Here is a 185152-nt window from a genome sequence, read left to right on the forward strand (position 1 = left end):
ATAAATGCGTTGTAATCCCAATCTCCACCCTTTCAGAAAACCGAACCGCTTCAGGCTAATCAGCGTGTACTTTGAGCAGGAAGGAGTATGGCGGCAGCGATTACGGATACTCATTGGGGCATGGTTACGGTATAAGAGTATGAAATGTATGCTAAGCCATTTAAGCATCTGTCACTTCTTTTCTGAAAGTAATGACATAATAGTGGGTCAATGTTGATTTATTTCCGCCAAAGCACCCTGGCCGCTCTTCTATACCGATTGTATCAACGCGCTGGAATTCCCACCCTTCGGCAGCCCAGGAATTCACTTCTTGCTCTAAATACGCTGCTGCAATGCCATCTTTATTATCCTTTGCCTTGATAGAAATGTTTGGTGGAATCTGAACCATCTTATAGGTGTACATATAGAATCCCTTGCTTTTTGAGTGGTTATTGATGGTAAGGCCTGACATCTTTTGATTCAAATGGATTGTTGTAGAAACAAGGTGATGCGATCGCCAACAGGCATCAAAAGTATAATTTTATTTCCTCAGGAGATGTTCAATACAAGTGCAGCAGAATGGCGAAAAACAGAGCATTAAAAAAATAAGCCCACGTAAGGGAGATTACGCGGGCTAAGGAGGTGGTTCCTGGTACAGCTAGCATTTATGGGTTATGTTTTTCAGCGCTGGGGATAATACCCGTATTGAACGAAGCGGTATGTGATCCGATTCTAAGAATTTTCCCGGCGCGAAAAAATTTCCCTGGTTGACTATTTACTATGCGGATTTCGGGTGCTTTCACCGTTGAAATTGCGCATCAGCAGGGCAAACTCCAGCTCCACCTCTTCCGGTACCGGCAGCCAGACGGTATGGCCATTGCCCGGCGCAACCTCAATCGCTTCGCCTTTGCCGTTCTCCAGGTGTTCCAGCGTGAAGTTCATGTTGCCCTGCGGGGTCATCAGCTCCAGGCTGTCGCCTTTGGTGAACTTGTTTTTCACCGCCACGGCGGCCAGCGTACCTTTGCGCTCGCCGGTAAAATCGCCGACAAACTGCTGACGCTCGGACACAGAATAGCCGTGCTCGTAATTCTGGTAGTCGTCATGGGTATGACGACGCAGGAAACCTTCGGTATAGCCGCGGTGCGCCAGACCTTCCAGAGTTTCCAGCAGGCTGGTGTCGAACGGTTTACCGGCTGCCGCGTCGTCAATCGCTTTGCGGTACACCTGTGCGGTACGCGCGCAGTAGTAATAGGATTTGGTGCGGCCTTCAATTTTCAGGGAGTGCACGCCCATCTGGGTCAGACGTTCAACGTGGGCGACGGCGCGCAGATCTTTTGAGTTCATGATGTACGTGCCATGCTCGTCTTCAAAGGCGGTCATGTACTCGCCCGGACGTTTGGCCTCTTCAATCATAAACACGCTGTCGGTTGGCGCGCCGATGCCCAGCGTAGGCTCAACGTTCGTAACCGGGATTGGCTCATGCTTGTGGACGATATTACCGATATCGTCCTCTTTACCTTCCTGGACATTATATTCCCAGCGGCAGGCGTTGGTGCAGGTGCCCTGGTTCGGGTCGCGCTTGTTGATGTAACCGGAGAGCAGGCAACGCCCGGAGTAGGCCATGCACAGCGCACCGTGAACGAAAATTTCGATTTCCATATCCGGCACCTGGGTGCGGATCTCTTCAATCTCGTCGAGAGAGAGTTCACGCGACAGAATGACGCGGGTCAGCCCCATCTGTTTCCAGAATTTGACCGTCGCCCAGTTAACGGCGTTAGCCTGCACGGAGAGGTGAATATCCATCTCCGGGAAGTTCTCCCGAACCAGCATGATTAAACCCGGATCCGACATGATCAGCGCGTCCGGCCCCATATCCACCACCGGCTTCAGGTCACGGATGAACGTCTTCAGCTTGGCGTTGTGCGGCGCGATGTTGACCACCACGTAGAATTTTTTGCCCAGGGCATGCGCTTCGTTGATGCCGAGCTGCAGGTTCTCGTGGTTGAATTCGTTGTTGCGCACGCGCAGCGAGTAGCGCGGCTGGCCCGCGTAGACGGCGTCGGCACCATAGGCGAAAGCGTAACGCATATTTTGCAGCGTCCCCGCCGGGGAAAGGAGTTCCGGTTTAAACATGTTTATTCTCGTTCTGATGACAGGTCAGATCCGCGTGCACCAGGTGCACCGGTAAGGGGAGATCCCCCACTTTAAGGGCGGGCATTGTAGCGCCGCGGGGCAGGGAGGTAAAGCTTTGCCCCTCACCCCTTTGGGGAGAGGGTTAGGGTGAGGGGGCGTTTAGCTATGCAATCCTGCACGCATCCGCTTCCCAGCGGTATCCCACGCCATACACCGCGCGAATAAATGACTGTTCGGCGTCGAGCGCCTCCAGCTTACGGCGCAGGTTTTTGATGTGGCTGTCGATGGTGCGGTCTGTCACTACGCGGTAATCGTCATACAGGTGGTTGAGCAGCTGCTCGCGAGAGAACACTTTCCCCGGCTCGTGGGAAAGGGTTTTCAGCAGGCGGAACTCAGCAGGCGTGAGATCGAGAAGCTTGCTGCGCCAGCTGGCCTGGAAGCGGCTCTCATCAACAATCAGCGGGCTTTCGGCGTCCAGTACCTGAAGCTCGCGCTGCGGTTTACAGCGACGCAGAATGGTTTTCACGCGGGCGACCACTTCACGCGGGCTGTAGGGTTTGCAGATGTAATCGTCCGCGCCAATTTCGAGTCCCAGCAGGCGGTCGATCTCTTCGATTTTTGCCGTCACCATGACGATCGGCACGTCGGAGAAGCGACGAATTTCCCGGCACAGGGTCAGGCCATCGGTGCCGGGGAGCATCAGATCCAGCAGGATCAGATCCGGCGGCGTCTGGCGCACGTACGGTAACACCTGATCGCCATGGCTGATAAGCGACGGGGCGTAGCTGGCCGCACGTAAATAGTCGATCAGTAACTGTCCAAGCTTAGGCTCGTCTTCCACAATCAAAATGCGTGGCGTGTTTTCGTCAATCGGTAATTCGGTCATGCTTCTCTCGATAAATCCCGTTCCAGCGGTAACACTACTGTAATGCTAACCCCGCCAAAAGGCGAATGGGCGGCACGCAGGGTGCCATTGTGCGCCTCGACGATATTAACGCAAATCGCCAGTCCCAGCCCGGAGCCGCCGCTGGCACGGTTGCGGGAGCCTTCGGTGCGATAAAAACGTTCAAACAGTTTTTCCAGCTGCGCATCCTGCACGCCGGGAGCGGAGTCGGCAAAGGTGAGGGCGAAGCGGCCGTTTTCCTGTCTGCCGGAGATGTGCAGTCCGCCACCGCTGTCGGTGTAGCGCAGGCTGTTTTCCAGCAGGTTGTTGAAGAGCTGCATCAGACGATCTTTATCGCCAAACACCACCGCGCTGTCCGGCAGGGAGAGGTCAATGGTCAGGTTGCGGCTGGCAAAACGTTCGCGGAAAGCCCCGCTGATAACCTCCAGAATGTTGATCACGTCCACCGGTGCTTTCTGGTAGGCCAGCGCCCCTTCGTCTGACATGGAGAGCTGGTGCAGATCGTCTACCAGTTTGGTCAGCGTACCCACTTCCGCCTGCAGCGAGGCCACGGATTCGGGCGTGAACTTGCGCACGCCGTCCTGAATGGCCTCCAGTTCGCCGCGCAGCACTGCCAGCGGGGTGCGCAGCTCGTGTGAAATATCGGCCATAAAATCGCGCCGCATCTGCTGGTTTTTCTCCAGCGTACTGGCGAGCTGGTTAAAATCCTGCGCCAGCTTGCCCAGCTCATCCTGGCTGCGCGTGTCCACGCGGGTGGAAAAATCCCCGGCGGCCAGTTTATGCGTGCCTTCCACCAGCCTTTTCACCGGGGCGAGCAGGCCCCGCGCCAGCGGGAAGGTGGCAAGCGCGGCCAGCAGCGTGGATAGGATGACGATCAGCCAACTGGCCCGGCGCTGCTGACGATCGAAGTTGATATCGGTGTTGCGCGTCAGGCGTTCCACTGGCGAGGCGATAACCCAGCCGACGGTAGCGTTATTCACTTTGATTGCCCGCCGGGTGCCGTCCGGGGGAATGGGCGCACGTGGGCCAACCAGCGTGCGCATATCCTGGTCGATCACCCAGAACTGGGTGCGCCAGCCGTGGGGCGGCATGCCCGGGCCGGGGCGGTCATCGCCGCTATCGTGCTCCAGCGAGCGCAGGATCTGGAAGATAAAACGGTCATTGTTGCGCAAAAAACGCCAGTTCCCGTGCTGGGCATACTGCTCGCTCAGTGCATCGCTCAAACCCTGCAGGCGCTGCTCATTACCATGCTTAATGTAATCGATAAAACCGCGCTCAAAGCTGAGCCGTACGGCCCAGTGCATGGTGATCAGCAGGACAATACAGGTGGCAAAAATTGCCAGAAAGAGCTTACCGGTAATGCCCGGACGCCAGAATTTCATGATCCACTCCTTTTACTGCGCCGGATAACGACGTTCTTACGGGTATCATCCGGCACACGGGCGAAGATGAAAGCGGGCAGGGCGATGATAACCGCCATGCTGAGATACGTGTATAAAAAGACCTGATGCGCCACCGGCGTGTCGACGCTGAGATGGTGCTGACCGTACATGCCGAGCAGTAAACCGGCAATGGTGACCCCCACGCTCATGGAGAGCTGCATGATCATCGACAGCAAACTGTTGCCGCTGCTTGCCAGTTCGTCCGGCAGATCCTTCAGCGTCAGGGTGTTCATCGACGAGAAGCGCATGGAGTTAATAATGCCCTGGCAGAACAGCACCAGCGGCAGGGCGTAGTACCAGCCCATCAGCGCTACGGCCATAAACAGCAGGCTGACCAGTGCCAGCCCCAGCGTGGCGGTGACCAGCACGTGGCGATAGCCAAAGCGGTTAACCACCTGCACCACAATGCGCTTCATTCCCATGCTGCCCAGCACCATCGGGATCATCATCAGCCCCGCGTGAAACGGTGAAAAGCCCATACCGATTTGCAGGAACACGGGTGTCATAAACGGCAGCATGCCGCTGCCCACGCGCCCCGCAAAACTTCCGAACAGGCCAAGCCGGTAGGTAGGGTTTTTAAACAGCGTCAGGCTGAACAGCGCCCGGTCGTTTCCTCTGGCATGCCACAGATACCACAAAATGGCGCTCATCCCGATAACGATCAGAATGGCGAGCGTCAGTGAGGAGATTCCCAGCCCTTTTTGCCCGTCGAGAGCGAGGGTCAGCGTCGCCATACCGGTGGCGAGCAACAGAAAACCGACTACATCAAAGCGCCGCGTCTGCAGGGTGTAGTTGGGCATCAACGCCAGGGTGGCGATAGCACCAATAATACCCACCGGCAGGTTGATGAGGAAAATCCAGTGCCAGGAGGCATATTCCACGAGTATCCCGCCCAGCGCCGGACCAAGCAGCGGACCCACCTGGCCTGGTAAGGTCACAAAAGTCATTGCCGCCATATACTGCTCGCGCGGGACGATCTTCATCACCGTCAGCCGCCCGACCGGCACCATCATGGCTCCGCCAACGCCCTGCAGAACGCGTGCCATCACCAGTTGATCCAGCGTATTCGCCATCGCGCAACACAGCGACCCCGCGGTAAACAGCACGATAGCGGTGAAGAGGATATTGCGCACCCCCACTTTGTCCGCCAGCCAGCCGCTGGCAGGGAGCATCACGGCAACGGTCAGCACATAGGAGACAATCACCATATGCATGTGCAGCGGGCTCTCCCCCAGGCTTTTTGCCATTGAGGGGAGGGCGGTATTGACGATGGTGGTATCCAGCGACTGCATAAAAAAGCCGAAGGCCACTATCCATAATTGCCAGCGAACGTTACTGGGAAGATCAGTCATTTACCCGGTCACCGTGGTTCTGTTTTTACGTGAAAAACGCAGCCGCAGGCGGTCAAAGAACAGATAGACCACCGGCGTGGTGTAGAGCGTCAGGAGCTGACTCATCACCAGCCCACCGACAATAGTGATCCCCAGCGGCTGGCGCAGCTCTGAACCATCGCCACCGGAGATCACCAGCGGCAGCGCGCCAAACAGCGCCGCCAGCGTGGTCATCATGATCGGACGAAAACGCAGCAGGCAGGCCTGGAAAATTGCCTCTTCTGGCGTCAGGTTGCCGTTACGCTGAGCCTCCAGCGCAAAATCCACCATCATGATGGCGTTTTTCTTCACAATACCAATTAACAGCATGATCCCGATTAAGGCGATGAGGCTAAAGGGCGCGCCAAACAGCTCCAGCGCCAGCAACGCCCCCACGCCTGCCGACGGCAGCGTCGAGAGAATGGTCAGCGGATGAACATAGCTCTCATACAGCACGCCAAGCACGATATAGACCGTGGCAATGGCCGCCAGAATCAAAATCACCTGCGAATTCATCGTCTCCTGGAAGACCTGTGCGGTCCCGGCAAAACTGCCGCGCACGGTCGAGGGCACGCCGAGCTGGGTCATGGCACGGTCGATGGCCTCGCTGGCCTCGGAAAGCGACGAGCCGGTGGGCAGGTTAAAGGAGATCGTGGACGCTGCCGACAACCCCTGATGGTTCACAGAGAGCGGCGCGTTAGCGGGCCGCCAGCTGGCGAAGTAAGAGAGCGGGATCGCTTTACCGTCGTTGTTAATGACAAACATTTTATCCAGCGCGCTGATGTCCTGGGTATAGCGCGGGTCCACTTCCATCACCACCTTGTACTGGTTCATTGGCTGATAGATGGTGGAAATCTCGCGCTGGCCAAAGGCGTTGTTCAGCAGACTGTTGGCGGCTTCAACGTTAATGCCCAGCCGCGACATGGTTTCACGATCGTAGGTCAACGCCATCTCTGCCCCGTTGTCCTGCTGATCGGAGTTCACGTCCGCCAGCTGCGGCAGGGCGGCCAGCGCTTTACGGATTTTGGGCTCCCACTCGCGCAGCGCGGCCAGATCGTCAGAGAGCAGGGTGTACTGGTAGCTGGCGTTCGCCTGACGTCCGCCCACGCGGATATCCTGAACGGCCATCAAAAACAGGTTGGCGCCTGGCTCTTTGGCGAGCTTCATTCGCAGCCGGTCTATCACCTGCTGCGCCGTTTCATTGCGCTCGCCGCGCGGCTTAAGGGTGATAAACATCATCCCGCTGTTAACGCGTGACCCGCCGGTAAAGCCGGTGACGTTATCCACCGCCTTGTCTTCGCGGATGATCTTCATAAAATCCTGCAGCTTGCCGCGCATCGCCTGGAAGGAAATACTCTGGTCAGCCTGGATGCCGCCCATCAGCACGCCGGTGTCCTGCTCCGGGAAGAAGGTTTTCGGGATGGAGATATACAGCCAGACGTTGAGCGCGATGGTGCCAACAAGCACCAGACCAACCAGCCGCGTATGGTTGAGCACCCACTTCAGCGATTTTCCGTACCCTTCCTGCATTGCCAACAGGAAACGGCCAAACCCTTTACGACGCGGCTGCGAGTGCGGTTTGCTGCGCTTAAGCATCCAGCCGCACATCATTGGCGTGAGCGTTAGCGAGATAATCAGCGAGATGCCGATAGCCACCGAAAGGGTGACGGCAAATTCGCGCAGCAGTCGCCCCGGCAGCCCGCCCATCAGCAGCAGCGGCAGGAATACCGCCACCAGCGACAGGCTCATGGAGAGCACCGTAAAGCCCACTTCGCGCGTGCCCTGCAGGGCGGCCTGCAGCGGTTTTACCCCGGCTTCCAGATGGCGGGAAATATTCTCCAGCACCACGATGGCGTCATCGACCACAAAGCCGGTGGCGATGGTCAGCGCCATCAGCGACAGGTTATTCAGGCTAAAGCCGCACAGGTACATGGCGGCGAAGGTACCAATCAGCGACACCGGTACCGCAACGGCGGGAATAAGCGTTGCGCGGCCCGAGCGCAGAAACAGGAACACCACCAGGATCACCAGCCCGACGGAGATCACCAGCGTCTGTTCCACCTCTTCAAGCGAGGCGCGAATGGTCGGCGAACGATCCTGGGCAATCTGCAGATCAATAGCGGCCGGGATGGTCTTCTGTAACTCCGGCAGATGCGCGCGAATGCTGTTTACCGTTTCGATAATATTGGCTTCCGGCAGCTTGCGGATCATCAGCAAGATGGCCGGTTTGGCGTTGGTCATCCCGGCGTTGCGCACGTCCTGCACCGAGTCGGTGACGCTGGCTACGTCGCTTAAACGTACCGCCGCGCCGTTATTGTAGTGGATGATGAGCGGCTGATATTCGGCGGCGGTTTTGAGCTCGTCGTTGGTCTGGATCTGCCAGCGGTGGCTGTTGCTCTCTATCGCCCCCTGCGGCCTGCGCACGTTGGCGCTGCTGATGGCGGAGCGCACGTCATCCAGCGACACGCCCTGGTTAAACAGCGCCTGCGGGTTCAGGCCGACGCGCACGGCGGGCAGGGAGCTACCGCCAACGCTCACGTCACCCACGCCGTTTATTTGTGAGATCGTCTGCGCCAGTTGGGTCGACGCAAAGTCGTAGAGCTGCCCCTGGGAATAGGTGTCCGAGGTCAGCGTCAGGATCATGATCGGCGCGTCGGACGGGTTGGCTTTACGGTAGGTCGGGCGGCTTGGCATTCCGCTCGGCAGCAGGCTTTGCGCGGCGTTGATGGCCGCCTGCACGTCGCGCGCCGCACCGTTAATATCCCGGTCGAAGCTGAACTCCAGAATGATGCGCGTGCTGCCGAGCGAGCTGCTGGAGGTCATCTCGTTGACCCCCGCAATTCGCCCGAGCGAGCGTTCCAGTGGCGTGGCAACCGACGAGGCCATGGTCTCTGGCGACGCGCCCGGCAGCGATGCGCTGACCATGATCACCGGAAAATCCACTTGCGGCAGGGGGGCCACCGGCAGCAGGCGGAAGCCCAGCACGCCGCACAGCGTAATGGCGAGCGAGATTAAAATCGTCGCCACCGGGCGGTAAATGAAGAGGGCGAAAAACTTCACTTACGCCTCCTCTTCACGTTTCGGGAAGCGGCTTTTAGTCCACAGGGCCAGTTGGTCAAACAGCAGGTAAATCACCGGCGTGGTGAACAGCGTCAGCACCTGGCTCACCAGCAGACCACCGACCATACCGATACCCAGCGGACGGCGCAGCTCTGCACCGACGCCGGTGCTGAGCATCAGCGGCAGCGCGCCCAGCAGGGCGGCGAGCGTGGTCATCAGGATCGGACGAAAACGCAACAGACAGGCCTGGAAGATGGCGTCTCGCGGCGACATGCCCTGCTCGCGCTCGGCGGCAAGGGCGAAGTCGATCATCATGATGGCGTTTTTCTTCACGATCCCGATAAGCAGAATGATGCCGATAATGGCGATGACGTCCAGTTCGCTGCCCGCCAGCATCAGGGCCAGTAGCGCACCCACCCCGGCAGTCGGCAGGGTAGAGAGGATGGTGATTGGGTGGATAAAGCTTTCGTACAGCACCCCAAGGACGATGTACATCGCCACCACGGCAGCCACGATCAGCCAGATGGTATTGCCCAGCGCAGCCTGGAACGCCAGGGTGCTGCCCTGGAACTGGGTCTGAATATCAGACGGGAAGTTGAGTTCTTTCTCCGCGCCCAGAATGGCCTCGACCGCTTCGCCCAGCGAATAGTTGTCCGGTACGTTGAACGAGATGGTGGTGGACGGGAACTGATCGAGATGGTTAATCGACAGCGGCGTATAACGCTCCTCCACGCTGGCTATGGCGCTTAACGGCACAATACCACCGTCTTTGCTGGTCAGGCGCACCGAGTCCAGCGCGGCCAGGCCGGGCGTGTTATCGGTGTTGTGTTCCAGCACCACGCGATACTGATTTGCCTGGGTATAAATGGTGGAGATGAGGCGCTGACCAAAGGCGTTATAGAGCGCGTTGTCCACGTCGGACATGGTGATGCCCAGCCGGCTGGCAGTATCGCGATTGACGTTCACATATGCCGCCAGCCCTTTGTCCTGCCAGTCGCTGCTGACGTCAGAAAGCTGCGGCAGCGCCTTGAGTTTGTTGACCAGTTGCGGTACCCACGTGCTCAGCGCATCAAGGCTGGTCGCCTGAAGCGTGAACTGGTACTGCGTGCGGCTGACCTGGGTATCGATGGTCAAATCCTGAATTGGCTGCAGGTAAAGTTCAATCCCCGGCACGCGCGCCACGGCAGTTTGCAGCCGCTCAATAACGGCGTTGACCCGATCGTCGCGGTCATCCAGCGGCTTGAGGTTGATTTGCAGACGCGCACTGTTCAGCGACGGGTTGGTGCCATCGACGCCCACATACGCGGTCAGGCTTTCCACCGCCGGATCTTTCATGATGATGTCAGAGACCTGCTGCTGACGCTGCGCCATACTGGCGAAGGAGACCGACTGGGGCGCCTGAAGCGTGCCCTGAATAATGCCGTTGTCCTGGATGGGGAAAAAGCCTTTCGGGATAACGATCCACAGCATGACGCTGAGTGCCAGCGTGCCGAGTGCCACGCCGAGCGTCGCCCACGGGTGGTTAAGCACTTTTGCCAGCACCCGGCCGTAAGCGGCAATGATCCGTTCGAACATCCGCTCAGAGGCGCGAGAGAAACGGTTTTGCTTGCGCAGGGATTCATGGCTCAGCATACGGGCGCACATCATTGGCGTCAGGGTCAGCGACACCACGGCAGAGATCAGAATGGCGACCGCCAGCGTGACGGCAAACTCGCGGAACAGCCGCCCGACGATATCGCCCATAAACAGCAGCGGGATCAGCACCGCAATCAGCGAGAAGGTCAGCGAGATAATGGTAAATCCGATCTCGCCCGCACCTTTCAGCGCAGCGGCCAGCGGTTTTTCGCCTTTCTCGATATAGCGCGAGATGTTCTCGATCACAACGATGGCATCATCCACCACGAAGCCGGTGGCGATGGTGAGCGCCATCAGCGTCAGGTTGTTGATCGAAAAATCGAGGAACACCATCACGGCAAATGTTCCCACCAGCGAGAGCGGCACGGCAACGGCGGGAATGATGGTTGCCGGTACGTTGCGCAGGAACAGATAGATGATCATCACCACCAGCGCAATCGCCAGCATCAGCTCAAACTGGGTATCGGTAACCGACGCGCGAATGTTGGTGGTACGGTCGGAAAGCACCTTCACCGTGACCGATTTTGGCAGGCTTTCAATAAGCTGCGGGAGCATGGTGCGAATGCTGTCGGCGGTTTCAATGATGTTAGCGCCCGGCTGGCGCTGCACGTTCATCACAATCGCCTGCTGTTTGTTGGCCCACGCACCCAGCCAGCTGTTTTCCGCGCCTTGTTCAACGGTGGCGACGTCACCCAGACGTACCGGCGCACCGTTCTGGTAGGCAATAATCAGCTGACGGTACTCATCGGCAGACTGCATCTGATCGTTGGCCCAGAGCGTCACGGCGCGGGTGGGGCCGTCCAGCGAGCCTTTCGCCGAGTTGACGTTGGCGTTGCTGATGGCGGTGCGGATGGTTTCGCTGGTCAGCCCCAGCGCAGCGATGGCCTGCGCGTTAAGCTTCACGCGCACCGCCGGGCGTTGTCCGCCCGCCAGCGTTACCAGCCCGACGCCGGAGACCTGGGAAATTTTCTGCGCCACGCGGGTTTCGACCATGTCTTCCACCTGCGTCATTGGCATGGCGGAAGAGGTGACAGCAAGGGTCATGATCGGCGGATCCGCCGGGTTTACTTTGCTGTAGACCGGCGGGTTAGGCAGGTCTGACGGCAGCAGGTTGGTGGCGGCGTTGATCGCAGCCTGCACCTCCTGCTCGGCCACGTCCAGTGACAGCGAGAGCTGGAACTGCAGCGTTACCACCGATGCCCCACCGGAGCTTTGCGATGACATCTGTTTCAGGCCCGACATCTGACCAAACTGGCGTTCCAGCGGAGCGGTAATGGCGGAGGTCACCACATCCGGGCTGGCGCCAGGATAGAGGGTAACGACCTGAATGGTGGGGTAATCCACTTCCGGCAGCGCCGAGACGGGCAGGAAGCGATAGCCAATAATCCCGGCGAGCAGAATCGCCACCATCAGCAGCGTGGTGGCAACAGGGCGCAGAATAAACAGGCGTGATGGCCCACCTGTTGCGCCTGGCGGCATGACCTGCATCAGGAGTTCGCTCCCTGTTTCGCGGGTTCAACCACTTCGACTTTGGCGCCTTCGGTCAGACGATCGATACCGTCCGTCACCACGCGGTCGCCCGCAGAGAGTCCGGCGCTGATCACAACCGTCTGGCTGTCCTGAATCCCGGTTTTCACCAGGTGCTTGCTGACTTTATTGTCGCTGTTCAGCACCCAGACGAAGTTACCTTCGTTGCCCATCTGCAGCGCGGCGGTGGGGATCACCACCGCGTTTTCTTCCGTCGCCACCAGCATGCGTGCGTTTACAAACTGATTCGGGAAGAGGGCGTCGTCCTGGTTGTTAAAGCGCGCTTTCAGCTTGATGGTGCCGGTGGTGGTGTCGATCTGGTTATCCAGGCTAAGCAAAGAACCTTCGCTCAATTTCTGCTTGTTGGTACGGTCCCAGGCTTCCACCACCAGCCCCTTTCCGGCTTTCTGCGCCTGCACCACCGTCGCAATTTCGCTTTCCGGCAGGGTGAAGACTAAATCAATCGGGTGGGTCTGGGTTATGACCACGATGCCCGTGGTATCTCCGCTTGAGATCTGGTTGCCGATATCGACCTGCTTGAGGCCAACGCGCCCGTCAATTGGCGCGGTGATGCGGCTCCAGTCAAGCTGCAGCTGTGCGCTGGCCACCGCGGCTTCGTCAGCTTTGATTGTGCCCTGCGTTTCGCTGACCAGCGATTGCTGCGTGTCCAGCTCCTGACGAGAGACCAGGTTGGTTTTCACCAACTGCTGATAGCGCGCCAGATCGCGCCGGGCGTTAGCGAGCGTGGCTTTGTCTTTGGCAAGTTGCCCCTGAGCCTGGGCAAAGGCGACTTTGAACTGGCTTGGGTCGATCTCGGCCAGTAAATCGCCAGCTTTCACCTGCTGACCTTCCTGGAAGTGGATCGCCATGAGCTGACCGTCGACGCGGCTGCGTACCGTAACGGTGTTGGCGGCGGTAATGGTCCCCAGGCCTGTGAGATAGCGAGGCACGGCTTTATTCACCGCAGTGGCCGCCTGAACCGGTGCCAGCGCGCCGCCGCGCATACCGTGACGACCCCCGCCCGCAGGGCGTTTTGACTGACTGCTGGCCCCTGCCGGAGTAGAAGGCTCGGCGGATTGAGTGTGCCAGTACCAGGCGGCGGCAAGGACCACCACAATGATGCCAGCGGCGATTGCCCAGCGGGATTTATGACTGCCTTTCATCGTTATACGTTCTCATCCTGAAACACTTCGGGGAATGATACTAGTTTAGTCAGGTCAGTCGGCAGAAAAATGGAGGAAATATGGAAGACTGTCGGGAATTGTCTGAATGGCGGAGAGGGCAATGTGACACCATGTGCACGGGCATAAGATGCTATCTCATCGCTTTGAGTGAAAGCGGTGAAGAACAGCAACACGTTGTGATAAATGCGCGAAATAAACCGTATCATTCGAATACCAGGATTTTTATATTATTCGCGGAATATTCTTATTTTTATAAATAACCACGAAAATAATGAATTTCTCGTGCGTTATTACTTTTAGGTTGCGTATAAGAATTTTCCTTGATTTATTTATTTGCGTTAGGAATATTTCATTTTTTACTAAAATGGGTTGTTTTTGTAGCATTTTTTTAACAAGTTTTTTCTTTTCTGAGGGTTTTCATAGTTTATTGATTTGAAATGTTTTTTAATCCTTTGAATCTTTTTTTAATTTTGATTTGCATCAAAAAGCAAGAATGGATGCAAATTCTTTAATTTGATTATTTTTTAGATTTAAAAACTTAATTATGAATTTTTATGGTTTTAAGTTCTAATCTGTAGGCATTTACTTATCTTCCAGACAAGAAAATTCCTAATGATGTTGAGGATTTGATAATTTCATGCTGTTGCTGTTAACAATATCTCGGAACATAATTTTTCGGCGCGGCAATTCTCGCTCGCAATTAAATGGAGCTTCCCGGTTACTTATTATGAAATGTGCCAGGTTGCGCGTTTGTTCTTAGGAGAAGAAAATGAAAAAATTATTACTGGTGGCCTCTCTGGTTTCTGTTTTCGCAGCAGCAAATGCAATGGCTGATGTTACTGCATCTGCCACTGCGTCATGGGATGCTACAGCAACAAAAGATACAACTAGCATGCTGGTTGTTACTCCGCTGAACTCGCTGACATTCCAGTATGCGGAAGGTCTGAATGCTTTTAATACTCAGGATGGTGCTTTTGACATTACGATCCAGGGACAGGAAAGTGCAACCGACTTTGAACTGACTGCACAGGTCATTAGCAATACCCTAACCAATGCAAGCGGCGATGCATCTACTCTGGATGTCGGTGTTGCCTGGAACGGTAATGCACTTTCCAGTTCCGCTGAAACCGTTCTGGTTAATGCCTCATCAACTTCTGGTCTGGAAAGTCTGATGGCTGACGGTGCTTATAACGGTGCTGAACGCGTGAGCGATCAGTCCAGCTTTAAGTTCTCTATCGCCTCTGCGACGTCTGATGGTTCAACAGCTGTCACTGACTATTCTGCTTTGCCTGATGGCTACTGGACAGGCGATGTGAAAGTACAGTTCAACGCGACCTGGACCACGCCTGCGTAATGAATGAAAAAATTCGGGAGATTTTTCTCCCGAATTTCTTAGGAATGTACTGATGAATAAATATTTACCCTTTGCCATATTGGCGGGGATCGCTACGTCTTTTTCCAGTTGGGCAATTAATGTGGGTGATATCACGTCGATAATGACTTCCGAGCAGAGTTCATTATCGAAAGAGATTATCAACACGACGAATTCCGCACGCTATGTCAGCGTTACAGTGAAACGACTCTCATCACCGTTGCCTGATGGCACCGAAATAAGCATTAATCCAGGCGAATTACTGTCTACACCCGCCAGCCTTATTCTTCCAGGCGACGCGAAAGATGTTTTCCGCTTTTTCTATAAAGGGCCAGAGGATGATAAAGAACGCTATTATCGCCTGCAATGGATCGATGAACCTGTGAGCGAAAGCGCAGCAACGAAAGCGGGCAAAGCCGCGACGGCAACGGCTTCAGCGGAAATTGGGACTATTTTAGTTGTAGCTCCGCGTAATGAGCGCTTCAACTACAGTCGTCAGGACGATTTGATCATCAACAAAGGCAATGTCTCTTTCCGCGTGATTGCCTATGGCGTGTGTAAGGATCCCACTCAGGACCAGGGGCGGGGATGTCGGGAACGCTATTACGTTATGCCTGGAACCAAAATAAGGCTTCAAAAAAGCGATGTATCAAACAGCCGCACTCGTATTGGCATTTGGCATGGCAAGCAATTTATTACAGTGAAGTAATGCACGACGCCATTACCGGTGCCAATAATAAAATGCTGAAGTGTAAGGATGCATATGTCATTTAAATATTTTATTGGAGGGAGTGTATTTCTCTCTTTAGCGTTAACACCAGGGGCCGTTCATTCCGCCCCCGTTAAAATTGGTCATTATGTCATTCCTGGTACTTTTGCGCGCTCTCTGGAGCAAGGGATGACAGTTCCGGTGTTTATTCGGTATCAAGAGACGGACGAAAAAAGCCAGCAAAAAATTGCTGATGCGGTGATCTCATTGGTTGACGGGAATATTACAGTCAAATCGATAATGGTTTCTGACTTGCCAAACAATGCTGTGCTGGCGGATAAAACGCGCGAGATGGTAGAAAAAATAGGCAATGTGAAATTTAAGGACAACACCGCTATTGCCCTTACGCCTGAAGCACGTCTTCAACTGAACATTTCATCGTTCCACCTGGAGATGATCGTCAGCAGGGACGCGTTGACCGAGGCTGTTGTGGCGCGCAGCTCCTTGTTAGGTCCGTCAAGCGTTGACCGGTTAACTAACGTGCTCAATTACAGTTTTGGTACCTATTACAATGATTATCAAAACGGCAACAGTTCCCGCAGCTATTTAACGCTGGATAATACAACGTCACTTCGTGAGCACCATTTTAATATTAATGGTTCGGTATATGGTATTGGTGAAAGTAATGGTTCCAGCAACGTTTATCGGGCGATGTACGAGCGCGATTACGAAGGTTATCGCCTGGCATTAGGAATGCTTGATACGTGGAATGTCCAGTCTATTGCCAGTCTTAACGCCTTAAACGGCGGAAAAATCTACGGTGCAAGCTACGGAAATAAAGGCAGCACCGTTGTCGAAAATACCTCCCTTTCGCTGACCCCGATTACGGTCTTTTTACCGGCAGCTGGGGAGGTGCATGTATTTCGTGACGGACGCCTGCTGAGCGTTCAGAACTTTAACATGGGCAGCTACGAAATTGACACCAGCCGTTTCCCTTACGGGGTGTACGACGTTACGGTGGATATTGTCGTCAATGGGCGCACGGTCAATACCCGCATGAGTCGCGTAAATAAAATCTTCTCACGCCAGCAGGCGGCGGGGCTGCATGAGATCTCATGGCAGGTCTTTGGCGGTTCGCTTGATTACGATCGCGTCAGTTATAAGCGCAATCATTACCGTGACTTAGGCAGTGAACAGAGCTGGATTGGAGGGGGCGCGGCTTCTCTGACGCTGGCGGTGCTTTCCGGCCTGAATATGAAGTCAACGCTTTACGGTTTTGATTCCAATGCGGTTAACGAAACTGATATCACGTTAAATGTGAACGAATACGTGAGTGTGGGTGCGCAAACGATGCTGGCAAATGATGGAACCTGGCGAAATGTCAGCAATGTGAATGTCAGCGCACCCGGTGGATTTGGCTCAGTGTGGGCCTCTCGGGAAGACAGCAAAATTGGTGACCGTTTGCCGGTGCAAGAACGTGATAACTACTCCATTGGCGGCACGATCAACCTGGGAAGCGTTATTCCACACGGAGGATCGCTAACGCTAAGCCAGACGGAAAACCGCTATTCAGGCAATAAGTATCGCAATATAGATTACAGCACAACACTTTATGCCGGACGGTATGCCACTGTCGGTCTGCGGGCGGGTGTACAGCGCTACTTCTATAACAACACGAATGATGACGGTCGTCAGGAGCGTTATGTCAGCCTGGACTTCTCGTTACCACTGGCCTCCTGGTTAAGTGTGGGCGCATCGCGCGATCGTTACGGTGCGACGCAGGGCAATATCAGCGCTCGTAAACAGTTTAAAGATGGCCCAATCACCTCAGCAGGCGTTTCTGCCTCGACGCGCCTGAGCGGAGAGCAGAATTACGGCAACGATTATTCCGTCAATGGCAATGTCAGTTACAGCACCCAATATAACGCCGGGACGGTCTCTGTCACTCGTTCAGCAGATAACTCGACTAACATGAACTTCTCTTCTCTCGGGGCAATAGCCTGGGCTGGCGGTGATGTTGGTCTGAGTAATGAGCGACAACGCTCGGGGATCATTGTTAAAACGGGTCTGGCAGGCGATGGAAAACTGGCAGCAAAAGTCAATAACCGCAATTACCTGTTGAGCGGTAAATCGACCTTTATTGCGCTCCCTCCGTATGCGCAATACAAACTGGAAATTATGAACGACCGGAACTCCGAAGACAGCTTCGATATTGTTTCCGGACGCAAACACGCGATGAACTTGTATCCAGGGAATGTGAGCGTTGTTGCACCGGAAGTGAAAAGTATGGTGACCGTATTTGGTCGCGTCCGCTATCCCGATGGGCAACTGGCGGCGAACACAGATATCCATAATCACATAGGCAAAACTCGGACTGACGGGAAAGGTGAGTTTGCGATCGATATCGATAAAAAGTATCCCATCATTACCCTGGTATCAGCTAATGGAAGTATCTGTGAAGCCGATTTGGATCTGGATAAAGCCAGGGGGGCTGCGTGGGTGGGTGATGTTAAATGTGCACTGCAATCGACAATGGCGCAGAGGTAATTCTATGAAAAAAAGTGCAAATATTATTATTCCTTTACTCATTGTCGGTGCCTTAACACCCTTTACAGCGAAAGCGTTGACGGCGACATCCTCCGGATCTGTCAGTAATAATTTTATGTTTATCGAAAATGCCATTGATGGTGAGTACTTTATTACTCCTTCCTCGCTTGATCCACGTTTCAGCGGGTCGAATACCTGGGTGAAATATGGAACTTCCAGGTAAGTCTAGGCTATTTAGGCTACGTAGGTTGGACGGCACCGGCGAATAACTATCAGGATATGTGGATTGATAATTCCCCAATCGATGGACCGTTTAGCGGTATTCGTTGCTACAGTGGAACGCAGTGCCCAACGACAGGGTATATTACGGGTCAGGGAACGGACAGCAACGGTTTCTACCATGCTCAGGTCGGGTCTGTCGCCGGTGTGGTCGGCGGGGCATATGGGTTTGCCTCCCTGAGTGACTCTGCCTACGAATATTTCCGCAATATGGCCACCGGAAGTAGCGAAACATATGTTTTCAATCGCTGTTATACCTCGGTCAATTATGATTACGCGGCAGGCGAGCGCTGCAAAGATCAGTCCTCAGGACGCTGGAACTACGTAAACTACACGTTAACCAAACGCGGCCATCTGGCACTGGAATCGACCAGCGCCTTCCAGGAGCTGTGGATTGCCAGCGACGGCACGCCGAGTATTACCAATGATTCAGGTGCCTGTGAGTTGGGCGTCGTCAGTAACGTGAGCGGTGTTATCTGCAAAATGGTCAGCTATAATCTTCAGCAGACAGCTAACCTGACGGCATCATTGACGTTCAGGGCGTATGTGGATTCAACAGCGCTTGGATTTACCCCTGCAGCGGCCACCGTGCGGTATTCCGGTAATGGCTCCACATGGTATAACTTCAGTGCATCGACGGCGTATTACAACGTGTTCACCACCAGCGGTGAATATGTGTACCTCTTTTTGTCGCAGACATTTCTCAAAAATCTGGTCAATGCGGGCGTCAGTATTACGAATAGCCAGCCGTTTACCTTTGCGTTTACTAATGCTCTAACACCTGAGTCAGGTTATTACCAGTTCACGCCTTCGTTACAGCTTAATATCGTACCTAAGGAGTATGGGATAAGTATTATTTCATCTAATAATACAACGTCTGCTAGCGGTAGCGGCACTATTGGCGAGGATACGCCAATAAGAATGGATTATACCGTTACTGTTTCAGGCCCTCGCCAGGCTGACAGCATTACCGCGCAAGTTATTGGCGATAGCACAACGTTAAATGACACGCCGTACTGCCTGTTTACGTCCGCACAAGGTGGAGTAAGTGTGCCGATACCGGCCTATCTTGAGTATAACAACCAGTCAGGTAGTGTGACTCAGGCAAGAAATAGCTGTGGTGAAGCGGCCATAAGCCTGAATGATGCTCTGTGGCAACAAACGCCCTGGGACGCCAACAACACTGATGACGGGAGTTACTTCAATACCCGTTTATCACTGCTCTTTCCGATGGACGATTCTCGCTCTGCTTTAACGGTATCAGGTTCTGACTGGGAAGGCGTTGTCAGCGCCAGTGGGGAGATAAAAGTCATGGCGAACTGGGTAGGGGTGACAAAATGACCGGATGGCGTGTGGCTATGATCGTTACTGGTTTGGCTCTCCTGGCGTTATTTAGCCTGCCCGCACGCGCCTTGTATCTTGATTCAACCATTTTTGACATGGCGGCGGATAAATCCTTTATCAGCAAACGTGTTTTTAATGACAGCCACAAGCAGAATATTTACAGCATTTCGGCGGTGAAAATTGATAAGCCCGGGCCTGGCGGGGAGCGTCGCCAGGCTATCGAAGAGGGCGAATTACTGTTTGCACCGCTTAATTTCTCGCTTGCACCGGATGCAGGAGAGTTTTTCAAGATTTTCTATCGTGGTCCGCAGGATGACAAGGAGCGCTACTACCGTGTGCAGTTTACTGAAATGCCCATCACCCTTTTCCCGGAGCGCAACAGGGGTAAAAAGAGCGAAGCGATACCAGCTATCGCACTGGAAACCATTCTGGTTGTTCGGCCACGAAAAATGAATTTGCATTATATGCTGGATGAGCAGAAAGGGGTTCTTGAAAATACAGGAAATACCTTTTTTAAAATCATTGTTCAAAAGGGGTGCAATTCGACCGATGATGAAGCGACCATTCGCTATATTCTACCGGGAGAAACGTACCGAAGCCCCGAACTGAAAGCACAAAATAAAAAATTTATAGTGGCTTTGCAAAAGTATATCCCTGTTGGTAGTGGATGTTTTACACATGCCTCATAAAATTGGAACAAACTATTCTTGTATTGCTAACTATCTGGTGTGAATATATTCTGTATCGTATGTGAATCTCGTCAAAGATAAAAATAAGAGTTTATCTGGATGAAAAAAATAATTAACGGTCAGGTTTTATACGATTCAGAGCAGAGGGTATTAAGTGTGCAAGGTGAAAGGATTATCCTCTCTGCACCAACCTCAAGGTTACTGGAACTTTTTATTGATAATAACTATAAGCAAGTAAACCGGGAACTGATCATCGAAGAGGTCTGGGGAAAACATGGCATGATACCCTCAGGGCATAGCCTTAATAAAAGCGTGAGCATATTGCGCAAAGCTTTTTCATCGTTAGGCTTGAACAATATAATCGTCACGATCCCGCGCGAAGGGTTCCTTTTTCAGGCCCGGGTCAGCAGCGTGAATGATGATATCAAGAGTAAAAGAATAACGACCACCCAGTTAGATATTGTTGATAAGGCTTTGCAGTATAGACGGTGGCCGCAGCTTATCCTATGGTGTGTTTTCACTTTTACTGTCTGTGCAGTTATGGTTTTTTTTCTCATATTAATGTTTCGCAATAACGATGGGGTTGTACATATATTGAAATCCGGCTCGTGTGATTTTTACACCACAGATGATAATTCATCAGTGAAGTTATCCCGATTTTTGAATTCACCAAATTGGCAAAAACACAGTTCCATTTGTGAAGGAAGAGATAAAGTCATCATATTTTATGATGACAATAACTTATCGGCAGGTAATAAACTGAAAGAGTATTTCTTTAGCGTGTGTAAAATGGAGCAAAAAGGAACGGTGCATGAGTGCGAAAATTATCTTTATTAGTATGTTCGCTGCGGTCATGGTGATATTTCTTTTTTTGCTTAATTACCCTCGTATTCCATCGGCTTTTGTGTGTACGGCTAAAAGCCATGTTTTTCTCCATACTCAAAAAGAGGGGGTGAGCATTGAAGGTGAGGTTTTGTTAGTTTTGAGGATTTCCTCTGCAGAGGAAGGTGCTTTCTCACAAGTTGGGGTGCTGGATGTTAACGGCAAACATTATGCTATTAATCGCTCCACTACCTTGAGCTTCCTTAGAGAAGACAGTGATGGTTATTTGCGTACGCAACGCATTGCGGTGGTAAAAAATGATAACGATGACTTGCCTGATGAAATAACCAACCTGCTCATGTCTAAGCAACAACTCTTTTATTACAAGATCATACATATCACCGATAACGTTTATGGGGTCAGGGATCTACGGCGCACGCTGATGGTCTGTCGAGCAAAGTAACGTGACAATGAGGACTTCTCTTTGGCGTGATTCTCTTTATCTTGTGAGTTTTACAGACATTAATTCTGTAATTTTTCTTTTTATTCTTATTTTATTTTGTCTGGTTCTGAATGTAAGTGCATTAATTTGTACTGTATTAGGATAAGGAAAATTTCTGTATCTGCTGCGGAAATATTCTTATCATTGTGGAAAAAATATGATCTTGACGGAGGGAGGGACCATTAAGGTTAACCATTTCTTGTTCTTGTTTTATTAAGGCGGATATTGTCTACCGGGCATTGGATGTTTTGCGAAAACCAAAGCAAATATAATCTTTCTCTCTGTGCGATAGAAGGAAGCGATTTTCAATTAAACTTTTACGGTGATAATTATGAACACGAAAAAGATCTTTCTGCTCAGTTACGACATTTATCTTTTCTCAGGAATAAGGTCATTTCTGCCTAATCTGGTACTCGTTGATTCTGGAACGTTTGTTTCTGATTCAGACATTTTAATGCCACAGTACAACAGCTGTTTGTTAATCATTGATAACAGAGTGCCATTTTGTATAATACAAAAATGGCTGCAAAGAAATAGCAGCCAGTTTATCTATATTAACAGTATTGTTCTCACGATGAGTGACAGTAAATGTATCAATCGAGGCTGTGAAAATAGTGAGTCTGTTAACGCTAAAGTAAGCTGTAATAGCCTTATTTCTGTTCTAAAAACTAAATTGATGTCAAATGTGCAGGGGGGCGCTCCGTCAACATTGGGCTGCGTTGATAGATTTCATTTAAGTGATTTTGAACAAGAGATGATTTACGCCTCTTTCACTAAAATGGGGCTGGAAGAATTTTGCAAGGCAAATTCTTTAACGCCAAAATCGCTCTATCGTTATCGAGATAAAATAACTCATCGCCTGAGTTTTGATAACTTTAATGAGACTATAATTTATCTTTCCAGAAATGGTTTTTTGGCAGAACGATGGGGGGCACATGACAACAAGAAAAGCCAAACAATGACAGAGGGTATATTTGATAGCAACGAAGCTAATAGATTAACTCTGGCTTTGAAAAATGATGAGATTGTGCCTTATTTTCAACCCATCATCGGAAGTAAAGGAGAGCTGTGTGGCGTTGAGGTGCTGGCGCGGTGGCCTTCAGGCCACAACTATGCCATTTCTCAACGTGAGTTCATCCCGCTGGCGGAAATTAGTGGTCAAATAAACGATCTGACAAGTTATCTGATGAATAAGGTCGCGAGTCATTTAAATCACGATATTACCTGGCAGGGACAGTCTTTTTTTGTGGCGTTTAACGTGAGCCCCTCAAATTTGAGTAACCCTGTTTTCTATTGGGAATGCCTCAATTTTTTGGAATTAACGGAATCACTGCCAATAAAATTGATGATTGAGATTACTGAAAACCAGACACTGGTAGTCACGCCTGCAATAAAAGAGTTAATCCGTTCGTTACGTAACCGGGGTGTCCTCTTTGCTCTGGATGATTTTGGAACGGGATACGCCAATCTGTGTTGTCTGAATGAACTCGAGCTGGACGTGATTAAGATTGATAAGATCTTTATCAAAGGGATCCATGCAGAAGATCAGACGCTGCCGATGCTGGAATCGATCATTAATCTGGCTGGCATTCTGGGGTTACGTACTGTTGCAGAGGGCGTGGAGTATGCCTGTCAACGCGAATGGCTTATCGCCCATAAGGTTGATTTCCTGCAGGGGTATTATTTCATGCCACCTATGGCACTGGCTGAATTTCATCGCTATATGCAGCAGTATGGCTCCGCAGCAATAGGGTCTGCATGGAGGAGAAAAAGACTAAATTCAGACCCAATGCAAGTGGAGCGTTGTCGCTCACTATAGATACCGATACTGAGGCCCCACGAGATGATCGAGGGGCCTCAGTTTGTGTATTTAACTAAACATCACCTGCGCCCAGCGCGCCAGCCCCGCCGTGACGGAGCCAAAGTCATCGCCGCCGGCAATTGGAATGCCCGGCAGCTGTTCTGCCAGCGCTTTCTTGATCAGCGGCGAACGGGCGCTACCGCCGGTCAGGTAAATCACGTCCGGCTTCTCTTTGCCGTTCTCCAGCGCCAGTTGCACCTGTTCCAGAATGCGCTGCAGCGGCTGGGCGAGCGCGGTTTCCAGTCCTTCCTGAGAAATGGCGGTTGCCAGATCTTCACTGATAAACGGCAAGGAAACCGCGTGCTCCGGGCGATCGGAGAGGGCGATTTTGCTCTCTTCGGCAGTACGCACCACGCGATAACTCAGACGCTGACGCCAGACTTTGTAGAGCAGGGCGACCTTGTCGGCCTCCCGGGCATCGCTCACCATATCGTTCAGGAAGCGGCCATTCGCGCTGCTGTAAAAATCGCTCTGCGCGGGGACGTCGTTGATGGCGATAGCGTTCCACCAGGGCAGGATCGGCAGAGCGATCCCTTTTTCCGTTTGCCCACCCATGCCCAGCAGTGGCATCAGGCTCTTAAAGGCGAGCGCGATATCCAGATCGTTACCGCCCACGCGGCAGCCGCTGTGCCCCAGCAGGCTGTTTTCGCGGTCACGACGGTTATGCCACTGCGGCCCCATCAGCAGCAGCGAGCAGTCGGTGGTGCCCCCGCCGATGTCGACGACCAGCACGCGCTTCTCTTCTGTCAGCGTAGCTTCAAAATCCAGCCCCGCCGCCACCGGCTCATACTGGAATACCACGTCGCGAAAGCCCGCGCGGTGCGCGGCACGCTCAAGGATCCCCTGCGCCTGCTGGTTAGCCTCGTCGCCACCCAGCCCCTGGAAGTTGATCGGACGGCCAATGACCGCCTGATCGATCGCCTCCGGTACCTGGGTTTGCGCCTGATTGCGAATGTGCAGCATCATGGCGCAGACCAGATCCTCAAACATCGCCACCTGCTGCGGCTTCAGCCCGCTGGCGCCGAGAAACGATTTTGGCGATTTAACGAAGTAGACCTCTTCCGGGTCGTCAATGTAGTGTCCGAGCGACGAGAGGCCGAACTGGACGCTCGACGGTGTGACGTCGATATCTTCTTCGCGGTTAAAACTGACGGCCCGGCGCAGCAACGCTTGTGATTCCGCCGCCGTGGCCGGAACCTGATGGTGGCGGAACAGCCATTCGCTGACCGCTTCGCGGGTTGGTGCGCAGAGCATTGACGGCAGCAGCGTACTCTCGTTTTCCATTTTCAGGAGCAATGGTTGTCCGTTTTGCATAATCGCAACCGAACAGTTCGCCGTACCGTAGTCGAATCCAATAAACACGATTAATCCCCATGCCAGTGAGAAGGGGCGAGACTTTAGCGGAATGCCCGACCGGCGACAACAGGAATATGAAAGCAAGGCGAAACAAGGCCTTTCGGTTTATGCTGAGGTGAACAAAAAAGGAGTGACAATGTATACCCTGACCTGGCAACCCCCTTACGACTGGCAATGGATGTTTGGCTTTCTTGGCGCGCGTGCGGTGGAGGGGATCGAGACGGTTACCGAACGCTACTACGAGCGCAGTTTCACCTGCCAGCGACACCAGGGGATCTTTCGCGTCACCCCGGATCTGAACACCCATACGCTCAACGTCACGCTTAGCCCGGGGTTAATCCCGGTTGCGCAGACCTGTCTTGAACGCATCGCAGGTCTGTTCGATCTTGCCTGCGATCCGCAGCAAATTCAGCAGGCGCTGGGCGACCTTGGCGCTGCGCGACCAGGGTTGCGCTTACCGGGGGCGATGGATGCCTACGAGCAGGGCGTGCGGGCGATCCTGGGGCAACTGGTCAGCGTGGCGATGGCGGCGAAGCTGGCCTCACGGGTGGTTGCCCTGTGCGGCGAACCGGTAAAAGATGCGCGGGGCTATCTGTGCTTTCCCACTCCTGAGGTGCTGGCTGCGGTGGATCCGCTGGCGCTGAAGGCCCTCGGCATGCCGGTCAAACGGGCGGAGTCGTTGATTCATCTGGCCCGCTCCGTGGTCGACGGCACGTTTCCGCTGTTCCCGCCTGCGGATATTGAGGCCGGGATGAAAGCCTTACAGCAGCGGCCGGGGATAGGGCGCTGGACGGCAAATTACCTTGCCCTGCGCGGCTGGCAGGCGAAAGATGTGTTCCTGCCGGATGACTACCTGATTAAGCAACGCTTTGCCGGCATGACGCCCGCGCAAATTCGCCGCTACGCCCAGCGCTGGCAGCCGTGGCGCTCTTACGCCCTGTTGCACATCTGGTACACCGACGGCTGGACGCCATCAGTTGATGGCGAAATAGCTGGTGTTCAGCAGTAGATCCAGCGGCTGCGGCTCACCGATGGTGTCACCGAAAATAAAATCAACGCCGATGCCGGAGAGCGTATCCATCATGATGGGTTGGTTACACGGACCGGCGATGGTACGCATCCCCAGACGCTGAGCATGGCCCTGAATAATGGTAACCATCATCTCATCCATCAGGTTGCCGTGCACATTGGTCACCACTTCGGCGTCCAGCATCAGATAATCAGCCACGTTGGCACCAAGGTGGCTAAAGAGCTCCATGTTGCGTCCCGCCTGGCTGAGCACCACGCGGCAGCCAACGTGGCGGAGCTTTTGTAGCCCCGTCTGGACGTTTGGATCCGGGTTTGCCACAACGTCGATCGCGATGACCAGATGCAGCAGACGGCCCGGTAAAGGCCCTTTATCCAGCAGGTCGAGCAATTCGTCGATCAGCGTGGCGCTGGCTAAACCCGCGGCGGACAGGGGAAGGGCGACCCCGAGGCCTTTTTTGGCAACCGGAGCGGCATACGCGCGGAAGAATTCGCTAAATATACGGCGGTCCAGCGCATGTAAAAGCTCAGGCTCCGCCAGGCCGGAACGGAAGGCGTGCTCTTCCAGCACTTCTCCCTGGCTGGTCCACAGGCGCAGCGAAATCAGCCAGAAGTTGCAGCTTTCCGGGATGCGCGGGGAGGCCACGCTGCGGGCGATCATCATCAGATGGTTGTCTTTGATCATATGCCACTGTTCATCAAGCGACATCATGCTGCGCGCGCTGTGGGCCCGCTCCTGCTGCGGCTCGTACACCGTCACCACGCCGCGACCGTTGTTTTTCGAGGCGTAGCAGGCAATGTCGGCCTGGGACATGACTTCCGAGGCCTGATGATTATTTTCATCAATCAGCGTGATCCCCGCGCTGGCGCCGATCCGGTGCAGGCGGCCTTCCCACATAAAGTGATAATCGTTGATGGTATGGACCAGCCGACCCGCAATATAGCGGGCACTTTCAATATTGCAGTCCGGCAGCAGCAGCCCGAATTCATCCCCGCCCAGACGCGCCAGCACGTCGCTGGAGCGCAGCATGGTCAGCATCAAGGACGCAAGCTCCCGCAACAGGGCGTCGCCCGCCGCGTGGCCTGCGGTATCGTTGACGGCTTTGAAGCGATCGAGATCGATAAACACCAGCGCATGTCGCTGGCGCGTCTCCTGCACGGTTTGCAGCAGCCGCTTGAGGTGATTTTCGAAACTGACCCGGTTTGCCAGATGGGTGAGGGCATCGTGAGAAGCGCTATAACTGAGCTGACGCAACATTTTGCGCGATTCGGTGACGTCCTGAATAACCAGCACCGAGCCGATATTCTGCCCGTCCAGCGTGCTGAGCGGTGTGATGCTGTAATGGATATCAAAAACGCCGCCGGTACGGCAGTTCAGCACCACATCCTGCTCAATATCTGAACGGGACATATCGCCGCTGTGAATATTCTCCATCAGCGGCCCTTTTTCGCCGAAGGTGATATGCAGAACCTTCAGCACCGGCTGGCCGATGGCCTCGGTTTGCAGCCAGCCGCTCATTTTCTCGGCGACCGGGTTCATAAAGGTGACATTCATGTCGACATCGGTACACAGCACTGCTTCGCCGATGGAGTCGAGGGTAATGTGCAAACGCTCTTTTTCCTGGAACAGGGCCTCATTGAGCTGCTTCACTTCGGTCATGTCCATATTGATACCGAGCAAGCGTTCGACTTCCCCCTGTTTGTTCAGGACCCGGTTCGCCAGGGAGCGAATATGGCGTACCCCCTCTTTCACGCGAATACGGAATTCAAGCTTAAACGGCAGCCGTGAAATGAGTGATTCCCGAAGCACTTTTTCCGCATGGGCGCGATCTTCAGGCAGCATCGTATCGTGCCAGAGCTGCCACGTAGGTTTGATGTGCGGCGGGATTTCATACAGCTCAAACATCCGCTTATCCCAGCTGATGATGTCCGGCTCCAGATCCCACTCCCAGATGCCAATGCCGCCCGCTTCATTGGCAAGGGTAATGCGCTCCATCAGCCGTTTATTGACCCATTCGGTCTGCTTCAGATCGTTAATATCTTCAATCTGGGCAATGAAATATAGTGGAGAACCGTCGGCATGACGTACAACCGAGACCGCAAGTAGCGCCCAGACCACTTCGCCGCTGCGGGTGTAATAGCGCTTCTCAAGGGTGTAGGTGTTGATATCCCCGTTGACCAGTTGTTCAAGCTGTTCGAGATCGGTGTGCAGATCTTCTGGCCAGGTTAGCTGCTGGAAGGTGAGCGACTGCAGCTCCGTCTGGCTATAGCCGAGAAAGTTACACAGCGCTTTATTGGCCTGCAGCCATTGGCCGTCAATGCTGACCAGCGCCATGCCAATGGCGGAATACTCCATCGCATTACGAAAACGCTCTTCACTTTCAGTGATGTGTTTTCGCTCTGCGCGAAAGGCATACATCACCATGGTCATGACGTTGGCTGGCAGAAGCAGCATCAGGAACGGCAGCCAGGGGGCGTTCAGCATCGCGCCGGTGTGCTGCGTGGTCAGTGCCTCCGGGTTATGGGCAATCATCAGCGAAACCACCATCACGGTGACCAGAAACACCATAAAGGCTTCCATGCGCGGCAGGCGTACAGCGCTCCACATCAGCAGAACAATGACGCAGGTAAAAGGCCACGGCAGCCAGACGATGGCCGCCCAGCTAAGGACCAGCGTCACGGCCATGGTTACCAGCGTTTCCAGCAGCAGCTTCGGGTCTCGATGGCGCAGGAGATAGTGCGGCTTAAACAGTAACCCTAATGGCACCAGAGCCAGTGCGCCAACCGCTTCAGACAAGACCCACACGAGGAAATTACGCAGCGGCTCCGGGCTGGGTATCAGTAAATGCACCAGCACACCGCCCACCAGCGGGGGGATCAGCGCGCTGCCGATGGCCAGGCGGATCCAGTCATTCAGATTCTGCAGCGGGTTGTACCAGGGGAGCAGTTTGCGCAGTAATAATGCACCAACCACCGCTTCCACCACGTTAATGGCGGTATAGGTCGGATTAATCGACGACCAGGAGAAGAGCATCCACGAGGCCAGAATATTGCCAAACGAACAGGCCAGAGCAATACCGGGCCACATTTTTCCGGCGTGGCGATAAAACGCCACCATCATAATGGCGGTGGGAAACCAGAGCGGAGCCAGCAGCGCGCCGAAGCGGGTCAACTCCAGCGAAAAAAGGGTAAAGATAAAGGTGACCAGGCCCAGACAGACAAGTCGCATAAGAGGATGTGGGGTGGTAACCAAAACCCGCTGGTGTTGTTTATTCATTACCGCTTTATCCAGAGACGCCATGCCGTCGGGAGTGAAGGCCCGGACGAGTGAATGTGCTAATTTGGTTTATGCTAGTACAAACAATTTACAATTCATATGGCGACTGCTCATAATTTGACATCATAGATTTATTAAATAGTTAGTGTTTAAAAAAATCCTGTTAAACGCTGAAAAAACGCGCGCAAAAATTTCACTCAGGGAACATGACGTCACTTTTCAGCCTGTCTCGCATAACCTGCGCTTTCGACTGGTATCACGCCCGTGAAATCCCTATAATTGCCGCGTTTGACGCTCCGGCGTCGTCCTTCCTTAACATCCAGGTTAATCAGGTCGCTAAATTTATGACTGATAAGTCTCATCAGTGCGTCATTATAGGCATTGCCGGCGCATCGGCTTCAGGTAAAAGTCTTATTGCCAGTACGCTTTACCGCGAACTGCGTGAACAAGTTGGTGATGAGCACATCGGCGTCATTCCCGAAGACAGCTATTACAAAGACCAATCCCATCTGTCGATGGAAGAGCGCGTAAAAACGAACTATGACCATCCTAATGCCATGGATCACAGCTTGCTGTTCCAGCATTTAGAAGCGCTCAAGAGCGGCCAGGCGATTGAACTGCCTGTTTATAGTTACGTGGAACATACCCGCACGCAGGAAACGATTCGCATTGAGCCAAAGAAGGTGATTATCCTTGAAGGCATCCTGCTTCTGACCGACGCGCGTCTGCGCGAGTCAATGAACTTCTCCATCTTTGTTGATACCCCGCTGGACATCTGCCTGATGCGCCGCATCAAGCGTGACGTGAACGAACGTGGCCGTTCAATGGACTCCGTCATGGCGCAGTACCAGAAAACCGTTCGCCCAATGTTCCTGCAATTTATTGAACCATCCAAACAATACGCCGATATTATCGTGCCGCGCGGAGGCAAAAACCGCATTGCCATTGATATCTTAAAAGCGAAAATCAGCCAGTTTTTTGAATAAGCCGCGCGAATTGTGTACCGTTCAGAGATAACCTGCTTTGCCCTGAGTCTTTATCCTCAGGGCACGATGCACGAAAGGAGAGAGTGCCATGCGTCTTTGTGATCGCGATATAGAAGCCTGGCTGGATGAAGGCCGCCTGTCTATTACCCCACGTCCACCCGTGGAGCGTATCAATGGTGTCACCGTTGATGTGCGACTGGGGAATAAATTCCGCACCTTCAGCGGCCATACCGCACCGTTCATCGACCTTAGCGGGCCGAAGGATGAAGTCAGCGCCGCGCTTGATCGCGTGATGAGTGACGAAATCGTTATCGACGAAGGCGAAGCCTTTTATCTGCATCCGGGCGAGCTGGCGCTGGCGGTGACCTTTGAATCGGTGACGCTGCCCGCGGATCTGGTGGGCTGGCTTGATGGCCGTTCCTCTCTGGCGCGTCTGGGGTTGATGGTACACGTGACCGCGCACCGTATCGATCCAGGCTGGTCGGGCCGAATCGTGCTGGAGTTTTTCAACGCCGGTAAACTGCCGCTGGCGCTGCGCCCGGGCATGATGATTGGTGCGCTGAGCTTTGAACCGCTGACGGGGCCGGCCGATCGTCCTTACAACCGCCGTCAGGACGCAAAATACCGCGACCAGCAGGGTGCGGTTGCCAGCCGTATTGATAAAGACTGATCGTTAGTCCATTGAGGATGCCATGAGAAGAGTTCTGACAACGCTGATGATTTTGCTGGTGGTGCTGGTTGCTGGCCTTTCAGCGTTGGTTCTGCTGGTTAACCCGAATGATTTCCGCGCCTATATGGTGCGGCAGGTCGAAGCCCGCAGTGGTTATCAACTGAAGCTGGATGGGCCGCTGCGCTGGCACGTCTGGCCCCAGCTCAGCATTCTCTCTGGCCGCATGTCGTTAACCGCGCCGGGGGCTGCGCAGCCCCTGGTGTCTGCCGATAACATGCGCCTTGATGTGGCGTTAGTTCCGCTCTTTTCGCACCAGTTGCAGGTCAACCAGGTGATGTTAAAAGGCGCGGTGATTCAGCTGACGCAACAAACTGAAGCCGTGCGTAACGCGGATGCGCCGGTTGCGCCGCGGGAAAATACCTTACCTGATGAACCGTCGGATACGGGCTGGTCATTCGATATTGGCAAACTGAAGGTGGCCGATAGCGTTCTGGTTTTCCAGCATGAAGACGATGAGCAGGTCACCGTACGGAATATCAATCTTAAGATGGAGCAGGATGAGCACCATCTTGCTTCGCTGGAGTTTAGCGGACGGGTCAACCGCGATCAGCGCGATCTCACCCTGTCTCTGAATGCCAGCGTCAATGCGTCGGATTATCCGCACCAGCTTACCGCCGACATTCAGCAGCTGAACTGGCAACTGACAGGAGCCGATCTCCCTGCCCAGGGGATTGCCGGTCAGGGAACGATGCAGGCCGTCTGGCGTGAAGAGTTAAAACAGCTGGAGATGAATAATCTCAACCTGCAGGCGAACGACAGCAGCCTGAAAGGGCAGGCGAGCGTCATTCTGGAGGCGAAGCCGAAATGGGTGCTCAATCTGCAGTTTGACAAGCTCAACCTGGAAAACCTGCTTCCTCCGCCTCCGGCGAGCGCTACGGACAACGATCCCGCGCAGCTCGGGCAAAACCAGGGGAAACAGACGCGTCCGGTTATCTCGTCTAATCTCGATCAGCCGGACTATAACGGTCTGCGGGGCTTCACGGCGGACATTCTGCTGAAGGCCAACAGCCTGCGCTGGCGCGGTATCGATTTCACCGACGTGAGCAGCCAGATGTTCAACCAGAACGGTTTGCTGGTGATCTCCGAACTGAGCGGCAAAATGGGCGCCGGGCACCTTTCCCTGCCGGGCACGCTGGATGTGCGTAAAGAGGCCTCGACTGCGGAATTTCAGCCGCGTCTCGACAACGTTGAGATTGGCACCATCCTGAAAGCCTTTGACTACCCCATCTCCATGACGGGTCAACTGACGCTGGCGGGGGATTTCTCGGGCACGAAGATCGATGCTGATGCTTTCCGCCGCGACTGGCAGGGGCAGGCTCACCTTGAACTGAAAGATGCCCGCATGGAAGGGCTCAACTTCCAGCAGCTGGTACAGCAGGCGGTGGAGCGTAGCAGCGATGTTAAAGCACAGGAAAATTACGACAGCGCCACGCGTCTCGACAGCTTTAGCAGTGACCTGACGCTCGACAATGGGCAGCTCTCTCTGAACGGCATGCAGGGGACCTCCTCACTGTTGTCATTAACCGGCGAGGGCAAGCTCGATCTGATAAAAGAGACGGCAGATACCCACTTCAACGTTCAGGTGCTGTCCGGCTGGCAGGGTGAAGGTAAGCTGATCGACTTCCTGAAAGAGACGCCGGTACCGCTGAGCGTATATGGCCAATGGCAGTCGCTGAACTACAGCCTGCAGGTGGATCAGATCCTGCGCAAGCATCTGCAGGATGAAGCCAAACGTCGGTTGAACGACTGGGCGGATCGCAATAAAGACACCCAAAACGGGAAGGACGTGAAGAAGCTGCTCGATAAGCTGTGATGCCTGTTGTGCCGGGTGGCGGCTGCCAGTGCGGCCTGATGCCCTCACCCCATCCCTCTCCCACGGGAGAGGGAGCAACGTGTTTTTCTTACACCTCAAAATCCATCTCGTCTTCGTCGCGCAGCGGTATCAGCTGCACCTTCTGCACGCGATGGTTTTCAATCTGCAGCGTCTTGAGCATATAGTCGCCTACCTGAACTTCTTCACCCGGCTGGGGAATGCGCTGCAGATACTCCATCAGCAGACCTGCAATGGTGTGATACTCGCGCTTTTCATCCAGCGGCAGGGGAACATACTGGACCAGGTCTTCAAGCGGCATATGGCCGTTGGCCGTCCATGAACCGTCCGCGTTTTTCTGAATGTCGTGGCGCGCATCGATTTCATCCACTTCGTTTGGCAAATTACCGGCGATGGTTTCCATCACGTCGCTGAGCGTGACCAGCCCCTCAACCGAACCAAACTCATCCACCACAAAGGCAAAGTGCGTACGCGCGTTACGGAATTGCTCAAGGGCAGAGAGCAGCTGCAGCCCCTCCGGGAACACCAGCGGCTGGCGCACCAGGGCGCGCAGATTGAGCGCCTCACCGTGCAACTGCTGTTGCAGCAGGTCAATGACGTGCACCACGCCCAGCAGCTCCTCTTCCTCGTCACCCCCCGTCACGACCACCCGGGTATGCTGGTTTCTGTCCAGCAGGGCGCGGATCTGCTCTTCCGGGGCGGTGAGGTCGATATGTTCGATGTCATGGCGCGACGTCATGATGCTGCTGACCGTGCGCTGGTTAAGATTGAGCACCCGCTCAATCATCAGCCGCTCCTGCGGGTTGAAGATCTGCCCGTCACTGTGATCGGCCAGCATCGCGGAAGATTCAGCATCCAGCTCCGCATCTTCTTTCTTCCCGCTGAGCAGGCGCATCACCGTGTCGGCGGTGCGTTGACGTAATGTCTGATTTGCCGAGAGGAAACGGCGGCGGTTGAAAATCGCCAGCTGGTTAAGCGCCTCAATCATGACGGAGAAACCAATGGCGGCGTAGAGGTAGCCTTTCGGAATGTGGAACCCAAAGCCGTCTGCCACCAGGCTAAAGCCAATCATTAACAGGAAACTCAGGCAGAGAATCACAATAGTCGGGTGGCTGTTCACAAACCGGGTCAGCGCTTTACTTGCCATCACCATCAGCGTAATGGCAATGATCACCGCAGCCATCATCACCGCCAGATGGTCGACCATCCCGACGGCGGTAATGACGGAGTCCAGGGAGAAGACCGCATCGAGCACCACAATTTGCGCCACCACCGGCCAGAATTTAGCCCCACGCCGCTGGGTGGGGTTTTCGCTGTCTTTGCCTTCGAGCCGCTCGTTCAGTTCTACCGTGGCTTTAAACAGCAGGAACAACCCGCCGAAGAGCATGATCAAATCACGCGCGCTAAAGCTCAGGCCGTGAACGGAGAAAAGGGGCTTTGTCAGGGTCACCAGCCAGGAGATTGAGGCCAGCAGCAGCAGTCGCATCACCATCGCCAGCAGCAGGCCCGTTACGCGCGCACGGTCGCGCTGCGCCGGGGGGAGTTTTTCGGCGAGGATGGCGATAAAGACCAGGTTATCAATACCGAGCACTAATTCGATGACGACCAGCGTAACCAGCCCGGCCCAGATTGATGGATCGGCAATCCATTCCATAGTAATCGCAATACCTTCTGTTATATGAGCAATGTCACACTTCGATCATGGATAAAGCGAGGGGAAATTGCAATGCCGGGCTGAGATTTCTCTTAATACGATCCGGCAAAAAGGAAGAACAATGCGGAATCTGTAAATAAGCTAAATACGTAGATTTAATTACGGCGAACGCATTTTAGGATATATCGCAATAAATGGTTTTTATTTTAATTTTGTCAATATAAAGAAAATCCTAAAACGTCAAAACTTTGCTCTTAATATTAATCTTAAAAACTGTTATTAGGACAGTTGTCTCCTTGCCTGCTATTAGGTTAGCTGCAACAATTCTCCCAGCATCAAATGTTAAATCTCCTTGTTGCTATTATTGTTCCGGTCTTCAGTGATGGTTATTCATTATCTGCCGTGTATCGCAAGCGGTTGATATATTTCCAGAAGGCCTTATCAAAGAGGGTGTCTATCCATAACGCATTGTTTAGTCAGTGGATTGGTAACTGAAAGCCAAGGGCGGTAGCGTGCCTGAAAGCGTGTGAATCAGCCTCGATTATTCTGTCAATAGCCAATGGATGAATAAGCTTTTTTTAGGACTGATGCCAGTTATATTTCTATTTGAACAACTGCATGCTGAAAGCCAAATCGACCCGGCTTATTTAATTGCACAGGATAATTACTCTGCCAAAGTGATAAATAATCAATGATGAAATCCAAAATGAAATTGATGCCATTATTGGTGTCTGTGACCTTGATGAGTGGTTGTACAGTCTTTCCCGGCAGCAATATGTCAACAATGGGTAAGGATGTGATCAAACAACAGGATGCTGATTTTGATCTCGACAAAATGGTGAATGTTTATCCACTGACACCACGTCTGGTCGAACAATTACGTCCACGTCCAAATGTTGCGCAGCCGAATATGTCTCTGGACCAGGAAATTGCCTCCTACCAGTACCGCGTAGGTCCGGGTGACGTCATTAACGTTACCGTGTGGGACCATCCGGAATTGACCACGCCAGCGGGCCAATACCGCAGCTCAAGCGACACCGGTAACTGGGTGCAGTCTGATGGCACCATGTTCTATCCCTATATCGGCAAAGTACACGTTGCCGGGAAAACCCTTGCCGAAATCCGTAGTGATATTACCGGCCGCTTAGCGCAGTACATCGCCGATCCGCAGGTGGACGTTAATATCGCCGCATTCCGTTCGCAAAAAGCCTATATCTCCGGACAGGTGAACAAATCTGGCCAGCAGGCCATCACCAACGTGCCGCTGACCGTGCTGGACGCCATTAACGCCGCGGGCGGCTTAACCGACGGTGCCGACTGGCGCAACGTCGTTCTGACCCACAACGGTAAAGAACAACGCATTTCTCTGCAGGCGCTGATGCAAAACGGCGACCTGACCCAGAACCGTCTGCTCTATCCGGGCGACATTCTGTATGTACCGCGTAATGACGATCTGAAAGTCTTCGTGATGGGTGAAGTGAAGAAACAGAGCACCCTCAAAATGGACTTCAGCGGCATGACCCTGACCGAAGCACTGGGTAATGCAGAGGGTATCGATCTCACCACCTCTAATGCCACCGGTATCTTCGTGATCCGTCCGCTGAAAGGCGAGGGCAGTGCGAAAGGCAAGATTGCCAATATTTACCAGCTGGATATGTCCGATGCGACTTCTCTGGTAATGGCAACGGAGTTCCGCCTCCAGCCTTATGACGTGGTGTATGTCACCACCGCACCGGTTGCCCGCTGGAACCGTCTGATCAACCAGTTGCTGCCAACCATCAGTGGCGTTCGCTACATGACGGATACGGCGCGCGACATTCATACCTGGTAATCCGCGATGTTTAATAAAATTCTGGTGGTATGCGTGGGGAACATTTGCCGTTCCCCAACGGCTGAGCGGTTGCTGAAACACTACCAGCCCGAGCTCACCGTCGAATCTGCAGGGCTGGGCGCGCTGGTCGGTAAAGGTGCCGATGAAAGCGCCGCGAGCGTGGCCCGCGATCACAACCTTTCTCTTGACGGGCACTGCGCCCGCCAGGTCACCGGCCGCATGTGCCGGGAGTATGACCTGATCCTGACGATGGAAAAACGCCATATTCACTCGCTATGCGAAATCGCACCGGAGATGCGCGGCAAAGTGATGCTGTTTGGTCACTGGGAAAACGAACGCGAAATCCCCGATCCCTATCGCAAAAGCCGTGAGGCCTTTGAGGCGGTGTATACCTTACTTGACCAGTCTGCCCGTCAGTGGGCGCAGGCACTGAAAGCTCAGCAGGGATAACAATGACAGAAAAAACAAAACCTTCTGCCGCCCCGATTTCGGGCAGTGATGAAATCGATATTGGTCGCCTGGTCGGCACCGTCATAGAGGCGAAGTGGTGGGTACTTGGGATCACCGCCGTGTTTGCCGCCGCGGCGATCGTCTATACGCTGTTTGCGACACCCATCTATAGCGCCGATGCGCTGGTGCAGATTGAGCAGAACACCGGCAACTCGCTGGTGCAGGATATTGGCTCTGCCCTGGCGAACAAACCGCCTGCCTCCGAGGCCGAAATTCAGCTGATCCAGTCGCGTCTGGTGCTGGGTAAAACGGTTCACGATCTGGGGCTTGATATCTCCGTCACCAAAAATACCTTCCCGATATTTGGTGCCGGCTGGGATCGCCTGACCGGGCACAGCAACGACACGGTAAAAGTTACCGACTTTGTGCTGCCGAAAGGGAGCGCGGATCAAACCTTTACCCTGACCGTGCTAGGGCCGAAGCAGTATCAGCTGACCAGCGACGCAGGCTTCAGCGCGCGCGGTGAAGTGGGGCAAATGCTGACAAAAGATGGCGTCAGCATGAAGGTGAGCGCTATTCAGGCGCAGGAAGGCAGCGAGTTTACCGTCACCAAATTCTCCACCCTGGGGATGATCAACAATCTGCAAAACAACCTGACGGTCACCGAAAATGGCAAGGACACGGGTGTCCTGAGCATGACCTTTACCGGTGAAGATAAGGATCAAATCCGCGAAATTCTCAACAGCATTACCCGCAACTACCTTGAGCAGAACGTCGAACGCAAGTCGGCTGAAGCGGCGAAAAGCCTGGCCTTCCTCGCCAAACAGCTCCCGGAAGTACGAGCACGTCTGGATGATGCAGAGAACAAACTGAACGCGTTTCGTCAGGATAAAGATTCCGTCGATCTGCCGCTGGAAGCGAAATCGGTGCTCGATTCGATGGTCAACATTGATGCGCAGCTTAATGAGTTGACCTTCAAAGAGGCGGAAATTTCTAAGCTCTACACCAAACGTCACCCGGCCTATCGCACGCTGCTGGAAAAACGTCGCACCCTCGAAGAGGAAAAAGCGAAGCTTAATGACCGCGTCACCGCGATGCCAAAAACGCAGCAGGAAATTGTGCGTCTGACCCGCGACGTGGAATCCGGCCAGCAGGTCTATATGCAACTGCTGAACAAACAGCAGGAGCTGAAGATTACCGAAGCCAGTACCGTCGGCGACGTGCGTATTGTTGACCCGGCCATTACCCAGCCTGGCGTACTGAAGCCGAAGAAAGCGCTGATTATCCTCGGCAGCATTATCCTCGGCCTGATGCTCTCCATTGTTGGTGTGCTGCTGCGTTCGCTGTTCAACCGCGGTATCGAAAGCCCGCAGGTGCTGGAAGAGAATGGTATCAACGTTTACGCCAGTATCCCGCTCTCCGAATGGCAGAAATCGCATGACCGGGTCAAAAGCGTCAAAGGCGTCAAGCGTTACAAACAGAGCCAGCTGCTGGCAGTGGGTAACCCGACGGACCTGGCAATTGAAGCGGTGCGCAGCCTGCGTACCAGTCTCCACTTCGCCATGATGCAGGCCAAAAACAACGTACTGATGTTAACCGGTGTCAGCCCGTCGATAGGTAAGACCTTTGTCTGTGCCAACCTGGCGGCGGTGGTCAGCCAGACCAATAAACGGGTACTGCTGATCGACTGCGATATGCGTAAGGGCTATACCCACGAGCTGCTGGGGACCAATAACGTTAACGGCCTGTCGGAAATCCTGCTTGGCAAGGGTGAGATTAGCCAGAGCGCAAAACCGACCAGCATCCCGAAATTTGACCTCATCCCACGTGGTCAGGTGCCGCCAAACCCATCCGAACTGTTGATGAGCGACCGCTTTGCCGAGCTGGTGGAGTGGGCGAGCAAAAACTATGACCTGGTGCTGATCGATACACCACCAATTCTGGCCGTGACCGATGCGGCCGTGGTCGGTCGCCTGGCGGGAACCACGCTGATGGTGGCGCGCTATGCGGTGAACACCCTGAAGGAAGTGGAAACCAGCCTGAGCCGCTTCGAGCAGAATGGCATTGAGGTGAAAGGGGTGATCCTGAACTCCATCTTCCGCCGTGCGACCGGGTACCAGGATTACGGGTATTACGAGTACGAATATAAGTCTGACAGCAAATAACAATCCCCCTCACCCTAACCCTCTCCCGAGGGGAGAGGGAACTGCCCGGTGCAGCTATTCTCCCTCTCCCTTTGGGAGAGAGGCGGGGTGAGGGATCAGGGGAAGACTATGACCACACAACGCCCTTTAGTTTCTATTTATATGCCGACATGGAATCGTCAGCAGCTGGCGATCCGTGCAATCAAATCGGTGCTGCGCCAGGATTACGATAACTGGGAGCTGATCATTGTTGATGACTGTTCCTCTTCGTATGAGCAGCTGCAAAAGTTTGTCACTGACCTCAATGACCCGCGTGTCAGCTATACCCATAACGCGATCAACTCCGGGGCGTGTGCGGTGCGTAATCAGGCAATTATGCAGGCCAAAGGGCAGTATCTGACCGGCATCGACGACGATGACGAGTGGACACCAAACCGGCTGTCCATTTTCCTGTCGCACAAGGAACAACTGGTCACCCACGCTTTCCTGTATGCCAACGACTATGTCTGTCAGGGCGAGGTTTACTCGCAGCCTGCCAGCCTGCCGCTGTACCCGAAATCACCATACTCTCGCCGCCTCTTCTACAAGCGCAACATCATCGGCAATCAGGTGTTCACCTGGGCGTGGCGCTTTAAAGAGTGCCTGTTCGATACCGAACTGAAGGCCGCGCAGGATTACGACATCTTCCTGCGAATGGTGGTGGAGTATGGCGAGCCGTGGAAGGTGGAAGAGGCCACGCAGATCCTGCACATCAACCACGGGGAGATGCAAATCACCTCCTCACCAAAAAAATTCTCGGGTTACTTCCATTTCTACCGCAAGCACAAGGATAAGTTTGACCGTGCCAGCCGGAAGTACCAGCTCTTTACCCTCTATCAGATCCGCAATAAGCGGATGACCTGGCGTACCTTGCTGACGCTGTTTTCCGTGCGCAACGGCAAGCGACTGGCTGATGGACTGCGGGGGAAATAATGTTTCTGGAAGATTGCCGCGCTAACAGCTGGAGCCTGCGCCCGTGCTGCATGGTTCTGGCGTACCGCATCGCGCATTTCTGCTCGGTGTGGCGTAAGAAAAATGTTCTGAACAACCTCTGGGCGGCACCGGTTCTGGTGCTGTACCGGATTATCACCGAATGCATTTTTGGCTATGAAATTCAGGCTGCGGCCACCATCGGCCGCCGCTTTACCATTCACCACGGCTATGCGGTGGTCATCAATAAGTTCGTGGTCGCCGGGGATGATTTCACTATTCGTCATGCGGTCACCATCGGCAACCGGGGGCCGGAGAGCCTGGCCTGCCCGGTCATCGGCAACAACGTCGAGCTGGGGGCGAACGTGGTGATCATTGGCGACATTACCATTGGTAACAACGTCACGATTGGTGCAGGCAGCGTGGTGCTGGACAGCATTCCGGATAACGCGCTGGTAGTGGGCGAAAAAGCCCGCGTGAAGGTGATCAAATGAACATTCTGCAATTTAACGTCCGTCTCGCCGAGGGCGGGGCGGCTGGCGTGGCGCTGGATCTGCACCAGCGTGCGCTGCAAAAAGGGCTTCAGTCTCGTTTTATCTACGGCTATGGCAAAGGCGGTAAGAAAAGCGTCAGCCACGATAGCTATCCGCAGGTGCACAAGCAGACGCCACGTCTGACGTCTGTCGCCAACATTGCGCTGTTTCGTCTGTTTAACCGCGATCTGTTTGGCAACCTGAACAACCTCTATCGTACGGTCACGCGCACTTCCGGCCCGGTTGTGCTCCATTTTCACGTGCTGCACAGCTACTGGCTGAATCTGCAAGAGGTGGTGACGTTTTGCCAGAAGGTACAGGCTCACAAGCCGGATACCCGCTTCATCTGGACGCTGCACGACCACTGGAGCGTGACCGGGCGCTGTGCGTTCACCGACGGCTGTGAAGGCTGGAAAAACGCCTGCCAGAAGTGCCCGACATTAACCAATTACCCGCCGGTGAAAGTGGATCGCGCTCACCAGCTGGTGGACGGAAAACGTCAGCAGTTCCGCGATATGCTGTCGCTCGGCTGCACGTTTATCTCCCCCAGCCAGCATGTGGCCGATGCTTTTAACAGTCTGTATGGGGCAGGGCGGTGTCAGATCATCAACAACGGGATCGACGTGGCGACGGAAGCGATTCTGGCCGAGTTGACCCCGGTTGCGGAAACCGCAGGCAAACCGAAAATTGCAATCGTCGCGCATGACCTGCGTTACGACGGCAAAACCAACCAGCAGCTGGTGCGCGACATGATGGCGCTGGGTGACAAAATTGAACTGCATACCTTCGGCAAATTCTCGCCGTTCGATGGCGCTAACGTGGTGAATCATGGGTTTGAAACGGATAAGCGCAAGCTGATGAGCGCCCTCAACGGGATGGATGCGCTGGTGTTCAGCTCGCGCGTCGATAACTACCCGCTGATCCTCTGCGAAGCGCTCTCGATTGGCGTGCCGGTGATCGCCACCCACAGCGATGCGGCGCGTGAAGTGCTGGAAAAATCGGGCGGGAAAACGTTCGCGGAACAGGAGGTGCTGCCGCTGGTGCAACTGCCGAAGCCGCAGGTTGCGCAGGCCGTTTTTGGCACTGACCTGGAATCGTTCCGCAACCGCAGCCGCAAGGCCTACAGTGGACAACAGATGCTGGAGGAATATGTCTCGTTCTATCAGAGTCTGTAGTTATCTGCTGCTACCGCTGATCTATCTGCTGGTCAACGTCAAAATTGCCCAGCTCGGCGAAAGCTTCCCGATAACCATTGTGACCTTCTTGCCCGCTCTGCTTCTGTTGTACGTCGATAAAATCAACCTCAAGAAGCTGATGATTGCCTTAGGGATGGGCTTTGGCCTGACGCTGTTTAACTACATCTTTGGCCAGTCGCTGGATCCCAGCAAGTACGTCACCTCTACCATGCTGTTTGTTTATATTGTCATTATTATTGGCATGGTCTGGAGTATTCGTTTTAAAACTATTTCTCCGCACAATTATCGGAAAATCCTCAGGCTCTTTTATATTGCCGTTGCGTTAATTGTTATGCTTGCTGCACTGGAAATGGCACAAATTATTCTCACCGGTGGTAGCAGCCTGATGGAGATGATTTCGAAATATCTCATTTACAGTAACAGCTATGTACTGAACTTCATTAAGTTTGGCGGTAAGCGTACGACAGCCCTCTATTTTGAACCGGCGTTTTTCGCTCTGGCGTTAATCTCAATTTGGCTCAGCATCAAACAGTTTGGTATCAAAACCCCTAAGACCGATGCTATGATTCTTGCAGGAATCGTTCTGTCTGGTTCGTTCTCAGGGGTCATGACATTTATCCTGTTTTACCTCCTGGAGTGGGCATTCCAGTACCTGAACAAAGATGCGATTAAGAAAAAGCTGCCGCTGGCGATCATCTCCCTGACGGTATTTTTAGTAGGCGTGATATTTGCGTTCCCGTATATCTCAGAGCGTCTGGGAGATTTGGGAACGGAAGGTTCATCGTCCTATTATCGCATTATCGGGCCGCTGGTGATGGTGGGTTATTCCTTAACCCATATCGACGGTGTAGTAAGATTCGGCTCACTTTACGAATATGTTGCATCATTCGGAATCTTTAACGGTGCGGATGTCGGTAAAACCATAGACAATGGCCTGTATCTGTTAATTATTTATTTTTCGTGGTTCGCCGTACTGTTGACGCTCTGGTATCTGTTTAAAGTTTTCAAAATGATGATTAACGCGTTTGGGGATAACCAGAACTTTCGCGTGCAGCTTTATCTGTTTACGCCAGTGTCGCTGTTTTTTACGGGGTCAATATTTAGCCCGGAATATGCTTTCTTGATTGTCTGTCCGTTTATTCTGCGCAAAGCGCTTAATATTACGAACGTATGACGAAATGAGGTGATTTATGTTTCTTAGCGTCATTACTGTTGCCTTTCGTAATTACGAAGGGGTGGTAAAAACCTGGCGCTCGCTGCGCAACCTGGCGCGCGATCCGAGTCTCAGCTTTGAGTGGATCGTGGTCGATGGCGGCTCGAACGATGGCACGGCGGAGTTTCTGGAAAAACTCAACGGTGAGTTCAACTTACGCTTCGTAAGCGAGAAAGATAAAGGCATCTACGATGCGATGAACAAAGGCATTAACATGGCGCAAGGCCGTTATGCCATCTTCCTTAACTCGGGCGATGTGTTCCATGACGATGTGGCCCAGTTTGCCCGTCAGCTGGCGCGCCAGAAAGACGACGCGATGTATATTGGCGATGCGCTGCTCGATTTTGGCGACGGGCATAAAATTTGCCGCAGCGCGAAAGCCGGCTGGTATATCTATCACAGTTTACCGGCCAGCCATCAGGCCATTTTCTTTCCGGTAAAAGGTCTGAAAAAACAGCCTTACGATCTGCAGTATAAAGTGTCATCAGATTATGCCCTGGCCGCCAGTCTGTATAAATCAGGCTACCCGTTCCGTCGAATTAAAGGGCTGGTATCTGAATTTTCAATGGGCGGTGTATCCACCTCGAATAATCTGGAATTGTGCCAGGATGCAAAAAACGTACAGCGTAAGATATTACGCGTGCCTGCATTCTGGGCGGAATTGTCTTATTTATTCCGCCTGCGCACTACGGGTAAAACGAAAACCTTATATAACAAAGCCTGAATATAAGGAAATGTAATGCAGGATCTTAACGGGTTCACCGTGCCGAAAGGTTTTCGGGGCGGGAACGGAATTAAAGTGCAGTTATGGTGGGCCGTTCAGGCCACCTTATTTGCCTGGTCACCGCAAATACTGTATCGCTGGCGTGCCTTTTTATTGCGTCTGTTTGGCGCAAAAATCGGAAAAAACGTAGTCATTCGTCCATCGGTAAAAATTACTTACCCCTGGAAATTAACGCTTGGCGATTACGCCTGGGTAGGGGATGACGCCGTGTTATATACCCTTGGCGATATCACGATTGGTGCAAACGCGGTGGTGTCACAGAAGTGTTATTTGTGTACCGGCAGCCACGATTTTATGAGTCAGCATTTTGATATTACCGCTTCGCCAATTGTGATTGGCGAAAAATGCTGGCTGGCAACAGATGTATTTGTTGCACCTGGTGTTTCTGTTGGCGATGGCACGGTAGTTGGTGCCCGCAGCAGCGTTTTTAAATCGCTACCGGCAAATAAAATTTGCCGTGGCAACCCCGCAGTGGTGATACGCGAACGCGTTGAAACTGATTAAATTCATAAGTAGAGGAATATAAACATGTCTAAAGTCGCTCTCATCACCGGCGTTACCGGGCAGGATGGTTCTTACCTGGCAGAGTTACTGCTGGAAAAAGGTTATGAAGTTCACGGTATTAAGCGTCGTGCTTCTTCTTTCAACACGGAACGTGTGGATCATATTTACCAGGATCCGCATGCGGCGAACCCGAAATTCCATCTGCACTACGGCGACCTGACCGATACCTCCAACCTGACCCGCATCCTGCAGGAAGTACAGCCGGATGAAGTTTACAACCTGGGCGCGATGAGCCACGTAGCGGTTTCTTTCGAATCCCCGGAATACACCGCTGACGTTGACGCCATGGGTACGCTGCGTCTGCTGGAAGCGATTCGTTTCCTCGGCCTTGAGAAAAAAACCCGTTTCTACCAGGCATCCACCTCTGAACTGTACGGTCTGGTGCAGGAAATCCCGCAGAAAGAGACCACCCCGTTCTACCCACGTTCTCCTTACGCGGTAGCCAAACTGTATGCCTACTGGATCACCGTAAACTACCGTGAATCTTACGGCATGTACGCCTGTAACGGCATTCTGTTTAACCACGAATCCCCACGTCGTGGCGAAACCTTCGTGACCCGTAAAATTACCCGCGCTATCGCCAACATCGCTCAGGGTCTGGAATCCTGCCTGCACCTCGGCAATATGGACTCCCTGCGTGACTGGGGCCATGCCAAAGACTACGTGAAGATGCAGTGGATGATGCTGCAGCAGGAGCAGCCAGAAGACTTCGTGATTGCGACCGGCGTGCAGTACTCCGTCCGTCAATTCGTGGAAATGGCTGCCGCACAGCTGGGTATCAAACTGCGCTTCGAAGGCACTGGCGTGGAAGAGAAGGGGATCGTTGTCTCTGTGACCGGCCATGACGCACCGGGCGTGAAACCAGGTGATGTGATTGTGCAGGTTGACCCGCGTTACTTCCGTCCTGCGGAAGTGGAAACCCTGCTGGGCGACCCAACCAAAGCGCACGAGAAACTGGGCTGGAAACCAGAAACCACTCTGCAGGAGATGGTCTCTGAGATGGTAGCCAAAGATCTTGAAGCAGCGAAAAAACACTCTCTGCTCAAATCTCATGGCTACGAGGTTGCCATCGCGCTGGAGTCCTGAGAATGACAAAACAACGTATTTTTGTCGCCGGTCATCGCGGAATGGTGGGTTCCGCGATTGTTCGCCAGCTGGAGCAGCGCGGTGACGTGGAAGTGGTTGTCCGTACCCGCGACGAGCTGAATCTTCTCGATAGCCGTGCGGTACAGGACTTCTTTGCCAATGAACGTATCGATCAGGTGTATCTGGCAGCGGCAAAAGTGGGCGGCATTGTCGCTAACAACACTTACCCGGCAGATTTCATCTACGAGAACATGATGATTGAGAGCAACATCATTCACGCGGCACATCTGCACAACGTGAACAAGCTGTTGTTCCTCGGCTCATCCTGTATCTACCCGAAAATGGCGAAACAGCCGATCGCCGAGAGCGAACTGCTGCAGGGGACGCTGGAAGCAACCAACGAGCCGTACGCCATTGCCAAAATTGCCGGGATCAAGCTGTGCGAGTCCTACAACCGTCAGTACAACCGTGACTATCGCTCGGTGATGCCGACCAACCTGTACGGGCCGCACGACAACTTCCACCCGAGCAACTCGCACGTGATCCCGGCGCTGCTGCGTCGTTTCCACGAGGCGACCGCCGAGAACGCACCGGATGTGGTGGTGTGGGGCAGCGGCACGCCGATGCGCGAATTCCTGCACGTGGATGACATGGCCGCGGCCAGCATTCACGTGATGGAGCTGGATCGCGAGGTGTGGCAGGAGAACACCGAGCCGATGCTGTCGCACATCAACGTAGGCACTGGCGTGGATTGCACCATTCGCGAGCTGGCGCAGACCATCGCCCAGGTGGTGGGCTACAAGGGCCGCGTGGTGTTTGATGCCACCAAGCCGGACGGCACGCCGCGCAAACTGCTGGACGTCACCCGTCTGCATCAGCTGGGCTGGTATCACGAGGTGTCGCTGGAACAAGGGCTGGCAAGTACCTACCAGTGGTTCCTGGAAAACCAGCACCGCTTCCGGGGGTAACAATGTTTTTAAGTCAGGAAGATTTTGCCACGGTAGTGCGCTCCACTCCGCTCATCTCAATTGATTTGATCGTGGAGAACGAACGCGGCGAGTTCTTGCTGGGGAAACGAACCAATCGTCCTGCTCAGGGCTTCTGGTTCGTGCCCGGCGGGCGCGTGCAGAAGGATGAGACGCTGGCAAACGCGTTTGAGCGTCTCACTCTGGCGGAACTGGGCCTGCAACTGCCGATGGCAGCAGGCCTGTTTTACGGGGTCTGGCAGCACTTCTATGACGATAACTTTTCAGGCACCGGCTTCACCACGCACTACATCGTGCTGGGGTTCCGCCTGAAGGTGAGTGAGGCAGACCTGCGTCTGCCTGATTCTCAGCACGACGACTACCGCTGGCAGACGCCAGAGGCGCTGCTGGCCAGCGACAATGTGCATGACAACAGTCGTGCCTATTTCCTGGCCGATCGTCAGTCTGAGGTGCCGGGACTATGAAGATCCTCGTATATGGAATCAACTACTCGCCGGAATTGACCGGTATCGGGAAATACACCGGCGAGATGGTCGAGTGGATGGCGAGCCAGGGACATGACGTGCGGGTCATTACCGCGCCGCCGTACTACCCGGAATGGAAAGTGGGCGAGCGCTACTCCAGCTGGCGCTATCGCCGCGAAGAGGGCGCTGCGACCGTCTGGCGTTGCCCGCTGTACGTGCCGAAGCAGCCCTCGACGCTGAAACGTTTAATTCATCTGGGCAGCTTTGCCCTGAGCAGTTTCTTCCCGCTGATGGCGCAGCGTCGCTGGAAGCCGGATCGCATCATCGGCGTGGTACCGACGCTGTTCTGCACGCCGGGCATGCGGCTGCTGGGCAAGCTCTCCGGTGCGCGCACGTTGCTGCACATTCAGGATTATGAAGTCGACGCCATGCTGGGCCTGGGGATGGCAGGTAAAGGCAAGGGCGGCAAAGTGGCGAAACTCGCCAGCGCTTTTGAGCGCAGCGGTCTGCATAACGTGGATTATGTCTCCACCATCTCGCGATCGATGATGAACAAAGCGCAGGAGAAGGGCGTCGCGCCGGAAAAGGTGATCTTTTTCCCGAACTGGTCCGAAGTGGCCCGTTTCCGTGACGTAACAGAACACGACGCGCAGGCGCTTCGCGCAGAGCTCGGTTTGCCTGATGACCAAAAAATCATTCTTTATTCAGGCAATATCGGCGAAAAGCAGGGGCTGGAGAACGTTATCGAGGCGGCTCAACAGCTTAGCGAACATCCGTGGATGTTTGTGATTGTCGGTCAGGGCGGCGGAAAAGCGCGTCTGGAGAAGATGGCCAGTGAACGCGGCCTGACTAACGTGAAATTCTTCCCGCTTCAGTCTTACGAGGCGCTGCCTGCGCTGCTGAAGATGGGTGACTGCCATCTGGTGGTGCAAAAGCGCGGCGCGGCGGATGCGGTGCTGCCGTCCAAGCTGACCAACATTCTGGCCGTGGGCGGGAACGCTGTGATCACGGCAGAAGCCGAAACCGAATTAGGCCAGCTGTGTGACAGCTACCCGGGGATCGCCGTTTGCGTGGAGCCGGAATCGGTTCCGGCGCTGGTGACCGGAATTGAACAGGCACTCGCCATGCCAAAAGTGAACACGGTGGCACGTGAATATGCCGAACGCACGCTCGAGAAAGAGAACGTGCTGAGCCAATTTATTGCAGATATACGGGGATAAATCATGAGTCAAACCACGTTGTATCCGGTTGTGATGGCAGGTGGCTCTGGTAGCCGGTTGTGGCCGCTGTCCCGCGTGCTCTATCCAAAACAGTTCCTCTGCCTGAAAGGGGATCTCACCATGCTGCAAACGACGGTTAACCGTCTGCAGGGTGTGGAGTGTGAAAGCCCGGTGGTGATTTGTAACGAACAGCACCGCTTTATTGTTGCCGAGCAGCTGCGCCAGCTGAACAAACTCACAGAAAACATCATTCTGGAGCCTGCCGGACGAAATACCGCCCCAGCCATTGCCCTGGCGGCGCTGGCGGCAAAACGCAGCAGCCCGGATTGCGATCCGCTGATGCTGGTCCTGGCGGCGGACCACGTCATTCAGCAAGAAGAGGCGTTCCGCGACGCGGTGCGGGCGGCCATTCCTTACGCAGAAAGCGGCAAGCTGGTGACCTTCGGCATCGTGCCGGATCTGCCAGAAACCGGCTATGGCTATATCCGCCGCGGCAGCGTGACGCCGGGCGAAGGCGACAGCGTGGCGTTTGACGTGGCGCAGTTCGTTGAGAAACCGAATCTGGAAACCGCGCAGGCCTACGTTGCCAGCGGTGAATACTACTGGAACAGCGGTATGTTCCTGTTCCGCGCCGGTCGCTATCTGGAAGAACTGCAAAAGTATCGTCCGGATATCCTGAGCGCCTGCGAAAAAGCCATGAACGTGGTGGATCCGGATCTCGACTTTATTCGCGTCGACGAAGCCGCTTTCCTCGCCTGCCCGGAAGAGTCCATTGACTATGCGGTGATGGAGCGCACGGCGGATGCGGTGGTGGTGCCGATGGATGCAGGCTGGAGCGATGTTGGCTCCTGGTCCTCCCTGTGGGAGATCAGCGCCCATACCCCGGAGGGTAACGTCCATCACGGTGATGTGATTAGCCACAAAACCGAGAACAGCTACGTCTACGCCGAATCCGGCCTCGTGACCACGGTGGGGGTGAAGGATCTGGTGGTCGTCCAGACCAAAGACGCCGTGCTGATTGCCGACCGTAACGCCGTGCAGGACGTTAAAAAGGTGGTGGAGAAGATCAAAGCCGACGGTCGCCACGAGCACCATATTCACCGCGAAGTGTACCGCCCGTGGGGCAAATACGACTCCATCGATGCGGGCGAACGTTACCAGGTGAAGCGCATTACCGTGAAGCCGGGCGAAGGCCTGTCGGTACAGATGCATCACCATCGTGCCGAGCACTGGGTGGTGGTGGCGGGTACCGCCAAAGTGACCATCGACGGTGAAGTGAAACTGCTCGGTGAAAACGAGTCAATTTATATTCCGCTGGGGGCGACACACTGTCTGGAAAACCCAGGGAAGATACCTCTTGATTTAATTGAAGTGCGCTCCGGCGCGTATCTGGAAGAGGACGATATTGTCCGTTTCCAGGACCGCTACGGTCGGGTGTAACCACTTCGCATCATGCCCGGTGGCGCTGTGCTTACCGGGCCTACGAATGAATAAAAAATATTTTGCCTGTTAATTGGGCGGGCCAACTGTTGCCTGAAAAAGGGGTCATGATGGAAAAGTTAACCTGTTTTAAAGCCTACGATATTCGCGGCAAGCTGGGTGAAGAGCTGAATGAAGACATTGCGTGGCGCATCGGCCGCGCGTACGGCGAATACCTGAAACCGAAAACTATCGTACTGGGTGGCGACGTGCGTCTGACCAGCGAATCCCTGAAGCTGGCGCTGGCGAAAGGGCTGCAGGACGCGGGCGTGGACGTGCTGGATATCGGCCTTTCCGGTACCGAAGAGATCTATTTTGCCACCTTCCACCTGGGCGTGGACGGCGGGATTGAAGTCACGGCCAGCCATAACCCGATGGATTACAACGGTATGAAGCTGGTGCGCAAGGGTGCGCGCCCTATCAGCGGTGATACCGGCCTGCGCGACGTGCAGCGTCTGGCGGAAGCCAACGACTTCCCGCCGGTGAACGAGTCTGCACGCGGCAGCTACAAGCAGATCGATCTGCGTAAAGAGTACATTGACCACCTGCTGGGTTACATCAACGTAGCAAACCTTAAGCCGCTGAAGCTGGTCATTAACTCCGGCAACGGCGCGGCGGGCCCGGTGGTGGATGCCCTGGAAGCCCGCTTTAAGGCGCTGAACGTGCCGGTGACCTTCGTCAAGGTACACAACACCCCGGACGGCAACTTCCCGAACGGTATCCCAAACCCGCTGCTGCCAGAGTGCCGCGACGACACCCGCAATGCGGTGATTGAACACGGTGCGGATATGGGCATCGCCTTTGACGGCGATTTCGACCGCTGCTTCCTGTTCGACGAAAAAGGGCAGTTCATCGAGGGCTATTACATTGTCGGCCTGCTGGCGGAAGCGTTCCTCGAGAAAAATCCGGGGGCGAAGATCATTCATGACCCGCGCCTCTCCTGGAACACCGTTGACGTGGTGTCAGCGGCAGGCGGTACGCCGGTGATGTCCAAAACCGGTCACGCGTTTATTAAAGAGCGTATGCGCGAAGAAGACGCCATCTACGGCGGCGAGATGAGCGCCCATCACTACTTCCGCGATTTTGCCTACTGCGACAGCGGGATGATCCCGTGGCTGCTGGTGACCGAACTGCTGTGCCTGAAAGGTCAGACCCTGGGCGAGCTGGTGCGCGACCGTATGGCGGCCTTCCCGGCAAGTGGAGAGATCAACAGCAAACTGGCGCAGCCGGCTGAGGCCATTGCCCGCGTGGAACAGCACTTTGCTATTCACGCGCTGGAAATTGACCGTACCGACGGTATCAGCATGGCGTTCCCGCAGTGGCGCTTTAACCTGCGCTCGTCCAATACCGAGCCGGTGGTGCGCCTGAACGTGGAATCCCGCGCCGACACCGCGCTGATGGAAGCCCGAACGAAGGACATTCTGGCGCTGTTGAATCAGTAATCATTGCCCCTCACCCCAGCCCTCTCCCCACAGGGGAGAGGGTGTTCAAGTTCCCTCTCCCCTGTGGGGAGGGGGTTAGGGTGAGGGGTAAGGTTTTGAACTAAAGGAACAACGATGACGAATCTAAAAAAGCGCGAACGAGCGAGAACGAATGCATCGTTAATCTCTATGGTGCAGCGTTTTTCTGATATCACCATCATGGTCGGCGGATTGTGGGCGGTGTGTTGGATCAGCGGGCAATCGTTCTTATACATGCACCTGCTGATGGCACTGATTGCGCTGGTCGTGTTTCAGATGATCGGCGGGATGACGGATTTCTATCGTTCGTGGCGTGGCGTCAAGATGACCACCGAACTGATGCTGTTGCTGCAGAACTGGACCTTAAGCCTGATCTTCAGCGCGGGCCTGGTGGCGTTCAGCCATGATTTTGATAATCGTCTGGTGACGTATCTGTGCTGGTATCTGTTAACCAGCGTCGGCATGGTGGTTTGCCGCTCCCTGATCCGCTTTGGCGCGGGCTGGTTGCGTAACCGTGGTTACAACCGCCGCTATGTCGCCGTTGCCGGCGATCTGCCGGTGGGCCAGGTGCTGCTTGATAGCTTCCGCAAAGAGCCGTGGTTAGGTTTTGAAGTGGTTGGGATCTACCACGACGCGAAACCGGGTGGCGTGCCGTCGGACTGGGCGGGCAACTACGACCAGCTTATTGACGATGCGAAAGCGGGCAAAATTCACAACGTCTACATTGCCATGCAGATGAAAGAGGAGTCCCGCATTAAGAAACTGATGCGCGACCTGGCGGACACCACCTGTTCCGTGATCCTCATTCCGGACGTCTTTACCTTCAACATTCTCCATTCCCGTATCGAAGAGGTGAACGGTGTACCGGTAGTGCCGCTGTACGACACGCCGCTGTCAGGTATCAACCGTGTTCTCAAACGCCTGGAAGACATTGTGCTCTCTTCACTGATCCTTCTGCTGATCTCCCCGGTGCTGTGCTGCATTGCCCTGGCGGTGAAGCTGAGCTCTCCAGGGCCAGTTATCTTCCGTCAGACGCGCTACGGCATGGACGGTAAGCCGATCATGGTGTGGAAATTCCGCTCCATGAAGGTGATGGAGAACGACAAAGTGGTGACGCAGGCTACGCAGAACGATCCGCGCGTGACCCGCGTGGGGAATTTCCTGCGCCGCACCTCGCTGGACGAGCTGCCGCAGTTTATCAACGTCTTTACCGGCGGTATGTCGATTGTCGGGCCACGTCCGCACGCGGTTGCCCATAACGAGCAGTACCGCTCGCTGATTGAAGGCTACATGCTGCGCCATAAAGTGAAGCCAGGCATTACCGGCTGGGCGCAAATCAACGGCTGGCGCGGTGAAACCGACACGCTGGAAAAAATGGAAAAACGTATTGAATTCGACCTTGAGTACATCCGTGAGTGGAGCCTCTGGTTCGATATCAAAATTGTTTTTCTGACCATCTTCAAAGGTTTCGTGAACAAAGCGGCGTACTAAGATGAGCTTACGTGAAAAAACCATCAGCGGCGCCAAGTGGTCAGCGATGGCGACTATCGTCATCATTGGCCTGGGGCTGGTGCAGATGACCGTGCTGGCGCGCATTATCGATAATCATCAGTTCGGTCTGCTGACCGTCTCGCTGGTGATTATCGCGCTGGCCGACACGCTGTCTGACTTTGGTATCGCCAACTCGATTATCCAGCGCAAAGAGATTAGCCAGCTGGAGCTGACCACGCTCTACTGGCTGAACGTAGGGCTGGGGATGTTTGTTTTTGTGCTGGTGTTCCTGCTGAGCGATGTGATCGCCAGCGTGCTGCACAACCCGGATCTGGCCCCGCTGATGCGCACGCTGTCGTTTGCCTTTGTGGTGATCCCGCACGGGCAGCAGTTCCGCGCGCTGATGCAAAAAGAGCTGGAGTTCAACAAGATCGGCATGATTGAAACCAGCGCCGTGCTGGCGGGCTTTACCTTCACGGTGGTGAGCGCCCATTTCTGGCCGCTGGCCATGACCGCCATTCTGGGGTATCTGGTGAACTCTACCGTGCGTACGCTGCTGTTCGGTTACTTTGGCCGCAAGATCTACCGCCCGGGGCTGCATTTCTCCCTGGCGTCCGTCTCCTCGAACCTGCGCTTTGGCGCCTGGCTGACGGCCGACAGCATCATCAACTACGTCAACACCAACCTTTCCACGCTGGTGCTGGCGCGCATTCTGGGGGCGAGCGTCGCGGGGGGTTATAACCTGGCCTACAACGTTGCGGTCGTCCCGCCGATGAAGCTCAACCCGATTATCACCCGCGTGTTGTTCCCGGCGTTCGCCAAAATTCAGGACGACACTGAAAAGCTGCGCGTCAACTTCTACAAGCTGCTCTCCGTGGTCGGCATTATTAACTTCCCGGTACTGCTGGGTCTGATGGTGGTGTCGAGCAACTTTGTGCCGCTGGTATTTGGCGAGAAGTGGAACAGCATCATCCCGATCCTGCAGTTGCTCTGCGTGGTGGGGCTGCTGCGCTCCGTGGGTAACCCGATTGGCTCCCTGCTGATGGCGAAAGCGCGCGTGGATATCAGCTTTAAATTCAACGTATTTAAAACCTTCCTGTTTATTCCGGCAATTATCGTCGGCGGACACATGGCGGGCGCCATTGGCGTCACGCTGGGCTTTCTGCTGGTGCAAATCATCAACACCGTGCTGAGCTACTTCATCATGATCAAGCCAGTGCTGGGCTCCAGCTACCGTCAGTACATCCTGAGCCTGTGGCTGCCGTTTTATCTCTCCTTGCCGACCCTGGTGGTGAGCTACGGTCTGGGCGTGCTCCTGAAGGGCCATTTGCCGCTGGCCGCGCTGCTGGCAGTGCAGGTTGCCGCGGGCGCGCTGGCGTTTGGGGTGATGATTGTGCTGTCACGCAATGCGCTGGTGGTGGAGATGAAGCGCCAGTTTTGCCGTAACGAAAAAATGAAAACGCTGCTTCGCGCAGGCTAGTTATTTAAGAGGCCATTATGAAATTATTAATTCTTGGCAACCATACCTGCGGCAACCGTGGCGACAGCGCCATCCTGCGCGGTTTACTGGATGCAATTAACACCCTTAAGCCTGAGACAGAAGTGGACGTGATGAGCCGTTACCCGGTCAGCTCATCCTGGTTACTGAACCGCCCGGTGATGGGCGACCCGCTCTACAGCCAGATGAAACAGCACAATAACGCTGCGGGCGTGATGGGCCGCGTGAAGAAAGTGTTGCGTCGCCGCTACCAGCATCAGGTGCTGCTTTCTCGCGTAACCGACACCGGCAAGCTGCGCAACATCGCCATTGCGCAGGGCTTTACCGATTTCGTGCGTCTGCTTTCAGGCTATGACGCCATCATTCAGGTGGGCGGTTCGTTCTTCGTCGATCTCTACGGCGTGCCGCAGTTTGAGCATGCCCTCTGTACCTTTATGGCGAAGAAGCCGCTGTTTATGATTGGTCACAGTGTCGGGCCATTCCAGGAACCTCAGTTCAACCAGCTGGCAAATTATGTGTTTGGCCACTGCGATGCCCTGATTTTACGTGAGTCAGTCAGCCTCGACATGATGAAGCGCAGCGAGATCGATACCTCGAAAGTCGAGCACGGGGTGGATACCGCGTGGCTGGTGGATCACCAGGACGACAGCTTCCAGCCGAGCTACGCGGTGCAGCACTGGCTGGACGTGGCGGCGAAACAGAAAACCGTCGCTATTACCCTGCGCGAGCTGGCACCTTTTGATAAGCGTTTAGGCACCACTCAGGCCGCCTACGAGAAGGCCTTTGCCGAGGTCGTTAACCGCGTGCTGGACAGCGGTTATCAGGTGCTGGCGCTCTCCACCTGTACCGGTATCGATAGTTACAACAAGGATGATCGCATGGTGGCGCTTAACCTGCGCCATCTGGTGAACGATCCGTCCCGGTATCACGTGGTGATGGACGAACTGAACGATCTGGAGATGGGCAAACTGCTCTCAGCCTGTGACCTGACCGTGGGTACCCGTCTGCACTCTGCCATCATCTCGATGAACTTTGGCACGCCGGCCATTGCCATCAACTATGAGCACAAATCTGCCGGAATTATGCAGCAGCTGGGGATGCCGGAAATGGCCGTGGATATCCGTCATCTGCTGGATGGCTCGCTCGGCGCAATGGTGGGCGACACCCTTGGGCAACTGCCCGCCGTGAATGAGCGCCTGACCGTGGCGGTGAAAGCCGAGCGCGAAAAGGGAATGGGGATGGTGAAGTCGGTGCTTGACCGCGTGCGGGAGGGGAAATGAAGGTTGGTTTCTTCTTACTGAAATTTCCACTGTCGTCTGAAACCTTTGTACTCAATCAAATCACCGCGTTTATCGATATGGGATATGACGTGGAAATTATCGCCCTGCAAAAGGGCGATACGCAAAACACCCATGCGGCGTATACCCAGTATGGGCTGGAGGCGAAAACCCGCTGGCTGCAGGATGAGCCATCCGGAAAAGTGAACAAGCTGCGCTACCGTGCCAGCCAGACTTTACGCGGGCTCCATCGCGCGTCGACCTGGCGAGCGCTGAACATCTCCCGCTATGGCGCGGAGTCGCGCAATTTGATCCTGTCGGCCATCTGTGGGCAAACGGCGCAGCCGTACCGCGCTGATGTCTTTATCGCCCACTTTGGCCCGGCAGGGGTGACCGCAGCCAAACTGCGCGAGCTGGGGGTGATTGACGGGAAGATCGCCACGATCTTCCACGGCATTGATATCTCCAGCCGTGAAGTGCTGAACCACTACACGCCGGAGTATCAGCAGCTGTTCCAGCGCGGCGACATGATGCTGCCCATCAGCGACCTGTGGGCCGGACGCCTCAAAAAGATGGGCTGCCCGGGCGAGAAAATCACCGTCTCGCGGATGGGTGTGGATTTGGCGCGTTTTACCCGCCGTCCGGTCAAGGTGCCGGGTAAACCGCTGCAGATTATCTCTGTTGCCCGACTGACCGAGAAAAAAGGGCTGCATGTGGCGATAGAAGCCTGCCGCCAGCTAAAGGCGCGCGGGGTGGATTTCCGTTATCGCATTCTCGGTATCGGCCCGTGGGAGCGTCGTCTGCGCACGCTTATTGAACAGTATGAGCTGGAAACGCACGTGGAGATGCCGGGCTTTAAGCCGAGCCACGAGGTGAAGGCCATGCTCGATGAAGCCGACGTGTTTCTGCTGCCGTCCGTTACGGGTGCCGATGGCGACATGGAAGGCATACCGGTGGCGCTGATGGAGGCGATGGCGGTGGGGATCCCGGTGGTATCGACCCTGCACAGCGGGATCCCGGAGCTGATCAAGTCAGATCATTCCGGCTGGCTGGTCCCCGAAAATAACGCCATGGCCCTGGCCGATCGGCTGGCCGCGTTTAGCGATATCGACCAGCAGGCGCTGGAGCCCGTGCTGCACAATGCCCGACAAAAAGTCGAGGCAGATTTTAACCAGCAGGTGATCAATCGCCAGTTAGCGAGCCTGCTGCAAACGTTGTAACGCCGAGGTTGTATGCTGAAAAAGATTACCCGACGCAGCTTTGTCTCTTCTCTGTCCGTCCTGGCGGCAATGCCGCTGCTGTCGCCCCGCGTTGCGCGGGCGGCAACCGGCAAGACGGTCTCTGTAAATCAGTACAATAACAACGACTGGATCGCCGCCTTTAAGCAGGCGTTTAACGAAGGCGACACCGTCGTAGTGCCTGCAGGGCTCACCTGCAAAAACATCAACACGGGCATTTTCATTCCTGACGGCAAAACGCTGCTGATTCGCGGGGCGTTAACCGGGAATGGCCGGGGGCGCTTTGTCCTGCAGGAGGGCAGCAAAGTCATCGGTGAGGGCGAAGGCCGTACCGAAAATATTACCCTTGACGTTCGTGGCTCTGACTGTGTCATCAAAGGGCTGGCGATGAGCGGATTTGGCCCGGTAACGCAAATCTACATTGGCGGCAAAAAGCCCAGCGTGATGCGTAATCTGGTTATTGATAACATCCGCGTGAGCCAGGCCAATTACGCCATCCTGCGCCAGGGGTTTCACAACCAGGTGGATGGCGCCCGCATCACCAACAGCAAATTCAGCCACCTGCAGGGCGATGCGATCGAGTGGAATGTGGCCATCAATGACCGCAATATTCTGATCTCCGACCATGTGATCGACAACATCAACTGCACCAACGGTAAGATTAACTGGGGGATTGGTATTGGCCTTGCGGGCAGTACCTACGACAACGACTACCCGGAAAAACAGACCGTGAAGAACTTTGTGGTTGCCAATATCACCGGCAGCAACTGCCGCCAGCTGGTGCACGTTGAGAACGGTAAACACTTTATTATCCGCAATATTAAAGCCAAAAATATTACGCCTGATTTCAGTAAAAAGGCGGGAATAGACAATGCCACGGTAGCAATTTATGGCTGTGATAATTTCGTTATTGATAATGTCGATATGGTCAATAGTGCCGGCATGTTAATCGGTTACGGCGTGATTAAAGGTGACTACCTGTCGATTCCGCAGAACTTCAAGCTTAACGATATTCGTCTGGATAATAGCCAGCTTGCCTATAAGCTGCGCGGCATACAAATTTCATCCGGTAATGCGACCTCGTTTGTGGCCATCACCAACGTCGAGATGCAGCGCGCGACGCTTGAACTGCATAACAAACCTCAGCACCTTTTCTTACGCAATATCAATGTGATGCAGGAAGCAGCAATCGGACCCGCGCTGAAGCTGAACTTCGACCTGCGTAAGGATGTGCGGGGTAAGTTTATGGCGAAAGACGAGACGTTGCTGTCACTGGCAAACATCAAAGCAGTGAATGAGAAAGGGCAGAGCTCGGTGGATATTGACCGGGTAGATCAGCATGTGGTGAATACGGAACGGCTGAATTTTGCGCTGCCGCACAGATAATCGTCAGTGGCCTTTTTGCGACTATTCCTGGCACGGAATCGCATTCTATTCAGATTACAACTACTGTAATTTGTGGTGCTAAGGCGTAATATCATTACAGGATTACGGCAAATCATACTGGCGAAAACAGGTTTAAGAGCTATAATTCGTCAACCATTTTAAGGTGGAAGAAATAATGATTAATTTGAAAGCAGTCATTCCGGTAGCCGGACTGGGCATGCATATGCTGCCAGCCACAAAAGCCATTCCTAAAGAGATGCTACCGATCGTCGACAAGCCGATGATTCAATACATCGTCGACGAGATTGTTGCTGCAGGGATCAAAGAAATCGTTCTGGTTACGCACTCGTCCAAGAATGCGGTTGAAAACCACTTCGACACCTCTTACGAACTCGAAGCGCTGCTGGAGCAGCGTGTTAAACGCCAACTGCTGGCGGAAGTGCAGTCCATTTGTCCTCCTGGCGTGACCATCATGAACGTGCGTCAGGCGCAGCCGCTGGGCCTGGGCCACTCCATCCTGTGTGCTCGCCCTGTCGTGGGCGACAACCCGTTTATCGTGGTCCTGCCGGATATCATCATCGATACCGCTTCTGCGGATCCGCTGCGCTACAACCTGGCGGCGATGGTGGCGCGTTTCAATGAAACAGGCCGCAGCCAGGTGCTGGCGAAACGCATGAAAGGCGATCTGTCCGAGTACTCTGTTATCCAGACTAAAGAAGCGCTGGAGACAGAAGGGCAGGTGAGCCGCATCGTTGAGTTCATCGAAAAACCGGATCAGCCGCAGACGCTGGATTCTGACCTGATGGCGGTTGGCCGTTATGTCCTGAACGCAGATATCTGGGCCGAGCTGGAAAAAACCGAGCCAGGCGCCTGGGATCGTATCCAGTTGACCGATGCGATTGCCGAGCTGGCGAAGAAGCAGTCTGTTGACGCGATGCTGATGACCGGTGAGAGCTACGACTGCGGTAAGAAGTTGGGCTACATGCAGGCGTTTGTGAACTATGGGCTGCGTAACCTGAAGGAAGGGGCGAAGTTCAGAAGCCGGATTGAGAAGTTGTTAGCTAACGACTGATTTTATCTTACTTGATTTGCACAAGCGGCAGTCATCATTTGGGTATGTTGAAACATAACCAAAATGGTAGCTGCCGTTTTTTGTTATTAATTCTAATGATAACATGGATTTATCTGATTTAAATCTGGTCAGATTTGTAACGATTTGTGCTTGTTTCTGAGGTCATTTAGGACGACAATTAACGGCAGTTTTTGCAGTTGTCCAGCGCCAGTAGAGTTCGGTGTCGGACTTCAACAAATGGAACATTTCACCCTCGTTCAGTGCACTGGTAGCTGTTAAGCCAGGGGCGGTAGCGTGGGTAAAACCCATGCAGGGCTGGGTTACAATCTCTTCAATTGTAGCATTCAATAAGTTGATATTTTCTGGTGAAAAACATGTTTGATAATAAAACGATTCTGGTAACTGGCGGCACAGGTTCATTTGGCAATAAGTTCGTTCGCATGACGCTTGAAAAATATAATCCTAAAAAAATTATCATTTATTCGCGTGATGAAATGAAACAGTGGGAAATGGCAAAGCATTTCAAAGATGAAAGTCGCATCCGCTTTTTCATCGGTGATGTGCGTGATAAAGATCGTTTGTACCGCGCGTTAGATGGGGTTGATTTCGTGGTGCATGCAGCAGCAACAAAAATCGTTCCTACCGCAGAATACAACCCGTTTGAGTGTGTAAAAACCAACATCAACGGTGCGATGAATGTTATTGATGCATGTATTGATAAAGGTATCGAGCGTGTCGTTGCACTGTCTACTGACAAAGCAAGTAGCCCAGCAAACCTGTATGGTGCAACTAAACTGGCATCCGATAAATTGTTTGTGGCAGGTAATTCCTACTCCGGTGCTACCAAGACTCGCTTCGCCGTTGTGCGTTACGGGAACGTTATGGGATCCCGTGGTTCCGTAATTCCATTCTTCCTGTCTATCAAAGACAAGGGCGAACTGCCAATCACTGATGACCGCATGACCCGTTTCATGATTACCCTGGAACAGGGTGTGGAACTGGTTTGGCACGCCTTCAATGACATGGAAGGTGGCGAGATCTATGTTAAGAAAATCCCATCAATGAAAGTGACTGATGTTGCAACGGCTGTTGCTCCTGATGCAACTCAGAAAGTGATCGGTATTCGTCCGGGTGAAAAACTGCATGAACAAATGATCAGTGCAGAAGATGCGCATTACACCTATGAATATCCGGAACATTTCAAAATCCTTCCTGCAATCCATAACTGGTGCGATTCTCCTGAACGTATTAAAGATGGTAAACGTGTACCAGAAGGGTTCGTTTACGAAAGCGACAGCAATACCGAGTGGATGAGCATTGAAGAACTGCGTCAATGGATTGATGATAACCGTGAAAAAGTAGGCAATATCTAATGAAATTTATCCCCTACGGACGGCAGGATATCTCAGAAGAAGATATCAGTGCAGTGGTGGACGTACTGAAGTCTGATTTCTTGACTCAGGGGCCATGTGTTCCACAGTTCGAGCAGGCCATTGCTGACTATGTTGGCGTTAAACATGCTGTAGCGGTTAATAGCGCAACGTCTGCACTTCATATTGCATGCTTAGCACTGGGGTTGAAAAAAGGCGACTGGCTTTGGACTTCGCCTAATACCTTTGTGGCTTCGGCAAACTGTGCGCTTTATTGTGATGCCAATGTAAGCTTTGTTGATATTGATCCGCAAACTTACAACATGAGTGTTTCTGCTCTGGAAGCTAAACTCATTGCGGCTAAAGCAGAAGGCAAATTGCCTAAAATCGTGGTGCCAGTAGCGTTCGCGGGTCAATCATGTGATATGGAAGCGATCCATAAACTGTCTAAAGAGTATGGGTTCGCCATTATCGAAGATGCGTCGCATGCGATCGGTGGTAATTATCAGGGAGCTAAAATTGGCAACTCGCGTTTTGCCGACATTACCATTTTGAGCTTCCACCCGGTTAAGATCATCACAACTGCTGAAGGTGGTATGGCGCTGACAAACAACGATGCGCTGGCCGAGAGTATGCAACTTTTCCGCAGCCACGGGATTACCCGCGACAACGAGAAAATGACCAAACTATCGGAAGGTGGTTGGTACTATCAGCAGGTAGATCTCGGATTAAACTATCGCATGACCGAACTACAGGCTGCACTGGGTGTGAGTCAGTTAAAACGTATTGACGGTTTTGTGGCTCGACGTCATGAACTGGTAAAACGTTATCACGCGGCTTTTGACGGTGTTCCTGTTTCAATACCGCAGCAGTCAGAGAGTGGATACAGTGCTTTGCATCTTTACCCACTGACGGTGAACGATCCGGCGCAACGTAAACCACTGTTTGATTATCTGCGTGATAAAGGCATTGGGGTTAACGTCCACTATATCCCCGTTCATACTCAGCCTTATTATGAGCAGTTAGGTCATAAATCTGGTGATTATCCCGTCGCTGAAGACTATTACTCTCGCGCGCTTAGTATCCCTATGTACTCAACGCTGACAGATGAAGAGCAAGACTACGTTATTCAGTGCATTAGGGAGTTTTTTTAAATGAATGTGGCAATCATTCCTGCGCGTGGTGGCAGTAAGCGTATTCCACGAAAAAACATTAAAGAATTTTGTGGGAAACCAATGATTGCCTGGTCCATTGAAGCCGCTCAAAAGAGCGGCGTCTTTGACCGAATCATTGTCTCAACAGATGATGCGGAGATAGCTGAAGTTGCGCGTCAATATGGTGCAGAAGTGCCATTTATGCGCCCGGAAGAACTCTCAAATGATTATGCAGGTACTATTCCTGTGATTCATCATGCCGCTGACTGGATCATCTCTCAGGGTAATAAGCCGAATTATGTTTGTTGTATATATGCAACCGCACCTTTTATACAACCCGAAGACCTAAAAAAAGGTTTAGAACTTATTAAGAAAAAAAATAGTGATTATTGCTTTTCTGTGGCGAGTTTTCCTTACCCCATCCAGCGCGCATTGAAAATCAGTGATGATAACGAAATCAGCATGTTTGATCCGGAACAGTTTAATGTCCGATCTCAGGACTTAGTTGAAGCATGGCATGATGCTGGTCAATTCTACTGGGGAAACATTGAAGCGTGGTTGATGGAGAAAGCTGTTTTCAAATCGCATGCAGTCCCACTAATCTTACCCCGAGAACGTGTGCAGGACATTGATACATTGGAAGACTGGCGTTTAGCAGAGTTAATGTTTGAGGTTAACAGAGTCAAAGATGAAAATCGCGTTTAGGGTCGATGCCTCTCTTTCCATTGGCTCAGGACATGTCGTTCGTTGCCTTACGCTCGCGGATGCTTTAAGGAAGAAAGGGGCACATTGTGTCTTCATCTCTAAAGCACATCATGGGAATCTAATAGAGCTAGTTAAATCACGATCGTTCGATGTGTTTGTTATTCCTGGAGAACCTAATTCCAGTGAAGAGTATATCCAAAATGAAAAATTTTGGCTGGGAGGAACGCAACGCGATGATGCATTGAAATCCATCGAACTGTGTAAGACTAACAACTATGCTCCGGATGTTTTGATAACGGACCATTATTCTTTGGATGATTCGTGGGAAAAAATTTTCCAATGCCATTTTCCTGAGGCGAAAATCATTGTAATTGATGATTTATGTAACAGGAAACATGAATGTTATCTTTTGATTGATTCAACTTTGGAGAGACAAAGTGCGGAATATAAACCTTTTGTTTCTTCAGAATGTATTTTATTAACGGGTACTGATTACGCATTGCTTAGAGAAGATTTTGCTCAGCTGCGTTCTCTGGCAGTTGAAAAACGCAAAAATACTTCTTCACCCCGGAAAGTATTAATTACTATGGGCGGTGTTGATATAAATAATGTTACTGGTGCGCTTCTTAAAAAGATATCTAATAGTATAGATACACAAATAGAACTGATTACGGTAGTCCTGGGCGCAAATTGCCCACATAAAGATGAAATTAAACGTATCGCTAAAGAATGTAAGTATGATGTTGAGGTATTAATAAATATTAATAACATGCCTCAGGTTATGCTTGAAAATGATATCGCAATTGGAGCGTTAGGCAGTACAACCTGGGAAAGAGCTGTTTTAGGTCTGCCTACAATCAACTTAGCAATTGCTGAAAACCAATTGGTTATAGTTGAAAAGCTCATGGACAAGGGCTTCATTGTATTCAGCAATACTGATTTTTCTGAAGAAGATTTGTCGTCTGCCTGGCGTAAATTGCATGGTGAATATCAAGATCTGGTAGACAGGTCTTTCGCGTTGTGCGACGGAGCCGGATTACAACGCGTAGTTACGTCTATATGTAAAATGTAGGTTAATATTTAAGGAAGAACTATGACTAATTCGAACGTTAAAAAATTAAATTTAGTTAATATTGTTCAGACTTCCAAAGATGTCCAGGAATCCGTTCGTCTTATCAGGAATGAAGATCAGGTAAGAAAATGGATGTATACCGATCACGTAATTTCGGCAGAAGAGCATGGCAACTGGCTCACCAGACTGAAGACAGATACTAGAAATATTGTTTTTGTTGTTATTGAAAACGAAGTGCCCGTAGGTGTAGTAAGCGTAAATGCCATTGATAATACTCACCAAAAAGCCGATTGGGCATACTACCTCACTGCAACTGCGCGGTCAGGCGTCGGCGCAGTGCTTGAATTCTTTGTTATTGATTATGTTTTCAATGAACTGAAACTCAGTAAACTGAATTGTGAAGTTATTGAGCACAATGATGCAGTCGTGCGATTACATGAGAAGTTTGGTTTTAAAAAAGAAGGTTTCAGAGAATCAAACATCTTAAAGAATGGCGAAAGGCTAGGCGTTCATTTTCTGGGGTTGACGAAAGAAGGATGGGAATCTATCCGTCAAGGTTTGAAAGATAAGTATTCGAAAATCTTCTCCCAATATGAAGTTGTTGTCTGAACGTTTTAATTATAATGTATTTTGAGGTAAAAAATGAATAGCATTTCTATTGACGGCCGCCAGATTGGGAAAGAATTTCCACCGTATATTATTGCAGAACTTTCTGCTAACCATAATGGTGATATTAACCGCGCATTCAAAATTATGGAAGAGGCTAAAGCTGCAGGTGCCGATGCGATAAAATTACAGACTTACCGCGCGGATACGATAACGATCGATTGTGATTCAGAAGACTTCCAGATCCATGGCGGTTTATGGGATGGACAAACGCTATTCAATTTATATAAAGGTGCCCAAATGCCATGGGAATGGCATAAACCCCTGTTTGAAAAGGCTAAGGAATTGGGGATAACCATTTTCAGTAGTCCTTTTGATTTTACCGCTGTCGATCTGCTTGAAGAACTGGGCGCTCCTGCGTATAAAATTGCCTCCTTTGAAGCTATTGATATACCGCTGATAAAGTATGTCGCCAAGACAGGCAAGCCGATGATCATTTCTACCGGTATGGCTGACGAACAAGAAATTCTTGAAGCGATAACCGCCGCACGAGAAGGGGGCTGTAAAGAGCTAGTCGTGCTGCAGTGTGTTAGCGGTTATCCAGCTCCCGCGGAAGAATATAATCTTGCAACGATACCCGATATGGCAGAGCGATTTAATGTTATTGCTGGCCTGTCCGATCATACTATAGATAACACGACTGCAGTAGCTTCAGTCGTACTCGGTGCATGTGTGATTGAAAAGCACGTCACGCTGGATCGTAACGGCGGGGGGCCAGATGATAGTTTTTCGTTAGAACCTGCTGAGTTGACAGCGTTGTGCCGCGATGCAAAAACAGCCTGGAAAGCACTGGGACGCGTTAACTACGAACGTAAAGAGAGTGAAAAAGGTAATGTTAAGTTCCGCCGTTCACTTTATGTTGTGAAGGATGTCAAGCAAGGTGAAAAACTGACGAGTGAAAACGTTAAGAGCATTCGTCCTGGATTTGGTCTTGCACCAAAACATTATGAAGAGGTCCTTGGTAAGACTGCAAGTCAAGATCTTAAAAAGGGGACCCCGCTTCATTTGAAATTTATTAAAAATTAGAATTATTTTTATGAGATCTATTTTTAATAAACTATTCCCCCTCTCTTTAAGAGGGGGAACATTAGCCAGTAAGTTTATTCTAATAATATTTATTAGCCGCTATTATAACTTGTCAAACTTAGGCGAATACGCCTTAGTTGTTGCAGGGGTAAGTTATGTTGGTTACTTATTGGGGTTCGATTTTTATACATATTCTTCACGGAAAATAATTGGTGCATCAGAGACAAAACAAGCTTCATATATAAAAAATCAGTTCTCTCTATATTTCTTGCATTATTCATTAATGGTTTTGTTTTTACTAGTGGCTATTATTATTTCGCCACCATGGATAAACTTGGCTATCATTTTTGTCGCACTAATTATCTTAGATCATTGCTCGCAAGAAGTAATGCGATTGTTGGTGATATATGAACATCCATTGAGCGCAAACGTTCAATTCTTTATACGTAACGGGCTTTGGGTATATATTTATATACTTTTTGTATTTATTAATGGTCATACTGATTTCGATTATATTTGGTTTTTTTGGATAGCAGCAGAGATCATAAGCCTACTATTTGCTGGGGTAATATTAAAAAAAATACCATTATCATTGATTTTTAGATCTGAAATAGATTGGAAATGGGTTATTTCAGGCATAAAGGTTTGCTTGCCATTACTAATTTCAACTTTATCCCTAAGAGGGATATTCACTGCAGATAGATATATCCTTGGATTATTCGATAGCAAAGAGGCAGTAGGGATATATTCCTATTTTTCCAGTTTTTCTTCATCAATAATGGCATTCGTTGATGCTGGTGTTGTTATGCTTTTCTATCCGAAATTAGTAAAATACGCTAAAGAAGGAAATAATGAAAAATTTATTAGTACAAAGAGAAAATTCCTGCGGTATTTGATTTTAACAAGTGTTATTATATCACTTATTCTAGTTTTTTGCGTTCCAGTGCTTTCTGAGTACTCAGGTAAAAAAGATTTTTTAAATTCATTACCTTTATTTTATGTTCTTATATCTGGTTCAGTGATTTATTGCATATCACTAGTATATCATTTTGAATTATATGCAAAAAATAACGATAAAGCTATTATTATATCTGGCGTGACTGCATTTTGCGTTTCAGTTTGTTTAATGTTTATTTTAGGTTATCTCTATTCATCGCTTGGAATAGCTGCAAGCCAACTTGTAGGCATAATAATACTATTCTTGGCCAAATCAAAATATTGCAGGTTAGGGTAAATGGCCAATTTAATAGTTATTTCTGGAGTGCTAAATGAAAGTCATTTGGTTTACGTTTCCTCGTATATCCATAAATTAAGATTGGAGCATAATGAAGATTTCAAAGTATGCTACGAAAATAATAAGCGATTCTTATCGAATAAAAAAATCGATCCAACTTTAATTGCAAAATGGTTAGGAAAGGTTGAACTTTTTGAACAGGGTGAAATTGTACGTGCCGGTCCTTACAAAAAAATTATTCATATATTCATAGGTTCAGTTGGTATTAAACCAGCTATATTGATGCGTTTACACAATATTACCTCATCTATTTCTAACGTTGTTATTGATGAAGGGATCGGTTCTGTAAATGACATTGATGCCATGGCAAAAGTTTACATGCGTGAACGGAGCCCTAACCTGATAAAAGCCTATCTATACGCATTAATATACACATTTGTTAAAAGAGGATTTCTTGCTAAGAATATATGGAAACTCTTTTATGGTCAAAAACCAAATAAAGATATTATTGATTTTATAAAAGAACACTGCGAGCCAAAAGAGATACCAACAACGAGTGGGTATTTGCTTTTGTTAACGCAACCATGGGTGAAGCTTGGTGTTCTGAATAAGCAAGAATATGAGGATTTTCTAAAGCAACTTATAAGGGGTTTAGATGGTTTAGGTATAAAACTTATAATCAAGGCACATCCTTCAGAAGATTTGTTTTTTTATAAAAATATAGGAGTTGAGATATTCGACACATTAACACCGGTTGAACTTTGTTTTGACTCCCGGAATTGCCGTGCTGTACTTGGTTTTAACAGCACATCACTTATTCTTCTAAATATAATATATCAAGTCCCAACATTCAGATTAAGCTTTGACAAACTTGATACTAAAGTCAGCTGCTCAGAGTTGCAAGAGTCACTATTTGATAAATATTCAAGTCCTCGCATGAGTTTAACCGAAATTTTAAATGTTCTGTGAGTGAGCGCCAATATGCCCATTTTTATTGTTTTTATTATTTCTTTTTCAATATGGTGCTTAAATATATTAGGTATTGAATCCTGGTTTTTGAATATAACATTCATGTTTTCATGGTTCTTAATCATTTTATTATATTTAAAAAATAAAAAAGAAGAGTCAGCCCTTAATATAATAATGATTTATAGTATGAGTGTCGGGATTGTATGTTGTGCTATTGTTGAAAGTGGAGCATATCTATCTGAAATTAGAATGTACGGCAAGTTAAGTGGAGCCACAGTTCGTGTTGGGTTTACGGCATTAACTTTCTTATTAAGTGCGATCATTTTTACTGTCATACTAAATAAAAAAATCCAGCCGATCTACACAATGGATCGAATCGTAAATAAAACATTAAATTCCGCGATTCAACTTATAATGATTGGATCATTTATAGGTCTTGCATTTCTTTATATAAAGTATGGAACTCCCAACTCAAATAGCATTGACCGTTTTGAATACTGGGATACTATTGCCCCATCTTGGGGGCGATACCTGCAATTTATGTTACTTCAGTTTTCATTTCTTTTAGGTATTAAATACACAGAAACAAAACACAAAAAGTATGTAATGTTACTTATCGCCTCTATATTTATGCAATTTATTGGTGGTGAAAAATTTACTGGTCCTTCGTTATCAATATTATTCTTTATGATACCGATAATGTATCATTCTAGGAATGATTTGGTCACATTGTTATTTAAGCCAAAGATTCTTGTTTTTGTGTTAATAGTCTTGATGATTTTTATTTTCTCAACATATCTGAGTTATTCCGCAATTTATGGTAATTCTTCCGATGGGATACGATATTTACTAGAAAGGATAGCATTACAAGCACAAGTTTGGTGGGCAATCGATTCTGTATCAGAACCGGTTAACCCAGATCTGAGTTTAATGTGGGTATTACACAATGCTTTTGGAGTGGAGAGTGATAACGGCATTTATGGTATGTATTATCTTATGCAACAAATCACGCCATCAGATGTATTTAGTAGGTTTTTAGAAAATGGTGTAAGATTTACAATGGGTGCTCCTGCAAATTATAATTTTTTCTTTGGAAACGCATTAGGTCCGATTGCGGCGATATTTTTCGGCTTTGTAGCCAGTTTTGGCGCATGGTTGATGAGAAATTCAATAATCATGAGAGACCTTTTCTTCGCTTTCATTGTAATTAAATATTATTATTTTATTATTCAAATTAGTATTATGTCCGATTGGTATTATTTCTTTACGGCTAAATTTATTGTTTTTACTCTATTCATAATTTTCTATTGTTGTGTAATTCAAAGGGTCAATTTCAAAAAATGGATAACCATATAAAATTTTCTATTATTGTTCCAGTTTACAATGTTGAGTTGTTTTTAGAAGATTGCCTCGATTCCTTAAAAAAAATAATGACAAATCAGTGTGAATGTATTTTGGTCAATGATGGTTCTACTGATAAATCAAGAGAAATAGCCGAGCAATTTTGTAGCATGAATGCTGGTTTTCATTGTCTGAATAAGGAAAATGGCGGGCTTTCTGATGCAAGAAATTATGGGCTGCAGCATGCGATTGGAGAATACATTATTTTTGTAGACTCCGATGATGTAGTCAGCCCAGTTTTAATTGAAGCAATTAATAAAGCTTTGGAGTGTACTAATACAGATGTCGTATATTTTAATTTTATAAAATTTTCTAATGACCTTTCTTTGAAAGGACTAGCTCAAAATGTTGAAGATATTTCAATAAAGTATTCTGATCGCAAAGATTTAGCTCGCATGCCTAATTTTGCGTGGGCACGAGTTGCTAAACGCAAAACTTATGATAACAATAAATTTCCAGTGGGTGTCATTTATGAAGATGTATATACATCTCCTTACATCACACAACATGCAGGCGTGGTTGCGTTTATTAAATCTCCTTTGTATGGCTATCGGAAAAGATCTGGTTCGATCACGACAATATCTGCTGAAAAACAATTCGAGTTGTTTGATGCTGTAGGTTTATTAAAAGAAAGGTATGAACGAAGAGAGATTGAATTTATCTTTTATTCTACTGCACTGGTTAACTTATCTCAGTCGTGTGTTGTAAGTTTAGTTCGTATTGACAACCCTTGTAAGCTTGTAAAATATAGAAGAGTAATAATTGAGGAATTTAATAAACTAACCTTTCGGGAAATCATAACAAGTTTATCTTGCTTTAAGTTTAAGATACTATCTATTGCATCAAAATATTCGATTGGTTTATATGTTATTGAAAAAATCCTGAGGCCAGTTGTTTTATTTTCTGATAAAAGGAATCACTGATGCCTCTTAAAATATATACAGTTAGTCACAAAGAATACACATTCCCTTTGCATGATGCATATAAGCCGTTGCAAGTTGGAACATCTAAAGATTCAATTGCTGAAAAATCATTGAGAGATTCTACAGGCGACAACATCGCCCATCTAAATTCATCATTCTGCGAACTCACCGCAGCCTATTGGATATGGAAGAACTCTCAGGAAGACATTGTCGGTCTCGCGCACTACCGTCGATATTTTGCATCATCAACTAGTAACCTGATGGTTAAGGGGAAGCGTATCGCCTCTCCTGAAGAGATGATGAACCTTCTGCAAAATGCTGATATTCTGGTTGCTAAACCACGTAATTATTATATTACGAGCATTAAAAGCCATTATATACATGCTCATCATGAATCGGATTACACTCAACTGCGAGATGAAATAGCGCGACAACAACCTGATTATCTCTCAGATTTTGATGATGTTATGGGGGGCACTAAGATCAGCCTGTACAATATGTTCGTCTGTAAAAAAGCATTGATAGATGAATATTTTGTCTGGCTCTTCCCACTATTGTTCGCGCTTGAACAAAAAATTGCTTATCAGAATTATGATGCGTACCAAAAACGCGTCTTTGGGTTTATGGCAGAAAGACTTTTCAATGTGTGGCTTCATCATCAGCGCAATCGACTGAGGATTAAATATATGCCGGTGGTCAATATTGATGGTGAGAACCTCCTTCTGAAGGGGATTGGATTATTAAAACGACATTTTTGGGGAACAAAATGACAGTCGCTATTGTTGGTGCAGGTATCTCTGGGGCCGTTATCGCCAGGCTGTTAGCTGAGCAAGGAATATCATCCGTTGTTTTTGATAAGCGCTCGCATATTGCAGGAAACTGCCATTCTGAACGTGATCCGCAGACTAATGTCATGCTGCACGTCTATGGTCCGCATATCTTCCACACAGATGATAAAGAAGTCTGGGACTTCGTAAATGCTTATTCTGAATTCATGCCTTACACAAACCGCGTAAAGGCTGTTTACAAGGGCAATGTCTATCTGCTGCCTGTTAACCTGCACACCATTAACCAGTTTTTCAATAAAACGCTACGTCCTGACGAAGCTCGGGCGTTTATTGAATCAAAAGCGGATAAATCAATTGTCGATCCGCAAAACTTTGAAGAACAAGCAATCAGCATGATTGGCCGTGAGCTCTACGAGGCGTTCTTCAAGGGATACACGCGCAAGCAATGGGGCGTTGAACCAACGGAATTGCCTGCCAGTATTTTGAAGCGTTTGCCGCTGCGCTTCAATTACAACGACAATTACTTTAATCATCAGTATCAGGGCATGCCTAAAGAAGGCTATACCGAGATGGTCGCAAAAATTCTCGACCATGAGCTGATTGAGGTCAGAACGGATACTGAGTTTTCTGCGGCAGAAAGCACTGCGTATGAACATGTGTTCTGGTCAGGAGCCCTGGATGGATACTTTAACTTCAGCGAAGGGCGGCTTGGCTATCGCACATTGGACTTTGAAAAATTCTCCGCGGAAGGCGACTATCAGGGTACAGCAGTGATCAACTATTGTGAAGAAGACGTACCTTATACTCGTATCACCGAGCATAAGCATTTTTCACCTTGGGAATCACACGAAAATACTACCTGCTATCGTGAGTTTAGCCGTTTTTGTACCGAAAACGATGTGCCTTATTACCCGATTCGTATGGTAAAAGAGAAAGAATTATTAAACCGCTATCTCGACAAGGCCATGGCACTCCGTAATACAACTTTTGTTGGCCGTCTGGGTACCTATCGCTATCTTGATATGGATGTCACTATCCGCGAAGCTATTGATGTGGCAAACAAATATCTCGAATGCCAAAAAAATCAGGAGCCGATGCCTGTATTTAATATAAATCCGCGATAAAATCAGGTGTGGTCATGGATACGGATAATTTTTTGAATAAATATAACCCGTTGCTATGCAAATTTTTTCTGGCGGCCTCGGATTTTATATTTTTTAACGTTTCACTCGCACTTTCAATTGGTTGTGTGTATTGGATTTTTAACGATCTCTATCGTTTTATCCCCGATAACCAACTTGAGATGCGTATCATTTCCCACATCATATTAAGTATAATTTGTGTGGGATGGTTCTGGGTTCGGTTGCGGCATTATTCCTATCGAAAACCATTTTGGTTTGAATTAAAGGAAATTATCCGTACTATCGTAATTTTTGCTGTTTTTGACCTGGCGCTTGTTGCCTTTTCTAAATGGCAGTTCTCACGATATGTGTGGGTTTTTTGCTGGACCTTTGCCTTAATCCTGCTTCCATTCTTTAGAGCCATGACGAAGCATCTTCTTAATCGTCTTGGTATCTGGAAGAAAAAAACCATCATCATGGGAAGCGGAAGCAATGCTGTTGAGGCTTACTTCGCGTTGCAGAGCGAAGAAATGCTCGGTTTCGATGTCGTGGCTTTCTATGATGAAGAATCTACGGAATCGATGCTCCAGGGACTGCCTGTTTTGCGTGACCCCGAAATTCTTTGGCAGATGAAGAAAACAGGGGATATTCATTTCATCGTCGCATTTGAAATGGAAAACAGCGATAAGACCCTAAACTGGTTGCGAGAACTGTCAAAGAAAGACTGTCGTTCTGTTACGGTGATACCTTCTTTACGAGGTTTACCGCTATATAATACCGATATGTCATTTATCTTCAGCCACGAAGTTATGCTTCTTCGAATCCATAATAATCTGGCGAAGAGGACTTCTCGTTTCCTGAAACGCACATTCGATATTGTTTGTTCGTCACTGATCATCCTGGTTGCGTCACCTTTGCTTATTTATCTCTGGTATAAAGTGACACGTGATGGTGGCCCGGCAATCTATGGACATATGCGCGTCGGGCGACATGGTAAGCTTTTCCCATGTTATAAATTCCGCTCTATGGTCCTGAATTCACAGGAGGTTTTGCAAAAGCTTCTTGATTCGGATCCGGCGGCTCGTGAAGAGTGGGATCGTGATTTCAAGTTAAAAAATGACCCCAGGATCACTTCGGTAGGTCGGTTTATTCGGAAAACTAGCCTTGATGAACTGCCTCAGTTATTCAACGTCCTTAAAGGGCAAATGAGTCTGGTTGGGCCGCGTCCTATTATTTCTGAAGAACTGTCTCGATATGATGATAATGTCGATTACTATCTGATGGCGAAACCTGGCATGACAGGTTTATGGCAGGTGAGTGGCCGTAATGATGTTGATTACGATACGCGCGTCTACTTTGACTCCTGGTATGTAAAAAACTGGTCGCTCTGGAATGATATCGCGATTCTGTTCAAAACTGTGAAGGTCGTTCTTCATCGTGATGGTGCATATTAATGCACCAATACGCGGGTTTTATATGGTTTAAGACCATTCTAAATAAGACATCTATTGCTACCTTCTGGACTCTAACCTGAGTTAACATGTTCTTCACTTTACCCGCCGGCTCCTTTACGGCGGGGTATCCACACCTGACAGGAGTATGTAATGTCCAAGCAACAGATCGGCGTTGTCGGTATGGCAGTGATGGGGCGCAACCTGGCGCTCAACATCGAAAGCCGTGGTTATACCGTCTCCGTTTTCAACCGCTCCCGTGATAAGACCGAAGAAGTCATCGCTGAGAATCCGGGTAAGAAACTGGTTCCTTTCTATACGGTTAAAGAGTTTGTTGAATCTCTGGAAACGCCTCGTCGTATCCTGTTAATGGTGAAAGCGGGCGCAGGTACCGATGCAGCCATCGATTCCCTGAAACCTTATCTGGACAAAGGCGACATCATCATTGATGGTGGTAACACCTTCTTCCAGGACACCATTCGTCGTAACCGTGAACTCTCTGCTGAAGGTTTCAACTTCATCGGTACCGGTGTTTCCGGTGGTGAAGAGGGTGCGCTGAAAGGCCCATCTATCATGCCTGGCGGCCAGAAAGAAGCGTACGAGCTTGTTGCGCCAATCCTGACCAAAATCGCTGCGGTTGCGGAAGATGGTGAGCCGTGTGTGACCTATATCGGTCCGGACGGTGCAGGCCACTATGTTAAGATGGTTCACAACGGCATCGAATACGGCGATATGCAGCTGATTGCTGAAGCCTACTCTCTGCTGAAGGGGGGCCTGAACCTCTCAAACGAAGAACTCGCAGAGACCTTTACCGAGTGGAACAAAGGCGAGCTGAACAGCTATCTGATCGACATCACCAAAGATATCTTCACGAAGAAAGATGAAGAGGGTAAATACCTGGTCGATGTGATTCTTGACGAAGCGGCGAACAAAGGTACCGGCAAATGGACCAGTCAGAGCTCTCTGGACCTGGGCGAACCGCTGTCTCTGATCACCGAATCCGTATTTGCTCGCTACATCTCTTCTCTGAAAGATCAGCGCGTTGCGGCTTCCAAAGTGCTGTCTGGTCCGCAGGCTAAACCAGCTGGTGACAAAGCGGAATTCGTTGAGAAGGTTCGTCGTGCTCTGTACCTGGGCAAAATCGTCTCTTACGCGCAAGGTTTCTCTCAGTTGCGCGCGGCTTCTGACGAAAACAGCTGGGATCTGAACTACGGTGAAATCGCGAAGATCTTCCGTGCAGGTTGCATCATCCGCGCCCAGTTCCTGCAGAAAATCACCGATGCCTATGCTGAAAATGCAGGTATCGCGAACCTGCTTCTGGCACCTTACTTTAAGAAGATTGCTGACGAATATCAGCAGGCGCTGCGTGATGTGGTTGCATACGCTGTACAGAATGGTATTCCTGTGCCGACCTTCTCCGCTGCAGTGGCGTACTACGACAGCTATCGCGCTGCCGTACTGCCTGCCAACCTGATCCAGGCGCAGCGTGACTACTTCGGTGCGCATACGTATAAACGTACGGATAAAGAAGGTGTGTTCCACACCGAATGGCTGGATTAATCTAATTAGTTCTGCCATTCCATCAAGCCCGGTAGCGATACCGGGCTTTTTTATCTCGCCAAGTCCACTCACTTTTGAACGGAATAGATTGCGTGAAAATTCTCGTCACCGGTGGTGCCGGTTTTATCGGTTCCGCGGTTATCCGACATATTATTAATAATACTCAAGATTGCGTTGTTAACGTTGATAAATTGACCTATGCCGGTAATCTGGAATCCTTGCGTGAAGTAAGCGATAGTGACCGCTATGTTTTTGAACATGCTGATATATGCGACAAAATTGCAATGGAAAAGATTTTTGCCGCTCATCAACCCGATGCAGTAATGCACCTGGCGGCAGAAAGCCATGTTGATCGCTCTATAACTGGGCCAGCTGCATTTATTGAAACAAATATTGTTGGCACTTACGTCCTGTTAGAAACGAGTCGCGCTTACTGGTCTGCACTGGATGAGCGGGCTAAATCGACATTTCGTTTTCACCATATTTCAACAGATGAAGTTTATGGCGATTTACCCCATCCTGATGAGCATCACAGCTCCTCTTCGTTACCGCTCTTTACCGAAAAAACAGCGTATGCGCCAAGCAGTCCCTATTCCGCATCAAAAGCATCAAGCGATCATTTAGTTCGTGCATGGATCCGCACCTACGGACTGCCGGGGATTGTCACTAACTGCTCCAATAACTATGGTCCTTTTCATTTCCCTGAGAAATTAATTCCACTCGTCATCCTTAATGCTCTCGAAAATAAGACATTACCTATTTATGGCAAAGGTGACCAGATCCGCGATTGGCTATATGTTGAAGATCATGCACGTGCGTTGTATACCGTTCTGACAACAGGTAAAACTGGCGAAACATATAATATTGGCGGCTACAACGAGAAGAAAAATATTGAGGTAGTTCATACAATATGCGATCTGCTGGATGAAATTGTACCTAAAACAACCTCTTATCGGGACCAGATCACCTACGTAACCGATCGTCCTGGACATGATCGTCGTTATGCCATTGATGCCCGTAAAATTACAGCTGAACTAGGTTGGAAACCTCAGGAGACGTTTGAGAGTGGCATTCGAAAAACAGTCGAATGGTATTTGAACAACCAGGAATGGGTTTCTAATGTTCAAAGTGGTGCTTACAAAAGCTGGATTGAGCAGAATTATGGAGAGCGCAAGAAATGACGAAGCGTAAAGGTATCATTTTAGCTGGCGGTTCTGGTACGCGTCTTTATCCCGTAACGATGGCGGTAAGTAAACAGCTCCTGCCAATTTACGATAAACCGATGATCTATTACCCGCTTTCTACGTTGATGCTGTCGGGTATCAAGGACATTTTGATTATCAGCACGCCACAAGATACGCCTCGTTTCGAACAATTGCTGGGGGATGGCAGCCAATGGGGATTGCGTCTGCAGTATAAAGTACAGCCGAGTCCTGATGGACTGGCGCAGGCCTTTATTCTGGGTGAAGAATTTATCGGTGATGACAATTGTGCTCTGGTGTTAGGTGACAACATTTTCTATGGCCATGATTTACCCAGATTACTCGAGGATGCAGCCAGCCAGGAAAAAGGCGCGACCGTTTTTGCCTATCATGTCAGTGACCCGGAGCGTTATGGTGTCGTTGAATTTGATAAAGAAGGTGTAGCAATTGGCATTGAAGAAAAGCCTGAAAAGCCGAAGAGTAATTACGCGATAACCGGCCTCTATTTTTATGATAATGATGTTATTGAGATGGCCAAAACCTTACGCCCGTCGGCACGTGGTGAGCTTGAAATAACAGACATCAATCGTCTTTACATGCAGAAGGGACAATTGTCGGTAGCGATGATGAGACGCGGTTATGCCTGGCTTGATACCGGAACACATCAGAGTATGATCGAGGCGAGCAACTTTATTGCCACTATCGAAGAACGGCAGGGGCTGAAAGTATCCTGTCCTGAAGAGATTGCTTTCCGTCGGGGATTCATCAATGCGGAGCAGCTTCAGTTGCTTGCCGAGCCATTAAAAAAGACGGGTTATGGTCAATATCTACTAAATCTCATTAAGGGATTAGTCTGATTTGAGCTCAACTGGTAATTTTCTTTTTTTTTAGCTCGGATAGTCGTCAAATGCAGCGTTGATGCTGGTGTAAAGGCGACTAACATGGCGTTTGGATGGTTCCTGATACGGAGAAATAGCCCTTGCCTGGCAGGGTGTGAATCTTGACAGGGAATTGGCATTAGCGCTAAAAATCCACCAGTTAATCATTGTGGTGGGCCTTTGAATGTCACCAGAAACTCATACTGAAGAAGTCAAGTAAATGAAAATAACAATCTCCGGAACAGGCTATGTTGGACTCTCGAACGGTATTCTGATTGCCCAGAACCATGAAGTGGTTGCGCTGGATATCGTGCAGTCCAAAGTGGATATGCTCAACCAGAAGAAATCGCCAATTGTTGACAAAGAAATCCAGGATTATCTTACTCATAAAGAACTGAATTTCCGCGCTACTACGGATAAAGAAGATGCCTACCGCGATGCGGATTACGTCATCATTGCCACTCCTACCGACTACGATCCGAAAACGAATTATTTCAACACATCCACTGTAGAAGCGGTCATTAAAGACGTTATCACAATCAACCCGAACGCGGTGATGGTGATTAAGTCAACCATTCCGGTAGGTTTCACTAAATCCATTAAAGAAGAGTTGGGCATCGATAACGTCTTCTTCTCGCCAGAGTTCCTGCGCGAGGGCAGGGCGTTATACGATAACCTGCATCCTTCCCGTATCGTGATTGGTGAGCGTTCTGAACGTGCTGAGCGCTTTGCTGCCCTACTGCAGGAAGGAGCAATTAAGAAAGATATTCCGGTACTGTTTACCGACTCCACTGAAGCGGAGGCGATTAAGCTTTTCGCAAATACCTACCTGGCAATGCGTGTCGCTTACTTCAACGAACTGGACAGCTACGCTGAGAGCCTGGGTTTGAACACCCGCCAGATTATCGAAGGCGTTTGTCTCGATCCGCGCATTGGTAACCACTATAACAACCCGTCATTTGGCTACGGTGGTTACTGCCTGCCAAAAGATACCAAGCAGCTGCTGGCCAACTATCAGGCTGTGCCAAACAACCTGATTTCAGCGATTGTGGATGCCAACCGCACGCGTAAGGATTTCATTTCTGATTCCATCCTCGCGCGTCAGCCGAAAGTGGTGGGTGTATATCGTCTGATCATGAAGAGCGGTTCCGATAACTTCCGCGCCTCGTCCATTCAGGGGATCATGAAGCGTATTAAAGCGAAGGGTGTTCAGGTCATTATTTATGAACCTGCAATGCAGGAAGATGAGTTCTTCCATTCACGCGTGATTCGCGATCTGGATGCATTCAAGCAGGAAGCGGACGTGATCATCTCTAACCGCATGGCAGCAGAACTGGCAGACGTGGCGGATAAAGTGTATACCCGAGATCTGTTTGGTAGCGACTGATATTTGCGTTAAGCACGTAAAAAACCCGGCCAGTGTGCCGGGTTTTTTGTTTTAGACGTTGTAGAAAGCGCGATACCAGTCCACGAAGTTTTTCACCCCGTCTTTGACTGAGGTCTGCGGTTTAAAGCCAATAACGTCATACAACGCTTTCGTATCCGCGCTGGTTTCCAGCACGTCACCTGGTTGAATCGGCATCATGTTTTTCTCTGCTTCTCTGCCGAGTGCTTCTTCCAGCGCCGTAATGTAATCCATAAGCTCAACCGGAGAGCTGTTACCAATGTTATAAACGCGATAAGGCGCGGAACTGGTCGCCGGCGAACCGGTTTCGACAGTCCAGTTTTCATCAGCCTGAGGGATGACATCCTGTAGGCGCAGAATAGCTTCGGCGATGTCATCAATATAGGTAAAGTCGCGCTTCATCTTGCCGTAGTTGTAGACATCGATGCTTTTGCCTTCGATCATCGCCTTTGTAAACTTAAACAGCGCCATGTCCGGACGTCCCCACGGGCCATACACGGTAAAGAAACGCAGACCAGTGGTCGGCAGGTTATACAGATGGGAATAAGTATGCGACATCAGCTCATTGGCTTTTTTGGTCGCCGCATACAGTGACACCGGGTGATCTACGGAGTCGTCAGTGGAGAACGGCATCTTGCGGTTCAGACCATAAACGGAGCTTGATGAGGCATACAGCAGGTGCTGTACCTTGTTATGGCGACAACCTTCCAGCACGTTAAGGTGACCGACCAGGTTAGCATCCGCATACGCGTGCGGATTTTCCAGCGAGTAACGCACACCTGCTTGTGCGGCCAGATGTATCACGCGATCAAACTTCTCAGAGGCAAACAGCGCTGCCATGGCTTCACGATCGGCTAACTCCATCTTGTGGAAGGTGAAATTCCCGGATTTCAGTAAATCCAGACGTGCCAGCTTGAGATTGACGTCGTAGTAGTCGTTCAGATTATCAATACCGACGACCTGGTGTCCGGCATCCAGCAAGCGTTTGCTGACATGCGATCCGATAAAACCTGCCGCGCCCGTAACCAAAAATTTCATATCTTCCTCGTTAACTCTTCGTTCTTGTCGATGCCTGAGACATCAGAATTGCTATATGATAGCGCGTTGGCCGCGAGTTATATAACCCATCTTTCCGATATAACTCATCGGATTCTGATAGAAAAATCGCTGGCAACAGATACACTATGTAGACATCACTTTTTTTGCCCTTTTTCATCTGTTAGGGATTGTATGACGCAGAACAACAATACTCCGGTTAATAGCAGTAATGGTCCGGAGCAAATTGATTTACTTGATTTAGTGCTACAGCTGTGGCGTGGAAAGTGGGTAATTGGCGCTTTTGTTGCTGTTTTTATCATCATTGCGGGTATTTACATCACCGTTGCAAAAGAAAAATGGACCTCGTCGGCGATTATTTCCCAGCCAGATGCGGCACAGATTGCCACTTATGCGAATGCACTGAATATCCTTTACGGTAGTGCTGCTCCTTCAATGCAGGATATCCAAAACCGTGCCATTGGCCGTTTCAATTCGTCGTTTTCTGCTTTAGCTCAGGCGCTCGAAAACCAGGAGATTCCAGAAAAACTGACCATCGATTCTAGCGTTAAAGGGCAAGCGTTGCCGTTGAGCGTCACGTATGAAGGTGAATCTGCTGAAGCTGCGCAGAAGCAGCTGGCGCAATACATTCAGCAAGTAGACGAGCAAACTGCGAAGGAACTTGCGCTCGATCTTAAAGATAACATTAAGCAGCAGATTACCACGCTAAATGACTCTCTTGAAAACCAGGAGAAAGTTGCTCAGGAGCAAAAAGATCTGCGTATCCAACAGATCACTGAGGCGCTTAAGAATGCGGAAGCGGCGAAAATTACCACCCCGCAGATCCAGCAAACTCAGGACGTGACTCAGGAAACCATGTTCCTGCTGGGAAGCGAAGCGCTGAAATCGATGATTGATAACGAAGCGTCTCGTCCACTGGTCTTCCCTGGTGCGTATTATCAGACCAAACAAAACTTACTGGATATTGAAAAGCTGAGCGTGAAGCCGGACACCATTCATGTCTATCGTTACGTCATGAAGCCGGATCTTCCTATCCGACGTGACAGCCCGAAAAAGGCCATCACGTTAATTCTGGCAGTCTTGCTCGGTGGGATTATCGGTTCTGGTGTGGTTCTCGGCCGCAACGCGTTGCGTAACTACAAACCAAAAGCCTGACTTGCAGATAAAAAAACCGGGGTAATTCCCCGGTTTTTTTATTTATGCCGCTTACGAAGATTCTCAATCACCGCCGTCAAATCCAGCTCTTGATCCTGCAGCAGCACCAGCAGGTGATACATTAAATCAGACGCTTCATTGGTCAGCTCTTCGCGGTCATGCACCGTCGCGGCCAGCGCGGTCTCAACGCCTTCTTCACCCACTTTCTGCGCAATACGCTTGGTGCCGCTTGCATACAGCTTCGCCGTATACGAGCTGGAAGGATCTGCCGTTTTACGCTCAGCTAGTAATTGTTCCAGTTGATACAGGAACAGCCACTGGTGGCTTGCCTCTCCGAAGCAACTGCTGGTGCCTTTATGGCAGGTCGGACCGATGGGGTTAGCCAGAACCAGCAGAGTATCGTTGTCGCAATCCGGCGTAATGCTAACCACATTCAGGAAGTGGCCAGAGGTTTCCCCTTTGGTCCACAGGCGCTGTTTCGTGCGCGAGAAGAAGGTCACTTTGCCGCTGTCGATCGTTTTCGCCAGCGCCTCCTGGTTCATGTATCCCAGCATCAGCACTTCACCGGAAACGGCATGCTGGACAACCACGGGCAGTAATCCGTCCGTTTTTTCCCAGTCCAGCTGCGCCTGTTGTTGCTCTGTTAACATACCCTGATCTCCACGCCCTGGTCGGCCAGGTACGTTTTTAACTCACCAATATTTATAATCTGTTTGTGGAACACGGAAGCCGCCAGCGCGCCGTCAACGTTCGCATCGCGGAAGGCTTCCAGGAAGTGTTCCATAGTGCCCGCGCCGCCGGAGGCGATCAGCGGTACGTGACAAACCGCACGCACTTTTTTTAGCTGTTCCAGATCGTAACCGTTACGCACGCCGTCCTGGTTCATCATGTTCAGCACAATTTCGCCCGCGCCACGTTTCTGTACTTCCTGAACCCAGTCCAGCGTCTCCCATTGGGTCACGCGGGTACGGCTTTCGTCGCCAGTATACTGGTTGACGTGATACTTGCCGGTGGCCGCGTCATACCAGGTGTCGATCCCGACAACAATACACTGCACGCCAAAGCGATCGGCCAGACGGGTAATCAGCTCCGGGTCGGCCAGCGCAGGGGAGTTGATTGAAATTTTGTCGGCACCAAAGGAGAGGATTTTCGCCGCATCTTCTGCAGACTTAATCCCGCCCGCCACGCAGAACGGAATATCAATCACTTCTGCGACGCGCGCGACCCAGCTTTTGTCCACCACGCGGCCATCGCTGGAGGCGGTGATATCATAAAATACCAGCTCGTCTGCACCTTCATCGGCATAGCGTTTTGCCAGTGGGACGATGTCACCGATGATCTCGTGATTGCGGAACTGCACGCCTTTTACGACCTGGCCGTCACGTACGTCCAGGCAAGGGATTATCCGTTTTGCCAGCATTGAATCGCCTCCGTCACAGTAAATTTTCCTTCCAGCAGGGCCCGGCCCACAATCACACCCTTGACGCCGGTCCCGCGCAGTGCGGCGATGTCGTTAATATCACCTATGCCGCCAGAGGACTGAAACGCCACCTGCGGATAGCGGGCGCAAACTTCTTGATATAAAGAAACGTTAGAGCCTGCCAGCGTGCCGTCGCGGGAGATATCCGTGCACAGCACGTGCTTCAGGCCAACGGGCAGATACATCTCGACCAGCGCTTCCAGCGTCACGCCGGAGTTTTCCTGCCAGCCGCTGACAGCCACCTGTTTATTACCCTGTTCATCAATACGCACGTCCAGTGCCAGCACCAGCGCGTCGGCGCCGAAGCGGCGGAACCAGCCTTTGACGGTCTCAGGATCTTTCACCGCGGTTGAACCGACCACCACGCGCGCCACGCCCGCGTCCAGCAGTGCCGCAACGTCATCTTCCGTGCGCACACCGCCACCAACCTGTACGGGGACATCCACGCCCGCCACCAGTTTTTTTAATAGTGGGATCTGGCGTTTTGCCGGATCTTTCGCGCCCGTTAAATCCACCAGGTGCAACACCTGCGCACCCTGAGCGGCATAATCCTGCAGGCGGGGCAGCGGATCGTTACCGTAGTCGCGCTGCTGGCCGTAATCACCCTGATGAAGACGAACAACCGTGCCGTCAATTAAGTCTAAAGCGGGAATAATCATCACATCTCCAGGAAGTTTTTCAGCAGCTGAGCGCCTGCGGCACCTGAACGTTCCGGGTGAAACTGCACGCCGAAGAAGTTATCTTTCTGCACTGCCGCCGTAAACGCCTCGCCATAATTGCACTGGGCGATGGTGTAGGGATTCACCGGCATGGCGTAGCTGTGCACGAAGTAGAAGTAAGAGCCATCCTCAATGCCGCGAAACAGTCTGTCACCCGCTTTCGCATAAACGCGGTTCCAGCCCATATGTGGCAGTGGTAAACCGTGATCGGCCATTTTTGGCACGTCTTCTTCAATAATACCCAGCAGTTCGACGCCGTTGCTCTCTTCACTACGACGGCCGAGCAGTTGCATACCCAGGCAAATCCCGAGCACTGGCTGGGTACAGGCTTTGATGAGATCGACCAGTTCACGCTCGTGGATCTGATCCATCGCCGCCTGCGCGGTGCCTACACCAGGCAGGAAGAGTTTGTCTGCGCGCAGCACGACGTCCGGGTCGCGGCTCACCACCGGCTCGTAGCCGTGGCGCGCAATGGCCGATTTCACGGAGTTCAGGTTGGCGCATCCGGTATCCAGAATCACCACATTCATTACAGCACTCCTTTTGATGAGGGCAGGGCGTCACCTTCCACACGAATTGCCTGGCGCAGGGTACGGCCAAAGGCCTTGAACAGGCTCTCCACTCGGTGGTGGTCGTTCTTGCCTTTGGTCTTCAGGTGTAGCGTCAGGCCCATGGTGTAGGACAATGAACGGAAGAAGTGCTCCACCATTTCGGTGCTGAGATCGCCCACGCGCTGGTAGGTGAAATCGGCTTTATATTCCAGGTGAGGACGACCGGAGATATCCATCGCACAGCGCGCCAGGCACTCATCCATTGGCAGAACAAACCCAAAACGGTTGATGCCACGTTTGTCGCCCAGGGCCAGCTTCAGCGCTTCGCCCAGCGCCAGACCGGTGTCTTCAACGGTGTGGTGATCGTCAATGTAGAGATCGCCTTTAACCGTAATCTCCATGCGGAAGCCGCCGTGGGTGGCAATCTGATCCAGCATGTGGTCGAAGAAACCCACCCCGGTGTGGATCTTGCTGCCGCCTTCGCGATCCAGCCACACCTTCACGTCAATCTGTGTCTCTTTGGTGTTGCGTTCTACGTGCGAGTAGCGGTCACGTTTGGTGAGCTGCTCGCCAATCTTCGCCCAGTTGAGATCGTCGCGGTTGTAGCGCAGCCCGGTGATGCCCATATTTTCGGCAAGCGTAATGTCGGTGGCGCGATCGCCAATGACATAGCTGTTGGCTTTATCCAGGACATCTTCCAGCAGATAGCGCTCTACCAGTTTCACCTTCGGCTTGCGGCAGTCGCACGCATCGGCAGGCAGATGTGGGCAAATCAGCACCTCATCAAATACCACCCCCTGAGAGGTGAGTACCTGCATCATCAGATTATGCGGGCCGTCAAAGTCGGCCTGCGGGAAGCTGTCGGTACCCAGACCGTCCTGGTTGGTGATCATCACCAGCTTATATCCGGCTTTCTGCAGTTTCAGCAGCACCGGGATCACGTCTGGTTCAAAAGCCAGTTTGTCGAAACGATCGACCTGAAAATCGGTTGGTGGCTCCGAAATCAGGGTGCCGTCTCGGTCGATAAAGAGGATCTTCTGGCTCATACTTTCTCCGCTTTCAGTGCGTCAATCACGCGCTGGCTCTCTGCACGGGTACCTACGGTAATACGCAGACAGCCGCTCAGAGAAGGTTGTTTATTTTGATCACGTAAGATAATGCCCTGATCCCATAAAGATTTAAATACGGCACTGGAGGCGGTAAAGCGAACCAGGAGGTAGTTGGTTTCAGAGTCGAACACCTGCTCTACGCAAGGGATCGCTTTCAGGGCGGTCACCAGGTACTGTCGTTCTTCCAGGATTTGTGCCACACGTTCACGCATCGCATTGATCCCTTGCGGGGTCAGGGCCTGAGCGGCAATGTCAGCCACGGGAGTAGAAAGCGGATACGGGGCGATCACTTTCAGCAGCAGGTCGATTACCTCTTTATTGGCCAGCGTAAATCCGCAGCGCAGACCTGCGAGCGCAAAGGCTTTCGACAGCGTACGCAGCACCACCAGGTGTGGGTACTCTTCCAGCCAGCCGGCCAGCGTCGCCTGAGGGCAGAACTCAATATAGGCTTCGTCGGCGACCACCAGTGCTTTGCCGCGGGTCATCTCCAGCAGGGTACGGATATCCTGAGGGTTGATAATTTGCCCGGTCGGGTTGTTGGGGCTACAGACAAAGACCACCTTCACGCCGTCCAGATTGTCGGCAATTCCCTGCAGGTCCAGCTGCCAGTTCTCCAGGGAGAGCACGTTACGGCACGCCACGCCAAAGGTTTCCGCGCTGACGCTGTACATGCCGTAGGTAGGCTGGCAATACATCACCGCATCTTTACCCGGCTCGCAGAACGCGCGGATCAACAGCTCAATGCCTTCATCCGCACCGCGGCTGACCAGCACCTGCTCCGGCTTCACGCCCGCATATTGCGCATAGTTTTCAATCACTGCTTTTGGCTGACACTCCGGATAACGGTTCAGCGTCTGCTGTGACAGCTCAAACTGTACCGCTGTCGGGAATTCGTTGGCGTTCAGCCAGACATCACCGTTGCCGCCCAGGCGACGAGCAGACTGATAAGGCGTCAGTCGACGGACATTTTCCCGCGCTAATTCTTCAATGTTCATGCTTGCTCCTTCAGGGCTGCAACGCGCAGCGTAACGGCGTTTTTGTGGGCGGTAAGGCGCTCGGCGGCGGCCAGCGTCTCAATGGTGGACGCCAGCGAGGCAAACCCTTCACGGGAGAGTTCCTGCACGGTCATGCGTTTCTGGAAATCGGCCAGACCCAGGCTGGAACAGGTCGAGGTGTAACCATACGTCGGCAGAACGTGGTTGGTGCCGGAGGCGTAATCGCCCGCGGACTCCGGGGACCAGTCGCCGAGGAAAACCGAACCTGCACTGGTGATGCTGTCGACCAGGTCGCGCGCGTTGCGGGTCTGAATAATCAGGTGCTCCGGGCCGTACTGGTTGGAGATAGCGATGCACTGGTCAAGATCGCGTGCCACAATCAGGCGGCTGGAGGATAACGCCTGGCGTGCCGTGTCGGCGCGGGGTAAATCGGCAAGCTGACGCTCTACGGCTTCACCCACGCGTTTGGCCATATCGGCATCTGGCGTCAGTAAAATCACCTGAGAATCCGGGCCGTGTTCCGCCTGGGATAACAGGTCAGACGCCACAAAATCCGGCGTGGCGCCGCTGTCGGCAATCACCAGCACTTCCGACGGACCCGCGGGCATATCAATGGCCGCGCCATCAAGACGCTGGCTCACCTGGCGCTTGGCTTCGGTGACAAAGGCGTTGCCCGGGCCAAAAATTTTGTCGACCTTCGGGATAGATTCAGTGCCAAACGCGAGGGCAGAAATCGCCTGTGCGCCGCCGACTTTAAACACTTCCTGCACGCCGCAGAGTTTTGCAGCATAGAGAATTTCATCGGCAATTGGTGGTGGGGAGCAGAGCACCACTTTCTGGCAACCTGCAATACGCGCCGGGGTGGCCAACATTAATACGGTTGAGAACAGCGGGGCGGAGCCGCCAGGGATGTAAAGACCCACCGAGGCGACCGGACGGGTCACCTGCTGGCATCGCACGCCCGGCAGCGTTTCCACATCAACGGTCTGCAGTTTCTGCGCGACGTGGAAGGTCTCGATGTTTTTCACCGCGACGGCCATTGCCTGTTTGATGTCTTCATCCAGACGATTGCTGGCATCAATGATTTCCTGTTCGGTAACCTTTAATGCATCAACTTCCGTTTTATCAAACTTTGCGCTGTATTCCCGCAGCGCGTCATCGCCACGGGTTTTGACGTTATTCAGGATCTCCGTCACGGTACGGGTGATGCTTTCGGAGGCGCTGATGGCCGGGCGCATTAACAGCTCGCGCTGCTGTTCGTCAGTACACTCATTCCAGGTAATGATAGTGTTAAAGCTCATGGCAATTACTCCATCATCTTCTCAATTGGCAGCACCAGAATGGAGCTTGCGCCCAGTGCCTTCAGTTTTTCCATGGTTTCCCAGAACAGCGTTTCGCTACTGACCATGTGCATCGCCACACGCTGCTGATCGCCCGCCAGTGGCAGAATGGTAGGGCGCTCAGCACCTGGCAGCAGGGCGATCACTTCGTCCAGACGTTCGGTTGGTGCATGCATCATGATGTACTTGGATTCACGCGCCTGAATCACACCCTGAATACGGGTCAGCAGTTTGTCGATCAGCTGCTGCTTGGCGTCAGCCATTTCGCCGTCACGCTGGATCAGGCACGCTTTGGAGCGGTAGATCACTTCCACTTCGCGCAGGCCGTTCGCTTCCAGAGTGGCACCGGTGGAGACGAGGTCGCAAATGGCATCCGCCAGGCCCGCACGCGGCGCGACTTCAACAGAGCCGTTAAGCAGACAGGATTTAAACTGCACGCCTTTCTGATCCAGATAGCGTTTTAACAGGTGAGGGTAGGAGGTAGCGATGCGTTTGCCGTTCAGCGCGGCCGGGCCATCCCAGGCTTCATCAACCGGTGTTGCCAGTGACAGGCGGCAGCCGCCGAAGTCCAGGCGACGCAGGGTGAAGTAACGCGGATCTTCACCCTGAGCGCGACGGGTCAGGAGCTCTTCTTCCAGCACGTTTTCACCGATGATGCCAAGGTCAACGACACCGTCCATTACCAGGCCCGGGATATCGTCATCACGCACGCGCAGAATGTCGATGGGCATGTTTTCAGCCAGGGCAATCAGGCGCTGGGTGTGCAGGTTGATTTTAATCCCGCAGCGGGCCAGCAGTTCGCGTGAATCATCACTTAAACGGCCTGATTTTTGAATAGCTATGCGTAAACGTGAGTTATCTAACATTCTGTGTTCCTCGTTAACCTGTTTTAATCTGTCTGAATTTGGTCCAAAAAAAAGCCCCCGGAAGAAGATCTTCCGGGGGCTTTTTCATGCGTTCATGCACCACTGGAAGATCCAAACGTCTTCCAGCACACATCGCCTGAAAGACTAGTCAGGATGATGGTGATGATGGTGGTGTTTAAATTGAACGCGTGTCATAAAAATTCTCGATGAATGCTTATTCATTTGATGTCTTTTAACCTAAACCAGTTGTATGACACATTGCAAGGGCTTTTTTTGATCATTAATTCATTTCATATTGATGCTATGAATTGTGTGTTCTGCTGCGCTGGCGTAGCCTTATGAGAGACGAGTGAGAGTCAGGAGAATTCACATGAAAAAGGTCGCGATTGTCGGTTTAGGATGGCTGGGAATGCCGCTGGCGATGTCATTAGCCGCGAAAGGCTGGCATGTGACCGGGAGCAAAACCACGGCGGATGGCGTGGAGGCGGCGCGCATGTGCGGTATTGATGGCGTCGAGCTGCGTCTTGAACCAGAGCTGGTATGTGATACTGACGATCTGGACACGCTGATGAATGTGGATGCGCTGGTCATTACGCTTCCCGCGCGTCGCAGCGGCCCGGGCGAATCATTCTATCTGCAGGCGATGCAGGAGATTGTCGACAGCGCACTGGCACACGATGTGCCGCGTATTATTTTTACCAGCTCAACCTCGGTCTACGGTGATGTTGAAGGTGTGGTGAAGGAGACTACCGAGCGCCGTCCTGTTACCGCGAGCGGAAAAGTGTTGAAAGAGCTGGAAGACTGGCTGCACAACCTGCCGGGAACGCAGGTTGATATCCTGCGTCTGGCGGGGCTGGTTGGCCCTGGGCGACACCCGGGACGCTTTTTTGCCGGCAAGTCTGCCCCCGATGGGCAACATGTGGTGAATCTGGTGCATCTAGACGATGTTGTCGGGGCAATTGAGCTCCTCTTACAGGCTCCAAAGGGTGGGCACATCTATAATATATGTGCACCCTCTCATCCTGCGCGAAGCACATTTTACCCGCTGATGGCGCGTCAGTTGGGTCTGGCGCCACCCGTTTTTGGTGAGACAAAGGACGAAAGCAAAGGCAAAATTGTTGATGGCAACCGCATTTGTCATGAGCTGGGTTTTGAGTATCAGTATCCCGATCCGCTGGTGATGCCCATGGCATAAGTCCTCCGGCGGAATCCCTCGCACACCGGAAGGGGGCGAACATGAAACCGCTGCTGGATGTTCTCATTATTCTGGATGCACTGGAAAAAGAAGGCAGCTTTGCGGCTGCCTCAGCGAAGCTCTACAAAACCCCTTCAGCGCTGAGCTACACGGTTCATAAACTGGAAAGCGATCTGAATATCCAGATCCTCGATCGCTCTGGCCACCGGGCCCGCTTTACCCGCACCGGACAAATGCTGCTGGAAAAAGGGCGTGAAGTGCTGCACACCGTCCGCGAACAGGAAAAACAGGCCATCAAACTTCATCAGGGCTGGGAAAATGAACTGGTGATTGGCGTTGACGATAATTTTCCGTTTTCCCTTCTGACGCCGCTGATTGAAGCGTTTTATCAGCGTCACAGCGTGACCCGGCTGATTTTCATTAATGGTGTGCTGGGCGGCTCCTGGGAGGCCTTGGTTCAGGGGAGGGCGGATATCATCGTCGGCGCATTACATGAACCTCCTCAACTGAGCGATTTTGGGTTTGCCCGCCTCGGGATACTTGAGCAAGTTTTTGCGGTTGCTCCGCATCATCCGCTGGCCCGGGAGCCTGAGCCCATTAACCGGCGCGTTATTAAAGGTTACCGTGCCATTGTGGTGGGAGACAGCTCGCGGCCGGAATGTGCCATATCGTCGCAGCTGCTTGATGAGCAGGAGGCCATTACCGTTTTTGATTTTAAAACCAAGCTGGAATTGCAAATTAGTGGGCTGGGTTGCGGCTATTTACCTCGCTATCTGGCGCAGCGATTTCTTGATAGCGGCGCGCTGATTGAAAAACAGGTTCTGGCTCAAAGCAGTAATGAATCGGTCTGGGTTGGCTGGAATGAACAAACGGCGGGGTTAGCCAGCGCCTGGTGGCGGGACGAAATTTTAGCAAATAGTGCTATCGCCGCTGTCTATACGCAGAGCAGCGTCCACAAATCAGCCAGTTAGCGCAGGAATATTTACAATGCCTTTGTAAAGTATTGCGTTTTGTATCTGATGTGGGGCAAAATGCGCCGCAGCAACCAAAGGAATAATCGACGATATAAAAGGCGTCGGTTATTTTTTTTTGCATGTATGAAACGAAACTAAAAACCAAGAGGCCGGGCTTCGTACCGGATAGATATTTACTAAAATCCGACAGTTGTTGTCGCTGAGGAAGAAAGAAATGGGGCAATTTTTCGCTTACGTGGCGGTTATCACCGTAAAGGAGAATAACTATGTCGCATAACGCAACTCCAAACACCTCTCGCGTGGAATTACGTAAAACACTTACGTTGATTCCGGTTGTTATGATGGGCCTTGCCTATATGCAACCAATGACGCTGTTCGATACATTCGGTATCGTATCAGGCCTTACTGACGGTCACGTGGCAACGGCGTATGCCTTTGCACTGGTCGCTATTCTCTTTACAGCGCTGAGCTACGGTAAACTGGTTCGCCGTTTCCCGTCTGCAGGCTCTGCCTACACCTATGCCCAGAAATCCATTAGCCCGGCGGTTGGCTTTATGGTGGGCTGGTCATCCCTGCTGGACTACCTGTTCATGCCGATGATCAACATTCTGCTGGCAAAAATTTACTTCGAAGCGCTGGTACCTTCCGTACCGTCGTGGCTCTTTGTTGTTGCGTTAGTGGCCTTTATGACCATCTCTAACCTGCGCAGCATTAAGACCGTGGCGAACTTCAACACCCTGATTGTTATTCTGCAAATGGGTATTGTTGCGGTTATTGTGGGTTTGATCATTTACGGTGTTTCTCACGGTGAAGGCGCGGGCACGCTGGTCAGCTCTCGTCCGTTCTGGTCTGAAGGGGCACATGTGGTGCCGATGATCACCGGTGCGACTATTCTGTGCTTCTCGTTCCTGGGCTTCGACGGTATCTCTTCTCTGTCTGAAGAGACCAAAGATGCAGAACGCGTGATCCCACGAGCCATTTTCCTGACTGCGTTGATTGGTGGCATGATCTTCATTGGTGCCTCCTACTTCCTGCAGCTCTACTTCCCGGATATCTCTCGTTTCAAAGAGCCGGATGCTTCACAGCCTGAAATCATGCTGTATGTAGCAGGGAAAACCTTCCAGTGGGGCGTACTGATCTTCTCCAGCGTTACCGTTCTGGCTTCTGGTATGGCTGCGCATGCTGGGGTTTCTCGCCTGATGTATGTAATGGGTCGTGACGGTGTGTTCCCAACCCGTTTCTTCGGCTACGTTCATCCGAAATGGCGTACTCCGGCGTGGAACGTGCTGTTGGTTGGCGCAATCGCCCTGATGGCTATTAAATTTGACCTGGTGACGGCAACGGCACTGATTAACTTTGGTGCGCTGGTGGCCTTTACCTTTGTTAACCTCTCCGTGATCTCGCAGTTCTGGATCCGTGAGAAGCGCAACAAAACGCTGAAAGACCACTTCAATTACCTGGTTCTGCCAATGTGCGGTGCGCTGACGGTCGGTGCATTGTGGATTAATCTGGAAGAGAGCTCTATGATTCTGGGGCTGATCTGGGGTGGTATTGGTCTGGTTTACCTGGCCTGCGTGACGAAGAGCTTCCGTAACCCTGTTCCTCAGTACGAAGACGTTGCGTAATACCGTGTCGGGTGGCGGCTACGCTTACCCGACCGACAAAACCCGTAGGCCCGCGTAAGCGCAGTGCCACCGGGCAAAAAAAACCGGAGACCATCGTCTCCGGTTTTTTTATCGCTGAATTTCAGACTATCTCTTGTACGTACTTGAACAGTGCTTTTAGTAGCGCCTGCTTCTCTTCATTCCCTTCGTATTGGCCGTAAAGCATCTCCAGCTCCTGTGCATACCCGTGCAGATATTCAGGCGTAAACACATTACGACGATGCTGCAGCCAGCGTTCCTGCTCAGCTTCATCCAGCGTGCCAGGATAGTTACGCGCGCGGTAGTTAAACATCAGCTTCTCAATGCGTTTATCCGCAAAGGTGATGTCCAGCGCGGGCAGGTTACGCGGTTCAGTTTGCAGGACGATGTTCATCGCAGCACGGTCGGCATCGCTGAAGAAGCCGTTATACAGCTGCGCATCCACGTTTTCGGACGGCACGAATGGCTCGGCTTCGGCAAATATGGCGACGACTTTCTCGCGCACCTGCGGATTTTCGCGCAGTATTTTAAGGTTATCCAGGCAGTGCTGGCGGTTGATCCCGAGCCTGTCGGCATCTTCCGGGCGCAGCGTATTGGCCTGCGCCAGCACGGGACATTTATTGATATGCACCAGTTTGACCGGCACCGCGGGCAGGTCTCCCAGCGCATCTTTCGGGGTATAGAGGCGCTCACGCAAGGTATCGCTGTCGAGCTCCAGCAGCGGGGAGATATCCCCGGCTAAATCCACCATGATGACCGCGTTACGGTTATCCGGGTGCCAGGCCAGCGGTGCCACCCAGCTGGTGTTGCCGCGCCAGGCACCAAACATGCCGGAGATATGCACCAGCGGTTTCATCTGCGGCACATCAATCAGCGTCATCAGTTTCTGCTTACTGCGATGACTCAACAGATACTCAAACAGTCGTGGTTGTGCGGTTTTAACGAGCTTCGCCATGGCAATGGTGGCGTAGACGTCGGCCATCGCGTCGTGGGCATTACTGTGCTCAATGCCGTTGGCGCGCGTCAGGTGCTCCAGCCGGAAGCTTGGCAATCCGTCTTCGTTCTCTGGCCAGTTAATCCCCTCCGGACGCAGGGCATAACAGGCACGCATGATATCCAGCAAATCCCAGCGCGAATTGCGGTTCTGCCAGCTCCAGGCGTAGGGATCGTAGAAGTTGCGGTAGAAGATGTTGCGCGTCACTTCATCATCGAAACGGATATTGTTATACCCGACCACGCAGGTATGGGGAACGGTGAACAGATCGTGGATACGGCGGGCGAACTCTGCCTCGTTAACGCCTTTTTCCCGCGCTTCCTGGGGCGTTATCCCCGTGACCATGACAGCGCCGGGCTGCGGCAGGTAGTCATCGGCAGGTTTGCAGTAAAAGACCTCTGGCTCACCAATAATATTGAATTCGTCATCAGTGCGGATGGCGGCAAACTGCGCCGGTCGGTCCAGCGCCGGGTGGGTGCCAAAGGTTTCGTAGTCGTGGAATAAAAAAGTCGGGCGTGCGGCAGAGTCAGACACCAGTAATACCATCCTGTTAAAAAGTGACGTCACTATGGTAAACGATCGTGAGGGACAGACCGAATAAAAAGCGCCGCCATGCTGCAAATTTGCGAGCGTGGTTCCGGGAAAAACATGCTTTCTGTCACATTTTTTTGCAATTAAGCCAGGTAACGACACCAGAACTCCCGTAAAAAGGTCATCGATTTTTAATGACCTGAGGATATACCGTTGAAACGCCGTCTGTTTATTGCTGTTTCTTTACTCGCTTCGAGTGTCTCATCTGCTTTTGCGGCCGATCCGCTGGATTTTTCGCCGCAGCCTCCGGCCATTCAGGCCGGCTCCTGGGTACTGATGGATTACACTACGGGTCAAATCTTAACGGCGGGCAACGAACATCAACAACGCAACCCGGCGAGTCTCACCAAGCTGATGACCGGCTACGTTGTTGACCGCGCTATTGATAGCCACCGCATTTCCCCGGATGACATTGTCACCGTCGGGCGCGACGCGTGGGCAAAAGGTAACCCTGTCTTTGACGGTTCGTCACTGATGTTCCTGAAAGAGGGGGACCGCGTTTCTGTGCGCGACCTCAGCCGCGGTCTGATTGTTGATTCCGGTAACGACGCCTGTGTGGCGTTGGCGGATCACGTGGCTGGTGGTCAGCCGCAGTTCGTGAAGATGATGAATGACTATGTGCAAAAGCTGAATCTGCGTGATACGCACTTCGAAACCGTTCATGGTCTGGATGCCCCAGGCCAGCACAGCTCTGCGTATGATCTGGCCGTGCTGTCCAGGGCCATCATCCACGGCGAGCCTGAGTTTTATCATATGTACAGTGAAAAGAGCCTGACCTGGAACGGGATCACGCAGCAAAACCGTAACGGTCTTCTCTGGGATAAGACCATGAATGTGGATGGTCTGAAAACGGGGCACACGTCAGGGGCCGGATTTAACCTGATTGCTTCCACCGTTGACGGCCAGCGTCGCTTGATCGCTGTAGTGATGGGGGCAGACAGTCCGAAAGGGCGTGAGGATCAGGCCCGTAAACTGCTGCACTGGGGACAACAGAATTTCGATACCGTGCAGATCCTGCATAACGGTAAAAAAGTGGGTACCGAGCGGATCTGGTACGGCGATAAAGAACAGGTGAACCTGGGCACCGACCAGGATTTCTGGCTGGCATTACCGAAAGCAGAAGTACCGAACATCAAGGCAAAATACGTGCTGGATACAAAAGAGCTGGAAGCGCCGATAGCCGCCCATCAGCGGGTAGGTGAGATCCAGTTATACGACCGCGATAAAGTGGTCGCTCACTGGCCGCTGGTGACGCTGGAGCGTGTTGATAAAGGTGGCCTTTTCTCCCGTCTGAGTGATTACCTGCACCACAAAATCTAACTTTTCTGAGCAGACTGGCAGGGTTGCGAGTCTGCTCACATAATAAACACTCCTCGATTGCCGATTATAGAAATTCTGCTTTATAGTGTATAAATATACAGTGATAAACGGAGGCAGTATGGACTACAGCATCAGGCAGGAAAAGAAACGTAAGATTGCCGGTTTTCACCTGGTCGGGCCATGGGAACACACGGTAAAACAGGGCTTTGAACAGTTGGTCATGTGGGTCGATGGCCGACACATTCAGCCGCTGGAGTGGGTTGCGGTTTATTACGATAACCCGGACGAAGTCCCGGCAGAAAAATTGCGCTGCGATACGGCCGTTACGGTACCGGATGATTTCGTTATCCCGGAAAACAGCGAAGGGGTAATGATGACGGAAATTGCGGCCGGAGATTACGCCGTCGCGAAAGCACGTGTTGAAAACTACGACTTCGCCACGCCGTGGTACCAGTTCTTTAACTCCCTTTTGCAGGACAACAAATTCCAGATGGCTCTGAAACCGTGCTTCGAGCGCTATCTCAATGATGGCAACGCCGACGGGTACTGGGACATCGAAATGTTTATCGCCGTAGAGCATAAAGCGGGGTAGTCCTGTTAAATGCAGGGTTTTTCAGCCGGGTGTGATCCGCCCGGCTGAAAACACAGTACAATTGTGATTTGCCGTGTAGCTGGAGAGCGGGTGTGCGTCCCGACAAATCATTAACGTCTTTCGAAATTCGGTTGTATAAACACTACCGCGTGGTTCATGGGTGCCGTATCGCGCTGGCATTCGTTCTGACGTTTGTGCTGGTCCGTTTACTGGATGTTCCTGAAGGAACGTGGCCGCTGATCACGCTGGTGGTCGTCATGGGGCCTATCTCGTTCTGGGGGAATGTTGTCCCGCGTGCCTTCGAGCGCATTGGCGGTACGGTTTTAGGCTCTGCTCTTGGGCTGATTGCCCTGAAGCTGGAGCTTATTTCATTTCCGGTGATGCTGGCCTGGTGCGGTGTCGCCATGTTCCTCTGCGGCTGGCTGGCGCTGGGTAAAAAGCCCTATCAGGCACTGCTGATTGGTATCACCCTCGCAGTGGTGGTCGGCGCGCCAGCGGGTGATATGACCACGGCACTGTGGCGAAGCGGGGATGTTATCCTTGGTTCACTGCTGGCGATGCTTTTCACTGGTATCTGGCCGCAGCGCGCTTTCCTGCACTGGCGCATTCAGATGGCAAATTACGTCACCGCTTTTAACCGCGTCTACCAGGCCGGTTTTTCACCTAATCTTGTCGAACGTCCCCGGCTGGAGAAGCACCTCCAGCAGATCCTTAATGACGTGGTCAAAATGCGCGGTCTGATTACCCCTGCCAGTAAAGAGACCCATATTCAGAAATCGATTTTCGAAGCTATCCAGACCGTGAGCCGTAATCTGGTCTGCATGCTTGAATTGCAAATCAACGCGCACTGGGCCTCGCGCCCCAGCCATCTGTTAATGCTGAACGCGCAGACGCTGAAGGAGACGCAACAGATGACGCAGCAAACCCTTCTGACCATCGCTCATGCCCTTTATGAAGGTAACCCGCAGCCCATCCTCGCAAACAGCGAGCGTCTGAATGAGATCGTTGCCGAACTGAAACAGCTGATCAACGAGCGACAGGGCGATAACGTAGCGGAAACCCCAATCCATGGTTACGTCTGGCTGAGCATGGAGCTGGCGCGTCAGCTTGAGTTGCTGTCGCATCTCATTTGCAGTGCACTGCGCAAATAAAGAGCAGCTATCGCCATATGTGACGGCTGCTGCTTCGATTCAGCATCAATTGGGGTTATGATAGTTTTAAACGATATACTCATTGTCATTCGCAGCCGCTGTCAGTAAGGTTATTGGTACAACGGTTGCTTTAACGAATCCGAATCTCACATTATCAGGGGTGTAAAAATGGAAACTACCAAGCCTTCGTTCCAGGATGTTCTGGAATTCGTCCGCCTGTTCCGCCGCAAAAACAAACTGCAGCGTGAAATCCAGGACGTTGAGAAGAAGATCCGTGACAACCAGAAACGTGTTCTGCTGCTGGATAACCTGAGCGACTACATTAAGCCAGGTATGAGCGTTGAAGCTATTCAGGGCATCATCGCCAGCATGAAGAGCGACTACGAAGACCGCGTTGATGACTACATCATCAAAAACGCTGAGCTGTCTAAAGAGCGCCGTGACATCTCCAAAAAGCTGAAAGTGATGGGCGAAATCAAAAACGCTGAAGCCAAAAGCGAATAATCGCTGCTGATTGCAAAAAAGGCTCTCTGGTGACAGAGAGCCTTTTTTATTACGCAGAGCGCGGCTGAAGCTGGTAGATCCAGGCCTTAACCTGATCACCTTCGGCGGTGGTCACCATGACCTCGACCCGATCGTAGCCGTCTTCAAATTCGTCCAGCATCGGCCAGTGTGCCTCAAGGTTACTGGAGATAAACAGATAACCCTCAACGCGTGGGCCATCGGCGTGCAGCACGATACCCGGAAAATCTGCCGCAGCGCCCCAGCCACGCGCATAAAATGTCCCGGTGACAAAACCGGCCTGCCATTCACCGCCGATGCTTTCGAGAATATGTGCATTTGAATGGCCTGGGCGTAACGTACCGTAGACAAACAAAGAGTCCATTTTTCCTCACCAGAAAAGCAAAAAGCCCGCTTTAAAAGCGGGCTTTTCAGAATGTGGCTCCTCTGACTGGACTCGAACCAGTGACATACGGATTAACAGTCCGCCGTTCTACCGACTGAACTACAGAGGAATCGTTGTGGAGGCTTATCTTAGCGGCGAAAAAACTTTTGTCAAACCTGATCTTAGTGATTAGCGATCGATTGCCGATTCTGTCATCAGTTTGTTGCAAATCCAGACATCTTTTTATGGAAAATACTTTGCAGGATGAGCTTTTCTCCCCCATCATTTGAAATGGAGTTTCAACTTTTCTCGCTAAGGTCCATTTTGAACGTTACTGCCACTCTCCGCCAGGCGATTATGCGCACGCCATGGTATGCAAAACGTAAAAGTTATCGTGTTCTGTTCTGGCGTGAAATCACCCCGCTTGCCGTACCTATTTTTCTGGAGAATACCTGCGTTCTGCTGATGGGGGTGTTGAGCACCTTCCTGGTGAGCTGGCTGGGTAAAGAGGCGATGGCTGGGGTCGGGCTGGCGGACAGTTTTAACATGGTGGTGATGTCTTTCTTTGCCGCTATCGATCTTGGGACCACGGTGGTGGTGGCCTTTAGCCTGGGCAAGCTGGATCCGAAGCGTGCCCGCGAAGCCGCCCGGCAGTCGCTGATGATCATGACCCTTTTTTCGATCATCCTGGCGGCGGTGATCCACTATTTCGGCAAAGAGATTATCGACTTTGTCGCGGGTGAAGCGACGAATGAAGTTAAGGATCTGGCGCTGACCTATCTGGAAATGACGGTCTTAAGCTATCCTGCTGCGGCTATCGCGCTGATCGGTAGCGGCGCGCTGCGCGGGGCGGGCAACACAAAAATTCCGCTGCTGATCAACGGCGGAATGAACATCCTGAATATCATGATCAGTAGCGTCCTGATCTACGGTGTTTTCTCCTGGGAGGGAATGGGGTTTGTTGGCGCAGGGCTGGGGCTGACAATCTCCCGCTACATTGGTGCGGCAGCCATCCTCGGGGTGTTGATGGCGGGGATCACGCCATCGCTGCGCCTCACGTTAAAAAGCTACTTCCGACCCTTTAACTTCGCCATTATCTGGGAAGTGATGGGGATTGGTATTCCTGCCAGTATCGAGTCGGTACTGTTCAACGGCGGTAAACTGCTTACCCAGATGTTTGTTGCCGGTATGGGGACAGATGTGATTGCCGGTAACTTTATTGCCTTCTCCATCGCCTCGCTGATTAACCTGCCGGGTAACGCCTTAGGGTCGGCCTCCACCATCATCACCGGTAAACGGCTCGGCAAAGGGCAGATAGGTCAGGCGGAGCGGCAGCTGCGCCATGTCTTCTGGCTGTCGACCATCGGTCTGACGATAATTGCGTGGGGGAGCGCGCCCTTTGCCGGGCTGATGGCCTCGTTCTATACCCACGAAGATGATGTTAAAGAGGTCGTTAAGATCCTGATTTGGCTCAACGCGGCCTTTATGCCGATCTGGGCGGCGTCCTGGGTACTGCCAGCTGGGTTAAAAGGGGCACGCGATGCCCGCTTTGCGATGTGGGTCTCTATGCTCGGCATGTGGGGTTGCCGCGTGGTAGCGGGTTATACGCTGGGTGTCATGCTCGGTATGGGGGTTGTCGGGGTCTGGCTGGGGATGTTCCTTGACTGGGCCGTGCGTGGGGCATTGTTCTACTGGCGCATGGTAAGTGGGCGCTGGCTCTGGAAATATCCACGGCACAATGCCTGACAAATGTGCGAAATGTTGAATAAATCGGCAAACGATCGGAAATCTGCATTCTGCCTTTGACAACACCGGGTAGCATCGATAATATGCGCCCCGTTCACACGATTCCTCTGTAGTTCAGTCGGTAGAACGGCGGACTGTTAATCCGTATGTCACTGGTTCGAGTCCAGTCAGAGGAGCCAAATTTGAAAAGCCTGCTTTTAAAGCAGGCTTTTTGCTTTTGTGCGTTCGGAAAATTTGCCCGGTGGCGCTGCGCTTACCGGGCCTACGGACGAGTAGGCCGGGTAAGGCGAAGCCGCCACCCGGCAATAAACCGCACTAATGTTTCACACGAATCGGCGCCGTCGCCTCCACCAGCCACGGACGCGCGTCGCTCTCCACCAGCGGTGACAGCGCTTCGCGCACCTGTTGATGATACTCATCCAGCCACTGCTTTTCCTGCTCGTTTAACAAATTGAGTTCGACTTGGCTGAGGTCGATTGGGATCAGCGTCAGCGAAGCAAATTTGCAGAATCCTGGAGAGCTTTCCACAATCTCCACCTGATTTTCAATGCGGATCCCATGGCTATCCGCCAGATAGTATCCCGGCTCGATAGTCATAATATTGCCCGCCACCAGCGGCCACGGGTTGACCTTTTTAGCGATGCGATGCGGGTTCTCATGGATAAGCAACTGATGACCCACGCCATGGCCCGTTCCGTGATCGAAATCCAGCCCCATCTCCCACAGCGGCCGACGCGCGAAGGCATCAAGCTGATGCCCCTGGGTGCCGGACGGGAACTGCAGGGTAATCAGCGACAGAAAACCTTTCAGCACGGCGGTGTAGTGTAAGCGCTGCTGTGGGCTGACCTTGCCCCACGCCAGGGTACGCGTGGCGTCAGTGGTACCGTTATGGTACTGACCACCAGAATCATTCAGATAAAAGTGGTCATGGCCGATGGGTTTGTTGCTGGCTTCGCTTGAGTGGTAGTGGCACATCGCCGCATTGCTGGACGAGGCCGAAATAGTCGCAAAACTTTGCTCAATAAAGCCAGGCTGCTGCTCGCGAAACGCGAGTTGCTGTGCCTGGGCCTCCAGCTCGGTCAGCGGCTGGCCTGCTGCCGCACGTGCGGGCACTTCACGGCTCAGCCAGGCCAGGAAATTGACCCACGCGGCACCGTCCTGATGATGACACTTCCGGTAACCCGCCAGTTCTACCGGATTTTTATTGGCCTTCATCAGCGTGATGGGGTCGGTGCGCCAGAGAATGTCACCGTGTGGCTCAATGGCAAAACGCAGAGCCACCGGCGCTGAATCGGCATCCACCATCACCCGTTTACCGTGAGAAAGGCGCTGGCAGCGTTCAATAAAGGCATCCTGCGGCGCAATGGTAAAAGCGTTTCGCACGCTATCAGGCAGGTTGCTTAGCTTATTGTCGTTAACGAACCACTCAACGCTACCGTCCCGACTGAGCAGGGCAAAAGAGAGCGGAACCGGGCTGGTGGGAATATCTGAACCGCGCACGTTAAGCAGCCAGGCGATGTTATCCGGCAGGGTCACGGCCAGATAATCGGCATTGTTGGCGGCCAGCACGGCGGCGACGCGCTGACGTTTATCTGCGCTGCTTTCACCACTGATTTCAACGGGCATCTCGCGGATAAGCCCCGCCGGAGCGGCAGGGCGATCGGTCCATAACGTATCAAACGGTGACTGGTTAAGCGGCACCATTTCGCACGGTGTCGCAGACAGCGTCTCATAATCGGCATTGGTCATCAGCAGCGCTTCAAAACCAATACGCGTGCCAGCTTCAACGTTGGCCGTCAGCCATTGTGCCAGCGGCTCGTTGTGCAGATGGTGGATCTCTACTTCATCCATGTTGACCTGTACGCGGGCCTGAACCTGATAGCGGCCATCGACAAAGAGCAGAGCCTTGTCTTTTAGCACCAGTGCCAGCCCCGCCGAGCCATCGAAGCCGGTCAGCCAGGCCAGTTTTTCATCATACGGCGCGCAGTATTCGCTCTGCCAGGCATCTGCGCGCGGGACGATCATCCCGTCGAGCTTATTTTCCTGTAGCCACTGACGCAGGGCCGATAACGGTGATGTGTTGTGCATTATTTTTCCTTATTGTTATCAGCGGAATGGCGGTTCGTTAAAGGTACGTAGCTTGCGTGAGTGCAGCCGGTCACCTTCTGCCCGCAGCAAATCAATGGCGCGAATGCCAATTTGCAGGTGTTCGGAGATTGCCCCTTCGTAGAACCGGTTTGCCTGTCCCGGAAGCTTGATTTCACCGTGCAGCGGTTTATCGGAAACGCACAGCAGCGTGCCGTAAGGCACACGGAAGCGATAACCCTGAGCGGCAATGGTGGCGCTTTCCATATCAATCGCCACCGCGCGGCTCAGATTGAAGCGCAGGGCAGAGGCGGAGTAACGCAGCTCCCAGTTACGGTCATCTGTCGTGACTACCGTGCCGGTACGCAGACGCTGTTTGACCTCTTCACCCGGCATGCCACTCACCTCTTTGGTGGCGTCGTACAGCGCGCGCTGCACTTCGGCAATGCTTGGGATCGGGATGTCCGGCGGGAGCACGGCGTCAAGCACGTGGTCATCACGCAGGTAGGCGTGGGCCAGCACGTAGTCGCCAATCAGCTGGCTTTCACGCAACCCACCGCAATGACCAATCATCAGCCAGACGTCCGGGCGCAGCACCGCCAGATGGTCGCAGATGGTCTTGGCGTTTGACGGACCCACACCGATGTTGATAAGCGTGATGCCCTGGCCGTCGGCGGTGATCAGGTGCCAGGCTGGCATCTGGTGCTTCTTCCATGCCAGATCGGAGATAGCCTGCTCAGGCGCTTCGGTTTCAGCGGTGATCCAGATCCCACCGGCGCAGGAGAGGGCGATATAAGGGCTCTCCGGGTCAAGGATCTGGCTACAGCCCCAGCGGACAAATTCGTCAACATAGCGGGTGTAGTTGGTAAACAGTACGAACGGCTGGAAATGCTCGGCTGGCGTCCCGGTGTAGTGACGCAGGCGCGCCAGGGAGAAATCCACCCGGCGGGCGTCAAAATGCGACAAGGGGGAAAACTCTGCCGGGTGATAAATGCCGTCGGCGGTCTCATCGCCAATCTGCGACAGCTCGGTCGTCGGGAAATGGCGCGTCAGCCCTGCGCTCATGGAGCGATCGAGCGTTAACGCCGAACCGTCAATCACGTACGGATAGGGGATTTCATGCTGTGATGGCTCAACGGCAATGTGCGCGCCGTAATCCTGATAGAGCAGAGTGAGTTGCTCCTCAAGATAAGGACGGAACAATGCAGGGCGGGTCACGGTGGTGCTGTAGCAGCCGGAGTGGGTAAAACGCGCGTAGGCACGGGTCTTTGGCGTGGTACTGGCGCTGCCGTCCCAGGTGACAGAGAGCGATGGATAAACAAAAAGGCCCTGGGTTCTGGCCTTTTCGTCGGGAAGTTTCCCTGTTTCGATGTACTCACTGATGGCGCTGCGCAGCGCATTGACGGACTGTTCGTACAGCGCGTCGAGTTTTTCCAGTGCCTGAGCCGGGGTCAGGCTGGAGCCCTTATTATTCATGTCTGTCTCCTTGTTCCACAGGTGTGCTGCTATACCCGATAGTATGTCACACGCCTGTGAAACAAAAGGGAGATCAGGGATGGTGTGTCTCTTTCATCACCAGCGCCGTGGCGGCCGACAGCAGGCAGCCTGCCAGCAGGTAGATCGCCACGCTGTGCCAGTTTCCGCCGGAGAACGTCACCAGCGCGGCGGCAATAAACGGCGTAAATCCGCCGCCCACGACGCTCGCCACCTGGTATCCTACGCCCGCCCCGCTGTAGCGGTAGCTTGCGCCGAACAGTTCGGTAAACATCGGTTGCTGCACGCAGACCACCATGTCATGGGCAATGTTGGCGAGCATAATGGCAAAGAAGACTATCCAGAAGACCGACTGTGCCTCCAGCGCCATAAAGAACGGCCAGGCGCTGAGGGAGCCAATCAGCGCACCGGTAATATAGACGCGGCGGCGGCCAAACCGATCCGCAAGCCAGGCGAAGCAGGGGATTGTCAGACAGCTGATCCCGCCCACCAGCAGACCGATATTCAGGAACAGCTCACGGGGGAGGCCGAGGTTCTGCGTGGAATAGTTGAGGGCAAACGCGGTGACGATATACATCGTCAGGAGCTCGCACAGGCGCAGGGCGATAATTTTCAGAAAAGCGCCAGGATGACGAATGAGCGCCTCCATCACCGGCAGCCGTTTTCTGGCAACGGGGTTTTCCCGCTGCTGTTCAAACTCGGCGGACTCTTCCATTCCGTTACGGATCCATAGCGCGGCGATAACCAGGACGATGCTGAAGATGAAGGGAATGCGCCAGCCCCAGCTCAGAAACTGCTCATCGGTCGTGAAGTGGCTGATAAGCGACACCAGCCCGGTGGAGAGCAACAGACCCACGCCGTACCCAACCTGAACACCGCTGCTGTAGAACGCCTTTTTATTTTTCGGTGCGCTTTCGACCGATAACAGCGCCGCGCCGCCCCATTCGCCGCCCACGGCAAAGCCCTGAATGGCGCGCAGGGTGACCAGCAGTACCGGAGCCCACCAGCCAATCGTGGCAAACGACGGCAAAATACCGATGAGCGCAGTGGCGATCCCCATCATCCAGACGGTGAGCATCAGCATGCGTTTGCGGCCAAGTCGGTCGCCAAAGTGGCCGAAGATCACCCCGCCCAGCGGGCGGAACAGGAAGCCGACGCCAAAGGTGGCAAACGCGGCGAGCGTGCCCATGGCGGGGCTAATTTGCGGAAAGAATTCGCGGTTAAACACCAGAGCGGCGGTGATGCCGTAGAGCAAAAAATCATACCAGTCCACGACGGCCCCCGCGAAGCTGCCAAAGGCGGCGCGGCGGGCACGGTTAAGGCAAGGGGTCCCCTCGCCGGGACGTGTGGAGATGAGGGTGGAGTCCATAGTTGTCCTGTCTGCACTGATTTTTTATTTATTGGTATAAGAAAAGGTTACTCACAAAGCCATCGTCATAGCGACGCGATCTATGAGACTACCGCGACGGGCGGCACGAGGAAACTGATTTTATTTCCTGATGGGTAATGCAAAGCGGCTACGCTATGCTTAGCAAATAGTGAAGCGACTAAGGAAGGGAATATGCGTCGTAGAAATGTGCTGGGCTGTCTGGCTGCCTTGCTCATAAGCCAGAGTGTCCAGGCGGTGAGTTATCCTTTGCCGCCCGCCGGGAGTCGGCTGGTGGGCAGCACGCAGGTTATTACCGTACCGGACCACAACACCTTACCGCTTGAAGCGTTTGCCGCGCAGCACGGGCAGGGGCTGAGCAACATGCTGGAGGCAAACCCCGGTGTTGATCCGTTTTTACCGCAATCCGGTACCCGACTGGTGGTACCTCAGCAGCTCATTCTTCCCGATACGGTTCGCAAAGGCATCGTGGTGAACGTGGCGGAAATGCGCCTTTACTATTACCCGCCAGGCAGCAATACCGTTGAGGTGTTTCCCATTGGTATTGGCCAGGCCGGGCGCGAAACGCCACGCAACTGGGTGACAGCCGTCGAGCGCAAGCAGGAAGGACCAACCTGGTCGCCCACGCCAAACACCCGGCGTGAATATGCAAAAGAGGGGAAAACGTTGCCCGCATTCGTTCCCGCCGGGCCGGATAACCCGATGGGGTTGTATGCGCTCTATATTGGCAGGCTTTATGCCATTCACGGTACCAACTCGAATTTCGGCATCGGCCTGCGCGTCAGTCAGGGCTGCATTCGTCTGCGTAATAACGATATCAAATACCTTTTCGACAATGTGTCGCCAGGCACGCGCGTGCAGCTTATCGATCAGCCTGTAAAAGTGACGACGGAGCCGGACGGCAGCCGCTGGGTGGAAGTGCATGAACCGCTGTCGCGCAACCGCGCAGAATTTGAATCAACCAATAAAGTGCCGCTGCCGATTACCCCCGCGTTGCGGGCACAGCTAATAAACGAGGGGGCGGGCGCTGAGCTGGAACGTCGATCCGGGATGCCGGTTAAGCTTGCTTTGCCCGGTGGCGCTGCGCTTACCGGGCCTACAGTCCCGTAGGCCGGGTAAGGCGAAGCCGCCATCCGGCAGTTTTCCAGAACGCACAAAAGCAAAAAGCCTGCTTTAAAAGCAGGCTTTTCAAATTTGGCTCCTCTGACTGGACTCGAACCAGTGACATACGGATTAACAGTCCGCCGTTCTACCGACTGAACTACAGAGGAATCGTGTGAACGGGGCGCATAGTAACGACCTCGGTTCGCCTTGTCAAAGGGTGAAACCACGCTTTGCGTCTGTTTGCTGACAATTTCAGCAAAGTGGCGATTTTGCCAACGTAATGCACCGTTGTGGTGCGGATATACCTCTTATGGGGCAGATCATAAACCGCTGTTTCAGTAATAAATCCGGCGTCTATGATTAGGTTTCCTTATTTTCAGGCGCTTAGCGAACAAATCAGACCTGCTGGTAAAACTGGCATTCATATTGCAAAACCTGTTCAACAACAACAGCCAGTACCGGCACAGCATTTCGAACAGGGGGCAAAATGAACTTAAGACGACTGAAATACTTCGTAAAAATCGTCGATATCGGCAGCCTGACTCAAGCGGCGGAAGTGCTGCATATCGCGCAGCCTGCGCTGAGCCAGCAGGTGGCTACTCTGGAAGGCGAAATGGATCAGCAGCTGTTGATCCGCACCAAACGCGGCGTGACCCCAACAGAAGCAGGCAAGATCCTGTATACCCACGCGCGCACCATTCTTCGTCAGTGCGAACAGGCGCAGCTGGCGGTAAATAATGTTGGCCAGACGCTGAGCGGACACGTTTCCATCGGGCTGGCACCGGGGACCGCAGCGTCTTCAATCACCATGCCACTGCTGCAGGCGGTGCGCGCTGAGCTGCCGGAAGTGCTGGTCTATCTGCACGAGAACAGCGGCTCTGTCCTGAATGACAAGCTGCTCAACGGCCAGCTGGATATGGCGGTGCTTTACGATCGCTCCCCGGTTGCGGGGATCACCAGCCAGCCGCTGCTGAAAGAAGATCTGTATCTCGTGGGCACCCGCGATTGTCCGGGGCAGAGCGTTGATCTCACTGCGGTCGCAGAAATGAATCTTTTCCTGCCGCGTGATTACAGCGCCGTGCGCGTACGCGTGGACGAAGCGTTTTCCCTGCGCCGCCTGACGGCGAAAATCATCGGTGAAATTGACTCCATCTCCACGCTGACTGCGGCGATTGCCAGTGGGATGGGCGTCACGGTGCTGCCAGAATCCGCCGCCCGCTCGCTGTGCAGCGCAGCAAATGGCTGGATGGCGCGCATCACCACGCCATCAATGAGTTTACCGCTGTCGCTGAACATGTCCGCCCGCGGCTCGCTGTCGCCACAGGCGCAGGCGGTGAAAGAAATTTTAATGTCGCTGGTCAGTAAGCCATCGCTGGAGAATCGTGAACTGCAGCTCGTGAGTTAATATTCCAGAAAAGCATAAGATGCTGGTTTTTATTATTTGTTCTGCAGCTCAGCTGACTCTAACAATAGAGCTATGTCAGATGCGCCGGAGTGAATCGTGAATTTCCAGCAACTTAAAATTATCCGTGAGGCGGCCAGGCGGGACTATAACCTGACCGAAGTCGCCAATATGCTCTACACCTCCCAGTCGGGCGTCAGCCGCCATATTCGCGAGCTGGAAGAAGAGCTTGGTATTGAGATTTTTATCCGTCGCGGCAAGCGCCTGCTTGGCATGACGGAGCCAGGTAAAGCGTTGCTGACCATCGCTGAGCGGATCCTCAACGAGGCCAGCAATGTCCGTCGCCTGGCGGATCTCTTTACCAATGACGCCTCCGGCGTGCTCACCATCGCCACTACCCATACTCAGGCTCGGTACAGCCTGCCGCCAGTGATAAAAGCGTTTCGTGAAATTTTCCCGGACGTTCGCCTAGAGCTTATTCAGGGCACGCCGCAGGAAATTGAAATGCTGCTGCAAAACGGTGGGGCGGATATTGGTATCGCCAGCGAACGCCTGAGCAACGACCCGCTGCTGGTGGCCTTCCCCTGGTTCCGCTGGTACCACAGCCTGTTGCTCCCGCTCGATCATCCGTTGAATCAGGTTTCACCGCTGACGCTGGAAGCGATCGCGAAATGGCCGCTGATTACGTATCGCCAGGGTATTACCGGGCGTTCGCGCATCGACGAGGCCTTCAACCGCAAAGGGTTAGCGCCGGATGTGGTGCTGAGCGCGCAGGATTCCGATGTGATCAAAACCTACGTTGAGCTGGGGCTGGGCATTGGCCTGGTGGCGGAACAGTCTGGTGGCGAGGGTGATACCGGAAACCTCGTGCGTCTGGATACACGTCATCTGTTCGATGCCAATACCGTATGGCTCGGCCTCAAGCGCGGGCAGCTACAGCGCAACTACGTATGGCGCTTTATCGAGCTCTGCAACGCCGGGCTGTCCGTTGACGAAATCAAACGCCAGGTGATGGAGCCGGAAGAAGTGGCGATTGATTATCAGATATAGCTGCTGGCTTGCCCGGTAGCGCTGCGCTGACCGGGCTCATTGCTTAGTTGAAATGATATTTTTTAAAGACCGACTGCGATTCGAAGGTGTCGGCAATCGCCTGAATATTCCTGAAATCTGCTGCGTTGACAACGTGTGGGATCATCGACTGAATAAACGTCCAGACCACCGTACTGGTGACGGCAACCTGATCGGGAACTGTGGTGGTCGGGCGCTTCTCCAGCAAGGTATTCCATTCCCTGCAGGCCGCCAGAAGCTGGATTGTAATGCGTTCGATCCATGAAGCGTGCTGTTTCTCCAGCGGCCGCTGGTGGTGTTCATACACATTTTGCACGGCTTTCTCAGCGGCGGCGAGGATAAAGCCCAGCGTCTGAAGATCGTTTGCCAGTGCATCCGGCGCGACGGGCAGGAGTCTTCGCTCGGGGGCGGCCTGAGCCTCAAAATAATTAAGTATCAGCGATGAGTCCATCAGACGCGTTCCATTATCCAGAACCAGCGTTGGCGCTTTTACCGCAGGGTTGAACCGGGAAAATTCTTCAAATGTGCTGAATACCGACAGCGGCTGGCTTTCAAACGCAACGCCATAAAGTTCCAGGGAGACCGCCACGCGGCGTACATAAGGTGAATCCAACATGCCAATAAGCTTAATCATAATCTCCGTTTTCCTGTCGCTGTGAAATGACACGCTATTGAAGCTTCTGAACAGACATTACGATACATTCGTCATGACGAATATCTTCAATATCTTACCGCCAGAGTTAGTATTACTGACATATCGCCAGGCCGCCTTTTTTATATTGTGTTTGGTTCAGGGAGTTTTCATGTCTGATTTTCCACCTATCGCCAGTTTGCGAAGCTTTGAAGCCGTCGCCCGTCTTGGCAGCGTGACGCAGGCGGCGAAAGAACTCCACGTTACCCATTCCGCTATCAGCCAGCAGATTAAAGTGCTGGAGGAGATGGTGGGCGTTAAGCTCTTTATCCGGAACGGGCGAGGGGTGCAGATCAACGAAGAAGGGCGGCTCTATGCCATACAGGTACGCGAGGCGCTGAACCATATCGCAGATGCTACCCGGCTCGTGCAGGTGAAGCCGAGAAAGCAGGAGCTGACGCTGGCAATGGTGCCGTCTTTTGGATGCCACTGGTTAATGCCGCGTCTGGAACGCTTTCGGGCGAAATATCCACTTATCACGCTGCGGATCCAGGCCAGCCTGACAGTCACCAGCCTGCAGCAGGAGGGGATAGACATCGCCATACGGATGGGGAGGGGAAAATGGGAAGGGAGTAACAGCCATTTTCTTTTTTCCGATGAACTCATTGTGGTGGCCGCACCTGGCTATAACGACGGTGTGCTGCCCACTACGCCGACTGAGATTGCAAAGAGTCATATTATTTTTTCCATGGAGTCGTGGAAAACGTGGTGCGTGAATGCGGGGCTTGAGAAAGAGATCGTGCCTGGTGGTTTATGTATTAACGACTCCAATATCATCCTTGAGGCTGTCCGACTCGGGAAAGGCATTGCGCTGGAGCGCCGTTCTCTGGTTCAGGATGCCATCACCCGGGGAGAACTGGTCCAGCTTACCCCTTTCACTGCGCCGTATCCCTGGCCTTACTGGCTGGTGGCATCGCAGTTAACGGAGGCGAAGCCGGAGGTGGCTCTCTTTGTCGAGTGGCTTGATGAGGAAGTGGCGGCCTGGCGTCAGCTCACGGAGTCCTGAACTCTTTTTTACAATACTGCCCGCAATACGGTGAATGCCTGACGGAGGATTCACCGAAATACTCCTGCATGTCTTCAGCTTTCACATAACAACACATGGATCATACACGTTCTCTCAGGATAATCGCTGCTATAGCTTTACGGCTATGTTGGCGTTGGGGACATGCTGCTGTATCAATTCAACGATCCAGTCTATAAAAACGCGCAGTCTGGCGTTGACATGGCGGTTCGGCGGAAACGCCAGGTACAGGGGCATTGGAGCAATACGCCAGTGTTCAAAAAGCGGAATCAGGGCACCACGAGCCTGATGCGCTGCCGCCATATAGACTGGCAGTGCGATCACTCCTAATCCCGCTAACCCGGCTTCGAGGTAAGCATTGCCATCATCCACGGCCAGTACATAGCTGCCCGTGATTTCAATACGTTCACTCTCACTGCGCAGTACCAGAGGATCAATCTTACCGGTGCGTGAGGACAAGAACCCTACGATGCGATGGTCGGTGTTTTCCAGCTCTCGCGGGTGCGAAGGGGGGCCAAGGCGTTCCAGATAATTGGGGGCGGCGTAGACGCCGATTTGCAAATCTCCGACATGGCGTGCAATCAGGGACTGATCGGTGATCTCGCCGCCGCGCAGCACGCAATCCACGTTGTCGCCAATCAGGTCCACCACCCGGTCGCTCACACCCATGTTGAACTGAATGTCAGGGTAGCGTGCGTGGAAAGCCGGTAGCGCCGGCACCAGGATGAGGCGGGCCAGCGGACTGGGCACATCCACCCGTAGCCGTCCCCTGGGCGTAATTGCCGCACTGGACAGACTGTTTTCAGCATCTTCCATGTCCGCCAGCAGGCGGATGACGCGTTCGTAGTAGACCGCGCCATCGGGAGTGACGCTGAGTTTGCGGGTGGTGCGATGGAGCAATCTGACGCGCAGGCGCGCTTCCAGCTGCTGAATAAGCTGCGTCACCGTGGTTTTGCTCATATGAAGCGTTTGGGCAGCCTTTGTGAAGCTACCTGCCTCTACCACGCGAGCAAAGGCGCGCATCGCATCGAAACGATCCATTCCTTATCCTCTCTTTTCACCGATTGTTTGGATATTACAAACAATGATGGACAAAGTCGCTTGTTTATCCGCCCGATCCTGCACCTGTAAAGTGTCTTTAAGCTCATTGGGCAGATTTCGCCCCATTGCAAAGGTGTAAATATGACAGCACGCGAAGCAGTTTTTCCCTCAGGACGCCAGGCGCTCTATGAGCGCAATCGCTATTCACCGGCCATCAAATCTAACGGTTTCCTGTTTGTTTCGGGGCAGGTTGGTAGCCGTGAGGATGGTTCGCCTGAGCCCGATCTGAAAGCGCAGGTCAGGCTGGCATTCAATAATCTTAATGCTGTCCTCGCGGCTGCGGGCTGCACGTTCGATGACGTGGTTGACGTTACCCTTTTTGTCGTCGATCCCGAGTCAAACCTCGACGCTATCTGGAGTATCCTGCCAGAATATTGGGGAGAAGCGCCTTACCCAACGTTGACCGGGATCGGCGTTACGTGGCTGTACGGATTCCAGTTTGAGATTAAGGTGATTGCCAGGCTGCCCTGAGCGGTAGGGGCTTTCCGCCAGTCGAAAGACAAGACAGAGGAAAAATAATGAAAGCAGCGATTTATGACGTAGAAGGTGCTCCCGGTGTTCTGAAATATGTTGATGTTCCGGATCCGGTTGCGGGGCCTGACGAGATCCTGATTTCTGTCGAGGCCATTTCGATAGAAGGTGGCGATCTGATCAACCGCCGTTCAACTCCGCCGCCTCTTCCTTCATGGATTGTCGGCTACGCGGCCGCGGGCACAGTGGTTGTCGTCGGTTCGAAAGTCCGTAACCGCCGAGTTGGGGACAGAGTGACGGCTTTTAGCATGCAGGGATCGCATGCGGAACGTTGGGCTGTACCTGAGGAACGAACCTGGCTTATACCCGACGGGGTGGATATGGCAGAAGCGGCGGCGGTACCGATTTCTTTTGCAACCGCGCATCATTGCCTTTTCACACGTGGCATGCTCCGGCACGGAGAAACTGTTCTGATTCAGGCAGCAGCGGGTGGCGTGGGGCTGGCGGCCGTTCAGCTTGCCTCACAAGCAGGCGCAACGGTCATCGCCGTGGCAAGCGGAACTGAGCGAATAAGCCGTTTGCATGAACTGGGTGCCCATTACGTCGTCGATCGTGCAAAAAATAACGTTGTGGACAGTGTCCGACAGTACACTCATGGCACCGGTGTTGACCTCGTCATCGATCCGGTGGGGACGACGTTGCCTGCCTCGCTTTCTGCACTCGCGTCGGAAGGACGTCTCGTCTTCGTCGGTAATGCGGGCGGTGGCAATCTGACTGTAGACTTATGGCCGCCAATGCAGTCTAACCAGACACTTATGGGGGTATTCATGGGGCCCCTTTTTGAAAGACCCGGCGTTCGGACAAGCGTGGACAACATGTTGCAGGCTGTAGCGGCAGGGCGCATCAGGGTTGTCATTGATCGCATCTTCCCACTGGCTAATGCAGCCGCGGCCCATGAATACGCTGAGACAGCGAAACCGCTTGGCCGCATCGTTATGAAGCCATGAGGCGCGTTTGACCAGTATGAGTGAGTGGCGTCAGAACTATATTAGAAGGATTTTGTGGATGGTACCAACTGTTTTATTTTTTTGCGTTAAGGGACATTAAGGTGCTCTCTGCCATAGAACTTACTTGATCCCAAAATTCTTATGATCTGGAAGAGAAAATGAAAATAAAAAAGTCTGCTTCAAAAGCAGACTTTTCAAATTAGGCACGTCTGACTGGGAGCACTTAGTCATTAATTGGCTGATTGGTAAGCTAAACTTAAATCAATCTATGTCTAGGTTAATGACAAAGCTGATATTATTACATTTCATATGTTCTTCATTTTTCTAGATTGTCCACAAATACCTCAGGTTCAATATTATTACCTGAGGCATTGAAACTTTACTCTGTCAGCGACACATCACGCACATCATCCATCTGAACCTGACATTCCTTCCACCGACGCACAAGCGTAGCTACACAAGGATTGCCCGCTAGTTGATTCATTCTGACCCAATCAACATCAACCAGTCCGGCAAGAAGTTCGTAATTAAGTTCGCCCTGCACTGCATGCCATTGGCGAATACTAGGCTGACGCTGAATAATAGGTTGAGGGGAGGAAAGGCTACCAACAATGACGTAATTTTGCTCTGGGTCATGCCAAAGTCGTGTAATACCCGGTACGTTCTTGAGCCAGTTTCGAGGATCACCTAATGGTAAATCAAAGACGCGTGATAATAATTTATTCCATGATGCTATTAACGATGTGCTTGCTCTTTTTACTGGTTTTTGAACAACTCCAACCATAAGCGTATTCTTCTTCTCAGACCATTGGGAAAAACATATTTTTTTAAAGTATCATAAGTAACATTAAGTTCATTATCTGAATAATATTTCCTTAAAGCACATTGCCATAGGTCACTCAAAAACTCTAATTCGCGAAGTAACGTATTTTTATTTGTATCGGATAGTTCACCTTCTTCAGTAAGTTGATCTATATGAAACGTCAATTCATCGATTTCTGGTAATAACCATTGATTAAGAGGGAGTTGTTGCCGTTGAGAATCCAGAATAGTCATTAAATCGTTTAATTTCTCCGGAAGCATATGAGGTGATCCATATTGTGGATCCTGAAGGACAATAGTCACTTCTTCCGTTTTGTGAATTATCACCGTCAACCGATTAATAAATCGGGTCAACTTCTCTGCTTCATTCCAAATCCCTTGTGTAATATCTTGGGGGCGATAATGGTAAGGCCATTTTTCGTTAAGCAAAGTGAGTAATGCTGTTACTGAGGTATCAAATGAACGGAGTATATCATCACAGGCTGAAATAGCATCTGGCATTGCTGGATGAAAAGGTAATATTATGGGGCGGTCTTGTTTAACAGTGAACAAACAACCATTAGTGATTACAGCGAGATTGTTAGTGAGTAGATCCTTCTGTTGCGGAAGTGTCACACTAATTTTTGTCTCATTGCATAGCAGCAAATGCTTCAAGGCTAACTCTTTATATACAATTTCAACATTACGTGCCAAAGATTCTTGAAAAGATTTTTTCTCAAAATCACTGATATTATAATCATAGTAACGAGAATCTGTGACAGGAATAAGCCTTGTGTCACCGTCAGGGGTAGACTGTTCTATTATTAAGTTATCTTGGATTGGGTCGCCTGTAAGATCAAATGGATTAACATTAATATGCTGGCAGGCAGCTTTTGTTCTTAATGTCTGTGTCAATGGATAGCGATCGTCAATGATACCCGGAGTCTGATCCAGCAAAACAAGGAGACACTGTGATCCATCAATTTCCATGTTGACAATCTGATCTGGTTCTATATCAGGTAGTAATGACATGCGTGCATCAGGATATTTTTCATTCAGCAGCGACTGAATGTTATTAACAATATATTGCGGGGATACATTTTTCGAAAGACGTAGATCTAGAACCTTTATCTCTTTGTCAAGCTGTACACTTGGGAATTTAGCCTTGTCAGTTGCTTTGAATTTTGTTTTAAGCGGTAAAGGACGTAACTTAAGTACTACTCGGGATAAACCGAAACCAAATTTTCTCGCTTGCTCGATAAATTCATTTTGAACGGGCTGAAGGATCCAAGGCCAGCTGTTTTTGAGTGAGGTTGAGGACGAAAGGTCGAGAAAAGGGCGTAGCTTGCGTTTATCTTTATTTTTGGCTACTTCCCGGTAAATCTGAGATATAGGTTTTGTCGTTTTCTCCGCTTTCCAGCGGACAAGAACATTATTTTTATCATATATCCATAATGGTTGATGAATATTAAATAATTCGTTTTTTATATCGACTGGACGTAGTGGGACATTTTTATGAAATAATATAACCTCAGTTATATTTTTATCGCTTCTTTGTTGAGTACGACAATCCAGACTAATTGCATTGATACCGCAACTATTCTTACTTTTCCAGACGTCAGTCTGTAGTAATGGGCATCCCAGTGTATGGCTACCTTTGCAATGCGAACCAAAGGCGGAGACTTTACGCATGATAAGCCGGATCCATACTGGATTCAGCATAGCCTCGTAATGGACACGCGTTGGCTCAACAATAATCCCATCACCATTTTTTATTATTGGTGGATTGTCTTGCTCTGAGTCCAAAGCAACGTATAGCCCAAATTGATCTTTATGAGACTTCATCAAATAAGGGTAATAACGTCTACCTAACTCATCATCAATTTGGGTTTGCCATTCTTTCCAGCGATAGTTTTTACTTAATGGATAATGGTAGACAACCAGTTTTTCAGCTTTCTCCCGATCGATCTCGTTGTCCCGGTAAATCATGTGTGAAAGGGGGAGAGAACGGATTATTTCGTCATTACGTTTCGCCATGATGTTATACTCTTTCCATAATATTTTGATTAATGATTTTTTTGAGTTGCCCGAACCCGGGTGTTTCCACTGAAATGGTGTCCGGGGTCACACATCCGCCGAGAACCAGAATGTCTGCATCATAAGGATTTTGAACAGGGGTCAACTGGTGAGAGAAACCCAGTAATTGACTGTCAGCATGTGGAGCAACAAAGTTGGCGATAACCAATTTGGTTTTATTACCCTCGATAGCGCGAATTTGTGCCAGTTTTTTACTCAGACCCAGAGGGGTATGCTCTTGATTTGCGCCAGACACCAACCATTGTTGATATTCTTCATCTGCCTTATCGAGAGTATCTTGTCTCCAAAACTTAGCATCCACACGATAATCAGAATTTTTTATGCTGAAATCATACTGCTCAAAAAGCCGGTGATTGCTCACTTTGCTGCTGGTAATGATGCCCTCTGAATAAAGAAGTGCCCGAATAGCTTCTTCTCCCAGACGTCCCATCAGAAGGCGTTGTATAACTAATGGGTGGAATGCGTAACGCTCTTCCAAATCGTTCGCGAAGGGCATAATGGACGTTCTGTAACCCTTACGGTTGAACCAGTCAGTAATGACAGGATGACGTTGGATATACTGGTATAGTTTCTGAGGGTTGTATTGGCGCCGTCCTTCTGCTGCTTTGTCAAAAAACTGCCATGTCTGTGGGGAGTACCAGATTTTGCCGTCAGTATTAGCTAATTTCGGTTTTTCAAAGCAAGCCCATTTATATAATTCAAGATTAATGTCAATAGCGTTTTTTCCAGGTTTCCAAGCTAAATCATGTTGAAGCACTGCTTTACCGAGTTGCCGCCAGAGTAATAGGATGTCATCTCTTGGTGTTGATTGTTCCCGTAACAACCGAATAGCCGGAACTAGTCGTTGATCGATATAATTCAATGCTAGTTTTCCAGTCTGTGTCGGCGTCATGAGCTGGCTGAAGAAATTATTCTGTGTCAGTTCATCACGTTCTCGAAGCGTATCCAGTAATTGACGATTGAGTGCCGAAAGCTGTCGACGATTTGATGTATAGATAGGCAATGAAGCAAAGCGGGACAGGTCTTTTGCTAGTTCAGGATCAAGGTGAATCTCAGCGTTGGGTACTTCGCACCAAGCTCGCTCAATACGACCAACCTGCTGTTGAACATTGGCTGCCGTATTTTTTATATAATCGCTGGTTCTTTTATACTCTCCGTTTAATCGGGAGATATCGCTCTTTCTGTTCAACATCAATGGCAGGATGAAGCGCTGATGCTGTTTACGTGAAATTTCACCTGCACGTAGTAGTTTTTCCAGATTGCGTAACTGGAAGCCTGCATGTGCCATATTATCATTGCTACCAGCACTGGTCTGGAAAGCGGAAAAGTAAAAATGACGTGATTCCAATAAGTATAAACAGGTCAAATCCATACTTTTGCCGGATTCAGGCAGGTTGAAATCTAAATTTATACCGTTAGTAGAAGAGGCAGTTTGTGTCAGCACAATAACAATACGTCGGGAAGCAAATGCCGCCTGATAGGCATCACTGAAGCCCTTTTTTTTCTGACATTCTGCGGTTAACAGACAGATTAGCGCGGGCTCGTTATGTATAGTCAACGGGATAAATACATCCGTAAAATTCCTTAGCAGAAGATTGTCGGATAAAGGCGGATCAAGCTTTAACCATGTGAGGCATTCTCTGCTTTGTGTCGCTATTGCAGTGGTTAGCCATTTTCTTAAATAAGATATGGAATTAACAAAAGCCAGATGCCCTCGGTGCTGAGGCCTTTCTCCTGCAAGCTCCAGCACATCCAGAAGTTTAAATAGAATACTCTGCCGATACTCTGATTCGAAATCTGTGGAAGGTTCATCATCATTCTGGAAAAAATCGGGGGGCAGAGAGGCGAGAAGATCGGCTGAATGCGGGCTGTTCTTTGTTTTATTAAAATCATGGATCTCAATATTCAGTTGTGTCTTTCTGATGCTTTCCTTGCTGCTATTGATCACTTCAATCGCGGTATTTTGTAACTGAAGGTCATCATCAGTCTGAACGTAAGGAATCGGTTCTTTAAACCAGGAATCAGGTCGGTTTTTAAAAGTAGTTCCTAGAAAGCTTTCCTTAACTTTAGGGTTACGTGCTTCTGCAATATAGCGTAAGGCTGAGTTTAACCACCGAACATCAAAGTGGTTACAGGCTCTTTCAATATAAGATGTAGCCGACAGTGCAAAAACGAGATTACGGCTGGCTAGCGACAATAGTAAACCTTCTGCTGTTGTTGGTAAGAACGCACGCTTAATCTGTATTCGTAATGGATCAATATCGGTATCCACTACATTTTGTTTCAGCAACCAGTTAGTTAACCCAAAAATACTGGCATGTGTATTGGGCAAAATATTACTTTTTCTTAGTTCACGCAGTTCAGGCAGATCGGTACGTGGTAACAAAAATCGAGACATATTTGGCAGGGTTGAACCATAATATGACGGTCTGTAGTCGTTAACTGGGTCGAAAAGAAGTCGGGTTAACTTTTTGATGTATTCATACGTTTCATCTTCGCTGGCTGTCAGGTCCGTTAACATCAGACTGAACTTTCGAATAAACTTTTCCATCAGGCGCAAAAAATCACTGATGTCGATAACCTGATCGTTATCCTTAAATGAGGAATCTGGGGTGATAATTTCGTAGCCATGTTCGGCCTGTCGCATGATAAGGCGCTCGCTGGTTACCAGTTGATCGGAGCGAAATAAATAATGTTCACCGAAGGGTTTTTTATCCAGATATTGTTGCAGAGGAATTACTAGCGATCTGGCATGTGTTAAATCAATTTTTTTTCCTTTTAAGGCGTTATCTAGTTCGTTAAGAAATGTCCCAAGACGTTCGCGGAGCATCGGTGCAGGTGCTGTTTCAACATATTGCATACGTTGCAGTAATCTGCGTCCCCCCTCTAGTAACTGTCCCAAGCATTCAGGCGGCTCCTGAACCCATTGAGCTTGCGCCAGATATTCCTGTAGCACCTCAGCCTGATAATCGAATTCATCAATAAAAATGACATAATTGCGCAGCTCTTTGCTGGACATTCGTACTCTGCGCCGCCCGTCGTAAAATGATGAAACCAGCTTTTGGGTTGTCATAATCAGTAGGTGTTGTTTTTCGTCACGCCAGGCGATGGCGGGCAGAATGCGTCTGACCCAGGCATCACGGCGGAAGTCATCAACTCGTTGCTTGGCGGCCTGCATGAGTTCATGTTCTTCACCATATTTTTCTTTGTGGTTCATGGCTTCTTTTTCCAGCAGTTTGATATTTTGAATTAACGATATCTCAACTGCCGCACATGACTTTATTAACGCCTCTTTTTCACTGGCAATAGATGCATGTAAATGTGCCGGGTATGCTTTCAATGATTTATTGATATAAAGGATATTCCTGCAATTCTTACGCAGTTTGTCTGCAATATCTGGGTTGACAAACAAGTTTTTTCCCTCAAGTTCGTTGATGGAGTTAAAGGGATCCGGGAGTGAATCTACGGAAATATCTTTCTCATGAGGTAGCGGCGTAGCCTCGATTGCAGAAACAATTTGTTCATCCTGCGCATAAAGCACACTAACGTTAAATGGTTTTCCATTGCTGTCTTCGTGCGAAACTGTTTTTTCGTAAATGTCGTGGAGTATATTCCAGCGATGGGTAACCAGAATGGCCTGAGAGCCTGATTTTTTTATTGTCTCCAACGCCGGAGGTACGTTATCGGCGAAGCCAGAACGATAGAGAGCGCTAGTTTTCCCACTCCCTGTGGGCCCCTGTAACTGACAAAAACCAGCGATGTGTTTCGTTGTTCTGGATTTTTTTGCTTGGTATAACGTATGTTCGATAACGGCATTATAGGAATGCAGTAAAGGGGGATTCACATATCACCTCATCTATCTCGACTTTTAGACGACTAATATTTCAACAAGTTATGTTACGCCTCTTGGATGACATTGCAATGGTTGTGGTTAATTTTTCTTTATAAATCAATGAGCATGATATATTTTCTAGCGTTATGATTATTCTTGATTCCATATTGTTACATTAGTTTATATGTTCTCTGTAAACGCATGTTCGTCTTTTTCCTCTTGCCTAATTGCTGGGTGTCACATCTGAACTAATTTGACCTTTGCGCTATCGCCGATACTTCTTCAGAGAAGGTCCGATCCGGAACTTGCCCCGCATTACGTTTATCCGAATCGAAATAATCCTTTGAACTGCAAAAACGGTTTTCTATTATTCGCCTTCTTGCCACGAACTAAGCTCGCGCTTCCACAAAATGCTTCGAGCCTTGCAAGAACCGCCTGATGTAAAAGGATGGCTGCCGTTTCATAGGCAACGCAGCCTTTGAAAACTGCCGGATCTGCCCTTCGGTGGATTGCGGCTTTTTTCACGCTTTATGACGAAAAGGAAATCACCATGAACCTGATGAATAATTGTGCACATTCTGTCGTGGATGTTATATTAAAATATAATATCCGGAGGTGCTCTATGTATACAACTCGCCTGAAAAAGGTTGGCGGTTCCATCATGCTGGCGGTTCCTCCCGCCGTGCTGAAGACGCTGGAGCTGTCGATAGACAGCGAAGTGGGAATGACGATTGATAATGGCTGCCTGATAATTGAACCCCAGAAACGGCCACATTATTCGCTGGAGGAGCTGCTGGCGCAGTGCGATCCGCATGCTGAAATGAGCGAAGAGGATCGGGAATGGATTGATGCGCCTGCAACAGGACAGGAGATCCTGTAAATGGACCGAGGGGAAATCTGGCTTGTTTCACTGGATCCGATTGCTGGCCACGAGCAAAGTGGAAAACGTCCGGTACTCATCGTATCGAAGGCATCGTTTAACAAGGTGACCCGGCTACCGGTAGTGGTTCCCGTCACCAGCGGCGGTAACTTTGCTCGTACAGCAGGTTTCACCGTTTCACTGGATGGAGCAGGGACAAAAACAATGGGCATTATTCGCTGCGACCAGCCCAGAACCATCGATATAGTGGCCCGGAACGGCAAACGGCTGGAACGCGTGCCTGACGCCGTCGTAAATGAGGTGCTTGCCAGGCTGGATGCGATTTTGAGTTAATCGTCAGGGAAGCTAAAAAGCAAAAAGCCTGCTGTAAAAGCAGGCTTTTCAAATTTGGCTCCTCTGACTGGACTCGAACCAGTGACATACGGATTAACAGTCCGCCGTTCTACCGACTGAACTACAGAGGAATCGTGTGAACGAGGCGCATAGTAGCGACCTCGGTTCGCCTTGTCAAAGGGTGAAAACACCCTTTTTGATCGTTTGCCGACAATTTCAGCAAATCGCTGATTTTATAGCAAATTTGCGGTGAAATTACACAGCAGGATGCGCCGCCCGCGGGCAGGCGGCGCAGTTGTTTAGAACAGAACGGAGTAGTTCAGACCAAATGTGCGGCCACGGCCTTTATAGGTATACAGACCCGGAGCGCCATACGTTGGGCTATACAGCCCCGGTGCGCGCTGTCCCCAGGCGGTGGTGTAGTCTTTGTCCAGCACGTTTTCCACGCTGAAACTCACTTTACCCACCGGCAGGGCGTAGCTGCCCAGGAAATCTACCGTGTTATAGCCATCGATCTTCTTACCGTCGGCATCAGAGACGTCAAAGGTCTGGGTACTCTGCACGCGCAGGGTCCAGTCGCCCGGCGCCCAGTTGACCCAGGCGCTGGCTTTCGACGGGCTGGCGCTGTCTACCGTCAGCTTCTCCCATTTACCGTTTTCACGGGTTTCAGACTTAATGGCGTTAAAGTTCGCGCCGGTGCTCCAGTCGCTGTCGGTGAAGAAATAGTCCACCTGACCTTCCACCCCGTAGATACGACGCTTGTCGTCTTCAAGGTTGATGGTCATATCGGTTTTGTTGATGGTGATGGTTTTATCCGAGAGCGAGTAGTACGCCGCAACCTGCGTGCGCAGGTTATCGCCGGTGTAGCGCCAGCCCAGCTCGTAAGCGTTAACTTTAATGCCGTCCAGCGTCGAGTCGTTAACGTTCACGCTGTTCAGCAGGCGATAGTGCCCGTCGACAAGCTGATAGGTGCCGGAGCCGTAGTACTTCGCCAGGTCCGGAATTTCAAAGCCCTGAGAGAAGTTAAACCACAGCTGCTGCTGTTCGGTCAGGCGGCCAAGGATCCCGGCGTTAAACAGGAAGTTGTTGTAATCGGTCTTCCCGCCCGGCACCGCGTCTGCTGAGGTGGCTTTCCCGGTGGCGATGGCCTGCTGCTGGGCATAGCCAACAAAATCATCCACCTTGTTTTCAGTGTACTGGTAACGCACGCCGCCGCTCAGGGTGATGGCGTCAATGTCGTAGCTCGCCTGCAGGAACGGGGCGAGGTTGGTAATGCTGTAACCCGGATAACGCCCCACGTTGTACGCATTGTCCAGCTTCATACCGCCGCTCGCTGCCGCTTTACTCAGGTCGAAGAACTGCTGGTTGGCGTCGAAGGTTTCATGGTCGGCGTCCACACCCCAGGTGAGCGTCAAATCATCCACCGGCTTGCTGTTCAGCGTTAGCTTGCCGCCGTAAAAATCGGTTTTCTGCTGGGAGGCACCGATGCTGGTCACCGTCCCTTTGCTCAGGGTCGGGAATGGGTAGTAGGTCAGGCTCTCGTCACGATAGTAGATCTGCGCGACCAGGTCCTGGCCCCAGAAATCGGTATTAGAGTACTGCAGGTTAATCAGATGGCGCTCGGTACCGGGAATACGGTCAGAATCCAGGTTGTTTTTGTTATACGCGGTGGCATCACCCGTAACCGCCGAGAAATTCTTCCCGAGGTACAGGCCGTGTTTGCCATCGGATTCGCTCTTGTAGTACTGGGTGGTTAACTGCAACTGCTGATGATCGTCAATATTGATGGTGCCAGTGCCCATCACATCAATACGGTCAGAATACTGTAACCCGGTCTGGGTGTTATCGATAATCACCTCGTCGCCGTTGCCGTCATACCAGCCGCCGTAACGCTGATAAGAAACGGACAGGCGACCAGACGCATTATCATTGCCGCCGCTGACCGCCGCCGACACGTTCTCATCGTGGTCGTTGTGGCTGTTAAACCCGCTTTTTGCCCCGGTCTGGAATTCGACTTCCGTCTCCGGCTGACCTTTTTTGGTGACGATGTTCACCAGGCCGCCGGTACTGCCGCCGCCGTACAGTGAAGTAGCGCCGGAAATCACTTCGATACGGTCGATGTTGAACGGATCGATAGAGTCAAGCTGACGGCTGTCGCTGCGGGAGGAGTTCAGACGCACGCCGTCCACCATCACCATCATTGAACGACCGCGCAGGTTCATACCGTAGTTGGTGCGCCCCTGGCTGCTGACGTCCATGCCCGGGATCAGCTGCGCCAGCACGTCTTTAATCTCTTTCCCGCCCTGAACCTGCTGCTCAATTTCCGCACGCTCGATAACCCAGGTGGTCTGCGCCATCTCCGCCACGCTGCGGTGTGCGCGGCTGGCGGAGACAACGATATTTTCTTCCTTTTGTTCTTCTGCCCACGCAGAGGTCGAAAGCATGGCAAGCAAGCACGGATTTAAAACCCAAAGATGAGAACGTTTCATTGTTATGTTGATCCTGATTGTGTGTGTCAGTACTCGGTGGTCTGTGCTAATGATTTAAAAACCTGGCTGTTATCCGTGCTGGTGGTGCTACGCCAGTGGATCACGCCGGGGGTAGTAGCCAGCTCAAACGGCTCGTCATCGTGCGCGCGATTGAGAATTCGCGCGGCGCGCCAGGCCATCAGGCTGAGCTGGGGTTCGGCAATACCGAGACGGTGCATCCCGGCATTCACGGCAAACAGGCGGTTGCCCTGCGGGCCGTCCCATTCAAGGGTGAAATCGTTGTTGATGTGAAAAGCTTCGTCGGCATCCAGGTGCAGACGATGGGAGAGTGGCGCCAGAAACGCAGGCTGCGCGGCGCGGTAGCCCGTGGCAAAGATCACCACGTCGCTCTCCAGCTGTTCACGGCCACCGTCGAGGTGATGCTGTAGCGTCAGGCGTTGCCCGTTTTGCAGACGCGTGAGTGCGGTTACCGAGCGGGACGGCATCAGGTGCGCCCAGGGTTTTTCACGCAGCACTTCAAAGCGGTGATACATGGCGCGGTAAATCGCCAGCAGGGACTCGGTGGTGATACCGTCAGAGGTCATCTTCTGCTCGTGCAGCATCTGACGACGGGCCTCTTCACCAAGTGTGGAAAAGCTGTCCACGTACTCCGGTGTGAAATACTCGTTGGCAAATGCGGCCTCATCCAGGGCGTTGTAGTTGTTGCGGCGCGACACCCAGTTCAGGCTCAGCGGCTGACCCCACTCCCCGCGGAAGATATTCAAAAACAGATCGGCACCGCTCTGGCCGCCGCCAACGACGGTCACCCGTTTGCCCGCCAAATCTGGCGTGCGCAGCATCATCTCGCTGGCGTGGAAGCAGCTGTCATCCTGCGCGGTCACACAGTCGGGGAGGTTGATCTGTTTACCAATCCCCACGCAGACGTGGCGTGCCAGGAAGCGATCGCGCTGGGTTACTACCTCAAACAGGCCCTTTTTCTCATCAAAACTCACCTGCTGTACCTGCTGGCTGAAGGCGAGGTTGGTGAGGTTTTCCGCCGCCCAGCTCAGGTAATCAGCAAACTCCTCGCGGGAGACAGTGCGCTGCTCGGTGGTCAGAAAACGGTAGAACTTTTTACGCTGTACCAGGTAGTTCAGAAAGCTATGGCGGTTGGTCGGCTCCACGGCGCTGACCAGATCCTTCAGGAAGCTGGTTTGCATGTGGCAGTCCGGCACCATCATCCCCGGGTGCCAGGAGAAATGCGGCTTACGTTCAAGAAACAGTGAACTGAATCCGTCCAGTCCCTCTGCGAGGGCAGCGATGCTGAGGTTAAACGGGCCAATACCAATGCCGATGAAATCATACGTTTTCATTGCGCTGACTCCTGGGAGACCAGAAAAAGGGGGTTATCGAGATCGCAGACGTAGTTAGGCAGCATGCGGCTGCCACCGTCGTGTTCGGAGAAGGTGAGTTTGACCGGGTTGAGGATCACGCGAATGATCTGCGGCTTAAACAGGTCGAACTTCGCGAAACGTTCTGCAAGATCCGGATGTGCGGCCATATAACGGCGCAAAACCTGCGCCAGGATCTGGTAGAAGCGGGTTTCGCTGACGCCGCTTTGCTGCGTGAGACGCGAGATAAAACGCAGCACCGTCACGAAGTTGCCGGTTTGCAGATCATGGATGATGTACTCCGCGCTCAGGCGCGCCGTGACGGCTTTCACCTGTTGCGGCAGGCTTTCCGCCTGCGGGAAATCTTCATCGACCAGCCGCATATCACCCTGGAAATCCTTCAGCAGAATGCGCTGTGGCACGTAGTCTTTCATCACCAGGGTTACGTTCTGGCCATGGGCGATGAGCGCCACGCCGTAGCGGCAGAGCAGGTGATAGAACGGGATCACCGTGGCATCGAACAGTTTTGCCAGCCAGGCTTCGGCAGTTAATCCGGAATGGGCAATCCACGCGTCAATCAGCGGGCGTCCGGCGTTGTCGGTCTCCATTAGCGCCGCCATCAGTACCGCCTGCTCGCCGTCCTGCAGATAGCAGGACGGGTTTTCGCGCCAGATCACACCCAGCATCTCCTGATAGCGATAGGGCGCTTTCGGTAATGCGGCGTAACCGGTATGCGCCAGATATCCGGCGGCGGGTTCGCCAAGCACCTGCGCGCCAGAGCGGGTGAGAGTGGCGTCGCTGGCAAACTGCTGCTGTAACCAACGCGAAGCCAGCGGCCCGGCGGCAATGTACTTGCCCGGAATGCCGCGATAGCAGGAGGTGTTGTAGATGGTCAGCGGCAGCTTGATGTCATACGGCGCGCGGCGGCTGGCGTTGGTCAGCGTGCGCAGGGACTGTTGGGCCAGATACTCATCGCCAAATTCCCCCAGCTCTACCATCTCACCGCGCGCGAGCTGGGCCAGGAAATGGACGGCAATTTTTTGCTGCCACTGCCACGGGTGCAACGGCACCGGCAGCCAGCTGTCGTCAAGCTTCAGCGCCTGCCAGCGGGCGTCAAAGCGCGCGCGCTCGGCACTGTCCATGGTGCTGGCCAGCAGGGAGTTGATATCGCAATCGACATCGCTGCTCCAGACCAGATGCTCGCGCTGCACGGCAACCCAGTGCAGGCGAAAACGTCCACGGTATTCCGGCGCGTACTGGCGCAGCGCATCCAGCCCCCAGCCGCGGCGTCCCTTGTTAAAAATGAACTTGGGATGGCCGCTCATCAGACACTGGAGTTCGTCCGGGTCGAGATGAATAAGCGCGTCGGCATCCAGCGTCTCTCGCGCCTGCAGCAACTGCATGTCGCCCCGCAGCGTGGCGTAAAGATCTTCCAGATGCTCTGCCGTTTGTGCGTCGCTCATCTCCAGCACCGTCGCCAGCTGCAGAAACGCGCTTTCCGCTTCCACGGCGGCTCCGCTGGCGGTGGTCAGACTGGCGGGATCGATATGTAACCAGCCCCAGATGCCGCGCGTGGCGCGAAACTGCCATGTTTCGCTGCCCATGGTGATTTGCCAGCGGTCAGCGGCCAGCGGCTCGGCGCTCAGGGTGCGTTCGTATTCCAGCTCGGCGAGGGTCTTCGCCACCATCTCGCGGTTCACTTTTTGCCAGAGTGCGTTCACAGTCCCACCTCGCTGAAGAAGCGGTGACGCTCGCTCATGATGAGGCGCGAACGTTTATGCGGGAAGTCGAACTCTTTAACGGTGTCAAAACCGGCAGACGCCAGATGGCGGAACAGGCGCTGATTGTCGAAACGTGGCTCAGCGACAATGCGCGTCGTGCGCGGTTCATCCAGCCACAGATAGTGGCTCAGACCGCGCAGCCAGCTACGGATATACTGCGCGCCGCGCCAGTTCTCTTCGCCGACCAGCATATGCAGCCCACGGTCAAACGGCTGCCAGCGATAGTGGCGTCCGATACGGTCTTCTGCGGCCCAGTAGAGTTCAAAATAGCCGAACGGCTGATCGTCAAAGCAGCCGATAACCGGGTAGCAGTACGTCGAGTCGAGCTGACGGCGCAGGTAGTTTTCCTGCTCTTCCTGAGGACCGGCCATCTCCCAGAACGCATTCACGCGCGGGTTGTTCATCCACTGGGTAAAACGCTCACCGTCCAGCGCCACGTCGGCCACGCGGAAGCTCAGGGTGCGTTTAATTTGTGCATCGTAACGGCGATAGACTTCCCCTTGCGGACGGTGAGGGCGCAGCGGGAAGTAAAGCTGACGGCTCTCATCGAACTGCATGCCACCGCTGCTCTGCGGACGCTCCCCCTGCAGCCACAGCGGCAGCTGCCAGAAGGTCTCACGGGCCAGATAATCGCCACTGGCAAGCGCGAATAACGCCTGCGCCTGCGGTTCATCCTGCCAGGCTGCCCACGGCAACGTGATGCCGGTCAGTGCCGGTGCGGCGACAAACAGCTGATCCAGCGCCTCGACCAGCCAGCCGTCCGGGATATCGCGCAGGCGCTCCAGCACCGCGCTGCCGTCGAGGCCTAAGGTCAGCGGCAGGGACGTGTCCGTTGCGGTGCAACGAAAGCCGTAGCCGGAATGGACGATATTCGCGTTAGCCATCACGCCTTCTCCTTGTAAAACGGGTTGCTAAAGTCGAAATAGATCACTGCCGGATCGGCAATCGTGTTTTCGTTGCGATCGTGCAGGTAGCAGAAAAAGTTGCCTTTACAGTTCCAGGTCGGGCTGTCGAGCACGTAGTCGAGGCAGCGGGTCTGCTTCGCGGTCTGGCGCAGGCTGGCCAGCGCGTCACGCACCCGTGACATCAGGCTCTCTTCGCTGTCGAAACCTGCGGCAGCGAGGGCGGCGGTGACGGCGAGTGTGGAGTTCAGCAGCAGGTAATAGGGGAAGTAGCGCAGCAGCTGGCTCTCGCCGAAGCGGTTTTCCACCTCGCTTTCACCTGCCTCTTTCAGCCACGCGTCGGCCCCTTCGGTCCAGGCGCTGCCCTGGCAATCACGGTAGATAAGCCCGACCGGGAAGTCCTGCTGCATCTCCACAAGAATGTTTTGCTGATGTGCCAGCAGGACCAGACCGTAATCGGCTTCGGCGCTGAACAGCGGAAGGAGAACGCGGTCGCAATAGGCGTCCAGCCAGCAACGCGCGGCCTGGGCGAGGGGGAGATCCAGACGCTGGCTGAGACGGCGGACCGCAGCCGCCAGCAGGCTGTCACCGCCGTCCGGCGCGGCCTGCGTCAGGCTCACCAGCACGTTGGTTTGCGTATCCGGCGTATCAAACAGCAGGTTCACGCGCAGCGCCATCAGGCTCTCTTCCTGAATGGCGCCGCTTTCGTCACGCAGACCCGCCCAGCCGTCTTCCTGCATCACGCGCATCGTGGGGTAGCGCGCCTGGAGCTCCTGCCAGCGCGCCGTTTTCGCCAGACGTGCCAGACGCATCCCGCGCTTAACCTCTTTCACCGACAGCGTGCGCACGGAGTTGGTCAGGCGCACGCTCAGGGAAAACTTAATCATGTCGCTGTTGGTTTCGCAGTACAGCGAGCGGGAGGAGCTGGTGGGCAGCCACTGCGCGCCCGCTTCGCCCAGATCCTGCAAGGCTCCCTTCGCCACCAGTCGCTGGCACCAGTCCTGCCCGAGCAGGTACTCCGCCTGCCACGGGTGCATCGGCAGCAGCCAGCGGGTGTCGGTGAAATGACCGAGCAGTTCAGGGGCGCTCTGGGCTGCGAAGCGCAGCAGACGTTCGCGCAGGGAGACGTTCAGGCTCTCGCCAGCGATCAGTTCACTCTCAACGGCAAACCAGCGCAGCGGAAAGCGGGAGGCGAAATCGGGCAAATAGCGGCGGGCTTCGGTTTCGTTAAACGGCTCGTGTGACTTCGGGGCCGGATGGAATGCGTGGCCGACCAGCAGCGCCTGTTCCGCCTCGGCGAACGTCAGCGGCGTGTCGCGCAGGTTTGCCCAGCGGTGACGCAAGTCGATCGCCTGCCAGGTATGGGCATGGCTTTCGAGGGCGCGCTGCTTAAAACGCGCCAGCGTATCGGCATCCAGTGAGCCTTTTACAGCAGGTTTTTCAAGAATTAAATCAACCAGTTGAGGGAAAGTGACGGCGTCACTACGGTCGCTGTCGGTCTGGATGAGTGTTGCCGGGAAGCGATACTGATGATGCTGGGTTGGGGAGAAATAGTGTACTGAAACCCGGATGGCCTGGGTTTGCGAGAGCGGGATATGGATCTGCGATAGCTCATCCGCAGCGGTAGCGGGGAGATAGCGCCAGTCCTTCGTTTCGCGCAACAGGGCGTTTAAAAAGCACTGGGCCGCAACGTCTGTACCGGCAGAGCGGGGCAGAGTACGCATAAATGTACCTCATTCCATGACTGATAATAATTCTCGTTATGATATTCATTCTGTTTACAGTCGCAACTATTTTTGCAATATTTGTTTTCATAAACTTCATGATTTCCACACATTTATTGACACTATGTTCACAATTCTATGCGCTCACTTTCCGACACTCTGACCGACAATCTCACCCCGAAAGCGAACTGGCCCCTGGCGTTGTGTGCCGGTTTACTGGGGATTGGGCAAAACGGTTTGCTGGTCATGCTGCCGCAGCTGGTCACGATGACCGGGCTATCGCTCTCCGTTTGGGCGGGGCTGTTGATGTTCGGTTCGATGCTCTTTTTACCGGCTTCGCCCTGGTGGGGACGCCAGAGCGAGCGGCACGGCTGCAAAAGCGTGATGCTGGCCTCGCTGAGTGGCTATCTGGCAAGTTTCTTCGTCATGGCGCTGGTGGTCTGGGCAATGGCGAACGGGATGCTTAATGCCGCCTGGGGGCTGGCAGGGCTTATCCTCTCGCGCACCCTGTACGGCCTGACAGTCTCTGGTCTGGTGCCGGCGGCTCAGACATGGGCCATTCAACGTGCGGGTCTGGAGAAAAGAATGGCCGCGCTGGCGACGATAAGCTCGGGCCTCAGCTGCGGGCGTCTGCTGGGGCCGCCGCTGGCAGCGCTGATGCTCAGTGTTAACCCGGTGGCACCGCTGTGGCTGATGGCTATGGCTCCGTTTATCGCCCTGCTGATGGTGCTGCGTGAAGTGGCCGATCCGCCTTTACCGCCAGTGGCGCAACAGGCGACGCGGCTGCAGGCATCAATGCTGCCTTATCTTATGCTGGCGCTGTTGCTTGCCGCACTGGTGAGCCTGATGCAGCTTGGTCTGTCACCCCATCTCAGTCCGTTGCTGGACGGCAATGCGGCGCAAATCAGCCATCACGTTGCGCTGCTGCTGAGCCTGGCCGCGCTGGCAACGCTCGCTGCCCAGTTTCTGGTGGTGCGTCCGCAGCACTTTCGCCCGATGACGTTACTTTGCCTGGCAGCGGTGTTGATGGTGGTCGGACTTGGGGTGATGTGTCTCGCGGATGTGGCGCTGTTCTATGTGGGGATCGTCATTACCTCGCTGGGGGCGGCGATGGCAACGCCCGGCTATCAGCTGCTGCTGAACGACAGGTTAACGACAGGCAAAGGGGCGGGGGTGATCGCCACCAGCCATACGCTGGGCTACGGCGTCAGCGCGTTGCTGGTGCCGCTGGTGACGCGCGCATTCGGTGAAACGTTTTTAATCGTGGCCGCCTGGGCAATGGCGCTGCTGTTTTTAGCCTTGAGCTTAGGGATACGGTCGGTTGAGCGTACCCCAGAAACAGGGGCCTAGTGGACGTGTCGGGAGGCTGTGCTGCCGGAACCCTCACTCTGGCGCAGACGCTGCAAGGGATCCTGCTGATAAAAATGACAAAAACGTTGCCACAGGGCCGGGAAACGCGGGGCGAACAGCTCGGGGGCGCTAAAGAAATACTCTGACAGCACCGCAAAACACTCGGCCGGATCGGTTGCCGCATAGGCATCAATGCTGGCCGCGCTTTCCCCGACAAGGTCAATCTCATCCTGGATATTTTCCATCGCCGCATGCAGGTCGTGCTCCCAACCGGCGACTTCACGCAGCGGGATCAGCGGAACACCGCTGGCGCGATCGCCGTTGCGGGTATCAAGCTTATGCGCCACTTCGTGAACAATCAGGTTAAACCCGGACGCGTCGAACGAGTCCTGGATATCCAGCCAGTTGAGGATGATGGGGCCTTGCTGCCAGCTTTGCCCGGACTGCACCACGCGCTGGTTATGCACCAGGCCAATATCATCTTCCCACTCGTCATCAACGATAAACGGCGCGGGGTAGATCAGCACTTCGTGGAAGCCATCCAGCCACTCGATACCCAGTTCGAGCACCGGCAGGCAGAAAAGCAGGGCGATACGTGCGCTTTTAAGTGCATCCAGCTCAAACCCCTGCAGCGGAACCAGCCGCTTTTGCTGCAAAAAGCGATCCGCCAGTTGAATGAGCTTTGACTGTTCATCCGGCTGGAGGTTGGCCAGCACGGGGATCGCCAGCGCGTCATCCCACGGCAGCGCCACATGTTGACCAGCGTCATTTGATTTCCAGGGCCACTTAATCATCGCTGTGCTCGCAAACTCGTCACGTGAACAAAATTGAAAGGTCAGGTTCCGTTAACATGCCAAAGAACCCGGCATGAAGGCAACTATAAAACGTAGAGATGTGGGAATGGCAGGAGAGGCCAGCCCTCTGCCATTATTCAAACACTTATCCCGTTTCCTTTCAGTGACAAAAATCCCATTGAGACGATCCCCAGCGGAAAACATGGCACAACGGGTGGCACAGGGCGTTTATCGACGTTTGATTTCCCCGAGCGCGTCGATCAACTGCACCTTCTCCACGGATATTTGCTTATTGTCCTGAAGCGGTGCTAGTACCTCTCTGATTCATAAGTCGCTATTATGAATATTCGAGTTTCCAGAAAGCGCTAAGGATTGCCAGAATCTATGCCCGTCAATTTCGACCTCAACGATCTTTATGCCTTCCGAGCGCTGGTGGAGTACGGTAACTTCCGTATTGCCGCGGAATCTATCTGCCTCTCCCAGTCCGCCTTAAGCCGCCGCATTGAAAAGCTGGAGACCGCCGTCGGCGCGAAACTGTTCGACAGAACCACCCGGCGCGTGACGCTGACGCTCTTCGGGCAGACCTTTGCCGACCGCTGCGGGCAGCTTCTGGAAAATGTGGAAACGATGCTGGCGGATATCGACAAGGTGAGCGAGGAGCGCACCGGGCTAATTACCGTTGCCACCGTGCCTTCGGCGGCCTGCCATTTTATGCCGGAGGTGATCCGCCAGTTTCATCGCCGCTATCCGCGCGTGCGCATCAAGCTTATCGACAGCAGCGCGGGCAATGTCATTGACGCGGTGGCCAGCGGGCAGGCGGATTTTGGCATCTGTTTTGCGAGGAGCCTGCAGCCAGATCTCACCTTTATTCCGCTGGTGGAGGATGTATACGTCGCCGCGTGTCGTCGCGATCATCCGCTGGCGGGACGCAAGAGTCTGACCTGGCAGACGTTTTATCAGCAGGATTACATCAGCCTGGACATTACATCGGGGAACCGGAATCTGCTCGATCAGATGCTCGGCCATATTAAGCCGGAGCGCCCGGGGATCTGCGAGACGCGCCACGTCACCACGATGCTGGGAATGGTGGAGGCGGGGATTGGTATTGCTGCCGTCCCCGCCATGTCAATGCCGCACTCTGAGCACTCCTTCCTGACGCACATTCCGCTGACCGAGCCCGAGGTCAAACGCACTGTCGGGCTGATCCGGCGCAGCGGGCGTATTCAGTCGTGGATTGCCGCTGAGCTTGAAACGCTCATTACTGCACGTTATCGCGCGGCGGAGTGACGGGGATCATCCCGGTGGCGGTGATGGACTCCTGCGCGTTTGCTGATGCGAGATAATCCAGCAGCGCTTTACCCCCGGAAGGATGCTCCGCGTGAGCGGTGACCGCGCCGGCAAAACGGGTTATGTACTGCAGGTTATCCGGCAGTTTGCCGACAAAGGTTACGCCGGGCACGGGTAACAGCTCGCTGACCTGCTGGAAACCCACGGCGTATTTCCCTTTTGCCACCTCAGAGGCGACCGGGATGCGCTCCACCTTATGCGCTTTGCCCTCTACCTGTGCTTCAATCCCCAGCTTTTTGAACAGTTCTGTTTGCACATACCGGCCGCTGGCGCTGTCGGAATAGGCGATGGCGCTGGCCTTAAGCAGGGTCTGTTTTAGCGCGCTATCCGTTGCGATATCCGGTACCGGCGAGCCGGCTTTCACCACTACGCCGATGGGCGAATCCGCCAGCTCAACGCGCGAACCTTCTTTGACCATCCGGTCCTTCGCCAGGTGCGCCAGTGCATCACCCACCATAATCACCACGTCTGCTTTTTCACCGCGCGCCAGCCGGTTGGGGATCGCCTGTGGCGTCTGTCCCATTGACGGCCCCGGGATCAGCACGATATGGTCGCCCGTCCGGGCTTCATACTGGGGGGCGAGTTTTTCCAGCGCGGCCTTAAAACCGCCTGAAATCATGACCGTCACCTCCTGGGCCAGCGCGCCTGCGCTGGTCGCCAGTATTACCAGCCCGGTCAGGCCTGAACGTACAAATGTGCGCATATTATCCTCTCTGTACTTGCAGACGCATCGCGCTGCGACGGTAGAGATAAAGCGTTGCCAGCAACGCGCAGATCGCCGCGAAGCTCATCCAGTAGCCCGGGGAGGCTTTATCGCCGGTGTACTCAATCAGGGCCGTTGAAATGACCGGTGTAAACCCGCCGAAGATCGCGGTAGCAAGGCTATACGCCAGTGAGAAACCGGCAACACGCACTTCAACCGGCATGATCTCCGTCAGCGCCGGGATCATCGCGCCGTTATAGAGGCCATAGAGGAAGGAGAGCCACAGCAATACGCTCAGCATCATGGAGAAGCTCGGTGCCTGCGCCAGCAGCGTCAGGGCCGGATAGCTGGTTGCCAGCGCCAGCAGCGTCATGGCAACCAGCACCGGTTTACGGCCGAAGCGGTCCGACAGGGCTCCGCCCACCGGCAGCCAGATAAAGTTGGAGATGGCCACCAGCAGCGTCACCAGCAGGCTGTCGGAGGCGCTGAGCATTAACACTTTTTTGCCGAAGGTAGGCGCATAGACGGTGATCAGGTAGAACGCGGTGGTGGTCATGGCGACCATCAGCATGCCCGCGACTACAACCGGCCAGTTCGCCAGTAGGGTGGTAAAGACCTGACGCATCGCCAGCGTGTGACGGCGGGTGCGAAACTCTTCGGTCTCTTCCAGCTTGCGGCGCAGGAAGAAGATAAACGGCACAATCAGGCAGCCGAACAGGAACGGGATCCGCCAGCCCCATTCACGGATGGCGCTCTCTTCCAGCATCGCGTTCAGCGCAAAGCCCATTGCGGCGGCCACCATAATCGCCACCTGCTGGCTGCCGGATTGCCAGCTGGTAAAGAAGCCTTTGCGACCCGGCGTGGCAATTTCAGCCAGGTAGACCGACACCCCGCCAAGCTCCGCCCCGGCGGAAAAGCCCTGCAGCAAGCGTCCAGCCAGCACCAGCAGTGGCGCCCACAGGCCGATGCTCTCATAAGAGGGGATCAGCACAATCAGGAAGGTTCCGGCCGCCATAATCGACAGGGTGGTGATTAACCCTTTACGGCGACCCACCTTGTCGATGTAAGCCCCGAGGACAATCGCGCCAATGGGGCGCATTAAGAAGCCAGCGCCGAAGACGGTGAAGGTCATCATCAGCGAGGCAAACTCACTGCTCGCCGGGAAGAAGGTATGCGCGATGTAGGTGGCATAGAACCCGAACAGGAAGAAGTCGAATTGCTCAAGGAAATTGCCCGAGGTGACGCGAAGTATCGCGCCCGCTCTTGCGCGAACGGTTGCAGGTGGGGTTGAGGAAATCATGGTCGTCTCCAGTTTTTTATTGACGTGTTGTCCGTCTGTTTCTGAAAACTGGCGCATTAAACGGAAATTAATAAGCGCAAATCACGCATGGACTGATGCGTACTGCACATCAATGACAGGACGTTGACCGGGATTTACATACCTAACAATAACTTAACAATTCATTGATTTTTCATTCACCATAATTCGCTAAGTGGCTGATATCGCTATTTTGTGATATCGCGCAGAAGGGCAGAGTAGCCGCTGCTCTTGTCGGGTGGCGCTTCGCTTACCCGACCTGTGAATTTTGTAGGCCCGTGCAAGCGTAGCGCCGCCGGGCAAAACTGGCAGAGCGCTCTATTCAGCGCAGCGCCTGCGCAATCGCGCTAAACATCAGCGACGCTTCCAGCGGCTGGGCGCTGAAAGACGGCTCCGCCTGCGACCAGGTGGACCACTGGACGATCACCAGGTTTTCCTTTTGATTCACCATAATCATCTGGCCAAAAATCCCCAGCGCCCAGAGTGAATCTTTCAGGGAATCCTCTGGCGCGGGCTTAACGTCTGTTGCCGTGGCGGGCACCTCGTTATTCCACCACTGATAGCCGTACAACCCTTTCGGATGCGCGTCTGAGACGGAACCTTTCGCCTGCGTCCAGTCTGACGACTCTTTTACCCAGCCGTCAGGCAGGATCTGTTTGCCCGAAGGGAGCGTACCGTTATGCAGGATAAATTCGCCGAAGCGGCCCCAGTCTTCCAGCGTGGCGTTAAAGCCGTGCGCGCCGACATCGTGCTGGCCTTTACGGTAGGCATGCCATACGCCGTCGTTCGCCATCCCGTACGGCTGCCAGATGCTTTTCTCCAGGTACGCCGCCAGCGTCATACCGGTGGCGCGCTCCAGCACGTCACCCAGCAGCCACGCGCCACCCGATGAATAGGACCAGTTCTCTCCGGCGGGGTGTTCCCGATGTAACCCCTTCACCAGCTTACGCACGCAGTCGTAGGTGCCCGGCTTCGCTTCGCATTCGGTGAGCTGCGCGAAATCAGACTGTGGGTTGGTGTAGTCTTCGTTCCACGCCACGCCCGAGGTATGAGTGATCAGCTGTCTCAGCGTCACGCCATCCCACGCCGTGCCTTTTAAATCGGGTTCGTAGCGGGTGATAAGATCGTCAAGGGAGTGGATTTTGCCCTCTTTAAGGGCGACCCCGACCAGCGCAGAGACCACGGATTTCCCCACCGAACGTGATGTCCAGAGCGTGGAATCGGTATTGCCTTCACCCAGATATTTCCACGCTATTTTGCCGTCCTTCAGCACCAGCATGCCGCTGACGTTCTGGCGCTTCACGTAATCCTGGAGGGTATAGGTCTTGCCATTAACCTGATAGCGGGCGTCGGTAAGCGGTTTCTCCGCTGCCAGCAGCGGCGTGGCCTTTCCGTGGCGGAAAACATCGCCCGCGTAGTTGCGGTAGTCGTTACGAAAGCCCACCACACGATCCGCCTGACTCCAGGTGAGCATGCTGTGCGTGTCGGGAAGGGTTGCGTCAAACGGTGCGGGGCACTGGTTGAGGTCGGTGCCGTGACAGGCAGCCATAACGGCAGGGGATAAGAGGCTGCTGACCACCAGTGCGGCGAGCAGGCTGCGGTTTAAGGTTTTGTTTTTCATGTTTATCTCGTTTGGTTCAGGAAGGACTTCAGTTTAAGAAGCCGCGCCCTATAATAAAAAACGGGTTATGGGGGAAAATCCCCCGAAAAACGGAATGAAGGGAGAGCAGGCGATGGTCTATTCATTTGCCCAGCTGGAGGCATTTACCGCGGTGGCAGAGCACGGCAGCCTGATGAAGGCAGCCATTAAGCTCGGTAAAGACCGTACGACCCTGCGCGATCTGATCGATTTTCTTGAGGACGGGCTGGGTTATGCCCTGTTCCTGCGCGAGGGACGCAGCGTGCGGCTAACGCCTGAAGGGGAACAGCTTCAGCGACAGGCGCACCTGCTGATGCGTCAGGTGAAAGCCTTTGAGGCCTTTGCCAGAGCGGTGCCGGACAGCGCGACGCAGGACATTGCCCTTGTTTACGATCCGTTCACTCCCCGGGCTTTTCTGCAGGCGCTGATTGCAGAGATGGCGGCACAAAAAATACGCCTGAGCCTGACCAGCGCGTCGCGTGACGAGGCCGAAGCCCTGCTGGCGAGCGGAGAGGCGGATTTAGGTATCTGCCAGGCGCGCAACCGTAGCGTGGGTAATGAGATGGAGTGGCGGGCTCTGGGAGCCATCGACATGGATTTTTACGCCGCAGACGCGCTTTTTGCGAAGGTTGCCACGCCGGTTTCGCTGCTCGATCTCTCTCTGGTTCCGCAGGTGGTTATGCATGCCGCGTCAGATGAACCGGTTGCCCGTCGTCTGCAAATTGCCGGGCATACCCTTTTCACTAATGAAATTGAGATGCTGCGCGGCCTGCTGGAGCAGGGCTGTGGCTGGGGCTTTTTGCCGACCCATCTTCATGCGACGCAGTGGAAAAACGTAAAAAGGCTGCCCACCGAAGTGGGCAGCCAGGGGATAAGTCAGACGATGGTCACTATCTGGAAGCCGGGCAGCGACAAGCGTGAACGGATCAATCAAACGTTGTCGCGGCTGCCGGCACTATGGAAACGCTCAGCGCTGTGAACATCCCTGGCACTGTTTGTTCTGGATATGCTGGAAGAAGTCGTTACCTTTGTCATCCACCAGGATAAACGCCGGGAAGTTCTCCACTTCAATTTTCCAGATGGCTTCCATTCCCAGTTCCGGATACGCCACGCACTCCAGGCTCTTGATGCTGTTTTGCGCCAGTACCGCCGCCGGGCCGCCGATGCTGCCCAGATAGAAGCCGCCGTGTTTGTGGCAGGCATCCGTCACCTGCTGGCTGCGGTTGCCTTTGGCCAGCATGATCATGCTCGCGCCGTGGGACTGCAGTAAATCCACATACGAGTCCATGCGGCCCGCAGTGGTTGGGCCGAGGGAGCCGGAGGCATAACCTTCCGGTGTTTTGGCCGGGCCCGCGTAGTAAATCGGATGGTCTTTAACGTACTGCGGCAGTTCCTCGCCGTTGTCGAGCAGCTCTTTCAGCTTCGCGTGGGCGATATCACGCGCCACGATGATGGTGCCGTTCAGCGACAGGCGGGTAGAGACCGGGTACGCGGAAAGCTGCGCCAGGATCTCGTTCATCGGCTTGTTGAGGTTGATGCTGACCACGTCACCTTCGCCCTGCTGGTGCAGCGATTCAGGAATGTACTGACCCGGGTTGTGTTCCAGTTTTTCAATCCAGATCCCGTCGCGGTTGATTTTCGCTTTGATGTTACGGTCTGCGGAGCAGGAGACACCCATGCCGATTGGGCAGGAGGCACCGTGGCGCGGCAGGCGGATCACGCGGATATCGTGAGCGAAGTATTTACCACCAAACTGCGCACCCAGACCCAGGTTCTGCGCTTCCTGGAGCAGTTCCTGTTCGAGCTGAACATCGCGGAACGCCTGGCCGTGTTCGTTCCCCTCGGTGGGCAGGGCGTCGTAGTAGCGGGTGGAGGCCAGCTTCACCGTTTTCAGTGTCGCTTCCGCGGAGGTTCCGCCAATCACGAAGGCAATATGGTATGGCGGACAGGCCGCGGTACCCAGGGTGCGCATTTTCTCCACCAGATAGTTTTTCAGCTTCGCCGGAGTGATCAGCGCTTTGGTTTCCTGATAGAGGTAGGTTTTGTTGGCTGAACCGCCGCCTTTCGCCATGCAGAGGAATTTGTACTCGTCGCCGTCGACGCTGTAGAGATCGATCTGCGCAGGCAGGTTGGTGCCGGTGTTCACCTCTTTATACATATCCAGCGCCGCGTTCTGGGAGTAGCGCAGGTTGTCTTCGATGTAGGTGTTGTACACCCCCTGACTCAGCGCGGCTTCATCGCCACCGCCGGTCCAGACGCGCTGGCCTTTTTTACCCATGATGATCGCCGTGCCGGTATCCTGGCAGGTTGGCAGCACGCCTTTAGCGGCGATTTCAGAGTTACGCAGGAACTGCAGGGCAACGTACTTATCGTTCTGGCTCGCTTCCGGGTCGTTAAGAATGGCGGCGACCTGCTTCTGATGGGAAGGACGCAGCATAAACGCAGCATCGTGGAACGCCTGCTGCGCCAGCAGCGTCAGCGCCTCTGGCTCGACTTTCAGGACTTCCTGACCGTCGAACTCGGCAACGGAGACGTGCTCTTTGGTCAGCAGATAGTATTCGGTGTCGTCGTGCGCGAGTGGGAAGGGGTTTTGATAAAAAAACGGTTTGTTTGACATAGCTTGCTCCAGAAAAATAAAACCGCCGGAGGAGAAGTCCGGCGGTCAGGAATCAGAACATCATGGACATCCACGGATAACCAATCAGCAGCAGGGCCGCCAGGAAGATGGCACCGAAGATAGTGCCCAGGCGCCAGTAGTCTTTGGTTGGCAGGTAGCCACTACCGTAGTAAATCGGGCTTGGGCCGGTACCGTACGGGGTGATGATCCCCATCACACCCAGCGAGGTCACCATCAGCAGGACGAAGACTTCCATATTCATGCCCGGAATGGTGGAGGCGATGGTCAGCATCGCCGGCAGCAGCGCGGTGGTGTGCGCGGTGGTGCTGGCAAACAGGTAGTGCAGCAGGTAGAACGCCAGCAGCAGTACGATGGTGGCAACGCCCGGCGAGATACCGCTCATTAACAGACCGCCCTCTTTACCCAGCCAGCTGATAAAGCCGGTAGAGGAGAGGCCATCTGCCAGCGCGACCAGGGTGGCGAACCAGACGAAGGTATTCCACGCGGCTTTATTTCCGGTGATATCGTTCCACTCCAGCACGCCGGTCCACAGCATCAGACCCACAATCAGCAGGGCAGCCATGGCTGGTTCAATCCACGCGGCGGCGAAGATCCACATCAGCAGCGCACAGCATACGAACACCAGCAGCAGAATTTCATTGCGGGACAGTTTGCCCAGTTTTTCCAGTTCACGGGTTGCCCACAGCGGTACTTCATTATTCACTTTGACTTCTGGTGGGTAGAACCAGTAGGCCAGCAGCGGCATGGTCAGAATCAGCAGAATGCCCAGCGGCAGGAAGGCGAGGAACCAGGTACCCCAGGAGATATCAATCCCTACCGTGCTTTTCACCAGCGCCAGTGCCAGCAGGTTCGGCGCAAGGGCGGAGAGGAACATCGAGCTGGTGATACAGGCCGCGGTGATCGCCACCCACATCAGGTACGAACCAATTTTACGCGCGCTTGGGTCGTTTGGTTTTGAGCCATACAGCGGCGGCAGGTTAGCGATGATCGGGTAGATGGTCCCGCCGCTACGTGCGGTGTTGGACGGCGTAAACGGTGCCAGCAGCAGGTCCGCGAAGGTGATGGCATAACCGAGCGTCAGGCTGCGACGGCCGAGATATTTCACCAGAATCAGCGCCAGACGGCGGCCGAAGCGGGTTTTATCATAGCCCGCGGCGAACATGAAGGCACCGAAGATCAGCCACACAGTCGAGTTACCAAACCCGCTGACCGCCCACTTAAAGGAGGCACCCGCCAGCTTGAATTTCGGGTCGGCCAGCTGTTCAGGGCTGAACAGCACCCACTGGCTGCACAGCGCAATCGCCACCACGCCAGTCAGACCGATCACCGCGCCCGGCAGCGGTTCGAAGATTAAGCCGACGATCACGCCGACAAAGATCGCGAAGTAGTGCCAAGCATAAGGCGGCAGTCCTTCTGGTACCGGAACAAACAGCAGCAGGACGGCGACGATGACGGGCAATGCCATCATCAGCAGTCGTTTTGCTTTCCCATTTGATGCCTGGTTCGCCACAGGGGGCGTTACAGCAGTTTTTGTATTCATAGTTTCACGTCTTAAGTTGTCAAAAATTCGGTCGCACTGAAAAACAAAATTGCTTTCTTAAGTTTCTTTGCTTTTTTTAGTTATTAAAGGTGCTGATTTGTATTTTCAGTAATAGCGATTTAACGCATTTTGGTTTGCGCTAAATTAAAAATTGATGATGTTTTTATATTGCGCTTTTGGATGCCATAACTATTGATCGCGATCAAAAAAAGAGAATTGCAGCGTTATTTTTATGCTTTTATTAATAACCACTCTGGCGTATGTGGGTATTACGCATATTATGAGTTCAATTTATCATTTCTGTAACAATACCGAATTTTGATAATTTTTATCTGATTGATTTGTATAGATTTGATTGGTTTTTGGGGGAACGGTCTTACCATTGGTTATTTAACGAATTTTAAATTATTGTGAATGGCTAAATTACAATCGCTAACACCAATGTGTTATTTGTGTTATCGCAGGGATTAAATAGTTTTTTAACTAACGTAATAACTTTAGAAACTAAAAAAATCATTATATTAATATCATGACATCGGCAAATAACGACGAAATAAAAAATCAATCCGATAACGAATTCTTAATTTTTAAAGTTTGGAGTTTCAATTATGAGCACTAACGAACGTATTCTGAGCCCCTTCACATTACCGAATGGCACCGAACTGAAAAACCGTTTGTTAATGGCACCCATGACCACCTGTACCGGCTATTACGACGGCACGGTCACCAGCGAGCTGGTGGAGTACTATCGGGCCCGTTCCGGCAGCATTGGTACCATTATTGTTGAATGCTGCTTTATCGATGATCTCGGCCTTGCGTTCCCCGGCGCGATTGGTATCGATAACGACGAGAAAATCGCCGGGCTGGCGAAAATCGCGGACGCCATTAAATCCAAAGGCTCGAAAGCCCTGCTGCAGATCTACCACGGCGGCCGTATGGTCGATCCAAAACTGATCGGTGGCCGCACGCCGGTTGGCCCAAGCGCCGTTGCCGCGCCGCGTGACGGGGCCGCCACGCCGGTTGCCCTGACCGGTGAAGAAGTGGAAGGCATGATCGGCAAGTTTGGTGAAGCCGTACGCCGCGCTATCCAGGCCGGTTTCGACGGGGTTGAAATTCACGGCGCAAATACCTACCTGATTCAGCAGTTCTACTCCCCGAACTCTAACCAGCGCGACGACGAGTGGGGCGGCAGCCGCGATAACCGCGCTAAATTCCCGCTGGCGGTGCTGGATATCACGCACAAAATGGTGCGCCAGTACGCGGACGATGCGTTCATTATTGGCTACCGTTTCTCCCCTGAAGAGCTGGAAGTCCCGGGCATCCGCTTTGAAGACACCATGTACCTGCTGGAAAAACTGGCGGCACGCGGTGTGGATTATCTGCACTTCTCCGTGGGGGCGACCCTGCGTCCTTCCATTGTCGACACGCAGGACCCAACCCCGCTCATCAAAAAATATTGCGCCATGCGTTCTGAAACCCTGGCTCAGGTTCCGGTGATGGGTGTCGGCGGCGTGGTGAATGCTGCAGACGTTAACGAGGCGCTGGATAGCGGTTACGACCTGATTGCCGTGGGGCGCGCTACCATCGCTTACCCGGACTGGACTGACCGGATCGCGGCCGGTGAAAGTCTGGAGCTGTTTATGGACAGCACCAAACGCGAAGATCTGAGCATTCCTGAACCACTGTGGCGCTTCTCGCTGGTGGAAGCGATGATCCGCGATATGAGCATGGGCGAATCAAAATTCAAACCAGGCATGTTCACTGAGAAGGTGCAGGACGATGTTAACGAACTGGTAATCAACGTCAGCCTGGAAACCGATCGCATCGCCGATATTGCGCTGGCGTCTGGCCCGAGCGAAGACGTTGAGTTTGTCACCAGCTTTGAAGAGATCCGCACCCGCATTCTGGACGCCAACACCCCGCACGTGGATGCCATCACGGGTGCAACCAGCCAGAGTGAAGCGGTGAAAAAAGCGGTCTCTAAAGCGATGCTGAAATCCAGCAAAGCGCTGGCGGCAGAAGAGGGCGCTGACCCGAACGCGATCCGCAGTGTGGATGTGGTGGTAGTGGGTAGCGGCGGTGCCGGTCTGGCCGCAGCCATTCAGGCCCACGATGAAGGCGCGAGCGTGCTGATTGTTGAGAAGATGCCAACCATCGGCGGGAACACCATCAAAGCTTCTGCCGGGATGAATGCCGCCGAGGCGCGCTTCCAGCGGGTGAAAGGGATCCAGGACAGCAAAGAGCTGTTCTACCAGGAGAGCCTGAAAGGGGGCGGTAACAAGAACAACCCGGAACTGCTGCGCCGCTTCGTGGAGAATGCGCCGCAGGCGATTGAATGGCTGGCAACCCGCGGCATTATGCTGAATGACATCACCACCACCGGCGGGATGAGCATTGACCGTACGCACCGTCCAAAAGACGGCTCTGCGGTAGGCGGCTATCTGATCAGCGGCCTGGTGCGTAACGTCAACAAACGCAACATCGACGTAATGCTTGATACGTCTGTCAGCGACATCCTGTTCGAAAACGGCGAAGTCACCGGCGTGCGTCTGACCACAGAAGAGAACGAAACCCTCACCGTGACCACTAAAAGCGTCATTGTCGCCACCGGTGGCTTCAGCGCCAACAGCCAGATGGTGGTGAAATACCGCCCTGACCTGGAAGGTTTTGTCACCACCAACCACAAAGGGGCAACCGGCGGAGGTATCGCGCTGCTGGAACGCATCGGTGCCGGTACGGTCGATATGGGCGAGATCCAGATCCACCCAACCGTTGAGCAGAAAACCTCGTACCTGATTTCCGAATCCATTCGCGGCGGCGGAGCGATTCTGGTGAACCAGCAGGGGAACCGTTTCTTCAATGAAATGGAAACTCGCGATAAAGTCTCGGCGTCAATCATCGCACTGCCGGAGAAATACGCGTATATCGTCTTTGACGAGCACGTTCGTGCCAAAAACAAAGCGGCGGATGAGTACATCGCCAAAGGCTTTGTGACCAGCGCCAGCTCGCCAAAAGCCCTGGCCGAGGCGCTGGGAATGGATTACCACGCTTTCCTGGCGACCCTTGAGCGCTACAACGGCTTTGTTGAAAAACAGCATGACGATGATTTTGGCCGTACCACCGCGCTGCGTGCGCCCATCAACGAAGGGCCGTTCTACGCCATTCAGATTGCGCCGGGCGTGCACCACACCATGGGCGGCGTGACCATCAACACCGAAACCTGCGTGCTGGACAGCAACCACAACGTGCTGCCAGGGGCGTTTGCGGCCGGTGAAGTGGTCGGCGGGATCCACGGCGGTAACCGTATCGGCGGTAACGCGGTGGCAGATATCATTATTTTTGGTACGCTTGCAGGACATCAGGCGGCTATGCGTTCGAAAAAGCAGTAAGACCCCTGTGTTGTATGCCGGATACGCGCAGCGTTATCCGGCATTTTCCCCGGCGGCGCGGTGCTTGCCGGGGCTACATCTGAGGACTCATGCTATGCCTGATGACCATCGCGTTTACAGTTATTCCGCCGTCCTGATGGGATCGCCCATTCTCCTCAAACTCTTTTCCCATGACGAAGCCCTCGCCTCCCGCGTGTTTCGCCTGATCAAACAGTACGAAGATCTGCTTACCGTTAACCGCGCGCACTCTGAAGTTATGGAAATCAACCATGCGGCGGGGCAGCGGCCCGTCAGCGTCAGCCGTCCGGTGTTCGAGCTGATCCGCTGCGCAAAAGCGGCGAGCCTGCTCAAGGACAGCGCGTTTAACCTGGCGATTGGCCCGCTGGTGAAACGGTGGAAAATCGGCTTTCGCGGCGACAGCGTGCCGCCCGCCGAAGACATCGCCGCCTTGCTGGCGATTACCCGTCCTGAGGATGTGGTGCTGGACGAGGCCAGCAGTAGCGTCTTTTTGACCCAAAAAGGGATGGAGATCGACCTGGGCGCCATCGCCAAAGGCTATATCGCCGACAGGGTGCGGGATTATCTGCGCAAAGAGGGCGCTGAACTCGGGCTGATCAACCTTGGGGGCAATATCCAGACGCTGGGCTCGCCGGAGGGGGGCTGGAGCGTGGGGCTTAAAAAACCGTTTGCGGGTGATGAGCTGATCGGCGCGATGACGGTAGAGAACCGCTCCGTGGTGACGTCGGGAACCTATGAACGCTACTTTGAACAAAACGGCAGGCGCTACCACCATATCCTTGACCCGCGTACCGGGTATCCGCTTGATAACGAACTGGACAGCGTGACCATCATTTCAAACGATTCCATCGACGGGGATATCTGGACCACGCTGATGTACGGCATGGGCGTGGAGAAAGGCTGCGCGGTGCTGCGCGCGCGACCTGATATTGAAGCGATTTTTGTGACCAAAACAAAAGAAGTGGTGCTCTCTTCAGCGCACCACTTCCGCTTTACCTTGCTGGATAACAGCTATCGCATTACTGACAGTACTGTTTGAGCAGGCCCGTCTGCTCGGGCTGGAGACGGTAACGATATACCGGGCGCCCGGTAGCGCCATAGTGAATGCTGGTGAATAGAATATTGATTTGCGCCAGCCAGATCAGATATTTGCGGCAGGAGACGCGCGAGATATTCACTGCACTGGCCAGGTCATCGGTGGAAAACTCGGTCTCCGGGTGAGCGTCAATCCACTGGCAGATAGTGCGCAGCGTTTGCGGCGTTAACCCTTTTGGCAGCTTTTTGCTGTCTGCCAGCTCCGGCGCGCCGCCGTGGATCAGCCTGTCGACGTCCGCCTGCTCATAATACTGGTGCGAGCACATCAGGCTGTGCTTTGCCTTCCAGCCGTTCAGCGCCTCTTCAAAGCGCGGGAACTGGAACGGTTTAATCAGATAATCCACCACGCCGTAATGGATAGAGGTCTGGATTGTCGCGGCGTCCGCAGCCGAAGAGATCATAATGACATCGATTGGGCGACCGGAGGCGCGGATCACCGGCAGCAGATCCAGCCCGTTATCCTGCTGCATGTAGACATCCAGCAGCACCAGATCAACCGGCTGGGCAGGGTTGTTAATAATGGCCTCGGCCTGGTTCAGCGTGGAGGCGACGCCGCAGCAGCTAAAGCCTTCAACACGGTTAACATACAGACGGTTGAGGTCGGCTACCATGGCGTCATCATCGACAATTAATACATTTATCACGCGATATTCCTCTCGCTATCCCAGGGGATGTGAACAAAAAATTGGGTAAATACGCCAGGTTCAGATTCGACGGTGATATCACCGCCCAGGTTCTGAATTTGCTGGCGGGCAAGGAACAGCCCAACGCCCCGGTTTTCACCTTTTGTTGAGAAGCCTTTAGTAAAAATAGTCTCCAGCTGGGCGGGATCAATTCCCGGGCCGTCATCGCTGACTTCACAGCTGAGCCAGCCATTCTGATAGTGCAGCAGCAGGGTGATTTCGCCTTCCGGCTGGCCCTCCATCGCGTCCAGCGCGTTTTCAATCAAGTTACCGAGCACGGTAACCAGCACCGCGACCTGCTCTTCGTTGGCGGTATCCGGTATCTGGCACTCATCCGCCAGGGTGAGGGTGATCCCCGCTTCTTTCGCCCGGTTGATTTTACCCAGCAGGAACCCGGCAATCACCGGGGATTTCACCTTGCTCTGGATGGTGCCAATGTCCGTCTGATAATTGTGCGCGGTCTGCAGGATGTACTCTTCCAGTTTGTCGTAGCGCTTGATATGCAGCAGGCCCAGGATCACGTGCAGTTTGTTCATAAACTCGTGCGTGTGGGCGCGCAGGGCGTCGACGTAATTCACCATGCCGTCGATGCGCTGCATCAGCTGGCTGATTTCGGTTTTGTCGCGGAAGGTGGTGATGGCGCCTATCACTCGCTCCTGACTTTTCACCGGCACCATGTTGCACAGCAGCAGCCGGCCGTTGCAGCTGATCTCCTGATCCTGACGCGCGATGCCCGTCTTTGACACCTCACGCAGGCTGGCCAGCAGGGGCGCGCTGGCGTTTTCGGTCTGCTTGCCGGAGGGCAGGAGCAATATCTCTCTGGCGGTGTGGTTTATCATCGTCACGCGGCCATGAATATCGACCGCTAACACTCCTTCGCGCAGCGACTGCAGCATCGCCTGACGTTGTTCAAACAGCGCGGAGATTTCATACGGCTCCAGCCCGAACAGGATGCGTTTCAGAACGCGAACCAGTCCCCAGATCGCCATGGAGCTCATAAAGATACTGAACAAAATAGTCCAGACGGCGTTGAGTCGCCCGCGGGCGATCTGGTCTTCCACTTTTTTTAGCGAGATGCCGACCACCACCACGCCGATCTGCTCGTGCTGGCTGTCATACACGGGCGTAAATACGCGAAGGGCTTCCGCGAGCGCGCCCCGGTTGACGGAGACGTTCTCTTTCCCTTCCAGCGCCGGGTTCAGATCGTCGCCGATGAAATGAAGGCCAATCAGCGCTTCGTTCGGGTGCGAATAGCGAATACCGCGCATGTCGGTGACCACGGTCAGCAGCAGGTCGTTGCGTTTTGTAACGCCCTGGGCGATGGGCTGGATGATATCGGCCTGCGGCGGTTGCATCAGGCCACGCTGGATCTCCGGGCTGTTCGCCAGTGTTCGGGCAATGCCCAGCGCCGTATCCTTGACGTCATCGCGGGTTGCCCGGGTGATCTGCACTGAATAGAGCGCAAAGACCAGCAGCAGCACAGAGGCGATGATCTCGCACACCATCAACGTGACCAGCGTGTTCAGTTTCATGGGGCGCTTGCGCGTCTGGGGAAAGGGCTGCAAATCGCTCATCAACACTCCGCGATGAAGAAGAAAGGGGTAATTATCGCCGATGACGCGCTTTTCTTAAAGCTGTGTAAAAGCATGCATTTGCTCCGCTTTTCGTGACCCTCCTCGCATGTCATCCATATAAAACACTTTATAGTGTGTGGGTACTCATAATAAGGAGGCTGTTTATGAGCATTATGCTTACCGGTTCGGTCAAGGAAAGACGGCACGCCAGCACGATGAATATCGATAGATTGTCCACGCTGGACATGCTGAAAGTCATTCACCAGGATGATGCACTTATCTCCGCTGCAATCACCCCTTTTTTACCCATTATTGCCCGTGTGGTGGATAACGCCGCCGCGACTCTGAGCCACGGGGGGCGTCTGGTCATGGTTGGCGCGGGGCCGTCCGGCTGTGTGGCAAAACAGGCGGCGGATGAGTATGCCCCGGGTAAAACCCCGGTGATTGCCATCACGGCGGACGACGATGCGACAAGCTACGAGCGCGGCGTTGCCGACCTGCAGGCGATTAACTTTGGCGAGCACGATATGATGCTGGCGGTCACCGTAAGCGGAAAAACGCGGTGGGTCTGGGGCGCCATGCGGCATGCGTGGTCGCTCGGTTCACCGGTGGCGGTGATTACCGATAATGCACAAAGCGAAGCGGCGCAGCTGGCAAGTATGGTGATTGCGCCAGAGCTGGGCCCGGATGTGGTTGCCGGGTATCTCAACACCAAAGCGGCCATCGCGCAGAAAATGATCCTCTCTATGGTGACCACCGGGCTGGCCGTCCGCACCGGGCGGGTTTACAGCAACCTGCGCGTGGATCTGGAGGCGAGCAGCATCCAGTGGGCTGAACGGCAAATCGCGATAGTGATGGAAGCGGGGGGATGCACCCGCGCGGTGGCGAAAGCCGCGCTGGAGAGCTGTAACCATAACTGCAAAACGGCGGTGCTGATGGTGCTGACCGGGCTGGATGTATGGAAAGCGCATGAGTTGCTTGCGCAGAACAACGGGTTTATTCGGGTGGCGTTGCAGGAAGCGCCGTAATACAGCGCGCAGGAATAAAAAAAGGCCGCGATTGCGGCCTTTGGTGTTTTGGGGGATTAGAACTGGTAAACAATACCCATCGCGAACTGATCGTCAGTTGCGTTGCCAGTGATGGCACCGTCTTCTTCGTCCAGCAGGTTAAATTTATAGGCAGTATAAACGTTCATGTTTTTATTGAAGTAGTACCAGGTACCCACTTCAATATAATTGACGCGGTCAGCGTCAACGCCTTTATAGCCATTACGGGCATACAGATCTTTACCCTGTGAATATACGTAGCCCAGGGATGGACGCAGACCAAAGTCGAATTGATACTGAACAACGGCTTCAACGTTTTGGGTCTTATTGGCGAAGGCGTTATATCCAACTTTAGTCATATTACGGGTTTCACCGTACATCACCGCAGCATAAACGTTGTTTGCATCATATTTAGCAGACAGAGACCAAACTTCCGCCGTATCGCCATAACCGTCAGCAGATTGCTCATCGGTACGATCGGATTTACCGTAGACGCCAACGAAACCAAAGCCATCAAGGTTATAATTCACAGACATGCTGTAACCATCACCATTTGCTTTGAATTCATTGCGGTTATCGTTTTTACCCTGGTACTGAACAGCAAAGTTAAGACCTTCAACCATACCGAAGAAATCGGTGTTACGGTAGGTCGCAACGCCATTGGTACGCTGAGTCATAAAGTTATCTGTGGCAGCCCATGAGTCGCCACCCCATTCAACCAGCATATCGGTATACGCCGCGCCGTCATAAGCCACGCCGTAATTGCGGCCATAATCGAATGAACCGTAGTCTGCGAATTTCAGACCTGCAAAGGCCAGACGTGTACTTTCGTCCTGCTCACCTTCAGGCTTGCTGGCTTCAATGTTGTATTCAAACTGGCCGTAACCGGTCAGTTGACTATTAATTTGCGTTTCGCCTTTTACGCCAAAACGGGCATATGACGTATCTTCATTTTCACTGTTGCTTTCATCAGTGTTGGACCAGATGCGTTCACCAACCATCTTTCCATAGAAATCAAGTTTATTACCGTCCTTGTTATAAATCTCAGCGGCATTTGCTGCGCCAGCCATCAATAACGCGGGTACAAGAATGGCCAATACTTTTCTTTTCATTATATATTCCCTTTAGAGATAATTTATATGAATATATGTAATCACGCTCCGCAACTACAGCGTCGATACTATTCCAGGAGAGGGGGTTTAAGTTCAATAATAAATGTAATTAAATGGGTAAAAATATTACTAAATATTTCTAAGTGTCGCTTTATTTTTCTCGTGAATTATAATTTGAAATATATATTGGTTAATTATTGTTAAGTATTTTTCGTGGTTATTTTATAAATTCTATTATTAGCCTTAATTATATTTCTCCGAATTAAACACTCACCAGTCGTCCTCTTCTGTAACCTTGCCCAGGATCAACTTAAGGCAAACTGAGCGTCAGAAACCTTCACACAGCACAGGGTTTAATGCCAAACTGTGACAGTTGTCACAAAACTAAAGTAAGCATGTGCAAACGGTACGGCAGTGACCGTGGAGTGAAAGATGGAACGAAAAATCGAACGCAGCCTCGGAGGCAAACTGGCCCTGTGGGTGTTTTACGCTTTTTGCGGTTACTTTGTCTGGGCGATGGCCCGGTATGTTTGGGTCATCAGTAAAATACCGTCGCTGCCGAATGCAGCAGTGGAAGGGGATTTGGGTTCGACCAGCGGCAAATGGCTTGGGGCATTGCTGGGGTTTCTGGTGCTGGGCACGGTCGGCCTGATCCTGGGTGGGATTGCGTGGTACACCCGTCCCCGTCAGGACAACTCGTGATAGCGTCCGGGAAAGTTGCTATTGTAACCATTTTAACAACAGGACGTGATGATGGAACTTACGCAGTGGCAGCAACGTTTTGAGCGCTGGCTCGGGGAAAACCATACCACCGACGACACCGCGCATGATATTTCCCATTTTCGTCGCGTCTGGATGACGGCGCAAAAAATCCTGGCTAACCAGGCGGTCGAGCCGCTGGTGATCCTGACCGCATGCTATTTCCATGATATTGTCAGCCTGCCGAAAAACCATCCTGAACGCGGCCAGTCATCCCAGCTGGCAGCGCGTAAAACGCGTGAGATCCTGCATCGCGACTTCCCGGACTTTCCCCCCGCGCATTATGACGCCGTGGCGCATGCTATTGAGGCGCACAGCTTCAGCGCCGGGATCGCGCCGCAGAGTCTGGAAGCGAAAATTGTGCAGGATGCTGACCGGCTGGAAGCGTTAGGGGCAATTGGCCTGGCGCGCGTGTTTGCCGTTTCTGGGGCGCTGGGCGTGCCGCTTTTTGACGCACACGATCCCTTTGCTGACGCGCGAACCCTTGATGACCGGGCGTTTGCTCTCGACCATTTTCAGACCAAGCTGCTGCGCCTGCCTGATACAATGCAAACAGAAATGGGGCGCGAGCTGGCACGCCAGAACGCCGATTTTCTCATCCAGTTTATGGCAAAACTGAGTGCCGAATTACAGGGTGACTGCCTGGGGCTGGATAGCCAGGTACTGAGCCGCTTCCGCCGCAGTTTGCACCGTTGAACTGTGGTAATCTGTTTCCAGTCTTTATTGTCCGGTTAAAAGAATGCAGGAAAATCGATCAGTGAGTGAGCCCGCACCTGAGCAGGCTGAGAAATCAACGGCAACGGTGCAGGCGCTGCTGCGCCAGCTGCTGGATATCTATGATGCCAAAACCCTCGCCAGCCAGCTCATGGCACACGGTGAGGGCCACTGGAGCCCGGCAATCATAAAGAGACTTATCACCAGCGAGCGGGCAGGGCATCGCCTGAGCGACGGCGAGTTTCGTTATCTGCAAACATTGCTTCCGCGTCCTTCCGCCGCCCATCCCCACTATGCCTTCCGCTTTATCGATCTGTTTGCCGGTATCGGGGGCATTCGACACGGATTTGAAGCCATCGGCGGACAGTGCGTCTTCACCAGCGAGTGGAACAAACACGCGGTCCGCACCTATAAAGCCAACTGGTATTGTGACCCCGACGCGCATCAGTTCAACGCGGATATCCGCGATGTCACGCTGAGCCATAAAAGCGGCGTGAGCGATGAAGAGGCGGCAGAGCATATTCGCCAGAACATCCCGGCGCATGACGTACTGCTGGCGGGCTTCCCGTGCCAGCCATTCTCGCTCGCTGGGGTATCGAAGAAAAATGCCCTCGGACGTGCCCACGGTTTTGCCTGCGATACGCAGGGAACCCTGTTTTTTGATGTCGCCCGTATTATCGATGCCCGCCGTCCGGCCATTTTTGTGCTGGAAAACGTCAAGAATTTAAAGAGTCATGACGGCGGTAAAACCTTCCGCATTATTATGCAGACGCTGGATGAGCTGGGCTACGACGTGGCGGACTCCCAGAATATGGGTGCCGATGATCCGAAAATCATTGACGGGAAATATTTCCTGCCCCAGCACCGGGAACGTATTGTGCTGGTCGGATTCCGCCGCGATCTCAACCTGAAAGGTGATTTTACCCTGCGGGATATCCCGTCGCTCTATCCGGCGCGCCGTCTGTCCGTCGCCGATCTTCTGGAGCCCGCCGTCGACGCGAAATTTATCCTCACCCCGGTGCTGTGGAAGTACCTCTATCGCTATGCCAAAAAGCATCAGGCAAAAGGCAACGGTTTTGGTTTTGGCCTGGTCAACCCGAACGATCCGCACTGTGTCACCCGCACCCTGTCCGCGCGCTATTACAAAGACGGTGCGGAGATCCTGATCGATCGTGGCTGGGACAAAGCGCTGGGCGAGAAAGACTTTGATAACCCTGAGAACCAGCGTCATCGTCCACGTCGCTTAACCCCACGCGAGTGCGCGCGGCTGATGGGGTTTGAGACGCCGCAGGGGTACAGCTTCCGCATTCCGGTCTCTGATACGCAGGCCTACCGACAGTTTGGCAACTCGGTGGTGGTGCCCGCCTTTGCGGCGGTGGCGAAACTGCTGTCCTCACGCATTAAACAGGCGGTTGCCCTGCGCCAGAGTGAGGCCGTCAATGACGGATGTGCACAATAAGGCGACGCGCAGTAAAAACATGCGTGCCATTGGTACGCGTGATACGGCGATTGAGAAACGCCTCGCCGGGCTACTGACTGAGGCAGGCTTTGACTTTCGGGTGCAGGATGCCGCACTTGCCGGGCGTCCTGATTTCGTCATTGATGCCTATGAGTGCATTATCTTTACCCACGGCTGCTTCTGGCACCGTCACGACTGCTATCTGTTTAAAGTCCCGGCGACGCGCACCGATTTCTGGCTGGAGAAGATTGGCAAAAACGTCCAGCGCGATCGGCGGGATATCGCCACGCTTGTCGAACAGGGATGGCGGGTGCTGGTGGTGTGGGAGTGTGCGCTACGCGGCAGACTGAAGCTGAACGATCGGGATCTGACCGAACGGCTGGAAGAGTGGATCTGCGGCGGCGGTCAGACCGCGCAGATCGACACTCAGGGCATTCATCCGTTTACGGTTTCTCCACCTGACACGGCACCACCTCATGCTTAGCGGGCAGCAGGTATTTCCCCAGCGTGACCAGCACCACGGCAAACACAATTACGCCCAGCGCCAGCCATTCAACCGGCGACAGCGTTTCACCGCCGAGTCCCGTTCCCAGCAGCACGGCCACCACCGGGTTAACGTAGGCGTAGCTGGTGGCGACCGCCGGAGAGACGTTACGAATGAGGAACATGTACGCATTAATGGCAATGATGGAGCCAAACAGCGCCAGATAACCCACGGCGAGGAAGCCAGACAGATCCGGCATGGTTGTCAGCGTTTCGCCCGTCAGCATGGAGGCAATCAGCAGCACAATGCCTGCGGCAAGCATCTCAATGGCGCCTGCCATCATGCCGGACGGCAGCTCAATACGCGAACCGTAGACGGAGCCAAACGCCCAGCTCATGGATCCGATAAGGATAATCACGGCCCCCCACGGGTTACCGCTCAGGTTACCGCCGCTGTTGAGCAAAATGATCCCGGCGAGCCCAATTCCAATCCCCAGCCATTCCAGCTTGCGGGTGCGAATGCCGAAAAGACGGCTAAAGCAGAGCGTGAACAGCGGGACAGTGGCGACCACCACCGCCGCGATACCGGAGGGCACGTTCTGATGTTCAGCAACCGTGACAAAGCCGTTGCCCACGGCCAGCAGCAGCAGGCCAATCAGCGCCGCATTCAGCATCGGGCGCAGCGGAGGGAGTTTATGTCCGCGCAGCAGCAGGAAGGCCATCAGCAGGACGCCAGCCGAGAGAAAACGGATACCCGCCATCATCAGCGGAGGCCAGCTTTCCACCCCAATGCGAATGACGAAGTAGGTTGACCCCCAGATGATATACAGCGAAAAGAGCGCCCCGATGAGCGGTAGTAAGTGCCGAAAACGCATAGTCCCTCACGACGAAATAAAAAGTTCGCTCATAGTAAACGCCAAAACTACCGGGCTGGCGAGCCCTTTAATTGTGTAGTTGCTGTGAAATTTTTGTTGACGCAATGTGCCTGTTTCCGGGTGTGCGGTTTTGTTCCATACTATTCACTTAATTAGCAAAAAAAGAAGGATAGTCATTTTGGCGGGAAGTAGCTTATTAACATTGCTGGACGACATTGCCACCTTGCTGGACGACATTTCCGTTATGGGAAAACTGGCGGCGAAGAAAACAGCAGGGGTTCTGGGGGATGATTTATCGTTAAATGCGCAACAGGTAAGTGGGGTGCGGGCTAACCGTGAGTTGCCGGTAGTATGGGGCGTGGCGAAAGGCTCATTCCTCAACAAGGTGATCCTGGTGCCGCTGGCGCTGCTGATCAGCGCCTTTATCCCCTGGGCGATTACGCCGCTGCTGATGATTGGCGGCGCATTTTTATGCTTTGAAGGGGTAGAGAAGGTGCTGCACTCCTTCGCCGCGAGGAAGAAGCACGACACGCCAGAAATGCGCCAGCAGCGTCTGGAAGCACTGGCTGCGCAGGATCCAAAAACCTTCGAACGCGATAAAATCAAGGGCGCCGTTCGTACCGACTTTATTCTGTCGGCGGAGATTGTGGCCATTACCCTAGGTATCGTGTCTGAATCGCCGCTGCTGAATCAGGTGCTGATCCTCTCCGGGATCGCCATTCTGGTGACGGTGGGGGTCTACGGCCTAGTAGGGCTTATCGTTAAACTCGATGACATTGGCCTCTGGCTGGAAGCGAAATCGAGCGCGGTAGCTAAAGGGATTGGTAAAAGCCTGCTGGTGCTCGCCCCGTGGTTGATGAAGAGTCTTTCCGTGGTGGGGACGCTGGCGATGTTCCTTGTCGGCGGTGGGATTGTGGTACATGGTATTGCGCCGCTGCACCATGCGATAGAACATTTTGCTGCACAGCAGGGCGCCGTGGTGGCGGCCATTCTGCCTACGCTGCTTAATCTGGTGCTGGGCTTTATTGTGGGCAGTATTGTGGTCGCCGCAGTGAAGCTGGTTGAAAAACTGCGCGGTACGGCGCACTAATTGTTACCCGCGCCAGGATGCAAAAAGGCCATTCCTCGTCTAAATTGAAACAGTTTCACCCTGATACAGGAGGCAGGTATGGTCTTTTTGGTCAGTGATGAAGTTAAGCCTAAGAAGGGCGGCCCACGTATGATTGTCACCGGCTATTCCAGCGGAATGGTGGAATGTCGGTGGCATGACGGTTACAGCATCAAGCGGGAAGCGTTTCGTGAAGATGAGCTTCAGCCGGGTGACGGGCGGCAAAAGCGTGACAAGGCTTAATCACTTAACGCCCGGCCTTGCCGGGCGTTTTTATATCAAGTATCGGGTGTAAGGAAGCGATCAGGGAGTATGTGTGCAGCGTGATACCTTTGTTGTAAGACGAACTTTTCTGCAATGGCTGCATAAGCGTAGCAATCCAGGTGCGATTGTTAATCTCTGTTTTCTGGTGGTACTGGTTTTTTCGACTCTCCTCACCTGGCGTGAAGTGGTGGTGCTGGAAGATGCCTATATCTCAAGCCAGCGCAACCATCTGGAAACGGTGGCCACGTCGCTGGACAGACAGCTTCAGTTCAGCGTGGACAAACTGCTTTTTTTTCGCCAGAGCATGCGCGATGCGCTCCAGACGCCGCTGGCGTTTGATGTCCTGCGTGCAGCGGTGACACGCTTCAATGCAGACCGGTCTCGTCCTTTCTGGCAACTTGCCGTGGATACAAAACGCACGCTGCCCATCAACGGCGTATCGGATGCCTTTGTTGAAAAGACCACGCTGCTTAATCGCGACGATGAACTTCTCGATAATGAAGTGTCTGCTGCGCTTGAAGTGGGGTATTTGCTCAGGCTGGCCTCACCGGTCATGCGCAGCGAAGAACGGGTGGTCTATGTCTCCCGCGCCGGGTTTTACCTCTCCACGGAGACAGCGACAAAGACTGCCGATATTATCCCGCGCTATTACCATCTGGTGACCCAGCCCTGGTTTACGCAGCAAACGGAACGTAACAACCGTGCGCGCGCGGTGCTGTGGTTTATCACCTCGCCGTCAACCTGGACGGGCAACGAGCGCATGATCACCGCCAGCGTACCCATCTATTTTGACCATTACTGGTACGGCGTGGTGGCGATGGATTTTTCTCTCAATACCATGAAACGGATGCTGGCTGACGCGACGGATGACCACGCCGAGGGGGAATATCAGCTGTATGATACCCGGCTCAATATGATTGCCTCTTCTGAAGCGTCCACAAGCGAGGCCAACCATTTTGATGAGCGTGAAACGGCACAGATTGCGCATGCTATTGAGAACAATACCGGCGGCGGGATCCGGCTCGGCAGCCGTTTTGTCAGCTGGGAGCGGCTCGACCATTTTGACGGGGTTATCCTGCGGGTGCATACCCTGCATGAAGGGGTAAAAGGCGACTTCGGCAGCATCAGTATCGTGCTGGCGCTCCTGTGGGCGCTCTTCACCGCCATGCTGCTGATCTCCTGGCTGGTGATCCGCCGGATGGTCAGCAACATGTACACGCTCCAGCACTCGTTGCAGTGGCAGGCCTGGCACGATCCTCTCACCCGCCTCCATAACCGTGGGGCGCTGTTTGAGCGGGCAAAAGCGCTGGCCGGGCAATGTCAGGCGCAGTCGCTGCCGTTCTCGGTGGTGCAGATCGATCTCGATTATTTTAAAAGCATCAACGACCGCTTCGGCCATCAGGCCGGAGATAAGGTGCTGTCCCATGCGGCGGGGCTGATTTCCAGCGCCCTGCGTAAGAACGACGTTGCCGGGCGCGTGGGCGGGGAAGAGTTTTGCGTGGTCCTGCCGGGTATCGGGCTGGAGGAGGCGAGAGCGGTGGCGGAACGCATTCGCTCACGCATCGACAGCAAAGAGATCCTGGTGAAAAAGAGCACGACGTTGCGTATCAGCGCGTCGATGGGGGTCAGCTGCGCGCAGGAGAAGGGGAATTACGACTTCGAACAACTGCAGTCGATAGCGGATGCCCGGCTGTACCTGGCAAAACAGCGCGGCCGCAACCAAGTGGTGTGGGACGATCAGGACAAGAAGTGATCCAGCCCTTCATGCCAGCCCGCCGGTCCTGCTTGCTGCGTGTGATAAACCCGGGCAGGGTTATCGTCGCGCAGCGTGATGCCCTGGCGGTTAATGCCCTTGATCACCACCGCGAAGTCGACGCTGTCGAGCAGGGGCGCATCATTCGGACCATCGCCCAGCCCGAGCGTCGTGGGTATGATGCCTTCCTGTTCGCGATACTGCGCAATCAGCCAGTTCACCGCCACGTCCTTACCGCAGCAGGCGTCCAGAATGTGCCAGAAGCGGGCACCCTGCAGGCATTTCAGACCGCGCTGCGCCAGCTCCTCTTCAAACTGCACCATTTTCTCATCGGTGTCGCGCCAGATGAGCGTGACAGAGGCTTCATGTTTACGCGCAAGCGTCGAACGATAGCGGCTCAGCCCCGTCCATTCGCCGATCACCCGGTCATCGACATCGTCAAAGGTGGTGAATTTATACCCTGCCTGCAGGCGGATTTGCTCAATGAACGGGCGAATGTCGCGGTGAAGCATTCCCATAGTATGGCGCTGCGCCTTTTCCCAACGGACATCGGGCTGGATGACCGCGCCGTTTTCGGCAATAAACGGTAACCCCTCGAGGCCCAGATCCTGCTGAATATCCTGCATCTCCGCTGCGGTTTTGCTGCTGCACAGAATGAGCGGTACCTGAAAATCCTGCAGCTTATCCAGCCAGGGCATTGCCGGCTGCCAGGCGTAGGTATGAATATCCAGCAACGAACCATCCAGGTCGGAAAAAACCAGCAGGCTGTCCTGCAGGGAAGGTCGTGCAATTCCCGATTGCGAATAGCGCTTCATCTAAGAATTTTCCTAAAAAAATAGGACTGTCGGAAGGGAACCGCGCGGAACCGATCCCGCCAAACCCGCATTCGACGTACCTTGCTGCTCATAACAAAAATTCACGTTTAGAAAATATAATATTCGCCATGAGAATATATGCTTGTCAGGCAAAATCGTTGAGGATAGTGTTTCAGCTACATCAGATTTCCTGGTGTAACGAATTTTCAAGTGCTTCTTGCATAAGCAAGTTTGATCCCGGCCATCCCCATGACCGGGATTTTTTTCGCCCTAACGATTCGCTTCAGACACGCTAAAGTCATGGATATCAAGCTCGAAGGCCTCGGCCAGTTCACGGTAGGTGTGATAATCCCTTCCGTTGACGATGACCCGGTCAGAGTTGTCATCCGTACGACGAACTTCTGACTCACTGATCTCGTTGATGGCGGCCAGCAGGGCATCGACATCCACCTCGACTTCGCGTTTGATGGTGTCGCTGTACTCTTTATCGGTCTTCATTTCGGGGTCCTCATTCAACCGTGTCCAACATTGATTATAGACTGAACACAAAAACGCCATTCGCGTCCGGTGGCGATGTGTGTTTTTGCGTTTTGTTCTACACTGGCTCAAAACCACAGGAGGAATGTATGAAGGTTAACGATCGGGTTACTGTCAAAACGGACGGTGGACCGCGCCGCCCGGGGGTGGTACTGGCAATTGAAGAGTTTAGTGAAGGTACAATGTATCTGGTATCACTGGAAGACTACCCGCTCGGCATCTGGTTCTTTAACGAACTGGGGCATCCGGATGGCATCTTTGTGGAAAAAGCGGAGTAATACGGCGTCGGGTGCCCGGGTGCGTGCCCGACAGCGCCCGTAAAAGCAAAAATCTCTGGCCAGGCCAGAGATCGTGTAGGGTACTCAAGGTCTTATGCAACTAACGCATGTTGACGAAAATCCCGTTCGTCACATTATCGGTCAGGCGGACAACGTGGTAGATCACTTGCTTATTATGGGTTTTAATCTTCCTTTTAATATTTCCTTTATGTGACGAAACGGTTTTCGCTTTAATATTCATCTGGTCTGAAATTTGAATCGTTCCTTGCCCGGCCATCCACATTCGCAGCATGCTTGATTCAGTTCTGCTTAATGATAGGGTGGGTAAGTTAACCGCTCCTACATTCTTAACTTCCTTATTCAAATAATCCCCCAGAATGTCATCCAGCGACTCTGGTTTTATCGATTTAGAACTGATCAATAAATTTTTACGGACCAACAAATACTCATCGAAATGGATATTTGCGATCGCCATAAAAACAATAAACAGGGTTTTAGGATGCTGATTAATGATTTGCTTAATGTGCTGACTGTTGGCTGGATCGTGAATGAAACAGTCCTCATTAATAAACACCACGCCTGGTTTGAGTTCATCACAAGCGGCTGCGAGCTCCTCAACGGTGTGTGCGTCGTTGATGTCTCTCTTTCTTACCCCTCTGCTTGCCAGATACCCGGTTAACCCTAGCCGGGTGTAGCTGCATAAATCCATAATGATCGTTGACATGGCATACCCTCACTCAATGCGTAACGATAATTCACCATCTGCCTGAGAGCTCATAAACAGCCATACGGGATGGAAAAAATTAATAAACCTGTGAGCATGACAAAGACTTTCAGGCGGACTCACTATCCCGTAAAGTTACGTATAATTTGCCAGGAATCATCTTAAAGTAAAGTAAATATTAAGTATTGTGAGGTGGTTAGAAACAATTAAACCGCGTCAGATATATCCTGGAAGATGTTTTTCGTGTTTTATTTTAGGAATATCCTCAGAAAGACAATATCAACTGTGAGGACTATTATTTACGTGGCAGCTCGCTGACAATATCCGCTAAGAGGTTGAATATCTCGCCGAATAAATGCTCACAGAAGGGGGCGATAAGTGGCATTAGCAATGACATTAATAAAATTCCCACCGTCAGCGTCAGCGGAAAACCAATGACGAACACCGACAGTTGCGGGGCCATGCGGTTGAGTAAACCCAACGCCAGGTTCACGGTCAGGAGCAGGGTGATGATTGGCAGCGCCAGCATCAATCCGTTGAGGAACACCAGCCCTGCGGCGCGGGTGAGTGCCAGGAACGCATTGCTGTTAACCGGGTTTTCCCCAATGGGCAGCGTGTGGAAGGTGTCCACCAGCATGGAGATGAGCCACAGATGGCCGTTAAATGACAGGAAAAGCAGCATCGCCAGCATATCGATAATGCGCGCCAGCACCGGCATGTTGAGGTGGCTGCCGGGGTCGACAAACGTGGCGAACGATAGCCCCATCTGCAGGCCGATCAGTTCCCCGGCGGTGCGCACGGCCGCAAAGGCCAGTTGCATGGTAAAACCAACCGCGACGCCAATCAGAATTTGCTGCAACGCCACCCATACCGCATTGGCCGAGAAGATCGGAATATTCACCGCAGGCAGGGAAGGGGCAACGATGATGGTGATGATGATGCCCAGCCCCACTTTGACCCGCTTCGGGATCGCTTTCTCGCTCAGAATCGGGGCGGTGGTGATCAGCGCCAGGATGCGCAGCATGGGCCAGAAATAGACCCCAAGCCACTGAATCCACTGGTCGCTGGTAAAATGGAGCATCGTCGCGTCAGCCGATGATGTACGGCAGATTGGTAAACAGGTTACGCATGTAGTCCAGCAGCAGATTGAGCATCCACGGCCCGGCAACAATGATTGCCACGAACACGGCGATGATTTTCGGAATGAATGAGAGTGTCATTTCGTTAATCTGCGTGGCGGCCTGCAGAATACTGATGATCAGACCGGTCACCAGGGCGACAAGCAGCAGAGGCGCGGCAACGGCAATTGCGATTTTCATCGCTTCCGTGCCCATCATCATGACCGATTCTGGCGTCATTGCGCGCTCCTCAACTGTAGAAACTCTGCGCCAGCGAACTGACCAGCAGCTGCCAGCCGTCGACCAGCACAAAGAGCATGATCTTAAAGGGCAGGGCAATGGTGGCTGGCGGTACCATCATCATACCGAGCGCCATCAGTACGCTGGCGATCACCAGGTCGATAATCAGGAACGGAATAAAGATGGTAAAGCCAATCTGGAAGGCGGTTTTCAGCTCGCTGGTGACGTACGCAGGCAGCAGTATGCGCATCGGCACGGCTTCCGGGCCCTGCAGCTCCCCGGTGTTGGAAAGGCGGGCAAAGAGGGCCAGATCCGCTTCGCGCGTCTGGCGCAGCATGAATTCACGCAGCGGCTGCGCGCCTTTCTCCAGCGCTTCCTGCATGGAGATTTTATCTTCACTGAACGGCTGGTAGGCGTCGGTATAAATCTTATCGATCACCGGCGACATAATAAAAAAGGTCAAAAACAGGGCCAGGCCCAGCAGCACCTGGTTCGGCGGCGCGGAAGGGGTACCCAGCGCGTTTCGCAGCAGGCCAAAGACAATGATGATGCGGGTAAAGCTGGTCATCATCAGCAGGATCGCCGGAATAAAGGTCAGCGAGGTGATGAACACCAGCGTCTGAACCGGGAGCGACCAGCTTTGTCCGCCGCCCGCCAGAGGGGTTGAAACCAGACCGGGCAGTTGCGCATAAACCGCAGGAGCAAACAGGCCAACGCCCGCGAGCGTCAGGGATAACAAACGGCGCATCAGGATCTCCCGGAACGCTTAAGCAAACTCTTCATGACGGACTGGAAATCCGCAGGGGCTTCTGCACGCTCATCACTGATAGCAGGGGCGGGCGGCAGTTTATGTAAAACGTTGACGTTTGACGCGGTGACGCCCAGCACCAGCCGTGCGTCCTCAACGTCTACGATGACCACGCGCTCGCGTGGCCCCAGTGTTGTACTGGCGCTGACCTTCAGACCGCGCGTCCCGGCGGTTTTACCCGCCAGGCCAAAACGCTTCGCCAGCCAGGCGGCGATAAGAATAAAGGCAATAATACCGAGCAACGCGCCGCTCACCTGGAGCAGCGGTGAGCCGGGAACGGCGGAAGGTTGTGATACTGTTGCCTGGGTTTTCATTCTTAACGGCTCAGACGACGCATGCGCTCGGACGGGGTAATGATGTCGGTGATACGCACGCCGTATTTATCGGCCACGACCACCACTTCACCCTGAGCAATCAGATACCCGTTGATCAGGATATCCAGCGGCTCACCGGCCAGACCGTCGAGGGCCACGACGGAACCCTGCGTCAGACGCAGCAGCTCTTTAATGGTCATGCGGGTGCGGCCCAGCTCAACGGTCAGCTTAACCGGGATATCCATAATCAGGTCGATGTCCTGCAGCGTACCGCTGACATCACCGCCGCCTAACTGCTGGAAGACGGCATCCGCTGCACTTTTGGCCGGGGTCGCTTTTTGCTCGTTTAACGCGTCAGCCCACAGATCGTCCAGTGCTCCGCTGTTTTCATCGGACGGATTGTTCATGTCACTCATTTGGGCTGTTCCTCATTCAGCGAATTCAAAATCGGGTTGATCAAGTGCTCAACGCGTAACGCATACTGGCCGTTAATTGTGCCGTACTGACTTGTCAGCACGGGGACACCATCCACATGGGCAATAATGCGGTCGGGTTTTTCTATCGGCAAAACGTCACCGGGTTGTAATTTCAGGATCTGGGATAACCGCAGCGGAATATCGGCAAAGCTCGCCACCAGCTCAAGCTGTGAGTGCTGGACCTGGCGCACCAGGTTTTCACGCCAGTTCTGATCTTCATGACGTGAATTCTCCAGCGGCGGGTTGACCAGCAGCTCGCGCAGCGGTTCGATCATGCTGAACGGCAGGCAGATGTTGAACTCGCCGGTCAGGTTACCGATCTCCACGTGGAATGGCGTGTTGACGACGATGTCGTTCGGAGAGGTGGTGATGTTGGTAAATTTCACCTGCATCTCAGAACGCACATACTCCACTTCCAGCGGGTTAATGGCCTTCCACGCGTCGCTGTATGACTCCAGCGCCAGCTTCAGCATGCGGTTAATGACGCGCTGTTCGGTGTGAGTGAATTCACGACCTTCTACTTTGGTCGGGAAGCGCCCGTCGCCGCCGAACAGGTTATCCACCGCAATAAACACCAGGCTTGGGGAAAACACCACCAGACCTGTGCCGCGCAGCGGTTTCAGATGGATCAGGTTAAGGTTGGTTGGCACCGGCAGGTTGCGGGCAAACTCATGATACGGCTGAATGCGGATCGCACCGACCGTGATATCCGGGCTACGACGCAGCAGGTTAAACAGCCCCATACGGAACTGACGTGCAAAACGTTCGTTAATGATCTCCAGCGCCTGCAGACGTTCACGTACCACGCGACGCTGGGTATTCGGGTCATAGGGACGAATATCGCTATCGCCGCCAATGCCCGGTTGCGGATCATCACTCTTATCGCTGTCGCCGTTGAGCAGCGCATCGATTTCTGCCTGAGAAAGAATACTGTCGCCCATGTCGTTACCGCAGAATAAAGGCTGTATACAGAACGTCAGTGACTTCCTGCTTAGGTTGGCCGTTCACCAGCGGGGTCGCCAGCGTTTGCTTAATAGCGTCGACCAGCTTTTGCTTACCTTCATCGGTGGCAAGCGTTGAAGCGTCCTGACGAGAGAACAGCAGCAGCAGACGGCTGCGCACTTCCGGAAGGTAATCGTTCAGTCGGGAACGGGTGGCTTCATCTTTCAGGCGCAGCGTGATGCCGACATACAGCACACGATCCGCATCACCGAGGTTGACGGTGAAGGTATCCAGCGGGAAGAACACCGGTGCCGGCGGAGGTGGCAGTTCGGCTTTGGCCGCAGCAGTAGAAGGTTTCTGCTGCATGCGCCAGTAACTATAGCCCGCGGTAGCGCAGGCGGCGAGCGTGATTAACACCAGCAGCGGGATCCAGGTGGAACGCTTACTTTTTTTGGTGATCGCGGAGTCAGTCATCTGATACGAGCTTCCTGTTTCGGTACAGCTTAATATGGTGATTATCCCGTGTCCGGCTGACGTCAAAGCGTGGAAAAGACGGGGATAATCACGCTACCTCTGGCGTTTAGGCGAAGATGTCTACGGCGCGGTTGCCGCTCGCAGCGGATTGCAGGGCTGCCGGGGTCGGCAGCAACTCATCGCTCTCTTCAGTAAATCCGCCATGTTGGCCGGAACGCGACGCCTGCTGTTGCTGCTGGGACGAAGACTGCTGCTGCCCGGCAAAGCTCTCGCTGCTGACGCTACTCTGCGTAAGCTGAATGCCGTTTTCCGCCAGTGACGTACGCAGTACCGGCAGGGCGGCTTCCAGTGCGGCACGCACGTGGCCGTGCGCAGAGACCATCTGCAGCTGCGCCTGGTCATTATCCAGCTTCAGCGAAATGTGCACCTGGCCCAGATCTTCCGGGTTCAGGCGCAACTCTGCGGTTTGCTGTCCTTGCTTCGCAAACAGCGTGATGTGCTGGCTCAGGTTCTGTTGCCATTCGTGGGTGCCGAGCGGCTGACTCAACACCGGTGCGGTGGCAACGGTTGCGGGCTGCGAGGTGGCGTGGCTGGAGACAATCGGCGCCAGGGCGGCGGTTGGTGTGGAAGACGAAGACGCGCTGGCAAGATCCTGTTTCTCGGCCGCGACGGCGAGCGCTGGCGTCGCCGGTGCGTTGGCCGGCAGGGACGGATCAACGTTTTGAGCCTGCCCGGCGAAAGATGGCTGCGCGTTATCCTTGCTCGTCAGGGCGCTGCCCAGTGCGTGTGCAGACGTACCGTTTTGCGTAAGCGTCGTGGCGGTCAGGGCTGACGTTGCTTTGAGCCCCTCACTGCCCGCGCCTTTCGCGATGACCGGCGTGGAGGTCTGCTGGTGCGGCAGCATGGCCATCAGCGCGCTTAAGCCCGCCAGCTCTTCTTCGCTCAGTTCGGTTTTGCTGTTATCGGCGCTATTCGCCGTGGCCAACGTCTTCAGGGCATCGCCCTTAGCAGCAGGCATCAGCCCGGAGACAAGCGTTTGCAGCGGCGTCGTCTGCGCCGTTTCATCGCCAGCCTGCGTGGATTGACGCGCGAGCAGATCGGCAATTTTCGCCTGCAGGGTGGACTCTTCCCCGGCGTCCTTCGCGACCTTTGACAGCTTGCTGCCAGCCGCCTTCAGGTCGGCCAGCGTCAGCGGCGCATCTTTGCCCTGACCGCTGGCGTCCGTTAACGCGCCCGCCAGCAGAGAAAGAAAGTCTTGCGCACCGTCGGTGCCTTTCCCCGTTTGCATGCCGCCTGACAGGTCGCTGTCGGTCATCAGCAGTTGTTGCAGTGTGATCATTCCGGTTTCCTCATTGATGCGCGCTGGGCAAACTCATCCATTTTTTTCTGATCCTGGCGGTTTTCCGCCAGCGTCGCCGCGGCAATCTGCCGGTCCTGTAAGGTCTGCCAGGCCTGCAGTCGCTGCTTCTTCTCGCGCCAGAAATTCAGCGCGGTGTCGACTTTTTGGGTCCATTGCTGAAGCTGCTGGCGATGCTGTTCTATCGCCTTCTCCAGCGTCTGAATAAACTGCTGATAGTTAATCCAGCGCTGGCTTCCAATGCCCTGTGTCATATCGGTATTGAGGTTGGTGCGATACTCATGCTGGTAGTCGATTAACATCTTCAACTGCTCTTCAGCCTGCTGGCACCCGCGTCGCATTGCGCCAAGCTGCAATGCGGCATCATCAACTTCTTTTTCAGCCAGATCTTTCAGCGTTGATAACGCGCTGTTTTGCGCCATGATCGTCGCCCTCCACCTGTGTTACACCTGCGGGAAAATCAGCTCCAGAGCCTGAATCGAATCTTCCCAGTCGGCACGTTCAAATATGCCTTGTTGCAAAAATGCCTCCAGCTGCGGCCACAGGCTAATCGCTTTGTCGAGCATGGGATCGCTACCTTTGGCATACGCCCCCACGCTCACCAGGTCGCGGTTGCGCTGGAAGCTGGAGAGCAGTTGTTTGAAGTTACGCACGCGGGCGTAGTGCTTCTCGGTAATCAGCGCCGTCATTGCGCGGCTGATGGATGCTTCAATATCAATGGCCGGATAGTGTCCGGCTTCGGCCAGGCGACGCGATAACACAATATGACCGTCGAGGATCGCACGCGCAGAGTCGGCAATCGGGTCCTGCTGGTCGTCGCCTTCGGTCAGCACCGTATAAAACGCGGTAATGGAGCCACCGCCGCTAATGCCGTTCCCTGCGCGTTCAACCAGCGCCGGGAGTTTGGCAAAGACCGACGGTGGATAGCCTTTGGTGGCTGGTGGCTCACCGATGGCCAGCGCGATTTCACGCTGCGCCATCGCGTAACGGGTCAGGGAGTCCATGATTAGCAGCACGTGCTGGCCGCGGTCACGGAAATCTTCGGCGATGCGGGTGGCATACGCGGCACCCTGCATACGCAGCAGCGGGGAGACATCCGCCGGGGCGGCGATGACCACCGAACGGGCGCGGCCTTCCGCACCCAGAATGTTTTCAATGAAGTCTTTAACTTCGCGGCCACGTTCACCGATTAGCCCCACGACGATCACATCGGCCTGGGTGTAACGGGCCATCATGCCGAGCAGGACCGATTTACCCACCCCTGAACCGGCGAACAGACCCATACGCTGGCCGCGACCGACGGTCAGCAGGGCGTTGATCGGGCGCACACCGGTATCAAGAACATGTTCGATCGGGGTACGCTGCAGGGGGTTAAACGGTTGGGTGATCAGCGCGCCGGTTTCGGTGGTGTCCGGGGCGGGCAGGCCGTCGAGCGGTTTACCGCTGCCGTCCAGCACGCGGCCCAGCAGGGCAGGGCCGAGCGGGAGCTGCTTACCGCTTTGCAGACCATCGCCGATGATGTTTTTCGCATAGACGCGCGCGCCGGGCAGAATGCCTTCCACCTCTTCAAGCGGCATCAGGAAAAGACGCTGGCCGTTAAAGCCCACCACTTCGCTTTCCACTTCTCGCGTTTCCTGCCCATCCTGACGCTCGATCACGCAGGTGGCCCCCAGAGGCAACTGCAGGCCGGTGGCTTCCAGCACCAGACCGGTGGCGCGGGTCAGGCGCCCATAACGACGAACAGATGGCAGTTGCGCCATCTTCGTTTCAAAGTTATCGAGCGTGTTGAGCCAGCGAGTGAGGCGTGCGGTCATCAGACGACTCCCGGAGCCGCCAGGCGGCACAGTTCCTGCCAGCGGGTGGCGACGCTGGCATCCAGATCGCCTTCATCGGCAGAGACTTTGCATCCGCCGTGATGTAACGACGGGTCACCGCGCAGACGCCAGCCGTGCAGGCTCAGCGTGGCACCGAGACTCTCTTCCACGCGCTGGAGATCGTCCGGATGAACGCGCAGTTGCGGTTTTCCGCTGAACAACGGCTCTTGCTGCAGCAGGCCCTGAATTTGTTTGATCAGCGCTGAATTATCGACCGCCGGGGTCTGGCCAATTACCTGACGGGCCGCTTCCAGCGCCATCTGCATCAACCGGGAAGCAATCACGCTGTCCAGCGCATCCAGGGTGTGCTGGAACTCGCTGACCAGCTGCTGCATACGGGCATGGAGAGGCGCCTGCTGCTGGCGCGCCTGCTCAATACCCTGTTCTAACCCTTTCGCCAGACCTTCCTGATAACCCTGGTCATGGCCCTTCTGTCGGCCTTCGTTCAGACCCGCATTAAAACCTTGCTCATGCGCCTGCATTTGTAACTGCGCCAGCATCTGTGTGCGCTGTTCTTCTTCGCTCAGTTCAGGCGCCTCGACGTCGGTGTCGCCCTCCTCGGGCGACGCTACGACAGCCGGGGTGAATTCAGAGAGGGCAGGGGCCAGATCGTCAGGCGTCCAGCGCTTCCACGGCAACTCATTAGACATAGGTGTCGTCTCCGCTGCCAATTACCATCTCGCCGGTTTCTGCCAGACGACGAACGATGAGCAGGATCGCTTTCTGTTCGTTTTCCACCTGAGACAGACGCACCGGGCCACGGTTGGCAAGGTCGTCGCGCAGGATATCTGCCGCACGCTGGGACATGTTGCGCAGGAACTTCTCGCGCAGCGGCTGTTCGGCACCTTTGAGGGCGATGAGCAGCGACTCGGAGTCCACTTCCTGGAGCAGGCGCTGGATGCTGCGGTCGTCCACTTCGACCAGGTTTTCGAACAGGAACATCTCGTCGATAATTTTCTGCGCCAGCTCGCCGTCGAACTCGCGAACCGCCGTAATAACGGCTTCTTCCTGCTGCGTTTTCATCAGGTTGATGATTTCCGCCGCCGTTCTCACGCCGCCCATTTTGCTGCGCTTGAGGTTCTGGCCGTCGAGCAGGTTGTTCAGCACTTCGGTCAGCTCCGCCAGCGCCGCTGGCTGGACACCGCCGAAGGTGGCGATACGCAGCATCACATCGTGACGCAGGCGCTCTTCGAACAGCGCCAGAATATCGGCCGCCTGACCACGTTTGAGGTGAACCAGGATGGTGGCGATAATCTGCGGGTGCTCGTCGCGAATAAGGTCGGCGGCACTCTGCGGCTCCATAAAGTTGAGCGTTTCGATCCCGCTGGCGGTATCGCGCGTTTCGAGAATGTCCTCCAGCAGGCTGGCGGCACGCTCTTCGCCCAGCGCCTTGACCAGCACGGAGCGCAGATAGTCGTTGGCGTTGACGTTGAGCGCTGCAAACTGTTCGGCTTCCTGCTCAAACTCCGACAACACTTCGGTCAGCTGTTTGTTGGAGATCTGACGCACGTTGGCCATGGCCGCACTCAGAATTTGTACTTCTCGCTGGGAGAGGTGTTTAAACACCTCTGCCGCACGATCTTCGCCAATGGTCATCAGCAGGATGACGCTTTTATCGGTGCCCGTAAGCGTATTACTCATGTTCGTTACCCATCCACTGGCGGATGACCAGCGCCACGACGCGCGGATCGTTATCTGACATTTCGCGAATGCGCTGGCTCATGACCTCAGCACCCATGCGCTGGTTAGCACGACGCTGCTGCATCTGTTCGTCTTTGCTGAGGCGGACTTCAACCGCTTCTTCCACTTCCTGACGCGCGTTCATCTGTTCGCGAGCTGCTTTCTCGGCTTCTGCACGACGCTGCAACTGAGGACGAACGCCCTTACGCCACAACAGCCAGGCGACAATCAGCACCAGCAGCCAACGGCCCGCAGACATCAGCTGATCGATAAACGCCTGCTGTTGCCAGAACGGCAGCTCACCGCCGGTCTCATCTACCGGGTTAAACGGTGAATTCACCACGTTGAGGCTATCGCCACGCTTCTCGGAGTAACCCATCGCTTCACGGGTCAGGTCTTCGATCTGCTTCATCTGTTCTGCCGTCAGCGGCAGCGGTTTGCCATTTGGCAGCGTTTTGTAGTTCACCACGACGGCCACCGACAGACGCTGAATATCGCCCACGTTCAGTTTCGTGTGGCGGATAGTCCGATCCACTTCGTAGTTGGTGGTTTCGTTACGGCTGCTGGTACGTGGACCGGCATTGCTGACCGTCGAGGTTGTGGTCTGCTGATTTTGCTGACCGTTCTGCTGATTAGCCGGCGGCGTGGAAATAGGGGCCGCGTTAGCCGGGGCAGGCTGGTTAGAGAGTGCGCCCGGCACGCCGCCTGGGTATGCACCGCCAACCTGTTCGTTTTCGTTTACCTGGCGAGAGCGCATCACTGCCTGAGCCGGATCGCCGTTCGGGCGGTACTGCTCTTCGGTCTGTTCTTTATTAGAGAAGTCGATCTGCGCCGTAACCTGGGCATGGACGTTGCTGTTACCCACAACCGGGCCGAGGATCGCTTCGATGCGGCGCTGGAGGCGCGCTTCCACATCGGCGGCATATTTCAGCTGCGCGTCATTCAGATCGCGCCCGGCGGTATTGCTTTGGGTCAGCAGGTGACCACTCTGGTCAACCAGCGTGACGTTACCCGGCGGTAAACCGGCGACGGCGCTGGAGACTAAATGTGTGACCGCGCTGATTTGCCCTTCATCCAGCGCCCGGCCGGGTTCAAGGTTGACGGTGACGGAAGCCGACGGGGATTTCTGTTCGCGGACAAACAGGGACGGTTTAGGCATGGCAAGATGTACGCGGGCGCTCTTCACCGGGCCTAATGTTTCAATCGTGCGGGCCAGCTCACCTTCCAGCGCACGCTGGTAGTTCACCTGCTCGCTGAACTGGCTGATACCGAACTTTTCCTGATCCAGCAGTTCAAAACCCACCGCGCCGCCCTTCGGCAGGCCCTGCTGCGCCAGACGCAGACGGAGTTCATGGACTTTATCTGCCGGTACCTCAAGCGCACCCCCGTTATCGGCGAAGCGATAAGGGATGTTCATTTGAGTCAGTTGGGTGACGATGGCGCCGCCATCCTGATCGGAAAGGTTGCTGTAAAGCGTGCGGTAATCAGGACTTTTCGCCCACAACACCATCGCTACAAGGATCGCAATTGCGGCAGCGCCTGCCACGATCAACGGGATTTTAGGATTCGCGCGAAGGCGGTTCATCCACTCGAGTGATTTATTCTGCGGCGCTGTCGATGCTGCTGCACTCATTGCGCACCTCTTAAATCCTGGTGGTTTACGTTATTCGTGTAGAGAAACAAAACTGACTCCCGGGTCGGCAAACACGACAAAAGTTCCATATTGATGGCCCAGCCATTATTTGATGATTCGTGATTTTCTATGGGCCAAATAACCTGGTTTTTTATCGCTATTTACCGCCATTATCTTATTGACAAGCTGTTAGTCTTGACCGCGTAAAAAACCATCCAGGGGAGAGTCATGGCTATACAGGGTATTGAAGGGGTTATCAGTCAGCTGCAGGCAACCGCGATGACGGCCCGTAATCAGAATGTGGCAGAACAGCAGCCGACCATCAGCTTTGCCGGGCAACTGCATGCTGCGCTCGACCGTATCAGCGATACCCAGACCGCCGCGCGTACCCAGGCCGAGAAGTTCACCCTCGGTGAACCTGGCGTGGCGCTGAACGATGTGATGACCGATTTGCAAAAAGCCTCGGTCTCTCTGCAGATGGGGATCCAGGTGCGTAATAAGCTGGTGTCTGCGTATCAGGAAGTGATGGGCATGCAGGTTTAGGTTATCTAACCTAATGATATTTATTATTAATAATCATCCGATCCCACAGCGTGGGGCATGGATGGGGCAAACTCACTCAATTTCTGGTTGAGGATGAGTACCTGGTCCTGGTTATTTTCAGCCATCCAGGATCCGTACACCCGGTAAACCATTTGTGCGTCGGTGTGTCCCATTTGCTTCGCGATGAAGTTCGGGTTTGCACCGGCAGCCAACGACCAGCATGCATACGTGTGTCGGGACTGGTATGCTCTGCGATAGCGAATCCCGGCGCGTCGCATTGCCGCTTCCCACGACTGGTTAATCGACCCCACAGCGTAATGATGCCCGGCCCGGCCATTACGCAATCCCTTTTTGGGATTAAACACGAAGGTGCACGGATGCACTTCTGTGCGACCAAACTCACGCAGTTTCACCTCAACCTGATACTGCTTACCCAGGCGGGTTAATTCGGCCTGGTTCTTCAGTACGTCGATAGCTGGCTGAATTAGGTTGATGATGCGGTTTGTACCGGCCTCGGTTTTCGGAAGGGTGAACTCCTTCGTTAACGTGTGGTTTCGGCGGATCATCATCGTTCCAGCTTTCAGGTCGATATCTTCCCAGGCCAGCGACACCAGTTCGCCGTGGCGCACGCCGGTGTACACGGCCAGCGACCACATGTTTTTCAACTGCTGAGTCGCACAAGCGTTAATCAGCCTGACAAACTCATCGCGGGTGAGCGGATCAGGCTCGCAACGCGAACGCTTGAGAAGGGCGATCCCGGTGAACGGGCTCACCTTCACATAACCGCTTTCAGCTGCGAACTTGAACATGCCAGCCATGGTCTTCATGTAATTGTTGACCGTTCTTACTGTCCGGCCCTTTACAGGCGTACGATGGCCAGCCTTCAAAGTCTGATAACCGGTCAGCAATTCCTTTCTGATAAACAGCAGGTCTTCCTGTGTCACCGCAGATACAAGCCTGTCACCGCCGATCCGTGGAACCATATTGCGCGTTATAGATGTATAACGTGACATCGCGTTGGTGCTGATCTCCATGCGTTTCAGCTCAAGCCACTTGTTCGCCAGTTCAAGCACGGTGATTTCCTTGCTCTCCACCCCAAACCTTCTCAGGTTCGGTGAATCAGGGAACTGGGCGGCATAGTTGAAGTTGCCAGTCTTTATCGAAAAGCACACAGACGCGCGCAGCTCGCCAGCGACTTTTCTGTTTTTTGGTGTATCCGGCACGCCGAGGCTTTCACGCACCCGGCTGCCTTTATAGATGAACCATATGCGGAGTGTTCCGCCATGGTTCTCCACGCCTGTTGGGTATGCTGACTTAGCCATTATTCCCTCCTGACGTCCAAGAGCCCGCTAAGCATAAACGGATCTTCATTGGCGCGCACCCGGCTGTTTCTTTGACATGCTCTCAACCCACTGGTCGACAGCCTTTCGGTTGTACATGCATTCGCTGTTTTTCTTCGGCACGCCGTCAGGTGAGACGTGAAGATATTCCCGTCCTACCATCCAGCATTTTTTACGGGCCCGCTCGATAGTGCCCGGGCGAAGGCCGGTAATCTCGACGAGCTTTTCTTCGGTTACCCAGTCGTTGGGCACGATTAAGGTCATTTCGCTCATGGGTGTCTCCAGGCAAAAAAAGAACCCGGCGCTGGGCCGGGCAAAAGGGATAACGGAGCAGTGCTTTCGCACCCAATAGCCAGCTCATAACTGGCTATCAGTTGCGTCAAGGTTTGATGTGAAGACGCGGCTCCCCGTCTTTCGGTTCCGGCCAGTGGCGGGTCATGTTCACCTTTAGTTTTTCTTCCAGCGCCGCGGTGATTTGCTCATCGGTGATACCGGCGCGCCGCTGCGCGTCCCAAAGCAGGAACTGCATATCAGCCCATTCACTTAGGTCGGCAGGATCGGCAGCAGCTTCCAGCGCCTCTTTCGAAAGGTGCTTCAGAGGTCCGATGGGGCCGACATTGCCGAAGGTCTTTTCTGACCATTCAGCGTGGCGCCGCCGGATCAGGTTTCTGGTGAACTGCGATTTCTTCGATTCGTAAGGTTTCACGCTCTCTCCTCATGCAGCACGCATTGCGCGCAGCTTCTTCAGGTGTTCTGCTGTTTCGATTTCTTCAGCGATCCGCTCGGCCTCTGCTTTGGTCAGCGGCTCGAAATCCTGATTAAAGCGGCCCATGCTGGCAATGCAGGTGCGGCCGTTGCGGATGTAGTGGATTACTTCGTGGGTAGCGCGGAGGATTTTGCAGGGTGCGCCGAAATCATCGGCGTACCAGGTGTTAGGCTGGATTATCCTGAACATTGGCTGACTCCTGCAAAAGGAGGTAGACGATTGCCACAGCGCGCAGCGGGTTACGGTGAGTCGAGCTGACACCAGACTCATGAGTTGCCTGCCACACGGTCTTACCTAATGGTACCAGACCGATTCGATGCTTCTTCATTGCCGGGTAGAGCTCTTCGGCACGACGTAACGGAAACCAGGCGGTGTTCTGTACCGTGTTAAACCAGTTCCACGACAAATTGGCACCGGTCTTTTCATGCGGGTGAATAGTGGCGGTGTACTTTGGCTTCAGGAAATATGCGAGCCTTACACTTATTTCACCGTCACTGAGTTTGGTGTAATCCATCAGGAGCCCCTTTGCTTACGGATAAGTTCCAAATCAGCCTGGCAACTGGCGCACGTCTGGCAACCGGGAACGGCAGCGCGCCGCGGCTCTGGAATTGGTTCGTCGCATTCCGCGCAATGCTCAGCTGATACGGCGTTGCGGTTCACTCGGTGATCGGAAAGGGCAGCGTTACGTTGAAGCTCTTCAATCTCTGCTGCTGTGTCGATGATGTCGGCCATGTTAAGCGTCCCAGTTGATGCCAGCAGACACGAGCTGTCGGCAATGTCTGATAATTTGAGCGCGGTTTACTGTGCCAAGGCGCCATGGAGAGCAGTAAGGGGTAATGTCTATTTCTTCATCCCAGCCAGCTTTATTGCGGGCATCCATCTCGCCTTCATGGTCGTGCGTCAGCATAATTAAATGATCGTGGAGCACGAAAAAGGCATCGTAACTATCGCACTCGCCAGTCCAGTAATCAGGGGAACCCCAAATGTGCCATTCGTCGTGATACACCGTTCCATGACGGCCTTCGAAATCGCCACACTCAAGGGTGAAATCTGCGACGTTAATGCTCCTTGGTCTTAGTTGAATAAGCAGCTCCATTGCCGATTTGCTGAACTTCTTTTCAATACGAGCTTTACGGTTAGTGAACTTGTAGCGAGCCATTTTCAATGCTCCCGGAACTGTCGGTTAATTCGGTTGAAGGTGAACGCCAGCAATAAAAAAGGCCGCGATAGCGACCTGGTTATTAGTGCCTTCATGCTGCGCCGCCTTCATTCTTTTCGGCTTCGACAGCCATCTGCTCAAGCCGTCGTGAAATCTCGGAGGCCAGCGTCTGGAATTCTTCCTCGGTCGCCACCGGGATCGGCACAAAGCGAATTCCGATGTGCGCCAGGTGATTGGCAATGTCGAGGCTTTTCCTCAAATCGACGGGCGAGGCTCTGTTCATGACGCACCGCCAACGTTGCGCAGCCAGATGCAAACCGCGCCATCTTCCGTGTCGTGAATTGAACCGACAAACCAACCACCACCGGCGGGTGTCTCTGGTTGCCACGATGAAATGTCATAGCCGTCAACATCGGGATCGACATCACCCTCATCGCGGTAAATCACTTTCCACTCTAGGCCGTTCTTCTCCAGCCATGCGTTGAACTCAATGGGCGAAATGGACTCGCGTCCATCGCAAAACTCATCGTAAAGCGGGTGAGTCCAGTAACCGTATTGGTCGCGTTCGACGGGTAGGGCTTTAATTTCTGTTGTCATGATTAACTCCGTGGTTAGCAAATTCACCGTGATATTGTTCTCTGTAAACTCTCAGGCTTTCTTCTGCCTCCTCTACGGAGTCAAACCAGCCTATAACAACCCTTTTACCGCCAACCTGACAGCGAGCTCTCAAGCTTTGCATTTTCTTATCCCACCCAACCCCCTTTACCCCTGAAATGCTGTCCTTTCTGACATACTGATTCATCATGTTCTGTGAACGAGAGGCGAGCCTAAGATTTGATATTCTGTTATCCGATCTGTTGTTGTTTACATGGTCAATTTGTTCTTCCGGCATAGAGCCATGAACATATAGCCACGCCAGTCTGTGAGCTGAATATTTAACCCTATCTACCTTTATGTAGGCATAGCCTGTGTAATCTACAAACCCAGCAACATCACCTGGATGCATGCAATAGGCGGTAGGGTTTAGCCAATAAAAAACCCCTGTTAAGGGGTCGTATCGAAGCACTTCTTTTAGCCTGTTTTGCGTAAGGGTCATTGCTCAACTCCAAACCTTTTGTTCAGGCGGCCAGTTTTGACGACGAACTCCAGGAGGCTAACTCCCAGAGCTTCAATTTTCTTGTGATGCTTGTTGATGATGGGAGGCACCGTTTCGTTCCAGTTAGGCTTTGGCTTCTTGCGCATGGCCTGCTGGATTTCCTCGGTGCAGCGGCGGCAGGCGGCGCGGATGGCGTTGTCTGTTTCTGGCGTCATGCGGCCTCCGTCGTCTTTTTGAAGGAGTGAGCAATTCGCGCAGATGCAATGGTTACGTAATCCGGGTTCAGGTCGATGCCGATGAAGTTAAATCCTTCCTCGATAGCTGCCCGGCCAGTGCTCCCGCTACCCATCCACGGATCAAGCACGGTACCGCCAGATGGAGTAATCAGCCTGCAGAGGTAACTCATCAGAGCGATCGGCTTAACGGTGGGGTGATTGTTCTTCGCGCCACTGGTACGCCCGGCACCGGCGCGCGGATCGTTAATGCCGACGCTTCCTTCCTTGCGTCCGCCGGTCATTTCGCTGGCTGACGTCGCAATGAATCTCTCGAGGCCTTCATCGCGCTCTTTCGGTTTTACCTTGGCACAGTAAAAGAAGCGGGCGGCGCTCTTGCTGCTATCGATACGTGGAGTTGACTCGTGCCGCCGGTTCATTTGCCCGTAGCAATTCGCCGCACCCATTTTAGAGCTTGGCTCATTGCCGGTAAGCGCTCCTTGCTGGCCTTTCGCATCCGGGAACGCTGACACGACAACATCACTTCCGTCGTGAATGATGTTTGCCGGCCAGCGACCCTCTGGTGCCTGCTCGTAATCGGCAACAGGTTCGGTACCATCGCGCTGGTGTGAAAGCAGACCGCCAGCACCGCCATTTAGCGCCTCGTCGGTAGGGATGCGGCAGGCATTGATATTGATCGCCCCGGTACCATGCTCGGCCATGTTCGCTGACACCGTTTTTTTGAATGGCTTGCGAGCCATGACGATCGGTTCGTGCGCAGGCTTCAGAGCCGTTCCCCAGCCATCAAAATCACCATCCAGGTTATGCGACTTGGGGAAGCCGCTGCCATAAATCCAGAGAATTTGGTCGCGGATTTCGAAACCGGCATCCTCTGCATTAACCACAAGGCGGTGATAGGTACGTGATCCGCCGAACGCCAGAAGGTGTCCGCCAGGCTTGAGAACGCGCAGGCATTCCTGCCACTGCTCTACAGTCGGGACGTCGTAATCCCATTTGTGGTTCATGAAGCTCAGCCCGTACGGTGGATCCGTCACGATGGCGTCAACTGAGTTATCCGGCAGCGTTTTCAGGACGTCTTCGCAGCGCCCGACGTGGAGTTGATAGGTCATGCAGCCTCCTGCCTTTCCCGATATTCCTCAGCGAGCCGCTGCGCTTTTAATGGATTACTGACCACTGCACCCCATGGCATTAGCCAGCCGTTACCAATGAAGGGAAGGCACAGTGTGCCAACCCTGATGTCGTCGTGAGCGTGAGTCATAGGATGGACTCCATTTCATCGATATAGAGGCACTGAGCAATCAGGCGGCGACGGCGTGCGGCACGCGCTATGCACTCCTGCCGTCTACCTTCCTGCGATTGATCCATGGCGCGCCGGGTGAACAGCCGCGATTTACCCTGCGGCGTTACAACCTTTGGCTTCGTGACCAGGTCGAATGTCCGGTCGCAGATACCGTCCTCGTTAATCCACTTTTCCGACTCAACGATCTGCGCTATCTGTCCGGTGCCGCGGGTAATGCCGTTGGCAACCCGGTTAAACTCAATGAGCGTTACGCCAAACTTCTCAGCGATTTCGCTGCCGGTTACCGGGCGGCCGCGCGTCTGAATCATCCATATAACGCGCTCACGGAGGCCGGAGAATTGCCCGGTTCGCCCGGGCCGGCGGTAAAAGGGTGTGCGTTTCATTTCCACTGCTCCCCGAACGTGAATCCGATCTCCGCCAGCGCCTCGTCCATCTTCTCGATGAACTCCGGCACCATTTCGTTGAAGTCGGTCATGTACTGCGGATCCCGCTCAACGACCACATGGTGAATGCCTTCTCGCTTCATTCGTGGGTCGTAATTGGCGAAGAACCAGGCGTCTTTCCCGGTCACCCACATGCTGTACTGCACCTGGGCCATGTACTCGGACTTAATGGCTTCGAAACCGCCGAGGCGGAATTTCATAAAGTCACGGGAGGTGAACGGGCATTTCAGCTCAAGGCCGAACCCGTTACTACAAAGGCCGTCAGGGGAGCACGCGGTGCGCATGCTCTCGTCACGGAACAGGATCGGAGACTCCGTGACTTTCACGTCGGTGGTGAACTCGAAGAGAGTGCGGGCGTCTTCCTCATGCTGCTTCCCCCAGGCCAGCGCCTTGGCGTTAACCTCTGGCGCTACGCCAGTGCATACCTCGGCGAGCAGGGTGTGGAAGTAGGACATCTTCATGCCCGTCCATTTGGTGCCGGAGCGCGGCTTGGAAATGACGTTGTGCACTTCAGAGGCTGTGATAACGCCGAGGCGCAGCCGGTGCCACGCCTCATCGCCCTGTTGGATAGTTGTTACGTCAATGCCAGTTCGGGAAAGGATAATTTCTGGTGTCATGCTGCCGCCTTAGCCCTTTTCTGAAGGAAGCCAAACCCTTTCTGCGCCTCTTCCTCAGTGAGGTCTGAAGCCACAAGAATTGGCCGTTTGAAGATGTCGCTGCACACAGGGAGGAAGTCTTTCTCCCAGTCTTTATCCAGGGTCGTTAAGAGATCGGTTATCGCCTGCAGCGTTTCTTCGCTTGCTGCTGGTGGAAGTACTTCAGTGGTGTTGCGCGGCGTGAAGTCACGGATATCAACGTCCAGTGATTTGCCTTCCATTTCTTCGGCGGTAGGCTGCTGTCCAATCTCAGGCCATGCCTTACGCAACGCCTGGGCTTCTGCGCATTTCGCCAGCTGGCCGTATGGGCGCTTTTTCCACATTGCATTCGGCGCCGTGGTGTCGCGGCCGGCGGTGGCATAGTTTTCAATCCAGTATTCTTTGGCGCTGAACTCGACGATCTCGCCGCTGGGCATGCGCTTATAGACGGTGTATTTGCACCACTGAGGGAAGGTCACCTCGATACCAGTAAGCGTCAGAGTTACGTCTGGCCCGAACGCGGGCTCGCGAGCCCCGGCATAATCGCCGGAGCGGTCTGCCTGAATGCGGTAAAGCCCGATGCCCGGCATAACTACGTCGCGCCAGTCGCCTTTGCCTGTTTTCGAGTCTTTGACGTACATCGGAACGAGGTGGACAGGTTTGAGCAACGGATCCAACTGGCGGGCGCGGCAGTAGTCAAGCGCCATCATTACCGATTCGTCTTTGGCGCCAGGGTAGATGCTGTTCTTCAGCGCGCTCCAAGTGGAGACGTCGACGCCTATCTCCTGAAGCGACGTCGCTGTGATTGTTAATTCGTTTGCCATCGTTAATCCCCTCAAAAATTAAAACGGGCAGCCGGTGCGGTGTTCCCAGTCGTATTCCGCCTGGGCGTAAGCAACTGCTGAAATGAAATCGTTGTAGGCCTCGACAGCTTTATCGCTGCGAAGTCCTTCGTATGGGCTGGAGTCAATCGGGACTGAGAAGTGGAAGAGGCCGGACGGCTCTTTTGGCATCATGTCGATGAATTCCCGAGCGCGGTCGCCGATCCACTTCTCTTTCTCGTCGGTGAGCTGCTGCTCAACCCAGCGCCGATCTTCGATTCGGTCGTAAGTGAGGTATGCGTTCATGGTTGCCTCAGTAATGAATTTTCGCGCAGGGGATCAGGTCATCTTTCAGAGCGGTGAGTACTTCGATAGCCTGTTCGCGGGTTAAGCTGGTATTGCTGGTGAGCGCGTTAACGATGTTGGTGCCGACCGTCTTGCGATGCTTCACGTCAGATTCACGTTTTGCCTGTTCGTCGGCGATGCGCTTCTGCTCAGCCAGACGGGCTTCTTCTGCCTGTTTTGCTTTCAGGCGTTCAGCTTCTACCGCCATGGCCTTTTCACGTTCAGCCCGGGCTTCCGCTTCCTGCTTCTCACGTGCCGCACGCTGTTCCGCTTCAATGCGCTGGCGTTCGGCAAGTTCAGCGCGGGCTTTTTCTTCAGCTTCGCGACGTGCTGCAGCTTCAATCTCCGCTTTATGTCTCGCTTCGGCTTCGCGCTTGGCTTTGTCAGCTGCTTCCTGCTTAATGCGCTCTTCGTGCTCGCGCTGAGCCTGTTCCGCCAGGCGGCGCTGCTCTTCGCGGTCACGGTCAAACTTGTCATTCATCAGCAGAGCCATTTCGTGGTCTGCCTCGATCTGCGCGGCGCGCTGGCGGTCAAACTCTTCGTTCATTTCCAGCGCTTCGGCGTGCAGCGCGTTCATGGCTTCTTCAGCCTTAATGCGTTCCTGCTCGGCATCCCATTCATCGCGGGGCTTAAGGATTGCGTCACGAATGGCATCGCACTCTCTGGTGAATACTCGCAATTCCTCTTCAGCGGGCTTAACCGCCTCTTTCAATCGCTTGAGGTATTCACGACCAGGCTTCTCTATAGCTGTTTTGCTGGAGCCAACCATGCGCGCCAAGCTGCCAATGCGGTCACGGCCTTTTTTAGTGGTAACATCTGGAACTTCTTTAGCCAGTTCGCGGATTTGCTCGAGAAAGCCATTAAGTCCACCCGCGCTGTAAAGCGCTGGCGCCTGTTCAGGCTTGATTTCGATGACAGTTAAGTCCGTTACTTCGCTCATGGTTTCTCCTGAAATTTGGATGTGCAGATCCCGCCCGCATTTAGCCAGGCCGATCGGTTGAATAGAGTGGTTACTTAGAAAGTTTTGAATTCCAGCACTCTATGGCTGAAATTGGTGAGTCGAAGGTAACCGGAGCTATCCATCCGCAACATTTCAGCTGGAACTGATTCAGGATGTATGGCTCAGGAGCAATCCTGCATCCGCGATTCCATTCGAACGCTTTAATTACAGGCTCTCGTTTGCAAAATGGACACTCTGTTGCTTCAGGGAGATTTTCGAAAGAAATGTCAGGTAATGATCCATCATCTTCAGCCCACTGAAGTTCGCCTGGCACAATGACCGAATATCCGTCCCAACGATCAAACTCAGGTGAAAGAACATCTTCGAAACCAGCGCCGCGAAGTCGAAATTTCGCCCGGGCAATAACCGTAAGACCTTTAACTTTTCGGCTGGCCATCCGCCAGACATAAACACCGGCGGCATCTGGCTTACGTTCAGAATATTTAACCCATTGCATGCTCACCTCCACGCTGATTCGAATTACCTCGATACCAAGGCATTCCAGCGGCTCTTTTCATCTCTTCGTTGGCTTCCATCCATTTAGCGCCATCACCGTTCTGGCGCGCATCACGGGCTTTCTGCTGAGCTAAGCGAAGAAGTGGGTGATTGATAGTCATACCTTCACCTCAACCTGTTCCAGGAGGCCAGCGATATGCATCTGCCAGCGGTTCAGCACCAGTTTTTCCCGCGGTGCCGATACTGAAGTCAGCTGCCACTCGTTATCGTTGAGCTTTTTGGCGGTGTACTGCTTGCCGTTGTGGGTGACTGTCATGATGCCTCCCGGGCGCGCAGCATCTCGTCGGCCATTTCGTATGCCCAACCAGGAATAGCTCCCTGCGGCTCATGCGCTGCTATCATTGCCTGCATAGCCTTGGCTGCGAAGTAATCGCGCAGCGTCATGCCAGATTCGCTTTGCCAGTCTGAGTTGCAACCAACATTTCCTAATTCTGGGAAGGCTGGACCTCCAGTTTTATTGCTCATAAATCCTCTTGGCCTTATCGCGGCGAACGGAACGGTTAATACAAGACTTCAACGCATTTATTCAGTGTTTCAATGGGCGGTGGATGGCCGCCGGTTGTCATAACTAAGCCGCCTCGGTGAAGCGACTGAGGTATGGCCGATAAAAAACCCGCCGGAGCGGGTCTATTTGATGCGTCTTACTAACTGCCCTTGTACGTTCACGCCGTCACCTGGCTGCAGCCTCCATAGCTCACATAGCTGAGATTCAGTCCACTGACGGAAGTCGATTAGCTCCCGTAGAGAAATACCGATCTGGTGATTAATTTCGAATTCTGGCATCGCCTTACCCTCTGTCGTTACCCGCTGATGCGGGAGAAATGCTTTGGTGGTGAGCGCAGCCGGGCGACTAACTCCGGTCGCGTACTCATTGCCAAGCGCCTTCGCCGAGAAGGTTTGCTTCTGCACTCACCCCAAAACATTCCAGTTACGCACCATTGCCGCTCTCCCTGAGCCCGCCGGGCGTCCGACGCATGGTTTACTGTCGCGCCGTTCGACTGACCGAATCTCAACTTCTCCGCTGGCTAACTTCGCTCAGCTGTCGATGTTTCGTTTCGATGGACTAACAATAGCTAAAGCGATTATTTCAGTCAATCGCCAAAACGATATTTATCATCGATAAAGTGATAATGCATTGAATGTTAAAGCGATATTTTTTTTAAACGAAGTGGAAAAAAGTGATGTTGAAGGCGGTTTGATGGGAGTGAAATGAAGGTAGTAGATGGAGGTATAAAAAAACCGGCTTTCGCCGGTTGGTTAATCAGTTGCAGTTAACTTTCCTGCCTACGAAGATCAAGTCTCCGTACTCGTCATTGGTATTCTTAAACCTAAGAACCTGTCCATTACGGATAAAGGCCCAGTAGAGTTGCTTACCTGTGTATCCGCCATAAGAATTTTTTGCGTTCACGAAAACACACGTTGAGTAACCGTAAACAAAGTTCCTGTTCTCAACCATAACCTCTTTGCGGAGTGGAGAGAAGTCGCTGAATTTCGCGGAATCAGGATCCTTTAAGGCATCCTTGATTGTTGCCTGAACCAGCTCTTTATAGTTCTTTGGCTTTTCACCGACATCGGCTGTTTCAAGATTGATATTTCTCACCTTCTCGGCAAACTCGGCATCATGTTTTTTAGCCTCAGCCATCTTCTGATCGTAATCAGAAGCAATACGGGCATAAGGTGGTTGCGCACACGCGCTGAGCAATGCAGAGGCGATAACTACAGTTGCTAATTTTTTCATCTTCCCATCCCAGAGTAATTACTGTGTAAATTTTGTTATGCGAATCTTTTATAATCGACTGACTGTCTCAGCAGTACTTTAGCCATGACGTAGAACGCGTCCTCATCTTCAGGCTCGACGTACCATTTTTCGTAAATCGGGTTATCGGATATTACTGCCAGCCTGTCTCGCTGCATCTGCAGGCGCTTAACGTGCAGTGTCTTCCCAAATACAAAGACGTATACACCGTCACCATCAAAGTGCGTAACACCGGTATCAACGAAGATCTGATCACCAGGTGAAATAGTGCCGTCCATGCTGTCACCATTAACTGTGATCACTTTGACGTGCGCAGCTGGACGGTTGCCGAACAAGGCTCGCGCCTGCTCAGTCGTGTATTCAATGGCTCGGATAGTTTCAATGAAATCGCTGGTGACAATGCTGCCCGGTCCAGCGCTGGCTTTAACATCGAGTACATCCACGCGGTAAATCCCATTCAGTGACGGCTTAACCTGGTATAGCGCAGACGGTTCTCTTGCGCTACTCGAAGCCATTTCCCCTTCACCAGTAGACAGCCACTCCGGCCGCACACCCAGAACAGAGGCAATCTCAACAGTTTTACGGGAACCGTTCGCTTCCTTGAGTAGCTTATTGACGCTGGACTGAGCCATGCCGACATCTTTGGCTAATCGGCCCTGTGTATATCCAGCATATTTCATTGCCTGCGCCAGGCGCTCCGAGAATCCCATATTCACCTCTGTTAATGACTCCCTTAACTCTATCGCTCAAGCGATTATTTAGCAAAAAATCGCCTATGCGATTGACATTCGCTAAAGTGATAACCATAATCGCTTTAAACTGATAGCTGAGGTGATTATGAAGACCCCAACAGTAGAGAAGAACTCCGCAGTAGAGAAAGCGATCGCCATCGCTGGCAGCCAGAAAGAACTGGCAAAACGTTGCGGCAAAGCTCAGTCCACTATCTGCGACTGGCTTAACGGAAAGAAACGCATCTCCCCAGTTCACGTTCCTGAGCTGGTGAAAGCGGTTGGTGGTGAAATCCAGGCTCATGAATTCCGCCCGGATCTGCCGTCCATCTTTCCACACCCTGACAACCATGCCGCTTAACGGCGGCTCTAACCACGAAAGGGAAAGCAATGCATTCACTTGCGTATCAACAAGGTAACAAATTTTCGCCAACGGCGATGATTTACCAGAATCGCCGGGAGCCTGATTCCGCGGCGTTAAACATCGATGGGATCCGCGCAGCTGTTCGCGCCTGGGCAGCTGATTGCCGCAGCCGTGAATTTGTTGCGGCGCTGATTGTGGAAGAGTGGCGGGCTACCGGCGGTACCGGGCTGGATATCCCGACTGACTCGCACCGCCAGATGCAGAAGGTGTTTCGCTGGATTGATGGCGATACCGAATATGCGGCCAACAACATTCGCCACCTGGCACCGGCAATCATGTCCGTCCTGCCGCTGGAGTATCGCAACCGCCTGGCGCCACAGAACGACACGATGTCGCTGATCGCATCCGCGATGAAAGAGTGTGCCGAAGCTAAGCAGGCCGTGCTGCTGGACGCTCCAGAGCATCAGAAGCTGAAAGAGGTAAGCGAGGGTATAGCGTCGCTGTTCCGCCTCATGCCGGAGCAGGTAGGGCCGTTGATGACGATGGTGACGTCGATGCTGGGGGTTATGTGAGAGGCACCAGAAAAGAAAAAGCCCTTGAAGCGGTCACTTCAAAGGCCTTCCAAACACTGTGTTACGCCAAGTAACGGGAGTAAGTATGTCAAAAACTCGCAAAAAGTACCAGGAAAAAGAGGAACGTCGCCATCCAGATTCACCAGATGGCCTGGTTGTCGCCGCCTCAAAAAACAGAGCGTTCGCTGAGCGCTTCGTTGGCATGGCAAGACTGGCACTGATTCAGGCAGGGGTGAAGCATGGGCGTCGTTAAGCATTTAGCAGACTACAGGCCGCCGCTGGAGGTCGTGGAGCATCGTGTGGCGCAACTGGAAGATGGGTTCACTCGCGTCGCGAATGAGCTTCTTGATGCCGTTATGGCTTCAGGTTTGAGCGAAACTGAGATGTGCATTGTGCTGGCTGTCTGGCGCAAAACATACGGCTTCAATAAAAAAATGGATTGGGTCAGCAACGAGCAACTTGAGCAGATGGTTGGTAAGCACCACACGCATTGCTCTACTGCCAAAAACCTGCTGATCGGCAAGAAGGTATTCATTCAGGAAGGCCGCAAAGTTGGCATGAATACCAATATTTCCGAGTGGAAAACGAAGGTTAACGGATTCTGCAAAACATTAGCCAAACCTGCTAAGAAAACCTTAGCGGAAGTTGCTAACAGAACTAAGCAGAAGGTGCTAACCACAAAAGACAATAATCAAAATACAGAAAGACAAGATCCCCCTAAATCCCCCCAGGGGGAAAACTCACTCGCTCAGGAAGTGATGGATTACTTCAACGAGCTAACGGGTAGTCGTTGTGCTGCGCTGGCACCTTTTGAGAAAGCTCTCTCCACAGTGAAGAGCAAAGATCAATGCTACACCGCTGAAGAGCTGAAGTTGGTTATCCGCTGGGCCCATGTGAACTGGGGTCACAGTTTCAAGCCAGAGAACCTGTGCCGTATGACCCGCTTTGATGGATACCTGTCAGACGCCCTGATATGGGCTGATGGTCAGGGAAGCAATCCGGCAGCCTGTCCGCACGAAGAGATCATCAAACTCTGGAATGAAAAATTCCCTGCTAAGGCCGTGTCGGTGCATGAGTGGAACCGCCGCCGCCCCGCATATCGAGACCTCGAAGCTGTGTGGAACGGCAAAACCACTCAAGGAAACTGGCGAGAACTGAAGCACATGGGCATGGCCTTCGAGCTGATTAGCAAGTCTTCCCTGTTCGGCACCAGAGGCGATCAGCCATGGCTGACTCTCGACTGGATACTGAATCCGAAGAACTGGGGATCTGTATACGAGCAGTCCATCAACGAGCACCGTGAGCGCAAGGGAGTGAAAGCATGAGCCGTTTTATCGATTTGTACGTTGAGCAGGCCGTCATCGGCGGGATCATGCTCGCAGCTGGGCGCGCTGACGGTGTGGACATGGCGACTGATGCGATTGAGGGGCTGACTGAGGACCACTTCACAGCAACGCCTCACAAGGTAGCTCTGCGGTCCTATAAGCGACTCAATGAATCCGGTTCGAAGATAGACCTGCTGACTCTGACCAGTGATCTTGAACAGCTTGGCGCGCTGGATAGAGTGGGTGGGTTTGCTTACCTGGCTGAATGCAGCAAAAACACGCCATCGTTCGCTAACCTCGCCGCCTACTGCGAGAAGTTGCGGGAAATGCATCTCGGTCGCCGGATGACGCTGGCTCTACAGGTGGGGATCCAGAAGCTTTCCGAGCCATCATCCGAGGGTATCGCTGACATCATCGGAAATATTCAGGCTGATATCTCTGGCATCGAACACAACACCGACTACGGCACCGAGCACATCACCACTGGCATCGACATGTCGCTGGAAACCATCCAGGCGATCATCAGTGGCGACATCTGGAAATACAAAACAGAGCTTGGCATGTCGACCATCGATAGCGCTTTCGGAGGATTCAACAATACGGATTTTATCGTCGTTGGCGGACGTCCTGGCATGGGGAAAACCATGTTTAGCACCACAGTGACAGAAACCGTAGGCTTGAAAAACAAAAAGCCGGTGCTGTTCTTCAGTCTCGAGATGCCAGTGGAACAAATCTCTGAGCGTGTCGCGTTCCACCGGGCGCGGGTAAGCAAAGAAGATCTGCTGAGCAAGGTTAGCGGGAAAATGGACGAAGCATGGGGGAAGGTTAGTCACTGCATGAAGGAGTTCATCGACTCTCCGATCTACATCAATGACAAGCCTTCCCTGAGCGTTCACCAGGTGCGTGCGGAAGCGCGGCGTATGAGTAAGAAGTTGGGCGGACTGGGCGTGGTAATCGTCGATTATCTCCAGAAGATGCGGATGTCAGACCCGGAGAACATGAACCGCAGCGTAGGGGAGATCGCCACCGGCCTGAAGAACCTGGCGAAAGAGTTGCGTTGCCCGGTCATCGCACTGGCTCAGCTTAACCGTAAGGTCGAAGAACGTGCTAATAAGCGCCCGGTCGCAGCTGACCTCCGCGAGTCCGGTGTTATCGAGCAGGAAGCCGATGTGATTTTCATGATCTACCGGGATGAGAAATACAACCCGAACACCGAACTGAAAGGCATCACCGAAATCATCTGTGTGAAGTCCCGCCATGCGCCGGGGGCAGAAAAAACCTACCACTTCAGCAGCCGCTACTCCGGACTGGACCCGGTAGATTTCACCTACAGCGGCCAGATGCAACAGGAGGCTGACTATGAGTGCTAAGACGATGAAAGGCAAACAGGCAATTCTGCGTTATCTCGAAACGCACCGGACCTTCACCGAGAAGGATGTGGCCACAGAGTGCGGCATAACCATCAACTGCATCACGAAGAACGCTATCGATCTGGAGCGGGCCCGCAAGATTGTCCGGGTGAGCAAGGTCTGGCGAACGGTGACTTATCGCCTGGCGATGCCAGAAGAACAGGATGGCACCGCGCGCAGCTGCACCAACGGAATATTTCAGGAATGCCGCAATAGCGCGGCTATGAAGCGAGTATTGATGGTTTGTGGGAGGGTAGGGGTATGAAAATTTACATCGCAGGACCAATGACGGGTTACGAAAACTACAACCGTCCTATGTTTAACGCAGTAGCACAGCAGATGTTATCAGGTGGTCATGTGGCATTAAATCCGGCCACGCTCCCGGATGGTTTATCTAAGCGTGAGTATATGGACATCTGCCTGGCGATGCTTCGCTGCGCCGACGCCATTCACATGCTGCATGGGTGGCAAGAGTCGGATGGTGCTGTCGCTGAGCATGCCATGGCTAAAAAGCTGGGAATTAAAATTTCTTACCAATTTGAAGGAGCTGCCGCATGAAACCAACATACAAAGAACTTGAAGGCAAGTGCGCGGCGCTGGCTGCGGAGTTGAGTGCAGTTGAAGACATTCACAACGATGCAGTGTTTATCACTGATGAGCACTATGAGCAGTGCCCGCCGGAAGTACAGAGGATAATTCGATCGCTGGCTGTGTTGCAGATACCAGCGTACCAAAATTTCCTGGCTGAAGTGCGTGCGCAGGGTGTGGATGCAGCAATCGAAGAGTTAAACCAACTAGCTGAGCGTAGCGAGAAAGAAGCACCAATTGCAGCAGGGCATTATCGCTCAGCAGCATTGTTCTTTAAGTTATTCGCAGACTCAATACGCAAAGGAGTGCAGTCATGATTACAGGAACCTCAAATTACGACGAAGTGCCAGTGGTGCCATGCACAATCTGCGGCGGTTACTACAAGGCTGAT

Annotated in this window: 175 protein-coding genes, 4 tRNA genes, 3 pseudogenes and 1 other annotated feature (1 of these 183 only partly in view); of the genes and pseudogenes, 92 read left to right on the forward strand and 90 right to left on the reverse strand. The window is 53.1% G+C overall.

Going from position 1 to position 185152, the window contains the following annotated elements:
* From yidD to ACOTZF_RS07640, 9 genes are all read right to left on the reverse strand, one after another.
* Positions 1 to 168, reverse strand: the 5' portion of a protein-coding gene (gene yidD, locus ACOTZF_RS07600; RefSeq protein WP_071829996.1) for a membrane protein insertion efficiency factor YidD. It extends 48 nt beyond the left edge of the window; 168 of the gene's 216 nt are visible here — the first part of the coding sequence; the start codon lies at positions 166 to 168; its stop codon lies beyond the left edge, outside the window.
* Positions 161 to 403 carry a hypothetical protein gene (locus ACOTZF_RS07605; RefSeq protein ID WP_013097906.1) on the reverse strand — a complete coding sequence of 81 codons (243 nt, stop codon included), beginning with the start codon at positions 401 to 403 and terminating at the stop codon, positions 161 to 163. The genes yidD and ACOTZF_RS07605 overlap by 8 nt, the downstream gene beginning before the upstream one ends.
* A 347-nt stretch (positions 404 to 750) precedes the next feature.
* Positions 751 to 2112, reverse strand: coding sequence for a tRNA 5-hydroxyuridine modification protein YegQ (yegQ, locus tag ACOTZF_RS07610; RefSeq protein WP_029881788.1), 1362 nt, complete (start codon positions 2110 to 2112; stop codon positions 751 to 753).
* A gap of 163 nt (positions 2113 to 2275) precedes the next feature.
* Positions 2276 to 2998, reverse strand: coding sequence for a two-component system response regulator BaeR (gene baeR, locus ACOTZF_RS07615; RefSeq protein WP_013097904.1), 723 nt, complete (start codon positions 2996 to 2998; stop codon positions 2276 to 2278).
* Positions 2995 to 4398: a two-component system sensor histidine kinase BaeS gene (gene baeS, locus ACOTZF_RS07620; protein WP_129318153.1), complete on the reverse strand. Its 1404-nt coding sequence runs from the start codon at positions 4396 to 4398 to the stop codon at positions 2995 to 2997. The genes baeR and baeS overlap by 4 nt, the downstream gene beginning before the upstream one ends.
* Positions 4395 to 5810 (reverse strand): MFS transporter, encoded by a 1416-nt coding sequence (locus ACOTZF_RS07625; RefSeq protein WP_129252214.1) that lies wholly within the window; start codon positions 5808 to 5810, stop codon positions 4395 to 4397. Before ACOTZF_RS07625 ends, baeS begins: the two co-directional genes overlap by 4 nt.
* Positions 5811 to 8888, reverse strand: coding sequence for a multidrug efflux RND transporter permease subunit MdtC (gene mdtC / locus ACOTZF_RS07630; protein ID WP_310823553.1), 3078 nt, complete (start codon positions 8886 to 8888; stop codon positions 5811 to 5813). It abuts the gene before it with no gap.
* Complete coding sequence (locus tag ACOTZF_RS07635; RefSeq protein WP_129318039.1) at positions 8889 to 12011, reverse strand: MdtB/MuxB family multidrug efflux RND transporter permease subunit; 3123 nt, start codon at positions 12009 to 12011, stop codon at positions 8889 to 8891.
* Entirely contained in the window at positions 12011 to 13213 is a 1203-nt protein-coding gene (locus ACOTZF_RS07640) for an MdtA/MuxA family multidrug efflux RND transporter periplasmic adaptor subunit (protein WP_129252218.1), read from the reverse strand. The genes ACOTZF_RS07635 and ACOTZF_RS07640 overlap by 1 nt, the downstream gene beginning before the upstream one ends.
* A gap of 790 nt (positions 13214 to 14003) precedes the next feature.
* On the opposite strand from ACOTZF_RS07640, the gene ecpA reads away from it, so the two are divergent.
* The 8 genes and pseudogenes from ecpA (at position 14004) to ACOTZF_RS07680 (ending at position 23317) form a co-directional block, all read left to right on the forward strand.
* Positions 14004 to 14588 (forward strand): common pilus major fimbrillin subunit EcpA, encoded by a 585-nt coding sequence (gene ecpA / locus ACOTZF_RS07645; RefSeq protein WP_013097898.1) that lies wholly within the window; start codon positions 14004 to 14006, stop codon positions 14586 to 14588.
* A 52-nt stretch (positions 14589 to 14640) separates the two neighbouring features.
* Positions 14641 to 15315, forward strand: coding sequence for a hypothetical protein (locus ACOTZF_RS07650; protein ID WP_129318040.1), 675 nt, complete (start codon positions 14641 to 14643; stop codon positions 15313 to 15315).
* Positions 15316 to 15369: 54 nt separating this feature from the next.
* Entirely contained in the window at positions 15370 to 17862 is a 2493-nt protein-coding gene (locus ACOTZF_RS07655; RefSeq protein WP_013097896.1) for a TcfC E-set like domain-containing protein, read from the forward strand.
* A gap of 4 nt (positions 17863 to 17866) precedes the next feature.
* Positions 17867 to 19482: pseudogene (locus ACOTZF_RS07660) on the forward strand (fimbrial protein).
* A gap of 17 nt (positions 19483 to 19499) precedes the next feature.
* Complete coding sequence (locus tag ACOTZF_RS07665) at positions 19500 to 20174, forward strand: hypothetical protein (protein WP_013097894.1); 675 nt, start codon at positions 19500 to 19502, stop codon at positions 20172 to 20174.
* 99 nt (positions 20175 to 20273) lie between these two features.
* Complete coding sequence (locus ACOTZF_RS07670; protein WP_038420144.1) at positions 20274 to 21011, forward strand: winged helix-turn-helix domain-containing protein; 738 nt, start codon at positions 20274 to 20276, stop codon at positions 21009 to 21011.
* On the forward strand, positions 20986 to 21459 hold the full coding sequence (locus ACOTZF_RS07675) for a hypothetical protein (protein ID WP_029881798.1): 474 nt from the start codon (positions 20986 to 20988) through the stop codon (positions 21457 to 21459). The genes ACOTZF_RS07670 and ACOTZF_RS07675 overlap by 26 nt, the downstream gene beginning before the upstream one ends.
* 370 nt (positions 21460 to 21829) lie before the next feature.
* Positions 21830 to 23317, forward strand: a complete 1488-nt coding sequence (locus ACOTZF_RS07680) for an EAL domain-containing protein (RefSeq protein WP_348563229.1) — start codon at positions 21830 to 21832, stop codon at positions 23315 to 23317.
* Between the two features lie 51 nt (positions 23318 to 23368).
* Here the strand turns inward: ACOTZF_RS07680 and yegD are convergent, their stop codons facing one another.
* Positions 23369 to 24721 carry a molecular chaperone gene (gene yegD / locus ACOTZF_RS07685; protein WP_129318042.1) on the reverse strand — a complete coding sequence of 451 codons (1353 nt, stop codon included), beginning with the start codon at positions 24719 to 24721 and terminating at the stop codon, positions 23369 to 23371.
* Positions 24722 to 24851: 130 nt separating this feature from the next.
* Between yegD and alkA the strand changes: the two genes are divergently transcribed.
* The gene (gene alkA / locus ACOTZF_RS07690; RefSeq protein WP_058678675.1) at positions 24852 to 25724 is read left to right on the forward strand and encodes a DNA-3-methyladenine glycosylase 2; all 873 of its coding nucleotides are present in this window, start codon (positions 24852 to 24854) and stop codon (positions 25722 to 25724) included.
* Here alkA and ACOTZF_RS07695 read toward each other — a convergent pair.
* A complete protein-coding gene (locus ACOTZF_RS07695) occupies positions 25689 to 29018 on the reverse strand; it encodes a diguanylate cyclase (protein ID WP_044159316.1) in 3330 nt (1109 codons plus the stop codon). The two genes, alkA and ACOTZF_RS07695, sit on opposite strands and share 36 nt — an antisense overlap.
* A 344-nt stretch (positions 29019 to 29362) precedes the next feature.
* Between ACOTZF_RS07695 and udk the strand changes: the two genes are divergently transcribed.
* The 3 genes from udk (at position 29363) to asmA (ending at position 32547) form a co-directional block, all read left to right on the forward strand.
* Complete coding sequence (udk, locus tag ACOTZF_RS07700) at positions 29363 to 30004, forward strand: uridine kinase (RefSeq protein ID WP_008500855.1); 642 nt, start codon at positions 29363 to 29365, stop codon at positions 30002 to 30004.
* A gap of 88 nt (positions 30005 to 30092) precedes the next feature.
* Positions 30093 to 30674 (forward strand): dCTP deaminase, encoded by a 582-nt coding sequence (gene dcd / locus ACOTZF_RS07705; RefSeq protein ID WP_013097886.1) that lies wholly within the window; start codon positions 30093 to 30095, stop codon positions 30672 to 30674.
* Positions 30675 to 30696: 22 nt separating this feature from the next.
* Positions 30697 to 32547 (forward strand): outer membrane assembly protein AsmA, encoded by a 1851-nt coding sequence (gene asmA / locus ACOTZF_RS07710; RefSeq protein ID WP_129252225.1) that lies wholly within the window; start codon positions 30697 to 30699, stop codon positions 32545 to 32547.
* Positions 32548 to 32635: 88 nt separating this feature from the next.
* Here the strand turns inward: asmA and ACOTZF_RS07715 are convergent, their stop codons facing one another.
* On the reverse strand, positions 32636 to 34219 hold the full coding sequence (locus tag ACOTZF_RS07715; protein ID WP_029881804.1) for a TerC family protein: 1584 nt from the start codon (positions 34217 to 34219) through the stop codon (positions 32636 to 32638).
* 691 nt (positions 34220 to 34910) lie between these two features.
* Here ACOTZF_RS07715 and ACOTZF_RS07720 point away from each other — a divergent pair.
* The 38 genes from ACOTZF_RS07720 (at position 34911) to ugd (ending at position 77467) form a co-directional block, all read left to right on the forward strand.
* Positions 34911 to 36050, forward strand: a complete 1140-nt coding sequence (locus ACOTZF_RS07720) for a polysaccharide export protein (RefSeq protein ID WP_014170829.1) — start codon at positions 34911 to 34913, stop codon at positions 36048 to 36050.
* A 6-nt stretch (positions 36051 to 36056) separates the two neighbouring features.
* Entirely contained in the window at positions 36057 to 36500 is a 444-nt protein-coding gene (wzb, locus tag ACOTZF_RS07725) for a low molecular weight protein-tyrosine-phosphatase Wzb (protein ID WP_013097882.1), read from the forward strand.
* Between the two features lie 2 nt (positions 36501 to 36502).
* Positions 36503 to 38665 carry a tyrosine-protein kinase Wzc gene (gene wzc / locus ACOTZF_RS07730; RefSeq protein WP_047023873.1) on the forward strand — a complete coding sequence of 721 codons (2163 nt, stop codon included), beginning with the start codon at positions 36503 to 36505 and terminating at the stop codon, positions 38663 to 38665.
* Positions 38666 to 38773: 108 nt separating this feature from the next.
* Positions 38774 to 39616: a colanic acid biosynthesis glycosyltransferase WcaA gene (gene wcaA, locus ACOTZF_RS07735; RefSeq protein WP_013097880.1), complete on the forward strand. Its 843-nt coding sequence runs from the start codon at positions 38774 to 38776 to the stop codon at positions 39614 to 39616.
* Positions 39616 to 40107: a colanic acid biosynthesis acetyltransferase WcaB gene (gene wcaB / locus ACOTZF_RS07740; protein ID WP_013097879.1), complete on the forward strand. Its 492-nt coding sequence runs from the start codon at positions 39616 to 39618 to the stop codon at positions 40105 to 40107. Before wcaA ends, wcaB begins: the two co-directional genes overlap by 1 nt.
* Positions 40104 to 41321: a colanic acid biosynthesis glycosyltransferase WcaC gene (gene wcaC, locus ACOTZF_RS07745; RefSeq protein ID WP_129318044.1), complete on the forward strand. Its 1218-nt coding sequence runs from the start codon at positions 40104 to 40106 to the stop codon at positions 41319 to 41321. Before wcaB ends, wcaC begins: the two co-directional genes overlap by 4 nt.
* The gene (gene wcaD, locus ACOTZF_RS07750; protein ID WP_023622452.1) at positions 41296 to 42516 is read left to right on the forward strand and encodes a colanic acid polymerase WcaD; all 1221 of its coding nucleotides are present in this window, start codon (positions 41296 to 41298) and stop codon (positions 42514 to 42516) included. The genes wcaC and wcaD overlap by 26 nt, the downstream gene beginning before the upstream one ends.
* 16 nt (positions 42517 to 42532) lie before the next feature.
* On the forward strand, positions 42533 to 43279 hold the full coding sequence (wcaE, locus tag ACOTZF_RS07755) for a colanic acid biosynthesis glycosyltransferase WcaE (RefSeq protein ID WP_129318045.1): 747 nt from the start codon (positions 42533 to 42535) through the stop codon (positions 43277 to 43279).
* 15 nt (positions 43280 to 43294) lie between these two features.
* Complete coding sequence (gene wcaF / locus ACOTZF_RS07760) at positions 43295 to 43843, forward strand: colanic acid biosynthesis acetyltransferase WcaF (protein WP_013097875.1); 549 nt, start codon at positions 43295 to 43297, stop codon at positions 43841 to 43843.
* Between the two features lie 24 nt (positions 43844 to 43867).
* The gene (gene gmd, locus ACOTZF_RS07765; protein WP_003863514.1) at positions 43868 to 44989 is read left to right on the forward strand and encodes a GDP-mannose 4,6-dehydratase; all 1122 of its coding nucleotides are present in this window, start codon (positions 43868 to 43870) and stop codon (positions 44987 to 44989) included.
* Positions 44990 to 44991: 2 nt separating this feature from the next.
* Positions 44992 to 45957, forward strand: coding sequence for a GDP-L-fucose synthase (fcl, locus tag ACOTZF_RS07770; protein ID WP_013097874.1), 966 nt, complete (start codon positions 44992 to 44994; stop codon positions 45955 to 45957).
* 2 nt (positions 45958 to 45959) lie between these two features.
* Complete coding sequence (locus ACOTZF_RS07775) at positions 45960 to 46439, forward strand: GDP-mannose mannosyl hydrolase (protein WP_129318046.1); 480 nt, start codon at positions 45960 to 45962, stop codon at positions 46437 to 46439.
* Positions 46436 to 47659, forward strand: a complete 1224-nt coding sequence (gene wcaI / locus ACOTZF_RS07780) for a colanic acid biosynthesis fucosyltransferase WcaI (protein ID WP_013097872.1) — start codon at positions 46436 to 46438, stop codon at positions 47657 to 47659. The genes ACOTZF_RS07775 and wcaI overlap by 4 nt, the downstream gene beginning before the upstream one ends.
* A gap of 3 nt (positions 47660 to 47662) precedes the next feature.
* Entirely contained in the window at positions 47663 to 49099 is a 1437-nt protein-coding gene (gene cpsB / locus ACOTZF_RS07785) for a mannose-1-phosphate guanyltransferase (protein ID WP_000084309.1), read from the forward strand.
* A 110-nt stretch (positions 49100 to 49209) separates the two neighbouring features.
* Positions 49210 to 50580, forward strand: a complete 1371-nt coding sequence (gene cpsG / locus ACOTZF_RS07790) for a colanic acid biosynthesis phosphomannomutase CpsG (RefSeq protein WP_013097871.1) — start codon at positions 49210 to 49212, stop codon at positions 50578 to 50580.
* 114 nt (positions 50581 to 50694) lie between these two features.
* Positions 50695 to 52089 carry an undecaprenyl-phosphate glucose phosphotransferase gene (gene wcaJ / locus ACOTZF_RS07795; protein WP_014832616.1) on the forward strand — a complete coding sequence of 465 codons (1395 nt, stop codon included), beginning with the start codon at positions 50695 to 50697 and terminating at the stop codon, positions 52087 to 52089.
* 1 nt (position 52090) lies between these two features.
* Entirely contained in the window at positions 52091 to 53569 is a 1479-nt protein-coding gene (gene wzxC / locus ACOTZF_RS07800) for a colanic acid undecaprenyl disphosphate flippase WzxC (RefSeq protein WP_045294482.1), read from the forward strand.
* 17 nt (positions 53570 to 53586) lie between these two features.
* A complete protein-coding gene (wcaK, locus tag ACOTZF_RS07805; RefSeq protein ID WP_058683803.1) occupies positions 53587 to 54867 on the forward strand; it encodes a colanic acid biosynthesis pyruvyl transferase WcaK in 1281 nt (426 codons plus the stop codon).
* Positions 54864 to 56084 carry a colanic acid biosynthesis glycosyltransferase WcaL gene (gene wcaL, locus ACOTZF_RS07810; protein ID WP_020690194.1) on the forward strand — a complete coding sequence of 407 codons (1221 nt, stop codon included), beginning with the start codon at positions 54864 to 54866 and terminating at the stop codon, positions 56082 to 56084. Before wcaK ends, wcaL begins: the two co-directional genes overlap by 4 nt.
* Before the next feature lie 12 nt (positions 56085 to 56096).
* Positions 56097 to 57488 carry a colanic acid biosynthesis protein WcaM gene (wcaM, locus tag ACOTZF_RS07815; RefSeq protein ID WP_048971164.1) on the forward strand — a complete coding sequence of 464 codons (1392 nt, stop codon included), beginning with the start codon at positions 56097 to 56099 and terminating at the stop codon, positions 57486 to 57488.
* Between the two features lie 175 nt (positions 57489 to 57663).
* The gene (galF, locus tag ACOTZF_RS07820) at positions 57664 to 58560 is read left to right on the forward strand and encodes a GalU regulator GalF (RefSeq protein ID WP_013097865.1); all 897 of its coding nucleotides are present in this window, start codon (positions 57664 to 57666) and stop codon (positions 58558 to 58560) included.
* Positions 58561 to 58934: 374 nt separating this feature from the next.
* Complete coding sequence (gene pseB, locus ACOTZF_RS07825; protein ID WP_013097864.1) at positions 58935 to 59933, forward strand: UDP-N-acetylglucosamine 4,6-dehydratase (inverting); 999 nt, start codon at positions 58935 to 58937, stop codon at positions 59931 to 59933.
* Positions 59933 to 61084: a UDP-4-amino-4,6-dideoxy-N-acetyl-beta-L-altrosamine transaminase gene (gene pseC, locus ACOTZF_RS07830; RefSeq protein WP_129318047.1), complete on the forward strand. Its 1152-nt coding sequence runs from the start codon at positions 59933 to 59935 to the stop codon at positions 61082 to 61084. Before pseB ends, pseC begins: the two co-directional genes overlap by 1 nt.
* Positions 61085 to 61789, forward strand: coding sequence for a pseudaminic acid cytidylyltransferase (gene pseF / locus ACOTZF_RS07835; RefSeq protein WP_062934694.1), 705 nt, complete (start codon positions 61085 to 61087; stop codon positions 61787 to 61789).
* Positions 61773 to 62861 carry a UDP-2,4-diacetamido-2,4,6-trideoxy-beta-L-altropyranose hydrolase gene (pseG, locus tag ACOTZF_RS07840; protein WP_062934695.1) on the forward strand — a complete coding sequence of 363 codons (1089 nt, stop codon included), beginning with the start codon at positions 61773 to 61775 and terminating at the stop codon, positions 62859 to 62861. The genes pseF and pseG overlap by 17 nt, the downstream gene beginning before the upstream one ends.
* 21 nt (positions 62862 to 62882) lie before the next feature.
* Positions 62883 to 63470 carry a UDP-4-amino-4,6-dideoxy-N-acetyl-beta-L-altrosamine N-acetyltransferase gene (gene pseH / locus ACOTZF_RS07845; protein WP_062934696.1) on the forward strand — a complete coding sequence of 196 codons (588 nt, stop codon included), beginning with the start codon at positions 62883 to 62885 and terminating at the stop codon, positions 63468 to 63470.
* Positions 63471 to 63503: 33 nt separating this feature from the next.
* A complete protein-coding gene (gene pseI, locus ACOTZF_RS07850; protein WP_062934697.1) occupies positions 63504 to 64553 on the forward strand; it encodes a pseudaminic acid synthase in 1050 nt (349 codons plus the stop codon).
* A 10-nt stretch (positions 64554 to 64563) separates the two neighbouring features.
* On the forward strand, positions 64564 to 65787 hold the full coding sequence (locus ACOTZF_RS07855; RefSeq protein WP_129252232.1) for a lipopolysaccharide biosynthesis protein: 1224 nt from the start codon (positions 64564 to 64566) through the stop codon (positions 65785 to 65787).
* Entirely contained in the window at positions 65788 to 66756 is a 969-nt protein-coding gene (locus ACOTZF_RS07860) for a polysialyltransferase family glycosyltransferase (RefSeq protein WP_129252234.1), read from the forward strand. It begins immediately after the preceding gene.
* A gap of 186 nt (positions 66757 to 66942) precedes the next feature.
* A complete protein-coding gene (locus ACOTZF_RS07865) occupies positions 66943 to 68112 on the forward strand; it encodes a DUF6418 domain-containing protein (protein WP_421636069.1) in 1170 nt (389 codons plus the stop codon).
* A complete protein-coding gene (locus ACOTZF_RS07870) occupies positions 68097 to 69080 on the forward strand; it encodes a glycosyltransferase family 2 protein (RefSeq protein WP_062934700.1) in 984 nt (327 codons plus the stop codon). The genes ACOTZF_RS07865 and ACOTZF_RS07870 overlap by 16 nt, the downstream gene beginning before the upstream one ends.
* Entirely contained in the window at positions 69080 to 69850 is a 771-nt protein-coding gene (locus tag ACOTZF_RS07875) for a DUF4422 domain-containing protein (RefSeq protein WP_062934701.1), read from the forward strand. The genes ACOTZF_RS07870 and ACOTZF_RS07875 overlap by 1 nt, the downstream gene beginning before the upstream one ends.
* On the forward strand, positions 69847 to 70992 hold the full coding sequence (gene glf, locus ACOTZF_RS07880; protein WP_038979586.1) for a UDP-galactopyranose mutase: 1146 nt from the start codon (positions 69847 to 69849) through the stop codon (positions 70990 to 70992). The genes ACOTZF_RS07875 and glf overlap by 4 nt, the downstream gene beginning before the upstream one ends.
* 14 nt (positions 70993 to 71006) lie before the next feature.
* Complete coding sequence (locus tag ACOTZF_RS07885) at positions 71007 to 72443, forward strand: undecaprenyl-phosphate galactose phosphotransferase (protein WP_038979588.1); 1437 nt, start codon at positions 71007 to 71009, stop codon at positions 72441 to 72443.
* Positions 72444 to 72593: 150 nt separating this feature from the next.
* Complete coding sequence (gndA, locus tag ACOTZF_RS07890; RefSeq protein ID WP_062934702.1) at positions 72594 to 74000, forward strand: NADP-dependent phosphogluconate dehydrogenase; 1407 nt, start codon at positions 72594 to 72596, stop codon at positions 73998 to 74000.
* Between the two features lie 92 nt (positions 74001 to 74092).
* On the forward strand, positions 74093 to 75181 hold the full coding sequence (gene rfbB / locus ACOTZF_RS07895) for a dTDP-glucose 4,6-dehydratase (RefSeq protein ID WP_062934703.1): 1089 nt from the start codon (positions 74093 to 74095) through the stop codon (positions 75179 to 75181).
* The gene (gene rfbA, locus ACOTZF_RS07900; RefSeq protein WP_058683792.1) at positions 75178 to 76059 is read left to right on the forward strand and encodes a glucose-1-phosphate thymidylyltransferase RfbA; all 882 of its coding nucleotides are present in this window, start codon (positions 75178 to 75180) and stop codon (positions 76057 to 76059) included. The genes rfbB and rfbA overlap by 4 nt, the downstream gene beginning before the upstream one ends.
* A 241-nt stretch (positions 76060 to 76300) precedes the next feature.
* Positions 76301 to 77467: a UDP-glucose 6-dehydrogenase gene (ugd, locus tag ACOTZF_RS07905; RefSeq protein WP_013097850.1), complete on the forward strand. Its 1167-nt coding sequence runs from the start codon at positions 76301 to 76303 to the stop codon at positions 77465 to 77467.
* A gap of 51 nt (positions 77468 to 77518) precedes the next feature.
* Here the strand turns inward: ugd and ACOTZF_RS07910 are convergent, their stop codons facing one another.
* Complete coding sequence (locus tag ACOTZF_RS07910; RefSeq protein WP_038979595.1) at positions 77519 to 78523, reverse strand: NAD-dependent epimerase; 1005 nt, start codon at positions 78521 to 78523, stop codon at positions 77519 to 77521.
* 192 nt (positions 78524 to 78715) lie between these two features.
* On the opposite strand from ACOTZF_RS07910, the gene wzzB reads away from it, so the two are divergent.
* A complete protein-coding gene (gene wzzB, locus ACOTZF_RS07915) occupies positions 78716 to 79696 on the forward strand; it encodes an LPS O-antigen chain length determinant protein WzzB (RefSeq protein ID WP_129318049.1) in 981 nt (326 codons plus the stop codon).
* A gap of 38 nt (positions 79697 to 79734) precedes the next feature.
* Here wzzB and hisIE read toward each other — a convergent pair whose 3' ends face one another.
* The 9 genes from hisIE to hisL form a co-directional block, all read right to left on the reverse strand.
* Positions 79735 to 80346, reverse strand: coding sequence for a bifunctional phosphoribosyl-AMP cyclohydrolase/phosphoribosyl-ATP diphosphatase HisIE (hisIE, locus tag ACOTZF_RS07920; RefSeq protein ID WP_129252238.1), 612 nt, complete (start codon positions 80344 to 80346; stop codon positions 79735 to 79737).
* Positions 80340 to 81116, reverse strand: a complete 777-nt coding sequence (hisF, locus tag ACOTZF_RS07925) for an imidazole glycerol phosphate synthase subunit HisF (protein WP_013097847.1) — start codon at positions 81114 to 81116, stop codon at positions 80340 to 80342. Before hisF ends, hisIE begins: the two co-directional genes overlap by 7 nt.
* On the reverse strand, positions 81098 to 81835 hold the full coding sequence (gene hisA / locus ACOTZF_RS07930) for a 1-(5-phosphoribosyl)-5-[(5-phosphoribosylamino)methylideneamino]imidazole-4-carboxamide isomerase (protein ID WP_062857358.1): 738 nt from the start codon (positions 81833 to 81835) through the stop codon (positions 81098 to 81100). The genes hisF and hisA overlap by 19 nt, the downstream gene beginning before the upstream one ends.
* A complete protein-coding gene (gene hisH / locus ACOTZF_RS07935) occupies positions 81835 to 82425 on the reverse strand; it encodes an imidazole glycerol phosphate synthase subunit HisH (protein WP_129252240.1) in 591 nt (196 codons plus the stop codon). Before hisH ends, hisA begins: the two co-directional genes overlap by 1 nt.
* Positions 82425 to 83492: a bifunctional histidinol-phosphatase/imidazoleglycerol-phosphate dehydratase HisB gene (hisB, locus tag ACOTZF_RS07940; protein ID WP_020686233.1), complete on the reverse strand. Its 1068-nt coding sequence runs from the start codon at positions 83490 to 83492 to the stop codon at positions 82425 to 82427. Before hisB ends, hisH begins: the two co-directional genes overlap by 1 nt.
* Positions 83489 to 84550, reverse strand: coding sequence for a histidinol-phosphate transaminase (hisC, locus tag ACOTZF_RS07945; protein WP_046888371.1), 1062 nt, complete (start codon positions 84548 to 84550; stop codon positions 83489 to 83491). Before hisC ends, hisB begins: the two co-directional genes overlap by 4 nt.
* The gene (gene hisD, locus ACOTZF_RS07950) at positions 84547 to 85851 is read right to left on the reverse strand and encodes a histidinol dehydrogenase (RefSeq protein ID WP_045903292.1); all 1305 of its coding nucleotides are present in this window, start codon (positions 85849 to 85851) and stop codon (positions 84547 to 84549) included. Before hisD ends, hisC begins: the two co-directional genes overlap by 4 nt.
* A gap of 5 nt (positions 85852 to 85856) precedes the next feature.
* Complete coding sequence (hisG, locus tag ACOTZF_RS07955) at positions 85857 to 86756, reverse strand: ATP phosphoribosyltransferase (RefSeq protein ID WP_000886595.1); 900 nt, start codon at positions 86754 to 86756, stop codon at positions 85857 to 85859.
* A 45-nt stretch (positions 86757 to 86801) separates the two neighbouring features.
* Positions 86802 to 86925: a sequence feature (His leader region), on the reverse strand.
* Positions 86901 to 86951 carry a his operon leader peptide gene (gene hisL, locus ACOTZF_RS07960; RefSeq protein ID WP_001364200.1) on the reverse strand — a complete coding sequence of 17 codons (51 nt, stop codon included), beginning with the start codon at positions 86949 to 86951 and terminating at the stop codon, positions 86901 to 86903. It overlaps the preceding feature by 25 nt.
* A gap of 175 nt (positions 86952 to 87126) precedes the next feature.
* Between hisL and ACOTZF_RS07965 the strand changes: the two genes are divergently transcribed.
* The 4 genes from ACOTZF_RS07965 to ACOTZF_RS07980 all read left to right on the forward strand — a co-directional run bounded on the left by ACOTZF_RS07965 (position 87127) and on the right by ACOTZF_RS07980 (position 90550).
* On the forward strand, positions 87127 to 87951 hold the full coding sequence (locus tag ACOTZF_RS07965; RefSeq protein WP_013097842.1) for an SDR family oxidoreductase: 825 nt from the start codon (positions 87127 to 87129) through the stop codon (positions 87949 to 87951).
* Positions 87952 to 87992: 41 nt separating this feature from the next.
* Positions 87993 to 88922 carry a LysR substrate-binding domain-containing protein gene (locus ACOTZF_RS07970; RefSeq protein WP_129318175.1) on the forward strand — a complete coding sequence of 310 codons (930 nt, stop codon included), beginning with the start codon at positions 87993 to 87995 and terminating at the stop codon, positions 88920 to 88922.
* Between the two features lie 217 nt (positions 88923 to 89139).
* On the forward strand, positions 89140 to 89202 hold the full coding sequence (yoeI, locus tag ACOTZF_RS07975; RefSeq protein WP_099458931.1) for a membrane protein YoeI: 63 nt from the start codon (positions 89140 to 89142) through the stop codon (positions 89200 to 89202).
* A complete protein-coding gene (locus ACOTZF_RS07980) occupies positions 89192 to 90550 on the forward strand; it encodes an APC family permease (RefSeq protein ID WP_013097840.1) in 1359 nt (452 codons plus the stop codon). The genes yoeI and ACOTZF_RS07980 overlap by 11 nt, the downstream gene beginning before the upstream one ends.
* 121 nt (positions 90551 to 90671) lie before the next feature.
* On the opposite strand, the gene sbcB is transcribed toward ACOTZF_RS07980, so the two are convergent.
* Positions 90672 to 92108 carry an exodeoxyribonuclease I gene (sbcB, locus tag ACOTZF_RS07985; RefSeq protein ID WP_370626664.1) on the reverse strand — a complete coding sequence of 479 codons (1437 nt, stop codon included), beginning with the start codon at positions 92106 to 92108 and terminating at the stop codon, positions 90672 to 90674.
* A gap of 198 nt (positions 92109 to 92306) precedes the next feature.
* Here sbcB and dacD point away from each other — a divergent pair, with 198 nt between their 5' ends.
* From dacD to ACOTZF_RS08005, 4 genes are all read left to right on the forward strand, one after another.
* Positions 92307 to 93473 carry a serine-type D-Ala-D-Ala carboxypeptidase DacD gene (gene dacD / locus ACOTZF_RS07990; protein WP_013097838.1) on the forward strand — a complete coding sequence of 389 codons (1167 nt, stop codon included), beginning with the start codon at positions 92307 to 92309 and terminating at the stop codon, positions 93471 to 93473.
* A 118-nt stretch (positions 93474 to 93591) separates the two neighbouring features.
* A complete protein-coding gene (sbmC, locus tag ACOTZF_RS07995; RefSeq protein ID WP_013097837.1) occupies positions 93592 to 94065 on the forward strand; it encodes a DNA gyrase inhibitor SbmC in 474 nt (157 codons plus the stop codon).
* Between the two features lie 92 nt (positions 94066 to 94157).
* Complete coding sequence (locus tag ACOTZF_RS08000) at positions 94158 to 95216, forward strand: FUSC family protein (protein ID WP_129252252.1); 1059 nt, start codon at positions 94158 to 94160, stop codon at positions 95214 to 95216.
* Positions 95217 to 95384: 168 nt separating this feature from the next.
* Positions 95385 to 95720 carry a DUF496 family protein gene (locus tag ACOTZF_RS08005; RefSeq protein ID WP_010432067.1) on the forward strand — a complete coding sequence of 112 codons (336 nt, stop codon included), beginning with the start codon at positions 95385 to 95387 and terminating at the stop codon, positions 95718 to 95720.
* A 49-nt stretch (positions 95721 to 95769) separates the two neighbouring features.
* On the opposite strand, the gene ACOTZF_RS08010 is transcribed toward ACOTZF_RS08005, so the two are convergent.
* Both ACOTZF_RS08010 and ACOTZF_RS08015 read right to left on the reverse strand, forming a co-directional pair.
* Entirely contained in the window at positions 95770 to 96102 is a 333-nt protein-coding gene (locus tag ACOTZF_RS08010; protein WP_029881834.1) for a gamma-glutamylcyclotransferase family protein, read from the reverse strand.
* Between the two features lie 54 nt (positions 96103 to 96156).
* Positions 96157 to 96232: transfer RNA gene (locus ACOTZF_RS08015), tRNA-Asn, on the reverse strand.
* Positions 96233 to 96393: 161 nt separating this feature from the next.
* On the opposite strand from ACOTZF_RS08015, the gene emmdR reads away from it, so the two are divergent.
* Positions 96394 to 97848 (forward strand): multidrug efflux MATE transporter EmmdR, encoded by a 1455-nt coding sequence (gene emmdR / locus ACOTZF_RS08020; RefSeq protein ID WP_120727113.1) that lies wholly within the window; start codon positions 96394 to 96396, stop codon positions 97846 to 97848.
* A gap of 103 nt (positions 97849 to 97951) precedes the next feature.
* Positions 97952 to 98027: transfer RNA gene (locus ACOTZF_RS08025), tRNA-Asn, on the forward strand.
* Between the two features lie 136 nt (positions 98028 to 98163).
* On the opposite strand, the gene ACOTZF_RS08030 is transcribed toward ACOTZF_RS08025, so the two are convergent.
* The 3 genes from ACOTZF_RS08030 to shiA all read right to left on the reverse strand — a co-directional run bounded on the left by ACOTZF_RS08030 (position 98164) and on the right by shiA (position 102796).
* Entirely contained in the window at positions 98164 to 99936 is a 1773-nt protein-coding gene (locus tag ACOTZF_RS08030) for an aminopeptidase P family protein (RefSeq protein ID WP_129252254.1), read from the reverse strand.
* An 18-nt stretch (positions 99937 to 99954) separates the two neighbouring features.
* Complete coding sequence (locus ACOTZF_RS08035) at positions 99955 to 101409, reverse strand: AMP nucleosidase (RefSeq protein WP_013097832.1); 1455 nt, start codon at positions 101407 to 101409, stop codon at positions 99955 to 99957.
* A 73-nt stretch (positions 101410 to 101482) separates the two neighbouring features.
* Positions 101483 to 102796: a shikimate transporter gene (gene shiA / locus ACOTZF_RS08040; RefSeq protein ID WP_094916753.1), complete on the reverse strand. Its 1314-nt coding sequence runs from the start codon at positions 102794 to 102796 to the stop codon at positions 101483 to 101485.
* Positions 102797 to 102988: 192 nt separating this feature from the next.
* On the opposite strand from shiA, the gene ldtA reads away from it, so the two are divergent.
* The gene (ldtA, locus tag ACOTZF_RS08045; RefSeq protein ID WP_029881837.1) at positions 102989 to 103924 is read left to right on the forward strand and encodes a L,D-transpeptidase; all 936 of its coding nucleotides are present in this window, start codon (positions 102989 to 102991) and stop codon (positions 103922 to 103924) included.
* 85 nt (positions 103925 to 104009) lie between these two features.
* On the opposite strand, the gene ACOTZF_RS08050 is transcribed toward ldtA, so the two are convergent.
* Positions 104010 to 104085, reverse strand: a tRNA-Asn gene (locus tag ACOTZF_RS08050).
* Positions 104086 to 104405: 320 nt separating this feature from the next.
* On the opposite strand from ACOTZF_RS08050, the gene nac reads away from it, so the two are divergent.
* On the forward strand, positions 104406 to 105323 hold the full coding sequence (nac, locus tag ACOTZF_RS08055; RefSeq protein ID WP_010432103.1) for a nitrogen assimilation transcriptional regulator NAC: 918 nt from the start codon (positions 104406 to 104408) through the stop codon (positions 105321 to 105323).
* A gap of 96 nt (positions 105324 to 105419) precedes the next feature.
* Complete coding sequence (gene cbl / locus ACOTZF_RS08060; protein WP_038979628.1) at positions 105420 to 106370, forward strand: HTH-type transcriptional regulator Cbl; 951 nt, start codon at positions 105420 to 105422, stop codon at positions 106368 to 106370.
* A 43-nt stretch (positions 106371 to 106413) separates the two neighbouring features.
* Here cbl and ACOTZF_RS08065 read toward each other — a convergent pair whose 3' ends face one another.
* On the reverse strand, positions 106414 to 107022 hold the full coding sequence (locus ACOTZF_RS08065) for a glutathione S-transferase family protein (RefSeq protein WP_038979630.1): 609 nt from the start codon (positions 107020 to 107022) through the stop codon (positions 106414 to 106416).
* Positions 107023 to 107191: 169 nt separating this feature from the next.
* Here ACOTZF_RS08065 and ACOTZF_RS08070 point away from each other — a divergent pair, with 169 nt between their 5' ends.
* Entirely contained in the window at positions 107192 to 108085 is an 894-nt protein-coding gene (locus ACOTZF_RS08070) for a LysR substrate-binding domain-containing protein (protein ID WP_038979632.1), read from the forward strand.
* A gap of 129 nt (positions 108086 to 108214) precedes the next feature.
* Here the strand turns inward: ACOTZF_RS08070 and ACOTZF_RS08075 are convergent, their stop codons facing one another.
* The gene (locus ACOTZF_RS08075; protein WP_038979634.1) at positions 108215 to 109144 is read right to left on the reverse strand and encodes a LysR family transcriptional regulator; all 930 of its coding nucleotides are present in this window, start codon (positions 109142 to 109144) and stop codon (positions 108215 to 108217) included.
* 141 nt (positions 109145 to 109285) lie between these two features.
* Here ACOTZF_RS08075 and ACOTZF_RS08080 point away from each other — a divergent pair, with 141 nt between their 5' ends.
* Complete coding sequence (locus tag ACOTZF_RS08080) at positions 109286 to 109675, forward strand: RidA family protein (protein ID WP_013097827.1); 390 nt, start codon at positions 109286 to 109288, stop codon at positions 109673 to 109675.
* A gap of 47 nt (positions 109676 to 109722) precedes the next feature.
* Positions 109723 to 110682, forward strand: coding sequence for a quinone oxidoreductase family protein (locus ACOTZF_RS08085; protein ID WP_038979636.1), 960 nt, complete (start codon positions 109723 to 109725; stop codon positions 110680 to 110682).
* Positions 110683 to 111061: 379 nt separating this feature from the next.
* On the opposite strand, the gene ACOTZF_RS08090 is transcribed toward ACOTZF_RS08085, so the two are convergent.
* Genes ACOTZF_RS08090 through ACOTZF_RS08100 form a run of 3 tightly spaced genes read right to left on the reverse strand, consistent with a single transcriptional unit; the run spans position 111062 to position 117424 of the window.
* Positions 111062 to 111466, reverse strand: a complete 405-nt coding sequence (locus ACOTZF_RS08090) for a hypothetical protein (protein ID WP_241692356.1) — start codon at positions 111464 to 111466, stop codon at positions 111062 to 111064.
* Positions 111439 to 113520, reverse strand: coding sequence for a hypothetical protein (locus ACOTZF_RS08095; RefSeq protein WP_241692357.1), 2082 nt, complete (start codon positions 113518 to 113520; stop codon positions 111439 to 111441). Before ACOTZF_RS08095 ends, ACOTZF_RS08090 begins: the two co-directional genes overlap by 28 nt.
* 4 nt (positions 113521 to 113524) lie before the next feature.
* The gene (locus ACOTZF_RS08100) at positions 113525 to 117424 is read right to left on the reverse strand and encodes a hypothetical protein (protein WP_348563227.1); all 3900 of its coding nucleotides are present in this window, start codon (positions 117422 to 117424) and stop codon (positions 113525 to 113527) included.
* Between the two features lie 610 nt (positions 117425 to 118034).
* On the opposite strand from ACOTZF_RS08100, the gene ACOTZF_RS08105 reads away from it, so the two are divergent.
* Together ACOTZF_RS08105 and ACOTZF_RS08110 are read left to right on the forward strand one after the other, a co-directional pair.
* Complete coding sequence (locus ACOTZF_RS08105) at positions 118035 to 118292, forward strand: AbrB/MazE/SpoVT family DNA-binding domain-containing protein (RefSeq protein WP_129252261.1); 258 nt, start codon at positions 118035 to 118037, stop codon at positions 118290 to 118292.
* Complete coding sequence (locus tag ACOTZF_RS08110; RefSeq protein ID WP_129252264.1) at positions 118293 to 118625, forward strand: type II toxin-antitoxin system PemK/MazF family toxin; 333 nt, start codon at positions 118293 to 118295, stop codon at positions 118623 to 118625. It begins immediately after the preceding gene.
* Positions 118626 to 118680: 55 nt separating this feature from the next.
* Here ACOTZF_RS08110 and ACOTZF_RS08115 read toward each other — a convergent pair.
* The 6 genes from ACOTZF_RS08115 to ACOTZF_RS08140 all read right to left on the reverse strand — a co-directional run bounded on the left by ACOTZF_RS08115 (position 118681) and on the right by ACOTZF_RS08140 (position 126891).
* A tRNA-Asn gene (locus tag ACOTZF_RS08115) sits at positions 118681 to 118756 on the reverse strand.
* A gap of 168 nt (positions 118757 to 118924) precedes the next feature.
* Positions 118925 to 121114, reverse strand: a complete 2190-nt coding sequence (locus ACOTZF_RS08120) for a TonB-dependent siderophore receptor (RefSeq protein WP_013097826.1) — start codon at positions 121112 to 121114, stop codon at positions 118925 to 118927.
* Positions 121115 to 121140: 26 nt separating this feature from the next.
* Positions 121141 to 122466 carry a lysine N(6)-hydroxylase/L-ornithine N(5)-oxygenase family protein gene (locus tag ACOTZF_RS08125; protein ID WP_129318168.1) on the reverse strand — a complete coding sequence of 442 codons (1326 nt, stop codon included), beginning with the start codon at positions 122464 to 122466 and terminating at the stop codon, positions 121141 to 121143.
* Positions 122463 to 124205 (reverse strand): IucA/IucC family protein, encoded by a 1743-nt coding sequence (iucC, locus tag ACOTZF_RS08130; RefSeq protein ID WP_129252268.1) that lies wholly within the window; start codon positions 124203 to 124205, stop codon positions 122463 to 122465. The genes ACOTZF_RS08125 and iucC overlap by 4 nt, the downstream gene beginning before the upstream one ends.
* A complete protein-coding gene (locus ACOTZF_RS08135; RefSeq protein ID WP_020687581.1) occupies positions 124202 to 125149 on the reverse strand; it encodes a GNAT family N-acetyltransferase in 948 nt (315 codons plus the stop codon). Before ACOTZF_RS08135 ends, iucC begins: the two co-directional genes overlap by 4 nt.
* On the reverse strand, positions 125149 to 126891 hold the full coding sequence (locus ACOTZF_RS08140; RefSeq protein WP_062728836.1) for an IucA/IucC family protein: 1743 nt from the start codon (positions 126889 to 126891) through the stop codon (positions 125149 to 125151). Before ACOTZF_RS08140 ends, ACOTZF_RS08135 begins: the two co-directional genes overlap by 1 nt.
* Before the next feature lie 138 nt (positions 126892 to 127029).
* Between ACOTZF_RS08140 and ACOTZF_RS08145 the strand changes: the two genes are divergently transcribed.
* Positions 127030 to 128241, forward strand: coding sequence for an MFS transporter (locus ACOTZF_RS08145; protein WP_129252270.1), 1212 nt, complete (start codon positions 127030 to 127032; stop codon positions 128239 to 128241).
* On the opposite strand, the gene mtfA is transcribed toward ACOTZF_RS08145, so the two are convergent.
* Positions 128238 to 129035 (reverse strand): DgsA anti-repressor MtfA, encoded by a 798-nt coding sequence (mtfA, locus tag ACOTZF_RS08150; RefSeq protein ID WP_029881844.1) that lies wholly within the window; start codon positions 129033 to 129035, stop codon positions 128238 to 128240. The genes ACOTZF_RS08145 and mtfA overlap by 4 nt on opposite strands.
* Before the next feature lie 384 nt (positions 129036 to 129419).
* Between mtfA and ACOTZF_RS08155 the strand changes: the two genes are divergently transcribed.
* Positions 129420 to 130322, forward strand: a complete 903-nt coding sequence (locus ACOTZF_RS08155) for a LysR family transcriptional regulator (protein ID WP_062934721.1) — start codon at positions 129420 to 129422, stop codon at positions 130320 to 130322.
* Here ACOTZF_RS08155 and ACOTZF_RS08160 read toward each other — a convergent pair.
* The 3 genes from ACOTZF_RS08160 to ACOTZF_RS08170 all read right to left on the reverse strand — a co-directional run bounded on the left by ACOTZF_RS08160 (position 130294) and on the right by ACOTZF_RS08170 (position 134024).
* Complete coding sequence (locus tag ACOTZF_RS08160; RefSeq protein ID WP_310824850.1) at positions 130294 to 131085, reverse strand: substrate-binding domain-containing protein; 792 nt, start codon at positions 131083 to 131085, stop codon at positions 130294 to 130296. The two genes, ACOTZF_RS08155 and ACOTZF_RS08160, sit on opposite strands and share 29 nt — an antisense overlap.
* Before the next feature lies 1 nt (position 131086).
* On the reverse strand, positions 131087 to 132385 hold the full coding sequence (locus tag ACOTZF_RS08165) for an MFS transporter (RefSeq protein WP_421636070.1): 1299 nt from the start codon (positions 132383 to 132385) through the stop codon (positions 131087 to 131089).
* A 340-nt stretch (positions 132386 to 132725) separates the two neighbouring features.
* On the reverse strand, positions 132726 to 134024 hold the full coding sequence (locus ACOTZF_RS08170) for a serine hydrolase domain-containing protein (RefSeq protein WP_129252275.1): 1299 nt from the start codon (positions 134022 to 134024) through the stop codon (positions 132726 to 132728).
* Between the two features lie 94 nt (positions 134025 to 134118).
* Between ACOTZF_RS08170 and ACOTZF_RS08175 the strand changes: the two genes are divergently transcribed.
* A complete protein-coding gene (locus tag ACOTZF_RS08175) occupies positions 134119 to 135021 on the forward strand; it encodes a LysR family transcriptional regulator (RefSeq protein ID WP_040020097.1) in 903 nt (300 codons plus the stop codon).
* Here ACOTZF_RS08175 and fumA read toward each other — a convergent pair.
* The gene (fumA, locus tag ACOTZF_RS08180) at positions 135010 to 136659 is read right to left on the reverse strand and encodes a class I fumarate hydratase FumA (protein ID WP_129252277.1); all 1650 of its coding nucleotides are present in this window, start codon (positions 136657 to 136659) and stop codon (positions 135010 to 135012) included. The two genes, ACOTZF_RS08175 and fumA, sit on opposite strands and share 12 nt — an antisense overlap.
* Positions 136660 to 136711: 52 nt before the next feature.
* Complete coding sequence (locus ACOTZF_RS08185; protein ID WP_013097758.1) at positions 136712 to 138220, reverse strand: anion permease; 1509 nt, start codon at positions 138218 to 138220, stop codon at positions 136712 to 136714.
* A gap of 608 nt (positions 138221 to 138828) precedes the next feature.
* Here ACOTZF_RS08185 and ACOTZF_RS08190 point away from each other — a divergent pair.
* Positions 138829 to 141609: a flavocytochrome c gene (locus ACOTZF_RS08190; protein WP_129317742.1), complete on the forward strand. Its 2781-nt coding sequence runs from the start codon at positions 138829 to 138831 to the stop codon at positions 141607 to 141609.
* A gap of 94 nt (positions 141610 to 141703) precedes the next feature.
* A complete protein-coding gene (locus tag ACOTZF_RS08195; RefSeq protein ID WP_038979668.1) occupies positions 141704 to 142666 on the forward strand; it encodes an FAD:protein FMN transferase in 963 nt (320 codons plus the stop codon).
* On the opposite strand, the gene dcuR is transcribed toward ACOTZF_RS08195, so the two are convergent.
* A complete protein-coding gene (gene dcuR / locus ACOTZF_RS08200; protein ID WP_129252283.1) occupies positions 142647 to 143366 on the reverse strand; it encodes a two-component system response regulator DcuR in 720 nt (239 codons plus the stop codon). The two genes, ACOTZF_RS08195 and dcuR, sit on opposite strands and share 20 nt — an antisense overlap.
* Positions 143363 to 144979: a sensor histidine kinase gene (locus ACOTZF_RS08205; RefSeq protein WP_129317744.1), complete on the reverse strand. Its 1617-nt coding sequence runs from the start codon at positions 144977 to 144979 to the stop codon at positions 143363 to 143365. Before ACOTZF_RS08205 ends, dcuR begins: the two co-directional genes overlap by 4 nt.
* A 164-nt stretch (positions 144980 to 145143) precedes the next feature.
* On the opposite strand from ACOTZF_RS08205, the gene ACOTZF_RS08210 reads away from it, so the two are divergent.
* Positions 145144 to 146007: an N-acetylmuramic acid 6-phosphate etherase gene (locus tag ACOTZF_RS08210; protein ID WP_129252285.1), complete on the forward strand. Its 864-nt coding sequence runs from the start codon at positions 145144 to 145146 to the stop codon at positions 146005 to 146007.
* Between the two features lie 56 nt (positions 146008 to 146063).
* On the opposite strand, the gene ACOTZF_RS08215 is transcribed toward ACOTZF_RS08210, so the two are convergent.
* A complete protein-coding gene (locus ACOTZF_RS08215; protein ID WP_038419991.1) occupies positions 146064 to 147137 on the reverse strand; it encodes a porin in 1074 nt (357 codons plus the stop codon).
* Between the two features lie 432 nt (positions 147138 to 147569).
* Between ACOTZF_RS08215 and drpB the strand changes: the two genes are divergently transcribed.
* From drpB to ACOTZF_RS08235, 4 genes are all read left to right on the forward strand, one after another.
* Positions 147570 to 147839, forward strand: coding sequence for a cell division protein DrpB (drpB, locus tag ACOTZF_RS08220; protein WP_013097751.1), 270 nt, complete (start codon positions 147570 to 147572; stop codon positions 147837 to 147839).
* Positions 147840 to 147890: 51 nt separating this feature from the next.
* On the forward strand, positions 147891 to 148592 hold the full coding sequence (locus ACOTZF_RS08225) for a phosphohydrolase (protein ID WP_057072411.1): 702 nt from the start codon (positions 147891 to 147893) through the stop codon (positions 148590 to 148592).
* Positions 148593 to 148653: 61 nt separating this feature from the next.
* Positions 148654 to 150069 carry a DNA cytosine methyltransferase gene (locus ACOTZF_RS08230; protein WP_058650956.1) on the forward strand — a complete coding sequence of 472 codons (1416 nt, stop codon included), beginning with the start codon at positions 148654 to 148656 and terminating at the stop codon, positions 150067 to 150069.
* On the forward strand, positions 150050 to 150553 hold the full coding sequence (locus tag ACOTZF_RS08235; RefSeq protein ID WP_129317745.1) for a very short patch repair endonuclease: 504 nt from the start codon (positions 150050 to 150052) through the stop codon (positions 150551 to 150553). The genes ACOTZF_RS08230 and ACOTZF_RS08235 overlap by 20 nt, the downstream gene beginning before the upstream one ends.
* Here ACOTZF_RS08235 and yedA read toward each other — a convergent pair.
* The gene (gene yedA, locus ACOTZF_RS08240) at positions 150513 to 151427 is read right to left on the reverse strand and encodes a drug/metabolite exporter YedA (protein WP_310824862.1); all 915 of its coding nucleotides are present in this window, start codon (positions 151425 to 151427) and stop codon (positions 150513 to 150515) included. The two genes, ACOTZF_RS08235 and yedA, sit on opposite strands and share 41 nt — an antisense overlap.
* Before the next feature lie 169 nt (positions 151428 to 151596).
* Between yedA and ACOTZF_RS08245 the strand changes: the two genes are divergently transcribed.
* The 3 genes from ACOTZF_RS08245 (at position 151597) to dgcQ (ending at position 154552) form a co-directional block, all read left to right on the forward strand.
* Positions 151597 to 152517, forward strand: coding sequence for a DUF808 domain-containing protein (locus ACOTZF_RS08245; RefSeq protein ID WP_170955159.1), 921 nt, complete (start codon positions 151597 to 151599; stop codon positions 152515 to 152517).
* Between the two features lie 78 nt (positions 152518 to 152595).
* A complete protein-coding gene (locus ACOTZF_RS08250) occupies positions 152596 to 152778 on the forward strand; it encodes a YodC family protein (protein WP_013097745.1) in 183 nt (60 codons plus the stop codon).
* 73 nt (positions 152779 to 152851) lie between these two features.
* On the forward strand, positions 152852 to 154552 hold the full coding sequence (gene dgcQ / locus ACOTZF_RS08255; RefSeq protein WP_129252287.1) for a cellulose biosynthesis regulator diguanylate cyclase DgcQ: 1701 nt from the start codon (positions 152852 to 152854) through the stop codon (positions 154550 to 154552).
* Here dgcQ and ACOTZF_RS08260 read toward each other — a convergent pair.
* Together ACOTZF_RS08260 and yodD are read right to left on the reverse strand one after the other, a co-directional pair.
* Positions 154537 to 155367 (reverse strand): mannosyl-3-phosphoglycerate phosphatase-related protein, encoded by an 831-nt coding sequence (locus ACOTZF_RS08260; RefSeq protein WP_129252289.1) that lies wholly within the window; start codon positions 155365 to 155367, stop codon positions 154537 to 154539. The genes dgcQ and ACOTZF_RS08260 overlap by 16 nt on opposite strands.
* Positions 155368 to 155637: 270 nt before the next feature.
* Positions 155638 to 155865 carry a YodD family peroxide/acid resistance protein gene (gene yodD, locus ACOTZF_RS08265; RefSeq protein WP_013097742.1) on the reverse strand — a complete coding sequence of 76 codons (228 nt, stop codon included), beginning with the start codon at positions 155863 to 155865 and terminating at the stop codon, positions 155638 to 155640.
* A 128-nt stretch (positions 155866 to 155993) separates the two neighbouring features.
* Here yodD and dsrB point away from each other — a divergent pair, with 128 nt between their 5' ends.
* Positions 155994 to 156182 (forward strand): protein DsrB, encoded by a 189-nt coding sequence (gene dsrB, locus ACOTZF_RS08270; protein ID WP_013097741.1) that lies wholly within the window; start codon positions 155994 to 155996, stop codon positions 156180 to 156182.
* A 100-nt stretch (positions 156183 to 156282) separates the two neighbouring features.
* Here the strand turns inward: dsrB and rcsA are convergent, their stop codons facing one another.
* From rcsA to fliF, 14 genes and pseudogenes are all read right to left on the reverse strand, one after another.
* Positions 156283 to 156906 carry a transcriptional regulator RcsA gene (gene rcsA / locus ACOTZF_RS08275; protein WP_013097740.1) on the reverse strand — a complete coding sequence of 208 codons (624 nt, stop codon included), beginning with the start codon at positions 156904 to 156906 and terminating at the stop codon, positions 156283 to 156285.
* Positions 156907 to 157185: 279 nt separating this feature from the next.
* Positions 157186 to 157987 (reverse strand): annotated as a pseudogene (gene fliR / locus ACOTZF_RS08280) (flagellar biosynthetic protein FliR).
* A gap of 7 nt (positions 157988 to 157994) precedes the next feature.
* Positions 157995 to 158264, reverse strand: a complete 270-nt coding sequence (gene fliQ, locus ACOTZF_RS08285) for a flagellar biosynthesis protein FliQ (RefSeq protein ID WP_008500315.1) — start codon at positions 158262 to 158264, stop codon at positions 157995 to 157997.
* A 10-nt stretch (positions 158265 to 158274) separates the two neighbouring features.
* Positions 158275 to 159012, reverse strand: coding sequence for a flagellar type III secretion system pore protein FliP (fliP, locus tag ACOTZF_RS08290; protein ID WP_013097738.1), 738 nt, complete (start codon positions 159010 to 159012; stop codon positions 158275 to 158277).
* Entirely contained in the window at positions 159012 to 159386 is a 375-nt protein-coding gene (gene fliO / locus ACOTZF_RS08295; protein WP_013097737.1) for a flagellar biosynthetic protein FliO, read from the reverse strand. Before fliO ends, fliP begins: the two co-directional genes overlap by 1 nt.
* A gap of 2 nt (positions 159387 to 159388) precedes the next feature.
* Complete coding sequence (gene fliN / locus ACOTZF_RS08300; protein WP_008500318.1) at positions 159389 to 159802, reverse strand: flagellar motor switch protein FliN; 414 nt, start codon at positions 159800 to 159802, stop codon at positions 159389 to 159391.
* Positions 159799 to 160803 carry a flagellar motor switch protein FliM gene (gene fliM, locus ACOTZF_RS08305; RefSeq protein ID WP_013097736.1) on the reverse strand — a complete coding sequence of 335 codons (1005 nt, stop codon included), beginning with the start codon at positions 160801 to 160803 and terminating at the stop codon, positions 159799 to 159801. Before fliM ends, fliN begins: the two co-directional genes overlap by 4 nt.
* Positions 160804 to 160807: 4 nt before the next feature.
* Positions 160808 to 161278: a flagellar basal body-associated protein FliL gene (fliL, locus tag ACOTZF_RS08310; RefSeq protein WP_129317746.1), complete on the reverse strand. Its 471-nt coding sequence runs from the start codon at positions 161276 to 161278 to the stop codon at positions 160808 to 160810.
* A 106-nt stretch (positions 161279 to 161384) separates the two neighbouring features.
* Complete coding sequence (fliK, locus tag ACOTZF_RS08315; protein ID WP_129252296.1) at positions 161385 to 162617, reverse strand: flagellar hook length control protein FliK; 1233 nt, start codon at positions 162615 to 162617, stop codon at positions 161385 to 161387.
* Positions 162614 to 163057 carry a flagellar export protein FliJ gene (gene fliJ / locus ACOTZF_RS08320; RefSeq protein WP_013097733.1) on the reverse strand — a complete coding sequence of 148 codons (444 nt, stop codon included), beginning with the start codon at positions 163055 to 163057 and terminating at the stop codon, positions 162614 to 162616. The genes fliK and fliJ overlap by 4 nt, the downstream gene beginning before the upstream one ends.
* Positions 163058 to 163078: 21 nt before the next feature.
* A complete protein-coding gene (gene fliI, locus ACOTZF_RS08325; protein WP_013097732.1) occupies positions 163079 to 164449 on the reverse strand; it encodes a flagellar protein export ATPase FliI in 1371 nt (456 codons plus the stop codon).
* Entirely contained in the window at positions 164449 to 165159 is a 711-nt protein-coding gene (gene fliH, locus ACOTZF_RS08330) for a flagellar assembly protein FliH (RefSeq protein WP_013097731.1), read from the reverse strand. The genes fliI and fliH overlap by 1 nt, the downstream gene beginning before the upstream one ends.
* Positions 165152 to 166150 (reverse strand): flagellar motor switch protein FliG, encoded by a 999-nt coding sequence (gene fliG, locus ACOTZF_RS08335; RefSeq protein WP_008500327.1) that lies wholly within the window; start codon positions 166148 to 166150, stop codon positions 165152 to 165154. Before fliG ends, fliH begins: the two co-directional genes overlap by 8 nt.
* Positions 166143 to 167822, reverse strand: a complete 1680-nt coding sequence (gene fliF, locus ACOTZF_RS08340) for a flagellar basal-body MS-ring/collar protein FliF (protein WP_129252298.1) — start codon at positions 167820 to 167822, stop codon at positions 166143 to 166145. Before fliF ends, fliG begins: the two co-directional genes overlap by 8 nt.
* A 228-nt stretch (positions 167823 to 168050) precedes the next feature.
* Here fliF and fliE point away from each other — a divergent pair, with 228 nt between their 5' ends.
* A complete protein-coding gene (fliE, locus tag ACOTZF_RS08345; RefSeq protein ID WP_013097729.1) occupies positions 168051 to 168365 on the forward strand; it encodes a flagellar hook-basal body complex protein FliE in 315 nt (104 codons plus the stop codon).
* A gap of 26 nt (positions 168366 to 168391) precedes the next feature.
* Here the strand turns inward: fliE and ACOTZF_RS08350 are convergent, their stop codons facing one another.
* The 24 genes and pseudogenes from ACOTZF_RS08350 to ACOTZF_RS08465 form a co-directional block, all read right to left on the reverse strand.
* Positions 168392 to 169687: a tyrosine-type recombinase/integrase gene (locus tag ACOTZF_RS08350; RefSeq protein WP_421636071.1), complete on the reverse strand. Its 1296-nt coding sequence runs from the start codon at positions 169685 to 169687 to the stop codon at positions 168392 to 168394.
* A 45-nt stretch (positions 169688 to 169732) separates the two neighbouring features.
* Positions 169733 to 169978 carry an excisionase family protein gene (locus tag ACOTZF_RS08355; protein ID WP_014070846.1) on the reverse strand — a complete coding sequence of 82 codons (246 nt, stop codon included), beginning with the start codon at positions 169976 to 169978 and terminating at the stop codon, positions 169733 to 169735.
* Positions 169979 to 170090: 112 nt separating this feature from the next.
* A pseudogene (locus tag ACOTZF_RS08360) lies at positions 170091 to 170363 on the reverse strand (dATP/dGTP pyrophosphohydrolase domain-containing protein); the annotation flags it as partial.
* Between the two features lie 57 nt (positions 170364 to 170420).
* A complete protein-coding gene (locus ACOTZF_RS08365; RefSeq protein ID WP_062937911.1) occupies positions 170421 to 170660 on the reverse strand; it encodes a DUF4222 domain-containing protein in 240 nt (79 codons plus the stop codon).
* Entirely contained in the window at positions 170638 to 170985 is a 348-nt protein-coding gene (locus tag ACOTZF_RS08370) for a hypothetical protein (protein WP_062937910.1), read from the reverse strand. The genes ACOTZF_RS08365 and ACOTZF_RS08370 overlap by 23 nt, the downstream gene beginning before the upstream one ends.
* The gene (locus ACOTZF_RS08375) at positions 170985 to 171203 is read right to left on the reverse strand and encodes a TraR/DksA family transcriptional regulator (protein ID WP_129252305.1); all 219 of its coding nucleotides are present in this window, start codon (positions 171201 to 171203) and stop codon (positions 170985 to 170987) included. Before ACOTZF_RS08375 ends, ACOTZF_RS08370 begins: the two co-directional genes overlap by 1 nt.
* 1 nt (position 171204) lies before the next feature.
* Positions 171205 to 171630 carry a hypothetical protein gene (locus ACOTZF_RS08380; protein ID WP_129252306.1) on the reverse strand — a complete coding sequence of 142 codons (426 nt, stop codon included), beginning with the start codon at positions 171628 to 171630 and terminating at the stop codon, positions 171205 to 171207.
* Positions 171631 to 171721: 91 nt separating this feature from the next.
* On the reverse strand, positions 171722 to 171913 hold the full coding sequence (locus ACOTZF_RS08385) for a DUF1382 family protein (RefSeq protein WP_129252308.1): 192 nt from the start codon (positions 171911 to 171913) through the stop codon (positions 171722 to 171724).
* On the reverse strand, positions 171910 to 172227 hold the full coding sequence (locus tag ACOTZF_RS08390; protein ID WP_126327833.1) for a hypothetical protein: 318 nt from the start codon (positions 172225 to 172227) through the stop codon (positions 171910 to 171912). Before ACOTZF_RS08390 ends, ACOTZF_RS08385 begins: the two co-directional genes overlap by 4 nt.
* Positions 172211 to 172726 carry an HNH endonuclease gene (locus tag ACOTZF_RS08395; protein ID WP_421636072.1) on the reverse strand — a complete coding sequence of 172 codons (516 nt, stop codon included), beginning with the start codon at positions 172724 to 172726 and terminating at the stop codon, positions 172211 to 172213. The genes ACOTZF_RS08390 and ACOTZF_RS08395 overlap by 17 nt, the downstream gene beginning before the upstream one ends.
* Positions 172723 to 172941 carry a hypothetical protein gene (locus ACOTZF_RS08400; protein WP_130027216.1) on the reverse strand — a complete coding sequence of 73 codons (219 nt, stop codon included), beginning with the start codon at positions 172939 to 172941 and terminating at the stop codon, positions 172723 to 172725. The genes ACOTZF_RS08395 and ACOTZF_RS08400 overlap by 4 nt, the downstream gene beginning before the upstream one ends.
* Positions 172938 to 174068, reverse strand: coding sequence for a DNA-methyltransferase (locus tag ACOTZF_RS08405; RefSeq protein WP_421636073.1), 1131 nt, complete (start codon positions 174066 to 174068; stop codon positions 172938 to 172940). The genes ACOTZF_RS08400 and ACOTZF_RS08405 overlap by 4 nt, the downstream gene beginning before the upstream one ends.
* Positions 174065 to 174217 carry a DUF1317 family protein gene (locus ACOTZF_RS08410; protein ID WP_421636074.1) on the reverse strand — a complete coding sequence of 51 codons (153 nt, stop codon included), beginning with the start codon at positions 174215 to 174217 and terminating at the stop codon, positions 174065 to 174067. Before ACOTZF_RS08410 ends, ACOTZF_RS08405 begins: the two co-directional genes overlap by 4 nt.
* Positions 174214 to 174642, reverse strand: coding sequence for a regulator (locus tag ACOTZF_RS08415; protein ID WP_421636075.1), 429 nt, complete (start codon positions 174640 to 174642; stop codon positions 174214 to 174216). The genes ACOTZF_RS08410 and ACOTZF_RS08415 overlap by 4 nt, the downstream gene beginning before the upstream one ends.
* Entirely contained in the window at positions 174639 to 175319 is a 681-nt protein-coding gene (locus ACOTZF_RS08420) for a lambda exonuclease family protein (RefSeq protein ID WP_421636076.1), read from the reverse strand. Before ACOTZF_RS08420 ends, ACOTZF_RS08415 begins: the two co-directional genes overlap by 4 nt.
* Complete coding sequence (gene bet / locus ACOTZF_RS08425) at positions 175316 to 176161, reverse strand: phage recombination protein Bet (RefSeq protein WP_421636077.1); 846 nt, start codon at positions 176159 to 176161, stop codon at positions 175316 to 175318. The genes ACOTZF_RS08420 and bet overlap by 4 nt, the downstream gene beginning before the upstream one ends.
* An 18-nt stretch (positions 176162 to 176179) precedes the next feature.
* Positions 176180 to 176464, reverse strand: coding sequence for a host nuclease inhibitor GamL (gamL, locus tag ACOTZF_RS08430; protein ID WP_421636078.1), 285 nt, complete (start codon positions 176462 to 176464; stop codon positions 176180 to 176182).
* Positions 176465 to 176471: 7 nt separating this feature from the next.
* Positions 176472 to 177443, reverse strand: a complete 972-nt coding sequence (locus tag ACOTZF_RS08435; protein ID WP_421636079.1) for a hypothetical protein — start codon at positions 177441 to 177443, stop codon at positions 176472 to 176474.
* Positions 177444 to 177513: 70 nt separating this feature from the next.
* The gene (locus tag ACOTZF_RS08440; protein WP_421636080.1) at positions 177514 to 177960 is read right to left on the reverse strand and encodes a hypothetical protein; all 447 of its coding nucleotides are present in this window, start codon (positions 177958 to 177960) and stop codon (positions 177514 to 177516) included.
* A complete protein-coding gene (locus ACOTZF_RS08445; protein ID WP_045616389.1) occupies positions 177947 to 178120 on the reverse strand; it encodes a host cell division inhibitory peptide Kil in 174 nt (57 codons plus the stop codon). Before ACOTZF_RS08445 ends, ACOTZF_RS08440 begins: the two co-directional genes overlap by 14 nt.
* Positions 178117 to 178275, reverse strand: a complete 159-nt coding sequence (locus ACOTZF_RS08450) for a hypothetical protein (RefSeq protein WP_023330205.1) — start codon at positions 178273 to 178275, stop codon at positions 178117 to 178119. The genes ACOTZF_RS08445 and ACOTZF_RS08450 overlap by 4 nt, the downstream gene beginning before the upstream one ends.
* Positions 178272 to 178484, reverse strand: coding sequence for a hypothetical protein (locus ACOTZF_RS08455; protein WP_163371681.1), 213 nt, complete (start codon positions 178482 to 178484; stop codon positions 178272 to 178274). The genes ACOTZF_RS08450 and ACOTZF_RS08455 overlap by 4 nt, the downstream gene beginning before the upstream one ends.
* 796 nt (positions 178485 to 179280) lie before the next feature.
* Positions 179281 to 179757, reverse strand: coding sequence for a hypothetical protein (locus tag ACOTZF_RS08460; RefSeq protein ID WP_125093395.1), 477 nt, complete (start codon positions 179755 to 179757; stop codon positions 179281 to 179283).
* A gap of 35 nt (positions 179758 to 179792) precedes the next feature.
* Positions 179793 to 180485, reverse strand: coding sequence for an XRE family transcriptional regulator (locus ACOTZF_RS08465; RefSeq protein ID WP_001514163.1), 693 nt, complete (start codon positions 180483 to 180485; stop codon positions 179793 to 179795).
* Positions 180486 to 180612: 127 nt separating this feature from the next.
* Between ACOTZF_RS08465 and ACOTZF_RS08470 the strand changes: the two genes are divergently transcribed.
* The 8 genes from ACOTZF_RS08470 to ACOTZF_RS08505 all read left to right on the forward strand — a co-directional run bounded on the left by ACOTZF_RS08470 (position 180613) and on the right by ACOTZF_RS08505 (position 185078).
* Positions 180613 to 180864 carry a transcriptional regulator gene (locus ACOTZF_RS08470; protein ID WP_001514164.1) on the forward strand — a complete coding sequence of 84 codons (252 nt, stop codon included), beginning with the start codon at positions 180613 to 180615 and terminating at the stop codon, positions 180862 to 180864.
* Between the two features lie 29 nt (positions 180865 to 180893).
* Positions 180894 to 181439 (forward strand): toxin YdaT family protein, encoded by a 546-nt coding sequence (locus ACOTZF_RS08475; RefSeq protein ID WP_421636081.1) that lies wholly within the window; start codon positions 180894 to 180896, stop codon positions 181437 to 181439.
* Positions 181440 to 181524: 85 nt separating this feature from the next.
* The gene (locus tag ACOTZF_RS08480) at positions 181525 to 181692 is read left to right on the forward strand and encodes a hypothetical protein (protein ID WP_013095956.1); all 168 of its coding nucleotides are present in this window, start codon (positions 181525 to 181527) and stop codon (positions 181690 to 181692) included.
* Positions 181679 to 182764 (forward strand): replication protein, encoded by a 1086-nt coding sequence (locus tag ACOTZF_RS08485; RefSeq protein WP_421636082.1) that lies wholly within the window; start codon positions 181679 to 181681, stop codon positions 182762 to 182764. The genes ACOTZF_RS08480 and ACOTZF_RS08485 overlap by 14 nt, the downstream gene beginning before the upstream one ends.
* A complete protein-coding gene (locus ACOTZF_RS08490; protein WP_421636083.1) occupies positions 182761 to 184134 on the forward strand; it encodes a replicative DNA helicase in 1374 nt (457 codons plus the stop codon). The genes ACOTZF_RS08485 and ACOTZF_RS08490 overlap by 4 nt, the downstream gene beginning before the upstream one ends.
* Positions 184124 to 184438 carry a protein ren gene (locus ACOTZF_RS08495; protein WP_421636084.1) on the forward strand — a complete coding sequence of 105 codons (315 nt, stop codon included), beginning with the start codon at positions 184124 to 184126 and terminating at the stop codon, positions 184436 to 184438. The genes ACOTZF_RS08490 and ACOTZF_RS08495 overlap by 11 nt, the downstream gene beginning before the upstream one ends.
* Positions 184435 to 184731 carry a DUF4406 domain-containing protein gene (locus tag ACOTZF_RS08500; RefSeq protein WP_421636085.1) on the forward strand — a complete coding sequence of 99 codons (297 nt, stop codon included), beginning with the start codon at positions 184435 to 184437 and terminating at the stop codon, positions 184729 to 184731. The genes ACOTZF_RS08495 and ACOTZF_RS08500 overlap by 4 nt, the downstream gene beginning before the upstream one ends.
* Positions 184728 to 185078, forward strand: a complete 351-nt coding sequence (locus ACOTZF_RS08505; RefSeq protein WP_421636086.1) for a hypothetical protein — start codon at positions 184728 to 184730, stop codon at positions 185076 to 185078. Before ACOTZF_RS08500 ends, ACOTZF_RS08505 begins: the two co-directional genes overlap by 4 nt.
* Positions 185079 to 185152: the final 74 nt, after the last annotated feature.

This window comes from Enterobacter cloacae complex sp. SHL021 (assembly GCF_049237765.1).
Lineage (GTDB): Bacteria > Pseudomonadota > Gammaproteobacteria > Enterobacterales > Enterobacteriaceae > Enterobacter > Enterobacter cloacae.

What these genes read in the sequence shown, in the direction of transcription:
- ACOTZF_RS07605 (WP_013097906.1), bottom strand. Translation starts at nt 403, where the DNA reads ATGTACACCTATAAGATGGTTCAGATTCCACCAAACATTTCTATCAAG.
- yegQ (WP_029881788.1), bottom strand. Translation starts at nt 2,112, where the DNA reads ATGTTTAAACCGGAACTCCTTTCCCCGGCGGGGACGCTGCAAAATATG.
- baeR (WP_013097904.1), bottom strand. Translation starts at nt 2,998, where the DNA reads ATGACCGAATTACCGATTGACGAAAACACGCCACGCATTTTGATTGTG.
- baeS (WP_129318153.1), bottom strand. Translation starts at nt 4,398, where the DNA reads ATGAAATTCTGGCGTCCGGGCATTACCGGTAAGCTCTTTCTGGCAATT.
- ACOTZF_RS07625 (WP_129252214.1), bottom strand. Translation starts at nt 5,810, where the DNA reads ATGACTGATCTTCCCAGTAACGTTCGCTGGCAATTATGGATAGTGGCC.
- ACOTZF_RS07635 (WP_129318039.1), bottom strand. Translation starts at nt 12,011, where the DNA reads ATGCAGGTCATGCCGCCAGGCGCAACAGGTGGGCCATCACGCCTGTTT.
- ACOTZF_RS07640 (WP_129252218.1), bottom strand. Translation starts at nt 13,213, where the DNA reads ATGAAAGGCAGTCATAAATCCCGCTGGGCAATCGCCGCTGGCATCATT.
- ecpA (WP_013097898.1), top strand. Translation starts at nt 14,004, where the DNA reads ATGAAAAAATTATTACTGGTGGCCTCTCTGGTTTCTGTTTTCGCAGCA.
- ACOTZF_RS07650 (WP_129318040.1), top strand. Translation starts at nt 14,641, where the DNA reads ATGAATAAATATTTACCCTTTGCCATATTGGCGGGGATCGCTACGTCT.
- ACOTZF_RS07655 (WP_013097896.1), top strand. Translation starts at nt 15,370, where the DNA reads ATGTCATTTAAATATTTTATTGGAGGGAGTGTATTTCTCTCTTTAGCG.
- ACOTZF_RS07665 (WP_013097894.1), top strand. Translation starts at nt 19,500, where the DNA reads ATGATCGTTACTGGTTTGGCTCTCCTGGCGTTATTTAGCCTGCCCGCA.
- ACOTZF_RS07670 (WP_038420144.1), top strand. Translation starts at nt 20,274, where the DNA reads ATGAAAAAAATAATTAACGGTCAGGTTTTATACGATTCAGAGCAGAGG.
- ACOTZF_RS07675 (WP_029881798.1), top strand. Translation starts at nt 20,986, where the DNA reads ATGAGTGCGAAAATTATCTTTATTAGTATGTTCGCTGCGGTCATGGTG.
- ACOTZF_RS07680 (WP_348563229.1), top strand. Translation starts at nt 21,830, where the DNA reads ATGAACACGAAAAAGATCTTTCTGCTCAGTTACGACATTTATCTTTTC.
- alkA (WP_058678675.1), top strand. Translation starts at nt 24,852, where the DNA reads ATGTATACCCTGACCTGGCAACCCCCTTACGACTGGCAATGGATGTTT.
- ACOTZF_RS07695 (WP_044159316.1), bottom strand. Translation starts at nt 29,018, where the DNA reads ATGAATAAACAACACCAGCGGGTTTTGGTTACCACCCCACATCCTCTT.
- udk (WP_008500855.1), top strand. Translation starts at nt 29,363, where the DNA reads ATGACTGATAAGTCTCATCAGTGCGTCATTATAGGCATTGCCGGCGCA.
- dcd (WP_013097886.1), top strand. Translation starts at nt 30,093, where the DNA reads ATGCGTCTTTGTGATCGCGATATAGAAGCCTGGCTGGATGAAGGCCGC.
- asmA (WP_129252225.1), top strand. Translation starts at nt 30,697, where the DNA reads ATGAGAAGAGTTCTGACAACGCTGATGATTTTGCTGGTGGTGCTGGTT.
- ACOTZF_RS07715 (WP_029881804.1), bottom strand. Translation starts at nt 34,219, where the DNA reads ATGGAATGGATTGCCGATCCATCAATCTGGGCCGGGCTGGTTACGCTG.
- ACOTZF_RS07720 (WP_014170829.1), top strand. Translation starts at nt 34,911, where the DNA reads ATGATGAAATCCAAAATGAAATTGATGCCATTATTGGTGTCTGTGACC.
- wzb (WP_013097882.1), top strand. Translation starts at nt 36,057, where the DNA reads ATGTTTAATAAAATTCTGGTGGTATGCGTGGGGAACATTTGCCGTTCC.
- wzc (WP_047023873.1), top strand. Translation starts at nt 36,503, where the DNA reads ATGACAGAAAAAACAAAACCTTCTGCCGCCCCGATTTCGGGCAGTGAT.
- wcaA (WP_013097880.1), top strand. Translation starts at nt 38,774, where the DNA reads ATGACCACACAACGCCCTTTAGTTTCTATTTATATGCCGACATGGAAT.
- wcaB (WP_013097879.1), top strand. Translation starts at nt 39,616, where the DNA reads ATGTTTCTGGAAGATTGCCGCGCTAACAGCTGGAGCCTGCGCCCGTGC.
- wcaC (WP_129318044.1), top strand. Translation starts at nt 40,104, where the DNA reads ATGAACATTCTGCAATTTAACGTCCGTCTCGCCGAGGGCGGGGCGGCT.
- wcaD (WP_023622452.1), top strand. Translation starts at nt 41,296, where the DNA reads ATGTCTCGTTCTATCAGAGTCTGTAGTTATCTGCTGCTACCGCTGATC.
- wcaE (WP_129318045.1), top strand. Translation starts at nt 42,533, where the DNA reads ATGTTTCTTAGCGTCATTACTGTTGCCTTTCGTAATTACGAAGGGGTG.
- wcaF (WP_013097875.1), top strand. Translation starts at nt 43,295, where the DNA reads ATGCAGGATCTTAACGGGTTCACCGTGCCGAAAGGTTTTCGGGGCGGG.
- gmd (WP_003863514.1), top strand. Translation starts at nt 43,868, where the DNA reads ATGTCTAAAGTCGCTCTCATCACCGGCGTTACCGGGCAGGATGGTTCT.
- fcl (WP_013097874.1), top strand. Translation starts at nt 44,992, where the DNA reads ATGACAAAACAACGTATTTTTGTCGCCGGTCATCGCGGAATGGTGGGT.
- ACOTZF_RS07775 (WP_129318046.1), top strand. Translation starts at nt 45,960, where the DNA reads ATGTTTTTAAGTCAGGAAGATTTTGCCACGGTAGTGCGCTCCACTCCG.
- wcaI (WP_013097872.1), top strand. Translation starts at nt 46,436, where the DNA reads ATGAAGATCCTCGTATATGGAATCAACTACTCGCCGGAATTGACCGGT.
- cpsB (WP_000084309.1), top strand. Translation starts at nt 47,663, where the DNA reads ATGAGTCAAACCACGTTGTATCCGGTTGTGATGGCAGGTGGCTCTGGT.
- cpsG (WP_013097871.1), top strand. Translation starts at nt 49,210, where the DNA reads ATGGAAAAGTTAACCTGTTTTAAAGCCTACGATATTCGCGGCAAGCTG.
- wcaJ (WP_014832616.1), top strand. Translation starts at nt 50,695, where the DNA reads ATGACGAATCTAAAAAAGCGCGAACGAGCGAGAACGAATGCATCGTTA.
- wzxC (WP_045294482.1), top strand. Translation starts at nt 52,091, where the DNA reads ATGAGCTTACGTGAAAAAACCATCAGCGGCGCCAAGTGGTCAGCGATG.
- wcaK (WP_058683803.1), top strand. Translation starts at nt 53,587, where the DNA reads ATGAAATTATTAATTCTTGGCAACCATACCTGCGGCAACCGTGGCGAC.
- wcaL (WP_020690194.1), top strand. Translation starts at nt 54,864, where the DNA reads ATGAAGGTTGGTTTCTTCTTACTGAAATTTCCACTGTCGTCTGAAACC.
- wcaM (WP_048971164.1), top strand. Translation starts at nt 56,097, where the DNA reads ATGCTGAAAAAGATTACCCGACGCAGCTTTGTCTCTTCTCTGTCCGTC.
- galF (WP_013097865.1), top strand. Translation starts at nt 57,664, where the DNA reads ATGATTAATTTGAAAGCAGTCATTCCGGTAGCCGGACTGGGCATGCAT.
- pseB (WP_013097864.1), top strand. Translation starts at nt 58,935, where the DNA reads ATGTTTGATAATAAAACGATTCTGGTAACTGGCGGCACAGGTTCATTT.
- pseC (WP_129318047.1), top strand. Translation starts at nt 59,933, where the DNA reads ATGAAATTTATCCCCTACGGACGGCAGGATATCTCAGAAGAAGATATC.
- pseF (WP_062934694.1), top strand. Translation starts at nt 61,085, where the DNA reads ATGAATGTGGCAATCATTCCTGCGCGTGGTGGCAGTAAGCGTATTCCA.
- pseG (WP_062934695.1), top strand. Translation starts at nt 61,773, where the DNA reads ATGAAAATCGCGTTTAGGGTCGATGCCTCTCTTTCCATTGGCTCAGGA.
- pseH (WP_062934696.1), top strand. Translation starts at nt 62,883, where the DNA reads ATGACTAATTCGAACGTTAAAAAATTAAATTTAGTTAATATTGTTCAG.
- pseI (WP_062934697.1), top strand. Translation starts at nt 63,504, where the DNA reads ATGAATAGCATTTCTATTGACGGCCGCCAGATTGGGAAAGAATTTCCA.
- ACOTZF_RS07855 (WP_129252232.1), top strand. Translation starts at nt 64,564, where the DNA reads ATGAGATCTATTTTTAATAAACTATTCCCCCTCTCTTTAAGAGGGGGA.
- ACOTZF_RS07860 (WP_129252234.1), top strand. Translation starts at nt 65,788, where the DNA reads ATGGCCAATTTAATAGTTATTTCTGGAGTGCTAAATGAAAGTCATTTG.
- ACOTZF_RS07865 (WP_421636069.1), top strand. Translation starts at nt 66,943, where the DNA reads ATGAGTGTCGGGATTGTATGTTGTGCTATTGTTGAAAGTGGAGCATAT.
- ACOTZF_RS07870 (WP_062934700.1), top strand. Translation starts at nt 68,097, where the DNA reads ATGGATAACCATATAAAATTTTCTATTATTGTTCCAGTTTACAATGTT.
- ACOTZF_RS07875 (WP_062934701.1), top strand. Translation starts at nt 69,080, where the DNA reads ATGCCTCTTAAAATATATACAGTTAGTCACAAAGAATACACATTCCCT.
- glf (WP_038979586.1), top strand. Translation starts at nt 69,847, where the DNA reads ATGACAGTCGCTATTGTTGGTGCAGGTATCTCTGGGGCCGTTATCGCC.
- ACOTZF_RS07885 (WP_038979588.1), top strand. Translation starts at nt 71,007, where the DNA reads ATGGATACGGATAATTTTTTGAATAAATATAACCCGTTGCTATGCAAA.
- gndA (WP_062934702.1), top strand. Translation starts at nt 72,594, where the DNA reads ATGTCCAAGCAACAGATCGGCGTTGTCGGTATGGCAGTGATGGGGCGC.
- rfbA (WP_058683792.1), top strand. Translation starts at nt 75,178, where the DNA reads ATGACGAAGCGTAAAGGTATCATTTTAGCTGGCGGTTCTGGTACGCGT.
- ugd (WP_013097850.1), top strand. Translation starts at nt 76,301, where the DNA reads ATGAAAATAACAATCTCCGGAACAGGCTATGTTGGACTCTCGAACGGT.
- ACOTZF_RS07910 (WP_038979595.1), bottom strand. Translation starts at nt 78,523, where the DNA reads ATGAAATTTTTGGTTACGGGCGCGGCAGGTTTTATCGGATCGCATGTC.
- wzzB (WP_129318049.1), top strand. Translation starts at nt 78,716, where the DNA reads ATGACGCAGAACAACAATACTCCGGTTAATAGCAGTAATGGTCCGGAG.
- hisIE (WP_129252238.1), bottom strand. Translation starts at nt 80,346, where the DNA reads ATGTTAACAGAGCAACAACAGGCGCAGCTGGACTGGGAAAAAACGGAC.
- hisF (WP_013097847.1), bottom strand. Translation starts at nt 81,116, where the DNA reads ATGCTGGCAAAACGGATAATCCCTTGCCTGGACGTACGTGACGGCCAG.
- hisA (WP_062857358.1), bottom strand. Translation starts at nt 81,835, where the DNA reads ATGATTATTCCCGCTTTAGACTTAATTGACGGCACGGTTGTTCGTCTT.
- hisH (WP_129252240.1), bottom strand. Translation starts at nt 82,425, where the DNA reads ATGAATGTGGTGATTCTGGATACCGGATGCGCCAACCTGAACTCCGTG.
- hisB (WP_020686233.1), bottom strand. Translation starts at nt 83,492, where the DNA reads ATGAGCCAGAAGATCCTCTTTATCGACCGAGACGGCACCCTGATTTCG.
- hisC (WP_046888371.1), bottom strand. Translation starts at nt 84,550, where the DNA reads ATGAACATTGAAGAATTAGCGCGGGAAAATGTCCGTCGACTGACGCCT.
- hisD (WP_045903292.1), bottom strand. Translation starts at nt 85,851, where the DNA reads ATGAGCTTTAACACTATCATTACCTGGAATGAGTGTACTGACGAACAG.
- hisG (WP_000886595.1), bottom strand. Translation starts at nt 86,756, where the DNA reads ATGTTAGATAACTCACGTTTACGCATAGCTATTCAAAAATCAGGCCGT.
- ACOTZF_RS07965 (WP_013097842.1), top strand. Translation starts at nt 87,127, where the DNA reads ATGAAAAAGGTCGCGATTGTCGGTTTAGGATGGCTGGGAATGCCGCTG.
- ACOTZF_RS07970 (WP_129318175.1), top strand. Translation starts at nt 87,993, where the DNA reads ATGAAACCGCTGCTGGATGTTCTCATTATTCTGGATGCACTGGAAAAA.
- ACOTZF_RS07980 (WP_013097840.1), top strand. Translation starts at nt 89,192, where the DNA reads ATGTCGCATAACGCAACTCCAAACACCTCTCGCGTGGAATTACGTAAA.
- sbcB (WP_370626664.1), bottom strand. Translation starts at nt 92,108, where the DNA reads ATGGTATTACTGGTGTCTGACTCTGCCGCACGCCCGACTTTTTTATTC.
- sbmC (WP_013097837.1), top strand. Translation starts at nt 93,592, where the DNA reads ATGGACTACAGCATCAGGCAGGAAAAGAAACGTAAGATTGCCGGTTTT.
- ACOTZF_RS08005 (WP_010432067.1), top strand. Translation starts at nt 95,385, where the DNA reads ATGGAAACTACCAAGCCTTCGTTCCAGGATGTTCTGGAATTCGTCCGC.
- ACOTZF_RS08010 (WP_029881834.1), bottom strand. Translation starts at nt 96,102, where the DNA reads ATGGACTCTTTGTTTGTCTACGGTACGTTACGCCCAGGCCATTCAAAT.
- emmdR (WP_120727113.1), top strand. Translation starts at nt 96,394, where the DNA reads ATGGAGTTTCAACTTTTCTCGCTAAGGTCCATTTTGAACGTTACTGCC.
- ACOTZF_RS08030 (WP_129252254.1), bottom strand. Translation starts at nt 99,936, where the DNA reads ATGCACAACACATCACCGTTATCGGCCCTGCGTCAGTGGCTACAGGAA.
- ACOTZF_RS08035 (WP_013097832.1), bottom strand. Translation starts at nt 101,409, where the DNA reads ATGAATAATAAGGGCTCCAGCCTGACCCCGGCTCAGGCACTGGAAAAA.
- shiA (WP_094916753.1), bottom strand. Translation starts at nt 102,796, where the DNA reads ATGGACTCCACCCTCATCTCCACACGTCCCGGCGAGGGGACCCCTTGC.
- ldtA (WP_029881837.1), top strand. Translation starts at nt 102,989, where the DNA reads ATGCGTCGTAGAAATGTGCTGGGCTGTCTGGCTGCCTTGCTCATAAGC.
- nac (WP_010432103.1), top strand. Translation starts at nt 104,406, where the DNA reads ATGAACTTAAGACGACTGAAATACTTCGTAAAAATCGTCGATATCGGC.
- ACOTZF_RS08065 (WP_038979630.1), bottom strand. Translation starts at nt 107,022, where the DNA reads ATGATTAAGCTTATTGGCATGTTGGATTCACCTTATGTACGCCGCGTG.
- ACOTZF_RS08070 (WP_038979632.1), top strand. Translation starts at nt 107,192, where the DNA reads ATGTCTGATTTTCCACCTATCGCCAGTTTGCGAAGCTTTGAAGCCGTC.
- ACOTZF_RS08075 (WP_038979634.1), bottom strand. Translation starts at nt 109,144, where the DNA reads ATGGATCGTTTCGATGCGATGCGCGCCTTTGCTCGCGTGGTAGAGGCA.
- ACOTZF_RS08080 (WP_013097827.1), top strand. Translation starts at nt 109,286, where the DNA reads ATGACAGCACGCGAAGCAGTTTTTCCCTCAGGACGCCAGGCGCTCTAT.
- ACOTZF_RS08085 (WP_038979636.1), top strand. Translation starts at nt 109,723, where the DNA reads ATGAAAGCAGCGATTTATGACGTAGAAGGTGCTCCCGGTGTTCTGAAA.
- ACOTZF_RS08090 (WP_241692356.1), bottom strand. Translation starts at nt 111,466, where the DNA reads ATGGTTGGAGTTGTTCAAAAACCAGTAAAAAGAGCAAGCACATCGTTA.
- ACOTZF_RS08095 (WP_241692357.1), bottom strand. Translation starts at nt 113,520, where the DNA reads ATGGCGAAACGTAATGACGAAATAATCCGTTCTCTCCCCCTTTCACAC.
- ACOTZF_RS08105 (WP_129252261.1), top strand. Translation starts at nt 118,035, where the DNA reads ATGTATACAACTCGCCTGAAAAAGGTTGGCGGTTCCATCATGCTGGCG.
- ACOTZF_RS08110 (WP_129252264.1), top strand. Translation starts at nt 118,293, where the DNA reads ATGGACCGAGGGGAAATCTGGCTTGTTTCACTGGATCCGATTGCTGGC.
- ACOTZF_RS08120 (WP_013097826.1), bottom strand. Translation starts at nt 121,114, where the DNA reads ATGAAACGTTCTCATCTTTGGGTTTTAAATCCGTGCTTGCTTGCCATG.
- ACOTZF_RS08125 (WP_129318168.1), bottom strand. Translation starts at nt 122,466, where the DNA reads ATGAAAACGTATGATTTCATCGGCATTGGTATTGGCCCGTTTAACCTC.
- ACOTZF_RS08135 (WP_020687581.1), bottom strand. Translation starts at nt 125,149, where the DNA reads ATGGCTAACGCGAATATCGTCCATTCCGGCTACGGCTTTCGTTGCACC.
- ACOTZF_RS08140 (WP_062728836.1), bottom strand. Translation starts at nt 126,891, where the DNA reads ATGCGTACTCTGCCCCGCTCTGCCGGTACAGACGTTGCGGCCCAGTGC.
- ACOTZF_RS08145 (WP_129252270.1), top strand. Translation starts at nt 127,030, where the DNA reads ATGCGCTCACTTTCCGACACTCTGACCGACAATCTCACCCCGAAAGCG.
- mtfA (WP_029881844.1), bottom strand. Translation starts at nt 129,035, where the DNA reads ATGATTAAGTGGCCCTGGAAATCAAATGACGCTGGTCAACATGTGGCG.
- ACOTZF_RS08155 (WP_062934721.1), top strand. Translation starts at nt 129,420, where the DNA reads ATGCCCGTCAATTTCGACCTCAACGATCTTTATGCCTTCCGAGCGCTG.
- ACOTZF_RS08160 (WP_310824850.1), bottom strand. Translation starts at nt 131,085, where the DNA reads ATGCGCACATTTGTACGTTCAGGCCTGACCGGGCTGGTAATACTGGCG.
- ACOTZF_RS08165 (WP_421636070.1), bottom strand. Translation starts at nt 132,385, where the DNA reads ATGATTTCCTCAACCCCACCTGCAACCGTTCGCGCAAGAGCGGGCGCG.
- ACOTZF_RS08170 (WP_129252275.1), bottom strand. Translation starts at nt 134,024, where the DNA reads ATGAAAAACAAAACCTTAAACCGCAGCCTGCTCGCCGCACTGGTGGTC.
- ACOTZF_RS08175 (WP_040020097.1), top strand. Translation starts at nt 134,119, where the DNA reads ATGAAGGGAGAGCAGGCGATGGTCTATTCATTTGCCCAGCTGGAGGCA.
- fumA (WP_129252277.1), bottom strand. Translation starts at nt 136,659, where the DNA reads ATGTCAAACAAACCGTTTTTTTATCAAAACCCCTTCCCACTCGCGCAC.
- ACOTZF_RS08185 (WP_013097758.1), bottom strand. Translation starts at nt 138,220, where the DNA reads ATGAATACAAAAACTGCTGTAACGCCCCCTGTGGCGAACCAGGCATCA.
- ACOTZF_RS08190 (WP_129317742.1), top strand. Translation starts at nt 138,829, where the DNA reads ATGAGCACTAACGAACGTATTCTGAGCCCCTTCACATTACCGAATGGC.
- ACOTZF_RS08195 (WP_038979668.1), top strand. Translation starts at nt 141,704, where the DNA reads ATGCCTGATGACCATCGCGTTTACAGTTATTCCGCCGTCCTGATGGGA.
- ACOTZF_RS08205 (WP_129317744.1), bottom strand. Translation starts at nt 144,979, where the DNA reads ATGAGCGATTTGCAGCCCTTTCCCCAGACGCGCAAGCGCCCCATGAAA.
- ACOTZF_RS08210 (WP_129252285.1), top strand. Translation starts at nt 145,144, where the DNA reads ATGAGCATTATGCTTACCGGTTCGGTCAAGGAAAGACGGCACGCCAGC.
- ACOTZF_RS08215 (WP_038419991.1), bottom strand. Translation starts at nt 147,137, where the DNA reads ATGAAAAGAAAAGTATTGGCCATTCTTGTACCCGCGTTATTGATGGCT.
- drpB (WP_013097751.1), top strand. Translation starts at nt 147,570, where the DNA reads ATGGAACGAAAAATCGAACGCAGCCTCGGAGGCAAACTGGCCCTGTGG.
- ACOTZF_RS08225 (WP_057072411.1), top strand. Translation starts at nt 147,891, where the DNA reads ATGGAACTTACGCAGTGGCAGCAACGTTTTGAGCGCTGGCTCGGGGAA.
- ACOTZF_RS08235 (WP_129317745.1), top strand. Translation starts at nt 150,050, where the DNA reads ATGACGGATGTGCACAATAAGGCGACGCGCAGTAAAAACATGCGTGCC.
- yedA (WP_310824862.1), bottom strand. Translation starts at nt 151,427, where the DNA reads ATGCGTTTTCGGCACTTACTACCGCTCATCGGGGCGCTCTTTTCGCTG.
- ACOTZF_RS08250 (WP_013097745.1), top strand. Translation starts at nt 152,596, where the DNA reads ATGGTCTTTTTGGTCAGTGATGAAGTTAAGCCTAAGAAGGGCGGCCCA.
- ACOTZF_RS08260 (WP_129252289.1), bottom strand. Translation starts at nt 155,367, where the DNA reads ATGAAGCGCTATTCGCAATCGGGAATTGCACGACCTTCCCTGCAGGAC.
- yodD (WP_013097742.1), bottom strand. Translation starts at nt 155,865, where the DNA reads ATGAAGACCGATAAAGAGTACAGCGACACCATCAAACGCGAAGTCGAG.
- dsrB (WP_013097741.1), top strand. Translation starts at nt 155,994, where the DNA reads ATGAAGGTTAACGATCGGGTTACTGTCAAAACGGACGGTGGACCGCGC.
- rcsA (WP_013097740.1), bottom strand. Translation starts at nt 156,906, where the DNA reads ATGTCAACGATCATTATGGATTTATGCAGCTACACCCGGCTAGGGTTA.
- fliQ (WP_008500315.1), bottom strand. Translation starts at nt 158,264, where the DNA reads ATGACGCCAGAATCGGTCATGATGATGGGCACGGAAGCGATGAAAATC.
- fliP (WP_013097738.1), bottom strand. Translation starts at nt 159,012, where the DNA reads ATGCGCCGTTTGTTATCCCTGACGCTCGCGGGCGTTGGCCTGTTTGCT.
- fliO (WP_013097737.1), bottom strand. Translation starts at nt 159,386, where the DNA reads ATGAAAACCCAGGCAACAGTATCACAACCTTCCGCCGTTCCCGGCTCA.
- fliN (WP_008500318.1), bottom strand. Translation starts at nt 159,802, where the DNA reads ATGAGTGACATGAACAATCCGTCCGATGAAAACAGCGGAGCACTGGAC.
- fliM (WP_013097736.1), bottom strand. Translation starts at nt 160,803, where the DNA reads ATGGGCGACAGTATTCTTTCTCAGGCAGAAATCGATGCGCTGCTCAAC.
- fliL (WP_129317746.1), bottom strand. Translation starts at nt 161,278, where the DNA reads ATGACTGACTCCGCGATCACCAAAAAAAGTAAGCGTTCCACCTGGATC.
- fliK (WP_129252296.1), bottom strand. Translation starts at nt 162,617, where the DNA reads ATGATCACACTGCAACAACTGCTGATGACCGACAGCGACCTGTCAGGC.
- fliJ (WP_013097733.1), bottom strand. Translation starts at nt 163,057, where the DNA reads ATGGCGCAAAACAGCGCGTTATCAACGCTGAAAGATCTGGCTGAAAAA.
- fliI (WP_013097732.1), bottom strand. Translation starts at nt 164,449, where the DNA reads ATGACCGCACGCCTCACTCGCTGGCTCAACACGCTCGATAACTTTGAA.
- fliH (WP_013097731.1), bottom strand. Translation starts at nt 165,159, where the DNA reads ATGTCTAATGAGTTGCCGTGGAAGCGCTGGACGCCTGACGATCTGGCC.
- fliG (WP_008500327.1), bottom strand. Translation starts at nt 166,150, where the DNA reads ATGAGTAATACGCTTACGGGCACCGATAAAAGCGTCATCCTGCTGATG.
- fliF (WP_129252298.1), bottom strand. Translation starts at nt 167,822, where the DNA reads ATGAGTGCAGCAGCATCGACAGCGCCGCAGAATAAATCACTCGAGTGG.
- fliE (WP_013097729.1), top strand. Translation starts at nt 168,051, where the DNA reads ATGGCTATACAGGGTATTGAAGGGGTTATCAGTCAGCTGCAGGCAACC.
- ACOTZF_RS08350 (WP_421636071.1), bottom strand. Translation starts at nt 169,687, where the DNA reads ATGGCTAAGTCAGCATACCCAACAGGCGTGGAGAACCATGGCGGAACA.
- ACOTZF_RS08355 (WP_014070846.1), bottom strand. Translation starts at nt 169,978, where the DNA reads ATGAGCGAAATGACCTTAATCGTGCCCAACGACTGGGTAACCGAAGAA.
- ACOTZF_RS08365 (WP_062937911.1), bottom strand. Translation starts at nt 170,660, where the DNA reads ATGTTCAGGATAATCCAGCCTAACACCTGGTACGCCGATGATTTCGGC.
- ACOTZF_RS08370 (WP_062937910.1), bottom strand. Translation starts at nt 170,985, where the DNA reads ATGGATTACACCAAACTCAGTGACGGTGAAATAAGTGTAAGGCTCGCA.
- ACOTZF_RS08375 (WP_129252305.1), bottom strand. Translation starts at nt 171,203, where the DNA reads ATGGCCGACATCATCGACACAGCAGCAGAGATTGAAGAGCTTCAACGT.
- ACOTZF_RS08380 (WP_129252306.1), bottom strand. Translation starts at nt 171,630, where the DNA reads ATGGCTCGCTACAAGTTCACTAACCGTAAAGCTCGTATTGAAAAGAAG.
- ACOTZF_RS08385 (WP_129252308.1), bottom strand. Translation starts at nt 171,913, where the DNA reads ATGAACAGAGCCTCGCCCGTCGATTTGAGGAAAAGCCTCGACATTGCC.
- ACOTZF_RS08390 (WP_126327833.1), bottom strand. Translation starts at nt 172,227, where the DNA reads ATGACAACAGAAATTAAAGCCCTACCCGTCGAACGCGACCAATACGGT.
- ACOTZF_RS08395 (WP_421636072.1), bottom strand. Translation starts at nt 172,726, where the DNA reads ATGACCCTTACGCAAAACAGGCTAAAAGAAGTGCTTCGATACGACCCC.
- ACOTZF_RS08400 (WP_130027216.1), bottom strand. Translation starts at nt 172,941, where the DNA reads ATGACGCCAGAAACAGACAACGCCATCCGCGCCGCCTGCCGCCGCTGC.
- ACOTZF_RS08405 (WP_421636073.1), bottom strand. Translation starts at nt 174,068, where the DNA reads ATGACCTATCAACTCCACGTCGGGCGCTGCGAAGACGTCCTGAAAACG.
- ACOTZF_RS08410 (WP_421636074.1), bottom strand. Translation starts at nt 174,217, where the DNA reads ATGACTCACGCTCACGACGACATCAGGGTTGGCACACTGTGCCTTCCC.
- ACOTZF_RS08415 (WP_421636075.1), bottom strand. Translation starts at nt 174,642, where the DNA reads ATGAAACGCACACCCTTTTACCGCCGGCCCGGGCGAACCGGGCAATTC.
- ACOTZF_RS08420 (WP_421636076.1), bottom strand. Translation starts at nt 175,319, where the DNA reads ATGACACCAGAAATTATCCTTTCCCGAACTGGCATTGACGTAACAACT.
- bet (WP_421636077.1), bottom strand. Translation starts at nt 176,161, where the DNA reads ATGGCAAACGAATTAACAATCACAGCGACGTCGCTTCAGGAGATAGGC.
- gamL (WP_421636078.1), bottom strand. Translation starts at nt 176,464, where the DNA reads ATGAACGCATACCTCACTTACGACCGAATCGAAGATCGGCGCTGGGTT.
- ACOTZF_RS08435 (WP_421636079.1), bottom strand. Translation starts at nt 177,443, where the DNA reads ATGAGCGAAGTAACGGACTTAACTGTCATCGAAATCAAGCCTGAACAG.
- ACOTZF_RS08440 (WP_421636080.1), bottom strand. Translation starts at nt 177,960, where the DNA reads ATGCAATGGGTTAAATATTCTGAACGTAAGCCAGATGCCGCCGGTGTT.
- ACOTZF_RS08445 (WP_045616389.1), bottom strand. Translation starts at nt 178,120, where the DNA reads ATGACTATCAATCACCCACTTCTTCGCTTAGCTCAGCAGAAAGCCCGT.
- ACOTZF_RS08450 (WP_023330205.1), bottom strand. Translation starts at nt 178,275, where the DNA reads ATGACAGTCACCCACAACGGCAAGCAGTACACCGCCAAAAAGCTCAAC.
- ACOTZF_RS08455 (WP_163371681.1), bottom strand. Translation starts at nt 178,484, where the DNA reads ATGAGCAATAAAACTGGAGGTCCAGCCTTCCCAGAATTAGGAAATGTT.
- ACOTZF_RS08460 (WP_125093395.1), bottom strand. Translation starts at nt 179,757, where the DNA reads ATGAAAAAATTAGCAACTGTAGTTATCGCCTCTGCATTGCTCAGCGCG.
- ACOTZF_RS08465 (WP_001514163.1), bottom strand. Translation starts at nt 180,485, where the DNA reads ATGGGATTCTCGGAGCGCCTGGCGCAGGCAATGAAATATGCTGGATAT.
- ACOTZF_RS08470 (WP_001514164.1), top strand. Translation starts at nt 180,613, where the DNA reads ATGAAGACCCCAACAGTAGAGAAGAACTCCGCAGTAGAGAAAGCGATC.
- ACOTZF_RS08475 (WP_421636081.1), top strand. Translation starts at nt 180,894, where the DNA reads ATGCATTCACTTGCGTATCAACAAGGTAACAAATTTTCGCCAACGGCG.
- ACOTZF_RS08480 (WP_013095956.1), top strand. Translation starts at nt 181,525, where the DNA reads ATGTCAAAAACTCGCAAAAAGTACCAGGAAAAAGAGGAACGTCGCCAT.
- ACOTZF_RS08485 (WP_421636082.1), top strand. Translation starts at nt 181,679, where the DNA reads ATGGGCGTCGTTAAGCATTTAGCAGACTACAGGCCGCCGCTGGAGGTC.
- ACOTZF_RS08490 (WP_421636083.1), top strand. Translation starts at nt 182,761, where the DNA reads ATGAGCCGTTTTATCGATTTGTACGTTGAGCAGGCCGTCATCGGCGGG.
- ACOTZF_RS08495 (WP_421636084.1), top strand. Translation starts at nt 184,124, where the DNA reads ATGAGTGCTAAGACGATGAAAGGCAAACAGGCAATTCTGCGTTATCTC.
- ACOTZF_RS08500 (WP_421636085.1), top strand. Translation starts at nt 184,435, where the DNA reads ATGAAAATTTACATCGCAGGACCAATGACGGGTTACGAAAACTACAAC.
- ACOTZF_RS08505 (WP_421636086.1), top strand. Translation starts at nt 184,728, where the DNA reads ATGAAACCAACATACAAAGAACTTGAAGGCAAGTGCGCGGCGCTGGCT.